Raw genomic sequence first — 230,686 nt, forward strand, 5'->3', positions numbered from 1 at the left:
TTTAAGACTTCACCTCTGATGTCTTCGCTCTTTTTTAATAGCTCAGCTTTTTCATCAAGAGGTCGTTGAGGTTCAATGTTTTCTGATTCACAAGCCAAAGTGGAAGTGATAAAAGTCAGGATGATCAGTGCTTTGTAAAAGTTTCTCATTTTGTAAAAGTTGAAATTTTAAAAAAAATAAATTTTAGATATTTATGTGTTTATTATATTCAGAATAAATTGGTTAAGACTGAATATAAAATTTGCTGATTTACAGTTAGTTGTGGTTTGATAGTTTATATATTAGGTACTAAATATTAATTAATCCCACTATGTTATTGTTACACTTTTATTACAAATGTTTATAAAGAGTAATTATTAGTTTTAATTATTTTATTGAATATCGGTAAAATCATTTTTATTATAACTTGATGTTCTTTGCTTAGAATTTTCCATTGTAATTCATATATTCACATGAATTATAGAACATTTATTCAATTGGCTTTTATTTATTATAAAGTATTATAATTTCTTCTGCTTTCAATTGAATAGCAGTCTTAAGATAGGAGCTCCAATTTTAATAATATCAAGAAGTTTGCTTCTAAACGTTTACTAAAATGTAAGCGAATATATGAGATTAAATTTAAAAAGTAAACTATATTTTATTTATTATAAGTGATTAATAATGAGTTCGTTGTAGAAGCAAATAATCTTTAGGCATTTTTTATATTATATGAAGAATAAATTATACAGGTCCAATATTTTTTTTATAATTATTTGTGTTTTCTTGATTTTTAATTTTAAATCATTTACGCAAGACAGTTTTAAAATTGAAAGTTCAGCAAAGATACAAGAATTAAAAAAAGACCTATCAAATTCATCAACTGAAAAAAGAATTCAAGTACTTTATGATTTGGCATATGAGTATTGGGGAATTAATTATGACTCTGCTTTATATTATGATTTTCAGGCACTTGAGATAGCGAAAAATCTGAATGATACTGAATGGGAAGCTAAAGTGATTAATGATATTGCATTAGTGTATAAGAAAAAGGGATCCTTTAAACTTTCTTTGGAATATTCTAAAAAAGCGTTATCAGTTGCTCAGGAAAGTGGTAATCAATTTCAAATTAGAAGTTATCTAAATAATTTAGCTAATTTATATAGAAGGTTTGGTGACTTTGAGTCTTCATTAGAATATCATTTTAAGGCTTTAGTACTTATGGAAGAATTAAATGATTCTTCCGGAATGGCAATTTCAAATAATAATATTGGGCTTGTATATGATGAAATAAAAGATAATTTAACAGCACTTGAATACTATCAAAAAGCTTTAAGAATAAATAGGGATATCAAGAGGTATGAGGGTATTATCGTTTCATTAAACAATATTGGTCATATATATATAGATTTAAAAGAGTACGATGACGCAATTAGATATTTTCTTGAATCTCAGGAATTAGCGCTTTCTAATAATGATTCATCTTCTTTAGCCAACAGTTATATAGGATTAGCTCAAACTCTTTTAAATGAAGGGAATTATGATAGTTCTGATGTATATATTCAAAATGCTTATAAGGTAGAAATCAGAGCTAGTGATAGATTATATCTTCCTAGTATTTTCAGAATAATGGCTGAAGTTCAAATGAATAAGTTGAACCTTGATCAATCATTAGCATATCTCGATTCTGCACTTTATTATTCAGATGTTTTAAATGTTGAACAGGAACTATTAACCATTTACAAGTTAAAGGCTGATGTTTTTGAAAAGAAAGGTGATTATAAAAATGCATTATATTTTCAAGAGCAACATGATAGTATAAGGGAGAAGATTCTTGGGGAGGATGTTTATAATAAAATTTCACGAGTACAAAAGGAATATCTTGAAGAGCAAAAGCAAAATGAAATATCAGTAAGGGATCAAAAGATAAAACAAAATAAATTAATCATTTTTCTTTTAGGAGCGATAGTTCTGATTTTAATTCTTTCTGCGATGATTATTTACAGAAGTAAATTGAGAATGAAAAGAATTAATAAACAACTAGAAGAGGCAAATCTTAAGCTTGAAGCTGCAAAAAACACAATTCAACAACAAAATGAGCAACTTAGCAATGTTAATGCCTTTCAAGAGGAAATGATAAAAGAAAGGACAAAAGAGCTTCAAAAAGCAAACAAAGACCTGACTGATACCAATAAAGAATTAGATTTATTTATTTATAAAGCATCTCACGATTTAAGAGGTCCCCTGGCTAGAATAAATGGATTAAGTTATCTTGGATTGCTTGAAGCAGATGAAGGGCCGTCTAAAAATTATTTTCAATTGGTTTCTGATGAAACAAAAGAATTAGAATTTGTGCTTAGCAGATTAATGGTTATACATACCATTTATAAACATAAATTAAAAAAGGATAGTGTTTATCTTGAAAGTCTTGTCAAGGAAGTTTTTGAAAAAATATCTGAGAGTAATGCAGGTATTGATATTGTATATGATTTCGATGTTGAAAAGGGGACAGTTTGGAATAGAGATATTCACCTACTAAGGTTAATCCTGGAAAATATGCTTGAAAATGCCCTTAATTATAAAGGAGATGAGCTTTTAAAGGTGAGTATGAGCGTTTCATCTATAAATGAAAATGTGGTGAAAATTGTTGTTACTGATAGTGGACTTCAAGTACCTGAAAGGTACCGGGAAGATATTTTTGATATGTTTTTTAGAGTTGCTCCAATTGCCTATAAAACCGGACTTGAGCTTAATATTGCTAAAAAGGCAACATTAAGATTAGGAGGTGAGATTACATACAGCCCATGTGGTGATGGAAATAAATTTGATATCATATTACCATCTGTTGAAGAATAGTGAAAGTCGATCAATAGGAAGTAAAATTCTTATAAAAAGTTATCTTTGCATTCAAAGATATTGATATGACTAAGACACCTAAAAGGTATACTATAACTTCAGCACTCACATACGCCAATGGTCCAATCCACATAGGGCATTTGGCTGGTGTATTTGTTCCATCAGATATTTATGCAAGATACTTGAGGCTTGCTGGCCATGATGTTCATTTCCTTGGAGGAAGTGACGAACATGGAGTTCCAATAACCATAAGAGCGAAAAAAGAAGGTAAAACTCCGCAGCATGTAGTTGATAAGTATCATAAAATGATCGAGGATTCATTGAGGTCATTTGGTGTCAGTTTTGATGTTTACTCAAGAACTAGTAGTGAAATTCATCATGAAACCGCCTCTAATTTTTTCAGAAAGTTGTATGAAGAAGGCAAGTTTATAGAACAAACTTCCGAACAATATTATGATCCGAAGGAAAAGCAGTTTCTTTCAGACAGGTATATTGTTGGAACATGTCCAAAATGTGGGAATGAAAATGCTTATGGAGATCAATGTGAAAAATGTGGGTCAAGTTTAAGCCCTAATGAATTAATAGATCCAAGATCAACATTAAGTGGAGAGAAGCCTGTCTTAAAAGAAACTAAGCACTGGTATTTGCCATTGAATGAATATGAGCCATGGTTAAAAGAATGGATTCTTGAAGGTCACAAGGAATGGAAGTCAAATGTTTATGGGCAATGTAAAAGCTGGATAGAAGGTGGTCTGCAGCCTCGTGCAGTAACCAGAGATCTTGATTGGGGGATTCCTGTTCCGGTTGAGGGTGCCGAAGGTAAAGTTTTATACGTTTGGTTTGATGCTCCAATTGGTTATATAAGCGCATCTAAAGAGTGGTCAGAAAATACAGGTAAAGACTGGGAGCCTTATTGGAAAAACGATGACACTAAACTAGTGCATTTTATAGGGAAGGATAATATTGTTTTTCATTGTATAATTTTCCCTTCCATGCTAAAGGCAAATGGTGAGTATATACTTCCTGAAAATGTTCCTGCAAATGAATTTTTAAATCTTGAAGGTGATAAAATTAGTACTTCAAGAAACTGGGCAATTTGGTTACATGAATATCTTGAAGATTTTAGTGGAAAAGAAGATGTTCTACGTTATGTGATTTGTGCAAATGCCCCTGAAACTAAAGATAATAATTTTACCTGGAATGATTTTCAGGCTAGAAATAACAATGAATTAGTTGCGATTCTGGGTAATTTCGTTAATAGAGCGGCTGTATTAACTCAAAAATACTATGAAGGAGAAATCCCTGCTAAAGGAGAATTGTCAGATTTTGATAAGGAAGTTATAGAAGGGTTAAAAAGCATACCTTATCAAATAGGTTCGTTAATTGAATCTTATAAATTTAGAGAAGCAACTCAAAAATTAATGGATCTTGCCCGTCTTGGTAATAAGTATTTAGCTGATACTGAGCCATGGAAATTAATTAAAGAGGATCCTGAAAGAGTGAAAACCATAATGAATATTGCATTGCAAATCACCGCGTCTCTTGCAGTTGTTATGGAACCTTTTCTTCCTTTTTCTTCAGATAAGCTAAAGGAGATTTTAAATATAAAAGATGGCAAATTCTCATGGGCTAATGCTGGGGATAGTGAATTTCTAAAAGCGGGTCATAAATTAAATAAACCATCTTTACTTTTTGAAAAAATAGAGGATAAGATTATTGAAGAGCAAATGTCAAAATTAGAAGCAATCAGAGAAGAAAACCAAAAAGAAAATGCTCCTGTTACTGTTGAGCCATTAAAATCTGAAATAGAATTTGATGATTTTATGAAGCTTGATATTAGAGTAGGGACAGTTTTAGAAGCAGAAAAAATGCCGAAATCAAAGAAGCTGCTAAAGTTAAAAATTGATACAGGTGTGGATACTAGAATTGTTCTTTCTGGTATTGCTCAGCATTTTACTCCAGAAGAGGTGATTGGTAAGCAAGTTTGCGTTTTAGCTAATCTTAAGCCTAGAAATATGATGGGGATTGAAAGTAACGGAATGGTGTTAATGGCTGAAGATTCTGAAGGTAATTTGAGATTTATACAACCTGGTGAAGAAGTTAATCCAGGTAGTACTGTAAGTTAATTCTGTGTAGAATAACAGATAAATATTTTAAAAAGGGCTTTAATTAAAGCCCTTTTTAATTGTTGAATTGACTCATGGTATGGTTAATGCCAATGGTTCCAAAGCTTAATGACATATCACATGATTTGTCAATTAAAAATGGCAGTTCATCTTTTTCTTCCTTACTAAATTCTCCCAATACAAAGTCAATTTGCCTACCTTTAGGGAAGTCATCCCCAATACCAAATCTTAGTCTGGGGTAATTACTTCCGCCACATAATTGCTCAATGTTTTTTAATCCATTATGGCCTGCTGCAGATCCTTTGCCCCTCATTCTCAAAGTACCAAACGGTAGAGCTAAATCATCAACAATCACTAATATATTGCTGATGGGAATGTTTTCTTTTTGCATCCAGTGTTTAACTGCCTTGCCACTTAAATTCATATAGGTAGTAGGCTTGATTACAAAAAATGTTCTTCCTTTATGTTTAAATTCAGCCTTGTATGATTGTTTGTCAAGAGCAAATGTAACATTGAATTTTTTTGCCAATTCATCAGCAACCATGAACCCAATGTTATGCCTTGTTTGTTCATATTCTGCACCAATATTTCCTAATCCAACAATTAAATACTTCATATCAAATATAGATTATAAAAAAAGGCTGCAATGTAGCAGCCTTTAAAATTAAATAAATAAGAGATATTTTGCTTATGCTTCTTCCTCTTCGGTAGCAGTAGCAGCATCAATTTCTTCTTTTGATTTACCTCTAAGAGCTCTAGGAATCTCAACTACTGCAACAGAAAGTCTGTCAGCATCAAGAATTTCATATTTCTCAGTTGCGATATCCTTAACTTTAATAGAGCTATGGAAATCAAGATCTGTAATGTCAACATTTAAATGCTCAGGCATGTTCTTAGGAAGGGCTTTGATTTTAAGAGAACGTCTCTTTTGTACCAAAGTACCACCTTTTTCAACACCTTTTGCACGTCCGATAAGGTGAACAGGAATGTCCATTTTAATTGGTTTTCCATCATGAATCATGAAGAAATCTGCGTGAAGAATGATGTCACTTACCGGATGGAACTGAATGTCCTGAAGAATAGCCTTATATTCTTTTCCTTCAATGTTAATGTGAGCAAAGTGTGCTTCAGAAGTATAAACTAACTCTCTGAACAAATATGCAGGAGTGTAGAAGTGTACTTGCTCATCGCCACCGTAAAGAACGCAAGGAACGTTACCTTCAATTCTAAGGTCTCTTGCATCCTTCTTGCCGAGATTTGCTCTTTGATACCCTATAATCTCAACTGTTTTCATAACTATATATTTTGTTAATTTTTAAAATGAGTGCAAAGTTAAATAAAAAGAGAACTAATTGACTCATGATCGTGAATTTTTCTTATTGCTTTCGCAAAAAGATCTGATACAGTCAATACTTTTATCTTATCACTTTCCTTTTTTAACGGAATAGTATCAGTAACTACCATTTCTTCTAAAACACTGTTTTCAATGTTTTCGTAAGCTTTTCCACTTAGTACCGGGTGGGTAATAACTGCTCTGACAGATTTTGCTCCTTTATCTTTCAGGATACTTGCAGCTTTGCATATGGTTCCTGCAGTATCTACAATGTCATCAACCAGAATTACATCTGCATCGTTAACATCTCCAATAACCTGCATGCTTGCGATCTCATTAGCTCTCTTTCTGTGCTTGTCGCAAATTACCATTTCAGCATTAAAGTGCTGAGCATATCTTCTAGCTCTGCCAGTACTTCCTACATCTGGTGCAGCAAATACCACATTATCTAATTTTAAGCTTCTTAGATAGGGTACAAAAATAGATGAAGCGTCAAGGTGATCTAGTGGGATGTCAAAAAATCCTTGAATCTGCCCGGCGTGAAGATCACAAGTCATGATTCTGTCAGCACCAGCAGCAGTAAGTAGGTTTGCCATCAATTTAGCTCCTACACCAACTCTTGGCTTGTCTTTTCTGTCTTGTCTGGCATAACCAAAATATGGAATAACTACTGTGACATACTTTGCACTTGCTCTTCTTGCAGCGTCAATCATTAGAAGTAATTCCATGATATTGTCAGAAGGAGGGCAGGTAGATTGAATAAGAAAAACATCGCATCCACGAACACTTTCGTTGAAAGATGCTGATATTTCACCATCGCTAAATTTTTGATGAGTGATAGACCCCAGTGGCTTACCGTAAAAATGTGAGATTTTTTCGGATAATTCTGCAGATCCTGATCCGGGAAAGAATTTTACTGATGACATGTTATAGGGCGATCTGATTTTTAACAATAAATAAAAAATCCCGAAAAATACTTAGTTTTTCCGGGATTTTTTTGTTGCCCGACTAGGGCTCGAACCTAGACTCTTCTGAACCAAAATCAGACGTGTTGCCAGTTACACCATCGGGCATTCTTGTTTTCCCATCGTTTTGGGATGACAAAAGTAGAAAGGAATTTTAAAATCCCCAACTTTGGAAAGAAAAAAAATTAATTTTTTTTTATCCTATTTTATAAGTTTTTGATTTACAAAATATTGTATTGCTAAAAAATATCCTTGCAATCCAAGTCCTGATATCATACCGATGCATTCTTTGCTTATAATACTTTTATGCCTGAAATTCTCTCTTTTGTAAATGTTGCTTATATGAACTTCCATTACCGGATTTTTAATTCCTGCAATAGCATCTGAAATTGCTACACTAGTATGAGTATACCCACCTGCATTTAGGATTATAGCTGTGTTATCAATAAATCCGTACTCATGGATTTTATTTATTATTTCACCTTCAATATTTGATTGATAGTATTCAATGTTTTGATCCTGAAATTCATTTTGTAGGTTTTTCAAAAAAGTTTCAAATCCTTCATTGCCATATATTTCAGGCTCTCGTTTACCTAATAAATTTAAATTGGGCCCATTGAGAATAAGAATGTTCATCAAGTCTTTTTTTTCGCAAACTAATATAATGATTGTATTTTATGAATAAATTAGGTCATTTTTGAATTCAATGAACTGGTTGCATTATATCAAATCATTTAAAGCTTACCTCAAGCTTGAAAGGAGTGTTTCTGAAAATACTCAACTGGCATATGAGAGAGATGTGAAGAATTTAGCTGTTTTTGCTACTGATAAAAACTTGTCAGTACAAAATATTAAGTTGAATGATATTGAAGAATTTGTTGAAGAACTTTCCAAGTTAGGGTATTCACCATACTCTCAAGCTCGAATGATTTCAGGTATAAAGTCCTTTTTTACATATCTTCTTTTTGAAAATATAATTGAAAATGATCCATCTCAATTATTAGAAACTCCACGTATTCCAAGAAAACTCCCCGATGTATTGGATGTATTTGAAATCGATGCAATTCTTGAATCAATAGAGATGAACACCTTTGATGGAGCAAGGTCAAGGGCTTTGATTGAACTTTTATATGGTAGTGGGTTGAGAGTTAGTGAAGCTGTTGATCTTCGAATTAGTGATGTATTTATTGATCAGGGTTTTTTAAGAGTTATTGGAAAAGGGAATAAGGAGAGATTAGTTCCTGTAGGTAGGTCAGCAAAAAAACACCTTAAGATTTACTTAAAAGAGTGGAGACAGCAATTAGTTAATAATGATCGTGTGAAACAAGATGCCTCTGACCTTATTTTTTTAAATCAAAAAGGAGGGAAGTTGTCTAGAATTAGTGCTTTTACTAAGGTGAAAGAATTAACAAGGAAGGCAGGAATCAAAAAGCAGGTAAGTCCTCACACTTTTCGACATTCATTTGCAACACACCTAATTGAGGGGGGAGCTGACCTTAGGGCTGTTCAGGAAATGCTCGGTCATAAATCAATTACAACAACTGAGGTTTATACTCACATTGATAGAGACTTTTTACAACAGGTTGTAAATGATTTTTTACCCAAAAGGAAAAAAGACTGAATCAATCACTTAAGTGAATAAGGTTCTTTTTTTTAATTATAGAACTATCTATATGTAATGGCAAGCTAAAAACGCCCATTAGTCCCAAAGCCAATGTACAAAATCCAATAAAAAAATACAGGTAAATGTTTAACTCGAGGTTAAAGTGAGAAATTATAGATTGCTGGTAGCTGGCAAAAGATTTACCTACTATTAACATAATAAGAATAAAAATAAACCCTTTTTTACTAATAGTTAGCTTGTATATACAGCAACTGGCCAATCCTAAAAATATCCCTGAAACTATTTGAAGACAATAATTTACAATGTTTATCTCTGAACAAAGGAACTGCATGGTTAATGCAATAAAAACTATCTTTATTGAATGTTTGAATATAGGTTTAAAATCTTCTATGTGACTATTCCATACATAACTCAGAGAAAACGGGATAGATACAATGAAGGAATAAATTATGATTAAATGGTTTAATGTATTTTCAACTTGAATATTATTGAAAATAAAAATGAGGAATTGAATCGAATATCCAAAGGCAAAAAAACATGAATAAATAAATGGCGAAATACACTTGTTTCTCATGTTTTAAATTTCATCACTAATAGTTATCTAGGTGTTTATTTCATGTCAAAATTTTGTTAAATTAATGATTGTAATATGATATCGGAATTAAATTTTGCTTTTTGAAAAAATTCTTAATAATTTTTTAATATTAAAAATGTTGTGATATCGCCAGTTTATAGGCAGTTTTGCATCGTTGAACGAAATTCGTTTATTAAAATAAGTTAAAAACATAACGAAGTAGTCATAACGATCGTTATTAGTTTATAAATTGATATTAAAGCATATAGCTTACAGATATAAAAAATTAGGTTTAGGTTTAGGTTTAATGGGGGCTGTTCTATTTGGACAGTCTCTTTTTTTTTAGTTAAACAACATTTATTTTTACCAAAAAAAACTGTGATCTATAAAATTTTAATCCGCCCTATTTTTTTTCTGTTTGATCCGGAATCTATTCATCATTTTACCTTCTCTGCTATCAGGTTGATTTCTAAAATCCCTGGAATACCTGCACTGTTCCGACTAATTTATAATTACAAGGATAAAAAGCTTGAACGAGAGGTGTTTGGGATAAAATTCCCTAATCCGGTTGGCCTTGCTGCTGGATTTGATAAGGATGCTAAACTCGTTGATGAGTTAGGTAATTTTGGCTTTGGCTTTGTTGAAATTGGAACGTTGACTCCGGTTGGTCAGCCTGGAAATGATAAACCTAGATTATTCAGGTTGCCCAAAGATAAAGCGGTTATCAACAGAATGGGATTCAATAATGAGGGAGTTGATGACGCCGTTGAAAGATTAAAAAATAGAAAGTCAAAAATTATAGTAGGGGGTAACATTGGTAAAAATAAAGTTACTCCGAATAAAGATGCTGTTTCAGATTATATAAAATCTTTTAAGGCTCTGTATGACCATGTTGATTATTTTGTTGTTAATGTCAGTTCTCCAAATACACCAAATTTGAGAGAATTACAGGAAAAGGAACCTCTTAAAGAATTACTCTCAGAGATTCAACATGTTAACTATCATATGCCTGAGAAAAAGCCACTGCTTTTAAAGATTGCACCAGATTTAAGCGATCATCAATTAGATGATATTGTTGATATTGTTCAATCTGTAAAACTTTCAGGTATAATAGCAACTAATACAACAATATCTCGAATGAATCTCAAAACAGATTCTTCTAAGGTTGAGTCTATAGGAGCCGGAGGACTTAGTGGCAGACCATTGAAAGACAGGGCAACCGAAGTAATAACCTATTTAAATACTAAGCTTAATGGAGAGGTTCCAATAATAGCTGTAGGAGGAATCTTCACTGGAGAGGATGCAGTAGAAAAACTTAAAGCTGGAGCATCTCTGGTACAGGTATATACAGGGTTTATCTATGAAGGTCCTGCGATAATTAAAAACATTAATAAAAGGATTCTTAAGGAAAATCTGTAATTTCGCTACTGCTTAAAAATTTAATTAAATACTTTATTTTAGTTTTTAGCGTTATTAATATTTGTAAATTTATAAAGAGGGATTTGATTTTTTAACATGGCATCTAACACCTATAAGTCAAATAATTTTAAAAAGAAGAAATCAAAAGAATCCGGGAAGAAGAAAATCAATTTGAATTTTTCGTTTTTTTCTGACCGCAGGCTTCATCTGGTATTTGGGTTTTTCTTTTTAATAGCCTCACTGTTTCTTTTAATAGCATTTATTTCATATCTGTTTACTGGAAAAGCTGATCAGAGTATTGTAGAATCTTTAGGAGATACTTCAATGCTAACAGAAGGTCGTGAAGCAGAAAACTGGATGAAGCTTACAGGTGCTGTTGCTTCTTATTACTTTATATTTAAATGGATTGGTATTGGAGCGTTTCTTATACCACCTTTGATGTTTAACTGGGGTTACTCAATTGTATTTAAAAGAACCTTACTTCCGGTAAAAAGCTCTACCTCTTTTGTTATTTTCACAAGTTTCTGGTTAAGTGTTCTTTTAGGATATCTTGTGGTTAAAGCTGATGGCCAGAGTTCTTTAGATTTTATATGCGGAGGAATTGGTTTTGAGCTCGCTAGTGTGTTTGAAAATCTTATGGGGTGGGGAACATTGTTGTTTCTTTTCTTTTCTTTAGTAGCTTTTATAATTTACTTTTTTAATGTCACCACAATTGGTGGTTTAACTTCATCAGTTGAAAAAGGGATTAAAGATGTTGAAGATCACCTTCAAGATGAATGGTCTGAAATGAAAAGATCTGTTTCAGGCGACTCAAAAATTGAAAATGATACGGATAATGAAAATCAATCAGACCTAACAGATTATGAGGAAGAAGTAATTAATGCACATCAAAATTCGGATGAAGACGAGCTAAATGCATGGGAGATTACTTCAAATGAAAAAAAGGAAAAAATCAGAAAGGCTGAAGAAACCGATAAATTAGAGTTAGAAGTTGAAGACCCTCTGGATACTTCTTCATTGGAAGATGATTTATTGAGTGATGATGAAGATGAGTTAAGCCTTGAAATAGAAGATTCTGTAAAGTCTGAAAAAACAGTTGCTCAACTGGAAAATTATGATCCTACATTAGATCTTTCTTCTTACAAATATCCGCCTCTAGATATACTAAAATCACATGATTCTGGCCAGGTAAAAGTTTCGAAGGAAGAACTTGAGCAAAATAAGGATAAGATTGTTGAAACCCTTGTAAACTTTAAAATTGGCATTTCTAGTATAAAAGCTACAATCGGACCAACTGTTACTTTATATGAGATTGTTCCTGAGGCAGGGGTGAAAATTTCAAAGATTAAAAATCTTGAAGATGATATTGCTCTGTCATTGGCTGCATTAGGAATAAGGATTATCGCACCTATTCCGGGACGTGGAACAATTGGTATCGAAGTGCCAAATAAAAACAGGGAAATGGTTTCTTTAAAATCTCTGCTTTCAACTGAGAAATTCACGAAAGCCGGGTATGAGCTACCAATAGCACTTGGGAAAACTATTTCTAATGAAGTTTTTATTTCCGACCTGGCAAAAATGCCCCATTTATTGATGGCTGGTGCTACCGGACAAGGTAAGTCAGTAGGGTTAAATGTAATTCTGGCTTCATTGATTTATAAAAAACACCCTTCTCAACTCAAGTTTGTTTTGGTTGATCCCAAAAAGGTTGAGTTGACTTTATTTAATAAAATAGAGAGACACTTTTTAGCAATGCTTCCTAATAGCGAAGAGGCTATTATTACAGACACCAAGAAGGTTGTTTATACATTAAATTCACTCTGTGAGGAAATGGATACCCGATATGACCTGTTAAAAGATGCAGGTTGTAGAAATCTTAAGGAGTATAATAATAAATTTGTTAATAGAAGACTAAACCCTGAAAATGGGCATAGATTTTTACCTTACATTGTGGTTGTTATTGACGAGTTGGCAGATCTTATGATGACAGCAGGTAAGGAAGTTGAAACACCAATTGCCAGATTAGCACAGCTAGCTCGTGCTGTAGGACTTCATTTGGTGATTGCAACTCAAAGACCTTCTGTAAATGTGATTACAGGTACTATTAAAGCAAACTTCCCTGCCAGATTGAGTTTTAGGGTAACTTCTAAAATTGACTCCAGAACTATCTTAGATACTGGAGGAGCCGAGCAGTTGGTTGGAATGGGAGATATGCTTTTAAGCACTGGCTCTGATATGCTTAGGCTTCAATGTGCTTTTGTAGATACACCTGAAGTTGAAGAATTATGTGAATTTGTTGGTAGCCAAAGAGGGTATCCTTCTGCATATATGTTGCCTGAATATGAAGGTGATGAAGATTCTGGAATAGGAGATGTTGATCTTTCGGAAAGGGATGTATTATTTGATGATGCAGCTAGACTTATAGTTATGCATCAGCAGGGAAGTACTTCGTTAATTCAACGTAAACTTAAATTAGGATATAATAGAGCTGGACGTCTTATTGATCAATTAGAGGCTGCTGGAGTCGTAGGTGGGTTTGAAGGAAGTAAAGCAAGAGAAGTTTTGATCCAGGATGAATCAAGTTTGGAACAATTATTGAATGACCTCAATAACAAAAAGTAAACAAAACTTTTATACTTTTGCATTATGAAGAAATTATTATCACTCATTTTATGTTTAACTGTATTTGCGGTACAGGCACAAAAAGATCCGCAGGCAATGCGTATACTCGATGCGATGAGCAAAAAATACAAGAGTTACGAAACCTATAAGGCTGACTTTACTTATTCACTAATTAATGACGTTGAAGATATTCGCGATGATTTTAGCGGTAGTATTCTTGTTAAAGGTGATCAATATAAGTTGGATTTAGGAAATCAGGTGATCTATAATAATGGTGAAACAGTTTGGACATACCTTCCGGAAGTAAATGAAGTAAATATTAGCAACGCTAATGAGGGGCAAATGGAAATGTCTCCTTCTACAATTTACACTGTTTATAAAAAGGGCTTCAAGGTTGTTTATTATAACTCTACCACAATAAGTGGTAAGAAATATCATCTTATTGATTTGATCCCTGAAGATCGAAGAGAAAAGCCTTATTGGGTGAGATTGTCCATTCAAGATGGAACTAATGATTTGAAGAGTTATACAATTTCAGAAGATAGTGGTAATAAATATGTTTATGACATAAAAAGCTTTAAGCCAAATGCTTCTGCTTCTTCATCAGAGTTTGCATTTAATAAATCAAAATACCCGGGGGTTGAAATTATCGACCTTAGATAAAAAATTAAAGCCGTGTTAACGGCTTTTTTTATACAATAATATGAACAGATCTACCCTAATAGAACAAATTAAGGAAAAGAAATCCTTTCTCTGTGTTGGTCTTGATACTGATATCAGAAAAATACCTCAACATTTACTTGATCTTGATGATCCAATATTTGAATTCAACAAACAAATAATTGATGCAACTAAAGATTATTGTGTTGCATATAAACCAAATATTGCATTTTATGAAGCTCATGGGCCCAAAGGGTGGGAGAGTCTGAAAAAAACGATTGACTATATTCCTTCAACACACTTTACTATTGCTGATGCTAAAAGAGGTGATATTGGAAATACTTCGGGGCTTTATGCAAGAGCTTTTTTTGAAGAGATGAATTTTGATAGTATTACTGTAGCACCTTATATGGGTGCTGATTCGGTAACTCCTTTTTTGGAATTTGAAGGCAAGTGGGTTATTCTTCTGGGACTTACAAGTAATCCCGGAGCTGAAGATTTTCAACAACTTGAATTGGTTAATGGTAACAAGGTATATCAAGAAGTAATCTCAGGGTCATCAAAATGGGGAACAAAAGATAATTTGATGTATGTGGTCGGAGCAACCAGAGCTGAAGCGTTGGCTGACATTCGAGAAATTATACCTGATAGCTTTTTGCTAATACCTGGGGTTGGAGCTCAAGGGGGAAGTTTAGAAGATGTTATAAAATATGGAATGAATGATGATATTGGATTATTAGTTAATTCTACACGTGGAATTATATATGCCGATATGTCACCCTCCTTTGCTGAGTCAGCGGCAAATGAAGCAAAGAAAATTCAACAACAAATGGCAGCTTTTTTATAAGCTGCTTTTTTTATTTCCCTCTTTTTGTTTTCTTCATAGAATCTTTCAACTATCCAAGTTAATCAACTATGCAAGAAGACCTAATCCATTATTTATGGAAGTATCAATCTTTTGATAAAACCGAACTCAAAACTACTGCTAACAACCCTTTGAAAGTGTTTAAAACAGGAAATCACAATTATAATGATGGCCCTGATTTTAGTGAAGGACTTATTGAAATTGAAGGGATAAAATGGTTTGGTAATATAGAAATTCATATCAATGCCTCAGAATGGTACAATCATAATCATCATAAAGATCCATTGTATGATAATGTAATTCTGCATGTAGTATGGAATAATGATATGGATGTCTATAATGCTGATGGACAAATTATTCCATGTTTAGAGTTAAAAGAACTCACAAGCCCATTATTAGTCCGTAAATACAAGCAATTTCTGCAACCTCCCGGAGCAATTCCTTGTGCCGTTTTTGAGTCTTCAAAACTTTTTGATTCGATAAGGATTCGACAGGCATTTGATTTGGCTATGACAGTTAGAATGGATGAAAAATGTCTCGGAATTTTAAATGACTTGAAATATTTCCAAAATGACTGGAACAAAATAGCATACAAATTATTGCTTAAAGCTTTTGGGTTTAAGATTAATCAGGAAGCATTTGAGCAGATGGCATTTTTGCTCGATGAAGTAATTATTCAGAAAAATAGACATAACCTGCAAACGGTAGAAGCCTATTTATTTGGTATTGGTGGATTTTTAAATGGAGAGCCTATGGATTTATATCATGAAAATCTGACTAATGAATTTAAATATTTAAAACATAAGTATAATATAAGGGAAATTGTTGATCCGGGATATTGGCGGTTTATGAGGCTTAGACCGGTTAATTTTCCCACTGTAAGAATTGCACAGTTTGCAGCAATAATTTGTAATGTGAGTAATTTATTCAATGAGCTTACAGAAGACCCTACCTTTAACTCCATTAAAAGATTGTTATCCATTCAACCGTCTGATTATTGGCTTGATCATTACCGGTTTGGACAAGTTTCCAATTCAAGAAAGAAAGCACCAGGAAAAACTACAATAGACTTAATAATAATGAATGTAATAGTTCCTTTGCTATTTACTTATTCAAAATATATTGGCGATGATTCGATTAAAGCAAAAGCTTTAGATATTTTAGAGTCTTTAAAACCCGAAAATAATAGAATAACTCGAAGCTTTAAGGAAATTGGGTTTCCTATTATGAATGCTTACGATTCACAAGCTTCAATTGGTTTATATAAAAATTATTGCCAGAATAAGAAATGCTTATCTTGTCCGATTGGTGTTTCTATTCTTAAACATGATGCCGCGAATGAAATCGAAATCTCTTAAGTTCTTTTTACTGATTTTTTCGATAAAATTTATTTTAGCCAGCCTGGTTTCATCTTATTATCTTTTTTATTCAAAAGGAGATTTGAATAGTTATCTTTTTGATTTACAGGTTATAAGTAATGAATTGGGTTGGTCATTCAATAAAACATTTGAATTTTATATAAATAATGGTTTGCTGAACTCCAAGCTGATTTATGGCAATGATTTTAGAGCATTGACTTTTGAGAAGGTATTGTATCCATTTTATAGATTGTCATTTAAGTCTATCTGGATTTTAAATGCAATAATTGCCTTATCACAGTCTTATTTGTTCACCAGGATTAAATTTGGGAGAAAAATTAACAGATATATTTATTTTGTTCTTTTATCTATGTTTTTTGTACCGGGGTTAGCTTTTTGGACTTCAGGAGTGTTAAAGGAAAGTGTTTATTTAATCCTGATTTTATATATCATCTGGGTCACATATAATAAACAGAAATTTGTTTTTATTTCATTTTCTATATTGGCTGCTTACATAGCATTCCTTATCAAGCCTTATAATTCAGTGTTTTTATGTGGGTTCCTTTTTGTCTTCTTCTTGTTTGGTACTTCCTATAATTTAGTTCTGAAGTTAGTTTTGACCGGAATGTTGATTATTGGCTCAATTTTTATTCTGCCAAGTTTGAATCCCAATTTTAGTTTTGATAGAGTATCAGCGGTTATTGAAGAAAACAGCTCAATTTATTTAAGTCAATGTAATGATGATAATTGTATTCCAATTGATACGGAACAGTCAGTTTTGGCAAGTAAGAATATTCTGATTTCATTCTTTTACGGGCTTTATGGTCCTATATCATTTTTATCTGAAAACATATTTATTAAAGTGTCTTCAATTAATAGTTTAATGTTTTTATTCATTTCGCTGGCAACCATTTATTTGATAATAAAACAAAAGACTTATAATTTCAATGTTGCGATAACGATAACATATATTATTTTTGTATCCATTTTGACTTCGTTGACTACCTTGAATTATGGGACACTAATGAGGTATTCTATATATTATTCTTCTTTTGTATGGGGAGGTTTTTTTCTGTTTTTTGAGCAGGAAATGTGGTCAGGTAGAAATAAAAACCATAGACTTTGGTAGTTTTGTGTAAATAAAAATATTGATAGATGGATAAGCCGGTAATAATATTTGGTGCAGGTTCACTTGGAAAAGCTGCTTTAGAGGTATTAAATAAAAACAATATCATTGTTTATTGCTTTTTAGATGATAGAGAAGAGCTTCATGGCACTGAAATTAATGATATAAGTGTTTTAGGAGCTACCGATGATGATGGTTATTTAAAGTATATCGGCAAAAAATGTGAAGCGTTTATTGCAGAAGAAGAAAATACTATAAGAAAGGGTTTGGTTAAGTTGCTAAAAGAACGTCGAAAGGTGATGCCAATTAACCTGATTCACCCTGAAACGTCTATCTCTGAACATGCTGAAATGGGGCATGGGAATTTTCTTAATGCAAAGGTAACTTTAGGAACTTCTGTTTCAATTGGAAATCATTGTATATTTAATACCAATTCTACGATAGATCATCTAGTTAAAATAGGTGACTTTGTTCAAATTGGGGCTGGTTCTGTACTGGGCACAGGAGTTGAAGTTGCTAATGATGTGTTTATTGGTACCGGGGCTGTTATTGTGCCTGGAGTGAAAATTGGAAAGGGTGCCAGAATTGGAGCAGGGTCAGTTGTAGTAGGTAATGTAGAAAAAGGACAAACAGTATTTGGAAATCCAGCAAAGCCAGTTTAATTCAAATAAATAGAAAGATACTATATTCATTCAAAATACCAGCCAGTTATGCCAATCCATGAATCAGAATTAATCCTGAACAAAGATAAAAGTGTCTATCATTTAAGTTTACGCCCTGAAAATATTGCCGATACAGTTTTAACTGTAGGTGATCCAAGTAGAGTTCATATGGTCAGCAAATACTTTGATGATATTGAATTTGAAATGAATAAAAGGGAGTTTATTACTCATACAGGAAGGATAGGAGATAAGCGGTTAACAGTTATGAGTACTGGTATGGGTACAGAAAATATAGAAATAGTCATAACTGAATTGGATGCTCTGGTAAATATTGATTTTAAAACTCGCGAGGTAAAAAAAGAAACTCGATCACTTAATATTATCAGAATTGGAACAAGTGGTGCATTGCAAGAGGATATTCCCATTGGGAGTTGTCTGGTGTCAGAATATGGTGTAGGTCTTGATAATCTTATGATTTTCTATGATCTCTCTCAAACACCTTTTGAGCAAGAGATATGTGCAAAATTGAAAGAAGATATCCCATTACCAATCACACCATATTGTGTGAAGGCGGATGAAGGGTTATTGAGAAGTTTTGACAAGGAAGGGTTTATTAAGGGGAATACAGTGACTTCTCCTGGTTTTTATGCCCCACAGGGTAGAGCTCTTAGAGTTAACCTGGCTTATGGTGGTTTTATGGATAAGTTAGTCTATTTTCATAAAGATAATTTTTGGCTGACTAATTTTGAAATGGAAACTTCTGGTTATTATGCGATGTCAAGAATGTTAGGGCATAAAGCAATTTCTACTAATGCAATTCTTGCAAATCGAATACAGAACAAATTTGCAAATGACAGCATTAAAATCGTAGACCAGCTTATAAAGCAGGTCATTGAAGTAGTGACTGATGAAAACTTTAATTAATTATTGTTAAGTTCTTCAAGCTCCATCCATCTAAGGGTGATTTCTTCAAGGTCATTGTCAATTTGTTCTACTATTTTGCCTAATTCAGTTAATCGATTGTGATCTGAGATTCCGGAATTCATTTCTGTAATTGCTTCAGATTTTTTGGACTCAAGTTCCTCGATTTTCTTTTCAAGATCTTCAAGCTCTCTTTTCTCCTTAAAAGTCAGTTTTCGGGTGATTTCCTTTTGTCTATAGTTTTCGGTTTCTTTTTTCTCAGTTTTTTTAATTTCTTTTTCTTCCTGTTTGTTCTCTTCTTCTTTTATTTGTCTGAAATCATCATAACTTCCAGGGAAATATCTTATTTGTTGATTGTCAATAACAAACAGATGGTCAGCAAGTGTGTCTAGTAAATACCGGTCGTGAGAAACTATTAAAATACAACCATCATAATGACTTAAAAATAACCCTAATGCATCCAGTGTTTGCAAATCCAGGTCATTAGTCGGCTCATCAAGAATCAGGAAATTCGGTCGTTTTACTAAAACTTCCAGAAGTTGTAATCTCTTTTTCTCACCACCACTTAACTTATAGGCATATTCATGCTGCCTTTTTGGTTCGAATTGAAAAAGCTGAAGTACCTGAGTTGCAGATAAAGTTTGCTTTTCATTAACCTTAATCATTTCAGCGATATTAGTAATCCTGTCAATTACTTTTTCATCCTGTTTATAAATTGGATCCTCTTGTTTGAAATATCCGAAATTGGTGTTTTGACCTTTTATTATTTCTCCTGAATCCGGTCTTTGTTCTCCTGTGATAATTTTTAGAAAAGTTGACTTTCCTGATCCGTTAGGCCCTACCAGTCCTATGCGATCATTTTTTTTGAAGATATATGAAAATGAATTGAACAAAGTTTTATCTGAAAAGGATTTCGAAATTTCATTTAATTCAAGAATTTTCTTTCCTTTTAATGAAGGATCAAAGTCAATCTTAACTTGCTCTCTTACCTTAGGTTGGCGGGCTTTATTTTTTAAGTCATCAATTGCGTCTAACCTATATTTTGCTTTGGTTGTTCTTGCTTTCGGTTGCCTTCTTGACCATTCTAATTCTTTCTTTAGTAAATTAGCTGCTTTTTCGGCATCATTTGCAGCTTGAATTAGTAATTCCTCTTTCTTTTGAATGAAATTATCATAAGGACCTTCAAATTTCCTTATACCTCCATGGTCAAGATCAAGAATATTCTTGCAAACGGAGTCTAAAAAATACCTGTCGTGAGTAACTAAAAATAAAGCTGACTTCGAAGTTTTTAGATGATTCTCCAACCAGACTATTGCATCAATATCCAAGTGATTGGTTGGTTCATCAAGAATCATCAGGTCAGGGTCTTCAAGTATTACTTTTGAAAGAGCCGCTCTCCGTTTTAAACCACCTGAAAGTTTACCCATTTCTTTATCAAAGTCGGTAATGCCTAAATAGGTCATCACTTCTTTAACTTCATTGTCATAGTTCCAGGCTTGTAATCTATCAACCTCAGACATAAATTTTTCAATCTGATCATGATCTCCTTTTTCTAATGCTTTATTGTACGAAATAAAAGCCTTCGATGATGGCGATCCATTGTCCGAAACATATTCAAATGCTGTTAGATGTCCTGGTACTTCAGGTTGCTGAGGAAGATAGCTAATGGTTAAATTATTTTTTTTTCTTATTTCTCCATTTTCTTTTCCTTCAATACCGTTAAGTATTTTCATCAATGTTGATTTACCAGTACCATTAGCCCCGACAAGAGCAATTTTTTCACCAGGATTTATTTCAAAGCTAACCCCGCTAAATAGTTTTCGCTCCCCGTAATACTTTTCAAGATTTTCAACACTGATTAGACTCATATTATTTTTAATTATTTAACAGCAAAAGTAATTAATTCAACGGCTAAATTTTATTAAAAGAAAATATTGTAATTGTAATTTTTTTATTTTAAATTGAATTATTCATTAAAGAATAAGGCAAATATACGATCTTGGTCACCTAATTAGGTGGCCATTTTTTTCTGACCAGAGATTAAAGAGAGTTAAGAATAAGTAGGAGATTATCTGAGGGAATTTCTGAGCGGGTAATTAAAATTAATCCAAATCATGAAAATTGTTAAAATATTAGGAATAGTCTCTATTTCATTAATTGTAATACTAGGCTTAATTGTCTTGTTTGCTCCTTCTCATGTTGAGTTGGAAAGAAGTATTTCTATTAATGCTTCACCTGAAGAGATATATCCTTATCTAAATGATTTAAAAGAATTTAATAAGTGGTCACCATGGTACGACCTGGATCCGGAAGCAAAATATTCATTTATCGGACCGGAAGAAGGGGTAGGCTCTGTTATGGAGTGGAAGTCAGAGCAAGATAATGTTGGGAATGGAAAGATGGAGATAATTGAAACCGTGCCAAATCAATCTGTAACTATGGAGATGTTTTTTGGGCAAGATGATGTTCCTGCATATGCAAAACTTGTTATGGAGCCAGATCAACAATCTACAAAAGTGACATGGAGTTTTGAAACAGAGATGTCTGGTGTGGCTAAAGTATTTGGATTGATGATGGAACAAATGTTGGGTCCCAGTTACGAAAAGGGGCTCACTAACCTAAAGAATACTGTCGAAGCTAAATAATAAAAAAGACTCCTTTATTGGGAGTCTTTTTGGTTATTTGTTTTTTTCATAAAACTTTCAAATCTTTCCTTAATTTCTTCGGAAATGTCCTTTCCTTCTTGTTTCCATTTAGAAAAATTTGATTCATTTTCTTTAACAAAATTACTGAAGTGTTTTTCCAAAATCCCACTAGTCTCTTTCAATTCATCTTTCTTATCATCAATCTCCTTATTTATCCGTGAGATAACATCCTTGTTTTCTTCCAGCCAATTATCTATTTTTTTTCCAAGGCTTGAAAAGAAATCGGTTTTGTCTGATTCTTGCATGGTGTATTATATTTTAATTATAAAACGTAAAGTTTTCAGCATCAAATAGCCCTTTATCACTCAGCTTTATTTTTGGGATAACCAATAAAGCCATAAAACTGATTGACATAAACGGTGCAGTTAATGTGCTTCCTAATTCTTTTACGAATTTATCTATTCTTTGATACTTATTTCCTATTTCAAAACCATTTTCAGTAGTCATTAGTCCGGCAACAGGTAGTGGCAGGTCATAGGTTTCATCATTATTTGCTGCGGCAAGCCCACCTTTTGAGTTCATCAGGATATTTATAGTCTTGATTATATCTTTATCATTAGTACCTGCTACAATTATGTTATGAGAGTCATGAGCCACGGTACCTCCAAATGCACCATTTTTAAGCCCTACACCTTCAATAAAACAAACTGCTGGAGGTGCCTTTTCATATCTATTTACGACTACTAACTTGCAAAGGTCTTTATCTACTAAATCTCTTTCAGAAAGGCTATAAACTGAATCCGAGTGAAATGTTTTTTCAGTTATCAAGGATCCATCGATTACCTTTATAACCGGTACTTCTTTAAATTTAGAAGGCATCTTTATATCCCTCTCTGTAACTTCATAAGAATAAAAATTATTTATAATTGTTGGTAATGGAGCCGAGAAAGAAATATTATTATCACTAAAAACGGGCTTGCCGTCAATCCATGTTTCCAGAATAACGAAATCTTTAATATTATTTATTTTTATGAAGTCAGCCTGATCTCCTGGATTTAAAGTTCCCACAGATAAATTGTAGTGGTCTACTGGCTTAATACAAGCTGCATTTAAAACATCAAATAAGTTATATCCTAACCTTAATGCACGTGTTACTAGTTGGTTTATGTGACCTACTGCTAAGTCATCAGGATGTTTATCATCAGAACAAAACATTATTTGATCTGGGTATTTATTGAAGATTTCAATTAGCGCATCAAAATTTTTAGCCGCAGAACCTTCTCTTATTATTATATTCATTCCGAGGTTAGCTTTATCTAAAGCCTCTTCCAGACTAAAACATTCATGGTCAGTAGATATTCCGGCAGAGATGTATTTTTCAGCATCTTTCCCTTTTAATCCGGGAGCATGACCATCGACAGGTTTACCAACAGAGATTGCAGCTTCAATTTTGGCCATGACATCTTTATCTCTATGAAGGACACCTGGCCAATTCATCATTTCTGCTAAATAATGAAGGTCCGGATCCTGAATAAGCTTTTTAGTTAATTCAACATCAATAATTGCTCCTGCTGTTTCAAAAGAAGTTGCAGGTACACAACTTGGAAGTCCGAAGAAAAACTTAAAAGGGACACTTTTGCCATTTTCAATCATATATTTAATACCTTCTTCACCCATTACGTTGGCTATTTCATGCGGATCAGATATTGTTGCCACGGTGCCATGCTTTACCGCCATTTCAGCAAATCGTCCCGGTACCAGCATGCTACTCTCAATGTGTATGTGAGAATCTATAAATCCGGGCATGTAATAAGGTTGGTCTTTTTTCTCTGGGGATATGATATTAATATCTCTAATTTTGTCCTGGTGAATTATAATTTCACCAAAACCAATGGTTTGTTGTCGGATATTGATAATATTGCCCGTTAATATCATATTGATCTTTTTTTTTAACTTTAACTAATGGTGAACAATAGTTCTAAAATAATAAACTTCAACAGTATTGTGCGGAAAGCATTGTATTTATTAATTGTATTTACTTTAGTACTTGGTTCTTGTAAGTCCACTCAAAAGCGAAACAAGGCACCTAAGCCAGGGAAACCAATTCCATGCCCAATTAAAGACTGTTGATTATAAAATGAAGAAGATTAACATAGCAATCGATGGATACTCTGCATGCGGCAAAAGCAGCACAGCTAAAATTGTGGCTAGCAGGTTAGAATATAAATACATCGATAGCGGTGCAATGTATCGTGCGGTAACACTCTATTTTATTGATAATTACGTTGATCTGACTAATGATAAAAAAGTAGATCAAGCTCTTGAAAACATTAATATTGATTTCCGATTTAATAGTAAAAAAGAAAAAAGTGAGACCTATCTAAATGGTTTGAACGTTGAGGACGAGATACGAACCATGAAGGTTACTAACATGGTAAGTGAAGTAAGTGCATTGCCAAAGGTGCGTAAGGTTTTGGTCGAACTTCAACAAAAGCTTGGAAAGAAGAAAGGTGTCGTGATGGATGGACGAGACATAGGGTCGGTTGTATTGCCTGATGCAGAATTGAAAGTTTTCATGACTGCTGACAAGCGTGTGAGAGCTTTGAGAAGACAACAAGAATTGCTAGAAAAAGAGCAATTGGTGGATCTTGACGAGATAATTGAAAATTTAACCAAGAGAGATAATATCGATACATCAAGAGAAGTTGGTCCGCTAATCAAGGTAGATGAAGCCATAGAAATTGATACTACTCACATTACTTTAGAAGAACAAGTAGAGGAAATATTAAATGAAGCGACTTCAAGGATGGTTGAAAATCAATAAAAAATATAATTTAACATAGTTATTTAAAATAATTCTAAATAATATATAATACCTATTTTTATACCCTTTTATTGGTGAAAAAATTTTTATTTTTGCACCGTTTGTATAGAAAATGACCTGTTATAGCAATGTCAAAAACTATTAAGCTTAAACGAGGATTCGATATAAATCTTGCCGGAAAGGCTGAGAAAAAACTCGTAGAGAACATCAGATCGGCTACATATGCCTTTAAGCCAACTGACTTTGAAGGGATTGTGCGTCCAAAAGTGTTAGTAAAAGAGGGAGATACAGTTAAGGCTGGTACACCTGTTTTATTTGACAAGAAGAATGACGCTATCAAATTTACTTCACCAGTAAGTGGAGAGGTTGTAGAGATCGTGAGAGGAAAGAAGAGAAAACTTCTTGAAATTAAAATTCTGGCTGATTCAGAGATGCAGTTTGAGGAATTCGATAAATTTTCGATTTCTGAAATTGAATCATTGGATGCAGAAAAAGTTAAAGAGCAGATGCTGAAAAGTGGGGTATGGCCAAATATTGTCCAGCGTCCTTATGGTATTCTTGCTAATCCGGAAGAAACTCCAAAATCAATTTTCATTTCTGGTTTTGATACCAACCCATTGGCTCCGGATACAGACTTTTTATTAAAAGGTCAGGAACAATATTTTCAGGCGGGTATCAATATCCTTAAGAAATTAACATCAGGTCAGATTCATTTGAACTTGAATGCTTCAGGAGAAGTGTCTTCAGTATTTTCACAAATTCAAAATATTGAAGTAAATAAGTTCAGTGGTCCACACCCTGCAGGTAACGTAGGAGTTCAGATACATCATATTGACCCGATCAATAAAGGCGATGTTGTTTGGACTGTTAAGCCTTTTGGAGTTGCTCAGATTGGTAAGCTTTTCCTTGAAGGAAAATATGACACCAGCAGAGTAATTGCTTTAGCAGGATCAGAAGTTAAGCAACCTCAGTATTATTCAGTTTATACTGGCGCATGCATTGATAAGTTAATCGAAAACAACTTGAACAGCGAAAATGTTAGGGTTGTTAGTGGTAACGTATTAACTGGTGAATCAATCGGAAAAACTGGCTACATCGGATATTTTGATGATTTGGTTAGTGTTATTCCTGAAGGAAATGAATATGAATTTCTAGGTTGGATTTTACCAACTACTAATAAATTAAGTTTCCACAGAGCTTTTGGATTATTAGCACCATTCTTTGCTGGTAAGAGTAAGGAGTATGTTGTTGACACTAACCTTCATGGTGAGCCGAGAGCATTTGTTGAAACTGGTTCTTTCGAGAAAGTTACCCCGATGGATATATATCCTGAGTTCTTAATTAAGGCTATCTTGGCTGAGGATTTTGATGAAATGGAAGCATTGGGTATTTATGAAGTAATTGAAGAAGATCTTGCGTTGTGCGAATTTGTAGATGTATCAAAGCATGATATTCAAAAGATTCTTCGAGAAGGTATTAATTTATTGCAATTTAGCTGATAAAACTGTCTATGAAGTTTTTACAAGACATATTTGAAAAACAAAAGCCACACTTTGAAAAAGGTGGGAAGTGGGAGAAATTCTATTACATTTTTGAAGCTCACTATACTCTGTTTTTTGCTCCTAAAGATGTAACGAGCAAAAAAGGAGTTCAGATTCGTGATGCTGTAGATATGAAACGTATGATGATGACTGTTATCATCGCGATGCTTCCAGCATTAATATTTGGAATTTGGAATGTTGGTCACCAACATTTTCTAGCAACCGGTGAAGCAGGAACATTACTTAATAAGTTTGCAATTGGTGCTTATGCAGTTCTTCCAATTGTTGTTGTTTCATATGCAACAGGACTTGGTATTGAGTTTACATTTGCAACTCTAAGAAGGCACGCCGTAAACGAAGGATTCCTTGTTTCAGGAATGTTAATACCTTTAGTTATGCCAGCAACAATTCCTTTATGGCAAGTTGCATTAGCTACAGCATTTGCTGTAATTATTGGTAAAGAAGTATTCGGTGGTACTGGTATGAATATCTTGAACGTTGCATTAACGGCAAGAGCATTCTTATATTTTGCATACCCAGGTGATATTTCCGGAGATGGTGTTTGGACATACTTTGGTGATAGTTTAATCGGAATGTCAGAGCCTGTAGCTGCTTTTTCAGGAGCAACTCCTTTAGCTCTTGCTGCAGCTGATGGTATTAGTTCATTCTCGAACTTCTGGGTAAGTGATGCATATACATTCTCTAATATGTTTATTGGAATAATTCCAGGTTCAATTGGTGAGACATCAACTTTAATGGCTCTTATTGGAGCTGTTGTGTTGATTACTACAGGAGTAGGTAGCTGGAGAATCATATTAAGTGTATTTGGAGGAGCCTTCCTTATGGGATACCTTTTTAACTTCATCTATGATATGAATTATACTGGTCAATTAGGGACTGGTGTTAAGGTAGCATTCCTATTAGGTTCTATAATCTTATTTACTGTAAATCAAAAGTTTGCAAAAGGTGAAATTAAAGCCGTAATTGGTGTGTTAGCAGGTATGTTAATATTTACTGCTATGATGTTATTCTCTGGAGCAGCTAGTGAATTCATGAAAGTTCCGGCACAATTCCATTTAGTTATGGGAGGTTTAGCTTTCGGAGCTGTTTTCATGGCTACTGACCCAGTAACAGCTTCACATACATTCCAGGGTAAATGGATATACGGTCTAATGATCGGAGCATTAACAGTATTGATCAGGGTATTTAACCCGGCATATCCGGAAGGAATTATGCTAGCAATACTTCTGATGAACGTATTTGCTCCACTTATTGATATTTATGTAATTAAAGCTAATAAGAAAAGGAGGTTGAGCCGTGCGACAGTCTAACGGATACGTAATATTTTTCACCGCAATATTAACAGTTGTTGTTGGCGGTGCAATGGCATTGACATCTGTAGCCTTAAGACCGGCACAGCAAAAGTCAATCGAATTAGATACAAAATCTCAGATTTTGGGAGCAGTAACAGATGTTTCTGCAATGAAAAATAAAGAAGTACTTTCTTTTTATGATGAGCACATTTCTTCTTTGGTAGTTAATATTAAAGGAGATGAAGTTGAAGGAGAAGTTGCTGAAAAAGTAAATGTTAATAAACAATTCAGAAATCTTTTCAAAGCTCAAAAGAAAAGGAGAGAGGCTGGTAAACTGACTCAATTAGCAGATAGAACTGGTGATGAAGAAGCAAAGGCAGAAGCTGCCAAATTGATTGAAGAAGCAGAGGCCATTGAAGCAGATGCTCTTTTTCCAGTGTTTAAATATAGTGCAGAAAGTGGAGATGCAATTGATGCCTATATTTTTCCAGTATATGGTAACGGGCTTTGGAATAATATTTTTGGTTACGTAGCATTAGAAAATAACCTTAATGAAATTAAAGGTGTGTCTTTTGGTCACGTAGGTGAAACTCCAGGTCTTGGTGCTCGAATTACAACAGAGGAAGTTAAAGCTAGATTTGCTGGTAAGACTATCTTTGATGAGTCGGGTGATCTAGTTTCGGTTACCATGGTTAAAGGTGAAGGAAATCCTGAATCAGCTCTTGGACCACATAAAGTTGATGGTATGTCTGGTGCAACTTTAACGGCAAATGGATTAAACGAAATGCTTGATGCATACCTTCATTACTATTTAAATTACATTGGTAAAAACAAGTCGGGCGAAGTTCAAGCTGCGCTCTAATTAAAATACTAAAAACTGTAATTATGAGTACAGAAACTACTGAAGTACAAAACGAGGTTAAAGAGCAGAAAGCTGCTTCTGAGCCATTATTGTCGAAACGTAGAAAAGCAATTTTAACTGATCCTTTGAATGAAGATAACCCGATTACTGTTCAAGTATTAGGTATTTGTTCTGCATTGGCTGTTACTGTAAAATTACAACCAACACTTATCATGTCAATTGCGGTGGTGTTTGTAATTGTGTTTTCGAACCTTATCATTTCTTTGATGAGGAATTTGATTCCTACAAGGGTTCGTATTATCGTTCAGCTTGCTATTGTTGCTTCTCTTGTTACAATTGTAAGTGAGGTCTTAAAAGCTTACAGTTACCCAATGTATAAAGTATTAGGAGCTTTTGTTGGTCTTATCATTACTAACTGTATTGTAATGGGACGTCTTGAAGCTTTTGCTATGGGTAACAAACCATATGATTCTGTATTAGATGGTTTTGGTTCTGGTTTCGGTTATGCCTGGATCATCCTTACTGTAGCATTCTTTAGAGAATTGTTAGGTTCTGGATCAATATTTAATTTTAAGATTTTCGAAGAATTAGGTATTGCATATCAGGCTAATTCAATGATGGTTGACTCTGTAGGTGCATTTATGATCCTTGGTATTATTATCTGGGTTCAGCGCTCTATAACTGGATATGTAGAACATTAAAAATATTATATAAATGGATTTAGTAAGCTTAGCAGTCCGTTCGATTTTTATCGATAACATGATTTTCGCCTACTTCCTGGGTATGTGTTCTTTCCTTGCTGTTTCTAAAAAGGTAAGTACCGCTCTTGGATTAGGTTTGGCAGTAGTGTTCGTACTATCGATCACTGCACCTGTAAACTGGTTATTACAGGAATATGTTCTTAAAGAAGGAGCATTGACTTGGATCAGCCCTCAATTTTCTGATTTAAGCCTGGAATTTCTTCAGTTTATAATGTTCATCGCAGTTATTGCTGGTATGGTTCAGCTTGTAGAGATGGTTATTGAAAAATTCTCTCCTGCATTATATGGATCATTAGGTATCTTCCTTCCATTGATTGCTGTAAACTGTTCAATTCTTGGTGGATCATTATTTATGGTTCAACGTGATTATACGTTATCTCAAGCATCAGTTTACGGATTCGGATCAGGTATGGGATTTGCTTTAGCAATTGTTGCTTTAGCAGCTGTTAGAGAAAAATTAAAATACAGTAATGTTCCTAAACCTCTAAAGGGGATTGGTATTACAATGCTAATCACTGGTCTTATGGCAATTGCATTTAAATCTTTTATTGGAATTGCAGTATAAGGAATATTGTTATAGAATATAAAAGCCTCTCTTATGAGAGGCTTTTTTTATGCGTATTGATTAATTCTAAGGTATTCTAGCAACGCTTTACGGAGATTTGAGTAAATGTATTCACATGTCTCTTCATTGTCCTCTAACAGTGTTATTCTAAACCCATTCAGGTCACTGCAAAAACTACTTATTGGAACAACACATATGCCATAGGCTCCAAGTAAATAATAAACAAAACGCTGGTCATTTTTAATACCAGGTTGGGAAACCCATTTCTCAATCATTTTTCTAATATCAGAATTTTCTATCCTTAGAGTACTACGTTGATCAATTACATTTTCTTCAAAAATAATTGAGTTATAAAAAGCTCCATTTGTACGATTAAATTTAATTCCCGGAATTCCGGATAAATACGATTCTAATAACCTGCTTTTTTGACCAATTTTGGCATTTTCATCAACTCTATATTGCTTGAAATTCGTATTCTCATAGATTTTTGGAATTGCCAATTGAGGTAGTTTTGTTGCGCATACCTCAATCATTTTTGCATTAATTAAGGCTTTAGCAAATTTATCAAACTCTGAATTCTTACTTCTATTGTAAAACTCTATCCACCCACATCTGCTTCCTGGCCATGGCATTTCTTTCGAAATTCCCTTCATCGAGATGCCAGGGTGATCTCCGATTATTTGTGAAAGTTTAGAAGTTTTAGCATTGTTATATGTTATATTCTCATAAATCTCATCCGCTATAATCAACAGGTCAAATTCCTTTGCAATTTCTATCATCTGCATTAGAATTTCAGTAGGGTAGACCATTCCTGTTGGGTTATCAGGATTGATTATTAAAATCCCGGTAATAGCAGGGTTATATTTGACTTTATTATATAAATCGTCAATGTCCGGATACCAATTATTGTCAGGATCTAGTAAATAAGTTACCGGACTCTGACTTGCATGAGCAGCCTCTGCAGAACTATGTGTACTATAAGATGGTGATGGACCTATAATACGACTAGATGTTTCTATAAATTGATAAACTGTCGAAATCGCATCGCCTAAACCATTAAAAAACAGGATGTCTTCTGAGGTTATCAGGCATCCACCTAATGAATTTGTTTTTTCAGCTAAGTATTCTCTTGTTGCCAAAACTCCCATACTGTGGCAGTATCCATATGTATTATCCTCTTGGATCAATCTGCCAATTTCATCCTTCATCCAGGTAGGAATTTTATGGTTCTTCTGAATTGGGTCACCAATATTTTCCCAGTAGATTTTTCTTCCTAGTTTATTAAGCTGTTCAGCTTTAGAGACTATGCCTCTTATTTCATAGTTTAATTCTTTTGAGCCGTCACTTAGTAATTTTTGTCTCATAGCTATTTTGGTAAAAAAAAAATGAATACAAAATTTTGTATTCATTCAAATTTCAGAGCTATGTTTTACAAATAAAAGTAAATGCAGGATATTATTTTATGAATTCATTATTCCACCCGCTAATTCCACCAGACACTAAAAATTTCATGGCTTCAGATGAAGATACGTCAACTCTAGTTATCCAGTCTTTTGGGTAAAAGAATATATTTCCGGATACATTATATGAATGTGGAAAGTAAACTGCAACCTTGTTTTCCAATCCTAAAATTGTAAGATCTGTTCTGGTAATAAAACCTAGTCGTTGTATATCCTGACTGCCATTTATATTAACCAAAACAGGGTATTTGAATTTCTTTTTTTCACCAACAAAAGCTTCAGTTAAATCTTTAATAGAAGTAAATAATAAGCTGATAAGTGGGATTTTTACAATTGTTTTTTCAAACAGGTCAATTATGGGCTTTGATATAAAAGTTGAGCCTATATATCCAATAATGGTTATAATGGCTAGTATAGATATAAACCCAATGCCCGGAATATTTATAGGTAATAAATTATCAAGCCAGTCAATGACAGAATATATCACATAAATTGTAACAGCTACTGGTGCAATGAATAAAAGACCATTGAAAAAATATCTTATTATCTTCTTTTGGGGGTGCTTATTGCTTGATGGCTGTTGAATATTTGTCATTATCTATGATTTATTTATCTATTTTAAAGTAATGTAATCTCAATTTACTATAAAATAAAAACTTGTTTAAACATTAATTGTTATTAATAGATCAGTAACAAAACAAAATGAGAAATTTTTTATGGCTGAAGAAGTAGAAAACGAACAATTGGAGCTTATAGAGTCTTTTGATCATGCTGATCTATTTTTGGTAAAAACAAAATCAGATACTCTGATAGTAAAATCTAAAAGCAATTATATACCTGAAAATAAATTTCGGGAAATTTTTGGTTTCATAACCACTAATATTATGACTTCAAAGGTTATTAAAAAGTTGATTTTTGATAAAAGGTCATTATCTGTGTTTAATCAAAATTCTATGGAGTGGTATTATACCGAATGGAAAAATGAAGCTGCTTCACTTGGACTGGATAAACATAGGAAGATTTTACCTGAAAATGAGCTTTTTAATAAAAGTGTAAAAATAGGTAAGGAAAAGATTGAAAAGGAATTTCCGAATGCAGTTTATAAAAAATTAGATATCCAATATTGTGATTCAGTTGAAACAGCAATAACAATTTGATTCTGGATATTGATAGAGAAAAGTGTTATGACTTTGGTTATAGCACTTTTTTTATGATAACACCAATTGGTTTTAAAAGGGCATTATGTAAGTAAATATTTGTGTTTACTAATAAAAGGGGGGTGATAATTTATGACGTCCTGAATATTTGTCTGGTATTCTTTTACTTTGATTACTAAAGGACCTTCATAAAGTATTTAAAGCTACTTTTATCAATTATGAATTTAATCTACAAATTATAATTTTAATTAAAATTATTACATGGATGCTACATGTGGGTTATAGGAATCAATTGCCTTACATTAGTTTCTTTCCTAGTATTTCCATATCTAATAATATCAATTCTTGTTTTAGTATAACTAACTATTATTGATTAGTGAATGATTGTTACATAACTGCTATTTTACTCGTTTATTTGAAAATTTGAGGTTTTTGAATGTTTTATAGAGATTAATTTTGGCGAATATACTTTTTATATCAAACTATATACATAACCAAATATGGATCGATTTTTAAACAAATTCAAAACGCTTCTAGCAGTGTTTTTTGCTATTGCAATGCTAGCATCTTGTGGAAATGATGATGATGAAGCTCCAACTATCGGAACGCTAGCCGGAATGGTTACAAATGGTAGTGATGATACTGCAATTGAAGGAGCTTCAGTTGTTATTTTTGATGCAAATAGCAACTCACCTGTATTAACACTTACTACAGATGTTGATGGGAACTTCACAACTGAACTTGACCCGGGAAGTTACTTCGTGAAAGTTTCGGCTCAAGGATTTCTTTCAAATCCTCCTGCTGGTATTTCTGCAATTCCATTTGACATAACTGCAGGTGTAGAAACTTCAAATGATGTTATTTTATTCCCTAATGATCAGCAAGGTCTAGGGTTGATTTCTGGTACAGTTACTGAGAATGGTAATGGTGTTGCCGGTGTATTAGTTATTGCAGAGGCCGGTGATAAAGCTTATTCTGCAATTACTGATGAAGATGGTAATTATGTAATTTTCAATGTTGAAGCTGGTGAATATTCTGTAAAAGGATGGTTAGCAGGTTATAATTCTCAAGGTGTAGCAGTTTCAGTAACCTCAGATACTGGATCTGTAGATACTGACGTGACTGTAGTATCTGGAGCAAATGGTTCTCTATCTGGAATGGTTAGTAACCTGGCAGCTGAAAATATCGATGTAGATGTTGCATTGATTCACCCTGTAACAAAAGAAACTATTCCTGGGCTAGTAAGTTTTACTGAGGCAGGTCAATATTTGATTTCTGACATTCCAAATGGAACATACATCGCAAGAGCAACATATGCTAATGATGAGCGAGTGATGGATCCGGATAGAATTTTTAAGTTCGGAGAACCATATGTTACAATGACTGGTACCTTACAGGAATTAGATTTTGATATCACTGGTTCTGTTAAGCTAACTTCTCCTACAAATGAGGCTACTTCTACAATTCCAGTTGAAATTACAAGTGTAACACCTGAATTTTCTTGGGTAGCTTATTCTTCTACTTCTGACTATGTGATTGAGGTAACTGATGCAGCAACAGGTAATGTTATTTGGGGTGGTTTTGATACTTCAGGAGAGCTACCTGTTAAAAATATTGTAATCCCTTCTTCTCAGACTTCAATTACTTTTAATTCTGATAACAATGCATCGATTGCAGCTTTAGAAGTTGGTAAAGTTTACAGATGGAGAGTTTATGCAAGTAAGGATGATCAAAAAGCAACTACCGGATGGACTTTGATTTCTGCTAGTGAGGATCAAATGGGATTGATCAAAATAGTAGAATAATTTGAATATTATTATACATATAAAAAAGGCAGCATTTAGCTGCCTTTTTTATTATTTGGGATTGTAACAATAAACTCAGATCCTTTTCCTAGATTGGATGACACTGAAATTTTGCCATTTAGTTTTTCAACCGCTTCCTTCACAATGTACAAACCGAGCCCAGAGCCTGGAGATTTATCCGTTGCCCTGTAAAACATTTTAAATATATTATTTAGATGTTCTTCATGAATACCCAGTCCATTATCTTTTACTTTTATTTTACCATACTTTTTATTACAATCAACTTCAATTTGTATAGTTGGGGAATCTTGTTTTAGATTATGATATTTATATGCATTTGAAATTAAATTGCTAAGAATAATCGATAGTCTTTTAGGGTCAGTATAAAAGTCTTCATGACAAGAGTTATCAATTTTTAAGGTGATTTTCTTTGATTCATCAAGGTATTTGATATTGTTTACAATATCAGAAATCATGTTGTCAGGGTTGATATTTTCTGAAATCACTTCTGTTCGAGCATTTCTGCTATAGTCTATAATATCTTTGGTAAACCCATCTAACTTTTCTATACTTTCTTCAATTTTACTAAAGTAGAATTCGGGTTCAGTTTGTTTGTCAATCTTTGCTAATTTGACAATTCCCAATATTGAAGCTAAAGGTGCTCTGAGATCATGAGAGGCACTATATACAAATTTATCAAGCTCACTATTTAGCTTCCTTAGTTTTTTATTTGTGTTTTCAATATCCTTTATTCTCCACTTATAGATAGCAAGTAGCATTAAACCACCAACAATGATACTTATGAAGAAAAACCATTTTGTTTCATAAAAATGAGGTTTAACTGAGAAACTAAATGTTGCCTTATTGGTACCCCATTCGCCCATAGCGTTTGATGGGATAATTTCAAATACATAGTTTCCTGGTTTTAAATTAGTATATTGAATTTGTCTTTTATTATTTATTATTGTCCAATTCTCTTCACTACCATGTAGTTTATATTTAAAATTTATCGCCTCAGGAGAGGAGAATTGTGGAGCAGAAAAGTTTATAATATATCTCATATTTCCCGGCCCTATTGATATTCCATTTTCTTTATAAATCTGTCCGTCAGATTCAAAAGATTTAATATAAATATTGGGAAACTTTTTATTTAAGTTAATTTCTTCCGGAGTAATAATACATACTCCACCTATGGTAGGGATGGCCAACTTATTATTATATACTAAGCTTGCTCTTGTGGCACCGGTACATTCTTTATCGATCATACCATTATTTTCATTAATGAGTATGGTGCTTATCTTAAAAGGATTGTTGATACTATTTAAGGCATCAATCTTTTTGAACTTCAAAATTCCTTGACTTGTTGTCAGATAAAGATTCTCATTATTGTCTTCTATTAAATCAAAAAAGCTAACTCCATGTAGGGAGTGATTAAGATTTATTTTTTCTGGTTTCCTATTTTTTAAAAGGTATAATCCAAGATTAGTTACGACAAAAACGTTATCGTTTTTGTCAATATGGGTGTTAAATATAAGTACACCCGAGTCATTATCTTTAAAACTTATCTTTTGAGCATTGAGATTTTTGTTGAAAATATATAGTCCGCCACTATGTGTGCCTACATAGATATTACCTTTACTATCTTGTTCAAGAGATAAAATGAAATTGGTTTCAAGGACATTAGTTTTATTTAATACTGTGTCAACGGCTTTATCTTTTAAAATTATTATTCCGCTAGTTCTTGATGCAACCCATATTTCATTATCGGAAACCTGAAGAATTCTTCTGGAGTCAGTAGTAGGAAGGCCATTTTCTTTGTCTAGATTAATGACTGAGTTTTCCGTGATTATTTGAATTCCATCATAGGAGGCAATCCACATTTCATTATTAATAAATTGAATGTCTCTAATCCCACTTCTAATTGGATATTTTGGTTTAAAAGTAGTTATTTCATCCGCATTTATAACATTGATTCGCCCATCATCAGTACCTACAAATAACTTGTTTCCATTTTGAGTAATAATATTTATATTATCTGTAGACAATCCATCACTAGTTGTATAATTACTTATCCCTGTCTTTTTTAAATGTAAAAGCCCATCTCTTCCAGTTGAAACCCAAATATTATTATCATTTTCAATGTCAATTCTGTTTAGACGAGTGTAAGTCAATCCACTATTTCGTTTTTGAAATTCATATTTGGATAAATCTTTAGAGAACTTGGCAATCCCGGATTCAGTTGCTACCCAGATGTGATCTATAGAATCGTTTGAGGTAATATGATTAATGTGCAATGAATCATAAATTACTCTTTCAAAGGATCCTGATGTGTTTAAAATTTGAATTCCAGATTGAGTTCCTATGTACAGTCTTTTTCCAGATAAATAAATTGTTCTTGGATAATTGTTTATCAGACCTGCAGAGGTGTCATATTGAATTAATTCATTATCAATTATTGAAAATATTCCATTACTTTCAGTGGCAACCCACAAATTATTCTTTTCATCTATTTCAATATCTGAAATTGTATAGGTGTCTGGAATAATGTCAATTCTGAAAATTGAATCATTTTTTACTTTAAATAAACCTTGATTGTAAGTCCCAACATAATAGCTTTTATTATCTGAAAATTTAATACACGTTACAGTTTGGGGTGGACTTCCATTTTTATACTGAACCTGGCTGAATTTATTATTAGAATACTTAACAATTCCAGAACCTTGAGAGGCAAAGTAAAGAGTGCTATCTGAAGTTTCATATACTTTATAAAATGCGTCAGTTTCAAGGAAAGGGATGGATCTTCGGTCGTAAATATCTACATTAACCCCATCAAATCGCATTATTCCATTATAGGATGTAATCCAAATATAGCCTGAAGTAGTTTTTAACGAGGAAGTGACATTGTTGGATACCAGGCTATTATCGCCTGACCACTGTTGAATGGAAATTTTTGAAATGGTACTACCTTCAATAGTATTATCTTGAGCATACCCTTTGAATAGGCAAATTAAAATAAAAACCGAGGTAATAAAGAGACGAAAAAGCATTTTACATTTATATCACTTTCTTCAAAATACAAACCTTAATTAATAAAATTATGTATTTTAGAAAGAAAGTGATGTAAATGTTATAGAAATTGTTTTCAATTATACTTTCTCTGTAAGAGCTTCTAGTTTTCGCAATGATTTTAGCAGATAATCAGTTATATAATTTCTTAATGGTTCTGGACTGATTATTTCAACTTCATTTGAAATCCCTAATATAAACCTTCCTATTCCTTCAAAGCCATTTATTTCTGCTCTGAACCTGTAAAATTCTTCTTGAGATGTGAAATCTCGAGTTATGAATTTTTTTGTTTGAGGAAAGTTTTCTTGTAATAGGTTTTTAGCCATTACTGTTAGCCTCAGGTCTACTTCCAGCTTTTGCCCTGAAAACATTCCAAATGGATCAGGTTTTAGATGGGTGTGATGATCTTGGTGCTTAATATCTTTATCCAATATCACAATACTCTCAGCCCTTGATATATGGAATACCTTTGTTTCTTTAACTTCAGGTTCATAGGCAACAAGATAATGACCGTTTATAATATTGATTGGCTCCAGGTATCTATCGAAAAATCCTTTAGATGTATTAGACCTGTATTTAATTAAAGAGATAGCCTTTTGATCTAATATAGCTTTTCTAATAGCTTCAATTCTATCAGAAAAATTATCAGACTCCTCTTCATATTCATAATTCAATTCTGGAATTTTAGCTGCTAGTTTTTCCTTCAGCGAATGTGATAATGGTGAACTTTCATTAATACTCTGGTATACCAGGTTGAGTTCATCCTCAGTTAGGCTCACTAAAAAATTATCATTATCCCGATCGCTTACTATAAAATACCTGTTATGGTAATCCATATCAATTGGAAAGAACTTTTCAAGACTTTTAATATCTCTTCGAATTTGTCTTTCACTTTTATCTAAAGAATTAGCTAACTGACTAAGCGTTCTTGGCTTTCTATATTTAAGCATAATAATAAGCTTCAGAATTTTTTCCAGCCGATCTTGCGCATTTAATACCCCGTCACCTTTTTCAAGATAACCATCAAAGTAATCCATAGTTACTACTAATTTGAACTCTCTACCTCTATACTTAACTTTTATGCTCTTGTGTAATTAAGTTTTTTGGCTCTTAATTAACATTCTAATAAAGTGAAAATTATTGACAATACTAATAATAAACAATAAGTAAATGTTAGTGAGGTGTAACTTTCAGATTTTCAGTTATTTATTAACAAAAAAATAACCTTTTTTATTTTTTTACGTACAGGCAGTTTGATTCTTATTGAGTAAAGAAATGTCTTTTTTGGATAAAATCTAGTTTTTGATTTTTATTCTACTATGGCCATTATTGTTCTTTTCTACCCTTATTTGTGCGTTAATTCGCTCTTTAAGAAGAGGAACGTGAGAAATTAATCCAATCATCTTCCCTGAATTTGCTTGAAGTGTTTCAAGAGTGGATATAACTATATCAAGAGTTTGTTCATCTAAAGTGCCAAAACCTTCATCAATAAATAGGGTGTTTAACCGGATATTTTTTGAATTCATATCCGCCAGACTCAGCGCTAAGGCAAGTGATAGAATAAATGACTCACCTCCTGATAAACTGTGTACCGAGCGTCTTAAGTCTCCTTGCCACCTATCTACAATATACAGGTCATTGTCATCTTCGTCACCTTCTTCAAACCTGGCAAACCTATATCGATCGGTTAATTTTGTAAGCCTGTTATTTGCGAAATCGAGTAAATGATAAAGAATCATATCCTGAGCATACCTGACAAATTTGTCGCCTTCTGCTGAGCCAATCAGATTATTGAGTAATTTCCAATTGTTTACCTCTTGCCGAATTTTATCAATCTTTATCAGCGTGTCTTCAAGTTGCTTTCTTTTTTGAGTATCAATCAATAGTGATTGTTCCTTGGCTCCCTGTTCTTTTGATGTTTCCAGAATTTGTTTTTGAACTTCATTGAGGTTTAGTTCGAGGGATCCCATTTGATCAATTAATGCATCAACCCTAGATGAATCTTTAATTTTCCCCTCAATTGAACTTATCATATCCTCTTTTGATTCCTTTTGTGCAAATAGCCTGGTTTTCACAGCCATTATTTGCTGATATTGTTCCTCAGGAATAAGGTGTTTTTCTAAATCATAAACATTTTCTACAAATGGAGGGAGGCTTTCTTTCAATTCCTTATTCAATTGTAAGAGTAATTCTTCTTCGTCTTTTATGTTTTTAGTTGTTTCTATTATTGATTGTAAGGTGTTTTCTAGTTTATCTTTAAGAGACGATAAATCTTTGTCTTTTTGTATTATATTATTTTTGAGATTTTCAATATCAGATTCATAAAAGTGCTCTAATTCATCTGCAGTTTTATTTTTTAGTAAACACTTAACCGAATTCTCTTTTTCATCGATTTCGTTACTAATTGATTCTATATTGGTTAAATGCTTTTGAATTATATCTTCGAATCTTTTTAAATCACTTGTTAAAATTTCTTCCTTCGAATTTAACGTATTGATTTCTTCCCTGAATTTTTCCAAGTCAGCAGATTCACTTTTATATCGTGATACCTGTGAGTGTATTTCATTTATATCAAAATCACCTGAAATTAGATTCTTGATTTGGTTGGCAAATTTGATTTTACTTGATAACAGTGAAATTAGATGATCACAAGTTGGTAGTCCGTTTTTAATAGTTACTAACCTGTTAGCCTTCTTGATTTTTTGATCAATTACTAGTAGCCATTCATCAATATTATCATACTTTTTATGATCTTCGCCTAAATTGGTAGCTGCCTCGATTTGAGTTAAATACCTATTATTTAACTTAATTAAATCTGGTTCAATTTCATTTATGCTTTCTGAAAGTGATTTTAATTTCGAATTTGTTTCGGTAGATTCTAAAAACAGGTTATCTCGGTTTGTGATTTTTGTTTCCCTCAGTTTCTTTTTTGATTCAATATGCTCTAGTAAACCGTTGAATATTTTTTCCTCATCACTATTAGAAATCGGGTTAGGGTGTTTTTCACTTCCACATAACGGACATGGTTTTCCCTCTATTAAAGCATCTGAATAAGCACTTAAGCCTAATTTTGTTTTTACTTCTTCTATTTCATTTTCAATTGTATGAATAGTATTGTCAAGAGTAGAGATTTCCTCTCTTTCTTTTTCTAACCTAGTAGTTAAAGATGCTAACTTTTCCTCTAATTGGTTGGCTTCTGTTTTTTGCTGGTTAAGCCTTGATTCAGATTTAGATATAGTATCGGTAAGCGACTTTAATTCAAGAATTATGCTTTTTAATTCTTGATATTGTTCAAGATCAATTTGATTATTTAACTCTTTTTCAAGATCATTGATTCCCTTGATAGTTTTCTCTCGTATATCCTGAATATATTCTAGAATGTGCTGGGAAGTCCACTCTTCCTTTATGTCATTTTTGAATTTCGGTTGTCTATCAAAAACACTGTTTATTTCTATTTCAATTTGTTCGATTGACTGGAGGTTGTTTTCAATAACCGAAATGTTATCTGCGGCAGATTTTAGATGTTCTTTTTTAGCTAATTCTGTTTCCAGATTACTAACTAATGAAGACAGTTTTCCCTTGCGGTCGACAAATTCACTAACCTTGTTTTCAACCCCATAATATTCATTTTTAACCTGTGAAAGTTCTTGATTTTCAATGTTTAATGTTTTTTTGAGATATTCAATGTTATTTAAAAGTTCCCTTGATTTAGCAATATCTGGTTTTATGGTTTTATATTCTTTTAATCTTTCTTCTAACTGCTTTTTGACTGAAGCGAATTCATCTGTCAGTTTAGCTATGTTTTCCTTCAGATTTATTTCAAGAGTTTGTTTATTTGAAAAAGCCTCCTTATGCTGAGATATAGACTGATTAAGGGATTTGAAACTAGAATATTTCTCCTTGATTGGAATTATTTTTTTATACTTTTCTGCTTTCTCAAATGATTCAGTGTTTTGTTCTATTTGCTTTTTAACATCACCAAGCTCATTGATGGTATTCTCAAGGTCTTTCTTTAATTGCTTGAAATTTTGAGCTTGTTTTAGATTTTCAGAAAAGTCGCTTTCCTTGATTTTTAATTCAGCAATTTTGTTTGATAAATCTGAAAGATCTTGCTGTAAAGTATCTCTTTCTTCTACTGATAAAAGTTGGATTTTATCCTTTCCTGATTCTTCAATTGCTAATTTATTCTCACTTTCTTTGAATAATTCATATACCTTTTGACTTATGGCACGAAATGATGTCAAACCGGTTATTTTTTCTAATAAATTGGATCTTTCATCTCGATTAGCTTTTAAGAGCTTAGCAAAATCTCCTTGAGATAATAATATCGCTTTAATAAACTGATCATATGACAAACCTATGAATTTTTCGTTTTCATCCGGGATTTCACTTTTTTTAAGGTCCAGTATTTCTCCCTTTGTAAGATCAGTGATTTCCATTTCATAATCTTTCAGATTGCCTTTATTGCTATAGGCGATCTTCCAACTTGATCTATATCGGTTTCCGTGGGCTTCGTATTCTACTTCTGCCAAAGCTTCCTTTTCGCCTCTTGTGATTAATATACCCTTTTGCTGAATAATCTTTTTAGAAATGGATTTATCAATTCTCGGGACCTTGTTATACAGTGCCAAAGTTATACTATCAAGCAGAGTGGTTTTGCCTGCACCTGTCGGGCCGGAAATTAAAAAAAATCCCGTTGAAGTGAGGTTTGAATTCTCGAAATCAACTTGGTGTTCTCCTTTGAAGGAATTGATATTTTGTATTTTAATTTTTAATATTTTCATTCTATTGTTGATCTTCCTGATTCAAAATTTCTTCGGTTTTATTAAAAAGATCTTTGATAATAGGAATTTGATCTTCCTCAATATTCTGGGATTTTATTAATGATTCGAAAATCAATTTGGGAGAAAACTGGTCTAAGTCCGGAATTTCTTCTTTCCTTAATTCAGAAACTCCAGTGAAATTTGTACGATATTTAACTAGTTTAATATGTTTTAACTCTTCGGAAATTGAGCTCATTTTATGAGGGATGTCCAAATCAGATTTTTCCTGAGTGATAATTACTTCGACCAAATTGTTTTTATTTTCCTCAGTGTCTAATTCATTGAGTTTGTCAATCACCGAAATAAGATCGTCATTAATGGTAATCAGTTTTCTATATGTTGGAATAGAAATTTTTTCCGGTTGCTCGAATATTCCTTCTTCATTAAGTGAGGTAACCAGGATGCTATGCTCATAATTACGTTCTGTAAAACTTAGAGGTAGGGGAGATCCACAATACCAGGTATTGGGGTGCCCTTTAAGTCTTTGTTGCCTGTGGATATGTCCTAAGGCTATATATCCGAATCTTTCTGGCAAACTTGAAGCTGCTATTCCTGCAAGATTTCCTATTTGAATATCCCTTACAGCATCAGAATTTTCTTCTACGCCTGAAGCAAATAAATGTCCTGTGGCCAGAGCGGGAACCTCTTTACCATATTTGTTATCTACCGCTTCAGCTATAGACTTATAATGGTTTATAATTCCTTGTGACACTTCAGTCATACGGTCCGAATATGTCTTTCCTGAGTTTATTTTCAATAGATCACGGTCTCTTAAAAAAGGAACTGCTGCAACTACGAATTTTAAATCCCCATTATCATTTTTGATTTCTATTAAATCATTATCAGGATGTTCAGAGATTGAGCCAATTACTTCAACATTTAGAAGTTTGAGAATTTCTTTGGGAGCTTCAATAGATTGAATTCCATCATGGTTTCCGGCGGTAATGATAATATTTTTGCAAGATGTTTCTTTCAGCCTGATTAAAAATTCATAATAGAGTTTCTCGGCACTTTTAGGCGGATTGCTAAAGTCAAAAATATCACCTGCGACAACAAGTACTTCAATGTTTTCTTCAATTATAATATTATAAAGGGAATTGAAAAAGAACTTATGATCTTCTTCAAAATCAGTCTCATGAAGTTTTTTTCCTAAATGCCAGTCTCCTGTATGAAGTATTTTCATCCGCCTTGATTTTTTATAAAGATGAGGATTGTTTGTGACAAAAGATGTCACCATCCTGGATTAATCAAGTGATAAAAATAAAAAAAGCGAACCTTAAGTCCGCTTTAAATTGAATCAGTTTTTTTAAAAGTTCTCCATTTGCTTGTCGAAGAGTTTCTGGGCATATTCATGGTCTTCGATTACATATCTTGCACCTATATATTTTTCAGGCTTTCCATCCTTGTCAAGTTCAGGTGAGATCACTGCATCTACCCAGTAAATTGAACCGTCTTTTGCTCTGTTTTTTATAATTCCCCTAAATGTTTCGCCAGATTGAATTGTCTCCCACATCTTTTTGAAGAGCTTTGAAGGCATATCCGGGTGTCTGAAAATCTTATGAGGACTTCCAACCAATTCTTCTTCAGAATATTTACTTACTTCACAAAGCTTTTTATTTGCAAAAAGGATAGTGCCATAAAGGTCAGATTCTGATAAAATTGTTGACAATGCAAGGACTCTTTGTCTGCTTTCCAGATTCTGCTTTAGAGATTCATTTCTTTTATAATAAAGCTCCATCTCTTCTTTTTGGGCCTCGAGTTCTTCAAGTTGCTGATGCATCATTTCTTCTTGCATTCGAAGCTGGTTATTCTGCTCCTCGATTTCCTGAGCTTTTTTATCCATTTCTTCTTGAGAAGCCTGAAGCTCTTCCATGTTTTGCCTCATAACTTCTTCTTGCATCTTCAACTGGTTGTTTTGTTCTTCAACCTCTCTGGCTTTTCTGGCAATTTCTTCCTGAGTAGCTTGAAGCTCTTCCATATTTTGTTGAAGTTCCTCAGCCTGGCTTCTCATTTCTTCTTCCTGTTGTTTTGATAGTTCAAGAAGATATTTTGTCTGGTAATTTATTTTACTCAGGTTAAAAGTAGAAGCAAGGCTTTCTCCAAGACCTTCGAGATAATTCATTTTGTGATCTTCTAATTCATCAAATGAAGCAATCTCCAAAATACCTTCTACAACCTCATTATTTATCAATGGGTAAATAACAAGAAAGCCAGGGGTTGTACCACCCAATCCACTTGTTATTGTAACATAATTTTGAGGAATATCTTTTAGAATAATCGGTTCTTTCTCTAAAAAACTCTGGCCAACAAGCCCTTCACCTACAGAAATCTTTTTGTCTACGAATTTCTTACGGTCAAAAGCATAAGTACCATTTAATTCAAGGTATTTCTCATTAGTTTCTTCGTCTTCCTCTAATAAAAATATCGAGCCTTGGTTTGCTCCGATATAAGTTACAATTTCACTGATAACTTCAGAGGCAAGTTTTTTAGGGTCATCGTGTTTACGTATTAATGAGTTAATTCGACCGAGGCCTTCTATTACCCAAGCACGATTTTTTTCTTTTAATTGAACTGTATGAGCTTCTTCAAGCTGGTTTTTCAATTCTTCCTGTGACTTTTCCAGATCTTTATTATGCTCTTCAACTACAGCCCGCAAATTGGAATTGTTTTCTTCTGTAAGCGAGAGACTTCTACTCATTGCAAATAAAAACATGAAAATGAGAATTGAGCCAATAAAAAAGCCGCCCATTTTAACTATGTTGTCATTTGCCAACTGCTCAAGGTTATCTCCAAAGGAAATGCCATTGAAGATAAATGGAGAAGCAATGGTGATTATTGTTAAAACTATAGCAATTATAAGTCCGGTTTTCTTTTCAAAGCTGTATAAACCAAAAGGAAGTACCGCATAAGCTAGAAGAATAGATATTTGACTACTGACAAGACTTTCTGTACCGGCATTTAGATTTATTAACCAAAGGAGAAATGGAATAAATGAACCAAAAATCGTGATAATTTTTGCTACGGAATGATTTCGAAATTTGGCAAGGGCCAATCCAATTATTGAATTAACAATTAGCAGAATTGGTAAGATTATTAAACTTTGATACTTAATTGAAGCAATTAAATTTAGTGGTCCAATCAAGAAAAAATTTATAATATTAATTGTATTTCCTAGGTACACCCTACGATTAAATTCAAATGTATATTTTTGATCCTGTCCGAATTTAAATGGATTCATAAACAATTTTATTTGTTTCAATACAATACAAATTTATCCAAGGTCTTACTTATTATTTAGTTGATGTTAGATTTGAATAATTATTAAGGATTTCACTAATTCAATTCATGTAATAAAACAATAAACATTTAACGATAAGTAAATCTTAAAAGTCTATGTATGACATGTTTTGTCATTATGAAGGGTTATTTTTAATCAAATTTTAAACTTGATAATGGGTCAATTTTTAACAATTTATAAAGCTTCAGCCGGGTCAGGTAAAACCTTTACACTGACTTTTAATTATTTAAAACTCTTATTATCCAGTTCTGACCCATTTCAGTACCAAAAAATATTAGCTATTACATTTACCAATAAGGCTACTCAGGAAATGAAGTCAAGGATTATTGAATCACTTCATTTACTTGCTACTGGAGGCAAAACTGAATATCTGGAAATGCTTGAAAAGGATTTAGAACTTGATAGGAAGGAAATAGTTAAAAGAGCGACCAGATCATTGTCAAATATTTTGCATGATTATAGCCATTTTTCTGTCTCCACCATAGATGCATTTGTTCAAAGGGTAATCAGAAGTTTTAGTAGAGAACTAGGCCATAGGGGTAACTACGGCATAGAAATGGATGTTGCCGGAGTTATGGATACCCTTGTTAGAAGACAAATCAGTAAAACAGGGAAAGACAAGTTTCTAACAGACTGGATAAATGACCTCATTAGAGATAGAATCAGAGACTCAAAAAGTATCAGAATAACAAAAATGCTCAAGGAATTGGGGCAGGAATTGTTTTCTGAACAATATATGCTTCTTACTCAGGATGATACCAAAGAGATTGAAGAAGAAACTTTTGCTACTGTAAAAGGTAAATTGCTTCATATTGTAACTGATTTTGAAGAAAATATACATCAAATAGGTAAAGAGGCAGAAGATCAAGCCAGGTCTCGAGGGTTTGAATTATCAGATTTTAATTATGGAAAATCTGGTGGGGCCATGTATTTGAATAAAATACAAAAACCAGTAAATAAAACTGATGATTATGAACCAGGTACTCGTGCTTTAACTGCTATTGATAATTATGAATCTTTAGTTAAAAAAACTGAACTTAAAAATTCAGAAAAAGTAGGTATTGCAGAACAAGTAATCTCTCCTGCAATAAAAAAGGCAATTCAATTTAAAGAATTAGAATTTCCTAAATATGTAACAGCTACTTTAATTTTAAGATCTCTCCATGCTTTTGGGCTGATACACAGGTTAGAAGCTGCATTGTCTGACTATCGTGAAGAAGAGGAGGTGATGATGATATCGGATGCTTCACAGCTTTTAAATGAAATTGTCACTAAGACCCATGCTCCATTTATTTATGAAAAGATTGGTACGCGATATGACCATTACCTTATTGATGAATTTCAGGATACCTCAACTTTACAATGGCAAAACCTGGAGCCATTGGTGTCTGATAGTATTGCTTCGGGGAGACAAAATTTATTAGTAGGTGATGTTAAGCAATCGATATATAGATTTCGTGGAGGTAACTGGCGGTTAATGCATGAGCATTTAAATCGTCAATTCGAGCTTACGGCCAATACGATTAATCTGGAGAGTAATTATAGAAGTAAAAAGGAAATTATAGACTTTAATAATGCTGTTTTTCCAAAGCTAAGTAAGTTATTGTCATCAAGTCTTTCTTCTCAAATATCCGGATATATTTCAGATCAATCTATTATTGAGGAGGTTGAATCCATCGATGAAATCTACAAAGATGTAGCTCAATTATGGTCTGGTAAGGAAAGTAAATCTGGTGGCTATGTGGAAGTTCAATTAATTGAAGGAAGATCCGGCGGATTTGGTGAATCAGATTATGAAGAAGATGCCAAATTTGAAGAAATTGTATTAAATAAAATTCCTGAATTGCTCGAATCGCTCCAAGATAAGGGTATTGACCTTTCTGATGTTGCTTTTTTAGTTAAAACTAAAAGCCAGGGAAATAAAATTGCTGACTTCCTTAGGCGATTTGAAAATTCACCTGAAGCTAAACCTGATTATTCATATAAAGCTGCTTCTTCTGAGGCATTTAAGCTTTCTGAAAGTGCTTGCCTGAACGTATTCTTTTACCTTCTAAAGTGGTTATTGTATGAAAAGGATACTTTTTCTCTTTATAGAGCAGTCTATAACTGGAAAAGTAGATTAAATAACGAGGATCCGGGGATAATGATGGACGAAATCAAGCGTGAATCATTGATTGATGATCTGAAGAAAAAACTTCCGGCTGATTTCATTAATGATTATCACAACTGGTTGCATAATGATCTTTACAGCCTCTTTCAGGAGTTTAAACGCGTGTTTGAGCTGGATAAATATCCCGGTGAATTTGCATATATTTCTACATTTGAAGATGAGTTGCTAAATTTTATTCAACGTAGATATAGTCTTTCCGGACTGGGTGCTATTCAGGCAATCTGCGAATGGTGGGACGAACGTGGTGGTGAAATAAAAATTGATGGTTCGAGTTCTCCAGGTGCAGCAAATATTTTAACAATACATAAATCTAAAGGCCTTGAATTTAGAATAGTAATTATTCCATTTTTGATTGGTGAGTTTCAATCTGCATCTGGCTTTATAAAGAATTACCTTTGGTTAAATAGCCTGCCAGAGATTCCACAAGACCTTCCTTTTTACCCATTTGAAATTAGCTCCAGACTTAAAGAGTCTTTATATGCAAAAGATTATGCAGAGGAAAGCATATTATCATATATAGATACTTTTAACACTGTTTATGTGGCTTTGACAAGAGCAGAGGAAGGGCTATATATTTTTAGCGAACAGTCTATTCCAAAATCAGGTGAAATAAAAAGAATTGAACACCTTGTTTCCAGGTTATTTGAAGAGTTCCCGGAGCAGTTACCAGGTGAGTTTGATGTTGAAAATAAAATTTACAGACAAGGGGAACTAAAAAGCTATCCGGAAAAACCAGCAGGATATTCAGGGAGTTATTTAAATCCATTACCAGTTTCTACCTGGAATAACAAGTTGTTGATCAGGCAGAGTAGGGCATTAGTTTTCGAGAAAAGTGAAGAGAAGCTTGAAAGAATAAATTTGGGTATTGCGGCTCATAATTTCCTGGCCAGACTCGAAAATCTAAATGAAGTAGATTCCCAATTAGAGGAGTTTGCAAATGAAACTGGTCTTCGATCAGAAGAGTATATCAAAATCAAAGAAATGGTGTCTGGAGCACTATCAAATCAACAAATAAGAAGCTGGTTTGATAGTAATAAAAGAATTCTCTCTGAGCGTCCGCTAATTTTAACTAACGGATCTCAGGTGAGACCTGATAAATTGCTTTTTGATGATGAAAAGAATGAGGTTGAAATTATTGATTTTAAAACCGGAGAAGAGAAATCAGAGGATGAAAATCAGGTAAGGAAGTATGCATCGTATCTGGAAAATGCAGGATATAAAGTGGCAGGAATTTCACTTTGCTATATCGGTGAAGGAGTAAAAATAAAGGAAGTCAAATGATTACATTTTTAGAGGAAACAGCTAAGGAGATTATTGAATTAACAAAGGGTGACTTACGAGATGTAACCATTGTATTTCCAGGAAAGCGTGCCGGGGTGTTTTTTCAGCGTGCTCTGGGTATGATGAGCGATAAGCCAATATTATCGCCCCAGATTTATAGTATCGAGGAGTTTTTTGGCTCTTTTACAAATGATGTTGTTATTAGTCCGCTTCAGGCATTAATTTATTTGCATCAATCATGGAATGAAAAAATAGGAGAAGAGTCATTTGATAATTTTTTCTATTGGGGTGAGTTATTGCTTAAGGATTTTGAAGATATCGATAAATATCTCGTTCCGGTACACGACCTTTTTAAAAGTGTTGAATATCAGAAAGAAGTAGAAACCGGACTTACCTACCTGGACGAAGAACAGATTAAGATATTAAGGAAATTCTGGAAATCATTTGAAGGAAGAGATGAGGATTACGTAGAAAAATTCAGGGAACTGTGGGTGAAATTACCATCAGTTTATAACGATTTTGTCCAAAGAATAACATCAAAAGGTTATTCTACAACAGGGTTGATACAACGGAAAGTCGGTCAAACTGTGATTGATGGTGAGTTTACATCTCATCTGGATAATATATATTTTGTAGGATTCAATGCGTTAACAGCAGCCGAAGAAAAGCTGATTTCGTGGTTTAGGAGCCATAAAAATTCCCGAATGTTCTGGGATACAGATAAGTTTTTTATCAATGATGCCAGGCAAGAAGGAGGTAGATTCCATCGTGAGTATTATAACAGTCAGGTGCTTGGCCAGGACTTTCCAAAAGAATTACCTGATGAGATTATTGGTGAGGATAAAAGTATTATCGTTACGCAATTACCAGGCTCACATGCGCAACTAACCCAGATGTCTGTAGATATCGGAAATACAATTTTTGAATCGGCTTTTCAACGTGAGAAAATTGCTGTTATCCTTCCGGATGAATCATTGCTTTTTCCAGCTTTATATAAACTTCCGGATTCAATTGATAAGATTAATGTCACAATGGGCGTTGGGGTTAATCAATCTGATATTTATGGTCTTTTTGAAGATATAATTTCTTTGTACCGGGAAAACTCCCCAGGGAGTGAAGGGTATTTTTATAGGGCAGTGTTATCGATTATGGGGCATGCCCTCTGGAAAACCTCTGAAAGTGCCAATAATTTCTCAAGGAAAATATTAAATGAAGGAAGGATATATTATACTATCGATGAGATTCCTGAAGATATACCTCATTTAAAATCTATTCTGGAATTAAAATCTGATTCAGGAGATTTAAACCTGCTGTTTCTTGAAATAGCGGATTCCTGGATTGAAAGTCCTGATATCCATAATCATGAAAAAGAAATGGCTTTCAGGCTTAGAAATGCATTGAGATTATTAGAGTCTGAGTTTAGCAAAGAATTAAGTAATATCAATGTAACGATATATTCAAGGTTATTAAGAAAACTTGTTAAGAGCGAAAAAGCGTCTTTTGAGGGCGAGCCGGTTGAGGGATTACAGATCATGGGTATGCTTGAGACACGTGGACTTGATTTTGAAGCTATTTTTATTCCCAGCTTAAATGAAGATATCTTTCCTTCGGCACCTAATTTACATTCTTTTATTCCATATAACCTTCGTCGGGCATTTGCAATGCCTACCTTCGAACACCTACATGCTATTTATGCATATTATTTCTACAGATTACTTAAGAAAGCCAGGAAGGTTTACTTGTACTGTAATAATTCTACCATCAGTAATACCCCTTCTGAAGTAAGCAGGTTTATTAGGCAGCTTGACCTTGAAACTAGGCTAAAGCTGGATTTCAGAAAGGTAAATATGTCAACAGATGTGTATCAAGGACACGATGGTGTAATTGATAAAAGTAGCGGCATAAATGAAATGTTATTCAGGTTTACCGAAGAGAGTGGTAGTGATGAAAAGTTTGCTTTATCCCCTTCAGCTATAAAGGAGTATCTGGTCAATCCGGAATTATTTTATACGAGGTATGTATTAAAAGTGCAGGATGAGAATCTTAAAAAGGAAGATATAGCTCCAAATATTCATGGTTTGCTTTTTCACAGAGCTGCAGAATTGTTTTATGAAGATTTTATTAATGAGGAATTAACTCAGGAAAAACTGGAAGAATTATCGAAGGATAATCATAAAATAGAACAGATTCTCAGTAAGACTTTTGAGGAGCAATTTACCGGATTGAAGGATTATAAAGGTGAGCATTTGATATATAGAAATGCCATAAAGGATCATTTGATGAAACTCATCCAGAATGATATGGAGTATGCTCCCTTTACAATTATAGGTTTGGAAAGAAATGTCAGGTCTAATATGCCGGTTGAAATTAACGGAAAAACCTATCATGTTAGAATCAAAGGAAATATAGATAGGATAGATGTAAAAGATGGAGTTTTTAGAATACTGGATTACAAGACAGGAAAAGATAAAGCTGATTTTGAATCAATCGAATCCTTGTTTGACAGGGAGAATGAAGGTAAATTTGGTGCCGCCCTTCAGGTGTTGATTTATGGATGGTTATTTGCTCGTTCTGAAGGTGTAGATGAGAGCAATCTTCGAGGTGGGGTCATCAAAGTAAACGAATTATTCAAAAATGAAGATCCTTTAATAAAAATGGGAAAGGGTAGGGGAAAGACAGTCTTTTCATTTTTACCTGATGCCATGACAGATTTTGAAATCAGGTTAAAAGAACTTATTCATGAAATGCTCAATCCAGAAATTGCTTTTCCCGAGGCTACTATTCAGCGATAAAACCTTTTGATTGAAACTTTCGCCAGATAATAAATTCGGCGATTAATATATTAATTAGCCAGCCTGCCCAGGCTACAATTTTATATGTATCCATGGGTGGCAGTTGAATGGTGCTTACAATCAGCCATTTAATTAATCTCAAGCTAACAGCTGAAAGAGTTAGAGCATAACTTCTAATCATGAATTTTTCATGTTCCTGCCATTGCTTTTTACGGATGAAATAGAATGCAAGTGATGTAAAGGCCATCCATAGAATTGCCTGTAAGACAAATGAAATTTTGGCGCTTAATCCACCGTTTGCATGGACTCCCATGATTAACCCTGAAGGACCTGCAATAAAGATTATCAGGAATATATATGCCTTACCTAAAAATTTATGCAGAGCCTGATAGCTTCTTCTAATTGTAGTAGAAAATTGTGGTATGCCTGTTATCAGTATGATAAAACTGGTGTAAACATGACTGAAAAATGAAATCTGGTAATATTTATGTGTGATTTCACTTTGCTTAATACTTAAGAATGCAGTATCGAAATTAACTGGTATATATTGTAGCGTAATAAGAATCATCAGGATTGAAAAATATCCTAATGATACATAAAAAGTAAATTTTAATACTCTGTTGAAATGTTGAGTATTCAAGTTTGCCATTACCCTCGTCCAAAAGAATCATAGTACTCAGCAGCATTCTTTTCATAACGTAAAAGCAACTCAATATTTTGCTTTTCAATTTCTGTGAAATCAGATCTTATATCAGTATGAACAGGAATATACCAATCCTGAGCATCAAAAAAGACTCTTAATGGACGATTTTTGAAAGAGTATCCATGTCTTGCATATATGGTATTTCTAATGATTAGGAGGTCTCCTCTTTTCAGGTTTTCGACATCTGATTTATTCAGGATTGTATTGGAGGCATTTATATCATAAATTTTTTGTGTTGTAGTCGCAAATTCTCTTGTTACCCATTCTTCAAAAACACCATCATCAATTTCAACAGTGTCCTTATATTCAATATATTTTTTCCATTCTACATATGAACCTGATTGTTTTAACATGATTTCGGGGTCATATTTAAACTCTTTTTTGTCCAGGGTATATTTTCTGTATTTAATTTCAAGGTTTCCATACGCTTCCCAGGTACCTGTGAGTTGATTTCCAGCGATAGTAAAAGCAAATTCACCATCGTACTTGTCATCACCAGGCTCACTTACGATAAATTCAAACTTATTTTTTTCCGGATTTCTCATAGTTCCCTTAAAAGGCCTGTCATTACCGGCTACAACACTATGACCTATTACAATTGAATCCTGAATTTTATCTATAGAAATGTTTATTTTATTATCTCTGTTCCAATAGAAACCCTCATCTGCAAAGACTCTTTCATAAGACTCATTTTTATCTTCGTCTGGCTTAAAGTACCCCACATAATTTCCAATAAGGGAAGATGTATCCGCAATAACTTCAGCCTCTTCAATTACTAAAGGTTTCGGCTGTTTATTAATCCTGGAGATTGTATTAGTATCACTTACCTCAGTACCCTGCTCAACAATAACTTCATTATCGCTGTTTTTCACAGGGTTTCCACAACTAAGAAATAATAGAATAACTAGTGAAAGAGAAATTTTATAGATTGTATTCATTGAAAAATATCCTGATTCAAAAAAATAATGGTACAAGATAAATTAATGAAATCAATTTATGAATATCTGGACATACTAAGTTTCAGGTTTTTTTCAACTCCATGCCATTCATTATTAGTAATTGAAAAAACAACAGTATCTCGATAAGAGCCATCTTTATTAAGCCTGTCATTTCTTAAAATACCATCTTGTTTGGCTCCAAGCCTTGCTATTGCATTTCTTGAATTTATGTTAAACCAGTCTGTTTTAAATTGAACACAGATGCAATCCAGAGTTTCAAATGCGTGCTTTAGCAGAAGATATTTGCATTCTGTATTTACACCGGTTCGCTGGAAGCTGGCTGCATACCATGTATATCCGATTTCAAGTCGTCTGTGCTCGGAAGCTACATTGCAATACCTTGTGCAACCGATTATTTTCTGTGTTTCCTTATGAATTACCACAAATGCAAGAGCAGAACCATTCTTTTCCTGATTAAGAGCAAAATTTATATAATCATCAATTTGTTCTTCCGAAGGAACCGAGGTAAACCAGAGCTCAGATAGGTTGCCATCATTACTGGCTTCAATTAATCCTTCACGATGAGATTTTGTTAATGGGACAAGCTTTATAATTTTGCCTTCTAATTCGATATTTTTTAACCAATTACTCATCTTTAAATTAGATATGATTTGAATTCAATATTAGTTAAAAATATTATTGTGTCGGGACAAAAAATAAAATAAAAATGGGGTGCTTAAAAAAATTGCACCCCGATAATGACTATTCAAGAATTACACTTTCGCGCTTTGGATATTTTACTTTATAGGCAAGTTTAAGTTCTTCTTGTTGCTGTGCTGGAATAGTTAGTTCCCAGGTCACTTTTCCATTGATTGCGTTTAGTGATGCGTTAGATAATTCCACAGGTTCAACCTCAATACTATTTATTACCGGTACGGGAATTTGATCATAGAGCGTGATTTTAACAGGCTGGGATTTTTTATTTCTTACAAGAATTTTATGATACCTGCTATCTACTTTGTTTGATGCGAATATCTTTTCTTTGGAGAAATCTTCTATCTTTTCCCTACCAATTATGATACTTTTATCTCTGCCAAGAGAAATATTCAGGGTGTCATTAAGTGATTTTGCATCTAGTATTGATCGACCAACAAAGGTCCCTTCGAAATATAGGTTTGCTTCTCCTTCAAGAAAATTATATTGATCCCAATTAGTGATTCTCGCAATAAGAAACGCATCTCTGTCTAGTTTTGGTACTGCATAATACTCATAATCAGCGTCTATATTGTATGTTTTTACCTCAACCGAAATTTTATCACTATTTGATTTGACTGTATAGGGTTCATCAATTTCAAATTCTACTGTTGTCTGGTTTTCAATAACCGTTGTTGTTATTGACTCTGCATCTATAAAATCATTAGCATTTACAGAACTGGCTCCACGAATTCTTACTCCAGCAGCACTACCACTAAGTGCTTTAGTAACCACCACTTCACTCAGTTCGTTGATATCTTCATTTAATACGATATTAAGCATTCTTGAATTAACAGGTCGGGTTTGAGTTATATAGCCAACTGAAGAAAATGTCAGACTTTGTCTTCCATTGGGTAATGAAATAGAATATTCGCCAAGTATGTTAGTTGTAGTCCCTATGGTACTTCCTGAAACCATGACATTAACCCCCGGGATTCCTTCTCCATTTTGATCAGTAACTTTACCTGATACTGATGAAATATCTCCATTCATGTAGCCATTGCTATAAGATGACAGTACAGAAAACCTCTTATAGTTTAAATGCCATGGGTTTAAAACAGGTGCTGTACCACTTTGTTGAGGGTTACCATTTGACAGTTTTATTTTTACATCTTTCCAGTCTACTCCTGTATTTTGATAAACATCAGCTTTGTATGTCAATTTTAATGGTTGGTTAATACTTTCAGACCTGATGTCATAACTTGGAAACCAGCCTGCATTCGCAACAATATAGTTTACTTTAAATTGACCTGTTGTTGCATTTTTAGATTCAATTTTTATTTCTATTGTTCCGGATGGAGAATTTTCCATTGCAGAATACTTTTGGATTTCCCTGGCTATCGAATTTTGACTGGATTCCAGTTCTTTAATCTCACTATTTATCTTTATTTCTTCTGACTTGATTTGAGTTAATTCCTTATCATAAAATTCAATCGCATTTTTGATTTCTGTCAAAGAGGTGTTTACATTTTGCCCTCCAAGCTTTTTGTTTTCATTCAGGATACTTTGCTTTTCATGTAAAATTTCGATTCTTGATTTTCTTTTAATGATTGTAGATTCAATTTTTTCACTAGCTTCTCTTAGACTATCCAGTCGGTTATTTTTTATAAGGTCTTCCAGAAAATTTAATTTATGGTTAACTGAAAGTATAGTGAAATCACCATCTCCTTTAACCTGTATACTTTTTTCATCGATATAAGGAGAAAGTCTGTTTATTGAGATTATCGATTTTCCTTTTGGAATGCTAATCTTTCCGGAACGTGAAATCTGGGCATTCTGAAGATAGATAGTCACATTATCTATTGAACTTTTAAGTTTAAGTTCTTTTAATTCTTGTGCCTGGGCAGGTAGAATTGTTATTAGAAGTAAAAAAGTAAATAGTCTCATCATGTTGTTTTTATTTCATGATGACAGGACTACCTGAATTCCATAAAAAAAGAATAATAATTTTAAGGCATAAAAAAAGCTGCCTTGATTAAGGCAGCTTCAATGTTATATTTTATGGCTAAAAATTAAGCCATTTGAGCTTCTAACTTATCTGCTAAAACACTTTTAGGTACAGCTCCGATTTGTTTGTCAACAATCTCACCACCTTTGAAAACCAATAACGTAGGGATGCTTCTGATTCCGTACTTTGCAGATAAAGTAGGGTTTGAATCAACATCAACCTTTCCGATAACTGCTTTTCCTTCATATTCTCCAGCAAGTTCTTCAACAACTGGACCAATCATTTTACAAGGTCCACACCACTCAGCCCAAAAGTCTACCAATACTGGCTTATCACCATTTATGATTTCTTCAAAGTTACCGTCAGTTAATTCTATTGCTTTTGCCATGATTATTAATTTATGTATTTCTATAGTTTCTATTTTGTTCTTGTTTACACAAAAATAGTGCAAAATCAGATATTTAAAATATTATTCGACTTTATGTCAGTATTTTGTATCCCATGCGACAAATTGACTTATGATACAGGTCAAAACGACGCCTTACTAAGTAACGATTTTCATTCTAACTTGTTCCAGATTTTTTAATTCTTCTATTAATTCATTGTCTGGGGCAACCTGATATTTTCTTGAATAGACAGGTACCTGAACTGTACCGTGTTCTTTATTACTATAGTTTAGAACCAGCTTTAAGGCACATGTTCCTTTTCTGGTAACGACTATCTCTTCAAGCTTTTCTATAAGATCCGGAGTAAGCTGATTAAGATCTACATGAAGCAAAACCTCTTTGGCTTTTTTATCACGAATGTCATTTAACAAGGTCATATTATTCACCTTGAACTCTTTACCTTCTCTCCATCGCTGATCTTGTGCCCGACCTTCAATATACAGAAACCAGCCATTCATGAAATATTCTTTGAACCGTAGGTAATCATCGCCGAATAAAAAGAAAGTGTGAGACCCACCATAATCTTCAATAGTCAAGGTGCCAAACGGTTTTCCATTTTTAGTCGTACGGTGTGCATATTCTGTAACTATACCACCAAGTCTGCATTCTCCTTTTCCCTGTAACCTATCTAAATCTGTCAGTTCGCTGAATGAAGTATTACATAAATGCTCTAACTCAAACTTGAATTGGTCAAGCGGGTGACCTGAAAGGTAGAGTCCTACAACTTCCTTTTCGATATTGAGTCTTTCTAACTGACCATAAGGTTCAAGATCAGGAACTTTAGGCTTTGGAACCTCAACAGCACTATCGCCACCGAAAAGTGAGTGCTGATTTGATGATTCTTCCTGAATTCTTTTCTGCGCATACTTAACTACTTTTTCAATTAAAGTTTGCTCACCTTCAGGGGCCTCAAGATATTGTCTTCTGTGATAATCTTCAAAACAGTCAAATCCACCAGCCATAGCAAGGCTTTCAAAGGTCTTTTTGTTTACAGTTCTCAGATTTATTCTTTCTGCAAAATCAAATATGTCTTTGAATTTGCCATTTTCTTCTCTTTCCTGGATAATATGCTCTACAGCTGCCTCACCAGAACCTTTAATAGCACCTAATCCGAATCTGATATGACCATCTTCATTTACTGTGAATTTGGTTTTAGATTCATTAACATCCGGTCCGAGTACCTGAAGTCCCATACGTTTACACTCCTCCATGAAGAATGTGACATCGGCGATGTTGTTCATGTTGTTACTCAACACCGATGCCATATACTCGGCAGGGTAGTGGGCCTTAAAGTAAGCCGTCTGATATGCTACCCATGCATAACATGTAGAGTGTGATTTGTTAAATGCATAAGAGGCAAATGCTTCCCAGTCCTTCCATACTTTTTCGAGTTTATCTTTAGCATGTCCTCTTTCAACACCTCCATCGATAAACTTTGGTTTAAGCTTTTCTAGAAGGGCAAATATCTTCTTACCCATTGCCTTTCGAAGCATATCTGCCTCACCTTTGGTAAAGCCGGCAAGACTTTGCGAAAGTAGCATTACCTGCTCCTGATATACAGTAATACCATAAGTTTCCTCAAGGTATTCCTTCATATCATCGAGATCGTAAACAATCTCTTCCAGACCATGTTTTCTTTTAATAAAGCTTGGGATATATTCTAGTGGACCCGGACGATACAGGGCGTTCATAGCAATCAGGTCGGCAAAAGCAGTCGGTTTCAGATCCCTGAGGTGTTTCTGCATACCGGGAGATTCGTACTGGAATATCCCGACAGTTTCTCCTCTCTGGAATAATGCATAAGTCTCCTCATCTTCAAGCGAAATGCTGTCCGGATCTATTTCAATGCCATGGCGTTCTTTTACTATTTTGACCGTATCTTTAATCAGGGTCAGGGTTTTTAAACCGAGGAAGTCCATTTTTAGAAGACCGGCATCTTCCACAACGGAGTTATCAAACTGGGTACATACCATGTCCGAGTCCTTAGCAACAGCAACAGGTACGAACTTGGTGATATCGTCTGGAGTAATGATTACACCACAAGCATGAATTCCGGTATTTCTTACAGACCCCTCAAGAACGGTGGCTTGTTTTACTATTTGTGCGGGAAGGTCCGAACCTTCAGCTATGGATTTTAGCTCATTGGCTTTATCCATATTTTCCGCATTTTTAAGCTTTTCTTTTAGAGACTTTTCATCCAGAGTAAATAGCTTGCCAAGTTTTATGTCTGGTACCAGCTTGGCAATTCTATCAGCTTCGGATAAGGGTAATTCCAGTACCCTTGAAGTATCTCTAATAGAAGATTTGGCTGCCATTGTACCATATGTGATAATCTGGGCAACCTGGTTTTTTCCATATTTATCAATTACGTAATCGATTACTCGTCCTCTACCTTCATCATCGAAGTCAATATCAATATCGGGCATGGATACACGATCAGGATTCAAGAAACGCTCAAATAGGAGATCATACTTAATTGGGTCAACATTTGTAATACCAATACAGTATGCAACGGCAGATCCTGCTGCTGATCCACGGCCAGGGCCTACCGAAACTCCCATTTCACGGGCAGCAGTGGTGAAATCTTGTACAATCAGGAAGTAACCCGGATAACCGGTTTTACGAATAACTTCTAATTCGAAGTCCAGACGCTCCTGGATTTCTTCAGTAATAACGCCATATCTCTTTTTTGCACCTTCATAGGTAAGATGCCTTAAGAAATTGTTTTCTCCGTTTTTTAATGTCGGATCATCATTATCCGCCGGATCTTTAAACTCATCAGGAATTTCGAAAGCCGGAAGAAGTACATCCCTGGCAAGTTCATATTGTTCAATTTTCTGGTATATCTCGTAGGTATTGGTGACAGCCTCAGGAATGTCAGCAAATAAAGCTTTCATTTCATCAGGAGTCTTGATGTAAAATTCATCATTCGGGAACCCAAATCTGAATTCACGCCCTCGCTTACCTATATATTTTTTCGGCTTGCTTTGTGTTTCACCATCCTTTACACATAATAATATATCGTGAGCTTTGGCATCTGCTTTTGCACTATAATATGTGTTGTTGGCAGCAAAGTATTTAACGCCATATTTATTAGCAAATCTAATTAGTACTTCATTGACTACATTTTCTTCTTCCAGACCATGGCGATTAAGCTCTACATAAAAATCATCACCGAATTGTTCATGCCACCACTTAAACGCTTCTTCAGCTGCTTCTTCACCTTCATTTAGAATTTTGAATGGCACTTCGCCCCAAAGTCCACCAGTTGTAGCTATTACCTCGCCTTTATGCTGAACCAGAATATCTTTGTCAATCCTAGGAACATAATAGAATCCATCCATGTAGGCAGTAGATGCTAATTTTGCCAGGTTGTGATACCCTTGTTTGTTTTTAGCAATCAATACTGTCTGGAAACCATTATCCATTCTGGATTTGTCCATACGGTTGCCACAGACATAAAACTCACAGCCAACAATTGGTTTTATCTCAGCTTTTATAGCAGCTCTTACGAAATGGAAAGCTGCCATCATGTTACCATGATCAGTCAGAGCTATTGCAGGCATGCCATTTTGTTTAGCCACAGAAACCATATCATTGATTTCTGATGTAGCCTGAAGAATGGAATACTGCGAATGACAGTGTAAATGGATGAAAGGAACGTCCTCAAGTTTTTCGAGTGCTTCCTTCTTTTCCTGCTTGGTTAACTCAGGAGTGTCAACTTCTGCTGACTCTTTCTTCAGATGCTCAAAGTTAGCTGCTTCAAGCTCCGGTGGTTCATAGTTTACTTGCTCAACGTCAATGTCGTTAAGTGTCGGAACAACCTTTTCTTTGATTAATCCGAAAAAACATTTTGCAGTTGCATCAACATCATATGCAGCATCGTGAGCATCGCCAAAGCCTACTCCAAAAAGTTTTTGATGTAGCTCAGTTAATGTTGGCCACTTATATTTACCACCTTTACCTCCTGGAATAGCACAAAAATCAGTTCCTTCATCTTTTGTGTCTATAGATTCAAGGTCGAGCAGATTTGACTCAACTTCTTTCCGAAGGTATTCAGCACCCATAATATTGATATCAAAACCAATATTATGACCAACCACATGGGTGGCTCTTTTTAAGTCTTCCCCAAAAATTTGTAGTACCTCTTCAAGATCTTTACCTTCTTCAATAGCTCTTTCGGTAGTAATACCGTGAACTTTTGTTGAGTTATAAGGAATAGAAAATCCATCAGGTTTGACTATGAAATTCCCGTTATTGATCAGCTTTCCGCTTGGATCATGTAATTGCCATGCTAGCTGAACAAGTCTGGGCCAGTTGTCAAGGTCTGAAAGGGGTGCATTCCAGTTCTTTGGCAATCCGGTAGTCTCTGTATCAAATATTAAGTACATATAATTTCAGGTAAATGTGGTCCAGGAACTAACTTCAAAGATAACCTTTTTTGACTTCGAAGGAAATTAAAATGTAACCTGATTTTTTAGAATTCCGAAACCAAAAATAACGGCTATTTTTTAAAGGTCATTAATTCAGTTAGTTATGAAGAGGAGGTTACATTTTAAAAGGTAAACGGATAAAATAAAGAGTGGATTTTTTGATTTTTGATGAGCAAATTATTTTATTAGATTTTTTAAGGAATTAAAACTAACCAATAGAAAACCGATAATGGAAACAAATATTTCTGCAATTGACGTAAAGCCTTCTTGCGAAATTATTGATTATAAGGGTATCAAAATTGTTTATACAAATATAGCAGGGTCATTACCTGAAGATGCTATTCCTGCTTTTGAGAGAACAAGAGTTTTAGTACCAACATTTGGAGAGAAGGAAGCATTGTCGCTTGTAAATGCAAAAGATGCCCGTTTTAATACTGATTTAATTAGTAAAATTAAGGAAGTGGTTAAAATGAATAACTTCCACGTTAAAGCCACAGCTGTTTGTGGTTTAAGTACGCTGACTTCCTTAATGGTAAATAGTATTATCAGTTTCACTGGTAGAAAAATGAAACTTTTTGATACTGTTGAGGAAGCTAAAGAATGGTTAATTAATCAGTAAATCAGAATGGAACATGAACCACTTTTTTGGTTTCAAAGAATGGTTCTGTGTACATATCAGAAATATTAAATTCCTGGTAAGACTTATTTAATTCATCCATTTCTTCACTGATATCACCTCCTTTAAGATAAATAATACCATGGTCTACATCTTTATGTGGACCTGGTTCAATCTTATTTTGAATCCATGAATAAAATGGCTTCATTCGGGTAACTGCCCTGCTTATTACGTAGTCAAACTTTCCTTTAACCTTTTCTGCCCGAGCATGCTCGTAAGTGACATTTTTGATGCCCGTTGCATTAACAACTTCTTCAACAACCTTTATTTTTTTTGCTATACTATCTACAAGGTGAAACTTTACTTCAGGAAACATAATTGCTAGTGGAATCCCAGGGAAACCACCGCCTGTGCCTACATCCATAATCTTGGTGCCATTATCAAATTTAATAACCTTGGCAATGGCTAAGGAGTGAAGGAAATGTTTTTCTTCCAGATTTTCAATGTCCTTTCTGGAAATAACATTGATTTTCTGATTCCATTCTCTGTAGGTATCAAGAGCCTTTTTATATTGGCTTTGCTGTAATTCCGTTAATTCCTGGAAGTACTTGTTAATTAAAAAAAGGTCGGACATCCGATTAAATATGTTCTTTTTTGTTTTTTACCAGATCATACATTAATTCTCTTGCCCTGTGTAATTGTGCTTTAACAGTCCCAAGAGGTGCGTCAAGTTCTTTGGCTATCTCTTCATAAGAATACTCTTTAAAATAGCGCAGTTTTACCAGACGTTTGTATTTGGTTGGCAATTTGTCAACAAACAGTCTAACAAGCTCTATCTTCTGGCTTTTAATTGCTTCTTCCATCGGATCAAGGGTATTGTCCTTGACATCTATTTGAACAGCTTCACCATCATCGTCAGTATATCCTGTTTGCAGACTGTAGGTTTCCAGTTTCTTTTTTCGAATGAAATCTATAGCGTTATTCGTGGCAATTCTGAATAACCAGGTACTAAATGTATAGTCCTTCTTAAATCTATGAAGATTTTTGAAAGCTTTAGCAAATGCTTCTATTGTAAGGTCTTCTGCATCATCGACGTTTCTAACCATTTTTAGAATCATGTGGTAAACAGGATTCTTATATCGCTTCATTAAGTCAGCAAAGGCTTGCTGATCTCCGTTATCAACTGCTTCATCGATAAGACGGAAGTCCTCAAGTGCTTTCTTAGAAAATTGTCTTTTTAATTCCATTTAATTTTTTTCGAATACAATGATGCAGTTCCCAATGAAACTACATAGAATATAAATAAAATTTCCAGTACTGACAACATGACAGTGGATAATGGTAGCCGTAATAATCTCTTAGCCTTATAATACACTATCATAGCTATTATTAGCCTAAAAGTATAAAGACTAATAATGAATGCTAGTAACTCAGGAAGCCAAATTATCAAAATTAATCCTGCGTACTGGACAATTAATGACAACCAATATGATGCCGAAAATATTTTGTCTGCCAAATTGTACTTTTTACCAACCGAAAGGTGTCGTTTTTTCTGCTTTATATACGATCTTAAATCTTTCTTGGCAAATGTATAAACAGCTGATTCAGGATTAGTATTAACTTTTGTTTTTTCCTTAATAGCATACTTATTTATTATAATGTCATCATCACCACCTGTTACATTTATAAACGAACCAAATCCGTCACATTGTTTAAAAAATGTTTTTGTATATGACATATTTCTCCCCACCGCCATATATGGTTTGCTTTTTTTTGCTTTACCTAAATAGGTTAATAATGTTGTGGCTGTCTCAAATTCAATGAATTTACCTAGTATTCCTTTTGATTTGTAATGGGGAGAATACCCAATTATAACTTCTGTTTCAGGCGATGATGAATATATCTTACCATATTCTAATAACCAGTTGGATGAGGCTGGTCTGCAATCGGCATCAGTAAACACCAAATGTTCAAAATTGGCATGTTGTATACCTATGGTGATTGCATTTTTTTTGGCATCTCTTCCTTCAGGAACTTGTTTTATGACAATTTCATTTATTCTAATATCATCAAACTCCAATAGAACTTTTGAAGAATTATCAGCAGACCTGTCATTTACTATTATGATTTCAAATTGAGGATAATTCTGATTTAATAATATAGGAATTAATTTTTTAAGATTTTCTGCCTCATTCCTTGAAGCAATGATTATAGATATTGGTGGTAATGATGAACTTTTGGGATGATTTTTGTGACTTAGTACTGAACTAAAGTAATACAAGTAAAACCACATCAATACCAATGTGCAAATTATATAGATAATGAGTATTGATGTTTGAATAGTCATCATGTCAGCTAAAATATGATTTCAATCCTTGTTTAACCACAATTTTTTGATATTTGGTGTTATATAGGAATATTTTGAGACATTCTGAGTCTGATAGGCTATTTTTGCAGATTCGAATTTAAGCGTATTATGGATTTTAATATTACCGGAAAAGACCTCAATTCATCTGCAAGAGCAGGTATTCTTAAAACTGATCATGGCGAAATTCCAACGCCTATTTTTATGCCTGTAGGTACTGCAGGTACCGTTAAAGCAGTTCATCAACGAGAACTGCAGAATGATATTGAGGCTAAAATAATATTGGGTAATACTTATCATTTATACCTGAGACCCGGACTGGATGTATTGGAAGCAGCTGGGGGAATTCATAAATTTAATGGTTGGGAAAAACCAATTCTTACGGATAGTGGAGGATACCAGGTGTATTCATTGTCAAATACACGGAAAATAAAAGAGGAGGGAGTTGAATTCAGGTCACATATTGACGGTAGTAAGCATTTCTTTACTCCCGAAAATGTGATGGATATCCAACGTACTATCGGAGCTGATATAATTATGGCTTTTGATGAGTGTACTCCATACCCATGTGACTATGATTATGCCAAAAAATCGATGCACATGACTCATCGATGGTTAAAGAGGTGTATTAAGAGAGTTGACGAGACCGAAGGGAAATATGGGTATAGCCAGGCACTTTTTCCAATTGTTCAGGGAAGTGTTTACGAGGATCTTAGAAAACAGTCGGCAGAAGAAATCGCTTCTCATGGTCGTGAAGGAAATGCAATAGGAGGATTATCTGTAGGTGAACCTCACGAAATGATGTATGACATGACTGAATTGGTGTGTGAAATACTACCAGAAGATAAACCTCGTTACCTGATGGGTGTTGGTACTCCTGCTAATATTCTTGAAGGCATTGCAAGAGGCGTAGATATGTTTGATTGTGTTATGCCAACAAGGAATGCACGTCATGGTATTCTTTTTACCAGTGAAGGTGTTATCAATATTAAAAATAAGAAGTGGGAAAAAGAATTTACACCTATCGATACAGAAATTGGTGGTTATGTAAGTACTTTTTATACCAAAGCATATTTGAGACATCTTATTCATTCAAATGAAATTTTGGGTGCTCAAATTGCAAGTGTGCACAATTTAACCTTTTATTTGTGGTTGGTAAAGCAGGCACGCGATCATATAATTTCGGGAGATTTTAATTCCTGGAAGAATGAGATGGTTGTTAAGCTATCTGAAAGACTTTGATAAATGAAAATACTAGACAGGTATATATTTTTTAAATTCATTGGTGCTTTTTCATTTACGGTATTAGTACTAATTCCGATAATTGTAATAATCAATTTGACAGATCGAATTGATGACTTAATACAACACGGGGTAGGCGTAATTGAGACTGTATTATACTATATTGATTTTAGTGCCTATCTGATGACCTATTTAATGCCGATAATAGTCTTTATATCGGTGGTGTTTGTTACCGCACGACTTGCCAGTAATACTGAGATTGTGGCAATGTTAAGTTCCGGGATGAGCTATCAAAGGGTTATGAGACCATATTTTTATGGTGCAATTGTTTTGGCAATATTCAATTTTGTTTTGGTTGGTTGGATAACACCAAATTCAAATAAAGACAGGATTGATTTTGAAAAGGCTTATTTCAGAGGTCCGGATTATAACAATGACAGGAATATTCATATTCAGATCAAACCGAATGTTTATTTTTACCTGGAGTCATACAGGGTTCAAAGTCAGACTGGATATAAGTTTACTTTGGAAGAATTTAATGATGATGGAGGCATGGTCAGTAAATTGTATTCAAATAAACTGACCTGGACTGAAGACTCTCTGGGTAATGAATTCTGGAGAACTGATGAATATGTAATAAGAAAGATTCTTGATGGGGAAGAACAGATTGAAGCTGGTGAATATATTGATACTACCTTTGCTCTGACTCCAAAAGATTTTGAAAGTGATAAAAATAGAAATGAGACTTTCACCATACCTCAACTACGAGAGTTCATTGCATTACTTGAGTTAAGAGGATCGGATGATAAGAATATTTACTTAATCGAGCTCTATGTGAGATATATGTCGCCTTTCACTGTAATACTACTTACGTTTATCGGTGTTATTGTGTCTTCAAGAAAGACAAGAGGAGGGTCCAGTTTTCAAATTGCACTAGGATTCTTATTGGCCTTTATCTATATAATATTATTTATCATGTCCAGATCCTTTGCGCAAAACAATGGTGATCATCTTCTGATTCCGATGTGGACTCCTAATTTTATATTTACTGCAATAGGTGTTTATTTATATATTAAAGCTCCAAAGTAAGTGCCAAATAAAGATTTCTTTAAGCTTCATCTGATAGTATTCGCATGGGGCTTTACTGCAATACTCGGTAAGTTAATTTCTATCCCTGCGGTCGAAATGGTTTTTTATAGAACTACCATTGCTGCCATATTGATTTTTATCTTATTAAAGGTAAAAAATATTAAGCTTGCAGTTCCAACAAAAGATTTATGGAGGCTACTTGGTACTGGTTTGATAATTGCCGTTCACTGGATTATGTTTTTTGGGTCTATTAAAGTAAGCAATGCTTCAATTGCGCTTACAGGAATGGCTACTGCCAGCCTTTGGACTTCAATTTTAGAACCGATTGTTTTGGGACGTAAGATTCTCTGGTATGAAGTGTTACTGGGGATTGTCGTAATCATTGGATTAGCAATTATTTTTGCTTTACAACTAGATAACTTGATAGGAGTTATTATGGCTTTGATTTCAGCATTTCTGGCTTCATCATTCTCAATCATCAATAGCCGATTTACCAGAAAATATGATCCTTATGCCATTACATTCTATGAAATGGGTGGGGCAGCAATCTCGATAGCATTGTTTTTTCCATTATACCAATTATGGTTTACTAATGGTGCGCCTCTTCAATTGGGTACAAGTGTAATGGATATGGTGTATTTATTACTTCTCGCTGGTGTCTGTACTGTATACGCCTTCTCTGAATCTGTTGAAATTATGAGAAGAATATCCGCTTATAGTGTTAATCTTGCTGTAAACATGGAGCCTATTTATGGTATTATTATGGCTGTGATATTATTTCCTGAGGAGGAAAAAATGACCCCCGAATTTTATTTAGGTGCTGTAATAATTTTGGCTGCGGTTTTCTCATACCCACTATTTCAAAAACTACATAAAAGAAAAACTGCCTGATTTTTAAAGTTTTTATGAATTTTTGAAACCTTTTGTCATAATATTTGTTTAAACAAATAAAACTAAACAATAATTATTATGTCATACTTAGATAAAGCAACTCATCTATATGAAATGATCAATAGTGGTCAGCTACTTGATGCATTTGAAAAATATTACAGTGAAAATATTGTAATGCAGGAAAATAGTGAAGAGCCAAGAGTAGGGAAGGAATCAAACAGAGAATATGAAAAAAACTTTCTATCTAATATACAAGAGTTCCATGGAGCTGGTGTTGGTGCAATTACTTCAAATGAAGATACTAAGACCACTATGGTAGAATCTTGGATGGATGTTACCTTCAAAGGAGATCAAAGAGTTAAATTGGAGCAGGTTGCAGTCCAGAAATGGGATGGCGATCAAATCGTAAACGAAAGATTTTACCACCAATAATATCAAAGTCCTGTCAATAAATTGGCAGGACTATAGTTTTCCTTCCCAGACTACAAATTCATTGAATTTATGAATTTCAGGTTTACTTTGAAATAGCCCATAAATAGAGCTTCCAGAACCAGTCATTGAAGCATATATTGCATTTTGCTCATATAAATGATTAATAGCTTCTCCGATAATAGGATATTCCTTGACAATAGGTGTTTCAAAAGAATTTGTCAGTCTTCCCTTCCAGTTTTCTGGTTTTTCTTTGACTAATTCTTTTAATGAGAAATCAATCTTTTCAGGTGTGATCAGACTGTATGCTTTTGGGGTGCTAATATGGATTCCCGGATTCATCAGAACAAGGTAGTACCCTTCTAATGATAGGTCAATATGCTCAATGTTTTCACCTCTACCTGACACAAATGCAGGTTTATTACTTACAAAAAACGGACAATCACTACCTAGATCCGAGGCATATACTTCAATTAGGTCGTCTTCAAGATATAAATCAAAAAGATCATTAAGCATTCTCAAGGTAAATGCACCGTCTGCAGACCCACCACCTAGTCCGGCGCCCATTGGTATTTGCTTGTGCAGTATTATTTGAACAGGATCAAGGTTAAAATCTTTCCTGAAAGCCTTATATGCTTTGAAAATGAGGTTTTCTTCCTTTTTTCCAGGAATATTTAGTCCACTTGATTCAAAAGTAGTCTTAGAAGAATGATTTATTTCCAGGATATCACAAAATGGAATAGGAAAAAAAATACTTTCTATATTATGAAAGCCATCTTTTCTTTTACCAGTTACAAATAATCCTAAATTAATCTTGGCATTCGGAAAACTTATCATGATTATGATTGAATTAAAAAGAAGGGCTAAAATAAAAAAAGCTGTCTTTAAGACAGCTTTTTCATGATTTTATTTTTGCCAGTGGTCAATTACTTTTTGTGTAATACCACTATTACTGAATCCTCCGTCATGGAATAAGTTTTGCATAGTAACCATTCTACTTAATTCTGAGAACATTAATATACAGTAGTCAGCACATGATTCGGCATCAGCATTTCCAAGTGGAGACATTTTGTCTGCAAAATCAAAGAAGGTATCAAAGCCACCAACACCTGTACCTGCAGTTGTCATAGTAGGTGATTGTGAAATCGTATTTACCCTTACTTTTTTAAGTCTGCCATATCTTTCGCCATAGCTTCTTGCGATACTTTCAAGTACCGATTTAGCTTGAGCCATATCGCTATAATCAGGGAATGTTCGCTGTGCTGCAATGTATGATAGTCCAAGCACGGAACCGCCTTCTTTAATGAAATCCATTTTTTCAGCTACCTGTAACATTTTATGAAACGATAAAGCAGAAACATCTAGAGACTTTAACATCCAGTCATAATTAAGATCTCCATAATCTTTACCTTTTCTGACGTTAGGAGACATTCCGATAGAATGTAGGATGAAATCAACTTTCCCACCTAAAACTTCTTCAGTCTTTTTGTAAAGATTTTCGATATCTTCTAAACTAGTTGCATCGGCAGGGATAACCTGAGAATTAGTTTTTTCAGCTAATTCATTTATTTTACCCATTCTCATTGCAATAGGTGCATTGGTAAGTACAAATTCAGCACCTTCTTCATGTGCTCTTTCTGCAACTTTCCATGCGATTGATTTCTCATCTAAAGCACCGGTAATAATACCTTTTTTTCCTTTTAGTAAGTTATATGCCATGGTTATATTGGTTTCTTGCCGTGCAATTTAATTTTTTAATAGCTAATTCTAAAGCATTATTTAGTTTGATAGCTTATTAGTATCTCAAATTCCTTATAATTCTGAGAATTGTCCAATGGTCCGGATTTTAAATTTGAAAATGAACTTAATTTCCCTCCGAATTTTAGTTGTTGGGTCTTATATAATATAGTAAAGTAATGTCTCGCGAAATCTCCACTTCCTAATCTGATGTATGGGAAGGATTGATAGAAACCACTTTCATAAAAGTATAAACCCGGTGAGTTTTCTTCAGAGTAACCATATGATGTACCAATAACACAATTTATCCTTTTACCGGAATATTTTAATCTTTGAGAGAAACCAAATGAATAGCCTGATTCATTTATCATCCTTAGGTTACGATATTGCAATTGAAGGTCCCATAGTAAATTATGGTTAATTGTAAAATTAGATTTTATTGCAGCTTTGTGATTATAAGACTGTACTCTGTAATTTGTGTTTTTCCCTTCATTTAAAGCAATATTCTGACTTTGAACAAAGCCATAAATTAATTGCAAACTCCAGTTAGATAATGGTTGAGTGAATACTTTTATACCGAATTCTTCATTTGATTTAGGTACCGGGTTGTAAACTGAAATTTTATTTATCTCACTTATATCTGAATAAACCATTCCCGATAGTTTTTTATTCAGCTTATAAGTAAGAGCCTGATAAATTCCTTTTTCACCATTTGGGTTGGTTTTAATTCCTGTTGATGTTCCAAATATGCTAAAATAGTAGTCTGTTGTATATCTAAGCTGTATCAAATAGTCCCAATTTTTATTTAATGAAATTAGCATTCCTTCGGTTAATGAGAAGTTTTCTTGAATTGGGAAGTAGCTTATTTCTCCAAAAAGAGTTTTGTTTTTTATGGTGTATTGATGGGAAAGCCCTATATGAAAGCTGTTTTTTATTGGTGAGTCAATAGCTGTTGATGCAGTAAAAACATTAGACCATCTGGAATAATCAGCTAAAAATGATAAGTAGCCCCTATCTTTAAATTCTTTTTTGATTATTAAACCTGTATTGATTAATGAAGCAGTTTTTCGATAATTAGATTCTGTTTCAGTACGATGAAACCCTGATTTATAAATCGTAACGATTGTGTCATTTTCGATTTTTGCATCAATATTTCTTACTGAAATAAAACTTGAAATGCTGATGTCTTTTTTTAAGTTTAGGGTCGTTGCTATTCCCCTGTTAAAATTAAATTCATCATATCCATTATAAGTTCGAATACCAATTTGTGATCTTATTTGAGATTGAATTGGGTAGGATCCAAGACTCGAAAAAAATGCGTTGTTAAAATGTAATCCCTGCCCAAAGCCTATCTTATAATCTCCTAATATCACTTTGAAGGTAGTAGAATTGTATTGGATATTTCCACCCAGAAATTCTGGTGAACCTATTTTTGATGTTTCCTTATTCCAACCAGATTCCCCGGCATCTTTTTCAGTTTTTATCGATACGACAAAATTTTGCTTGTGGAATTGAACAGATGAACGATATTTTATATCTCTAAATTTAGAATCATAAGCTGCTTTATTGATAACTGATAGGTTTTGTTTGGTATTCGTTGGTTGATTAATTGTTATAAGCGTTATTAACAGTTTTGCTTTTTTATCCGAAAATCCACTGATCATACTAATCTCTTCAATCAAAATGAATTCACCATAAAGGCTTCTATGGTCTATTATGTTTTTAATGTCCTCTGAAGATAGAAATGGGATTTGTGAAAGGTCCTGCGCAGTGCAATTATTAATGTTTATCGGATTGTTTTTCAGATCTTCAATAAGTTGAGCTAGATCATCGTTATCAATTTGATTTTCCGGGTTTTGACTTTGAGAAAACCAGATAATGTCTTCAATATCAGATTGACTGAATGCAACAAACGTTATTAATATAAATAATAAAATAAGCAATGTCTTCATTTGATGCTGACTTGAAGATTAATACCGTGATGAAATGGGAGTCGGGGTATCCATTGTGTATTGTAATTGATTTTTATTCTTTGATATTCAAAATGTATCCCTCCGAAAATACTTGCAGGATTAATGTATGAACCCAGATCTATTCTAAATAAATCGTTTAAAACAGATGTCATTGCAATAGCAGCTGTAAGATTGTCTTCTGATGAAGATTTTAAAGCTGTATGAATAGTGACTTTATTGGATATTTCATGGCCAAAAGCTAACCTGTATTCAGAATATGAAGGAGTTTCCTCAGAATTGTTCCAGGTGCTTTGGGTGAAATTTTTAACCGATGCTGCAAATGCAGAGGTTTCACTGATATTAAACCTTCCTGAAAGATCAATAGAGAATGTGTGGTAGGAACCCGCTTCTTTCATATATAGTTGAGATAATTTGATTGCAGATCCAAATACAAAATTCTTTCTATTAAAGGCACCCTGAATTATGATTTGATTTGAATGCATTACCTCACTTCCATATCTGCTTACACCACTTCCAATTGTGAATTTTTCAAATGGTAAGGTTATTGCAGCTGTATACATGCCAATATGATTTTGACTGTATGGCATGTAGTATCCGGTTTCAATGGTTGGTTTTTCATAACTTATCATCGAAATTGGACTTTCGAAAAATGATGTTTTAAGGTCTGTAGCAATACCAGACGGTCCTATTCCATTGAGGTGATCAACGGGAGAAATTATTTGAGCATTAACCGAATGAATTGCCAGGACCAGAATGACTAGTCTTAGCATATTATTAGTTGATAAATTGTAATATTATAGTTGATAGATTTGCTAAATATATGAACGTAATCGAATATATTAAAAAGCTTTTTGTATTATTTTTTGCATTAAACGTTTACACTGTAAATGCCCAGGATTCAATCTTTTATGATGATGGTACCCTACGATCTATATCAATAGAGGTCAATAGTAATGAATCTAAGCAAATTACATTTTATAAGAATGGTAATAAGTCTGCAGAGGAGACATTAAAAGATGGAAAACTAGATGGATTGTGTATTTATTATTTTCCTGAGGGTTCATTGAAAGCAAAAGAAACATGGCAGAATGACATTCTACATGGTGAAGCTACCTATTACTATGAAAATGGTCAAATTGATAAAACAGGTGTCTTTGATCAAGGTTTATATTCCGGAAGCTGGAAACATTATCATCAAAATGGGAATCCTGAAAGAATAGTGAATTATGTCAATGGACTTCCTGAAGGTGGCTGGAAAGTTTATAATGAAAAGGGAGTTCTTATTCAGGAAGGTCAATATGTTAAAGGTATGGAAGAGGGTGTTTGGTTTTTCTATACCGATAAAGGGCAACTTGAATTTAAAGGAGAATATAAGTCAGGAGAGAGAGTTGGTAACTGGTATTATTATGACAAAAAGGGAAGAGAGACAAAATTAAAGCCTGGTGAGTACTAATTTATAAGGCGGTTTTTATATTAAAAAAGAATCTATTTTGACCTTCCGAATTAAACGAGTACTCAAACCGCATTACAAAGTCATAATACGTTACAAGATCGAGCCCTAGTCCATATCCAAAATTCACTTGATTAATTAAATTGTTGTCTGGGCCATAATTTAGGCTATTATCAACATATCCTATATCGAAAAATGATTTCAGATATAATGCAACCGGTACGGTACGAAACTGATCAATAGGCATCCAATTACCAAGTTTGAATTGATTCGAAAACAATTCCTTTTTAAAAGTTGACTTATTTAAAATGAAATGCTGGCCATCTATTACGTTTAGTTCAAACCCCCTAATTATTTCTTTTTTATAACCCATTCCTCTGAATACAAAATAAGGCTGTTTCGGAGGAAAAGAAGCTCTACCACTTATTCTGTTACTTAGATAATATCCTTTTCCCAGATGTTTGTATTTGGCAAACTCGGCTTCGAGTGAAGTCTGAAATGAATTGGAGAAAAGTCCCGTTCCCGATTGATTGATTGATCCTGCTAAAAGAAAACCATTCAATGGATAAGCTGATACATCTCTTAAGTCACGAGAAAATTGATATGTTAAAATCAGAAATTGCTTTTCAGTATCACCATTTAAAAAGTAATCAGGGTTTTCGAGGGCTACTGTGTCATCAATTTTTATATTTTGATAGGCAATTCTGAAACTATGAGTGTTCTGTATAGATTCTCTGATTCGAAGTGTTTCACTTATTCTGAATTCCCTTCTGATTTTTCTTTCCGAATCAAGAAACTGCTGCATGTTGTCTCTAGTGTCATAGGGGATATTTCTATTGTCATTGTAAAAAATCAATGTCTCCAATCCGGTTTTCAATCCTTTATTGATATAAGGAATATTGTAACCAAGAAGAAATTCTCGTGTATAACCAAATTGGAGTCCCAGAGACAAAGTTTCATCCATTCCCCTTAGGTTATACTGATATAGACCAACTCCGTAGTTTACTCTATCGAGTGATTTACCCTGGTTGATCCACCATTCACTGAAGTTTCTGTCGGCTAATTCAAATTTTATTGTTGGAAATGTATACCATCTTTCTTTGAGCTGAACCAAAATATCAATTTCGCCTGAGGCTGCAGGAATAATTCTTAACTCAACTGTGACGAAAAGACTAGTGTTGAAAATATTATTGCGATCTTGAGTTAGTAAGTTTTTTAGTTCTGAGACAGCAACTGTTTCTCCTGCAATTAGCTGCATTTCACGTAGTATGATTACATCCTTAGTCTTTTTGTTTCCTACAATAAATACTTTACCTATTCTTACTGTGCTGTCATTCAAAGACTCATCCAGAGTTACAGAAGAATTGGTTTGCCCCTTAATAATTAATGATGTAAAAATTAATACAAGACTAAAATATAATCGCATCAACAATTTTTTCAAATATTAAAAAAGTAATCTACTTTGTAGTATTCAATATTGCATTTTTATCTTGTTAATTTATACAGTATTTTGCAGAAAGTGATGGCAGAGGATTATCAAAATTTTACAAAACAACAGTTAATTAAGAAAATTCAGGAACTCGAAGAAGCTAATTCACCTGAAGAGAAATTACTTCTGGCAAAGCGTGAAGCTACCAAGAGGAGGGAAGAACTGACTGAATTACTGAATAATGCTGACCTGATGACCATAACAATTGGTCGAAAGGGTGTGATAGAGCATGTAAATGATAATACCTGTAACGAATTAGGTTATCGAAAGGAAGATCTAATTGGAAAGGATGCTTTTGATATTTTTGTTACCGAATCACATCGTGATGAACTCCGAATGATATTTGACCAGATTTTTAGCGGTCGTGTTACTCAACAAGGATTTCACTTGCATGTTAAAAAAAGAAATGGGTTAATCCTGCCTGTGAAATTTCGTTCTTTACTTTATTATAATGAATTCGAAATTGTTGAGACAATTACAATTATTGGTGAAAATATTCAAGATCAAATACATGCACGTGAAGCATTAAGGTTAAGTGAGGAGAAATTCCGTAAAATTTTCGAATACTTTCAAGATATATATTTCAGATGCTCCTTAAATGGTGATCTGACAATGCTTAGTCCTTCTGTCGAAGAGCATACCGGATATAGCCCATTTGAACTCGAGGGAAAAAATATTTCTGATTTCTATCTTTTTAATCCAAAGACCAAAGATTTAATCCGAAGGTTAATTAAGCATAAGAAAGTTCGAGACTTTGAGGTGAGCATTATTAGGAAAAATGGAACAATAATGCAGTGCCTAAGTAATATCAGATTTATTTATAATCACCAGGGGAAACCAGAACAGATTGAAGGTGTTGCTCGTGATATAACTCAGCTAAAGAGAGCTAATATTGATCTGATGAACGCTAAGGAGATTGCTGAAAAATCATTACGTGTAAAAGAACAATTTCTCGCTAATATGAGTCATGAGATCAGGACTCCAATGAATGGGATTATAGGAATGCTTGATCTTATTGGTGATACAAATCTTAATGATGAACAAAAAAAGTATTTGGGGATCATTAAAAAGTCATCAGAAACTTTACTGAATATCTTAAATGATATCTTAGACCTTTCAAAGATCGAGGCTGGGAAAATGCAGATCAAAACTTCCCCTACAAATGTGAGGGAATTATTAGAAAAGGCGAAATCATTGTTTTCTCAAAAAGCTGAGGAAAAAGGTATTAAAATAAATTACCATTTGCATAAGAGTGTTCCTGAATATCTAAAGGCTGATGAAACCCGGTTGTTACAAATTATATCCAACTTGATCAGTAACGCTATAAAGTTTACTGATACCAGTGGTGCAATTGATTTGAATATACGTTCAAAATTTAATAGTGAAGGTAAGCACCTTATTAGAGTTGAGGTATGTGATTCAGGAATAGGAATTCCGCCTGAACAAATTAATCAGTTATTTAAATCATTTAACCAGCTTGATAATAGTACAACAAAAAACTATGGAGGAACAGGTCTAGGATTAGTGATTTCTAAAAGACTAACCAAACTAATGGGAGGGGATATTGGCGTGTCTTCTGCTCCAGGTATGGGGTCTATGTTTTGGTTTACTTTCCAGGCAAATGTTTGCGATGCCCCCGAAGTTGTTGAAGTTAAAAGTGAAGAGTTTAAGCTTGGAAGATATTTTGAAGTAGCTCCGGAGATATTGCTGGTTGATGATAATGCTGTTAATAGGCAAGTTGCTAGTGAAATATTAATAAAAGCCGGATGTAAAGTGCATATGGCTGAAAGTGGTAAGGAAACTATTCGTATTCTATCTGAAAATAAATTTGATTTAATATTTCTTGATATTCAAATGCCTGAAATGGATGGTGTTGAAACATTAAAAATCCTTAAAAAGGAGAATATATTAAATGAAGCGCCTGTTATTGCAATGACTGCATATTCAATGCAGGAAGATAAAGAAAGATTCTTGCAAAGTGGTTTTGATGATTATTTACCCAAACCGATTAAAGCAAAAGATTTAATAGCGAAAGTCAAGCATCATGTTGGGATAGAGTTGGTTGAACGGGAAGAAGATGATATGGAAAAGGTTGAGACAAAACCTAAGATGATTGTTAATCAGAGTACGGTGGCTGATCTGGAAAAATATGGAGGGAAGGATTTAATTACTCAGGTATTTGAAGATTTTAAAATTGAAACAGTTGAATTAATCAGAGAGATAGAATCAGGCCTTTTGGAGACTGATTATGATAAAATAAAGAAAAGTTTACACACAATTAAGGGTAATGCAGGGACTCTTGGTATAGAGAAGGTTGCAGGTATTGCAGAAGCAATAGAATCACGCCTTAAACAGGAAAATTATGAAGGCCTCGTTGAGGATATTTCGTATTTAAAATCTATATTTGGAGAATTCAGAAATAGTTATCAGAGTATATTAAACCTCTAAAAGAGATGTCAGCAGCAAAGAAAGTTTTGATAGCAGAAGATAGTTCTGTCATCCAAAATTTAACAAAAAAGATATTAATTATTCAAAATTATCAGATTAGTTCCGCCAAGAATGGTGAAGAGGTAATCAAAGCATTGAATGATACAGATTTTGATGTGATTTTAATGGATATCAATATGCCTAAAATGGATGGTATGGAATGTGCCAAACAAATAAGAGCAATGGATAATCCCGAAAAATCATCAACTCCGATTATTGCGATAACTGGTAATGCAAAAAATTATTCTATGGATGATTTTACTGCTGTTGGTATAAATGAATATATCCCAAAACCAATCAATTTTGATGATTTGGTTAAAGCTGTAAAAAAATACACTTCATAATATGGAAGTAAAGTATACAAAGTCATTTTTAAATAAACTGGAAGACATATTTGCAGAATCTGATTATATTCTGAGATATGAGAAGGGAAATTTTAAATCTGGTTATTGTGTGCTTAATGATAATAAAGTAGTTATTGTAAATAAGTACTACACCCTCGAAGGAAAAATTAGCTGCCTGGTCGAAATTCTTGGCCAGGTAGAATTAAATACTAAAGATTTTAGTGAAAAAAATCGAAATTTCTATTTGGAATTAACACAAACGTCGCTCAAGCTTTGAAAATTACTTTTTTAGGTACCGGAACATCTCAGGGAGTCCCGGTTATTGGGTGTGAATGCGATGTATGCCAATCAATTGATTTCCGGGATAAAAGATTAAGAACATCAATTCATATAGAGGTTGATGGTAAAAGTTTTGTGGTTGATACCGGTCCTGACTTTAGGCAACAAATGCTTAGGGAAAGGATTCACGTTCTGGATGCAGTAATCTTTACACATGAGCATAAGGATCATGTTGCAGGATTGGATGATGTGAGAAGCTTTAATTTTCGCTTAAAAAGGCATATGCCTATATATGCTACACGCCGAGTTATTGATCAGTTGGAAAAAGAATTTCATTATGCTTTTGGAGAAATTACATATCCGGGTGCTCCGAGATTTGATGTTAATGAAATTGATAACTCTCCATTTGAAATTAAAGGAGTAGAGTTTATTCCAATTGAGGTACTTCATTATAAATTACCGGTACTAGGATATCGTATTAAAGATTTTACCTACATCACTGATGCAAATAGCATTAGTGATGAAGAACTTGAGAAGGTTAAAGGAACCAGAGTTTTGGTTCTGGATGCCTTACAAAGGGAGAAGCATATATCCCATTTTACTCTGGATGAAGCTGTAGACCTTATACAAAGAATTAATCCGGAACAAGCATATCTCATTCATATTAGCCATCGTATGGGTACTCATAGGAAGGTAGAAAAGGAATTACCTGATAATATATCCATTGCTTACGATGGTTTAAAGATTATTTTGTAATGCATTTAACAGCATATTTTATATCTGCTCAAGCACGGAAACTAAATTCTTATTTTACTGAAACTGAAAAGCCATTTTATCTGGCAGAATGTTATTCTCAAAATAAGGATGAGGTCATATTTGGTTTCACCAATACCCAGGAAGAGTTTTATATTAAGGCTAGCTTTCATCCTAAATATTCATTTTTAAGCTTTCATAGTGATCAAAGCAGAGCAAATAGAAATTCTGTAGAACTATTTAAGGAGCTAATCGGTCGAGAAGTTGTCTCAGTAACTGAAATAAACAATGAAAGAGCATTTCTGATTAACTTTGATTCTGACTTTAAACTACTTTTTAAACTCTTTGGAAACAGGTCAAATATTCTCCAATTCAAGGGTGATAACTTACAGTTGTTATTTAGGAACGACTTGCAGGGAGACAAAGAAATATCCATTTCAGAATTAGGTTCAGTCCTTGATTTGAGCTTTGAGTGCTTGACGAAAAGAATTGAAAACAACAAATCACCTATTGTTCTGTGGGATAAGGAAATACAAAAAGTTTTTAATAATAGGGTAGAAGGAATTTCTTCAATTGATGATAAAGTTAATATAGCACTTGAGTTGCATGATCAATTATCTGATTCAAATGAATATAGAGTGATTTACGATGAATCTAGTCAGAATTACATTCTAACTTTAGTTGACACATCAATTTATTTAGATAATGATGTCAAAGGGATTTATAATGACCCAATTGAAGCGTCTAATGCTCTTTTTTATTCCTTTATCGGTCTTTTTGCACTTAATGATTTAAAGCAAAAAATTGAAAGTTATATCGATAAAAGAATAAAGCAAACAAAATCTTATACAAGGAAATCAGAAAAAAGACTTGAATATCTTGAGGGTGAGGCTCGCTTCAGGCAGTTTGGAGATCTGATAATGGCAAATCTTCATAATATAAATAGCGGAATTAAAGAGATAGAATTGAGTGATTTCTACAATGAGGGGATGATGGTTACCATCCCATTAAAAACAAATTTGTCTCCTCAAAAAAATGCTGAAAATTATTATCGCAAAGCTAAAAATCAGGAAAAAGAATTAGAAATTTTATTTGATAAGATTGACGAAAGTAATGAACGACTAGCGGAATTGAATTCTTTAAAAAAGGTAGTCGATAGTGAAAAGGATCTGAAGTCACTTAGAAAGCTTGTGAAAAACCTGGGAATTGATGCAAAGGGAAGACAGAAAGAAGAAATAAAGCCATATAGGCCATATGAGTGCGAGGGATTTCAGATTTGGGTAGGTAAAAATGCAGCTTCAAATGATGAATTAACTTTAAAATATGGTTATAAAGAAGACTTATGGTTACATGCAAAAGACGTATCAGGGTCGCATGTTTTGATTAAACACCAGGCAGGCAAAGAATTTCCAAGGTCTGTAATAGAATATGCAGCATCCTTAGCAGCTAAGTATAGTAAGCGTAAGAATGAAACCTTATGCCCTGTTATAGTTACTCCTAAAAAGTATATTAGGAAGGTTAAGGGGAGTCCTGCGGGGGCTGTTATGGTAGATAAAGAAGAAGCGGTACTCATGATTGAGCCCGCTCCATAATAATTTTATAAATTGACAGCTATTATATCATGTCAATTTTTAGAGTATTAGTTCTTTTCTTTTCTTCAAGAGGCATACTTGCCATTTGAACAATAAGGTCACCTTTTTTAACATATCCCATTTTTTCGATAATCTTCTTTTGATCTTCAAAAGTCTCATCGGTTGTTGGGCCACCATCATAATAAATGCCTCTAACACCCCAAACAAGGCTTAGTACATTTAGTAATTTTTTATTGCTGGTGAAAATAAATATATGAGCTTTAGGTCTGTGACAAGATGCTCTGATGCCAGTATAACCTGAATTAGTTATTCCGAAAATCGCCTTAGCCTCAGTTCTCTTGGCCAGTCGACAAGCAACAAGAACAAGGTTATCACTCACAAATGTTGGTGATTCATCCCTTACAAAACTAGTGTGGTGGAAGTAAATACTTTCTGTTCTTGACTCAACAATTGAGATTGTTTTAGCCATACTAGTTACAGATTCCACAGGATATTTTCCCGCTGCTGACTCAGCAGAAAGCATTAAAGTATCGGCTCCATCCATTACTGCATTTGCAATGTCATTTGTTTCTGCTCGGGTTGGGCGAGGGTTCTCAATCATGCTTTCCATCATTTGAGTAGCAATGATTACAGGTCTGCCTATAAGATTACATTTTCTAACGATATCTTTCTGGATAGTAGGAACTTCTTCCATTACCACTTCAACACCAAGATCACCTCGGGCAACCATAATAGCATCAGTAACTTCGATAATTTCATCTATATTATCAACTGCCTGAGGTTTTTCAATTTTGGCAATAACTCGAGCTGAACGCCCTGCATCTGAAATTCTTTTCTTGATATCACGAACGTCATCTGCTTTTCTAACAAACGAAAGAGCAATCCAGTCAACATCTTGTTCAAGGCCGAACTCAAGATCTCTAATGTCTTTTTCAGTTAATGATGGTGCTGATACTTCAGATTGAGGTAGGTTAATACCTTTTCTTGATTTTAAAGGGCCACCATAAACAATCTCCGTTACGACCTCAGTAGGGCTGGTCGATAATACTTTAAGCTCGATTTTTCCATCATCGATAAGAATCATTTCGCCCTCTTTTACATCATTCACGATGTCTTTGTAGGTAGTTCCTATACGCTCCGCATTGCCGACAACATCTTCAGTAGTAATAGTTAATTTATCACCTTCTTTTATGATTACTTCACCATTTTCGACTTCCTGAGTTCTTATTTTAGGTCCTTGAAGGTCTTGAAGTAAGGCAACATGAGTACCAAGCTCTTCATTAAGCTCACGAACGAAATCTATTACCTTTTTATGGTCTTCGTGTGTTCCATGAGAAAAATTTAATCTGAATACATCAGCTCCGGCCCTTATGAGCTTTCTTAACATATCCTTATTGTTACTAGCCGGACCAACAGTAGCAATAATTTTTGTTTTATTAAAATTAATTTCTTTTGACATCTGTTAAAATAATAAGTTTTCCTTTGACTTTATTTGAGTGTAGTCTATGGGTATTACAAAATTTATTTCATCTAATGATTTGATTTTAGCAATCATTTCACTGGCATTGAAGGAATCACTTTCCTTTATCAAAAGAAGAAAGTCAAACTGCTTGAGTTCAGGAATTAAGAACAAATTACCTATTCTTTCATGATTTGCAGCTTTATTTTCAATTAACTTTATAAACCCTGCAGGTGTTTCATAAAGATAATTACAAATTTCCAGATTTTCTTCTCCGATGTTAAGCATGAAATCATTTTCCTTCACCAGACTTAAATTAAAAAGTTTATTTAGCAGCCAGGCTAATTTGTATGGTTTTAATGTACATGAAATACCAACTGCCTTAAAATCAATAGTTAAGCTTTTCTGAAGCTTTGTTTTCTTCATTCCTGTTTAAGTTTTCAATGTTAAGAAGCATTTTTTACCTGACCGTAATTCGACAATGAAAAAGTGCCTCTAAAGCAAGATAATTTAGTTATTTTTGAATATTTTACTTACTGTATTGCGAAATAGTTAAGAAATATAATCAAATGGGTCTGTAATTGCTTTTATAATAAGTTTATTGAATTTGTTTGATTTTATAACTTTAAATCTATTTCTTTGCAGTGGATTTTAACTAAATACTTTTAGCGATGTCTGAAATAGCACAAAAAGTAAAAGCAATTATTGTTGACAAGCTTGGTGTAGAAGATTCAGAAGTAACAACTGAAGCAAGCTTTACAAATGACTTGGGAGCAGATTCCCTTGACACTGTTGAACTGATCATGGAATTTGAAAAAGAGTTCAATATTTCTATTCCTGACGACCAGGCTGAAAACATTCAGACTGTAGGTCAAGCAATCAGCTACCTCGAGGAAAACGTTAAGTAATTTTTATTTAACCTAAAAACGTATTTCATTACTCTTTATATGAAATATACGAGAAGAGTTGTTGTAACAGGAATTGGCGCGCTAACTCCTATTGGTAATACTGCTCCTGAATTTTGGGACGGATTATCAAAGGGAGTTAGTGGTGCTGCTCCTATCACACGTTTCGACGCAGAGAAGTTTCGAACGAAATTTGCGTGCGAAGTGAAGAATTTCGACCCTAATGATCATCTGGATCGCAAAGAAGCGAGAAAGATGGATCCTTATACATGGTACGCAATGGTTACGGCTGAGGAAGCTTTCAACGATAGTCAGTTGAAGGATTATGACTCGGATCGTGCCGGTGTTATCTGGGGTTCTGGTATCGGAGGTCTTAGAACATTCACTGATGAAGTGATGTCTTTCGCCAATGGTGACGGTACACCTAGATTTAATCCATTTTTCATCCCGAAAATGATCGCTGATATTTCAGCTGGTTATATCTCAATCAAATATGGTTTCAGAGGCCCGAATTTTGCAACCGTTTCTGCGTGTGCATCTTCTACCAATGCAATCATTGACGCAATGAATTATATCAGATTAGGACATGCCGATATCATCATGACTGGTGGTTCTGAAGCAGCTGTTACTGAGCCTGGTATGGGTGGCTTTAATTCTATGAAAGCACTTTCTGAGCGAAATGATTCTCCGGAAACTGCTTCAAGACCATTTGATAAAGATAGAGATGGATTCGTCCTTGGTGAAGGTGCTGGTGCACTTGTACTAGAGGAATACGAACATGCGAAAAAGCGTGGTGCTAAAATTTATGCTGAAGTAATCGGAGGAGGTATGTCCGCTGATGCTCACCATATTACGGCTCCACATCCTGATGGTCTTGGTGCTACAAATGTTATGATCAATGCGTTAAGAGACGCAGAGATTGATCCGTCTGAAGTACAGTACATCAATGTGCATGGAACCTCAACACCTCTAGGTGATATGAGTGAGGTAAAAGCCATACAGAAAGTGTTTGGTGACCATGCCTATAACTTAAATATTTCATCTACTAAGTCGATGACTGGTCACCTTTTAGGTGCTGCCGGTGCGATCGAATCTATTGCCTGTTTAATGGCTATCAATAAGGGGATTGTCCCTCCAACGATAAACCATTTTACTGACGATGACGAGATCGATGGTCGATTAAACTTTACCTTTAACGAGGCGCAAGAAAGGGAAGTAAATATTGCTCTCTCAAATACTTTTGGATTTGGAGGTCATAATACTTCAGTGATATTCAAAAAATTGGTTGATTAGTGTGGAGATTGTTTCCTCGATTTTTTTCGAAATTTAAGTACCGAAAAGGTAAAAATAAAAAACTTTCAGAAGCTGTAAGGAATATTGTCGGGTTCAGACCCGTCAATATTCACTTATACTTCCTGGCCTCTCAGCATACTTCTGTTGCTCAGATGAATGTCGCAGGAAAAAGAGATAGCTATGAGCGTCTCGAGTTTCTTGGTGATGCCGTTCTGGGAATGGTAGTTGGTGAATATCTATTCAAAAAATATCCATTTAAAGACGAAGGCTTTCTTACCGAAATTCGCTCAAGAATTGTAAACAGAGAGAGCTTAAACCGACTTGCAAAAAAAGTTGGAGTAAATAATTTTGTGGAGTATAATCCCGGCGGGAAAAGACATAATTACAAATATGTTTTTGGTAATTCTTTGGAGGCATTAATTGGTGCCGTCTATTTGGATCATGGTTTTGGCAGATGCCGCCATTTCATCATTAAAAGATTATTAATTCCACATTTTGATCTTGAAAAACTCATAAAGAGCAACACTAATTTCAAATCCCGTGTAATAGAGTGGTCTCAAAAAACTAACACCTCAGTTGATTTTATTGTCCAGGAGATAGAAACTGAAGGTCACCTTAAAGAATTTAAGGCTGAGCTAATAGTTGACGGCAATAAAATGAGTGAAGGAATCGGAAATAGTAAGAAAAAAGCAGAACAAATTGCGGCAGAACGTGCTATAGATAGTATCTTCGATAAGAAGGATTGAAATCTTTAGCTTTATGAAAAAAATGCGTTTAGCCGGAGCTGCTTTAAATCAGACCCCGCTTAACTGGAAGGAAAACCTTTCTAATATAAGACAAGCAATATTTGAGGCTGAAAAAGAGAATGCAGATATTCTTTGTTTACCAGAGTTATGTATTACAGGATATGGCTGTGAAGATCTATTTCTAAGTAATTGGCTTCCTGAAAAAGCTTTAAATAAACTTGTTGAAATCATTCCTTTAGTCAATGATTGCTTTACAATTGTCGGATTACCAATAAGGTTTGAAGGGAAAACCTATAATTGTGCCGCAGCAATTTATCAGCAGGAACTTCTTGGATTATATTGTAAACAGTGGCTTGCTGATGAAGGAGTTCATTATGAGCCTCGCTGGTTTTCACCATGGCCTTCCGGAGTGATGAGTAATATCGAAATTAATAGTCAATTTTATCCGATTGGTGATATTACAATAAATCATAAAGGTATAAAAATCGGTTTTGAAATTTGCGAGGATGCCTGGAGAGGTGAATTGCGTCCGGGTTATAAATTAAAAGAGAAAGGTGTTGATCTGATATTAAATCCTAGTGCATCTCATTTTGCTTTTGGTAAAAGTAACTTCAGGGAACACCTTATTGTGGATAGCAGTAAACTATTTGACTGTGTTTATTTGTATTCAAACCTGCTTGGAAATGAAACGGGCAGAATGATATTTGACGGAGAGGTATTTATTGCTCAAAAAGGTAAGCTGATTCAAAAGAATAGAAGATTATCTTTTCAATCTGTCAACCTGGTAACAGCTGAAGTTGATTTTACTGGTAAATACATTCCGCAGGAGCTTGCCTACGATGATCAGGATAAATACCTGGAATTTGATAAAGCCATTGCTCTAGCTTTATTTGATTACCTTCGAAAAAGCAGAAGTAAATGTTTTGTTCTTTCATTGAGTGGGGGAGCAGATAGTGCCTGTTGTGCAATAATGGTTGCTGAAATGGTCAGGAGGGGAGTTGAAGATCTGGGGATTGACGGATTTGTAGCAAAGGCCGGAATTCCTGATCGAAAGTTTAAAAGCGTAGAGGATATAACCGACGATATGCTTTATACAGCTTATCAGGCAACAAAAAATTCATCTGAAGATACCTATCTGGCTGCTAAAGAAATAGCAGAGTCAGTAGGAGCAACTTTCTATTCATGGAATATTGATGATGTCGTAAGTGACTATACAAATATTTATGAAAATACCACTGGTGAAAAGCTTACCTGGGAAGATCATGATATTCCACTTCAAAATATTCAGGCAAGATCGAGGGCTCCTATGATTTGGTTATTGACAAATGTTAAAGGAGGTCTGCTTCTGGCAACATCTAATCGAAGTGAGGGAGATGTAGGGTATGCCACAATGGATGGAGATACTTCAGGAAGCATTTCGCCCATTGCTGGTGTTGATAAGACATTTATAAGAAACTGGCTAAAGTGGGCAGAAAAGGAACGTGGGTTTTATGGATTAAATAGGGTGAATAATCTTGCTCCTACAGCTGAATTGCGGCCCTCAGACAAGAACCAGACTGATGAGTCTGACTTGATGCCGTACCACATACTTGCTAAGATTGAGCGAGAAGCCATATTCCAAAGGAAGGCACCGATTGAGGTGTATCAAAGCCTGAAGGAAGCTGATCTTTGTAGCAATAAAGAACTTAAAAGATTTATTATAAAGTTTTTCAGACTGTGGTCAATCAATCAATGGAAACGCGAACGTTTTGCACCATCTTTTCACTTAGATGAATTTAATGTTGATCCAAAAACATGGTGTAGATTTCCAATTTTAAGCGGAGCTTTTAGTGAAGAAATTGAGGAATTGGTGAATATAAATCCGGATGATGAATAAGTTGGTGGTATTTATAGGTGGCCCAACGGCAAGTGGTAAAACTGGTTTGTCAATAGAGTTGGCAAAGAGATTTTCTACTGTAATCATTAGTGCAGATTCTCGCCAAATGTATAAAGAAATGTCAATTGGTACTGCTAAACCGGACCTTGAAGAACTTAATGCTGTTAAACACTTTTTAGTGGACGACAGAAGTATTCAGTCTCCTATGAATGCTGGTGACTTTGAGCGTGAGGCTTTGGAAATTATTTCTTCTATCAATAAAGAAGTGATTTTTGTTGTTGGGGGAACAGGACTTTATATGAAGGCCCTATATGATGGGCTTGATGAATTTCCGGAAGTACCGGATGAAATCAGACATAAGTGGAATCAATTATTTGAAGATAAGGGGTTAGATTATCTCCAATCCCTTTTGAAAGAAAAAGATCCGGAATATTATGAATCTGTTGATTTAGACAATCCACGAAGGCTGATACGAGCGCTTGAGGTGATAGAAGTGTCTGGTGAACCGTATTCTTCGTTTAGAAGCGGATCGTCTGTTCAGCGTGATTTTAGAGTGCTTAAATTGGCTCTTGACGTTGATCGTGAACATTTGTATCATAGAATTAATGAGAGAATGGATAAAATGATCGAAAAAGGATTATTTAAAGAGGCAGAAAGTTTATTTGATTATCGTGAATTGCAACCTTTAAAAACAGTTGGATATCAGGAAATTATGGGGTTTCTGGAAAAGGAGTACGATTATGAGGAGACAGTTAGACTATTAAAAAGAAACTCCAGAAGATATGCAAAAAGGCAAATGACATGGTTTAGACGTGAAGAATTTGAATGGGTTGATTCAAAAGATATTAACAAGATTGAAATGATTATAAAAACAGAATTAGAAAAAATGAAAGAGGGCTGATTTCAGCCCTCTTTTTTATATACTTAGAATTTCTACCATTCTGATGAGATCCTGAGTCAGAGGTTTTTCTTTTGTTATGCTATCATGAAAAGTAGTAAATGTAACTTCATCGTTAATTACACCCACCATAACTCCTGATTCACCTTTCATTAGACCCTCAACAGCTGCTAGCCCCAAACGGCTGGCAAGAATTCTATCCTGTGCTGTAGGAGTACCACCTCTTTGAACGTGTCCTAAAATAGTTACCCGGATATCTTTTAGGTCTTTAACTTTGGATTTAACTTTCTCTGCAATTTCAAAGGCGTTACCTTCTTCATCACCTTCTGCAATAACTACGATACTTGAAGTTTTACTACGGCTCCATCCTTTTTTCAAGGCAGCGATTACTTCATTAATTGTCGTTTTGGTTTCAGGTACCATAACCATTTCAGCACCTCCGCCAATTCCTGATTGGATTGCAATATACCCTGAGTCACGCCCCATTACTTCAATGAAAAATACGCGGTCATGAGAATCTGCAGTATCACGGATATTGTCAACAGCACTAAGTGCAGTGTTAACTGCTGTATCAAAACCTATTGTTTTGTCAGTACCATAGATATCATTGTCAATAGTTCCCGGTATACCGATTACTGGAATGCCATATTCTTCATGAAAAATTTTAGCACCAGTAAAGGTACCATCACCTCCAATTGCTATTAATGCATCAATCCCAAATTTTGTAAGGTTATCATATGCCTTTTTCCTTCCTTCAGGATCTCTGAATTCTTTGCAACGAGCAGATTTTAAAACAGTCCCTGCTCTTTGTATAATATTACTAACTGAGTGAGAGTTTAGGGGAATAATATCGCCATCAATCATCCCCTTATATCCATATCTAATGCCGTATACCTCAATTCCGTAGTAGATACATCCCCTAACTACTGCTCTCAATGCAGCGTTCATTCCAGGAGCGTCTCCACCTGAAGTAAATACACCAATTTTTTTCATGCCTATTTTACCCTTTTAATTTAAATCGCATAATATTAATTTTTTTTTAATTCATGTGGTAACTTCAAAATTTATATTTGTGTAGAATTGACAAAACTTAAAATAAATGCACAATATTTTAATAATTTCTTATTATTGGCCCCCAAGTGGCGGTGGTGGAGTGCAACGATGGTTAAAATTTACCAAATATTTACCAGAGTTTGGTGTAAATCCCATTGTGTTTACTCCGGAAAATCCAACGTTTGCATTTCGTGATGAATCTTTATTAAGTGATGTTGGGGAAGAGTTGGAAGTTATTAAATTTCCAATTTGGGAACCATATAAACTTTTACCTGGGAAATCTAAGCCTTCTAAAAAGTCTGGACAAGCATTTGATAATGAAAACAGGACTTTATTACAAGAATTGATTGTTTGGGCAAGGGGAAATATGATTGTGCCTGATCCCAGGGTTTTTTGGGTGCGACCTTCTGTTAAATTTTTAACTACCTGGTTAAAGGATCGTAATATCGATATGATAATTACAACTGGCCCACCTCACAGTATGCACCTGATTGGCAAGAAATTAAAAAAGAAAACCGGTATTCCATGGATTGCAGATTTTCGAGACCCATGGTCTGAATGGCATCAATTAAGGCATTTGAAAGTTTCAAAACCAGTTTTAAAAGTTCATAGACATCTTGAAAAGACTATATTCAAAAATGCTAATGCAGTAATTACTGTTAGTCCTGGCATGGCAGATGATCTGACAAGATTGGGGTCAAAAAATGTAAAAGTAGTAAGCAATGGTTTTGACCATGAGGATATTCCGACTAGTTTAAATCAATTAAAACCTGATAAATTTCTCATTTCTTATGTTGGTACCATCGATGACTTGAGAGACCCGAAGCCATTTTTAAAAGCATTAAAAATGTGGCTTGATGAAAACCCGGAAAGGCTGGAAGAAACCGAAATGCGAATTCATGGTATAATAAGTGAATCATTCTTTGGAGGAATGCTTAAAGATAAAATGCTTTCCGAAGTTGTGAAAATAGGGGAGTATTTGTCTCATGATCAGGTTTTTAATTTGGTTGGTAAATCTGCAGCCCTTTTGTTATTGCTTTCAAAGTTTGGTAATAGTAAAGGGTTTTTAACTGGAAAACTATTTGAATATATTGCTTCTGGCCGTCCGATTTTAGGAGTGATTGATGATACTGGAGATGCTGCTGATTTAATTAGAACAGGTAAATATGGTTGGGTAGCAGATCCCGATGATATTTTGAGTATCAAATTAAATATTGAAAAGGCTTATCAGGAATATAAACAACAGAAAAATAACTATGAAATAAGGATTGACTCTCCTTATAGTAGAAAGAATTTAAGTAAAAAGCTTTCAGAAATTATTGATGAGGAGTTAGTAAAAGTTAAATCTTAATTCCCTTTTCATTTAGCCAAGAATTAATATCTGGATGGAATGGAAATATTTTATATAAAATCAAATATAGTACCCCAATCAATGATGTGTTTAAAACTATTGTTAAGAGTATAGAGTCATACTGGGGTAGAAAGTAAGCAATCCCTAAAACTAAAATAACAAAGATTGTCATTTTGAGATAAGACTTTCCTAGCGGCTGAAGATTTAATTTTCTTTTGAGGAAAGTGTATTTTAAAATATTAAATAGTGCTAAGGATATTAAGGAAGCAAAAGCTGCACCGTTCATTCCAAATTCAGGAATTAATATATAGTTGAATAAGACAGTGCAGACTGCAAGAATCAAAATAGCATAAACGTTATAACGATAATATTTTGAAACAGCTATGATTTCTGAATTATTGCCTGAAATCATATCTGTCATCTTTGCCAGGCCAAGAATTATTACAATATTTTTTGCTGCCAGGTATTCTTCATAGTTAGGTATGATTTTGATAATTGATTCTAAGGAGGCCAGTATGATTGCAAATATTAGCGTGGCAATTATTGTTTGTCCATATGCAGCTTTTTTATAGTATTTATTAATTTCTTCAAAATTACTTCTAGCAAATTCAGATGAAATTAAAGGTGTATAAATGGTTCTAATAATTTTTCCAGGAAGTTCAATAACAATTGCAAAGAAAAATAATGTACTATAAACACCTGAAGAGTCCAGCCCCATTAATTTAGATACCATTATAGTATCTACTTGTAGAAGTATTAATCCTCCCGAAAGTGCCAGAAATGAATAAAAACCATAATTTATAAATTTCCTGGACTCTTGAATATGTTCACGTTTAGGTAGAATTGATCTTTTTAATCCAATTAACCCAATTACCAGTGGGATTAATAAAATAAAGCAAATAAGGTGTCCGTAGGTAATGAATGTTACTACTTTATCTAAATTAAAAATCTGTAAAGCAAATAGAATCGCTGATAAACTTATGAATAACCTAAGAAGTAAGTTTCTTAAGAAATAAGAATAAGATAATTTATTATATACCCTTGAAATAGATTCAGTTGTGTTGTATAAAGAAAGAAGTACAGTTATCAAAACTATGTTTTGATAATATGGTATAATTTCTGCTGTCCTTTCTTTGAAAAAACCTATGAAAAGAGGCTCACAGAATAATGAAATAATATAAAAGGAGATACTTAGTATAGCAGCAAAGATTATAGTTAACCCAATAAATCCATGCTGATTATTCTTCAGCTTATACTCTTCAAAGAATTTAATAACTATTTGTGCGAGCCCAAATTGAGCTAACGGAACTAGTAGTCCAGCAACACTTAATATTGTTCTTATAAGCCCAATTTCTGTTGTCGTGAAAACTTTTGGGAACAAATACATATAATTAAATGCTCCCACAGCAACACCAGAATAGGTGAAAAAGGTGCTAAAAAAGCCCTGTTTTAATAAATAAGAATCTTTAATCGGCATATTTGTTTTATTCCGATTTAAATTTTTTCTATTTTAAAAACTGAATAAAATAGGCCTCCTAAGAATACAATTATCATTAACCAAGAACTTACTGCAGTTATCGGATTCAGACTGTAATATACTTTTGGTTTGAATTCAAAAGTAATATCATATTCTCCAGGATTTTCAATTACTAAGCCGCGAAGTACATAATTGACTAGTACAATTTCAGTTTCTTTACCATTAACATATGCAGTCCATCCTTCCGGATAATAAATATCACTAAATACAAATAAGGTTTTACCTTTAGTGCTAGCCTTATATTCAAGTTTATTTGGTTGGTAATTTGTTAATGAAATTTTTCCATTTGGATCATATTTTCCCGGTTCAGGATATTTGCCTGATAAAATAGGTGCACTAAATGCTATTGACTTTGTATCTATTGTTGATAATTCATCTAATATTTTTCTTGGAGTTCCGACTTGTTTAACTTCTTCTACACACCATGCAGGCCCATTCGCCATTGGATTTTTTATAACCTGTTGTGCTTGATCACCAAATTTTATGTATTTAGTATTAAGCATATTCAGTGTTTGAGTCTTATCAAAAGGAGTTTCCCCAGCTTGTAATCCATTTATTAATTGTTGTATTTCTGGACTTATTGTATATTCAATAAGTGTTTGATAGTTCCCCATTTTAGCACCATGATACCCACCGATTGATTCATGAAAGTATGACGTGCGGGCTTCATTAAAAGGGTTTGCAAGGTTTAAAACTCTGTAATGCGGTTCACTATCTTTAAGGATAGTTTCGTCAGCCGGTGTTTTAGTGAACTGTAATGAGTTTCTTTCTTTTACGAAGTTTTTATCACCAAAATATCTTGAGTCAATGCCCCAATGATCAATAAGTGTAAGTGCAATAATTCCAATAATAGCCAGGTAGGTGCTAATTTTCTTTTTAAGACTAAAATAGATTAAACAAGCTGCTATTAAGATATAGATTAAGGTTCTAAAACTATCCGCTCTCATTAAGGAAATACGGTCTTGTTTAAGCGCATTTATGAACCAAGCCGGAGCACCAATTTGTTGATCAATTGCTCCTGAAGTATTAATTGCCCCAGCAATTAATATAACAAATAAACATAGTCCAGCTGCAATTCCAGTACTGATAAAGAATTTTTTTAGAATTTTTTTATCGGTCTCAGTACTAAACAGAGTTTCTAGTCCAATAATTCCTAATAAGTTTATTGCAAAAATTGGAATAATTAATGTGAAAGTAACTGACCTGAACTTATTAAATAATGGAAGGTAATCATATAAGAAATAATTTAAAGTAGAAAAATTATCTCCCATTGAAATAAAAATACCCAATATACTAATAGCTATCAACCACCATTTATTTCTTTCATTTACAAAAACAATACCTATTACAAACAAAAGAAATGATATGGCACCTACATAATAAGGAGCTGTAAGTCGTTGATTTCCCCAGTAAGTTGGTAAACTTTTTATTTGTTGGCGTATTTGATTTTGAGGTATGCCTTTACTTGCCATAGCTTTGGCAACATTACTATTCTCACTTAATTCTTCTCCTTGAGATCCTCCAAGAATATTGGGAATAAACAATGTCATCCATTCGAGGGTGCCATTGCTAAATTCAAAAACATAATTTTTTGAAAGACCTCCACGTTCCATTTTTTCAATTCCGGAATCCGCACCTCTAGTTGAATATTTGCTGTATTGATAGGTGGCTAAAAGTTCACCTGTAAAAGTACCTAGTGATATTATTGCGGCTATTACTAAAACTCCAATTTTTTTAGAAAAGGAACCTATGTTTTTATTTTTTAAACTAAATATTAACTCATTAATACCGAAAGCAGTTACAATAAAAAGAAGATAATATGTGACTTGTAGGTGGTTTAATCGCAAATGAAGTGCTAAAGCAGCAGAAGTGATAGCCACCCCTACAATATATTTCTCTCTAAAGACTAATTTTATGCCAGCCAAAACTAGTGGCATATAAGCGATGGCTCCAATTCTGGCATTATGGCCTGCGCTTAGACCAATAATTAAAAAGCTTGAAAGTCCAAAGGAAATAGCTCCGGCAATGGCAAGATATGGCCTGACTTTATAAGAAAGTAATAATATATAAAATGATACAAATGCTATAAAAATCATCCTTACAGGGTGCGGGAGTCCTAAACTAAATACTTCATGAAGAACCTTAACAGGGCCATTACTCCAGTTCGCATTGACCAGATAGGCAGGCATTCCGCTAAACATCCCGTCAGCCCATAATGTTTCTTCACCAGTTTGCTCTCTATATTCTATTACAGATTGAGCTCCGCCTTTCCATTGAGTTATATCATGCTGGTTTATTGCCATATTATCAAAAAACACCGGAGAAAAGAAACCGATAGTGATAAGAAGGAAAACCAGAACTGCGATAATATGTGGAAGGATATCTTTAGTGAAGTTGATATTATTAAATTTCATTATTTAGCCGAATTTATTTAAATGATTACTTAAAAAAGACACTTCTGGTAAGTGTACATTAAAATCATATTGTAAATTTGAGGCAATATCAGCAAGGAATTTGGATTATACAAAGCATGGGCTGTTAAATGAGGTAATTTTGCTTAATTTTGCGACAAAATAATACTGAATATGTTCGAAAATCTTTCATATAAATTAGACAAGGCCTTTCAGACTTTAAAAGGAAAGGGACAGATCACTGAAATCAACGTAGCAACGACTGTTAAAGAGATCCGAAGAGCATTAATTGATGCGGACGTTAACTACAAAGTTGCAAAAGAGGTTACAGATAAAATTAAAGAAGAAGCACTTGGTAAGGATGTGTTGACTACCGTTTCTCCAGGTCAGTTGTTAATTAAAATCACTAATGATGAGTTGACAAAGCTGATGGGAGGGACTCAGGCTGATATCACCCTTGAAGGGTCTCCTTCTGTAATCCTGATATCAGGTCTTCAGGGTTCTGGTAAAACAACTTTTAGTGGAAAGCTTGCAAGCTATCTTAAAAAGCAAGGTAGAACTGTTTTACTTGTAGCTTGTGATATTTACAGACCTGCTGCGATAGATCAGTTGAAGGTATTGGGTGAGCAAATAGGAGTAGAGGTTTATGCTGAGCCTGAAAATAAAAATGCAGAGCAAATAGCAAATAATGCTATTAAGTATGCAAAAGATAATGGTAAAAGTACTGTAATTGTCGATACAGCTGGACGTTTAGCAGTTGACGAACAAATGATGAAAGAAATTGAAGGACTTAAGAAGTCTTTAAATCCTTCTGAAACATTATTTGTTGTTGACTCGATGACTGGTCAGGATGCAGTTAATACGGCAAAAACTTTTAATGAAAGACTTGATTTTGATGGTGTAGTCCTTACCAAATTAGATGGTGACACCAGAGGTGGTGCTGCATTATCAATTAGAACTGTAGTTGATAAACCAATTAAGTTTATTTCAACAGGAGAGAAGATGGATGCCATTGATAAGTTCTTCCCGGAACGTATGGCAGGCCGTATTCTAGGTATGGGAGACGTTGTATCCCTTGTTGAAAAAGCTCAGGAGACTTTTGATCAGGAAGAAGCTCAACGTTTAAACAAAAAGATCAGAAAGAACCAGTTTGACTTTGAGGATTTTCTTTCTCAGCTACAGCAGATAAAGAAAATGGGTAATCTTAAAGACCTTCTGGGAATGATTCCTGGCATGGGAAAAGCCATTAAGAATATTGATATAGATGATGATTCTTTCAAGCCAATCGAGGCGATAATTCATTCGATGACTCCTGACGAAAGAGCTAACCCTGATATTATGAATGGAAGCCGTCGTCAGCGTATAGCTAAAGGAAGTGGAACTTCTGTTCAGGAGGTTAACAAACTTCTTAAGCAATTCAACGAAATGAAAAAGATGATGAAGACAATGAATAAGTTATCTGGAAATAAACGTGCAATGTCTGCAATGAATATGTTTAAGAGATAATAAGTAAAATCTTGATTGCTGAAGCTCGGAGTTTTTCTTCGAGCTTTTTTTTATGCATTTTAGGGAATAATAATTACAAAAAAAGGTCTTCAATTATGAAGACCTTTTTGCATGTTTAAAAACAATTTTTATCTATAAAGCACAGCATTAACTGCCTCTAAAGTTCTTTTTACATTTGGTAACGTAGCTTCAATTAAAGTGGGAGCATAGCCTAATGGAATATCTTTATTTGTTACTCTTTTAATTGGAGCGTCAAGATAATCAAAGGCATAGTGTTGAATGTGGAATGCAATTTCAGATGAAATTGAAGCTAACGGCCATGCTTCTTCAACAACTACTAATCTGTTTGTTTTCTTTACAGATTCTACCACAGTTTTGTAATCGATTGGTCTCACTGTTCTCAGGTCAATTACTTCAGCTGAAACATTGTTTTTAGCTAATTCATCAGCAGCCTCAAGAGCAATCTTCATCATTTTACCAAAAGATACAATAGTGACATCACTACCTTCTCTTTTAACATCAGCAACACCTATAGGAAGCAAATATTCACTTTCAGGTACTTCTCCCTTATCACCGTACATAAGTTCAGATTCCATGAAAATAACCGGATCATCATCTCTGATAGATGACTTTAATAGCCCTTTAGCATCATACGGATTAGATGGAACTACAACTTTTAAACCTGGAGTATTTGCATACCAGTTTTCGAAGTTTTGGGAGTGTTGAGCAGAAAGCTGTCCTGCATTACCTGTTGGTCCACGAAAAACCATTGGAACAGGAACTTGTCCACCAGACATATAAAGCATTTTTGCTGCAGAGTTTATTACCTGGTCAATTGCAACTAACGAAAAATTGAAGGTCATAAATTCAATGATTGGTCTTAGTCCATTCATTGCAGCGCCTACACCTATTCCGGCAAAGCCTAATTCGGTAATAGGAGTGTCAATAACTCTCTTTGGACCGAATTCATCAAGCATTCCCTGACTTACTTTATATGCACCATTGTATTCAGCTACCTCTTCTCCCATAAGAAAGACATTTTCGTCTCTTCTCATTTCTTCTGACATAGCCTCACCAAGTGCTTCTCTGAACTGTATTTCTCTCATTTTTAACTTCGTTACAAAACTGGACAAAAATAGCAATTAGAACCTAATTATAAAAGTTATTATCTATTAAGACTCAAAGCTATAAATAAAAAAAAGGTTGCCTCATTGAGACAACCTTCTATATTTTAAGATTTAAATCTTATTTCAACGCCTCAGTGAAAGCAGCGTTACCAGCCATTGAAGCAAACTCAAGGTCACCAAGAGCTTTTTGCTTTAATGAAGGATCTAAAGTAACTGCTTGACCAAGGTGAGAGATCGCCTGATCAGCATTATTGCTTCTTGCAGCAGTAACTGCAGCAGCATAATGAGCTTTAGCGAAATCGCTATCAGCAGCAATTGCATCTTCGAAAGAAGACATTGCTTTTTGATTTTCACCGTTTAATAACTGTGCTAAACCTTTGTTGTAAAGATTAACAGGAGTTTCAGTAGCATTAGAAAGAGAAGTAGTCGCAGGACCATACTCTGCTCTCATGATCTGAAGAGCACCTTTAACACCATTAAGACCAGCTGTGTTATCTGCAGTTGCACTCATGCTAGCAGCGTCCAATGCAACAGCATATGCTTTCTGGTAGTTACCTTGCATTGCATAAGCAGTAGCCATGTTCATGTGAGCAGGAGCATTAGCTTCCATTCTGTTAGAGATCTCAGCTTCATTGATTGCTGAAGAAACCATGTCATCGCTTCCTGATTGCTTAGCTTTCTCTAAGTAAACAGCAGAAAGGTTGTTATGAGCTACCCAGTTATCTTCTTTAGCAATTGCAGCTTTGTAAATAGCTTCTTTCTCATCAAGAGAAGGAGTTAAAGTAGCAGCATAAAGTAATTCTTCCATTGAAAGAGTGTCTGCACTTGCAGAACCGCTAGCAATACCTTTTGCTAATACTGAAATTTCAGCATCTGTTTTCTTTTCCTTTACAGTAAGGATTTCAGTTTCAGAGAAACGTAACTTAGGGTAAACATCTCTGAACATAGTTCTGTAGAAAGGAAGTTTTTGTAATTGCTTTTCTTTCTCTTCGAATACACCAGGACCGTTAACGATATCATAAACTTGTTGCTTCTCTTCAGAAGAAAGTCCTTCATAGTTAGCTAATGAATCCTTAAGTGGAGTCCAGTCTCTAACAACTTCTTTTAAGATAAAGTTAATGCTATCAGCAGCACCTTGGTAGTCATAACGATCCATCTGGTTTCTGTAGTAATCTTCAATAACTTTAGCACGATTACCTGCTAAGCCAGTGTTAATTGTTTCAGAACCTTCAGGAGAGTGAGAACCTGTAATAGTAACAGTTCTTGTAACATTCTTTTCAGCAATGAATCCGCTGAAGTATGAACCTCTATCACTTCTTTTTTCAGAGCTTCTCAATACAGAGCTACCTTGTAAGAAGTAGAAGTTAATGTTTGTAGGAATTAACTCTTCCTGATTGTTGTATCCATGGTCAGCATAAGCTGCAAAGAATGGATTTTCAACTAATTTAGAAGTAGTGATTATTCCAGGAGCAACTGTCATCCTTTCAGTTTCCTTGAATTTTCCGTTTTCAGGATTTGAAGAAACACCCATTACCTGTAATTCACCTTTGCTCATTGCAGGCTCATATGGGAAAGAGAAAGTTTTTGATTCTCTTGGTTCTGTTTCTTTAGCATTAGGATAATCTTCAGCTTTAAAAGAAACTTCTCCTACACTTACTTCCTGGTCACCATAAACATAATAGTTTTTAATGGTGTACACTTTACCTTTCTTCAACATCTTAACAGGAAGAACAGCAGACATTTCATACTCAACTGTATCACCGTGTACCTCTAATGGGTTGGGAGTTACAGTCAATTGTTGGTCCTTAGCCGCTTTTGTCATTTGGCTAAGACTACAACCTGACAATGCCAACAATCCTGTGATGGCAGCGGCAAAGACTAGTTTTCTCGCTTGAGTCATAATTTAAAGAAATTTTTGATTGATCGTGTTTTCTTATTTAAAGCCCAAATATGTTAAATTATTTGATTTCTACAAAATAAATGGTCTTGATATCCTCCTATTCCGTGAAAACAATTATATTTGGTAATATGAAATTGAAGCTTGTCGATAAAATACAGGAATATTTTGAGAAGCGCGCCTTTGGTGTTTGCAATGCCTTGGGCGATAAACTTGGAATTGCTTCTTCAAGTGTGCGACTATATTTTATTTATGCCTCTTTTTTAACCTTTGGGTCTCCTTTGATCTTATATCTGGTATTGGCATGGGTAATGAATATTCGTAAACATTTACGAAGACGGAATAATACTATTTGGTATTAATTTTTGTTTCAAGTTCTTCAAAAGTATTTTTTCCTTTAATATAATGCTCCAGAATTAATGACGAATTCAGGAAACCATGCATTTCATTTTGTTTGGTAATTGATTTTATATCCTTTCTTTGTACCAATAATTTACTAAATTCTGAGTAAACTTTAAAATGTGCACGTATTACAGCCCATAAATGCTGAAATCCGTTATCAAAAGATAATTTAATTGCTGCCGGTCCATCCAGTATTAGTCTGGTAATAAATATACCTAACCAACTTTTGCCTGGATAGTTTCGAATAATCATCCTTAAGTTATTCCGAAAGTTTAAATATGTTTTGAATGGAGATTGTTTTTGAAGGGTTCCTCCGCCAACATGGTAAACCGTACTATCAGGGATACAATATAAATCATAGCCTAATTTTTGAAGTCTCCAGCAAAGATCAATTTCCTCCATATGAGCAAAGAAATCATCAGGAAACCCTCCGGCTTTGATGAAGAGTTCTCTTTGAATTAACATACACGCACCAGATGTCCAGAATACTTTTATAGGATTATCGTATTTTCCGGTATCTTTTTCAATGTTGTTGAAGATTCGGCCTCTGCAAAAAGGATATCCGAGTTTATCAATCATACCCCCGGCTGCTCCTGCATATTCAAAATGGTCTGGTTCGTTTGCTGACCTTATTTTAGGCTGAACTGAAGCTGTGTTTGGGTGGCTATCAAGGTGAATAACTAATGGCTCAAGCCAATTGTGAGTAACCCTAATATCCGAATTTAAAAGTAAAAGATATTCATTGTTGATTTGCTTTAGACCTTCATTATATCCTCCTGCAAATCCATAGTTTTTATCAAGTATGATAATTTTAACTTCCGGATGATTTTTTCTTACCCAAACAATTGATTCATCTGTTCCTGCATTTTCAATAAGGTAAATGTCAGCAATATCAGAACTTTCATTTATTACTCCGGGAAGGTAGTTTTTTAGATGTTGAAGACCGTTATAATTAAGAATTGCAATTGCCGTTTTCTTCATTCGTTTTATTTCATAAGGCTATCCAGATCAAGACCCGGGATATTTGGGATTAGTCCTTCTGTTTTTGACTTCATATGTTGCCTTGCTTCCTCTTCCGCTTGTTCAAGGGCTTTGTTTATAGCTGCTACCGTAAGATCCTGGATCATTTCCTTGTCATCAGGATTGATCAAAGATTCGTTAATTTCAACAGAAATAACCTGCTTTTGACAATTTACAATAGCTGTAACCATTCCAGCACCTGATTCCCCTTTAACTTGAATGTTAGCAAGCTCAGCTCTTGCTTCCTCCATTTTCTTTTGGGCTTCTTTAATTTTGCCCATCATATTCATTAAATCGAACATTGCTCTACCTGATTAAAGTTATACTTCCTTTTTGAGAATAAGGCTCTCCATTATCGGTTTTGCCTTCCAAGATATAAATATAAACACCTTGTTCAACTTCTTTTCCTTTAACGATACCGTTCCAAGTGGGGTTATTGTTATTCAACTCTTTTATAAGTTCACCCCATCTGTTGTAAAGATAAATATCAAAACTCGAAATAAACCTGCCCCAAAAAGTTATTTCATCATTTAGCATGTCGCCATTTGGGCTAAATGCTGTTGGATGAATGACAGCAGGAGAGAGGTCTGCTGAAATAGCATTGGTATAAACTATAGATCCATTAGAAAGAGTGATTTTTACTCTGAAATATGCTGTTTGAACAGGATTAGTGGGTTTAGCAATAATTTGAAGGTCATTACCACTATATATTGGTTCAAGTAAATTTAAATTTTGATCTAAATATTCAACTTCGTAGGTGGAAACAGCGAATTCATCTGACAAGTACTCAGACCAGTATAAATCTCCTTCTCCACTTGCTTGAATAAACTCTCCAAATAAAGCCGTGGGACAGATTGTAATTTTATTTTCAGATAAATTACCGCAATCGTCTGCAGTTCGTATTTGGTAGCAATTATTAAGGCTTAGATTAATAAATTCATCTGTATACTGCTCTGCACTCACTCTGTTAATACTAACAAATGGACTTCCATTTGTGGATTTTGTTATTTCATAATCAAATTTAGGGTCAGGTGTTGACCATGTTAATTCTATCTCTTCATTTTGATTGATAGTTGCAATCAAATTTGAAACCGAAGGTAAAGGCTGATTAAATAATGCAGTTAATTGAATGGTGTTTGAAGCCATAACAAAGCCTCCAAGATCATCTGATCCATTATAAAATGTTTCAGCATAATATGTGTAGTCCTGGTTACAATTCAGGTCAATGTCATTCCATGTACCGGTATTGGTTGCTGGTGAGACAGTATTAAATAATCCACCGTCTTTATATATAGCTAAATTACTTAATGGAGTGGTTTGTGTAATCCAGTTTATCTGATTTTTAGCGTTTGTTGCTTGTCCCGTTATTTTGAGGTTACATGCGGTTGCAGAAGGCTCAAATGTGTTATCACATGCATCAAATGCGTTTATCTGGTAACAATATGTGTTAGATGAAGTATTCAGGTTTGCAAATGAAATATTTGATTCTGTTCCATTAATTGTAGCAATTTCGTTGAATGAGCCAGATGAATTTGTGGACTGAAATACTTTGTAAATATTGTTGTCCTGAAGATTGAAGTCCAAGCTAATACTACCAGCTCCAGAAGAGACTGATTCAGTTGTTATCTGACTAATATCAGCTCTGGTAAGCGATCCGGATATAGGCATAACTTGTTGATTAGCTGTCACACAATTTCCGGCATCAGCATTAGATGAATTTGAACCTTTAACCGACACATTAAATGGTCCCGTAACTGTATAAATGTGTCTTGAAGTTAAAATTGGATTGCTGATTTCGTCAGGAGGGCCACTGTTATCACCATAGTTTATTTCAAAAATATCGAAATTCTGATCCTTTGAAAGGTCAACTAAAATCTCATTGTTTTTACAAGTATAGATGTCGAACTGAGGAGCTGATCCTGACGCAAGTATTTTAATATTTAAAAAATCTAAAATAGTATTGGAACCATCATTTTTAACATATGCAATTGTGTATTCGCCTGGCTCGGTGTATTCGTAGGTTTTATCTTCAACAAAACCGACAACATCTCCTTGATATTCATATATAAAGCCATCAGCTTCCGCACCCAATGTAGTTATTGTAACTGTTAAAGGGGCGCAACCCGAAATATAATCTGCTTCAAATAATCCATTATCACTGACTTGTGCATTAATAATCAGAAATTGAGAAAATATCAGGAAAATGTTAATTGTCGCCTTACTAAAATTAAAATTTATCGATTTCAACACGTTTTAAAAAGTTAGATGCATTGACAATGTCATCATGTAAAACACGGTCAATATCTATAAACGAAACCTCTTTACAAAAATTATTCAAAAATTCTTCTAGGATTGGGCTTGTTTTAAGTGGCCTTCTGAAGGCAATTGCCTGTGAAGCTGATATTAACTCAATCCCCAAAATTGTATAAAGGTTGTCTAATACCTTGAAGGCTTTAACCGCAGCATTGGCTCCCATACTTACATGATCTTCTTGTCCATTTGAAGATACAATTGAGTCAATTGAAGATGGAACAGCCAATTGTTTGTTACTACTTACCATTGAAGCAGCAGTATATTGAGGAATCATCAAACCTGAGTTTAGACCTGGTTTTGCCACTAGGAAATCTGGTAAATCTCTTGATCCGCTTACTAATTGGAAGGTTCTTCTTTCAGAAATATTGCCTAATTCGGCCAATGCAATACTTAAAAAGTCTAGTGCAAGTGCTAATGGCTGGCCGTGAAAGTTACCGCCACTTATTATTTTGTCTTCATCAGGGAAGATGTTAGGATTATCCGTTACACAGTTAACTTCAGTAACAAATACATCATAAGTGTATTTTAAGGCATCTTTACTTGCTCCGTGAACTTGTGGAATACACCTGAACGAATATGGATCCTGAACGTGTTTTTTAGGCTGTTTGATTAATTCACTTCCATCAAGAATTTTTCTAATTCTTTCTGCTGTAGCAATTTGGCCTTTTTGAGGCCTGATTTTATGTACTAACTCATCAAATGGCTCTATTCTACCATCAAATGCATCCAATGAAATTGCCCCAACTACATCAGCAAGTGTACTTACTCTCTTAGCATGAATAAGACACCATACACCAAATGCACTCATAAATTGAGTACCATTAAGAAGAGCTAATCCTTCTTTTGCTTGGAGTTTAACAGGCTCCCAACCCATTATGGCATTCATTTCTTTACCATTTATTATAGAGCTCTTGTAGCGAACCTTTCCTTCTCCGATTAAAGGCAGACATAAATGGGCCAATGGTGCTAAATCTCCGGAAGCACCAAGAGATCCATATTCATAAACTATAGGAGTAATGTTATTATTGAAAAGTTTAATCAATCTCTCAACTGTAGATAACTGAACTCCTGAATTTCCATATGAAAGAGATTGGATTTTGAGCAATAGCATGATCCTAACAATCTTTGGATCAATTTCTTTTCCAGCACCACAGGCATGAGATTTAACCAGGTTTTCTTGTAGCGTACCTAGATCTTCCTTGCTAATACTATGTTTATATAATGAACCAAAACCCGTATTGATTCCATAGATAGGCTCATTTGAATTCTGAATTGTTTTATCCAGATACTCTCGACATTTAATAATATTATTTTTAGCCTCTTCAGATAGCTCAATCTCTATGTTATGCGTTACCAGATCATTGATTTTATCAAAGTCCAGATGTTCGCTAGATATATAATGTTTTTCTTTTTGCATTGCTCAACGGGTTAATTGATCGTTATTTTTATTTTATTCTATCTATTATTTGTTCAATAGATAATGATTCCTGGTCTCCGGATTTCATATTTTTCAATGATAGTAGACCAGTTTTAATTTCTTCACTACCGATAACAATAACATTAGGGATGTTCTTGTTATTAGCATATGAAAATTGCTTTTTAGGTTTAGCCAAATCCGGGTAAATTTCTGCTGAAATACCATTTCTTCGAAGTTGTGCTAACACACCTAAACCATATTTTAATGATTCCTGGTCAAAATGAGCTACCATAACATCAATAGTCTTTAATCCTTCATCCGGGAAAAGGTCAAGTTCTTCCATGACATCATAAATTCTGTCAACTCCAAAGGAAAAACCAACTCCGGATAGATCAGGCATACCAAATACCCCGGTCAGATCATCATATCTTCCTCCCCCTGAAATGCTTCCCATTTTAACATTTAATGGTTTAACCTCAAAAATAGCACCTGTGTAGTAACTTAATCCACGAGCAAGAGTTAGGTCGAGGACAACTTTATCGGAAGGCGTATTAGTAATTCTAAGTATTTCGAATATCTCCTTTAATTCTTCAACTCCTCTTTTTCCTGATTCTGAGCTTTCAAATAATTTTTCTAGCGTTAGGATTTTATCATCGTTACTGCCTGATAATTGAAGGACAGGTAATATCTTTTCTAAAGAGTCATCTGAAAAACCTTTGGATTTAAGCTCTTCAAGAACTTTTTCCATTCCGATTTTATCTAGCTTATCTATTGCAACAAGAAGATCACTTTCTTTTTCCTTAGTACCCGTTAATTCGGCAAGGGCGCTTAATAATTTCCTATTGTTTATCTTGATTTCATAACTATCCAACCCAAGTTTTGAGAATACTTCGGTCATCATCATGATGATTTCAGCTTCACAAATCAAGGAATCTGTGCCTACAACATCCGCATCACATTGATAAAACTCTCTGTATCTTCCTTTTTGTGGTCTGTCAGCTCTCCATACAGGTTGAATTTGATATCTTTTGAATGGAAGATTGACAGAATGCCTATTCATTACAACGTAGCGAGCAAAAGGCACTGTTAGATCATATCTCAAGCCTTTTTCTGCTATTTTAGGAAGCACGACTTTTTCACCTGACTCATAGTCTGAGACAGAGGTTTTTTTAAGAAACTCACCAGAATTCAAGATTTTGAATAATAATTGATCTCCTTCATCGCCATATTTCCCTGTTAGGACTGATAGATTTTCCATAGAAGGAGTTTCTAATGGCTGAAATCCATATTTTTGAAATGTGGTTTTGATCTTATCGAAGATGTGATTTCTTCTGGCCATTTGTTCAGGGCCGAAATCTCTTGTTCCTTTAGGTAGAGAAGGTTTCTGCATCTTAATCTGCTTCTTTTTAAAATTTGAACAAAAGTATAAAATATTCCCTCTTTCTACTATCTGTATTGTTATATAAAACCGCTTTTATTTGTCTGTAAAGAGAAATGTTTGATATTTTTTATGATTTATAAGTGATTATTTAGTGAGATAAAAAAAATATTGTACTTTTGCATTCCAATTAAAGGAACTGAAGAAGAATTTAAAAAATATAAAGCGATGGCAGTTACTAGACTAAAAAGAAAAGCGCTTAGAAATAAAGCAAAATCTGCACAAAGAAAACAAAGCATGAAGTTGCAGAACATTAAGCCTACTATTAAAAAGGTAGATGTTGAGGCGGAAGTTGCTGAATTCCAAAAAGCAACAAAGAAAACAACTAAAAAAGCTGAGAAGGAAGTAGAAAAAGAAGAGACTGAAGGTTAATCAAACCTAGTCACTCTATTAGATATTTAAAGCTCTGTCAATTTGACAGAGTTTTTTATTTTCTACCCAACTCTATTACTTCAAGATCTGACAGTTTATCGTTATTGATTGAGAATCTTAGAAGAGTCTTCATTTTATGAAAACCTACTTTTCCAGCTGCCCCCGGATTCATGTGTACTAAATTACGCTCTCTATCCGGCATGACTTTTAAAATATGTGAATGACCACATATAAATAGTCCCGGTTTTATTTCATCAAGTTTCTTTTTAATTCTATTGGTGTATTTCGGGGGATAGCCTCCAATATGGGTTATCCAGACTTTTAATCCTTCAATTTCAAATATTTGATCTTCAGGTGCTGCAATCCTAATATCATTACCATCTATATTCCCGAAAACAGCTCTTACTGGTTTGAATGCTTCAAGTTTTTCAAGAACTTTGATATCTCCAATATCTCCGGCATGCCATATTTCATCACATTCACCAAAATATTTAAATACGCTTTCTTCAAGATGTGAATGAGTGTCTGATATCAATCCAATTCTAATCATTTAATCTTTTTAAGATTTTCTCGCTTGTAATTTCTTTCAAGACAATATTACCTATACTTTTAGATTTGCCAGTGTCAGATTCAATCAATCTTTTAGCCAGCATCTGAATTTCTTTATTTAAACTTGCATTTCGCTTGCCAATTTGTCTAGCAGCCCAATCAATAGCTTTTAATACAATTTTTTCTTTTTCATTTGTACTACCTTTTTCGATGATATCATAATAGGATTTGAAATGTGAATCAGGTAGTTTTTTGTTGTGAACTGCGACCCAGGCAATTGAAGAAAAAGCGGCTCTTCTTACATAAGTTTTATCTGATTCAGCCCATTCAAAAATAAACTCGTTAACATATTGAGTTTTGTCAACAAGATTACCGCATAGTTGGTCACAAACATCCCAGTTATCCATGTCATGGACCCAATTATTAATTACTTCTTTACTTATGGTTTTTGGATTAGCAATTAATGAAGCAAGAATTTTTGCTTCAAGTATTCCTGATTGCCATATTAAATCTGCAAGTTCATTGTTTTTTATTTTTAACTCTTTTGCAAATGCTCTTAATTTTGGTTTTCTGACACCATAAGCTTTATCTGAGGGTATTCCGAATTTTTCAAGTCCTTTTCTGTCATCTTCTGTGCCTAAGGACTTTAACTTTTCAAGTATTTTGAGTTTTTGTAATTCTAAAGACATGATATTATGAATTTTCTTACACCGAACAAAAAATGTATTGGTTTAATGCAGATTTTGTAACAAAAGCAATCCTTTAAACGTAATTTTGTTATATAATATAAAGTGACATCCCTGGCACTTTGTATCTGTTAAGTAAAGTATGGATTTTTAATTATTTATTTATGGTGAGCCGGAGAATAATCTCAGGGGTATTTCTTTTTTTTGTGTTTGTTTCTCAGGGTTTTAGCTCCGAAGATTTTACGGGTAATAGCTTGACAGCTAACAGGTTTACCTCATCAGAGCCCATAAATATTGATGGTAAACTTGATGAATCGGTTTGGCAGGATGTAAATGAGCAAAATGCCATGAGCTTTTATCAGCGAACTCCCGTTAATGGTAAGCAATCTGATTATAAAACTTCAGTAAAAATTATATATGACGATTTTGCAATTTATGTGGCTGCAAAATTATTTGATCCAAACCCTTCCGAAATCCCAGTAGAGGTAGGTGAGCGAGATAATCGAGGTCTTAATTCTGATTATTTTGGTGTCTTTTTTGATACTTATGCCAAAGGACAAAACGCATTTGGTTTTCAGGTTACATCGGCAAATGTGCAAGCAGATGTTTATTACACTCAGTCTGGTGATGATACAAATTGGGATGCTGTTTGGACAAGCGAAATAGTAACAACTGATGATGGCTGGCAGGTTGAAATGAGAATCCCTTATTCTGCCTTAAGATTCCCTGATACTGAAATTCAGAATTGGAATATCAATTTTATGAGGAGAATTAGAAAGACCAATGAAGAATCTTATTGGAATTTCGTTGACAATTCAGTTTCTGGTTTTGTTAATCAATTTGGTGAACTAAAAGGCCTTCGTGATATCAAACCTCCAGTTAGATTACAACTTTATCCATTTTTAGGATACGTAGGTGTATTAGAGTCAAATGGAACCTATACCAATCAATTATCCTATGGAATGGATTTGAAATATGGTTTATCTGAATCATTTACTTTAGATATGTCGCTTATTCCTGATTTTAGTCAGGTACAGTCAGATAATGTTGTTCTGAATTTATCTCCTTTCGAAGTTAAGTATGCTGAAAACAGACCATTTTTTACCGAGGGAATTGAATTATTTGATAAAAATGGATTGTTTTATTCAAGAAGAATAGGGCAGGCTTCCGGAGAAATAGCTGGAAGTTATTCTGAGGAGGATAGTATCTCTAATTACCCAGGAGATCCTGCTTTAATAAACTCATTAAAAGTATCCGGAAGAACAAAAGGTGGTTTAGGTATTGGCTTTTTGAATGCTGTGACTAATAAAACAGAAATGACAGTGACTGATCTGGAAACAGGAGAGTCAAAATCTGTTACTGTTGATCCATTTACAAACTTCAATGTGATGGTCATTGATCAGAATCTTAAGAATAATTCAAATATTAGTTTTATCAATACCAGCGTACTTAGGGGAGAAGGTGGTAGCGATGCAAATGTTACCGGTACTGAACTCAGGTTGCGAGACAAGAGTAATCGTTATGAAGTTTATGGTTTTGGAGCTTTGAGTAATGTTTGGGGAAAAAGTGAAAACGGTGAAAGAGATTTAAGTCAGGGATTTGCTTATCGGTTATCATTTAATAAAATTAGTGGTAATTGGAGATATGGAGCAACCAGACATGTAGAGTCAGATGACTATGATATTAACGATTTAGGGTTTCTTTCAGCACCAAATGATTTCAATCATAGTGCGTTCCTTGGTTATGAAAAATTCGAGAATTTTGGGGTATTTAATAGAGCTGAAGCTTATGTTTCTGCATCTTATAATATGCTATATGACCCAAGAGTATTTACAAGAGCCTCAATAAATACTTCATTATGGGCTCAAACCAAAGGGTTCTGGAGTTTTGGATGGAATGCTTCCTACAGACCAGTAGATGAAAATGATTATTTTGAACCAAGAGTAGAGGGTCGATACTTTAATAAGCCTGAAAATTTTAATACAGGAATAAACATTTCTTCTGATGGTCGTAAAAGAGTTAGCTTCTGGATGAATGCTGGTATATGGACATTACCTGAAAGAAATCAGTTTGATAATTGGTTTTCAATTTCTCCAAATTTCAGGGTTTCAAATACATTCTCTCTAAATTATGATTTTTCAATACTTAAAGTCAGAAATGAATATGGATATGTAGATCAGGAAGAATCTGGGGCTGATGATATTGATGAAATTGATATTTATTTTGGTAAGAGGGACCGAACTGAAATCACTAATACAATTTTTGCACGGTTTACATTCAGTCCAAAAATGTTTTTCACCCTAAGAGCGAGGCATTATTTATCTACAGCTAATTATAAAGATTTTTATGAGCTATCAGAATCAGGGAATATGATGGAGTCTGATTTTGGAGATGTTTCTGATAATGAACAATCAGACTATAATGTAAACTTCAACTCTTTGAATGTTGATTTAGTTTATTCTTGGCAATTTGCCCCTGGTAGCTTTCTAACCTTCAGCTGGAAAGATTCAGCAATTGATCGTAGAGACCGAGTAGAAAAATCGTATAGCCGAAACCTTAATGATATCATGGGTTCCGACCATACGAATAACTTTTCAGTTAAAATAACTTATTTCCTTGATTATCTTGCGATTAAGAAGATGGTTAATAAATCTTAATATATTCTTCTGTAGACTTTTTAGTTATTTTTGGCACATAAGTCTTATCTGCAGGATACCCTATCGGTAATAATAGAAAAGCTCTTTCATTATCTGGCCTGTCAAGAATTTTTTGAAGAAAATTCATAGGGCTTGGTGTATGTGTAAGTGTTACTAATCCAGCATTATGAATTGCTGAGATTAACATACCACAAGCAAGACCAACTGATTCATTTACATAATAATTATTGTGTTTCTCACCGTTTTCAATTTCATAGACCCTCTTGAATACAATTATTAAGTAGGGAGCAGTTTCCAGAAAAGGCTTGTTTGGATCTGTTCCAAGTGGCTCCAGATCTTTAAGCCAGCGTTCGCTCATTCGTGATTCATAACTTAGCTTTTCCTCTTTTTCCGCAGCATCTCTAATCTGTTTTTTGATTTTCGGATCCTTAATTACACAAAAAGTCCACGGTTGTTTATTTGCTCCACTAGGTGCAGATGAAGCTGTTTTAAGAATATTTTCAACCACCTCGTATGGAATAGGTTTGTCAGAATATTCCCTTACAGATCTTCTGGATTCGGATTGTTCTAAAAGAATTCTAGATCTTTCGATCATTTCTTCTTCAGTGAGGGTTTCTTGAAAGTATCGTAAATGTGGGTAACCATTTAAATCGATAACATCATTTGGGTCAATCATGATTTTTATTGTTTATGAGTATTGAGAAAATAATAAATGTAAGTAATTCTTCTTTATATTTTTGTCTTCCGGAAGCTATCTTTGAAAAAAAATAGATATGATCAAACTTTTTAAATATATTTCTTGTGTTGTATGTCTGGTATCTTGTTCTACTAGTGATGAAAATACAGAGAAATTTTCGGAAGCGAACTCTTTATTAAAGACTGGTGACTATTCCGAATCTATCAGAATTTATAAGGAATTAATTAACGATTCGATAATTGATAAAAGGATATACAATAATATTGGTGTAGCCTATTTGAAATCCGGAAAGAATGATTCAGCATCAGTTTGGTTCCAAAATGCAATTTCCCTGGATGAAAATTATTATGATGCTAAGTTAAACTACCTTCAAGCTATGCTGGCTAAGGCAGAATTTAAAGATGCTGTTAATTTATCATCTCAAATGATGGTCAATTATCCTGATTCTACAGTATTACATTTGATATCGGGTATTGCCTTGATGCAGTTAAATGAATTTGATCAGGCAACTAACGAGTTTAATGCGGTTATTGATAAACAACCTGAAAACGCCGATGCTAATCTAAACCTGGGTACGATAATGTTGTATCAGGGAGATAGAGAAGGAGCAAGAGAAAAGGCTTTATTTGTTATTAGCCAAAATGCTTCAAGACATGAAGCATTTAATTTATTAGGGATGGTTTTATTGTCATATAATCAAAATGAAGAGGCAATAGATGCTTTTGATAATGCATTATCAATAAAGCAAAATGCTAATTACTTTAATAATAAAGCTCAAGCACTTCTTGCTCTAAACCAATTAGAAAAGGCAGTTGAAATGCTTGAGAAAAGTAAGGAGCTTAATTCGGATAATTATTATTTATGGCGAAATTATGCCTGGCATTCAGCAATAACTAACTCCGATTCGGTAGAATATTATTTGCAAAAAGCTAAAAAAGCAAATTCCTCAGAATATGTAGATGTTCAGTCGGATAGTATTTTTGACAGGTTAAGTTCTACTCAATAAGCTTTCAATTGCCGATTTCATTTGTTTGATTTTCTGGTTTTTGTTTAAAATCGAAGGACTAGCTGCTCTTTCATTGCAATCAACAGCAGAGCATCTTTCACAAGTTTCGCTTACCATTCTGGTAGCAATATTTTCATCATCGCAAAACTTTATGGTTTTTCTTAGTTTGCTATTGATAAGAATGCCTATTGATATACTATAGTTAATGCTATTATTTCCAGTTCGTGGCATTGCTACACTAAAAAGTAGATATTCATTATCCCCATTTATGTATCTGGATTTTTGGGCTCGTAAAATAGGGGATACATACTCTTTTGTTGATTTTAATTGTTCAAGTTCATCCATTATAGTCAAGCTGAGCCATCTTCTGCAATAATGTTCATTTAGAGCTGTTGCATGTGGATTGTGAAGTCCAGCCAAGTGCATTTCTTTTGTCAGGCTTATATCTTTGCTTACTTCATTTCTGCTAAATCTCAAGAAAAATAATTGTTTGAGTCCAAAATGCTTTGGTAAAATATTTGTCATCCTGTGAAAGAAAACTTCAGGAGTACAATGATATTTGCTTATGATATTTGAAAATCTATCTGAAGAATAATCATCATGGGAGAACAGGTTTTTCAGGTCGTCAATAATCATTTTTTCCCTGATTAACAGAGCCCCCGCAAAATATCCCGCTTTAAAATTATTAACTACTTTTTCGAAACTATCTACCTCAATTAATGATGCTGCATATTCCCTCACTTTTAAATCAAGAAACTTGTATCCTATTTCTTTAGCCAGAATAAAAGCTTTCTGTTCTGTTGTTAATGACTTATTCAATAACAATAAAGGTTGTTTCCCCGGGATTAAAAGTGATCTCAGATCGCGTAATGCATTATGCGTATTTTGTAAAGTATATGATATTTTATAATTAAATTCTTCCTCAAGTATTTTCTCAAGATGCTTGTGTTCAAGTATTTCTTCCTTGGAGATATGATACTTTGTATAAAATTGATCTGCTGCTTTTTCAATTTCACCAAAATAATTTTCATTCATTTCCTGAAAGGTTCTTAATACGGAGTAATAGAAGTTTTCTACGCTCATATCGTAATTTCTTCCGATTTCAATCAATGTAGAAATAAAGGCATTGAACTTCGTTGGAGTCGTCATTAACATATTAATTAACTCGATTGGTTCGATCCCGAATATTTCAAGCGGAAGTTCATTTAAAATATTTGAGCGAATTAGATCTGCAATTGGAGATAATTTTCTCCCTAATTGTAGCGAAACCAGCCAGTCATAAGTTACATCAAACTCTTCAGCGAGTGCAGCTATTTTATCAGCTTTTGGGTACTTCTTTCCTTTCTCTATTTCATTAAGATATGATACCGAAATCCCTGTTTTTTTTGATAAATCAGATAAACTGAGGTTGTTGTCTGTTCTCAACTCTCTGAGTTTTAGACCGAATATAAGCCTGATGTTTTGTTCATTAATCTCGTGCATGATCTTTCAATTTTCGCATAATATACTAAAATAGCGTAAATATATCAATAGCGAAAATTCGCTTTTTATTTATTGTTCGCCATTATACATTTGTAACCGTAGATCAAACAAAAACCGAAAAGATTATGATTGACCAACTTGAAAAGATCGAAGGTTTGCAAATTATAGCTCCGAGTTTATCAAAACCTGCTGAGCTGCTAACTGAAGAAGCACTTGAGTTTATTGCAGCCTTACATAGGAAGTTCAATAACAGAAGAAAACAACTGTTAGAAGATCGTCTGGAGGTCCAGCGGTCGATTGATAATGGTTCTGTCTTTACCTATTTAAAAGAAACTGAGAATATCAGAAACTCTGAATGGAAGGTAAATCCAATTCCTGAAGATTTACAGGATCGAAGAACTGAAATCACCGGACCCGTAGATCGCAAGATGGTAATCAATGCTCTTAATAGTGGAGCAAAAGTTTTTATGGCAGATTTTGAAGATGCCAACTCACCAACCTGGGATAATTGCTTGAATGGTCAACTGAATCTGTTTGATGCAATTAGAAAACAAATAGATTTCAATGCTCCAAATGGAAAGGAATATAAACTCAATGACAAGGTTGCTGTATTGAAAGTCAGACCTAGAGGATGGCATTTAAATGAAAAGCATGTCAAAATTGATGGAGAAGAAGTTTCTGCTTCATTATTTGACTTCGGTTTGTATTTCTTTCACAATGCTAAAGAGTTATTAGCAAGAGGAAGTGGTCCATACTTCTATCTGCCAAAGCTTGAAAGTCACCTTGAAGCAAAACTTTGGAATGATGTCTTTGTAATGGCTCAAAATTATCTTGATATACCTCAGGGAACCATTAAAGTAACTGTTTTGATAGAAACTATCTCTGCAGCATTTGAAATGGAAGAGATAATATATGTTTTGAAGGAGCATATGGCTGGATTGAATGCAGGAAGATGGGATTACATATTCAGCATTATCAAAAAATTCAAAACAAACCCTGACTTTATAATGCCTGACAGGGGACAGGTTACTATGACCACTCCATTTATGTCAGCATATGCTGAACAGCTAGTGAAAGCTTGTCATAAGCGAGGAGCACATGCAATAGGAGGGATGTCTGCCTTTATTCCAGCGAAAAATGAAGAAGTCAATAAGCAGGCATTTAAGAAAGTAAAACAGGATAAGAAACGTGAAGCTTCAATCGGATATGACGGCACCTGGGTAGCACACCCACTTTTGGTTGAGGTTGCAATGGAAGAATTCAATAAAAAGCTGACTGACGGAAAAGTAAATCAGAAGGATGATTTGAGAGAATCAGTTGAATTTAACTCTGAAAAGCTTTTACAGATAGAAGTTGATGGAGGGAAAATTACTGAGGCAGGATTCAGAAATAATATAAATGTAGCAATCCTTTATATCGAGAGCTGGCTATCCGGAACTGGTGCTGCTGCACTATACAATTTGATGGAGGATGCTGCAACAGCAGAAATTAGCCGTGCTCAGATCTGGCAGTGGCTTCATTCAGGTAACCTTCAGTTTTCAAATGGTAATCCAATTGATTTTCAGATATATGAGCATTTCCTGGCAGAGGAAAAAGTCATTATCGAAAAGATGTTAGGACCTGAAAGAGTTGAGACAGGAAACCTTAACAAGGCAATCAGAATTTTTGATAAGCTAATCAAAACTACTGAGTTCTTACCTTTTCTAACCCTATTAGCATACGAACATTTAGATTAATAATAACCAAAACAAAAATACTCATGAATAAGCAAGAAAGAATATTAGCGTTAAAAGAAGAATGGAAAAATAACCCTCGTTGGAATGGTATATTAAGACCATATACAGCAGAGGAAGTTATTAAACTACGCGGAAATTTCAATATAGAATATACAATTGCAAAGCAAGGAGCTGAAAAACTGTGGAGAAAACTTAATTCAGAAGAATTTGTAGCAGGACTGGGAGCATTAACTGGAAACCAGGCAGTACAAGAAGTAGAAGCAGGATTAAATGCCATATACCTAAGTGGATGGCAGGTAGCTGCTGATGCTAACCTTGCTGGTGAAATGTATCCTGATCAGTCATTATATCCTGCGAATTCAGTGCCAATGGTTGTAAAAAGAATCAACAATGCATTGCAAAGAGCTGACCAGATTCAAAGCGTAAGTGGTACTGGTGATACTGATTATATGGTGCCAATTGTTGCTGATGCAGAAGCAGGGTTTGGGGGAAATCTAAATGCTTACGAATTGATGAAAGGAATGATTGAGGCAGGTGCTTCAGGAGTTCACTTTGAAGATCAGCTATCTTCAGCCAAAAAATGTGGTCACCTTGGAGGAAAGGTTTTAGTTCCTACTCAGGAGGCAATAAATAAACTAATTGCAGCTAGATTAGCAGCAGATGTAATGGGAACTCCTACTTTGATTGTAGCCAGAACTGATGCAGATGCGGCAAACCTTATTACTTCTGATATCGATGATAGAGATCATAAATTTATAAAGAAAGAAGACGGAAGAACACCTGAAGGATTCTATAATGTAAGAAACGGTGTTGAGCAAGGTATTGACAGAGGTCTTTCATATGCTCCATATGCAGACTTATTATGGATGGAAACAAGTAATCCTGATTTGGGTCAGGCGAGAGAGTTTGCTCAGGCAATACATGAAAAGTTCCCAGGTAAATTACTCGCATATAACTGTTCGCCATCTTTTAACTGGGCTGCTCATTTAACTGAGTTGGAAATGGAAAACTTCAGAGAAAAACTTGCTGAAATGGGTTATAAATTCCAATTCATAACTCTTGCAGGATTCCATGCTCTTAACACTTCAATGTTTGAATTAGCTACGGCATACCGTCAAAAAGGAATGGCAGGATATTCGGCACTACAGGAAAGAGAATTTGCTTTGCAATCACAAGGTTTCCGTGCTGTAAAACATCAGGCTTTTGTTGGAACAGGTTATTTTGATGCTGTTCAAAATATAGTAACAAGTGGTCTTTCTTCTACTAAAGCAATGGAAGGATCTACAGAAACTGCTCAATTTCATTAATGATTTAATTACCCGGTGACCATGATCACCATCCTTGTTAGTTTCGTGTCACCCATGATGTAATATGGGTGGCACTTTTGTTTATTTTTAATTTGGACTTATTCTAAACAAGGATTACTTTTGTCAAAATGATTAACCAGGAATCTCATATTGTTTATAAAAATTGTCTTGGATCAGTTGCTCAAAATGATCTTGATATGACTTTTGAACTTACCATGCATGGTAAGACAGTGTCATTGACACCTCAACAATTTTTGAGATTAAAAAACAAGGTCAAAAGCTTTAATCTTGAGGCAATGTTACTTCAAGAGGGTCATGCTGTTGAGATTTTAATAATTCCTGAGCATGATGAGGTATTTGTCCTTACTTGTATTGAAATGGTTCAGATAAGAGACCTTTTCAGTGGATCTATGGTTATGTTGTCATTAAATTCCATTCTTCAAGACGCACTTAAACCTGCATTATTCTAATCCGGTGCTGATTTAGACTTATTCTGAATTGGACTTTTTACGCTGATTTGCCGTAACTTCTTTTTACATTTACAGTTATAGTAAGTGTAAATAAATTCTTATAACTATGAAGGATTTAATCAGATTAAATACATCGCTGACTGAGAAAGTAGAAAGTCAGCTGAACGAACAAATCAGAATTGAAGCTGCTTCAAGTGCTCATTATTTGGCAATGGCTTCATGGTGTGATATTAATGGATACGAAAACAGTGCGGATTATTTCTATAAACAATCAGAAGAAGAAAGAGCTCATATGCTTAAAATATTTAAGTATGTGAATGATGTCGGAGGACATGCTATTTCTCCTGTAGTGTCTGAAATAAGACAGGAATATGGAAGCTTTAAGGAGATTTTCGAGATAGCTCTTGAAAACGAAATAGCTGTTTCTAAGTCTATTAACAACCTTGTTGACGTTTGTTATAAAGAGAAGGATCACAGCACTATCAATTTCTTACAATGGTTCCTTGAAGAGCAACGTGAAGAAGAATACGTAGCTCGAAGATGTCTTGAATTATTTGATGTAATAGGAGAGGAAACTCAAGGTAAATACATGATTGATAAGGAAATTCCTAGAATCACTTACGGAGGAGAATAAATTCTGATTAACAGATATAAAAAAGGCCGGTCATATGACCGGCCTTTTTTATTAATAATTCAGTAAGGCTTCGACTCTAATATTCATCATGTATTCTGGTTCAGTACACTCAACCCCATCAACACATTGGTTTACTGGTTCTGTCTCACCAAGTCCTTTTGCTTCAATTCTATCTTTTTCAATTCCCTTTGAAACTAGATGATTTTTTATTTTTCGTGCCCTTTCCTGGCTTAGTTGCATATTGGTTGTAGCATCACCGCGGCTATCTGTGTGTACAAAGAATTTAATTTTGTAGAATTTTTGAAGGTTGAGAATCTTTGCAATATTATTTAATTCAGTAATTGCGCTTTCTGTTAAGTCTGAAGTTCCATCTTCAAAGATAATATCATCAAATAGTAACTTTTCATTTGAAACTATCGGATTCATATCAACTGTATACGAAATCAGACCGTAATTCAATCCAAAAGTTTCTATATCTAATGTCTTTTCAAAAAATCCTTCTTTTGTAACAAATAATGAGTAGTCAGCTCCATCTTCAAGGATAAAGTCATACATTCCATCATCTCCGGTGGTGTATTCGTAATAGTGGCCATTAGTTTCATCGACCAAAATTACTTTGGCATCATCTATTAACCCCGAATTCTTTTTATCCCTGATTACACCTTGTAATAGAAGTGATTCAAGTACCAGAGGAAGTTTGATCAGATGATTGTCGACAAATAGATCCGATGTATTTATTACTCTTTCTTCTGAAGCAAAACCTTTTCTTCTAGCTACCAGGCGATAAGTTTGATTTCTTTCCAGCTCAAATCGGAACTGTGCATTTCTACCACCAAAAAACTGTTCGATAACTTCACCAGCTTCATTCATCAATACAACTTCAGCCCCTCTTACTTTCAGGTTATTGTCAAAGTCCATGATAATACCACTCAGGTGAGGAGAAGGAACAAGCGTTTTCTTAAACCCGAAGATTTTATCTCCGTTACCACTTTCCGTAGGTCTGTTTGATGAAAAATATCCTTTTCTACCATCCTCATAAATGGAAATTCCAAAATCATCGTTAGGGCTGTTTATGGGAGCTCCCATGTTTTCTACTTTTACTACCTGGGTATTATGAACGATGGCTCTGTATATATCCATACCTCCAAGTCCGCCATGGCCATTTCCAGTAAAATATAATGTTTGATCGATTATTAATGGGAATAATTCATGCCCTTCAGTATTGACTTCATCACCCATATTTACAGGGACACTCCACTCTCCATTTCTATTAATTGAAATGTAAAGATCCATTCCACCTTTTCCACCTGGTTTATCACTGGCAAAAATTAATGTTTGACCGTCTTCTGAAATAGCAGGGTGACCACAAGAATATGATCCATTATTAAATGAAAGTGCTTTTGGTGTTGACCATTTCTCTTTACTTTCACTTATCAATTCAGATGAAAATAATTGAAGTACACCTTGAGGTTTTTCTTTTGTTGAAACTGTTCGGGTAAATATCACTTTGGTACCCTGATTATAAAGTGCCATTGGACCTTCATGGTCTTTCGTATTTAGTGGTGCCGGAAGTTCAGTTTTTACAAAATCATTATTGAAAATATCAACTTTAAATAAATCATAATCAGCACCGCCTTTAAAACCAGGATGTCCCGACTTTGTCCCCACAGCATAAAGCTGGTTCTTGTATATATAAGGTGAGAAAATGTCTGATTTTTCCGGGGTAACAATTTCGTTAACAGTTAGGAAAGCAGTATCCTCAAAGAAAGTATTTAGCTGATATATCCCTTCAAGCTTGTTTTTAGGTCTGTTTTCTTCATTGGTATTCTTTCGATACAATGTGTAAAAGGTACCAGCTTCAGTATATTTTCCTTGAGAACTTAGTACTTCAGCATAAAAAAGAAAGAATTTTGGCTGTTCCAGTCCCCCTGACTTCAGCCCTTCACTTAACCACTTTGCGGCTTGTTTCTGGTTATTTGTTCTGAAGTAGCACTCACCTAATTGTAATTTAATGATATCAGGTATGTTCTTGTTTTCTTCAATTCCTTGATGAAAATAGGGGATAGCCTGATCATATTGCTGATTGTCATAATATCTTTGGGCAATATCAACAGGATTCTTCAGATTTGTAAATATCGATCCCTGGGCATAAATACCTGCCAAAGATGATAAGAACAAAATAATGCTCAATAATGATTTATGTAATGAAAATTTCATTGGTCCTTAAAAGTATTTTGGAGTAACTGTTGTCTTCTTTTCAAACGTGAACTTATAGCTTAGCATTAGTTCATGTGTCCCCGAACTATATACCCTCCAATCTCTTTTAGTTAAGAAATCATAACTGTATCCAAATTGAAGTCCGTTAGTTATCTGAAGTTTCAATAGACCAGATAAAGATTCCTGGTATCTGTATGAAACGCCGGTCCATAACACTTCTCTAAATAGAGCACTTACATTTAAGTCAAACCCCAGAGGCGCCCCATTAGCATATTTAATTAGTACGTGAGGCTTTAGTTTTATATCAGCATTAACATCAAATACATAACCTCCAGTAATAAAAGCGTGAGTTGTTAAAACTGCTTGTGAGCTATCGTTTTCATTATCAATATATATTTCATTCATTTGAGGTATTGAAGCACCAACATAGTAATTGTCTGTGTAATAATATATACCAAACCCAAATGTAGGCTTCCATGTGTTTATAACAACATTTCTGAAAGCTGGGTCTGTTGTTGAAATTTCTGAATAATCTGCATCGTAATTAACAACTCCAGCCTGAAGTCCGAATGACATAATTCCATTATCACTTGGTATACGATAAGTAACTTGAGGAATTATTGCTCTATTGGTAGTCACACCAATTTTATCTTGATAGATAATACCACCAAGAGCAATTTTTTGATTATTTAAAGGGCTATGTAATGCAAGTGTTTGAGTAGAAGGAGCTCCTTCAATACCAACCCATTGTTCTCTCCATATTATTGAAGTGTAAAACGCATCCTGGCTGCCGGCATAAGCTGGGTTAATTGCAGATCCGTTAAACATATATTGAGAATACATTGGGATTTGCTGTGCATGAACAATTCCACACACCATACTCAAAACTGCCGTAATTATAATTGACCTAATCATTTCTTACCTTTTTAACACTAAAAATCCTTGCAATGGCTTCGAAGACTCTTCTACATGTAGGAAGTAGAAATAAGTTCCGTCAGGTACACCATCACCACCAACATTCATTTCTGTATTTTCACCTTCCCATCTGACATCCTGATTATTGTAACCAGTGGCTTGATAAACCAGGTTACCCCATCTGTTATAAACTTCAATTCTGTTTTGAGGGAATTCACCAATTCCTTCAATCTCCCAGAAATCATTATTGCCATCACCATTTGGAGAGAAGCCTTTTGATGGTTTTAACGGCTTAATTACAAGCTCTTTTTCCTGGTAATCCGGAATTCCATTGTTATTAAAATCGGCAGGATTACATGGATCATTTCCGGCCTCTTCTTTATCAGAAATTTCATCTCCATCACTATCTGTTGATAAGTAATCAGGCGTGCCATCATTATCAGTATCTACAGGGTTATTTGGATCTGCACCGATCTCAATGTGATCAGGAATTCCATCTTCGTCACTATCAGATACGACTACTGTAATTACAATTACTGATTCAGAGCATAATCCTTTACTGTCACATGCAGTGTAATTAATTATATCCTCACCACCAGAGCAATTATTTGCTGTATATGAAAAACTTGAAGCATCAATAGTGTAGTTACCCAAAGCTGTTGATTCTGAAGAAACTTCCGAAAGTAAAATTTGATCATTTTCCGGATCCGAAATGTTTCCAAGTATCTGATCTGAAATAGTTTCACCACCAAGGACCTGGTAATATAAAGTCTCCGCTGAAGGTGCCTCATTGATATCAGTAACTGTAATTGTAATAGTTATTGAACTTTTCAGATTAGTATTATCAAGTACTTCTAAGTTTAAAGTCCATGTTTGCTGAGATTCATAGTCTAATAAATTAACATCACTAACATATATTTCTCCATTGTTTCTAATGTTAAAAGGAGTACCCGCATTAGATATATAGGCTCTTAAAATGTTATTCTCAGGGTCAGTGATATTTGCTAAAGTTACCACAGTACCATTAGGCTTATTTTCTTCAACTGAAGCATCTTCTGCAAAGATTGTTGGAGGCTCTGGCTTGTCTGTTATATTAATAGTTATTTGAGCTTCAGATGATAATCCTTTTTTATCAACTACTCTTACTATTATTGTGAATTGTTTATTTGTCTCGTAATCGAGAACAGAAGCATCTCCGACAGTTAATCTGCCATTTGCAGATAGTTTAAAGTATGGTTGACCATCACCACCAATAATCTCGAATTTATCAAGATTATTATCTTCATCTGTAGCCTCAAGAATTGATACAAGAGTATTTATTGCTGTGTTTTCTTCGATTTCAAACGTTGCATCTTGTGTTATCGGAGCTTCGTTAATATCATTTATAGTTATTGTAATCGTAGTAGAAGCAGTTAGTCCACTATTATCAGTAACTGTTAATTCAAGTTGAAACTCCGGATTTACCTCATGGTTAATTGCCGCTGTATTATTTACAGTAATGTTTCCATTTTGATCTATGACAAATGCATTATCAATGTTTCCTGAGGTGATTTCTACCGAAGTAATGTTGTTTTCCGGATCAGAGATCTGAGCTGTTACTACTGCAGTTCCGTTAGGACTATTTTCATCAATTGAAGCATCGTTTGCTGAAATAGAAGGTGCTTCAGGGATATCAGTTATTTTAATCGTTATTTGAGCTTCACTTTCTAAACCAAGATCATCGACAACTCTGACTATAAGTATTAATTGCTGGTTAATCTCATAATTTAATCCTGAAGGATCAGAAACTGTTAAATCACCATTAGCAGAAATATTAAAATATGGAGCTCCATCTCCTCCTATAATTTCAAATCTGTTAAAATTCCCATCTTCATCAAAAGCTGTAAGTGTTGATACTAATGTATTTACGGGTGTGTTTTCTTCAACTACAATTGTCTTATTTTCAGTTGTAGGAGCTTCATTGATATCAATTACTGTAACTTTTATAGTAAGCGATGCAGTCAACCCTCTTAGATCCGTAACAGTAATTTCCAGATCAAACACAGGGTTTACCTCAAAATTAATTGCAGAAGGATTGTTTACTGTTATATTTCCATTTTGATCAATTGCAAATGCGTTATCTATATTTCCGTTAGTGATCTCAACAGAAGTTACATTGTCTTCAGGGTCAGTAATAGTTAAAGTGGTAAGTAGAAATCCTGCATTAGGATTTTCATTAATGCTTTGATCAGAACCAGTTATAGAAGGAGGTTCGTTAACATTATTAACAGTTATTCTGATTGTGCCTTCTACTTTATTGCCGTTTTTATCTTTTACTTCAATTACTAAATCAAAGAATGGATTGGTTTCAAAATCAATTGCTGCTGGATTAGCTACAGTGATTAATCCTGTATTGTCAATAGCAAATGCGCCATCTGTATTTCCTCCGATTATCTTAAAAAGGAATGAGTCACTGTCAGGGTCTGTTACATCAACGGTAACAACTTCAGTTCCTGCAGGTACATTTTCATCTATACTAGCTGCAGTAGTATTAATTACAGGTGGTTCACCAGCTAAAGTGAAATATTCAAATGAAGAAGTGCTTTCATCTAAAGCAGTTTCAAGATCTGTTAAATTATCGTCATCATAGTTATAGATATCTGAGATGTCTTTATCAAATATGCTACTTGAGACATTTAAAGCACCTGTGAAATTATTTCTGTTTCGGGCAATTACAGTAGTTATTTTTATATTTTGATTTGCATTAATTCCTAATTCCGCCAGCGTAAAATATAGATCAGTAAAGGCAGGCACAGTACAATTACCAGCATTAGGGTTTGCTAAACTAGTTTGAGTAACATCCTGAGCCAGTGTTGTTTCTTGACCGGTTTCCAGATTGAAAATGTTTTTAACAGTAACAGGGAAACCGAAGAAATTGTATTTACCTACTGATACCTCCATATCAAACCCGGCATGATTTGAGTTTGATTCAATCAAGATATGTACAGAGAAATCATTCGTGTTGATATCTCCACTTCGTACCCTGAATACCACACCATCATCGGTTGTATTTACAGTTTCATCAGGGTTTACATAGTGGTAATAAAGCCCTGTTTGATTTTCACCAGTTACTAAGTCATAATTTCCACAATTGCCACCTTCCTGGGCATCACCATTTATTTCATTTGGACCAGCTATACCAATAAAAGACAATTCAAATTCGTTAACTTCATTTGAACCTGTAAACTGAGCTCCGGATGTAGTAATCCAGCCATCACCATTAGGGTCTAGAATAGCATTTGTACTTGCTGTCCCTGAAGGTCTGATAATTTCGCCTGGAACTTGGGCATATAAATCTTTACTTCCAATACTTAAAATACAAAGTATGGATATTAAAAAAGTTATCCTGTGCATATCAACAAAAAATGGCTTCAACTAAAAAATTACTCAGTGTTTGTACTGAATAATACAATAAAATAACTGAAATCTAATACAATTATTCACTCAAAGCAAATTCTTGTAGTAAAATAGAGGTATTTGTCTATTTTTAGAAATTAGTTATTGTTGCAAAGATAAAGTGAAGTGTATAAATCGGGTTGCATGAACAGATCTAAATTTGATGATTTTATTGTAAAACTACACGAAATGTTACGTGACCCCTTACCGGGGAGGGAAGCACAGCTTGAAATGTCAGCAAGATTTGATAAAGATATTGCTGAAAAGTATTTTAAGCCAGAAGAAAATGCGAAGAAAGGAGGGGTGTTGGTTTTGTTTTACCCCGATGAAAATGATATTTCAATACCTTTGATGCTTAGACCTGAATATCCTGGAGTACATGGAGGACAGGTGAGTTTTCCCGGAGGGAAGTTTGAACCACAAGATAAAAATTTGATACATACCGCATTAAGAGAAGCTGAAGAAGAAATAGGAATTAAATCTGCGGATGTCGAGATTTTGGGTAATTTGTCAGAGCTCTTTATATTCGCCAGTAATTTTTTGGTTGTACCAACAGTTGGATATTTAAATTATAAACCAGATTTTGTGCCTGAAGAAAATGAGGTGGAGAAAATAATTTCTCTTCCTGTAAGTCATCTTATTGACCCTTCAGTTGTAAAGTTTACCGATATTCAAGCATCAAAAAGTATCCGATTAAATGCTCCTTATTTTGATGTTGAGGGACATGTTGTGTGGGGAGCAACAGCTATGATGCTGTCAGAATTAAAAGCGATAATTACAAAAATTTACTCATGAAAAATCTATTGTCATTTTTTCTCATTTTAATTGCTACGATTTCAATTTATTCTAAAGAGAAATCAGATTTTGAATTTCTTGATGATATTACAAATGAGAAAAAGATTGATTTACTCCACCCTGAAAGTGCCTATTTTTTAGATGAAGGACCATTTGTTTTGGATATGCAGGATTATTTTGATCAGAATAAGGATAGTCTGATAATAGAAGCATATGGGCTAGAAACTATTCCTCAAAAGAGATATGTAAAACTTAACGGTACCAGGCATGAAAAGATCAAGGTCAGGGTTGGTTCAGGAGATAATGCGATTACAAAATCATTTTACTTAATCAAAAAGCGCCCTTTAGTTCAAAATGATGCAGTTGTCTTTGGTTTGCTGATGTTTATTTTGGGAATGATTTTTTATACATCAGGAAGTAAAAAACCAGCCTTCAAGAAGTTTTATTCCGTAATTCCTGCATTATTGCTTTGTTATTTTATACCATCGTTATTAAGCTTATTTAATATCGTTAATGCTTCATTATCAAATGTTTATTATGTAGCATCAAGGTTTATGCTACCTGCAGGACTGGTGTTGCTTACTATAAGCATTGACTTTAAAGAAGTGATTAAATTAGGGCCAAAGGCGCTTATAATGTTTTTTACAGCTACAATCAGTATAATAATCGGTGGTCCAATAGCGCTATGGATTGCCTATTCACTATTTCCAGGGTTAATTGGAGAAGAATTCTTTGATTCTTTATGGAGAGGGATGTCAACAATTGCAGGTTCCTGGATAGGAGGGGGTGCAAATCAGGCTGCAATGTATGAGGTATTCAAACCTAGTGGAAGGTTGTATTCTGTGATGATTGCCGTTGATGTTTTAGTAGCAGAACTGTGGATGGCATTTTTGTTAATTGGAGCAGCAAGAACAAATATTTTAGATAGAAAATTAAAAGCTGATACAACTGCCATCGATAATCTGAAAAAGAAGATGGAAGATTTTAGTCTTTCAGTAGCTAAAATCCCTACTTTTAGAGATCTGATATTGATTTTGGCTGTTGCTTTCTCTGCTGTTGCTGTTGGTCATTTAATGGCGGATTTCTTTGCTCCGTGGTTTTCAGAACACCTTCCTGAATTGAGCAAAAAGATGAGTTTGGGTTCAGCATTTTTCTGGTTAATTATTGTAACGACAACCATCGGTTTTGTACTATCATTTACCCGAGTAAGAGAGTTAGAAGGTGCCGGAGCTAGTAAGGTTGGAAGTGTATTTATATACATATTGGTAGCTACAATTGGTATGCAAATGGATATAGCTGCAGTTGTTGAATATCCTCAATATTTTTTAATAGGATTAATATGGATGATATTCCATGTTGTGATATTAATGGTTGTTGCCAAACTTATTAAAGCACCGTTTTTCTTTGTTGCTGTAGGCAGTAAAGCAAATATTGGTGGTGCAGCTTCTGCACCGGTAGTTGCAGCTGCTTTCCATCCGTCATTAGCTCCTGTTGGAGTATTACTGGCAGTATTGGGATATGCTTTGGGTACTTATGGTGCTTATATATGTGCATTATTGATGCAAGCCATAACTGGTTAGATATCACTTGACAGATTTTAGGGGTTTTAGTATAAAATCTATTGAACATTTAAAGATCTAATTCCGTTTTATGGGATATGAGTAAAAAAGATGCTGTAAAACATTTTGCTTTTGTATGTAGCGGAAAGTCATGCAAGAAGTGTGGAAGTAAGGAGTTAGAGAAGAGTTTATCTCATGCGGCTAAAAAACATGACTTGAAGGGTAAGTTCAAGGTTATTAATACAAAATGTACAGGCAGATGTAAAGAGTCTCCGGTAATGATAATCAAAGATCACTGGCATGTGATGGTGAAACCGGAAGACGGAGAAAAGTATTTAAAAAAGTATATTTTACAATAATAAAAGGGATCGTTTTCGATCCCTTTTCTATTTATTAATGATTCTTGTAAATTATCTTTATGCGTTTTGCTTCTTGATAAGATTAAGTGCAGAACCTGCCTTAAACCACTCAATCTGACCTTCATTGTAAGTATGGTTAGTTACAATTGTGTCTGTAGATCCATCAGCATGGGTAAGCTTTAAAGTTAAAGGCTTACCAGGTGCAAATGACTCAAGATCAATGATATCGATAGTGTCATCTTCCAGAATCTTATCATAATCACTTTCGTCTGCAAAAGTAATACCTAACATACCTTGCTTTTTAAGGTTAGTTTCGTGAATTCTGGCAAATGATTTAACTAGAACAACTCTAACGCCAAGGTGACGAGGCTCCATCGCAGCATGCTCTCTTGAAGAACCTTCACCGTAGTTGTGATCACCAACAACAATTGAAGGAATACCTTCAGCTTTGTAATGGCGAGCTACCTGAGGAACACCATTGTATTCACCAGAAATCTGATCTTTAACTGTATCTGTTTCATCATTGAAGAAGTTAACAGCACCAGTTAAAAGATTGTTAGAAATGTTGTCAAGGTGACCTCTGTATTTTAACCAAGGGCCAGCCATAGAGATATGGTCTGTAGTACATTTTCCTTTAGCCTTGATTAAAAGCTTCATTCCAGTAATGTTTTTACCATCCCAAGGCTGGAAAGGAGAAAGAAGTTGTAATCTGTCACTATCAGGACTTACAATTACTTCTACTCCGCTGCCATCTTCAGCAGGAGCCTGGTATCCAGCATCCTCAACAGAAAAACCTTTAATTGGTAATTCAATACCTTTAGGTTCAGGTAACTTCACATCTTCACCCGCTTCATTTTTCAATGTATCAGTCATTGGGTTGAATGTCAGGTCACCAGCAATTGCAAATGCAGTTACGATTTCCGGAGAAGCAACAAATGAGTGAGTGTTTGGATTACCGTCGTTTCTTTTAGCAAAGTTTCTGTTGAAAGAAGTGATAATAGAGTTCTTTCTTGTCGGGTCATCAGTATGACGTGCCCACTGACCGATACAAGGTCCACAAGCATTAGCAAGAACAACACCACCCATTTTTTCAAATGTGTTAAGATATCCGTCACGTTCAACAGTATATCTAACCAATTCAGAACCTGGAGTGATTGTAAACTCAGCTTTAGCTTTAAGTCCTTGATTTTGTGCAGACTCAGCAACTGATGCAGCTCTTGTGATATCCTCATAAGAAGAGTTAGTACAAGATCCGATCAATCCAACTTCAAGCTTCTCAGGCCAGTTGTTTTCTTTTACTTCTTTTGCAAATTGAGATAAAGGAGTTGCTCTGTCCGGAGTAAAAGGACCATTGATATGAGGCTCAAGCTCAGAAAGATTGATCTCAATCACCTGGTCAAAATACTGCTCAGGGTTAGCATAAACCTCTGCATCACCAGTTAAATGTTCTTTAATTTTATCTGCCATCTCTGCTACCTCAGCTCTTTCAGTTGAACGAAGGTAATCAGACATGCTCTTATCATATCCGAAGGTAGAAGTTGTAGCACCGATTTCAGCACCCATGTTACAGATAGTACCCTTACCAGTACATGATAAAGATTCAGCACCTTCACCAAAGTATTCAACAATCGCACCAGTACCACCTTTTACAGTAAGGATTCCAGCAACCTTAAGAATAACATCTTTCGCTGAAGTCCATCCGCTTAATTTACCAGTTAGTTTAACACCGATAAGTTTAGGGAATTTAAGCTCCCAAGGCATTCCAGCCATAACGTCAACTGCATCAGCACCACCAACACCAACAGCAACCATTCCTAGTCCACCGGCATTAACAGTATGAGAGTCAGTTCCGATCATCATTCCACCAGGGAAAGCATAGTTTTCCAATACTACCTGGTGAATAATACCAGCACCTGGCTTCCAGAAACCGATACCATATTTATTAGAAACAGAACTTAAGAAGTCATAAACTTCCTTATTGTTCGATTTTGCTTTTTCAAGATCTTTGTCAGCACCAATTTCAGCCTGGATAAGGTGATCACAGTGTACAGTAGATGGTACTGCTACCTTTTTCTTTCCAGCTTGCATGAACTGAAGAAGAGCCATCTGAGCAGTAGCATCCTGCATAGCCACTCTGTCTGGTGCGAAATCTACATATGACTTAGCTCTTTCAAACACCTCAAGTTGCTGACTCTCATGTAGGTGACTATAAAGAATCTTTTCAGTTAACGTAAGAGGACGGTTAACGAGCTTGCGGGCATTGTCAATTTTACCCGGCATTGCCTCGTAAACGGCCTTAATCATTTCAATATCAAATGCCATATTTATACAGTCTAAATTATGCTAAACTAATTTGAGCCACGAATTTAAATAAAAGGAATTAATCTTTAAAGTGTATTGGTCTCTATCATATATTAAATTCCTTTTTTAGAGCCTGTCTAAAGAAGGAGATGGCTGAAAATGTAATATTTATAGTTTTAAGTCTATTTATTTGTGATTAGGCATATACTAAAATTGTATTTTTATTTGAAAAATGACTATTTATTGCTTTTATTGAGTTAATTTCACGTGTTAATTTAGTATATGGTTATTTTGGTTGTAGCAGTATAAGCAGCCTTATTTTTTAGATAAATAGTGAAAATTAGTCGATAGAGTAACTAATTTAATTGATATAGAGGTTACAAATATTATTTATAACTTATATATAGATACAAAGTTAAATCCGGATTTTTTAAACCATGAAGAAAATTTTCTTATTACTTATTTTAGTAATTACTTCTTTTAATAGTCTGAAGTCAACTGAAATTAATGATCCAGAAATTGTTGGTGTAAAAATAGTAGATCAACACAATGATAATTTTTCTATTGAAGTTGAGATTTCAAGTGAAGTTTCTTCATTTACTTATATTGTCTATTTAAATAAACTACCAAATTTCACTGTTGTTGAAAAAGGGAATTCTTCGAATAGGGTATTGAAAGTTTCTGGTTTGTTAAAATCGGAAATCTACATTATTACTTTTGAGGATGAAAATGGTAATAAGTTTAATACGGATTTAATAAAATTTGCTTTATAAAACATTCATGTTATTAATATTCATTTTAGAATGAGTAAAATACTAAATACAGGCCTGATTTTTTTAATATTTCTTTCAACAAGTTTTGCAGTAAGTGCTCAACTAAGCGCTAGCCTGACGGTTACCCCGGTTACTTGTAATGGAGATGCTGATGGAACAGTAACTATCACAATTCAGAATGGTACCGCACCATTTGATGTGTTTTTGTATGGTAGTAGTGGATTCCCGACTTTTCCAATAGCAACAGTTTTTGGTTTAACGGAAAACACTTATACTTTTACGGGACTTAGTGGTGATGCATATCAAGCTATTGTTCAAGATGATGCAGGAGCGCAAGTATTGACTCCTAGGGTTACACTTTTTGAGCCGGACCCTTTAATTATAGATAATTTTTCCGCTTCCAATATTTCATGCAGTGGTGCTAATGATGGTTCCATATCTTTTGATAATGTATCAGGAGGAAATGGTGGTTATGAATATAGTATTGATGGAGGAGCAAATTACGTTTCCTCTACTACTTTTACCGGTTTAACACCAGGGTCATACGATATGGTTGTCAGGGATGTTAATGGATGTCTTTCTTCTTTAAATAATGTTGTTTTAACTGAGCCAAATACTTTAACAATTGGTACTGTTGATGTTATAGATGCAACATGTTTTGGGGATCCAGGTACAATAACCATCATAGGTGTAAGCGGAGGGACTACCCCTTATGAATATAGCATTGATAATGGAGCTACATTCCAGTCTTCTAATGTATTTAACCCTACAGCAGGATCATACAATATTGTTGTTCAGGATGCAAACGGTTGCCGGGTTACTGATAATGCAACGATCAATGAGCCGACCCAGGTTGTTATTGACCAGGTAAATTCTGATGATGAGTCGTGTAGTGGGGCAGCTGACGGCCGTCTTTCTGTTGATGGTGTTTCAGGTGGAAATGGGCCATATAGATATAGTATAGATGGTGGAGCTACTTTTCAGGCTTCAAAGATATTTAATAATTTACCTGCAGGAACCTATGATGTTATTGCTCAAGACGATCTAGGATGTATTTCTCCAGTTTTTGAAGTAACTATTAATGAGGCAGCTGCTGTTGTTATTGATAACGTAAATACAACTGATGCTACTTGTAATGGAAATGCTGATGGCCAAATTTCTATTACGGCATCCGGTGGAAATGGTGTTTTTGAATATAGTTCGGATGGTGGTTCAACTTTCCAGTCATCAAATATATTTACTGGATTAGCAGCTGGAACTTATGATGTTCAGGTAAGAGGTGGTAATGGCTGTCTTTCTCCTATTGTTCAGGCAACTATTAATGAGCCAACTGCTGTTGTTATAGATGATTTTACCTCAAATGATGTTTTATGTTTTGGTGAATCAAATGGTTCTATAACAATAAATGCTGTTTCAGGAGGAAGTGGTTCTTATGAATATAGCATAAATGGTGGTACTACTTTCCAAGCTTCCAATTCTTTTACTGGTTTACCTGTGGGAGGATACGATTTAGTTGTTAGAGATGCAAATGGCTGTGAATCAGCTATACAACTTGTAAGTATTAATCAGCCAACAGAGCTATTAATTGGAACCATAACACCAACTGATGCATCATGTAATGGAGCTGCTGATGGAACAATAACAATAACTGGAGTTTCAGGTGGTACTGCTCCTTATGAATACTCTATTGATAATGGAGCTAGTTTTGTAACGTCAAATACATTTACAGGTATAAGTTCTGGGACTTATAATATTGTAGTTCGTGATGCCAATGGCTGTACAGTTTCAGGTAATACTACTGTAAGCGAGCCAGTTGCTGTTGCTATAGTAGGAGCAGATAAAACTGACGAGTCTTGTAATGGTGCATCAGATGGATCTATAACTTTTACATCTGTAGTTGGAGGAGCAGGGTTGCCTTATGAATTCAGTATTGATGGAGGAACAACTTATCAAAACTCTAATGTATTTACTGGATTAGCTGCCGGTACATATGATTTAATTGCAAGAGATGGAAATGGTTGTGAATCTGGAGTTGTTCAGGTGACAATAAATCCTGCAACTTCAATAAATGTTGATAATATAGCTGTTGTTGATGCTACTTGTAATGGAGATACAAATGGAGAACTAACTATTTCAGCTTCAGGTGGAAATGGTGTTTTTGAATATAGTATTGATGGAGGAACAACTTTCCAGGCTTCTAATAATTTTGCCGGACTTGCTTCTGGTACTTATGATATTCAAGTACGTGATGGAAACGGATGTCTTTCTCCAATTGTTCAGGCAACAATTAATGAACCTGATGTAGTTACTATAGATAATATAACTTCTACAGATGTTCTGTGCTTTGGCGAATCAACAGGTTCAATAGTTATTGATGCTGTTTCCGGAGGATCAGGAACTTTTGAATATAGTGTTGATGGGGGAACTACCTTCCAATCATCAAATAGTTTTACAGGATTGGCTACTGGTAACTATGATATTCAGGTAAGAGATTCAAATGGCTGTCTGTCAGCTATTTCAAATGTAGTTATTGCCGAACCAGCTGAATTGTTAATCGGTTCTATTGATAAAACGGATGCAATCTGTAATGGTGTTGCTGATGGATCAATAACAATAACTGGAGTGTCAGGCGGTACTGCACCTTATGAATACAGTATTGATAATGGTGCGACATTTCAAACGGTAAATAACTTCGTAGATATAAGTGCTGGAGCTTATAATATTGTAGTTCGTGATGCCAATGGTTGTACTGTAACAGGTAATACCACTGTAAATGAACCAGTTGCAGTTTCAATAGATGTAATTTCTTCGACAGATGAAACTTGTAATGGTTCTGCTGATGGAACAATCACTGTTGAAACAGTTAGTGGAGGAGATGGAGGACCTTACGAATATAGTTTTGATGGAGGATCCACATTCCAAAGTTCAAATACATTTACAGGTTTAGCTTCCGGTGTATATGATGTTGTTGCCCGGGATGGTAATGGATGTGAGTCTTTAGTTTCTCAAGTAACAATTAATGCTGCTATATCTGTAGCCGTCGATAATATTACAGTTGTTGATGCTACTTGTAATGGAGATACAAATGGAGAACTAACTATTTCAGCTTCAGGTGGTAATGGTGTTTTTGAATATAGTATTGATGGAGGAACAACCTTCCAGGCTTCTAATAATTTTGCCGGACTTGCTTCTGGTACTTATGATATTCAAGTACGTGATGGAAACGGATGTCTTTCTCCAGTTGTTCAGGCAACAATTAATGAACCTGATGTAGTTACTATAGATAATATAACTTCTACAGATGTTCTGTGCTTTGGCGAATCAACAGGTTCAATAGTTATTGATGCCGTTTCCGGAGGATCAGGAACTTTTGAATATAGTGTTGATGGGGGAACAACTTTCCAATCATCAAATAGTTTTACAGGATTAGCTACTGGTAACTATGATATTCAGGTAAGAGATTCAAATGGCTGTCTGTCAGCTATTTCAAATGTAGTTATTGCCGAACCAGCTGAATTGTTAATCGGTTCTATTGATAAAACGGATGCAACCTGTAATGGTGTTGCTGATGGAACGATAACAATAACTGGCGTTTCTGGCGGTACTACTCCTTATGAATACAGTATCGATAATGGTACGACATTTCAAGCAGCAAATAACTTCGTAGATATAAGTGCTGGATCTTATAATATTATAGTTCGTGATGCAAATGGTTGTACTGTAACAAGTAATACCACTGTAAATGAGCCAGTTGAAATTTTAATAGATGCAATTTCTTCGACAGATGAAACTTGTAATGGTTCTGCTGATGGAACGATAACTGTTGAAACAGTTAGTGGAGGAGATGGTGGTCCTTATGAATACAGCCTTGATGGAGGAACTATCTTCCAGAGTTCAAATTTATTTAACGGTTTGGTATCAGGTGTTTATGATGTAGTTGTAAGAGATGGTAATAATTGTATATCTCAGGTTTCTCAAATTACAATCAATGCTGCTCCTTCTGTTGTAATTGACAATATTTCGGTTACTGATGCGACATGCAATGGTATTGGAGATGGTGCGTTAATAATTAGTGCATCCGGAGGCACAGGTACATATGAGTTTAGTATTGATGCAGGAACAACTTTTCAAAATGGAAATAATTTCATAGGGTTGACTGCTGGAACATATGATGTAGTTGTTAGAGATGGAAATGGTTGTATTGCTTCAGAGCAAGCAATAATTAATGAACCAACTGCTTTGGTTATCGATAATATTACTACCGTTGATGCCGGATGTACAACTGGTTCTGAAGGTGAGATAAATATTTCAGTATCAGGCGGTACACCAACTTATGATTATAGTATTGACGGTGGAAATAATTTCATCCCAGGTAATCCTTCATTCACCGGACTGACAGCTGGTACTTATGATATAGTTGTTAGGGATGCAAACGGATGTACAGTTACCTCTACAGCAACTATTGATCCGGGGGCAAATATTACTGTTGGTAATATTATTCCAGTAGATGAATCTTGTGATGGAAATGCCGATGGAAGTATTGAATTACAAACTATAAATGGTGGTACTCCTCCTTATACATTCAGTACAGATGGTGGTGTTACTTACCCGTTTAATGCTCCTGGTTCTACAGGCGACATTCTTACAGCCGGAACATACTCTATATTTGTCAGAGATGCTTCGGGTTGTTTTGTAGATCTTGGTACCCAGACTATTAACACTACTCCACGTGTTACTCCTGAAATAACAATTTCTGCGGATCAAAATCCTTCTTGTATTGGTTCTACGATCAATTTTACTGCTACTATTAACAATGCTGGAGTAGATCCTGATATCGCCTGGTTCGTAAATGGAGCTGAAGTTCAGGTAGATAAGTCAGGAACTTATTCGGGAACAACTTTAAATGATAATGATATAGTTTCAGCAGAAGTAAGAGTAACAGATGCTTCGTTTACTTGTGTTACTTCGACTGTTGTTACTTCAAACGATATAACTGTAGATTACCAGAATAACCTGGTAGCATCAGTAAATCTAACAGTTAATCCTGCCCCGTCATGTGATGGTGAACCGGTTACTTTAACAGCTATTCCTTCAAACGGAGGTGCAAATCCTACTTTTGAGTGGTCTGTTAATGGAGTAGTTCAGGTGGGTGAAGTTTCTGAAACTTTCGTTAGCTCGACATTATCTGATGGTGATGATGTTGAGGTAGTTATGACTGCTGACCCTGCGTTTACCTGTGTTACAGGTAGCCCTGCAAGTGCTTCAACAACTATTAATATAGCGCCAGTTGAGAACCTGACAGTTGATATTACTGCTGATCAGAACAATATTTGTGAAAGTGGGACTATAAACTTTACCTCTTTAATAAACGGAGGTGGAACGAACCCTACTTATCAATGGTTAATTGATGGAAACCCAATAACAGGTGAAACTAATGATTCATTTGTATTAAGTGGATTAGCTTCAGGTACATACGATGTATCGCTAAGAGTGACATCAAGTAATCCATGCGCAAATGGAAGTCCGGCAGTTTCAGCTCCTGTTTCCATTACAATTTCTCCGGAATTGGTAGCAGATATTAGTATCACTGCTGATCTAAACCCTGCTTGTACTGGTGATAATGTAACCTTTACAGCTAATGTGACTAATGGTGGAACAACTCCTGGAATCCAATGGAGAGTTAACGGAACTGATGTAACCGGTGAAACGGGACTAACATATACAACTAATACATTAAACGATGGAGATATAGTTACTGCGTTTTTAACTGTTGATCCAACTTCAGTTTGTATAACACCAGCTTCGATTGAGTCTAATTCGATAAATATGTTGGTTGGTAATGGTTTTAACCCGTTAGTTGAAATCACAGCCGATCAAAATCCTATTTGTGCAGGTAATGATGTGACATTTACTTCAACTGTTAGTGCTGTTGGTACAAATCCTGTTTATCAATGGAGAATAGATGGTGTTGATCAGCCAGGTGCCACAAGTGACACATTTGTAGCTTCAGGATTAACTGATGGACAAGAAGTTTCATTGTTTGTAACTGTTGATCCTGCATTTACTTGTGCTAATCAACCTAGCGTGGGTGATACTATAGCAATTAGTGTATCTAATTCAATTGATCCTTCAGTTGTATTAGTTTCAACTAATAACCCGGCTTGTCCTGGTGGAGATATTGTTTTCGAAGCACAGCCTACAAATGGTGGTACAAATCCTACCTTCGAATGGTTTATTGATGGTAATTTAATTGCTGGTGAGACTAGCGAAACATTAACTTTTAATACAGCAACTTTAAATGGTGGTGAAGTGATTTCAGTAGAAATGACAGTTGATCCTTCCTTGACTTGCGCAACTTCTACAGTAGTTTCTGCTTCTGAAAATATCCAGTTAAATACTGCTTCACCTGTAGGAGTAAATATTGTAGCAGACCAGAATCCGGTTTGTGATGGTGAACAAATTACTTTCACAGCAACAATAAATAATGCGGGAGCAAACCCTGTAATAAACTGGTATGTTGACAATTTATTAGTTCCTGGAGAAAATTCAGTCACTTATGCTGCTGTCTTAACAGATGGACAAATAGTAAAAGCAGTTGTTGATGCAGATCCTTCATTGACCTGTGTTTCTAATAATCCTGCCGAATCAAATGAGATAACAGTCAATACAAGTACTTCAGTTGATCCAACAGTTCAAATTTCGGTGGATCAAAATCCTGTTTGTATTAATGATGTTGTAACATTTACCTCAACAGTTAATAATGCAGGTGCTAATCCAACATACGAGTGGTATGTAAATGGTGTACTGGTAGCTGGATTAAATGCTGATACATACTCAACAGATACTTTATCAAATAATGATATAATAAGGTTGGATGTGACTGCAGATCCTACATTTAGATGTGCATCTGTAAATGCAGTTCAATCAAATGAAATTACCCTAGCAGTAGCAAGTCAGTTAAATGCATTTGTTGCAATTCAGCTAGACCAAAATCCTTCATGTACTAATGATGATGTGACATTTAGTGTTGCATTGAGTATTGGTTCTGGCATTAACCCGACTTATGAGTGGTTTGTAAATGGAACTACCACAGGTCAATTTGGAACTACTTTCACAACAAACTCTGTAGTATCAGGTGATGAGGTTTATGTTCAAATGACTGCTGATCCTACTGCAAGTTGTGTACAGGGAAGCCCGGCTATTTCCAATGTTATCCAGATTCAGCGTGTTGCTGATCTGACCATGGATGTATCAATAAGTGCTGACAGAACTCAAATATGTGATGGAGAAGAAGTTAATTTCACGGCATTCACTCAAAATGGAGGTGCTAATCCTTCATACCAATGGTTAATTAATGGAACAAGTGTAAACGGTGAAATTTCTCAAACATTTACTTCATCAACTTTAAATGATGGTGATATTGTAAGTGTGGTTGTAACTGCTGATCCAAATGTATCATGTGTTACAAATTCGCCGATAGAATCTAATGAAATCACAATAAATGTAGGTGGTCAGGCACCTGTTGCTGTTGATGTTACTGCATCGGAAACTGCAATTTGTGCAGGAACATCAGTTACATTTACGGCTAATGCATCTAATGCAGGGCTAAATCCTGATTACCAATGGATAATCAATGGAGTGGATGTAGCAGGAGAGACCTCACCAACGTTTTCAACATCTACTTTAAATAACGGAGATATAGTTTCTGTAAGATTAACAGCTGACCCTACATTAACATGTGCAGTAGGTAGCCCGGTTGAATCAACTGGAATTGCTATCCAGGTTGATAATGCAGTACCACAAGCTCCTGTATTAGATCCGATTACAAATGCAATTTGTGAATCATTTACAATAAGCTGGAATAATGTAGCTGGGGCATCTTCGTATGAAGTAGATATTTCAACAGATAATTTCAATACGTTCATTACTGGCTATAATGCATTTAATACTGATCAGACTTCTTTGGTTGTTGCCGGTTTAACAACTGGAACTACTTATGAAGTCAGAGTAAGAGCATTAAACGGTTGTGGTATTTCTGGTAATAGCAATATTGAGTCTGATACTCCAACAAATGATGGACCTCAAGCTCCAACAAATATTCAAGCAGCAACAATTGATTGTGATGCATTCACTCTAAGCTGGAATGCAGCAGTTGGTGCATCTGGTTACTTTGTAGATATTGCTACTGATGCAGCATTTGCAAATAAAATAGTTGATAATGTTGACGCTGGAAATAACCTGACATATGATGTAACAGGATTGACTCAAGACACTGATTACTTCGTAAGGATAGCAGGATATAATACTTGTGCTACAGGATCTTACTCTACAGTTGTTACAATTACAACTATTGGAACCCCATCGGCACCGGTAATTGCGTCGTCAAATGAACTTTGTGATAGATATACAATAAGCTGGACAGCAGTTCCATCTGCAACCTCATATCAGATAGATGTTGCATTCGATGCTGCATTCACGGCAATATTGCCTAATTATAATAACAGAGATATAGGAAATGTAACAACATTTAATGTTACAGGAATACCAGCTGAAACTACAGTATTCACACGTGTAAGAGCAGTAAACAATTGTGCTACAAGCATCAATTCAAATGTTGTTCAGTCAACTACGTTAGCAGCAGATGATCCTGCTTGTACAGGTGGTGGTACTGGCGAATGTGCAACAGTTAAGATTACTCCTGAGCCGGTAGCTGCAACATGCTCTAACTCAGATGGTGGTGTATTCTTTGATATTGACCCTGCTGTACCATTAGTTAATAATGTAGGTGTAATAATCGATTTAACAGGTCCGGCAGAGCGAACTAATTACAATGACTTTACTTTTGACGGTCTGCCACAGGGTATTTACCAGTATACAATTGTATATGGTGATTCATCTTGTATCAAGACTGGAGAATTTACTATAGACAGATCAGGAACAATAGGAGAGCCTGTAGTTTCAGAGGTACAGAATTCAACATGTGTTGGTTCTCCATCTGGTTCTGCAAGAGTAACATTCCCTGATCAACCATCAGGAGATGTATTACAGTGGTCTGTTGATGGCGTAAACTGGACTAACTTCTTAAATGGTAGTGTGATTACAGGTTTACCTGCTGGTCCTGAACCTTCAAACCAGTTGGTAGTTAGCTTCAGAAGAAATGCTTCAGATCCTTGTTATGCAGGAACGACAATTATAATTGGAAACGAGTATGAAGATTATGATGCAGATGTTACAGTACTTGATGAAGCAACTTGTAACGGAAGTGATGGTGCAGTTGAAATAACAAATATTACCGGTGGAACTGGTAGCTATGAGTATCAATTAGATGGTATTCCTCTAGCATTCCCTGCTGATGGTATATTTGATGGTTTAACAGGTGGTACTCATGAGTTATTAATTATTGATACAGGAGTAGATTGTAGCAAGGCTATTCAATTCTTTGTACCAAGTCCTGGATTAGTGTCATTTACTTCTAATGCAAGTGATCCGACATGCGCCGGTGATGGCAGAGATGGATCAATAGAGATTCAGATCGACCCATCATTCTTGCCTGGAACGTACGAGATTGCTATAGCAGAACGACCAGGTTTAGATTCAGGCTTTGTGGCTGTACCTACAAATGGAAGGTTTGTATTTGCTAACCTTGATCAGGGAACATATTATGTAGCTGTTAAAGGAGTAGGAGAAGATGCATGTCCTAATGAACAAGTAATTACTATTAGTGGTGGACCTTTAGCTGTTGATTTTGAAACACAGTTAGTATGTCAAGATAATAAGCAAGCCTTATTGCTAACTAATATCCAAGGTCAAATAGGGGCTGATTTCAGACTTCAAGTAAGAAATGTATCAGGAGGTACAGGAGGATATAATAAGACCTTTAATATACCTTATTCTGATATCTCTGGTGGTAATTATTTAATAGAGGATGATCAGTTGTATGATTTCTTACTAATTCAAGATTTTTATACGGCTACATTGACTCAAATACAGTCTAACTGTCCTCCAACTGATGTTGTTGCAAGTGAAGCCAAAGACTTCCAGATAACAGATATACTTGATTTTGATGTTGACAATATTAGAGTTTCATTCCCTGATAGAGCTACTGGCTCAATGAGAATAACAAATATTCAGGGGGGAACCCCAGGGTATGAGGCCTCAATTGAACTAATCGCTCCATTATTTGCTGATCAAGGAGTATTTATTGATTGGACAGACGTTCCTCAGGATAACCAGTCATTAAAATATGAGATTACATTTGATGATCTATATGCAGGTGATTACAGCGTAATGGTTAGAGATGCAGGCGGATGTGAAATTGAGAAGATTATTGAGCTTCCATTAGACGAAAGCATCTTTATCCCTAACGTGTTTACTCCAAATAACGATGGTTTCAATGATACTTTCTATATCAGAAATCTACCAGATAACTCAAGACTTGTTATTACTAACAGATATGGACGTACTGTCTATGAATCTGATAACTATGATAACGAAGAAGGATTTGATGGAGGTGATGAGCCAGACGGAGTTTATTATTATTACTTAGAGGTTCCAGGTGGTGATTCTTATTCCGGATGGGTTGAGATTTGGAAAGGACCAACAGACTAAAATTTAATTAAAAATATGAAGCCGGATTTTATCCGGCTTTTTTTATGTTTCATAGTTTGGTTGAAAACCTTCGATATTGTATTATTGGGATTAATTCGATAAATACCTTTCAACCGAATATCGAATTTATTTTTTCAACCATAATTCAATTTTTATATGCTGGAAACTCTTCATAAAACCAGTAACGACAAACTAGTAACGAAATCCGGAGGAGAAGCTACAAATTATGAGTCTTTAGCTGTTAATATATCTGCATTCTCGAAAGTCGAGTCTTGGGTTAAGCAGGTGATGAATGCTAGAATGGACGAAATAAAGGATAATCTACCTCCTAAAGGTTTTAATGATATTTGTAAGGCGCCACCTATCCCTGAAAATTCAGCATGGTCAAGATTAACAGAGGAATTTGATACATCTTTAGTTGAATTATTTACCATATCTGTAGTATTTACATCCCAATTTCAGCCATTTACTCTAATACCTTTATGGTCTAATCAAAAATTGAATTTCTGGGCTGGCGGAGGAAGAGATAAAGAAAAATTAACCATAGCACCTACTATGCGTACAATTCTTTTTCTTCTTGCTGGATTTGATGGAGTGAAAAGGGCGCTATACCTGAATGAATTAATTGATAGCCGATTGTTTAAAGAACAAGTGTTGCATTTGAGCAGAGGTGAGTTTGAAACTTTCGAAAATGGTATATTACGAATCAGTGATGAATATTACTGCTCGTTAATGACAGGTAAGAAACCTGTTATTTCTGTTTCTGCTGATTTTCCAGCTACTTTATTGACTACAAATAAAAGCTTTTCTGATCTTGTTCTGAAAGATAATACCAAGGAGCAATTGAACTCCCTGATAAATTATGTTCGGTTTAGTAATGAGTTATACGGTGATGAAGATTTCGCTAAAAAGGTAAAGAAGGGATATGTAGCCATGTTATATGGACCTCCGGGGACAGGAAAAACATTAACTGCCTCTGTACTTGGTAAAGAGCTCGATACTCCTGTTTATGCAGTAGACCTTTCAAGAGTAGTGTCAAAATATATTGGTGAAACTGAGAAAAATCTTGAAAAGATCTTTGACAGACTTGAATCAAAAGAATGCATTTTGTTTTTTGATGAAGCGGATGCTCTTTTTGGTAAGAGAACTGAAGTAAAAGATGCTAAAGACAGATATGCGAATCAGGAAGTAGCTTATTTGCTTCAGCGCATTGAGAAATTTCCTGGTCTGGTATTATTGGCAAGTAACTTCAATCAAAATCTTGATATTGCATTTCGAAGAAGAATATTGACATCCATTTTTATAGCACCTCCGGGAAAAGAAGAAAGAAAATTTCTTTGGGAAAATAGCATTCCAAATGGTTTTGAGTTTCAGGAAAATTATGGTTCTGAATACCTGGCTGATACTTATCAATTGACAGGTGCAAATATTAGTAACATAATAAAACTTTCTTGTCTTGACGCCAAAAGCAACAACTCTAGTGTACTTTCATTGGACATATTGTCAAAATATATAAAAGCAGAACAGGCTAAGGAAAGGAACTAGTATGTTTGAAAAAGAAATTGCTTACGTAGAGCCACTTTCTGCCGTAAATAATCTCAAAGGTAGAGATGGAGGTAATGTTTCTTTAGAGAGCCTTTCTCAGGCTGAAAGAGATGCATTATTTAATCTGTTAGAAGATACTGTCGGATTAGACAGTCGGGATGTTGCTTCTCTTTCTACAGATGAAATAATAGACCTTTTAGAACCTTCAGTAAGAGATGTTTCCAAAGGTTCGGCCTTGAAAAAAAGTACCGAAATAATAAAGAAGGTCGGTAGAAGAAAACCCAAATTTCAATTTCCGTCTGCTGAAGCTGCAATTCCGTCAACAAACAAGAAAAAGAATCCATTAAATCAGTCAAAAGAGAAGTTGCAGAAAATGCAGCAAATCACTGAGATAAGGAAAAGGAAAGATCTTATTCTTAAACCGGTCAAAAAATACTTTAATGGATTAAAAAAGAATGAAATAGCCTCAGTAAAAGGGTTTAGAGAAAAGAATAAGGTTCGTAAGCAATTTGAAGAGTTTGAAAAACAGCTTGTAAGCAAAAAAATTGAGATTGGTACAAGTGATTTTAAAAATGAATTAATAAAAGCTTTTCCCAATATAAACTGGCAGCAACCATTGGTTGATTTGTCTTCATTGGAAAATGAATTAAATATCCTCAAAGGAATAGGAGGGACTCTATCTGAGGAAAGTAAAACCGAAGATAATGAAAACCTTTCTTCAGAAGAAAATGGAAATCAAAAAGATGAAACCTCTAAGGATAATGCCAAGAAGTCTGAGCAGTCGCAGAATGAAGAGAAAATAGGGAAGAATAGTGAGGGAGAGAACAAGAAGGAAGATGGTGTTAATGATAAATCGGATTCAGAAAATAAACCATTTTCAAAAGTAGTCGATTTACCTGTTTCTCAAGGAAAAGGTGTTATAAAATCTCCTTTAGAATTAGTAAAGAATCCTGAAATAATTGGTAAAACTTTGTCAGATGAATTGACAGAGGAAAACAAAAAAGCCAAGGAATCACTGCCTGAAATAAATACTCCATCAGGACTTGAATCCGGAGTTTTGAAGCTTCCTGAAGTTAAACCAGATAATGATTCTGATGCTAAAATTGAAGTGCCAAATCCATCAGAAGAACCTGCCAAGGAGGAAATAAAGTCTAAGGTTGAAAAGACAAAGTCAAAAGCGGTAGAGAAGCTTCCTGAAGATATAGGAGAGTTCCCGGTGTCACTTCCGGATATTGATGTAGATCTTGGGCCAAAACCAGAAATTCCATTAAAAGGAAAAGCAGATCCTGAAAATGCTAAAAAACTGAAAGAAGAAACCTCTAATGAAGTCGAGTCACGTAAAGAGAGGTTTAAAAAATTTCTTGAAGCTAATAGAGGTATTGATCTGATTAAACCCAAACCAGATAATGAAATTCTGAAGGCAAAAGAAGAATTGTCTGATGAAGTAGAAGAGTTAAATACATCATTAAAAGATAAAGTTAATGACTCCATACCTGAGATTGAACAAGGGTTTGCAATAGAAGCAGAAAAAAGCATTGGCCAGAAATTACAAGAGGAACAAAATAAACTAGATAGTGGTAAGGAAGAATTAAACTCTAAAAAAGAGGCTGCAAGGAAAGAACTTGATACAAATATACAAGAGAAATCTGCTGAAACGGCTAAAGAGCAAGAGGCAGCTAAGATAAAGGCTCAATCCGAAACAGAAGCTAAAAAGCAGGAGTGGCAGAAAGAAAATGAGGCTGTATATAAGCAATATGAGGTTGATGCAGCTAAAGCTGACAAAGCGACCAGTGAGCAAATTCAAAATAAATTAGCTGAAACTGATAAGGCAGTAACAGCTAAACTTAGTGAAGCTCAAAGTGAGACAGATACAGCAATCGCCGAAGCAGATAAAAAGGTCCAGTCGACAAAAGAGGAAGTAGAGCAAGATAAAAGTTGGTGGGATAAAGCAGCTGATGCGATATCCAGTGTATTTGATAGCCTTAAATCTGCGATAAATAGTATTTTCGATGGCTTAATAAAGTTGGTTGAGTCGATTATAGAAGCAGCCAAGGCAGCAGTTAACGGGTTAATCGATGCTGCAACCAAAGCCATTACCGGATTTATAAAAGCCTTTGGAGATATTCTGAAAGGAATCGTTTCAGTAGTCTTTGCTGCGTTTCCTTCAATAGCTAAAAAGTTTAATGACCTAATAGATAAGGCAGTAGACTTTGCCGTAAAGGCTGTTGAGAAAGCCGCTGAGGTACTCAAAAAAGCAGTAAACATGTTACTTGATGCATTTGCTGCAGCTGTTAAATTCTATATAGAGGCTTATAGAGCGTTGGTTAATGCAGTATTAAGTGTCGTCGAAGGATTAGTTGTTGGGTTGATAAAGATATTCAAGGGTATCACAAACCTGGGCAAAGCAGCTATTATGTCACCTGATCATTTCATGGGGCAGATGTCAGTTGAACTTTTAGGCCAGGATGTAACCCAGCGATTACCAAATGAGCGTGAATTTGTAGAAAACGCTGAGGGTGCAGCCGTGGATGCAGCTGTTGCCCAGGCTAATATGCTTAGGGAAGATAAGCAAATTCTTTCTAAGTCCTCATATGAGGAATCAGATGTCATGGCTGATGAAGTCTTGACAGATATGATATTTGATAATGAGTTGATGGCTCAGATTGGAATGATTCCTGAAGGAGGGACAGTTGAATTTGGGGAATCAGATGATAAGGAGCATGGTATGGATGCTGTTAAGAAAGATGCTGTAGATGTATCTTCAGTAGCAGAAACTTCTGCCACTGAATCAGCAGCACCTCAGACAGTTCAATCTCCGGCCTCGGCAGCACCACAATCAGAAGAAAAAGTTGGGCCATTTAATTCTCCAATGGAAAGAGCTTCGTATTTAGCCGGAACCATGAAAGATGCTGTTGTCAAATGGTTTAGCGAAAATAAGACTAAGATTATTTTGAGTCTGATTGGAGCAATCGGTGGATTGATATTAGCCAATATATTGACCGGAGGTGCGGTGATGGCAGCAATTCCATTAATACTTCAGATAGTGGGTGCTTATTTTGCCGTTGAGGGTATTTATCAGATGGCAAAGCATTTCGGATCATATATCGGGCAAGCCTGGCCGGGTAATTTGGTTCAGGGAGCAACCCATTTGGCTAGAGGGTTAGCGGCATTGACCATAGAATTAGTATTCGCATTATTATTTGGTGGAAAGGCAGCGTTAAAAGGTGCGAAGAAGGCAATTAAGACAGTTAGTAAGAAGGGAGTGAAGGGAGCGATGAAGTCTGGTGCCAAAGCAGCCAAGGCAAGTGCTAAGAAGTCAGTAAAAGAAACAGGTGAAGCCTTTACAAAACTTGGTGCTACAGTTAAAGATGGAGGTAAGGCACTTGTTAAAAACGGCAAGGTCGCCATGAAAGGAGTTCGCAAGGGCATGGTTAAAGGAGCCAAGACCTTTGACGACCTGGGTAAGCGACTGAGTAAAAACCTTCGATTTAAGAAATTCAGAATTAGTGTTGAAAAGCGACGATTTAAACTTGAGGGAGAAGTTAATCCTTGGGTGTTATTGGCAAGTGGGAAGGTGGAATATATTGATGCCAGCGATCCAAGAGTTAAGGGGAAATCTGTTGGAAGTAAAGTTAAATTGGATAAGAATAGCAAAGCGAATTGGGATAAAGATAAAGACGGAGTTCTAATAGGCTGGCAGGATACAAAAGTTTCAAAAGGAAAGGGAATAGATGATAGCCAATTAACAGGTAGCAAATACGTTCAGGATTTGGATGCTGATGAAGCCAAAGCTATAGATGAATTTGCTGAGTTAACAAATTCTGGAATGACCAATGAACTTAGGGGAAATAGGATAAGAGGGGGAGCAAAAAGTGAAAGAGTTTCTTTAAGAAAGGAAGTTAGGGATGAAGTATACAAAAATGCAGATTCCGGGATGAAGGATGCCAATGGATATACTATTTACCTTGATCAAAAGACATTTAAACCAATACCTAACTATGGAACTCATTATCCTAAAAAGACACCATTAGGTCATCCTCACCCAAAAGCAGGTCAGCCAGTACCAGCTAATCTAGTTGGGAAGCCAAGAGCTGATATAGGACATGCCAAAGGACAAACATGGGAAAAAAGACTTGCAAAGCATAAAAGAGATGGTTTAAGCAGAGAAGAAATAATTGAGATTGAAAATAATTCGGCTTTGTACGTTTTAGAAGAAAGAAGTTCGAATAGAAGCCGTAAATTGGATTAAAAATTAAATTAACAATGGATTTTTATCAAGCAGTATCTAAAAATAATATTGAAATAGTTGAAAATCTTCTATTGGAAGGATTTGACGTTAATACTAAAGATGAGTTCGGAGAAACAGGAGTACATATATCTGTATCCAAAAACAATTTTGATATTTTGAAAATACTCATTGATCATCAGGCGAATATAGATATTTTAAATGAGGAGGGTTATTCACCTGCTCAAATTGCTGTTATTGATGGCTCCTATGAATCATTAAAGACTCTTTTAGAGAATGGAGCCGATATAAAAACAATAGACCCCAATGGCAATACATTATTAGCAAATGCAGTGATGCATTATCGAGGAGATGATCGGATAATTAAACTATTATTAGAGAAAGGTATTGATCCCAAAATTGAAAATAATCATGGAATTTCTTTATTTAACCTATTAAACATGCCGAAAAATAAAGATATCAAACACTTATTTGAATAAACTTAACAAAAGGAATTAAGAATAAGTTATAAATCCTATAATTTGAAATGACTAGTCATAAATAAACGGTACTGTTTTACAAGGATAATAAAATTAAATAGCACTGTGCAATGGCATTGTGCTATTTTTCTATTTATAGTCAGCAAAGGCATGACAAAAGGAGCCAAGACCTTTGACGACCTGGGTAAGCAACTGAGTAAAAACCTTCGATTTAAGAAATTCAGAATTAGAGTTGAAAAACGACGATTTAAGCTTGAAGGAGAGGTTAATCCATGGGTGTTGCTGGCGAGTGGGGAGGTTAAATTTGTTGATCAGAAAGATTTAACTAGAAAGTCGGGAAGTCGGTTAGGTGATAATGTTATATACAAACCTAAAGGGGCAGCAAAAGGAAGGAAAGCAACTGTTATAGGAGAAAAGAATGTAGGTGGCAAAGGTAGTGATTTTGTTGAAAGATATAGAGGGGACAAAAAGGCTGGCAAAGAACTGTACGGTGACCTAATGTCTAAAGAAGGTAAATCAGCAAGAAAGCAACATATTAAAGGAGAATCTGGAAAGACTTATGATGAATATTTAGCTTTATATGGAAAAAAAGTAGCAAATACAATTGAAAACAGACATAAGTTGGCATCTGGAATGGGGAAAAAACCATATGCAAAACCTGGTTTTGATGATTTTAACGCCCATCACAGAATTCCAGTTGAAGCAATAGAAAAAAGTGACTTATTGAGGGAAGCAATAGAAAAAGGTTTTAAATTTAATAGTGATGTTAATGGAAGTTGGGTGAGAAGATATAGTAATAAATCAAGAACTCATCCTGATACAGGAAAGATTTTGGCTAGCCCTGAAGGGATACATGCCAGTCATAAAACTTATAATAGGCAGGTTATTAAAAAATTAAACGAAATTGAGAGTAGAGGGTATGATCCTGATAAAGTAGTAGAAATAGTTGAAAGTCTTTCCAAAAGACTTGGAAAGAAAATTGATAATCCAATGGAAGCAAATGAACTTTTTGTGAAAAAGGAGTTAGCAAGAGGTAGGAGTCTTGATGAAATATTGAAAGATCCTGGATATAAAATTATAAATGATATTGTTTTATAATGGAGTTGAAATATTATGAAATTGAACCTTCGGTAGATTTGGATATAGTTGGTACTATTCCTCAAATATCAAATACCAAAAATGGGTTGAAAAAGGCTGATCTTGATACTTACAAAAAGATTAAGAAAGCAAAAAGTTTTCCAGAGAAAATCCCTGGTTTGGATAATTTAATTCTTGATACAGGTGCAAAACTAACAGATTTTTTGGATTGTACTTTCTTGGCAGGTTTAAGGGGGATATTAGTTAGTTTAAGGATGAAAAAAGTTTTAGATGGTCTTAAAATATCTGCTGGGAAATTTTATGATGTAAATCTTCATTATAATGGAAAGGTTTATGAGTATTATTTTCTTTATTTTTTAGAATCTATTGATTTAGTTAATTATCCTAAGTCTATTTTTGTTGTAGCTGATTATCTTGATATGGATGAAGAAAATGAAATTAAACTAAATTCTTATGAGATGCATGGTTTGGAGAATAAAAAGGTTGAAGCGGGATATATAGTTAACAATAAGGTCATTAGTTTAAAATTTATGCCAGATTTATTTGCTTTGCCATACAGTAATATTATTTATTTATCTGAGGTAACAAAGAAAAATTTAGAAGCGGCTAATTTAACTGGATTTGATATTAATTCTACAAAAACTGTATTTTATAAATGAACTTTAAAAAGTTGGTTATAAGAGATTAATTAAGAAAAGCACATTTAGAAAATATAGTATTTGAAATAAATCAAAGATATTCTAGTCTTCAGTTAATAACTGAAGGCTTTTTTTATGACCCTATTTTACTGTCGAAGGAATTTATCAGATGGCAAAGCATTTCGGATCATATATCGGGCAGGCCTGGCCAGGTAATTTGATTCAGGGAGCAATCCATTTGGCTAGAGGGTTAGCGGCATTGACCATTGAATTAGTATTTGCCTTATTATTCGGAGGGAAAGCGGCACTGAAAGGAGCTAAGACAGCTATCAAGACAGTTAGTAAGAAAGGAGTAAAAGGAGCAATGAAGTCTGGCGCTAAAGCAGCCAAGGCAAGTGTAAAGAAATCCTTTAAAGAGACAGGAGAGGCCGTTGGTAAACTTGGGAAAACCGCAAAAGAAGGTGGACAAGCCCTTGTTAAAAACGGCAAGGTCGCCATGAAAGGGGTTCGCAAAGGCATGACAAAAGGAGCCAAGACCTTTGACGACCTGGGTAAGCGACTGAGTAAAAACCTTCGATTTAAGAAATTCAGAATTAGTGTTGAAAAGCGACGATTTAAAAAAAGATCTATCTGGTCCAGAAATTTAATTGTAAAGTTATTTTGAATAAAGTCAATTTTCTGTTGAAAAGGATATAGCCTATTAGAATTAAATAATTAGTTTTGTTTTGCAACAATTTAAAGGGATTTACTCGGATCAGAATAGGAGGGATAAGTTTAACTATAAAGTGATCAATAACATTCTATATTTAAGTAGGTTCCCTTTTTATTTGTAAACACTGAAACAAGATTAATTGATAATATAAATAATATATGGCTTCAGGATTTTTTGCTCTTTTTGATGACATAGCAGTGTTAATGGATGATGTAGCTGTTATGGGTAAAATAACAACAAAGAAAACCGCAGGCATTCTCGCTGATGACTTAGCTGTTAATGCTGAAAAAGCTTCCGGGTTTGTGTCATCGAGAGAATTGATTGTTTTATGGAAAATTGCTAAGGGCTCTTTTTTGAATAAAGTAATTATTCTACCGGTTGCTTTCCTCTTAAGTGCATATTTTCCCGACGCTATAATTTATCTATTATTGACAGGTGGTGTTTACCTGGCTTATGAAGGTGGTGAAAAGATCTATGAATATCTTTTTCATAAATCAGAAACTAAAGAAGAAACTAAAGTCACCAAAATGACAGAAGAGGAAGCTTTTGCCTATGAAAAGCAAAAAATAAAGTCAGCTATTATTGTTGATTTTATTCTGTCTGTAGAAATTGTAATCATCGCTTTGGGTACCGTTGTTGGAGAACCAATACTTAACCAGATTATAGTAGTTTCCTTGGTTACTTTTTTAGCCACTATTGGAGTATATGGTTTAGTTGCCTTGTTAGTAAGAATGGATGATTTTGGTTTTAAATTATTAGCTACCAGTACCTCAAAATTTATAAGAAAGGTTGGTTATGGTATGGTGAAAATACTGCCATATTTAATAAGAGGTTTAGCAGTAATAGGAACTTTTGCGATGATATTGGTTGCTGGAGGAATATTTGTTCATAATCTTCATTTTGTTCATGATTTAGTTCATTCTTTTCCTTCAATACTAGGAGAATTTATTGTTGGCTTGGTAGTTGGAATTTTAGCATTATTAATCATTAAAGTTTTCTTACTAATTAAAAATGCAATAGTTAAATAAGTGAATATTGGGTTAATATGTAGAAAATTAGTGTCAATTATAAACCTCAGATACTCGATTAATTTTGGTATATTAGAAAAAACATGTCCTGAAAGTTCCAAAATTATATAGTCATTTATAATCGATGAAAAGTCAACTGAAGAAGCTAGTTACGACATTATCAATTCTGATTATCATAGTATTTCTAATCTTTACTTTTAATCAGCTAATAGACCTTTATGCCAACTTATTTATTATTAATCAAACACTAGCGATTGTCGTAACTTCAGTTGTATCTGTTTTAGTATTTGGATTAATCCTAATTCCTTTTGTAATCTTTCTTAAGTTACCTAAGGCAATTACGAAGCCGCTTGATGATGAAGATTTACCAGAATATCGGCGTAAAGTAATTAAGCGATTAGCTTCAAATAAATTGATCAAGGCTGAGAAGTTTGATCTTTCAACAGAAGACGGTATTTCAAGTGCATTATCATTTTTAAATGAAAAGGCTGATAAGGCGATATATGATACAGCAAGTAATGTCTTTTTAACAACAGCAATTTCTCAAAATGGTAAACTTGATGCATTTACTGTTCTTGTGACTCAAACCAGAATGGTTTGGCAGGTTTCTCATATATATTGGCAAAGACCAGCTTTAAAAGACATGCTTAATCTTTATGCTAATGTTGGAGGTGCTACATTTCTGGCTACTGAGATTGAAGACATGGATATTTCCCGGCAGATTGAGCCTATAATTGGAGCCTTGGTTAAAAGCCCGGGTCGTTCTCTTCCTTTGGTTGGGCATGCTGCTCATATCATTACAGATTCTTTACTTGAAGGTTCAACAAATGCTTTCTTGACTCTAAGGGTGGGGGTTGTTACAAAGAGATATTGTGGTGCTATAAATTCCTTAGATAAAAGAGAAATTAGAAGGAATTCTTTTATAGAGGCATCCGGGATGTTAAAAAGTCTTGTGTATACTTCTTCTTCAAAAGTAATAAAGAGCTTGTTAAAGGCTACAAAAGATACAGGAGTAAATACGGTTAAATCAGGACTTGGAGCAATAAACAAAGCTGCCAGAAGTGTAAAGGAAAAACTTGAGAACCTGACTAAACGATCACCTGGTGAAAAGGCATTGAAACCCGGGCCTGATACAGATCAATCCTGAAGTTCCTCTTCTTCAAGGTCAATATTGTAATAGCCTCCCACGTTTTCGGATCTGTTAGCTGAGCTTTTTACAATCACATAGCAAACATCGATCATGTTTCTTAATTCACAAAGTTGAGTTGAGATTACTAGCTTCTTGTATAAAGCACTTGTTTCCTCATACATAACTTTTAATCTTCTTAAAGCTCTGTTAAGCCTTTCCTCAGATCTGACTATACCAACATAGTCAGTCATTAGAGTTTTTAACTCATTTTTGCTACAAGTAATTAAGACAAGTTCTTCAGGAGGAACTGTCAAATCAGCATTCCATTCTGGTATTTTTTTGAAAGAAACAGTGTCAGGGATCTTTTTAGAAATGTCAATAAAACATCTGTGTGCAAAAACCAGAGCTTCAAGTAAAGAATTACTGGCTAATCGATTTGCTCCATGCAGACCTGTTCTAGAACATTCTCCACAAGCATATAAATTATTGATATTTGTCCTTCCATTAAGATCTACATCAATACCCCCACATACATAATGAGCAGCAGGAGCAACAGGGATAAGATCTTTAAACGGATCAATACCTGATTCAATACATTTATTTAGAATATTAGGGAAATGTTCTTTGAATTTTTTCTGATCAAGGTGCTTGCAATCTAGGTAGACACACTCATCACCCAATCGCTTCATTTCTCTATCGATAGCTTTAGCTACAATATCTCTGGAAGCAAGTTCACCTCGATCATCGTATTTGAACATAAATCGTTTTCCAGATCGGTTTCTTAAGTAAGCACCAAACCCTCTAACAGCCTCTGAAATTAGAAATGATGGATTTTCACCTTGTTTATATAATGCCGTAGGGTGAAACTGAACAAACTCCATGTCTTTCAGCTTTGCTTTAGCACGGTATGCCATGGCGATACCGTCACCAGTAGCAATAAGCGGATTGGTAGTTGTTTTATACACCTGCCCAATTCCTCCTGAAGCTAAAATTGTATAATTAGCCTGGAACGTCTCTATCGAATCGGTTTTTTGATTGAGTACATAGGCTCCATAGCAATTTAATTTTTTGCCTTCTTCGTATTTTTTTACCTTTTCTGATACTTGGTGTTCGGTAATAAGATCAATTGCAAAATGGTGGGAGAGAAGTTTGAGGTTTTTTAGCTGCTTTATTTTTCTTAATAAAGTACTCTCCATCTCAAACCCAGTAATATCTTTATGATGAACAATTCTGTTTGCCGAATGCCCACCTTCAAGCCCCAGGTCAAGATCACCTTCAGGGGTTTCATCGAAGTGAGCACCCCAGGAAATTATTTCTTTTAGTCTGTCGGGCCCTTCTTTAACTACAGTTTCAATAACATTAAGATCACCAAGACCCGCTCCGGCTTTTAATGTATCATCGATGTGTTGCTGGAAAGAATCTGAAAGTTCATCAAGAACCACAGCAATTCCTCCTTGGGCATATTTTGTATTGGATTCACTCTCATCAGCCTTGGTTATTACTGTAACTGATTTATCAGGGAATTTTTCAGCAAATTTTATTGAAAAGGTCAATCCGGCCAGTCCAGACCCAATAACCAACACATCGCATTTAGGCATAGATAAAAAATATTATTTACTTAGATAACTCCAACATTCTTTCTATCGGCTGAAGAGATCGTAATCTAAGTTCTTCATCAATATTGATTTCCGGAGTTTCATATTTCATACATAAATAAAGTTTTTGAAGAGTGTTCATCTTCATAAAACCGCACTCAGAACAAGCACATGTGTTATCCTCGTGAGAAGGAGCAGGAATAAGAATTTTATTCGGGACTTCTTTCTGCATTTCATGTAATATACCTGCTTCGGTAGCTACAATATATTTTTGAGCATCATCCTGTTTAGCAAAATTTATAATCCCACTTGTAGACCCAACGTAAGCTGCAGTTTTTAGGATATGAGTTTCTGATTCCGGGTGAGCAATGATTTTAGCATCCGGATGTTCTTTGTGTAGTTCTAATAATTTATCAATTGAAAAAGCTTCGTGAACAATGCAACTACCATCCCAAAGAAGCATATCTCTACCGGTTTCTTTGATAAGATATTTCCCAAGGTTTTTATCTGGAGCAAAAATAATCGGTTTATCAGCCGGTATTGAATCAATTATTTTCTTTGCATTAGAAGATGTACATACTAAATCACTTAAAGCTTTAATTCCTGCAGAACAATTAATGTAAGTTACTACAACATGATCAGGATGTTGCTTTACAAACTTTTCAAACTCAGAAGGGGGACACGATTCTGCTAACGAACACCCAGCATTGAAATCCGGTAATACCACCTTCTTATTTGGGTTAAGGATTTTGGCAGTCTCAGCCATGAAGTGCACCCCTGCAAATACTATTAGGTCTGCGTCTGTTTCGGCAGCTTTTTGAGATAGCCCCAGGCTATCGCCTATATAGTCTGCAACATCTTGAATTTCAGCCTCTTGGTAATAGTGGGCCAAAATGACAGCGTTTTTTTCTTTTCTTAGTTTTTTGATTTCTTCAACTAAGTTTGTCGTAGAAGGTACTTCAATATCCAGATAACCTTTTTTTTCAACAGCCGCAGTATCAATATTATTTATCATCTCCTAATTTTAAATGCTTTGACAAAGTTAATCAATAATTCATATCTAGTTTATATTCTAGTAACGCCTTTTGCTTCTAATAGTTCTACCATAAAGCCAGACTAACCAAATAAATAATTGCTCCTACACCAAATATCACAATGCAATATGGAATGATTCTACTAGCTTTCAATCCAGTAATTCCTAACAGAGGTAAAGCCCAGAAAGGTTGTAACATATTTGTGATTTGATCACCATAAGACATAGCTATTACCATTTTACCCATTGGGACATTCAATGATTTTGCAGCTTCTATTAATATCGGTCCTTGAACAGCCCATTGGCCGCCTCCTGATGGAACGAAGATATTTAGTATTGCTGCACTGATAAAAGTGAAAATTGGTAATGATGATTGTGTACTCCAGGCTACAAATTGATCAGACATTAACTCTGCCAATCCCGAATACTTCATAATTCCCATTATTCCGGCGTAAAGTGGGAATTGTAGAATAATGCCTGCACTTTCTTTTACAGCAATTGTAGCAACTTTTTGAAATTTCCAGATGCTTCCTTGTCCAATAATACAAACTCCAAATAAGATGAAATTAATGAAATTCAGATTGAGAAATCCTGATGCCGAATTGTGTGATTGTGTAAATACAATAATTATTGAACTAATTATGAATAATGACCCGATAAGAACAGCTACTACAGAGCTTTTCTCAAAACCCAGACTATCTTCATCTTCTCTAATTGTAGTAGCTTCAATGTTGGAAAATTCATCATTATCTAAAAAATCAGGTAAGTTTAAACTTCTGCCAGTGATTTGAATTCTTGCTAGTAAACCTAATGGTACCAGAGCCAATACAACCAGGCATGTTAAAAGGTTTTGGTAAGTAAATATTGTTTCACTAACAGGAAGCATTCCCATTTCATTAATTAAAAAATGATCAGGTTCTGCTACTGTTAACGGGGCAGAGCCTGATAATCCGCCATGCCAGATCATCATTCCGGCATAGCCAGCAGCTCCAATTGCACCATAATTTATTTTCCAGTCATTTCTTGCTGCGAGTTCTCCTGTTTTTCTAACAAGTATAGCCCCGAATATCAATCCTAGTCCCCAATTAAGCCAACCCATAATCATTGTGCTAATGGCTATGATTAATATGGCTCTCGTGTTATTTGTACATTTAGAACTAAAGAATTTTATAGCTTCATCGATTGCCGGAGTCATCGCCAGCGTGTGGCCAAGGATAAGAATCAATGACATTTGCATAGAAAATGCAAGTAAATCCCAAAATCCTGCATTCCAAAAACCAAGCGTAGCAACTGTTTTATTCAGAATACCTGAATCAACCTTTGTTCCAAATATTATAGATAGTAATAGTGTTACAATGGTTAGAATAATTGCAATTCCAAATGGAGAGGGTAGGAAATCAAAGTATTTCTTTTTATTTGGGTTGTTCATTAATCTTTATTTTGCACCAACTTACTTAAGATTACTTAAAAAATAAAGTGTATCGACATTATCGGCGTAATCCCAGGGATTTGGTTTTTGTGCTTCTCCAAATTCAATGTATTGTTCATCTTTGCCAACAATACATTGAATTTTTTCTTTTACATTTTCTAAATAACTATTTAACTCTTCATTATTTGCGTATTCCTTATAATAAACTACACTAATAGGAGAGACTATTTCTTCATCGGTTTTCTTTAATAATAAAAAGCCATTATCTAAATGATCTTCCTTATTAACCAGATAAATTGATTTATTATAATCGTAATTATTGCTGTATTTATGGTGGTTGATAATTGTATTGTAGGATTCGATTGATTCGAAAAATTTTTCGAAATTATATCCTTTGGGAACCATCAACATACTAACATTTCTGCACCCAAGTCCAAAATAGGTGAAAATATCTTCACCTAATGCTTTGAGTTCTTCTTCAGATTCATTCCCGTTCAATATTCCAATACTGGTTCTGTTTCTTCTGATAATGTTTGGGTATTTTCCGAAGTAATAATCAAAATACCTACCGGTATTATCACTTCCAGTAGCAATTACAGCATCAAAATCGCTTAATTTATCTATAACTTCAACTTTTTCAGATAGTTGTGGATTTATATTGAATAATTTGTTTAATATAAAATCTATAACCACCTGATCTTGAGAGCTATATTTTATCTTAGCATGGTGACCGCTCAAAAGAATACTTAATAAATCATGAAATCCAACTGCAGGAATGTTACCTGCCATCACTATACCTATTTTTTTTGGATTAGAAACAGGCAGGGAAGGATATGCATCAAGCCATTTAATAAGGTTTTTCTTATTTAAGATGTGTGCAATCCCTGAAATTGCTTTTTTAACAGAGTCATATGTAAACCATGGATTTCTTTGTCCTGCAGCAAAAGCAAGATTTTCGAGGGTTTCCTGATCCAGATTTTCTAATTCTTCGCCAAGCTTTATATATGATTCTAGGTTTGGGTTATTCATGATTATGTAAATTTTGGATCAAAAATAATCAAATACAGATTAAAAATTGTATAATGAATGTGAATCAGGTTTGATAGGAAACTTTATGTTGTTATTTTTGTTTAACGATTAAAAAGAGAATAACTACTATGGCGATAATGATCACTGACGAATGCATCAATTGTGGTGCATGCGAACCTGAGTGTCCTAACACAGCTATATATGAAGGAGGTGTTGAATGGACCTGGGGTGGAGGTACGGAGCTTGATGAAGTTGAGCTTGAAGACGGAACAGTTGTTGGAGCTAATGAACCGCAAGAGCCAGTATCTGATGAGTTCTATTATATTGTATCGGCAAAATGTACTGAGTGTACTGGTTTTCATGAAGAGCCACAATGCGCAGCAGTATGTCCGGTAGATTGTTGTGTGCCAGACCCTGATTACGAAGAGACTGAAGAGGAGTTGACTGATAAAAAAGCCTGGCTCCACGGAGAATAAGGAATTAAAAAAAGCTTTCTACATGGAAAGCTTTTTTTTATCTCATTCTTTTTCGCTTATTAAGATAAGTGAGCAATACTGATTTTAAATCTTTTCTTATATCTACAGGAATAAAGTCCATTTTGAGTTCCCTACATCGATTTTCAATTTTAGTAAACTCTTTTATTTGAGCTTCATGATAAGCTTCTTTGATTTCAACAGGATTCAATTTTAATTTTTCCCCAGTTTCTTTATCCACGAATAAATAAGGTCTATCATCCAAATTGAGGTCTAGTTCTGTTTCTCCATCATATACATGGAAAATGACAACTTCATGCTTTTTATGTTTCAAATGTTGAAGCGCAACAGAGACTTGTTCCATTTGATCAAAATCAGAAATGAAATCTGTAAAGAGTATTACAAGTGATCTCTTATGTATTGTTCCTGCTGTTGAATGAAGTACCTCGCTAAGTTTTGTTATACTTTGTGGAGGATCTTTTTTAAGTTCGTTTTCTAATAAGGCGTAAATATTAGATAAATGCTTTTCTGTTGATTTGCATTCTGTTTGTACATCAAGCTTATCACTAAAAAAACCTACAGACACCGCATCTCTTTGTTTTTGCATTAAATAACTAAGTGCTGCAGCAGCTAAAAGCGAATATTGAAGCTTTTCTTTTCCTGGTTCAGGATAATGCATACTTGCAGAATGGTCGATGAGAAGTCTACATCTTAGATTGGTTTCTTCTTCATATCGTTTTGTGTAAAGCTTGTCAGTTCTGGCAAAAACTTTCCAGTCTATGTGTCGAGTTGATTCTCCAGTATTATAAGGGTTGTGTTCAGCAAATTCAACTGAAAACCCATGGTATGGTGACTTGTGATGTCCAGTTATAAAACCTTCAACCAACTGTCTGGCAAGGAATTCGAAATTTTTGTAAATTTTGTTATCCTGATCTTTCATAGGTCATTGAAAGATAATAAAGCTGGTGTTAAATCACTAAAAATTATATTGTATAAAAGATTATTCAGTTAAAATAAATCTTCCATTTGCATTTATGAATATTTATATACTATATTGGTGTCTAAAATTGGATTGAGAATGAAAGGTAGTCGGGTAGATTTCCAATCCCTCCGGTTGTTTTCATTCATAATTATTTAAACTAAAATTTTTGAATTGTGGAAGATAACAAAGATAAGAATGAGTTATTTGCTCAACGTGTGAAAGCGGGTAAGAGAACTTATTTTTTTGACGTTAAATCAACTAGGTCAAATGACTTCTATCTAACTATTACAGAGAGCAAGAGAAGACACAAAGACGATGGTTTTTATTATGAGAAGCATAAAATCTTTTTGTATAAAGAAGATTTTGATAAATTTTTGCATGCTTTACAAAATACCGTAGACCACATTAAAACAGAATTACTTCCTGATGTTGATTTTGACCAATATCTTCCTGGTGAAGAAGAGGAAGAAGCTGATGAAATTGGCTCTTCTTTTGGTGATGAATTGAAATGGGACTAAAATATAGTTAAAAGGCTTACCAAATTCGGTAGGCCTTTTTTATTTTTAGCCATGTTTCAACGAAGAATCATATATGTAATACTAGGCATTGCTCTATTTATTTTTCTAGCCTGGTTTTTCTCTAACATTTTTGTATACATTACAATATCTGTAATATTTGCAGCGATACTTAGAGGTCCGGCAAATTATATTAGCCAGATTTCGGTATTTGGGTGGCAGATACCACGTGTATTAGCTGTAATTTTTAGTTTCCTCGTTTTACTACTTGTAGTATTTTTATTTGTAGTAACATTTATCCCTTTAGTTTCTGATCAAATTAATGTCTTATCAAATTTAAATTACGATAAGCTTTTCAAAACCGCATCAGAACCAATAATCTGGCTTGAGGAATTTTTAATTAATAATAACCTGACGACGGAAGCCAAAGGGTTTATTATTGATTCCATTAAAGAAAGTTTTATTGGATTCATTACGCGCATAAACGTATCTAACCTATTAAATACATTAGTAGGATTTACCGGGAGCTTGTTCATTGGTATATTGGCAGTTGCCTTTATTACTTTTTTCTTACTCTATGAAAAAGGAATGGTTCGCAGGCAGTTTAACAGATTGATTCCGAATAGTTATTTTGAAGTGACCATAACAGCTATTACAAAAATAGAACGATTATTGACAAATTATCTGGTAGGACTTTTACTTCAGATGACAGCAATATTTACTGTTGCTTCAGTGGGGTTGTCTATATTTGGTGTTAAGTATGCAATTACAATAGCATTATTTGCTGCATTGGCAAACCTTATACCATATGTAGGGCCGATAATGGGGGCTAGTTTCGGTATCTTGATTGGGTTAAGTACTCATTTACTTGGTAATGGAGCAGAAGGCGGTTCTCTCCTTATTTTAATTTTTAAGATTTGTGCAGTGTTTGCGATTGTTCAAATCATGGATAACATCATCTTCCAGCCATTAATTTTCTCAAAAAGTGTAAAAGCTCATCCTCTTGAGATTTTTGTTATTATCTTTGTGGGCGCAAATCTGGCGGGTGTCGTCGGGATGATTGCAGCAATTCCTGTTTACACTGTTTTACGGGTAACTGTATTAGAGTTTTACAGGGGGTATAATCAATATTACGTTTTCAAAAATAATTAACAAGCATGGGATTACAGTGTGGTATAGTTGGTCTTCCAAATGTAGGTAAGTCAACTCTCTTTAATGCATTGTCAAAAAATAAAGCTGAGGCTGCTAATTTTCCATTTTGTACCATCGAACCTAACGTTGGTGTGATCAAAGTTCCGGACGAAAGACTGGGAATACTGGAAGAGTTAGTTTCGCCTGAAAAGGTTCTTCCTGCGATTATTGAGTTTGTAGATATCGCCGGTCTGGTTAAAGGAGCAAGTAAAGGAGAAGGATTAGGGAATAAGTTCCTTGGGAATATTCGAGAAGTCGATGCTATCATTCATGTCGTAAGGTGTTTTGAGGATGATAATATTGTCCATGTCGATGGTAAGGTTGATCCTGTTACCGATAAAGAAGTAATAGATACTGAACTTCAGTTAAAAGACCTTGAAAGTATAGAAAAGAAAATTCTGAAGGTCCAGAAAATAGCTAAGACGGGAGATAAGTCAGCTAAAACAGAATTAGAGATTCTTGAAAAGTTTAAGAAATCTCTTGAAGCTGGAAATAATGCACGTTCTGTAGAAGCTACTGAAGATGAACTTCAAGCAGTAATGGATTTGCAATTATTGACTATCAAACCTGTTATCTATGTAGCTAATGTTGAGGAAGCCTCTATTATCACTGGTAATAAGCATGTGGATACTTTAAAAGAGTCTGTTGCGAATGAAAATGCACTGGTAATTATGGTTTGCGCATCAATTGAATCTCAAATTGCTGAGATGGATGATGAAGAAGAACAGCTAATATTTTTAGAAGAGTACGGCCTTACAGAAAGTGGGCTTAACAGACTAATAAGAGCATCTTATGAGTTGCTTGATCTGATTACTTACTTTACTGCAGGTAAAAAAGAAGTTAGAGCCTGGACAATTAAGAAGGGCTGGAAAGCTCCACAGGCTGCAGGTGTAATTCACAGTGATTTTGAAAGAGGTTTTATTAGAGCCGAAGTTATTAAGCTGGCTGATTACCAGCAGTATAAGACTGAAAATGCAATTAAGGAAGCTGGTAAAATAGGAGTAGAGGGGAAAGAGTATATAGTTAAGGACGGAGATATTATGCATTTTAGATTTAATGTATAATCGAAAAAGCTTCAAAATTCAAAAGCATATTTGGCAGCAATACCGATTTAATATTATTTGGTATTGCTGTTTTTTTATTATAAGTTTGAAATTATAACGGTTTGTCACTGCATGTCATATACCGTTTCGGCAAGTTGTTCTGTTTTAAATTGAAATTTTTTCTTAAAAAAATCATATTATCTTGCCGAATAGAAAATTTTTTTGTGTATTTTAGAATACACTATCTGTTATTAGATCTATTTGCATATATAATTCGTTAGAGATCATGTAGCAGTTTTTAGCCGTAACCGTAAACTTTATTTTTTTTGAGCTTTGAGAATTCGTATCGTTTTTTTGCTTAAGAACCGTGGAGGTTTTGTTCCATTTCATCATCAATACCTTTTGGCACAATTGATCAAAGGGCTTCTATTGAAAGGTGGAAAAAAGGAATATGTTAATTTTCAGGATTATAATTTCTCCGGGTTAAAAGGACAGACCAAGATCAGTCGCAATGGATTACATTTCTATTCATCCAGAGTTACTTTGGTATTGGCATCAGGTCAAAAAGATTTCCTTGATTATTTCTTAAATGTCTTGTTTGCTGAAAAGCAAATTGAGGTCGGTAATCTGCATCTAACACCTGAGATGACCGAACTTGAGGCAACTCCTGATTTTGAAGAGGAAATGAAATACATTTGTATTTCTCCTATGTTGATTATTCCTCCGTCATTAGATTATCGTGAAAGTAAGAAATTCATAAATCCTATGGATGAATCTGTTTCTGATTTTCTCTATGATTCTACCATGGCCAGAATGGAATCATCAGGTCAGTATCCTCCTGAAAAATTTAAGGAATATTATAAATTTCAAATCGTTCCAGACGCAAATTATATAAGGAAGATTAATGAGTCCCAGAAGAAGTTCGCGAGGATCTATCCGGCCTTTGATCAGGATGTAAAGTATGAGGTAAGAGGATATACCTTTCCTTTTAAATTATATGCTCATCCGGAAGTGCAAGAATTTCTATTTATACATGGTATAGGACATTTTACATATAAAGGTTTTGGAATGCTGGATTTAGCAAATCAAGACCCTTCGAAAAGAACTACTAAATATCATTTTAGGAAGGTAATTGAAAATTCAACTACTGCAGAATAGGATCTAATTATTAATATTGAATGATTGGTATCCAACTGCAAGGTCTCCGCGTCCTCCAGCAGGTCGATAATAGACAATAATTTGATAGTTGTTTTCTGTATCAAAGAAACTGCCCTCATAGAAATATGGGGGTTTTTCATTATCATCAACATAAAACAAATAATCGTATCTACCTTGCTTTAATAAAAGTGTCGCTTCGTAAGCTCCTTCATCTGAGTTGTAGATCATTTCTGAATTTTTATCTTTCTTCCAGTAATTGAAAGCACCAAGAATATAAACACTCCCGTCAATCTTTTCTGTTTTTAGTGAAACTGTAGTTTCTGCATATTCAGAAGTAATTGATGTTTCATCTCTTAAGCTGTTACTTATATAAAATTGCCCATTCAGGTCATCAAAAACAGGTTGGGAGTAAGTTAAGCTACTTCTTTTTTCAACAGGTAATAGTTTTACTTTTGGAAACTCTCCTTCAGGACCAGAATGGTTTACTTGTAATCCTCTTAAATCAATAAATCTAAATTCATTCCACCCAAAAAACTCATTGCTATCATCGACTGTTTCAAATCTAAGCTGCTTTGCATTTTCATTTACAAATGTAGGCCTAAGGTTAGTTTTTTGATTATCCCATCTTTGATTTTGCAAGACTACCGTTTTAAGTTCATTGAGTGGATTTTGAACATTTATTCCTCCATAGCTTACAGCATAATTAATTTTTTGATTAGTAACTCTTCCATTTACGGTTGTACTTCTCTCAAGTTTAGCACCGATGGAAGCAGTTTCATCATATATTATGCACCTTTTAGTAAATAGAATTTTATTTGGGTTTTGATCCCTATAAACCAACACAGCATAATTTCCTGGTAATTTGACTCTTGGAATCTCGAAGCTATAATGTACATATGGAGCTTTTGTATTCATTGAAAAGTCAAAATCATTTATCAACCATTCATTATATTCATTTAGATAATCTCTTTCAAAAAAATCTGATGGTGTCCAATCTGCATTACAATGGATTAGTTTAACATATAGATAACCCGCATCATAGGTGAGTTCATCAAATTCCAAAAGTAACTTAGCTTTGCTTTTCATACTGATGACGGGAGGCACCATTGGATTGAATACATTATTGTCAACAGCATAGACATTTGCTGTTTTTATTTTACCATCAAATATTTTGTCTTCATACTGCTTTATGTTTTGTCCTGAACAGTGGAACAAGGTGATAACAGTCATTAATATCGAAATTGTTACAGATTTACACATAAAAGTGTTATATATTTGTAATTGGTTTACAACCATTTTGTTGTTTTTAGTGTCATTTATTTAAAGCATGTCTAGCGAACAAATACTTATAGAAGCTTGCAAAAAGCAAGATCCTAGAGCGCAAGAGCAATTATATACAAAATTTGCTCCTGGGATGTATGCTGTTTGCCTTCGCTACAGTAAATCAACGCTAGAAGCTGAAGATATTTTACAGGAAGCATTTATAAAAGTTTTTAGGAAAATATCCACATATAAAGGAGATTCTTCTCTTGGATACTGGATTAAAAGAATTGTTATCAATACTGCAATTAATAGTCAACGCAGTAAGCTATATATGTTTCCAATGGTTGATGTAGAAGATGTAAATATAGTCAATCCGGCTATAGATGCTTTAAATAACCTCAATCATCAAGATTTGTTAAAAATGATTAAGGAACTGCCTGATGGATGTCGGGTGATTTTTAATTTGTATGCTGTAGAAGGCTATAAACATAGTGAAATAGCCGATATGTTAGAAATTTCTGAAGGAACTTCTAAATCTCAATTTGCAAGGGCCAGACAATTGTTAAAAGAAATGGCTGTTCAAAGAAATATTTTGAAAAATGAAAGAGCAAGATAGCGACCATAATAAAGAATATTGGGCCAGTAGACTCGATGGTCTTGAAGTGACCCCACCTCCATCAGTTTGGAGAGGAGTTAAGGCCGCTATGGATGCAGATAGAGCTTCTAAATATAGAGCTACGGCTAAATTTTATAGAAGAATAGCTGCAAGTCTTATTTTATTAATTCTTGGTATGGGTGGCTTTGGAGCTTATCTATATGACCAGAATCTAAGATTGAAAAATGAAATGGTTAGTTTAAGCCTTTCAGAGTCTCAATTAGCATTAACCACTTCTGAAAATGCTGCATCTCAAAATGATTTAGCATCATCAAATGAGCTTTTTGCAATTGATGCTAGTGATAATTCATCAGTGCAAAATATTAGTGCTGATGATTTTGGAGATAATCAAGTTAGTAATTCAATTCAAAGTTTAGCCCATAAATCTGCTCCGTCCACAAATCATGATTTCGAAAGTGAATCCGGAAATCAAAAGAATAATAATACTAATGCAATTCTAAATAATTCTATAGCATCGACTAATTCGGCTACTAATATTTTTAATGAAAATATAACTGTAGATGAAAACTATATTTTACTTAATGAATTGTCTGGGCGTTCATTAGCATTTAATCTTAAGCCTGAGTTGAAAGATCCTGAAATTGAGGGTGTTGCAGTGTTAGATTGGGATGAAGTAACCAGGTTAAGACCTGGGAAATCTCGAAGTGTTGCAAATAATAACAACGAACCTCTTTGGTTAGGAGTAAATATGGGGTCTGGCAATGTAAACCAGAATTTTTCTCAAAGTGAATTGACTCTGGCTGAATTGATAGAGGAGGATATTGAACCTAAAGCTTTGAAAGAAGGGGCAGGTTTTAATACAGAAGCATTACCAGGACCAAGCTTTACTGCTGGTGTTGAAGTTGGAGGTAAATTGGCTGATCGATTTGTTTTACAAGGAGGGATGAGCTATTTATATCAAGCTGCAATAAGTTCATCTAATGTTGCTTTCGGACCTGAGTCAGGTTCATCATCTCAGACTTTAAATATTTCAAATATTAGAGAACTTAAGGAGCAGAGAAATACAACTGAACTCTCATTTATTAAGGAAACTGAACTAAAAACTTCTTATGAATATCTAAGTTTTCCTGTTCGAGCTGGTTATATCTTTTTAGATAAACGATTCGGAATTACAGGGAACGCTGGTGTTATTGCAGATGTTTTTATGGCAGGTAAAGTATTTGACGCGCATAGTAAAAGTGAGCTTACTAGATTTGGTAATGGTGAAAATTCACCATACAATTCTTTCAATTTTAGAGCTGCCGGCTCGTTGATGCTGTCGTATGATTTTGAGTCTAATATTAAGCTCTTAATTGAGCCTTCATATTCTCATGCTATTTCATCATATACTAAATTAGGGTCGTCATTAAACTCTAACCCATACAGTTTTATGATATCAGCTGGCTTGAAATATAAATTCAAATAATTTCCAACTATTTTATTGGTTAATGTGTCCTTACATAGAAGTTATGGCTTAGTATATTCTTGTTTGATATGAGAATAGTACTAAATGAATTAAATATTATTTATAGGGTTTATCAATTATGAAAAAAGGGTTTTTAGGGGTGCTGATAGCTATAGTGCTGATACTAATTGTTGATCAGGGATTAAAAATGGAAAGGTTTTATCCTGAGTTTGGTACATATTCTGGGGAGTTTTGTTTAATAAATGGTGAAGAAAAAGCTGCGTCAGAAAAATGTATGATTTCTTTTAATGCAGGTAAATACTCTATAAAGATTGATGATCAACTAATAGCAAATGGTAAATACAGGCTGGTTAATGATAGATTAAGATTAATTGATCTTTCTGAAGAAGTAACTGAGTTTAGTCATGTATTTAACGGATCATTTAAAACAATAGAAACAGGCACGTTTTTTGTTTTAGAAAGATCATTAGATGAAATCGTTTACCGATTAACATTAGAAAAAAAAATAAATGAAAAAATATAGTTATTCCTCAGCTGAACTTTCTAGTTCATCAACTAATACAAGCCAGGTATCACTTGTTGACTGTAGCTTGTCTTTAACTTCTTCATATCGTGAAGTTAATGCTGTTGACTTCTCTTCATCTGAAAAGGTATCAGGATTAGCTAATTCTCTCTCTAGTTTCTCTTTTTCTGATTCAAGACCTGAAATTTGCTTTTCCAAATCTTCAATTTCTTTCTGAAGCTTCTTTATAGATTTTTGTTTATCCTTAAATGCTTTCTGATCCTCAGGATTATTTGAAACTTTAGCTTTCTCTTTCTTTACAGGCTCAATTGGCGAGGGTTTTGCCGGCTTATCAAGAACAATATCATTTTCTTTTAACCAAGTTTCAAATTCATCATAACTGCCTAGGTATTCTTTAAGAATTCCACCATCAATATACCAGATCTTATTTGCTACTGATTTTATAAAGTGTCTGTTGTGACTGACTGTTACAAAAGTACCTTCATATTGATTCAGGGCTTGAACTAGCATATCCACAGAGAAGAAATCCAGGTGGTTTGTTGGCTCATCCAGTAATAAAAAGTTTGCCTGTGAAATAATTGTTTTTGCTAATGCAACTCTTGATTTTTCACCTCCAGACAAGACTTTTATAGGTTTATGAACATCATCTCCAGTAAATAGAAAACAACCCAGTAGGTTTCTTAATTCAAGCTCAGATTTACAACTGCCACTTGTCATTAATTCTTCAAGTATAGTGTGGTTGAGATTTAATGCCTCTAATTGATGCTGAGCATAAAATGACAAATGCAGATTATGACCTTCTTTGCGTATACCATTATAGCTTTCAGTATCAGCAATTATCCTCAAGATTGTTGATTTCCCTTTTCCATTTGCTCCAATCAATGCAATTTTATCACCTCTTAATATATGTAGTGTAGCATCTTTAATGACTTCCTTTTCGCCATAGCTTTTCTGAATCCCATCAAACGTCATTACTTGCTTGCCAGAAGGTCTCGATAGTGTAAATGAAAAGTTTATATCAACTGTTTCATCTTGAACCTCTTCAATACGATCCATTTTTTCCAACGCCTTGACTCTTGATTGTACTTGTCTTGCTTTGGTTGATTTAGCTCTAAATCGCTCTATGAACTTTTCAGTTTGTTTTATTTTTTGCTGCTGATTCTCAAAAGCATTCTGTTGAAGTTCTTTCCGAAGTTCTTTTTCTTCAAGATAAAAAGAGTAATTTCCGCTATAGACATTAAGTTGCTGTTGCGAAATTTCAACAGTTTTAGAAGTAGCCTTATCTAAAAATTCCTGATCGTGCGATACAATGATTACAGCTCCGGAATAATTACTCAAGTAGTTTTCCAGCCATTGAATAGATGGTAAATCAAGGTGGTTGGTAGGCTCATCCAGCATTAATAGTGATGGACTTTCCAAAAGAAGTTTAGCTAGCATCACTCGCATTCTCCAGCCTCCTGAAAATTCTTTCAATGGTCGCTGTAGATCAGATGTTTTAAATCCTATACCTTCCAGAACTTCTTCTGCCGAAGCTTGTAATGAATATCCGTTATTACTTTCAAACCGATCTTGTAGTTTGCTATATTCATCCAGCACTTTCTCACTGTAATCAGTTTCCATCTTTTTTGCCAATTCATCCATTCTGTGCTTTACCCTTAATAAATCACTGAATGCCTCCATTGCCACATCCAGTATAGGGTCTTCGCTAATAAATGAAAGCAAGTCCTGATTTAAATACCCGATAGTACATTCTTTGCTTTTTGAAATGGACCCTTCATCTGGTTTAAGATCACCATTTATTAATTTTAACAGGGTAGATTTACCAGTACCATTAAGCCCTACAAGCCCTATTTTATCTTTTGAATAGATATGTAATGAAGAGTTTCTGTATAAAGCCCTGTCGCCCAGAAAATAAGAAAGATCGGAAATTGAAATCATACTGCAAAACTACATTAATTACGTATAATGGAACAATAAACCTTCAAAAAGAGTTAAAAACTATAAACCTTTAAACACCAAACTACAATGAGAAATAAGCTTCAGGGTCAATTATATACCCTTTTCTTACTACTAATTTTTTTTGTTTCCTGTAATCAATCTGATAAGAATGATAGTTTTACTGCTTCAGTTAATGAAACTGAGGAAACTAATGAAGAACTGCCATTAAGTGAGTTAAACCTTCCTGAAGGTTTTGAGATTTCTATATATGCAAGAGTAAATAATGCCCGATCAATGGTTATGGGCGAGAATAATGTGTTGTTTGTTGGAAGTAGAACTGCTGAAAAAGTATATGCAGTGGAAGATAAAGATGGTGATGGAGTAGGAGAAACAGTTCATGTTATTGACGAAGATTTATGGATGCCTAATGGTGTAGCATATCTGGATGGTGATTTATATGTGGCAGAGGTAAATAGGATTTTAAAATATACCGATATAATGAACAACCTAGATTCTTCTCCTGAACCAAAAGTGGTTTTTGATGAGTATCCTAAGGAACAGCATCATGGATGGAAGTATATAGCTTTTGGTCCGGATGGAAAGCTTTATGTTCCCGTAGGTGCGCCATGTAATATATGCAAAAGTGATGAACCAATTTTTGCATCTATTACACGAATGAACCCGGATGGGTCTAACATGGAGATTTATGCCGAAGGAGTGAGAAATACTGTTGGTTTTACCTGGCATCCTGATACAAAAGAAATGTATTTTACAGATAATGGCAGGGATAATTTAGGTGACAATTACCCTCCATGTGAATTAAATCATGCTCCAAGAAAGGGAATGCATTTTGGTTATCCATATTGTCATGGAGGTGAAATTCTGGACCCAGAGTATGGAGATCAACGACCTTGTAGTGATTTTATTTATCCGGCAATGAATCTTGGTCCGCACGTGGCTCCTTTGGGATTATGTATTTATTCAGGTAATTCCTTTCCTGAAAAGTACAATGGCAAAGTACTTATTGCTGAACATGGTAGCTGGAATCGTAGCAAGAAGATTGGTTATCGGATTTCGATGGTTGAATTAATTGATGGAAAGGGTGTTAGCTATGAACCATTTATTGATGGATGGCTAAACGATGATCAACAATCAGTTTGGGGAAGACCTGTCGATGTTATTCAAATTAGTGATGGAAGTATCCTGATATCTGATGATTACTCAGGGACAATTTATAAAGTTACTTATAAGAAATAGTGAATAAAAAAAAAGCAGCGTGATCGCTGCTTTTTTTTAATTAATTACTCAATAATTTGAAAATCTATTGGAATACTGACCTTTGTTTTGTCCCAGGTCATTGTGAGATATGTCTTATCCTGGCGTTGCTCAAAATCAATAGTGAATGCTTCCCAGGTTTCGCTAGTAGTTGACGTTGGAATGTCAAACCTCATTACATCACTATCTTTTTTGTAATTGTAGGCACCCCAAAGTCCCAATTCGCTATTAACGATAATTGTCCACTTATCTTCCTGAGGTATTGCAAAAAGTGAATATGTACCAGCAGCTAAATCTCTTCCTGCCATTTTAATATCTTCTGTTAAAGTGATTTCGGTAGCTTCGTTAGCACCTAGTCTCCATACTTTTCCATAAGGGACTAAATTTCCGAAGATTTCTCTATCTCTTTTATGTGGTCTCGAATATGTTACTTTCACATAAGTGTCCTCATTCTTTACCGTTTTAACTTCTAGTGGACTAGGTCGAGGTGTAACAGCTTCTTGTCCAAACACGTTAATTGTCGTCGAAATAAAAAAGATTAAAAAGACAGTGGCTAATTGGTTCATTTGTTTTTGATTTTATTCTTAATATTGCCAAATATACACAATAATAGTGCTTAATTTCCAAATCTCTATAAATGGAACGACCACAATTCGATGATATTTTTATGGAGCTGGCAGTAAATCTTGCCAAACGCTCACATTGTATAAGAAGGCACGTAGGTGCAGTGCTTGTTAAGGATACCAGAATTATCAGTATCGGATATAATGGTCCTCCGGCAGGAACTCATAACTGCGATGATGAGTTTCCTGAACATGGTTGTGGAAAAGATAGCAAGGGTAGTTGTACTTTGGCTTTACATGCAGAGCAAAACGCAATTATATATGCTGTTAAAAATAATGCTACGGTTTCAGGATCAACATTGTATGTTACCCTGTCACCTTGTATTGCATGTGCAAGGATAATATACAGCATGGGAATTAAAAAAGTGATTTTTCTTAAATCGTATGCTGAATATAAAGGTCTACCTACTGATGAGGGAGTTGACTTTTTAAGCAAATTTGGTGTAGAAACTGAAAAGTATGAAGGTAATCTAACGAATGTTACTCATATGATTTAGATCACATTTACTTCACGTTCTAGATTGATTCCAAACTTGTTTTTAACACTAATAAGAATGTCTTCAGAAAGGTTGAATATTTCATCTCCTGTGGCATTTCCATAATTTACAAGGACGAGGGCCTGGTCTTTATGTGATCCTGTATTTCCAACTTTTTTGCCTTTCCAACCACATTGTTCTATTAACCATCCAGCCGGAACTTTGACTGTGTTGTCTGGTTGATCATAACCCGGGATTTCTGGGTACTCCTCTTTTAATTTACTATAAAGGGCTTTTTCAATAGAAGGGTTTTTAAAGAAGCTTCCTGCATTTCCTATTTGCTTTGGATCAGGAAGCTTTGAACTTCTAATTTTTATTACAGCTTTACTTACATCTTGGGGAGTAGGAGAATCTATTCCCATTTTTTCTAGCGTTCCTGAAATAGCCCCATAAGAAATATTGACATTCGGTATTTTAGATAGCTTGAAAGTTACCTTTGCAATGATGTATTTATCCCTTTGGGTAGTCTTAAAAACACTGGTTCTATATCCAAAATGACATTCTTCATTACTGAATCTTTCTAGTTCTCCTGTTTCTTTGTTAATAGCATCTAAGTACTTAAAGACTTCTTTAATTTCAACTCCGTAAGCACCTATATTTTGCATGGGAGCTGCTCCAACAGTCCCCGGAATTAAAGATAGATTTTCAATGCCATAGTATCCTTTTTCCAGGCAGCTTAATACAAACTCATGCCAGATTTCTCCAGCTCCAACTGTTAATTCAACTTCGGAGTTATTTTCTTTAATTACTTCAATTCCTGTTAGTTTATTGACAATTGTTAGCCCATTTGGGTTGTTTCTAAACAAGATATTACTTCCACCACCAAATACATGCAATTCAAGCTTGTGTTCCGATGCATATTTTAGCGCTTCCCGGATATCTTCAATAGAATGCACTTCAACCAGTTGTTCTGCAATGGCAGGAACTCCAAAAGTGTGATAATTTTTAAGGTCTGCATTTTGTTTGATATCAATCATATCTGTGATGGAAATGTGTAGTGCAATTATAACAAAAATTAAAGGTTTAGACTCAAAAAAAAAGAGGCTAATAGCCTCCTTTTTCTTTTTGCCTTTTTTGAATTATATACTTAGGTCTTTTTGAATTGTTTCCGCTTTATCTTTCAAAAGTTGTATTGAATTATCATATTCTGATTTGTTAGCAAGCGGATTTTTAACACTAATGTAGAATTTGATTTTTGGTTCGGTTCCTGACGGTCTTGCAGATACTTTGGAACCATCTTCCAAAATGAATTGAAGTACATTACTTTTAGGAAGATCAATTTTCTCGGTTTTGCCTGTAACCAGGTTTTTTGACTCGAGATTTAAATAATCTTTGACTTCCTTAACTTTTATACCACCTAGAGATTCCGGAGGAGTGGATCGCAGGTTTTGCATCATTTTACTGATTTCTTCTGCGCCAGATTTTCCTTTCTTTGTAATGGATACTAAAGTCTCATTATAATGGCCATACTCCTGGTATATCTCAAGTAATATATCAAATAATGACCTTCCGTTATCTTTTGCCCAGGCAGCCATTTCAGCTATCAAAGCACATGATGCAATGGCATCTTTATCTCTTACTGCATCACCTATCAGGTATCCATAACTTTCTTCACCTCCAACTAGGTACTTTTCTTTGCCCTCCAAAGACCTGATTAAAGCAGCAATATGTTTAAATCCAGTTAAAGTGTCGTATGACTTAACATCAAATGAATCAGCAATTTCTTTAATCAGTTCAGTAGTAACGATTGTTTTTACTATAAATTCATTACCCTTGAAGCCAACATTATTTTTATAAGCTTGTAAAATATAATATATAAGTAAAGAACCAGTTTGATTGCCATTTAAAAGTTGCCACTCATTTTTGTGATTTTTTACGGCTATACCAACCCTGTCACTATCCGGATCTGTTGCCATAAGAAGGTCAGCATCTAATTCTTTTGCTTTTTGTAATCCAATTGATAGAGCTTCAGCCTCTTCAGGGTTTGGGTAAACTACAGTTGGGAAATTACCATTCGGAGTAGCTTGTTCCTCAACAACATGGACTCCCTTGAATCCAAACCGTTTTAAAATTTCCGGAACCAGTGTGATTCCCGTACCATGTAATGGTGAAAAGACAATTTTCATATCTTCATTATTCTTAATTGCTTTTTCATTAAGTGATAATGACTTGATTTGATCAAGGTAACTTTCATCAACCTCTTTGCCAATAGATTCAATTAAATCAGGGTTGCCTTCAAAAAATACCTGATCAAAATCTGTAATTTTTAACACTTCATCAATGATATTTTTATCATGGGGTGCAATTACCTGAGCACCATCGTTCCAATAAGCTTTGTAGCCGTTATATTCTTTAGGGTTATGAGAGGCTGTTAAAACTACACCACTATGACAACCGAATTTTCTGATTGCAAAAGATAATTCCGGAGTTGGTCTAAGGTCTTCAAATAGATAAACTTTAAAGCCATTTGCACTAAAAACATTGGCAGTTATTTCAGCAAATTTTCGACTGTTGTTACGCGAATCATGTGCTATGGCAACCTTGATATCTTCTCCTTCAAATGATTTTTTTAAATAGTTTGAAAGGCCTTGAGTCGCCATTCCAACTGTATATTTATTCATTCGGTTAGTGCCGGGTCCCATAATTCCTCTTAACCCACCTGTACCAAATTCTAAGTCCCTATAGAATGAATCAACCAGTTCATCTTCTTTGCCATTATTTTGAAGATCTTTAATTTGTGATTTTAGATCCTGGTCGATTTCACTGTTCAACCAGTGATTAATTTTGTTTTGAATAGTTTGCTCCATTTGGAAATGTTAAACCTTTAAAAAATAAAAGACAACCTGAAAATACAGATTGTCTTTAAAATTGTAAAGTTTTTATTGAAAAATTACAAGTTACCTCGTAATTCTTGTTCTCTTTCTATTGCTTCGAACAATGCTTTGAAGTTTCCTTTACCAAAAGACTTTGCTCCTTTTCTTTGAATAATTTCAAAGAATAAAGTAGGTCTGTCTTGTAATGGCTTAGTGAATATCTGTAGTAAATAACCTTCATCATCTCTATCAACAAGAATGTTTAGATCTCTTAAAGGTTTAATATCTTCATCAATATCACCAACTCTTTCTAATAGGTCATCGTAATAAGTCTCAGGGACTTCCAGAAATTGTAAACCTCTTTTTCTTAGCTCACCAACTGTTTCGATGATATCGTCAGTAGCGATAGCAAGGTGCTGAACACCAGCGCCATGGTAGAAGTCCAGGTATTCTTCAATTTGTGATTTTTTAATACCATCAGCAGGTTCGTTAATTGGGAATTTCACATATCCATTTCCATTTGATACCACTTTAGACATTAAAGCTGTGTACTTTGTGCTAATATCTTTGTCATCAAATGTAACCAGTAGATTGAATCCCATAACATCTTCATAGAACTTAACCCACTCATTCATTTTGCCAAGCTCAACATTACCTACAGCATGGTCGATGTATTTAAATCCAACCGGACTGATTTCCATGTTGCTTTCACTAGCTTCAAAACCAGGCATAAAAGGTCCGCTGTAATTCGAACGCTCAACAAAAGTATGGATAGTTTCTCCATAGGTATGAATAGAAGCAATTTTAACTTCTCCATTTTCATCCTTTAAAGTTTGAGGTTCAGAATAAGATTTCGCTCCTCTTTGCATTGTTTCGTAATATGATTTTTCAGCATCATCTACCCACAAAGCCATCACTTTTACTCCATCACCATGTTTTAACACATGCTGACATACAGGAGAATCAGGATGAAAACCTGACGTAAAAACTAATCTTAATTTATCCTGTTGGAGAACATAAGAAGCTCTGTCTCTTACACCAGTTTCAGGTCCGGCATAAGCTACCCATTTAAACCCAAACATGTACTGGTAATATACAGCAGCTTGTTTTGCATTACCCACGTAAAATTCAACGTGGTCTGTACCGTTTATCGGTAAGAAATCTTCTTGGTTACTCATATTATTTTTGGTTAATGTTGTACAAATTTAATTCTTTTACAATAGAAAATAAAGTAATATCCTTACACTTCTTTTATTATATTATTCCGAGAAAATATTACACTATTTGATTTGAGATCTTACAATAAATTATCGCTTTAATCCTTGCGATAATCAAAGCCAATGAGGAAGTTTGTATAAGATAAACCCAAAAAATCATGGAAATAGAAAAGCTAAATGAGGCAATTACGGAAATTGTAGAAAAGAGGGCCGCATTGTCAAAACTCAAGCAAGGTGATGACAGGTATAATCTGGTTAAGAGTGATCTTGATCATTTGGAATCAGAATTTAAGGAAAGCTTTTATGCTGATATGAATGAAATTTTATATGATGTGCATGATGAGTTTTGTCCTGATAATGATGTATGGAGTCCTATTAAATATTTTGCTGAAACATATACTATTGGTGAAGGAGGCAAATATATTGCTGCAAATGATCAGGGTTTGAAAGTTCAGGTTGATGATTTTGACGGAAAGGAATGCAGGCTTGTAATTTTACCTAATCCGGCAAGAATCGAGCTAAGAATAGATGGGGAACCTACAATAGTTGCATGGCACATGAATAAATCAAAAATGGTATAAAAAAAGGGGCAAAAGCCCCTTTTAATTTTAGTATCCCAAAACTTTTCTCACCTTTTCAAGTGTTGGTCGGGCTATTTCTCTTGCTTTGGCTTCACCTTTTTCAAGTTGAGCATGTAGCTCATCAAGGTTATCCATATAATAATTATATTTTTCTCTTTCTTCTTTAAAAGTTTCTAGAATTAGCTCAAGAAGCTCTTTCTTAGCATGTCCATAACCAAAATTTCCCCCAAGATATTTTTGTCTTAATTCTTTAGTTTGATTTTCATCAGCCAGAAGACTATACAAACTAAACACATTACAAGTATCAGGATCTTTTGGTTCTTCAAGAGGAGTACTGTCAGTAATTATTGACATCACTTGTTTCTTTAATTGCTTCTCAGGAAGAAAAATATCAATTGTATTTCCGTAAGATTTACTCATTTTTTGTCCATCTGTACCTGGAACCGTCATTACTTTTTCGTCAATGATAGCCTCAGGTAATACAAATACTTCACCGTATTTTGCATTAAAAGATGATGCAATATCTCTGGTCATTTCAAGGTGTTGCTTCTGGTCTTTACCTACAGGAACAAAATCCGCATCATAAAGAATTATGTCGCAAGCCATTAATACAGGATAAGTAAATAAGCCAGCATTAACATCACTCAATCGATCAGATTTATCCTTAAATGAATGGGCATTTGCCAGCATTGGAAAAGGAGTAAAACAATTCATATACCAGGTTAATTCACAAACCTCAGGAATTTGGGATTGTCTATAAAAGATGTTTTTGTCAGTATCAAAACCACAAGCAAGCCATGCCGCTGCCACTGCCTCAACATTTTTAACTCTTTCATCTCCTTCTTTAATTGATGTTAGAGAATGGAGGTCAGCAATAAAAAATAATGATTCACTATTTTCTTTTTTTGATAGAGCAATAGCAGGTTTTATAGCTCCTAAAATATTACCTAAATGAGGTTTTCCCGAACTTTGGATTCCTGTAAGTATTCTTGGCATAATATATCCTTAGATTTATATTAAGGGGCAAAGATAACTAACCATTAATTAAAAATGTAATATAGTTTACTATTACAATCGTTAATTAAAGGTTGGTTCAACAATTAATGATTATTTTTGTAGGAATTTAAAACTTTTAATATGATTCGATCAATAGTCTTTTTATGTTTTCTGGCCTTTTTTGAAATCTCAGCTTTGGCACAAGCTAAAATTGAGTTTCGCCAAACCAAACATAATTTTGGTGAAATAGAAGAGGAGGGTGGACCTGTTAAGCATACTTTTGTTTTTGAAAATACAGGAAATGATACCCTTAGAATTGAGAATGTAAGAGCAAGTTGTGGATGCACAACTCCAGCATGGACTAAACAAGATGTAATGCCTGGAGATACAGGATATATTATTGCGGAATACAATCCTTTTAATAGACCGGGAGGCTTTAATAAATCATTAACTGTCAATTCTAATGCTGATAAACAGGTGACTACTTTACAAATAAGTGGTCGAGTAAAACCTAAACCCAAAGGTCCGGCAGATGATTTTCCTACCGCAATGGGAGATCTTAGGGTGAAATTTCGTGCATTACCTCTTGGTAATATTACTAATCAAGGTGTTGTAACCAAGGAGTTTGAAATATTTAACCAGGGTGATGAAAAAATGGTTTTTGATCCTAATCAAGTTACCACTCCTGATCACATAAATTTAGTATTTGAACCGGCTGTTTTAAATACTGAAAAAAGAGGAAAGCTTATTGTCTATTATGATACAAAAAAGAAAGATGATTTGGGCTACTTCACTGAGCCAGTAAGTTTTGTGACCAGTGAAAAAACTGATAGTCTGAAAACTTTATATGTTACTGCATTTATAAAGGAATATTTTCCTCCAATGACTGATGCTGAATTAGCAAAGGCGCCTAAAATTAGTATTTCAGACAGAAGCCATAATTTAGGAACCATAAAAGAAGGTGATGTGGCAGAATCAGAGTTTTCCATTTCAAATTTTGGAAAGGAAACGCTCCATATAAGAAAGTTATTGGCTAATTGTAGCTGTATTGAGGTTACTGCTGAAAAAGATAAATTAAAACCAGGTCAAAGTACCACTATAAAGGTTGTTTTCAATAGTGATGGAAGAGTAGGGTACCAAACCAAAAATATAACTATTTTCAGTAACGATCCTGTGAAAAGTACAGTTCAAGTGACTGTAAAGGCTAAAATTGATAATTAAAATTCTATCTCAATATTAATAAAGACCTCAAATTGAGGTCTTTTTTTTTTGGTGTTCTTTAACAAGATTGTTATTTTTTAAATATGTGTAAAATAAAAAATAAAGGAGTTTTCAAAATGAAAAATTTATATCAGGTTATTGTTTTGTCACTTCTTATGTCGTTGATTTCATGTGGTGGCGAAACAAATCAGAATTCCGAAAATCAAGAAGAAATCATTGAAGTGCCAGAGATGACTGAAGAACAACCAAATTTTTGGGAGCAAACAATTAATGATGTTGATCTCTATGAGATAGATAATGAAGCTGGAAAGGAAATTTCACTTGAGGGATTTCTGGAAGAGGTTGGACCATCAATTTCAAACTCTGCAGATATTGATGCGGTTAAAATCATTTCTTTTAAAGAAATCGGAAGTTGTAAACTGTTAGCATTTAAAATTTTATCAGGTACAAAGTCTAAAGTGGGGCTTGTAGCAATCAATCAGGATTTTGAAGGGGGAATACTAAATATGTACAGTGATAAAGATGAGGGACTGTCCGGAATGGAGGATACCATTTCTAATATAATTTATACTCCAAATGGAGTCAGAATTGAAATGTATCATTCTGATGATTTGGATAATATGTTTGACTCAAAGGAATTGACCCTCAATAGCAATTGTGAGCTTGTCGTAAATTAAATATGAAATATCAAGGGGCTTAATGCCCCTTTTTTAATCAGCTTTTTTAAATTCTAAAGAACCTCTGGAATTCTCGAGTATTAACTCGTTATTGTTGAATGAATATCTCAATAATCCTGAAGTTAATATTTCAGTAAACTGCGTTTCCAATGCTTCAGCCTGACATGTCATCTTTGTGCCAGCCAATTTATGGATAGAAAGTGAGTGATGATTAAAGCTTAACTCTCCTTTAACTCGATTACAACCGGTAAAACCAAATAGAACTTTATTGGTAAGATTGAATTCCAAGTATGGAGATTGTTTAAAAACAATTCCCGGGTCAAGACTCTTTTTATTTACAGATCGTAATACCCATATATCATGTAGTTTATAATCAGCTAAAAAATTCCCACAACCTTCAAGGGTTAGAGGCTGATCCATACTAATTAACTTAAGTGTTACTGTAACTGAATATTCAAATGATTCTTTTAATTGATCATCAAAACACTCGGTTTTATTCAAAGTTAAAGTAAGCTGTCCTTTCGGTGTTTCACTTACAAATATTAGAGTATTTCCACTTTCATCACCACTATTTTTGGTTACGGGTGTAGAATAGTTTATTCCCGCATCCGGATAGGAAATAGTAATATTCTTTTCAAAATCAATATCAAGAGTCCAGTCTGGTGAATGACCTGATCCTGTGAAATCAATTCCTTTAATAGCTTTATCGATATAATAATTTGGTTTTCTGATCTTGTTTGACAGTCTCGTTAGTATAATGTTTTCTTTTTCAACATCATTTCCGGAGTCCCATATTAATTTAAGTGAGTTTTCTTCAATTTTAAAGGTTTTAGTATTTTCTCCTTCTTTGGTTAATTCTATTTTACCATTATTAATACTCCATTTACCATCTGAAATTATTTCATTATTCTTCTTGTCTTCAAGAATAATTACTTCGTGAAAGTTTTTCTCAGATTCCAGAGTCAATTCATATCTAAAGGGTTCTGCTTCGTCAGTAGCTACTGCTCCAATCCAGGTTCCAAAAAATTGAGATTCTGTGAAATTCCCTGATTTGTCAACGGATTTACAGGAAAGCATAATTATCAGAAGTAACAATATATTTATTTTAGACATTACTGCTTCTTTTTTACAAATTTACTAAGATTATAATTGAGAATAATCGTTTGGAAACATCGGAGGAGGCTTTTTGAATATTTTTTTAACAATTTGGTTTCTAACAGACAATCCTTTTGTAGAATTTACAAAGTAAACGACACCTAAGTCTTGTGTCAGGTTATAAAGTAAATAAGCTTTAAAATCTCCGTTATCTCCCCACTGAAATAGCCATTTATCATTTGTGTTAGATATTGTCCCAATTCCGGGAGCCCATCCAATGGTGTAGTTATTCAAAGTATCTACCCTTACCAAAGGTTCAAAAATTGAAGATTCATGTTTTAGGTAGTTCTGAATTAGTAAGGTGAATTCTTTCGCATTTGAATGAAGTGATGCAGGTGCAATTCCAGTATTGATTATTTGTTTATTACCTGGTTTATCCTCTTTATTATATGGATTAGCAGTGAAATTTTCCGGTTTATAAATAAAGGAGGTTTTATTTAATCCCATTCTGCTAAATAAGCTGTCTCTGGCAATCGTTTCCAGATTTTTACCAGCTATACTTTCCATTGCTTCTTGAAGCCAGATGTAGCCTTCTCCTGAATATCCAAATTTTGTTCCCGGAGTGAATTTGAAGTTCAGACTATCATTTTCATTAAATAAATTCTTGATATCAGTTACCTCGGTATCTGGCATTCCTCTCCAGTTTGGTAATCCGGATTGATGGCTTAATAGCATTAAAGGGGTTATTTGAGAAGCATATTCAGGATAATTTGTCAATTTTAATTCTTGATAATTAGATAGAGGAGAATCAATGGGGATTAAATTTTGAAAACTACTTAAGTATAGATGAGCAAAAACTTGTTTGGATAATGAAGCAGCTTCAAATAATGTATTTTCATCTACTTTAATGCTATCACTAATATTTGCAAAGCCTCCATTGTATAAAAAAAGAGTAGAATCCCTGGTGAATACACTTAATGATATTCCCGGAATTATATTATTCCTGGTTAATGAGTCCAGTAGAGAATTTAATTCACCAAACCTTGTGTTTGTGTTCTCATCATTGTGGGTACATCCTGAAAACAATATGAGGTTTATAGTCAGGAAAATAGCCAGAACTACCTTTTTCATATTATGTTACTTTAAAAGATATTTGACTTGAAGGTCTCCATATCCATAGATCGGAGCTTTTTTATGGAATTCCTGAAATATTTTACCAAAGTCAGTTGTTCCCTGGTCTTTAATTTCCTTAAGTATTTTTTTAGCTTTCAAATAAGAATCTCCATCGGCCTCAAGTGTTCTAACAACCTGGGCAAGTAGAGGAAGAACTGAAGATAATGAACGGGTTATTTTATGCATAGAAGCATAGTTTTTTTCACAATATGCAGTCCAAAGATGCTGCAAGGCTGAAAATTGATGATATGAAAGATTGATTTTAGCTTTGAAAGCCTTAGCTAATTCAATTTTATTCATATCTCCAAAGCCGTTTTTATAACCAACAGAGGGTAGTACTAAAGAAATTTCTTTTAATGCATTAAAATTGATTAATGAAGTAGTAAACCATAAGTTCACCTGGCAGAATAAGTCGTGTTCAAACCAAAGATTTAGTTTGCTTCCCTTCTTAATGGCTGGGATTTTCATAATCTCGGGTATAGATTCTTTATAGTACTTTTCTATAGGTTCATTATACGCACTGCTTATAAATTCAGCTCTCATGTCAAATAATCTGGGTAAAGAATCATCAATAGCCGGGCCTTGTGACATAGCTTCTCTCATGATAATTTTGTCACCTGAAGCTTCTTTTGGTAATCTCTTTAGTAGAGCGTCGCCGTTTAAGATATGAACATTCATCTGGTAATTTTTAAAATAAAATAGCCTTGACCAAATAAGGTACAAGGCAAATTACTTTGTTATATGTGATAATACAACTATTATTCGTCAGAGTGATTATTTATCCATTTCTTCGATCATATCTTGTAGTGTTTTTTCAAGACTTAAATAATCAATATTTAATGTTTTTTTGCTTTTTGTATTGTTAAATCTTAATGGGTAGCCAACATTATTTTCTACAAATTTTGACGAAATACCTACAAAAGGCCCAAGAATTTTCAAAAGCCACTTTGGACTGGTTGATTTTGGTAATTTAAACTTACCAGGGAATGATTTTCTTATAGTATTAGCCATTTCTAATACAGTCATACTTTCATTTGAAAGTATATGTCTGCCTTCTGTATTGTCAATTTCAACAGCATTAATATGTGCCTCTGCAACATCTCTGACATCAACAACACCAAACATTAAATCTGGAGCTCCGAACTGCATTTTACCATATAGCAGGTCCTTCATGAATTTTAAACTCTCTGAATCTGAAGATTTTGTTAATGAAGGTCCCATTACAAAAGAAGGATTGATTACACATAGCGACCATCTTTCTTGATTATCATGAAGTTCCCATGCTTTTTTTTCAGCAAGTGTTTTAGAATAGGGATAGGGCTGGTGATTTTTGCTACTTGTTGTATTCCATTGGTCCTCTGTGAAGTATTCTAGGCCTTGATCTTTCATGTCTTTAGCATCGCCATAAATGGAAACAACGCTGGAAGTCAGGATGACTTTTTTAACATGAGGGAATTTATTAACTGAAGAAAGTACATTTTCAGTTCCTTCCAATGCTGGTTTTATCAGGTTTGCAATAGGGTCTTTAACATTAAGTTTAAAAGGAGAGGCCATGTGAATTACTGTATCACATCCTTCAAGTGATTTGTCATATGACCCAAACTTTAATAAGTCAGCCTCAAATATTTCCAGGTTGCCATCAGTTGTATTCGCAATTTGAAGGAGATGTTCATACTTTTCTTTGTTATCCTTATTTCGGAGTGTAAGGTTAACGTGATGACCGTTTTCCAATAACCCTTTAACCACCCAGGATCCAATGTATCCTGTACCACCGGTGACCATGATTTTATTACTCATCTTCAAAATGTTTTCAGTTTAGAAACTGAAGATAACTATTAAACATGAAAAATATGAGTACTAAGATTTATTATCCGACAGGGTAAGATTTTAACCTGAAGCTAAATGCACTTCCTTTTCCCGGTTTTGAAGAAATCTTGATTGCAGTATCATGCAGTTCCATGATCTTTTTAACGATTGCTAATCCAAGACCGGCACCTTCTCTTTTGGCACTGCTATCATTTTGCCTGTAACGCTCAAAAATAATGGCTTGTTCTTTTTCGCTCATACCTGGGCCTGAATCAGAAACCGTGATTTTAACATCATGATCAGATCTTGAAAGGAGAAGTTTTACCACACCATTTTCAGGTGTGAATTTCAAAGCATTTTCTATCAGGTTTTGAATAGCTCTTTCAACCAGGCTGATATCAGCGAACACCATTGGCAATTGCTCGGAACTACTTTCAATTGAGATATTAATATTTTTCTTTTCTGCTTTTAGTTTGAACTTGTTTACTATATCCATTGCAAGGTCTGTAATTGCAAAGGGTTCTTTTTCGGGTTCGATTTGCTTAGACTCGAGTTTTGAATATTCAAAAAGCTGGGTGATCAAGTTTGATAGCTTTTCAGAACTATCCTGAACTATTTTTAAATAATATTCTTTATCATTTTCACTGAGGGATTCCTTTTTCATTTGTAAGGTTTCCACATAGCCCTTCATTATTGAAAGTGGTGTTCTTAAATCATGGGATACATTGGCGATTAATTCTCTTCTTAAATTATCAACAGATTTAATCTCCTCCATATTTTTTACAATTGTATCAGCCATTGAATTGAAATTTTCAGCTAATACGGATAAATCAGACTGTTTAGCGTTAGCAATACGGATACCATAATCACCTTCCGAAAACCGTTTTACTGAATTAATGATATTTCTCAGGTTCCTTGTAAGGTAATACAATGCGGCAAAGCCAACTAAAAGTGTAAATACCATTGTAATTACCATGGCGCCAAGACTAAGCCTTGTGAAATAACCTGAAAGCAGCGAGCTAAATACAACCTCTTGTTCACGTCCTTCCAGGATTATATAAATGTATCCTTCATGACCATCAATATTGAATTCAGCCGCTGAAAAGATTTTTTCTTCATTAATATTTCTTGGATCATCGCCAACAATGTATTTCTCACCATTTGTAGCTATGAATTTTTCAATAGGCTTAGTGTCAACTTTTTGAACAGGAGCATCCGGGTCAGAATGATCTAATACTACGGAGTATAAAATAGCTCCGGATTTATCGAGAAGATAAACTTCAATAGATCGGTTGACAGCCATCATATCATGCATGATATCTCCGAAAAGTGGTTTGTTTACTGATCCGTCTTCAAGAAATGGTGCTTCATTTTGAAATTTTTCTTCAATTAAATGGTTGGCTACATTCGCATTTAATTTCTGTGTAGTTTCATGATAAAGTTTTGAAGTGAAGTAAAATGAAGCTAAAACGTATATACTTCCCATAAAAATAATCAGGAAGAAAAACGTCATCATCAATTTTTTTATAAATCTATTAGATAAGGTGTCTTTGGTATTCATGCTGTGGTAATTACTTCTTCGTTAAACTTATAGCCAATTCCCCAGGTGGTTTTAATGTACTTGGGATTATTCATGTCTGGTTCAATCTTGGCTCTTAATCTATTTATATGAGAGTTAACAGTATGTTCATATCCATCAAAATCATAACCCCATATTAATTTTAAAAGGTCTGATCTTGAGTAACTTCTTCCGGGATGGGAAGCCATTAATGTTAGCAATTCAAATTCCTTAGGAGAAAGCTCCACTTTATCATTCCTTACTATTACCTTTCTTTTGTCAATGTCAATTGTTAACTCATCAAAGTTCAGAGTTTTTTCTTCAGTGCTAGAAATGCTTTCTTCGATCATTTTGGTTCGACGGAATATTGCTTTCACTCTGGCGATAAACTCTCTTATACTAAAAGGTTTAGTTATGTAGTCATCGGCGCCCATTTCAAGACCTAAAACTCTGTCTATTTCTTCAGATTTTGCCGTGAGCATAATTATAGGAGTACTTTGCTTTGCCCTGACTTCCCGACATACATTCAATCCGTCTTTTTCAGGGAGACTGAGATCAAGAATTATCAAGTCTGGATCTTTAGAAAAAGCTTTTTCAACACCTGAGTTGCCATCGTAAGCTTTAATTACTTCACAATCCAGATCTTTTAGGTGGATTTCTAAAAGATTTACAATTTCCGGATCGTCTTCTATAACTAATACTTTTTTCATTATTTAAAAGAAGGTAAAATTTATCACAGAAGTATCACAGTATGTTTACATTTCTGTTTTTGATAAATGTATGGAAATAATTCAATTAATAATTACCAGAAATCAATAATCAGATGCTTATGTCGTGAAGACGTCTATTCAGGATTGTCTTTTGTAGTTGATATTTTAAAAGGGAATGTTGAATAGTTTTTGATTTCAACAATGTTACCAGGCATATTAAATCCTGCATCATTTAATGCATTCCAGACACTCATCATAACATTTGATTTTATATCAAATCGACGAAATGTCGGGTCAAATAAATCAACCCATATTGTATATTTCAGGTTAACCGTGTTAGTGCCGTAATCGGTTAAGTATACCGATGGAGCCGGTTCTTTCAAAACTCCATCTATTTTTAAGGCTGTGTTTATAATTATTTCAGCAGTTTTTGCCAAATCTGTTCCATAATCCATTCCCAGAGATATCTCATATCTAAGGAAACCATCTACAGTATAGTTGGTAAGGTTACCTTTTATAATTGTGGCATTTGGAATAAATATATCTTTTCCATCATAAGTTTTGATTCGGGTAGACCTCAAGGTCATAGCCTGAACTCTTCCTTTTTCTTCACCAACTTTTATTAAATCTCCCTTTTTAAATGGACGATTAAATGCCATGATAACCCCTGCAATAAAGTTTTCACCGATATCTTTAAATGCAAACCCAAAAATAATTGCAGCAACACCAGCTCCTGAAAATATTCCAACAACCATTTGGCCATAGCCTATAATTTGAAGAAAAAATAGTGCACCAATTAGCAGGATCGAATAAAAGATGATATCTGTTATGAATTTACCCATTACCACATCATCAAACTTTTTGGCTAGGCGAGGGGACAGAAATCTTTGTGCTCCCTTAGCAAGAAAATAAAAGACTAAAAAAATAATAATTCCTACAGATAGTTTAGGTAGGATTGTTATAAGTTCATCATAATAGATGTTTAGCTGATCTATAAAGGAGTCCTTTATCTTTTTAAACATACTTCAAGGTTTGGGTTGCCTTTTTCAAATTAATAAATATGTCATAAAAAGAGATGAATTACTAAATATAAAAAAAGGGGCAAAGCCCCTTAATATCTTAATCCAGGTGATATATTTCTCGTATTTCATCCAGGATCTTTTTAAAATCAATACTCAGATCCACAATTTTTCCAGTTCTGATATCAAAGACCCAGCCATGAACCGTAATTCCTCGTTCTCTACTAGCAACTTGAACCTCAGCCTTTTTCAGAACGTTTACGCATTGTTCCTGAACATTAAGTTCAACTAAACGTCTATATCTATCATCTTCATCAGATATAGCATTTAATTCATCTTTATGAATTCTGTATACATCGCGAATATTTCTTAACCATGGGTTTAGAATTCCAAGATCTACTGAATCCATTGCTGCTTTAACTCCACCACAATAATAGTGACCACAAACAACTATATGATTAACTTTTAAATGCGCAACAGCATAATTTATAACAGAAGCACTACTGATGTCAAGATTTGAAACAACATTGGCAATGTTTCTATGTACAAATGCTTCCCCGGGACCAACTCCCATTAATTCTTCAGCAGTCACACGACTATCTGAGCAACCTATATATAATATTTCAGGACTTTGACCCTTAGAAAGATTTTCAAAATATTGATCATCAACACCAAGCTTTTCTTTTACCCAATTCTCATTGTTCTTAAATATTTGATTTATATCCATTATAAATTATTTTTTATGTGTTTTTCAAATATACCTATCAAAAGCTAATTACAATAGCATTTTATTGGTTTCTAAACTATTAAAACTCCCGGTAGGATGAACGAAAAATAAGAAAATATTTTACTTTTTAAATGAATCCTGAACTTTTTAGTTATAAAAAAAGCCCTCAGATGAGGGCTTAATTGTTATTCGAATGCCGGAATTCCGGTTATCTCTTTTCCGAGAATTAATAAATGAATATCATGAGTTCCCTCATAAGTTATTACAGATTCCAGGTTAGCCATATGTCTCATAATAGGGTAGTCACCGGTAATTCCCATACCACCATGAATTTGTCTGGCTTCTCTTGCAATTCTTAATGCCATTTCAACGTTGTTTCTTTTTGCAAGGGAAATCTGGGCAGTAGTTGCTTTACCTTCATTAAAAAGCTGGCCTAAACGCAGGTTTAATAATTGAGCTTTGGTGATCTCAGTAAGCATTTCTGCAAGTTTCTTTTGAGTAAGCTGAAATCCCCCAATAGGTTTTCCAAATTGAATTCTTTCTTTAGAATATCTTACAGCTGAATCATAGCAATCCATCGCTGCACCAATTGCACCCCATGCTATACCATATCTTGCCGAATCTAAACAATTCATTGGAGCACCTAACCCACTTTTACCAGGTAAAAGGTTTTCTTTAGGCACCTTTACATCATTAAATACCAATTCACCAGTAGTAGATGCTCTAAGGCTCCATTTTCCATGAGTTTCAGGAGTAGTGAATCCTTCCATGCCTCTTTCTACAATCAGACCATGAATTCTTCCTTCTTCATTTTTAGCCCATACAACAGCAATATCTGCTTTTGGTGAATTTGAAATCCACATTTTGGCACCATTTAATAGATAATGATCACCCATATCTTTAAAATTGGTAACCATTCCACTAGGGTTTGAACCGTGGTCAGGCTCTGTTAAGCCAAAACATCCAAGCATTTCACCTGAAGCTAGTTTTGGTAAGTATTTCTTCTTTTGTTCTTCTGATCCGAATTTATAAATAGGGTACATTACCAATGATCCTTGAACAGAGGCTGTTGATCTCATACCTGAGTCACCTCTTTCAATTTCCTGCATAATAAGACCGTAGCTAATATAGTCAAGACCGCCGCCACCATATTGCTCTGGTACTGTAGGCCCAAAGGCTCCGATGTCACCAAATTTTTTCACGATTTCATAAGGAAAGTGTGCTCTTTCTGCCCAGTCTTCGATATAGGGACTGATTTCCTTTTTAACAAAATCTCTTATTGATGATCTGATTAATTTGTGTTCTTCAGTTAAAAGATCGTCGATGTTGTAAAAATCAGGAGATTCAAATAGATCCTGTTTTACTGCTTTTTTATTTTCCGCAGCTGTTTCAGTATTCATGAATTATTAGGTTTGTTGTTTCTCAAGTTCATCAAATTTACAAAGACATTTTAATTTGGATAATATTCTATTGAATAAAAAAATAAAATTTAAATACTGAGGTATGAAATTTATGATTTGGTATACCCCTTAGTTTATAGAAGAATATTTGAAAGATTATTTGATTAATGAAAATAGGAAAATGTACTTTAATGAGTGTATTTTTGCAGATATTTTAAGGATAACTCCCTTACCAAATGATGAAAGAATTATCACTGAAACTCCCTCCACATATAGCCTATGATGAGGTAGAGTTAAAGAAATTTATTTCCTCCGAAACGGGTTATGAAGAAAACAGGATCGATTACCTAATTCGTAAAAGATCGATCGATGCCCGTAGAAAGCAAATCGTAATTAACGTTACTGTTGATGTTTTTATTGATGAAAAGGCTCCTTCGCTAATTCCTGAACAGCGAGAATATCAAGATGTATCAAACCGACCAGTAGTTCTAATTGTTGGAGCAGGTCCTGCCGGATTATTTGCAGCTTTAAGGGCAGTGGAATTAGGTTTTAAACCAATTGTATTCGAAAGAGGAAAAGATGTCAGAGAGAGGCGTAGAGATCTTGCAGCAATAAATAAACATGATATAGTCAACCCGGAAAGTAATTATTGCTTTGGGGAGGGCGGAGCAGGGACATATTCAGATGGAAAGCTCTATACCCGAAGTAAAAAGCGGGGTGATATAATGAGAATTCTCGAAATTTTAGTTGCTCATGGCGCCAGAGAAAACATATTATATGAGGCTCATCCTCATATTGGAACAAACAAATTGCCTCCACTTGTTGCCGAATTGAGAAATAGTATATTAAAGGCAGGAGGGGAAATTCATTTTAATACCAGAGTTACCGATTTTATTATCGATAATGAACGAATGCGTGGTGTTGTGACTGCTTCCGGCAAGTCTTATGAAGGAATTGGTGTAGTACTGGCAACCGGGCATTCGGCAAGGGATATATTTAGCATCCTTAATAATAAGGGCGTTGATATTGAGTTTAAACCATTTGCATTAGGGGTTAGGATAGAGCATGAGCAAACCTTGATTGATAGTATGCAATATAACGCAAAGGACAGAGGTGAATATTTACCTCCGGCTGCATATAGTATAAAAACTCAAGTCGATTTAAAAACAGGGAGGTATGGAGTTTTTAGTTTTTGTATGTGTCCGGGTGGATTTATTGTTCCTTCTGCAACAGCTCCAGGCGAACAAGTTGTTAATGGGATGAGTCCAAGTAGAAGAGATGGCCGATATGCCAACTCTGGAATGGTAGTGACAGTATCAGATCACGATCTGGATGCTTATAAAGAGTTTGGTGCACTTAAAGGGATGATGTTTCAGGCTGAGGTAGAAAAAAAAGCTTTTGAATCAGGAGGGAATACTCAAAAGGCTCCAGCTCAAAGAATGATAGATTTTGTAAACAAGAAAACTACTGCTTCCCTAAAAGATACATCTTACCAACCTGGATTAGTATCTGCAGATTTACGTGATTATCTTCCAGAGTTCGTAGCTGAATCGCTGAGGAAGGGATTTTTGAATTTTAAAAGGAAAATGCCATCTTACTTTACCAACAATGCTCAGCTAATTGGAGTTGAAAGTCGTACATCATCTCCAGTTCGTATTCCGAGGGATAAAGAATCTTTGGAGCACGTGAGAATCAGAGCATTTTATCCCTGTGGAGAAGGGGCAGGGTATGCCGGAGGAATTATGTCTGCGGCTATGGATGGTGAAAGATGTGTAGAAAAATTGATAGAATCATATGGGTCTAAATGATAAGAAAACTGTAATCATAGGAGCTACTCCAAATCCGGCAAGGTTTGCCTTCAAAGCAGCCGATATGTTTGCTTCCTATGATGTGCCATTTGTTCCGGTAGGAATAAAAAAAGGTGAAGTATTTGGAGAAGAGATTCAAGATATAAAAGAAAAACCATCTGTTGAGGAAGTTCATACGGTTACCATGTATATAGGACCAAGGCATCAGGACGAATGGATGGATTATATAATTTCACTAAAGCCAAAGAGGATAATATTTAATCCGGGAACTGAAAATTTTGAGTTCTATAAAAAGGCGGAACAGGCTGGTATAGAGACGATTGAAGCATGTACACTGGTGATGCTGTCCACAGGGCAATTTTGATTGATTGATAGATTTATTATTTTTGAAAATAACACGTTAATAAATCTGTTTTTAGCACTTTATTGCGTATTTTTGAATGTTTGTATAATTCAAAATTGAGATAATTTTGGCGGAAAAAGAAAATAACTACTCGGCAGGTAATATTACGGTTCTCGAAGGTCTTGAAGCGGTAAGAAAAAGACCTGCAATGTATATCGGTGATGTTGGAATCAAAGGTCTTCACCATTTGATTTGGGAGGTTGTTGATAACTCGATCGATGAGGCATTAGCCGGGTATGCGAAAAATATATCTGTAACTGTCCATAAAGACAACAGTATTACAGTTGAAGATGATGGACGTGGTATTCCAGTAGATATTCATAAAAAAGAAAATAAATCTGCATTAGAAGTTGTAATGACTGTTCTTCACGCAGGTGGAAAGTTCGATAAAGATACTTACAAAGTTTCCGGAGGTCTTCATGGTGTGGGTGTATCCTGTGTGAATGCACTTTCAACTGACTTGAAGGCTACTATTCATCGTGATGGTAAAATCTGGACTCAAAGCTACTCTAAAGGTGCTCCTCAGACTCAGGTTGAAGAGATTGGTAAAACGGATAAATCCGGAACAACCATCTGGTTTAAACCTGATAATGAGATTTTCATTGTTTCTGAATATAAGTATGAAACAATTGCTTCTCGATTAAGAGAATTAGCATATCTGAATGCAGGTATCCGCCTGACACTTACCGATGAAAGGGATACTGATGACAATGGAAACTTCCTTTACAGTGAATATTTTTCTGAAGGAGGTTTACAGGAGTTTGTTGAATATCTTGATGAATCAAGAGAAAAGCTTATTCCAGCACCAATTTATATTAATAAAGAAGATGGTGAAGTTCCAGTGGAACTTGCTCTAAGCTACAATACTTCTTATTCAGAAAATGTTATTTCTTATGTGAATAACATTAATACGATAGAGGGAGGAACTCACATTGCCGGTTTTAGAAGAGCCTTAACAAGAACTTTAAAAGGCTATGCTGACCGTTCAGGTCTTCTTGAAAGAGCTAAGGTGGAAATTACTGGTGATGACTTCAGAGAAGGTCTTACAGCGGTAGTTTCTGTTAAAGTTCAGGAACCTCAATTTGAAGGTCAGACCAAAACGAAACTAGGTAACTCTGATGTTTCGGGGTATGTAGATAGTGCTGTTTCTGAAATTTTATCGGATTATCTTGAGGAAAACCCGAAAGAAGCAAGGGCGATTGTTCAGAAAGTAATTCTTGCTGCACAGGCACGTCAGGCTGCAAGGAAAGCAAGGGAAATGGTACAGCGTAAGAATGTACTTACTTCAACTTCTTTACCAGGAAAGCTTGCTGACTGTTCTGAAAAAGATCCTAAAGTATGTGAACTGTACCTAGTGGAGGGTGACTCTGCAGGTGGATCAGCAAAACAAGGTCGTGACAGAGGATTCCAGGCTATTCTTCCATTAAGAGGTAAAATTCTTAATGTTGAAAAAGCTCAGGAATACAAAATATATGAGAACGAAGAAATCAAAAATATAATTACTGCATTAGGTGTTTCTTTTGGTACTGAAGAAGATAAAAAAGCACTTAATATGGTGAAATTAAGGTATCATAAAGTGATAATCATGACTGATGCCGATGTTGATGGATCTCACATTCGTACATTAATTCTAACTTTCTTCTTCAGATATATGAGAGACCTTATTGAAAGTGGTTACTTATATATTGCTCTTCCTCCTTTATATCAATTGAAAAAAGGAAAAGACGTAAGATATTGCTGGTCAGAAGAACAACGTATGCAAATTACGAAGGAAATGGCAGGCGATGGTAAGGAAGAAAGTGTTGGTGTTCAACGTTACAAAGGTCTTGGAGAGATGAACCCTGAACAGCTTTGGGAAACAACCATGAATCCTGAAAACAGGGCACTTAACAAAGTTACAATTGATTCAGCTGCTGAAGCAGATCACCTGTTTGGAGTATTAATGGGAGACGAAGTAGCACCAAGAAGAGAGTTCATTGAGAAAAACGCAAAATATGCAAATCTCGATGTCTGATCTATATGAAAATAAAACTTTAATTATGTAATTTAAAAGCCCCATATGCATGGGGCTTTTTTTTAACCTTAACCCGATTATCCAATGGCAACGATTCATTCTAAGAAGATTGAAGAGTTAATTCAGGAATCCAAATATATCAGCAGGGATTTAAGCTGGCTGCAGTTTAATTATCGTGTACTTGACCAGGCAAGGAAAACAAACAGGACACTAATTGACAGGCTTAAGTTTTTAGCGATTACCAGTTCCAACCTAGATGAATTTTTTATGATCAGGGTGGGTAGTTTATATAATTATATAGACTTTGGAAAAGAGCGAATTGACTACTCGGGACTAAGTGAATACACATTTAGAGATAAACTGTTTGACGAGTCTCATAAGTTCTTTAATCTGCAAATGAGTACTTATTGTAAGGAACTCACTCCTTTATTTAAAGATTATGGGTTAAGAATTGTCAAGTTTAGTGGTTTGCATAAGCGGGAAAAGGAAAAGGTTTCCAATTATTTCAAAGATACCGTATTTCCTATGCTTACTCCAATGACCTATGATGGAATGCACTCTTTTCCTATTCTTATGAATAAGGTGCTCGTTTTTGGAGTAGTTACCCAAAGTAGCGGTAATGGTATCCAGATGAGTAAAAAGAATACCGCAAGGAGCAAAATTTCTTTTATCCAGATTCCAAATAATTTGCCGCGATTTTTTGAAATCAGAAGGGAAAGAGAAGTTGTATTTATTCCAATTGAAGAAATAGTTCGTGAACATATAAGCTGGTTGTTCAGAAACGTAGAAATTATCTCCGCTGATTTATTCAGGTTGACACGTAACGGTGATTTTACCTTGGAAGAAAGTGATGATATCGAAACTAACTTTCTGGATGAATTAAAAAGCAAACTTAAAACCAGACAGACGGGACGGGTCGTTAGAATCGAGGTTGAATCAAAATATAATAAAAACCTTCTGCGCTTTCTTAAGAAGCGATGGAACCTTGAAGATTTTAATATTTTTAAGGCTCCTGTTGGTGGCTTAATTGACTTTACCAGCTTTTGGCAGTTAATCAAACATACTGAGTTTAAGCATTTGTTGCCTAAGTCTCCGGAACCAAGAGATCCGATTAATTATAATGCCAGAAATAACGAGGACCTGATGGAGGTTCTTAAGGAAAAAGATATTCTTCTTCACCATCCATATAATAGCATTAGTCCGCTAATTGAATTATTGGAGAAATCTGCGGAGGATCCTCAGGTTCTTTCGATAAAAATGACCATCTACAGACTTGCGAAAGATAGCCGGATTGTAGCAGCATTGTTGAAAGCTGCAGAAAATGGAAAGAACGTTGCAGTATTGTTTGAAGTGAAAGCAAGATTTGATGAAGAAAATAACATCAAACAGGCAAACACTTTGAGAAAGGCTGGTTGTTATGTGATTTATGGCTTGAGTGCTGTAAAAACACATACAAAGCTTCTAAATATTGTTCGTCAGGAGGGTAAAAAGGTTACATCTTATGTACACCTTGCTAGCGGGAACTACAATGAAGATACTGCTACATTATATACCGATATAGGAATGTTGACTACCCGTTCTGAATACGCTCATGATGTGTCAGAATTCTTTAATGTTATTACAGGACATTCAATACCAGGAGGGTATGAAACTCTACTAACTGCACCTCGAGATATGAGACATCAGTTGATAGAACTTATACGTATAGAGGCAAAAAATGCCAAGGAAGGTAAAGAATCAGGTATTGTTGTCAAGATTAACTCCCTTCAGGATGATATAATTATAGATGAACTTTATGAGGCATCAAAAGCTGGAGTGCCAATCAGGTTGATTGTTAGAGGGATGTGCTGTTTGAAGCCGGGAGTTGAAGGTCTTTCCGAGAATATTAAGGTAATATCAATTGTTGGAGATTATCTTGAACATTCTCGAATTTATTATTTCCATAATCAAGGTGACCAGAAGCTTTACGGTGGAAGTGCTGATATTATGGTTAGGTCTCTTGATAGAAGATTGGAGTCACTATTTTTAATAAAAGATCCATTAATTAAGAAATATCTTATAAATGTCCTTTATTATAATCTTCTGGATAATGTAAATTCATATAAGATGAACAGTGATGGTTCTTATGATATGAAAAATGCTGCTCCTGAAGAAGAAAAGATTAATGTACACGAAGCATTTTATCATCTTACTGAAGATAAACTTGAAGATATAGACCTGTTAAGTATATAATGAAATTAGCTGTAGTAGATATTGGTTCGAATGCAATTAGGTTTCAGGTGAATACCGCACAGGTATTCAGGGAGGAAGTCTATAGTAAGAAATTAGAATATGTCAGGTTCCCATTACGTCTGGGTAAGGATGTGTTCAAATACGGCAGGATCAAAAAGAAGCGTGTCGAGAAATTCATAGAGTTAATGAATGTCTACAAAAGCTTGATGGATTTGTATGAGGTTGATGACTACTTGATATGTGCCACATCAGCAATGCGAGAAGCAGATAACGGTCCTGAAATTGCTACAAAAGTTAAAGAGTCTTGCGGATTGAAAATCAGGATTATTGATGGTGACGAAGAAGCTTCAATGATAAATAATGCATTGAAGCAGTACCTCAATGAAAATATTGTTATACACGTTGATGTTGGTGGAGGTAGTACTGAATTAAATATCTATAGGAACCGGAAAAAACTGATCGCACATTCTTTTAAACTAGGATCGGTCAGAAGTCTTGGGCATTTTGAAAGTCCTAAAGTATGGGAAAAGATTCATCAATGGATAGGTGACCAACTGGAAAAATATAATAAAAAAGGATTACCTGTTTCGGCAATTGGTACCGGTGGAAATATCAGTAAAATAATGGATCTTTCAGAAAATGGCTCGAAAGGAGAGGTTACTATTGATCAAATAAAAGAAGTTAAATCCCGGCTTTCGGAAATGTCATATGAAGAAAGAGTCTACTTGTTAAACCTGAATGAAGACCGGGCCGATGTGATTTTACCTGCAGCAGATATTTATCTTGCTGCTATGGAATGGGCCGGCGCTGATACTATGATAGTACCGACAGTTGGGCTTAAAGATGGAATGATTCAAAAATTAATTGATAGACATTTCGACCAAAAACCTGCATTAAAAGTTTAAAACACACTTCCTGATTTTAATATTCGAGTTGATTGGTTAATAATTTCCTAAAAATTTTATTATTTCATTATCATTCGTTTATTTTGTATTCGCTTATCAAGAAAGACTGAGGGATTGGGCCCTTTGACGTCTTAGCAACCTTGGTTAAACTTGGTGCTAACTCCCATCCTGGTAATTCCAGGAAAAGATAAGTTTCAAGCCTACCTGAAACTCTTTCTTGATATCGTAGAATTTTTAAAATAAGAGAGAGTGGATATTAAATCAGCCTTAGAAAAAAGAATTTTAGTTCTGGATGGTGCCATGGGTACTATGATCCAGCAGTATAAACTGGAAGAGGAGGACTTCAGGTCTGATCGGTTTAAAAATCATGAATCGCCTTTGAAGGGGAATAATGATTTACTCAGCATAACGCGCCCGGATATTATTGAAGTAATTCATAAGGAGTATCTGGCAGCTGGAGCGGATATCATCGAAACCAATACTTTCAGCAGTACCTCAATAGCTCAGGAAGATTATAATTTGCAACACCTGGCTTATGAATTAAATTATGAATCAGCCAGGATAGCAAAAAAGGCTGCTGATGAATACACTTCTATTGATCCTGAAAAACCAAGATGGGTAGCCGGGTCAATTGGTCCTACTAATAAAACTGCAAGTCTTTCGCCTGATGTAAATGATCCCGGCTTTAGGGCAATAACCTTTGATGCTTTGGTTGAAGCTTATAAAGAGCAAATATCAGGTTTGATTGATGGTGGAGCAGACTTGTTATTAATAGAAACTGTTTTTGATACATTAAATGCCAAGGCTGCACTTTTTGCTACTCAGGATTATTTTGAGGATGGAGGTAAGAAAGTTCCGGTTATGATTTCAGGTACAATCACTGATGCTTCCGGAAGAACACTTAGCGGACAAACTACTGAAGCTTTTTTGATTTCGGTTTCACATGTTGATCTATTATCCATAGGGTTAAATTGTGCTTTGGGCGCAAAGCAACTTCGACCTTACTTACAGGTACTTAGCCGCAAATCACCGTTTGCAACCAGTGCACACCCAAATGCAGGATTACCAAATGAATTTGGAGAGTATGACCAGACTCCAGACTCGATGAGAGCAGAAGTTGAAGAATTTCTAAAAGAAGGTTTATTGAATATTATCGGAGGTTGTTGCGGGACAACTCCTGAACATATAAAGCAATTAGCAGATCTGGCTTCAAGATATCAGCCTAGAACGCAAGTTGAAGAAAATATTGAAAATTGATGAGTAAGAAGGATATAAAAATTGAACCATTAAGATTAAGTGGATTAGAACCTTTATACGTTACACCTACCGCTAACTTCATAAATATAGGTGAGCGTACTAATGTAACAGGATCTAGAAAATTCCTTCGTTTAATTAAGGAAGAGAAGTTTGAGGAGGCACTTGAAGTAGCTCTCGATCAGGTAAGAGGTGGTGCTCAGATCATTGATGTTAATATGGATGAAGCCATGATCGACGGAAAGGAAGCTATGGTAAAGTTTCTCCATATGATGGCTTCTGAACCTGAGGTTGCCCGAATTCCGGTAATGATTGACTCATCCAAATGGGAAATAATTGAGGCCGGATTAAAGTGTATTCAGGGAAAAGGGATCGTTAACTCAATTTCATTAAAGGAAGGCGAGGAAATATTCTTGGAGCAAGCGAGGCTAATTAAAAAATATGGAGCTGCAGTGGTGGTTATGGCTTTTGATGAGTCAGGGCAAGCAGATAATTATCATCGTAGAATAGAGATCTGTGAAAGATCATATAAGCTATTAACTGAAGTTGCTGAATTTCCGGCTCAGGATATAATCTTTGATCCAAATATTTTTCCTGTAGCAACCGGAATGGATGAGCATAGAAGAAATGCAATAGACTTTTTCGAAGCAACATCATGGATCAAACAACATCTTCCAGGTGCCAGGGTAAGTGGAGGAGTGAGTAATGTATCATTTAGTTTCAGAGGGAATAATCCTGTAAGGGAGGCTATGCATGCTGCGTTTCTTTATCATGCCATAAAACATGGAATGGATATGGGTATTGTCAATCCAACCATGCTTGAAGTTTATGATGAAATACCGGATGAACTTCTTGAAAGAGTCGAAGATGTATTGCTAGACAGACGCGATGATGCCACTGAAAGACTTCTTGAGTATGCAGATACGGTAAAGGATGATCAAAAAGGTGAAAAACAAGCAGAAGAATGGCGTTCTGAAAGTGTAGAAAAGAGACTTTCTCATGCTTTGGTAAAGGGAATTCTTGATCACATAGAAGAAGATGCAGAAGAAGCTTACCAGAAACTTGGTCGACCACTTGAAGTGATTGAAGGTCCTTTAATGGATGGGATGAATATAGTTGGAGACCTGTTTGGCGAGGGAAAAATGTTTCTTCCTCAGGTAGTTAAGAGTGCCAGGGTAATGAAAAAGGCTGTTGCTTATTTGACTCCATACCTTGAAGCTGAAAAGAAAGCAAACCCTAATCAAAAGGCTAAGGCTAAGATTTTATTAGCTACTGTTAAAGGGGATGTTCATGACATCGGTAAAAATATTGTAGGAGTTGTACTAGCCTGCAATAATTTTGATGTAATTGATCTTGGAGTGATGGTGCCGGCTGAAAAGATTATTCAGACAGCAATTGATGAAAAAGTTGATGCTATCGGACTTAGTGGATTGATAACTCCATCACTGGATGAGATGGTTTATATGGCTAAGGAAATGGAACGTGTTGGCCTGGAAATCCCATTGTTAATCGGTGGAGCAACAACTTCACGAATTCACACTGCTGTAAAAATTGATCCACATTACTCTGGGGTAGTTACTCATGTGCTTGATGCCAGTAGGTGTGTATCAGTTTGTAGTGAAGCATTATCTGATAGTAAAAAAGATGATTTTAAGGCTCGTGTAAAGTCAGAATATGAACAAGCCAGACATGATCATGCAAATAGGAAGCAGGAAAAAAAATATATAAGCTATGAAAAGGCTGTTTTAAATGCCGTTAGACAAGACTGGGAAGCTTATAAACCTCCTGTACCTTCAAAAACTGGCACTTTTGTATTTAATAATCTGGATCTGGAGGAATTGGTTCCATTTATTGACTGGACTCCATTTTTCTCTGCATGGATGTTGAAAGGTAAATTTCCACAGATATTAAATGATAAAGTAGTAGGAGTGGAGGCATCAAAATTATATTCAGATGCTCAAAATATGCTTGCAGATATAATCGAGAATAAAAGTTTGCGAGCTCATGGAGTTGTTGGTATTTATCCAGCCAGCAGGGTAGCTCCTGATACCGTTCAGGTATTTGACGAGAAAGGAAACGCATATTTTAGGTTTGAATTTTTAAGACAGCAGGGTCAAAAAGGATCAGGCTTGCCAAATCTTTCATTGGCTGATTTTATTGCTCCCGAAGATAATGGAGTTGATCATATTGGTGCTTTTGCAGTTACCGCAGGAGAAGGAATTGAAGAAATTCTAGAACAATATGAGCTGGATGATTACAAACAAATTATGGTTAAAGCATTAGCTGACAGGTTAGCTGAAGCTTTTGCCGAATATCTTCATGAAAAAGTCAGAAAGGAAATTTGGGGATATGCTCCTGATGAACATTTTGAAAATGAAGACTTAATAAAAGAAAAATATCAGGGAATCAGACCTGCACCAGGTTATCCAGCTTGTCCGGAACATACAGAGAAGCTTAAGATTTTTGACTGGCTTAAGGTGACTGAGAACACCGGGATTTTTTTAACTGAAAGTATGGCTATGTATCCTACTGCCGCTGTTTCAGGATATTATTTTAGTAATCCGGAATCACGATATTTTGGTTTGGGTAAAATTAGCCGGGATCAGGTTGAAGACTATGCCAGAAGGAAAGGATGGAGTATAGAAACAGCTGAAAAATGGTTGGCTCCAAACCTTAATTATGATCCTGAAAAAATTGTTGTTGAAAATTGATCAAAGACCTTTTTAATCATAAAATATGAAAGTTACAGAGCATTTTGCTAAAGCTAATAAAACACTTTTTTCTTTTGAGATACTTCCTCCTTTAAAAGGAGAAAATATCCAGAAACTATATGATCACCTTGATCCATTAATGGAGTTTAATCCTCCGTTTATTGATGTTACTTATCATAGGGAAGAATTCACTTATAAAAAGAGAGAAAACGGACTGCTTGAAAGGCAAGTTATAAGAAAGCGTCCCGGGACAGTTGGTATTTGTGCTGCTATTAAAAATAAATATAACGTTGACACTGTACCTCACCTTATATGTGGAGGCTTTACTAAGGAGGAAACAGAAAATGCTTTGATTGACCTACACTTTTTAGGGATCAATAATGTATTAGTTTTAAGAGGTGATGCAATGTCAAGTGAAGCAAGGTTTGTTGCTGAAGAAAATGGACATAATTATGCTTCAGAATTACTTGAGCAGGTGAGTAATATGAATGCAGGTAAGTATCTTGATGATGAATTAACCAATGCAGAACACACAGATTTTTGTATTGGAGTGGCAGGATATCCGGAGAAGCATTTTGAGGCGCCAAATATTGCAAACGATTTGAAATACCTTAAACTAAAAGTTGATATGGGTGCACAATACATTGTTACCCAAATGTTTTTTGATAATGAGAAGTTTTTCTCCTTTGTAAAGAAATGTCGTGAAATCGGTATCAATGTTCCTATTATTCCGGGTTTAAAGCCAATTACTACCCTAAATCATCTAAGCTCATTGCCTAGACATTTTTATATTGATCTTCCTGATGACCTGGTGAATGCAGTTGAAAAATGTAAAACCAATGCAGAAGTTAGGGAGGTAGGAGTAGAGTGGGCTATACATCAGTCAAAAGAATTGATTGATTTTGGAGTGCCAAGTTTGCATTTTTATAGTATGGGTAAAGCTGAACCGGTAAGAAGGATTGCTTCGGCTTTATTTTAAACCTATATGTTGCTGGTTGTCCTTTCATGAACTATTTTAGAAAGAAAAAATGCAAATAGTCGAGTGTCCTCGTGATGCCATGCAAGGATGGCATTCTTTCATTCCAACTCAAGATAAAATCAAATATATTAATGAATTATTAAAAGTTGGATTTCATACTATTGATTTTGGAAGCTTTGTATCTCCAAAGGCAATTCCACAAATGAAAGATACCGCTGAAGTGTTGGCCGGACTAGATTTAGATAATACAAAATCAGAGCTTTTGGCTATTGTAGCCAATTTAAGAGGGGCCAATGATGCAGCAGAGCATAATGAGATTAAATATTTAGGATTTCCTTTATCTCTTTCGGAGACTTTTCAGCTAAGAAATACTAATAAGTCAATCAAAGAGGCAAAGGAAAGTCTTAAGGAAATACAAGATGTTTGCCAGAGAAACAACAAAATCCTTGTGACTTATTTGTCTATGGGTTTTGGTAATCCATATAATGATCCATATAATGCAGATTACCTTCTGGAATTCACGCGTGAACTAGAGCAAATTGGTGTTTCGATCGTAAGTTTGTCTGATACCGTTGGGTCTGCATCACCTGAAGAAATAAAGCAAGCGTTTGAGAATACAACCAGAGAGTTTCCTGATATAACCATTGGTGCTCATTTTCATAGTACTCCGGATAAGGCGTTAGAAAAAATATCAGCAGCATATGATGCGGGATGCAGAAGATTTGACAGCGCAATTAGAGGTTTTGGAGGATGCCCTATGGCTAAAGATGACCTTACCGGCAATATTGCAACTGAGACAATACTACAATATTTAGGTAAAAATAACATCGATTCAGGTTTAGATAATGATCAGTTTAATGCTTGTATAAAGGCTTCTGCCTCGGTTTTTGTATGAAATCAGTGAAAGTTACCTGTTTAACCTTACATTGGCTGTTTTTTCATTGAGGTCACCATTTGTATATTTAGGAGTATAAAACAACACTTGGTCAATAAAAACAAATTTTTATGAAACGACTAGTTTATTTTTTAATAATCATTCTTACAGTTTTCAGTGTACATGCAAAGAACACTTCTGCAAAGGAATACACTGAAGAAGGTATGAAGTTTTTTGAAGCACGTAACTATAGAGATGCTTTAAAGTTTTTCAATAAGGCTATTGAAGCTGATGAAAGTTATGAGCCTGCTTTTTTTAATAGAGGAAAGGTAAAGAAGATTCTTCAGGATTATAAAGGTGCGATGTTAGATTTTAATAGAGTACTTGAATTAAATGAAGAGGCTTATGATGCTTTTTATGAAAGAGGAGGTATTAAATTCGAAATGCAGGATTATTACGGTGCAATTGCTGATTTTACCGAAGCAATAGAATTAAATCCAAGTTTTGTTGATGCTTATTATCTTAGAGGTCAGGCAAAACTAGAGCTTGATGCCTATAAGGATGCAATTAATGACTGTACCCGAATTATTGAAATGGAACCTAAAAATCCGGATGCATTTTATTTAAGAGGTATACTAAGAATTGAGTACGGACAAAAGGAAGCTGGATGTCTTGATCTTAGTAAAGCTGGAGAGTTGGGAGACTTTAATGTCTATGAAGTGATTAAAGAAAAATGCAATAAGTAATTAAGTTAAAATTCAAAATTTAAAGCCGCTCTAAGCGGCTTTTTTTATAGGCTAAATGTTTTTCCCGGTAAGGATTTAATTACCCCACTCAATTCAAGTGAAAGTAGTATTGAAGCCATCTTTGGTAAGGGTACCTGGCTTCGCCAACTCAAATCATCAATATGTATACCTTCAGGTTTTTCAATTAATACGCTGAGTATTTGTCGTTCTTCCAAAGTGTATTTACTTAGATCAAGTTGTGAAGAGGGTGTTCGGCTTTTTGTTGATGACTTACAGATATCCCAATTTAGTGCTTCTGCAATATCTCTTCCATTTGTTACTATTGCAGCAGAATTTCTTCTTATCAGATCATTGCAACCCTGACTATATTGTGAAGTTAGATTTCCTGGAATAGCGAAGACATCTCGGTTATAACTAAAGGCAATATCTGCAGTAATCAATGCTCCACCTTTTGATGCTGCTTCAACAACGAGAACAGCGTCGGCAATTCCGGCAATTATTCGGTTTCGTGCCGGAAAGTTATGGAAGTCTGGCAAGGTGCCTGGTGGATATTCTGAAATTAAGCATCCATTGGTGGTCATTTCCTTGGCAAGTGATTTATGCGAAGCAGGGTAAATCATATCAAGTCCATGCCCCAATACACCAACAGTTGGAATATTGTGGTTTAATGAGCTTCTGTGTGCTTTTCCATCTATTCCCTTTGCAAGTCCGCTAACAATGAGTAAATCTTCCTGATAAGATAATTCCTGGATTATGGATTCTGTAGCCTGATTGCCATAAGTCGAAGCATTTCTTGTCCCTACTACAGCCAATATCTTTTTCCTGCTTAGGCAATTGAAGTCTCCCTTATAGTAAAGAGTCAGTGGTGCATCGACACATTCTTTTAACCTTGATGGATAATCATCGTCATAGAATGAAGATATTCCAATGTTTAGTTTATTACATTTATTTATCAGGTTATCAGCTTTTTCGAGTGCTTCAGATTTACATTTATCATTAATTTTACTGATAAATTTGTCACCTATCCCGGGTATGCTTTTTAGCTTTCCTTTTGGCATGAAAAACAGCTTCTTTGCTGATCCAAGATAGCTGACCAGTAATTTAGCGGTTTTTGAACCAACACCCGGAATATACTGCAATGCAATAGCATACTGCAGGTCTTCCTTCATAAAAAATTGATTCTTTAGTTAATAAATTCTAATGATCCAGACGTCGCTTGATTTCGGATAAGAACTCTCTGACTTCTTTTAATTTTCCGATCACTTCAAGTCTGGATACAGTGTCATGGTTGTTATTTTTTAAAGCATCTTTTGCACCTTGTAGAGTGTACCCCTTTTCTCTGACAAGGTGATATATCATCTTGATACTTTCAATATCTTTTTGAGTAAAAATCCTGTTGCCTTTTTTATTCTTTTTGGGTTTGATAACATCAAATTCAGTTTCCCAAAATCTAATTAAGGATGGAGCCACATCAATCATTTCCGCGACTTCCCCGATTGAAAAATATTTTTTTTCTATCTGTTTTTCCTTATATGGCACTGTATGGATTTTTAGTTGAATTAAAATCCAAAATAAGTAATTTTTCCTAAATCATCAATGAATATTTTTGATTCAGGGAAATCTTCAGCATTAAGTTGCTGCATTCTTCTGATTACTCTTTTGTCCGGATCAACTTTAGGAATTCCTCTATCTTCCTGAATAATAGGAATTATATCTCCGTATAAAAATTCACCACTTCTGGTGGTATATAATTTTATCAATGGAGCAATACCGTTTACACCTTTAAGGTTAAATCTGTTATAGGTAGCAAAATTCCCTAATGAATATGCTATGAATCGATTGTTATATACTTCAACAGCTCTTGTAACGTGCGGGCCGTGACCAAAAACAACATCAGCACCATGATCAATAACCCAGTGAGAAAATTTATATACATTTCCTCTGTTTTCACCATAGAACGTTTCTGTTTCTCTAGTTACATGCTCATGTTTTGATCCTTCGGCTCCCCCGTGAAAGCTAACAATTACGATATCACTCAGGCTGTCAAGATGCCGGATGATTCTGGCCGCAGCTTCGTAATCAGTGATGCTTTGAGTTGCAGTATTTGGTGCAAAAGCAGCAAACCCATATCTAACACCATCCTTTTCAAATAAGGTATATGGTTTAACTGACTGTCCGGCATGCTCAATGCCATATTTGTCAAGTGTTGCCATTGTAGATTTTCTTCCTGTATTGCCAAAATCTCCCGCATGATTATTAGCTGTACTCAGTACATCAAATCCTGCATCTACAAAGTGTTGGGCATAGTATTCAGGAGATCTGAATAGGTAGCATATGCTCGGATCTTTACAATATTTTTGTTCTCCACCTTCGTTTAGGAGAACTCCTTCAAGATTACCAAATGTAAGATCAGCATTAATAAGATGTTCTTTAACATGTGCCAGCTGATATTTACCGCTATCTGATGGAAGGTATTCTTCTTTTGGGAAATTGGTTCCAATCATGATGTCGCCAACTCCAATTATGCTTATTGTATCTAATAAATAATTTATCTTCTTTGCAGCAGTTTTTCCTTTATTAATTGCTGCGGTATTATCTAGAGTAATGCTATTAGCTAAAAATGGCTTTTCTGTTATTTCCTTTCTTGATAAAGGACTTGGTAAGGGTAGTTGTTTTGACCCTGCACATGATGAAAGCAGTGCAACGACAAAAATAAAAGAAAAATAAAATTGAATTCTCATAATTAGCTGGTTAATAAGTTTAAAAAAAGCAACACTTAAAAATGTGTTGCTTTATGAATTTTTTGAATGAATGATCTATTATCCTAGTGATTGGTTTTCTATAGATGCCAGATCAAGTAATTTTTGATACTCTTCATCAGTAACATCCATGATCATATATAAAATAGGATCTACTTTTTTGCCATCCTTCATAATTTCATAATGGCAGTGAGGAGCTGTTGATCCACCAGTGTTTCCTACCTTTCCAATAGTTTCTCCACGAATAACTTTTTGACCTTCCTTCACTGAAATAGTTTGCATGTGAGCATATCTGGTTTTAAGTCCGTAGCCGTGGTCGATCTCAACATAGTTTCCATAACCGGTTCTTTTGTTTGATCTGACAACTTTGGAGATTTTTCCATCACCTGTTGCATAGATTGGAGTTCCTCTTGGTGCAGAGAAGTCTATACCCCAGTGCATTTTACGAACTTTATATATCGGGTGCATTCTTAAACCATATCCTGATGCTAGTCGGTTTAATTCAGTATTTCTTACAGGCTGGATTGCAGGGATACTCGCCAGCATTTTGTTTTTATTCTCAGCCAGCTTTTCAATTTCATCATAAGAAAGAGACTGAGCGTACATTTCTTTATTGAGTTTATCAATTTTCATTCTTGTTTGCTCAAGAACCTCAGGCAAATCAGCTTCTCTATATTTTTTATACCTGTCAGTACCACCAATTCCAAGCTCACGAATTGAAGATGGCAGAGGATCTGCCTCCATAATTTGGCGGTATATTTTTTCATCTCTTTGTTGCAAATAAGTTACATACTCCCTTTGCATTGAGATTTCTCTTTGCCAGTTAGTAAGAGAATCACGTAGAGCTCTGTTTTCCTGTCTGAGGTTTTGTTCTTTAGGTGAGTCAAATGCTGCAAAGTATGCAGAAACCAACCCTATTGCTATCAATACTGATACGAACATGAAACCCATGAAATTCAGCACTACATCCCAGCTAGACACTTTCACGCGCTCGTATTTGCAAGTTTCTGTGTCGTAATAATATTTTATCCTAGCCATTTGTCGTATACAACTTTAAATCTTGTATTTTTGCTTGATATGTTAAATAATACGAAAAGAATTAACTTTTATTTAACAGCAACGGCAAATATCGGTAAAAAATAAGGAAATATTAAATTTGATTTTTGCCAAAAAATCTTAAATGTACGATTTATACTAAAAATTATAAGTATTTCATGAATTCGGCAGACATCAGGCAGAAATTTTTAAGCTTTTTTGAAGGAAAAGGTCATAAAGTTGTTCCTTCAGCACCATTAGTTGTTAAAAATGACCCTACTTTAATGTTTACTAATGCCGGGATGAATCAATTTAAAGATTACTTCCTGGGTAATTCTGAGCCTGAAAATAAAAGAGTCGCAGATACTCAAAAGTGTCTAAGGGTTTCAGGAAAGCATAACGATCTGGAGGAAGTAGGTATTGATACTTATCACCATACCATGTTTGAAATGCTTGGTAACTGGTCTTTTGGTGATTATTTTAAGAAAGATGCTATCGCCTGGGCATGGGAACTGCTTACTGAAGTTTATGGTCTTCCAAAGGATAGATTATACGTTACTGTATTCGGTGGTGATAAAGGCGATAACCTTGGTTTTGATCAGGATGCTTTCGATCATTGGAAAGAATGGATTAGCGAGGATAGAATACTTTCTGCCGATAAAAAAGATAACTTCTGGGAAATGGGAGACACCGGCCCTTGTGGTCCATGTTCTGAAATTCATATTGACCTGAGAAGTGAAGAAGAGGTTAATAAACTTCCGGGTAAGGAGCTTGTCAATCAAGATCACCCATTGGTAGTTGAGATCTGGAATCTGGTTTTTATGGAGTTTAATCGTAAAGCCGATGGTTCACTGGTAGAATTACCTAATAAACATATTGATACTGGTATGGGGTTTGAAAGGCTTTGTATGGCAATTCAAAAGAAAACTTCAAACTACGATACTGATGTATTTACTCCTTTAATAAAGCATCTCGAAGCAACAGCCAAAGTTGAATACGGAAAGGATGAGAAAATCGATATTGCACTTCGAGTGATAGCTGATCATATCCGTGCCATATCATTTGCAATTGCTGATGGACAGCTACCGTCTAATAATAAAGCCGGTTATGTTATCAGAAGGATATTAAGAAGGGCTGTGCGTTATGGATATACATTCTTAAATCTATCATCTCCATTTTTATATGAGCTTGTAGATGTTCTGGCAAATCAGTTTGATGGGGTATTTAGCGAATTAAAAGAACAGCAATCTTTTGTAAGCAAGGTGGTTAAAGAGGAAGAATCTAATTTCCTTAGAACTCTTGAAAATGGATTGAAAAGACTTGAACAAATTACTTCAGCTCTTGCTCAGGGAGATCAGATAAATGGAAAGTCCGTATTTGAACTGTATGATACATATGGTTTTCCGGTGGATTTAACTGCACTGATTGCTAGAGAAAAAGGATTTTCAATTGATGAGGCTGGGTTTGAAGCTGAAATGAAGATTCAAAAAGATCGATCTCGACAAGCAGCAGCCCAGGAAAAAGGTGACTGGATTGTAGTTGAAGAAGGTGATGAAGTTGTCTTTACCGGGTACGAAGAATTGGAATCCAATTCCAGATTATTAAGATATAGAGAAGTAAAAGATAAGAAGAATACTATTTATCAATTGGTATTTGAAAAAACACCTTTCTATGCTGAATCTGGCGGACAGGTAGGTGATAAAGGTATCGCGATTGGTAATGAAGAAACAATTCAGATATTTGATACTAAAAAGGAAAATGACCTTATAATTCATTATGCCAAAAATTTACCTAAAAATCTTAATGTAGAATTTTTATTGCAGGTAGATGAAGATAAGAGAGTAAGAACAATGAATAACCATTCGGCTACTCACTTGCTTCATGCAGCATTGAGAAATGTACTTGGTGACCATGTACAGCAAAGAGGTTCTCTTGTTTCACCTGATGTTCTTCGTTTTGACTTTTCTCATTTCCAGAAGGTAACCGAAGAAGAAATTCGTGAAATTGAACAAATTGTTAATTCAAGAATCAGGCAAAACATTAAACTTGATGAAAAGAGAAATGTACCAATTGAAGATGCTAAAGATGCAGGTGCAATGGCTCTTTTTGGAGAAAAGTATGGTGATTTTGTAAGGGTAATAACATTTGATAAGGAATACTCAGTCGAATTATGCGGTGGTACTCACGTGCCATACACAGGTCAGATTGGAATGTTCAAGATTATTTCTGAAGGGTCTGTAGCTGCTGGTGTGCGAAGAATCGAGGCAATTACCGGAGCTGCTGCGTTAGATTATTTTGAGAAGGAGCTTCAATTATTAAATGAAGTTAGAGAAGTACTAAAAAATCCTAAAAACCTTATTCAGGGGTTAAATGGTATTATAGAGGAGAAAAATAAGCTTGCTAAAGCTGTAGAAGAAGCCAATAACGAAAGGTCTAAGGTAGTTAAGCAGCAACTTTTTGATAAAATAGAATCACATAACGGTGCTAATATTCTTGCAGAGAAGGTGGAATTACCTGATGCTGATAGTTTAAAGAATATTGCATTCCAGCTTAAAAATGAAAAAGGACCAATTGTAGCTGTGATTGCCGCTGATATAGTTGGAAAACCGCAAATAGCTGTCGTAATTAGTGAAGATCTTGTCAACGATGAGCGAAATGCTGGTCAGTGGGTAAGAGAGCTGGCTAAGCATATCAAAGGTGGAGGTGGTGGACAACCATTTTTTGCTACCGCTGGCGGAAAAGATATTTCCGGACTTGATAATGCTGTTACCGAAGCAAAGAAATTAATTAAAGAAAAATTATAAGTTCCATGGAGAAATCCGGACAAAAATTCGAACCGGTAATCGGTTTGGAGGTTCACGTGCAACTAAATACAAAAAGTAAGATCTTCTGTATGGATCCGGTAATGTACGGGGCAGAACCAAATACTTTGGTGAGCCCGGTATCATTAGCTCACCCGGGTACATTACCTGTTCTAAATAAGGAGGTTGTAAATAAAGCAATAAAATTAGGTCTGGCAATGAATTGTAATATTGCCAGGAGAATGTATTTTGATCGCAAGAATTATTTTTATCCGGACTCACCTAAAGGTTATCAGCTTACTCAGGATAAGACTCCAATTTGCAAGGATGGAGGCGTGAAATTATTAGTCGGGGGTAATGAAATTTTTATTTCTCTTGATAAAATTCATATGGAAGAGGATGCCGGGAAATCTATTCACGTAGATGGAGCAGATTATTCACAAATAGATCTCAATAGGGCAGGGACACCACTTTTGGAGGTGGTTACAAATCCATGCATGTCTAATCCGGAAGAAGTTGCAGCATTTCTAAATTACTTGAGAAGACTTGTAAGGTACCTGGACATATCTGATGCAAATATGGAAGAAGGGTCTCTACGCTGTGATGCCAATGTTTCGATTAAGCCCGTAGGCTCTGAAAAACTTGGTAATAAAGTAGAGATCAAAAATATGAACTCCGTACGGAATGTTCAGAAAGCAATAAAATCTGAGATTAAAAGGCAGGAAAAATTAATTCTTTCTGGAGAAAATATCATATCGGAAACCAGACTTTATGATCTGGATAAAGACCAGACTCGTTCTATGAGAACCAAGGAGGCTTTAAACGATTATAGATATTTTCCTGAGCCTGATATTTCAGAGGTCGAATTATCTGAAGAGTATATAAAAGATATACAGAGGCAAATGCCAGTTCTTCCTGAGGAGAAAGAAAAAGAGTTTATCAATAAGTATGGCATTTCTGAAAGTAACGCATCGATAATCTGTGAGGATAGAGAGCTTGTAGAATTATATGAATCATTGATAAATGAAGGGGCAGAACCAAAATCTGCTTCAAACTGGCTCGTGGGTCCGATAAAAGGATTTATAAATCAGTCTGATTCTAAAGTTAAATTAAAGAATTTAAACCCTGTTTTCTTGTCTTCGTTAATCGAAATAAGCGAAGCCGGTAAGGTTAACCAACATATTGCAACTAAGGAAATTCTTCCGGAAGTTATTTTAAATGGTAATGACCCTGTCAAATTAGCTAAGGATAAAGGATTATTGATTGAAAAAAATGCTGATGAACTTAATTTATGGGTAACTGAGGCAATTTCAAATTATCCTGATAAAGTAAAAGCCTGGAAAAATGGTAAAAAAGGTCTTTCTAAGTTTTTTATGGGTGAAGTTATGAAAGCAAGCAAAGGGAAAGCAGATCCAAAGCAAACCCTGACGATTATTGAAGAACAATTAAATAATTTGTAATAATATATGAATATCTTAAAATACGGTTCATTTATTTTTTCACTATTACTTATTGTAGCATGTGGTGGAGAGAATGAGGAAGAAAAAACAGATGGTGCTTATTCCGGTACAATTAAGGGGAAAGTACAAAATTTCGAAGATGTCAAACAAATACTTTTGTCCAAACAAGAAAACAATCGGTTCATTGTTTTTGATACCCTGAAACTAAATGAGAATGGAGAGTTTTCTGCGGAAGTTTCATTGATCCAGCCTTCGTTTGTAGCATTAAATTTGGGAAATAACGAACAGATATTTATTCCTTATGATGGCGATGATGTATCAATTACAATTGATATGAATGATCCAATAAGTTCGGCTAAGGTTGAAGGTTCTGATGATTATGATTATTACACGAAGATAAGTGATATGATGAAGGAGTTTCAATTGAATAACAGGGACTTAATGCTTTCATATCAACAGAATGCTTCGGAAAATAATATGGAAGTTGCTGATTCACTTGCTCAATTGATTCAATCAAAACAAGCTGAATTCCAGACAGAACTTAAGACTGAGATTCGAAATATGCTTCCTTCAATAGTGGCTTTAGAAGCTGCAAGATTACTTCCTTTGGATCAAAATATTGATTTGATGAACGAAGTGGTTTCTGCATATGAAGAATCATATCCGAATGCTGATTTTTATATGCCAGTTAAAGATGAGCTCGCTAAGGCTTCAAAATTAGCTATTGGAGCTATGGCTCCAGATTTTTCATTACCAACTCCTGAAGGTGACAGTGTAAGTTTAAGTGACTTTAGAGGAGAATATGTACTTGTTGATTTTTGGGCTCAGTGGTGTAAGCCATGTAGAATGGAAAACCCAAATGTTGTAGCTGCTTATAATAAGTACCATGAAAAAGGATTTCAGATTTTAGGTGTTTCATTAGATAGGAGCCGTGATAAATGGCTACAGGCTATTGAAGAAGATAATTTGACTTGGACACAAGTGTCTGAACTATCAGCAACACAGTCAAAAGTGGCAGATTTATACAATATAACAGGTATCCCGTTTAGTATATTAGTTGATCCTGATGGGAAAATAGTTGCTAAAAACTTAAGAGGGGAGTTATTGCATAGCAAATTAGCTGAGATATACGACTAAATTAATTTGAAAATATAATTAAAAGGTGGGGTAGTTGCTCCACCTTTTTTATTTAATGTAATAAGGTAAAAATATAATCTGGAATGGAATTTGATCATTACCTAAAAATCAAAACCATTTCACCATGAAAACTGATAAATACACAAAAATCCTGTTAACAGTAATTGCAATAAACCTGACTTTAATTTCCCTAAAAGACATTTCATTTTTTAATAAGGCATATGCAGATGAAGACAACAATAGATACATGAATATTCCCATAAATGAAAATGGAACAATTGATGTGCGTATTGTGGATAGTGAGGAACTAGACGTAAGTATAACTGATATAAATACTTCAGATAAACTTAAGGTTAGGTTAGAGGAGGTTGATAATAGTGCATTCTTTTATACCAAAGTACCTGTTGTAATTAAAGAATAGCTATTAATTTAGCATGACAATTCATGCAACCTGATGTCTCAAATCATTGATCAACATATAGTATTAGAGTATAGTCCAATTAAAAGGTTAAGTGACTATGCAATTGGTGTTTTTGATGATCTTCCTTCAAGGAAAAGCGTAAAAAAAGCTATTCTCGAAAATAGGATTTTAGTTGATGATGAAGTTGCTAATACAGGAACCTGGATAAAGAATGGAATGGTTATTTCATTATTGGAACCTAAATATCAATCCAGACCAGAATATACAATTGATATTCCTGTAATATATGAAGATGATTTTCTGGCTGTCGTAAATAAGCCTGGCGGTATGCTTACAAGTGGAAATGTATTTAGATCATTGGAAAATACACTATCCCATAACTTAAATATTACCGGTAACTATCTTCCTCGTCCTGTACATCGGCTGGACAGTGCCACATGTGGGCTTGTATTAATAGCCAAGGATAAGAATATTAGGATTAAGCTTGGAGAACTATTGAAAGTTCGGTTGGTCAAGAAAGAATATCATGCAGTTGTGACCGGTACTCCTCCAGATACTGGTGAAATTAAGCTAGATATTGAGGGAAAGAAATCTAAAACCATTTTTTACAATTTAGAAAAATCAAAGGACCAAAGATTTTCATTGTTAAAGTTGATTCCTGTTACCGGAAGAACCCATCAATTACGAATTCATTGTTCAAGAATGGGGTTTCCAATTGTAGGAGATAAGTTATATAATGGGTTTAATAGGGGGAAGGGACTTTTTCTATGTGCTTCTAAAATTGAATTTGACCATCCGGTTACTGGTGAGAGATTGAAAGTTAAAATTGACCTTCCATTAAAATTTAGAAAGTTATTTAATAGCGATTGATAAATATCAATATATTTATCATATGAGATTATTATATTTTTTATTAATTCTGGTTTTTTTCTCCTGTGGGAAAAAACAATCTGAAGTAGCAGCCGATTCTACTGAACAACTTCTGACTAGCCATTCAAAATTAATTGAACTATTCAAGACTTGGAGAGATTTTGAAAAACCACCTTTAAAAAATGGAGCCCCTGATTATACCAGGGATACATTTGAAAGACGTTGGTCAGAATTCAAGGAAATTAAGGGTAAGCTTTTAAGTTTTGATACAATAGGATGGTCTGTTGCTGACAAGGTTGACCTTTATGTTGCCTTAGCAGAAATGAATGGTTTTGAATTTAATTATAAAGTTTTGAAGCCATGGGCAAGAGATCCCTCTTTTTATAAAACTGTTTGGATGGCTAAAAGCGATGTGCCAGCTCATGAAGGTCCAACACACCATATGACACTGGAATTATGGACTTATAATTTTCCTTTATCACAGCCTGAAGAAAATAGATTAATTAATGAATTAGCTATTATTCCGGCCATAAACGATCAGGCAATGCATAATCTTACAGGTAATGCCAGGGAATTGTGGGTGACAGGAATAAGGGATATTGAAAATCAGGTATCAGACCTGGAATCTATTTTAATGATAGATGGAATTTCTGAAAGTAGTGGTCTTTCAAATGCTGTTGAGGCCGCTATAGTGTCTACCCAAAAATTTTCAAGTTGGCTAAAAGAAGAAGCAAAGTTAAAAGACGGTCCTTCTGGAATTGGAAAGGAAAATTATACTTGGTATTTGCAAAATGTTCACTTGGTTCCTTTAACCTGGGAAGATGAAGTGGTGTTAATGAAAAGAGAACTTGCCAGAGCATGGTCATCTCTTAAACTGGAAGAACATCGAAATAGAGATTTACCACAAATTAAACCTGTAGATAACAGAAAACAGTACGAATTATTAGCTAAAAAATCTGCTGAGAGTTTGTTGTCATTTTTAGAAAATGAATCAATAGTTACCGTTAAAGAATATTTTAAACCTGCGTTATTTGCCCAATTAGGAGAGTTTGTACCCCAAGACAAAAGGCATTTTTTCTGGATGGGTGCTCATCATGATCCGCGGCCCCTTTATTCTCACTTTTATCATTGGTTCGAACTTGCTAGAATGGATTTTGAACCTAACTCTAGATATATCAGAAAGGATGCGTTGTTATATAATATTTTTGATTCAAGGAATGAAGGATTAGCAACAGCTGTAGAAGAGATGTTCATGGATGCAGGTTTATATGATGACAATCCCAGGGTTCGTGAAATAGTATATATCATGATTGCTCAAAGGGCTGCCAGAGGACTAGGGTCATTATATGCTCAAGCAAATGAGATGACAATGGCCGAGGCAGGAGAAATACATACTCGATATACACCTAGAGGATGGATGAAAACAGAAAAGGACCTTATGATTTTTGAGCAGCATTTGTATATGCGTCAGCCAGGTTACGGCACAAGCTATATAACTGGAAAATATCTCGCAGAAAAGGCAATTATGGATCTGGCTATGCAAAAGGAGTTGTCAAATGAAGATTTTAAACTAAAAGAGTATTTTGATTTATTAAATTCAATTGGGAATATTCCCATTTTATTAAGTAACTGGGAAATGACAGGTGAAAAACCAGTATTTTTGGATCATCTTAAAACTGAGTTTGATCAATGATCTCATGAATTTAAAGTACTTAATAGGAGTGTTAATGTCTTTCCCTCTTTTACCATTATTAATATATGATGGTAGAAAAGTGAAAAATAGTGTGCCAGAGTTGCCAGAGGCTAAAGATTTAGAGGGTAAATGTTTAATTGATTCTAACCAAACATTTACCATGTTAGCCATTGGTGAAAGTACCATTGCAGGAGTAGGAGCTAAAAGTAATAATGAAGGATATGTTGGAAGCTTAGCAAGATCTTTGGCAAAGGAATTAAATGCGAACATTGAATGGAAGGTTTATGCTAAAAGTGGTTATTCAGCTATTGAGGTTAATAATTTGATAATCCCTGAAATTAAATGCGAAAATCCGGATTTGATAGTAGTTGGTTTAGGGGGGAATGATTCATTTAATTTGAATACACCAGGTAGATGGAAGAATGAAATAGAAAGGTTAATCGAAATGTTGAAATTGAAGTTTCCTTCTACGCCAATATATTTTAATAAAATACCTCCAATAAAAATTTTCCCGGCATTTACTTCAACAATGAAATTTACTATAGGGAATTTAGCTGAAATTCTGGGAGAGGAGTTAAGTAACCTTGTAAATCAATATGATCATGTTTTCTATTCTGCTGGTCCGATTAAAATTGAAGATTTAACAAGGATTGATAATTCAGAACCTGATTTGAATGAATATTTTAGTGATGGGGTTCATCCTTCAGAAAAGGCATATAAAGCTCTTGCTGATAACATGGCTAAGTTTATAATTGAAAATTGGGATGGTAACTCAGTATCTAAAAGCTAAATCTGGTATATTTTTTGTGGATGAATATAAGTAATTATTCTTATTATCAAATTATTGAATAGAAATGAAAAATGTTACCATTTTAGCATTACTACTAGTATCTGCTTTTTCTGTAAGTAGTCAAGTGAAACTGGGAGTATATTATTCTTATGACAATAATCTTAGTACTGAAAACATTGTTGTTGATGAATATACAGGATATTCAATATCCTATGACCAACCTAATTATTCGGTTGGTTTAACAATGGAAAAAGGACTTAAAAACAATTTTTCGATAAAGTCAGGAGTAGGGATTTCGGATAAGAGTTTTACTTCGGTTTATTATTGTGCAGTTTGTGATATGGTTGTTATGCCGGAGACTGTAAATTTAAGGTATCTTGATATCCCAGTATCATTGAATTATGAGATTTTAGATTCAAAATTTAAACTATTTGGTGAGATTGGAATGATTAACCAATTCAATTTAGTTGATGATCAAAAACAATTTAGAAATTATGTTATATCAGGTAATGTTGGTGCAGGGGTGAAATTTCAAGTTTCAAAAAGAGTTTCAGCTAATGCATCTCTGAATTATATAAATAGTTTTATAGATGCGTATGATAATCTTGAATATAAAAATTCATTTTTATCATATCGTTTTGGGATAGATTTCAAATTATAATGTAAGTATGAAGAATAGAAGATTTTTGTTATTGTTGGTGTCGCTTGTAGTTATTATAACCTTTGGGACATCTTGTCTTTCAGAAGAATGTGGTGAATGTTTTACACCACCACCTGAATTTGTATTTGAGGTAGTAGACAGCCAAACAGGTGAAAATTTATTTACAAGTGGTGTTTATGATGTGGAACAGTTACAGGTTTTGGATAGTGCTGATGGTTCAAGTATAAATTATGAATTTATCACCCGAGATAATTTAAATCTAATTGTATTGGATGATATTGGATGGAGCACTGAAAAGATAATTTATAGTTTTAAGATTTCGGGTGAAAATATATTTGTTCTTCAGGTTGATGCTGAAAGAGTGTCTGAAGACTGTTGTAATTTTACCAGGTTTAATGAAATAATTATTAATCCTGTAGAATCAGAATACAGTCAAAATACAGGAATATTTAAAGTGAAAATCGAACAATAAAAAAAAAGGTGGGGTAACCCACCTTTTTTAGTTAAACAGAGATTTTAATCCCTGCCATAATTTCATTTTGAGGTCTTTATCTTCAGCTATTTTTGACAATTCATCACAAAGTAGTGATTTGACATCTCCAACTTCCTCTACACTATACATGGCAGAACCAGCAAATGGTCCCTGTAGTAATTCTTCACTACCAAAACTAATAATGACTTCTTGCGGTTCGATCATAAATAATGAGTCGATGTCTGTGGTCAATGCTATATCAGTCAGGCCTATATTTACCGCAGATATCACTTTCATCAAAAATGCTTTATCAGTATCATTGATTTGAGCAGCATAAACCGTAATTGCCTTTTTATTATCTCCTTCAAATAAATTTGGGCTATCAGCTTCGGGAATATCATTTTCATTAGCTGTTTCATCACTTTGCTCATCTACTATTTCAATGGAACCAGAAGTCTCTACTACAGGTTCTGGTTCAGACAAAGATTCTTGTTGTAAAGTAACTTCAGATGAAGTACTAACAACTTTATCAGATGAGTTAAGGTGAAAATCAATTTCATCTTCTTTTAAAAAGATGATATCATCAAAAAGTAATGGTAAATGATCATTTTCCTGATTAGCCATATTAATCTTCCTTGATAGGTTCTAAATTATCAAAAAGCGCTTTTAATTCTGTAGCCTCCGCTGGTTTCATTCTTTTAGCTAGAACCAAACGCAACTGTCTTCTTCTCAATGCTCCTGCATAATGTTCTTTTTCTTCTTCTGTTTGAGGAACAACTTCCGGAACATCAATAGGGCGACCACTTTGGTCTACAGCAACAAAGGTAAAAAAGGCGCTGTTACAAGTGTATTTTTTGTTTGCCGGGATGTCCTCTGCTGTAACTTCAATAAATACTTCCATTGAAGAGCTAAATGCACGAGTTACCTGAGCATTTAAAGATACCACGTTGCCCAGTTTGATAGGTTTTCTAAAAGAAATGTTATCTACTGATGCAGTTACAACGATTCTATTAGAGTGTTTTTGGGCAGCTATCGCAGAAACGATATCCATCCAATGCATAAGTCTTCCACCCATCAGGTTGTTCAGGGTGTTGGTATCGTTTGGCAACACCATCTCAGTCATGGTAACTGCTGAATCTTTCGCAAATTTCTGCTTTCTGGCCATTGTTTTTTTTAATTTCCCCAACCGTGTTTTCCTTTTAATGGTACAAAACTAAATAAATCGTATTCTTTTTTTGCTATTTTATTTGTATCAATTTTTTTGATTTTTACCATCTTTTGCTTTTTGTCATCACCCACCGGAATTACCAAGATACCTCCAATGTTAAGTTGTTCTACTAAAGGTTTTGGTATAATTGGTGCGCCTGCTGTAACAATTATTCTATCAAATGGTGCATGTCTGGGTACTCCTTGTGAACCATCACCATATAAGAATGTGGCATTGTATCCCATTTTTGGTAAGACTTTTCTGGTTTGGTCATACAGTTTTTTCTGATATTCGATTGTTATAACTTTAGCACCAAGTTCAAGTAATACGCAAGCCTGGTAACCACTTCCTGTCCCAATTTCCAGAATTTTTTGCCCGGGTTCTACTTCGAGTAACTCTGATTGAAAGGCTACAGTATATGGTTGTGAAATTGTTTGTCCTTCACCAATTGGGAATGCTTTGTCTTGATATGCATGTTCTAGTAAAGCCTGGTCAAAAAAGTAATGTCTGGGTATTTTATTAATAGCGTTAAGCACATTAATATCTTTTATTCCCTTACTTTCAATGGTTTTTACCAGATTTCTTCTTAACCCTTTTGTTCTATAATTATCTTCAAATACTGCAGCAAACACTTAACCCGATATTTAGTATTATTGTAAAATATTAGTAAATATAACTTATTAGACATTGTAAACAGAATATATGTTCACAGGAATAATTGAAACCAGGGGTAAAGTCATTGAAATTCAGACTGAAGGAAAAAATAAGCATTTCGTTATTGAGAGTGATATCAGTAATGAATTAAAGGCTGATGAAAGTGTTAGTCATGACGGTGTTTGTCTAACAGTAACTAATATCGAAGGTAGTAAATACAAAGTGACTGCGGTTGATGAAACTTTGAAAAAGACTAATTTGGGTACTTGGAAGCCTGGAGATTTAATAAATCTAGAAAGAGCTATGGCTGCTTCCGGGAGATTTGACGGACATGTTGTGCAGGGACATGTTGATCAAAAGGCCAAAGTTATAGATATTGTCAATGCAGATGGGAGTACTGTATTCACTTTCGAGTTATCTACACCTTCACCCCTAATGGTTGAAAAGGGATCTGTAACTGTTAATGGGATAAGCTTGACCTGTTTTAATGTGACTGATAGGACATTTAGTGTTACAATTATTCCATATACTATGGAACATACAACAATGGGTAGATTAGTTAATGGGAGTGAAGTGAATATCGAATTTGATATAATTGGTAAATATGTAAAAAAACTAACGGAATATTACCGCTAATATATTTGAAGCATTATATTGTATTCCGGTTTAACAATACAGGAGAATTTTTTTATGGATTATAGGTGTATGATTGTTGACGATGAGGCTCTTTCACGGGGAATAGCTAAAAATTTCGTCGAAAAAACCAAAGGCTTAACATTAACACATGAATGCAGTAGTGCGATTGAGGCAATTAATCTTCTTCAAGAAGAGGATGTTGATATTTTGCTGGTAGATATAAATATGCCTGAAATGACGGGGATGGAATTAATGAAAAGCCTGGATGAAAATTATCAGGTAATTCTTGTAACCGGAGATGAAAATTATGCCATTGAAGCTTTTGAAAACAGCGCAACTGATTATCTGGTAAAACCAATAGAGTATAGTAGATTTATTAAGGCAATCAATAAAGCAAAAGCTAATATTGATGCATTCAGACAAAGAAATGAGAGGTTTGATGAAATTTACGTTAAGTCAGATTCTCGTCTCGTAAGATTGCAATTGGAAGAAATCTATTTTATTGAGGCATTGGCTGATTATGTAATGATTAATACAGCTAACAAAAAATATATTGTACATAGTACAATGAAAGGTCTGATAAACAGGCTTCCTCAAAGCATGTTTGTAAGGGTCCATAGATCATATATTGTAAATACCAAAAGAATAGAGTCTCTAGAGGATTTAAATATTGTGATAAAAGATAAGTACATACCTGTCGGTGCCAGTTACAAGGAGAGTTTTATGAAAAGACTTAATATATTAAAATAAAAAGGGCCTGTTTTTTACAGGCCTTTTTTATTTATCCAATCTATGCCTTTTTTAAGTTTATCTAACGTTTCTTGCTCTTTTGGATTCGCATCATATTTATATGGCCATTGGGCATATGGAGGAAGACTTGCAAGTATTGACTCTGTTCTTCCATCAGTATCTAATCCAAATTTTGTTCCCTTATCCCAAACCAAATTGAATTCGACATACCTACCTCTTCTAAGGTTTCTCCAATTAATGTCAGACTCTGTAAATGGATCATTTTGATGTTTTAGCATCATTTTTTTATAAAAATTCGCAAACATAGTACCGACATCTTTTACAAACTCAAAAATGTCCTCTTTAGGCTTATCGTTTAACCGATCAAAAAATATGCCTCCAATACCTCTCGTTTCTTTTCTGTGTTTGATATAAAAATAGTCATCTGCCCAGTTTTTAAAACGATCATAATAGCTAGTGTCATGTGAATCACATATCTTTTTTAGTTCACTATGAAAGTCTGATGCATCATTATCATCTATATAATGAGGCGTTAGGTCTATACCACCACCAAACCACCATGTGCCGTCACTCATTTCAAAGTACCTAACATTCATGTGAATGATTGGTACGAATGGGTTAAAAGGATGTTGAATTGTAGAAACCCCGGTAGCATAGAAATCTGCATTTGATAGGTTTAATGCTTGTAGAATCTTTTCTGGAGTTTCACCATAAACTGCACTAAAGTTTATTGCTCCCTTTTCAATAACGTTACCATTTTGAATTATACGAGTTCTACCTCCGCCACCACCTGGTCTGCTCCAGGCATCTTCAAAGAAAACCCCTTTGCCATCTGCCTGGCTAAGAATATTGCATGCTTCATCTTGAAGGCTCTTGAACCATTCGGTAATTGTTTCCTTGTTGATCATAATGCAAATAAACAAAAAAACAGGTAGGACTTTCCTACCTGTTTTTAGTTTTTTAAATCTGAAATATAGATTAAATAATATTATTTCATCGAAAATAGTATCGGAATGGTCATTTGTTGCCTAACATTAATTCCTTTGTTAGCTGCTGGCTTCCATTTAGGGGAAGCCTTTATAACTCTAAGTGTTTCCTGATCACAACCATGCCCAAGCCCTTTAAGAATTTTAATGTCAGAGAGAGCGCCATCTTTTTCAACAATAAATGAAACGTAAACTTTACCTTTAACTTTATTTTTGACAGCCTCTTTTGGATACTTTAGGTTTTTCCTTAAGAATTTACCAAATGCTTCAGATCCACCAACAAAGGAAGCTTCTTCTTCAGCTGTAATGTGAACTGAATTATCATCTTCTATCTGTACAGTTAAATCTATCATTCCAAGTTTAACTTCAATATCTTCAGCTGTTTCTTCTTCAGTTTCCGCGCTTACTATTTCTTGAGATACCTCGCTCTCAGTACTAGTATTCGGTTCTTCAACAGAGCTACTGGTTTCGTCATCTGATGATACTTCAAATTCTTCACTATCATTGCTGCCATCAGGTGCTACAACACTTTCATTTACAACAAAAAAGTTTTGATCATCACCAAAATAGTCTGATTTTAGAATTGACAGTTCATCAACTTTTTTACGATAATCATCCTTTAATTTATCATTAGTAGCTTTTAAAGAAAGCAGACGATAAACCAATTGTCCTTTATCGTATAATTCCTCGTTAAGTTTTGGAGCGTTAACTAATAACCAATCCAAAGCTCCTTTAGAGCCTTGCCAGTCTCGGTTAACCAATGCCTGATTAAAGGATTCCCATTTTTTCTTAGCTTGAGCATCATCATTCCCCCAATCCCAATTAGTCTGCGCAGTCAAGTTTAAGCATAGTACAAATAATACTGTTCCGATTAAAAATCTTAAAGTCCCCATATAAAAAATTACTTTAAGGTATAAATTAAGTGTTTGAAGTTGGTCAGGCAGAATTCCTGCCACTGATCAATATCTGAAACATTACAAAATTTTCCTAATTTAATAAAATTAATTGAGTGATTTTCAAAAATATCCTCAGTTAAAAGTTCATGTGAAATATAACTCCCCGGAGAAAAATCATGATTCCACGGAGAAGCATCAACACAAAAATATAACTTTTTCTGAGAAAGAAAATTATTTTTTGATTTAATTGTACTTTTCAAGTTTTTTAAGAAAGATCCTTTTATTAAAAGATTGATACTGATGAAGTTACCCCACCATATCATCGTTCTTATTGTGAGTATATTTTCACGGTCAAATATTGAAGGGTAATCAAGTACAAGGTAGGGGAGCCCTTTGTAATTGTTACCTTTTGAAATTTTCTTGTGATTTGTTGAAAGACCTTGGATATTAAGGGGTTGTGAGGTTTTTAAAATTTGCTCATATTCAGCTTGAAGGTTATAAAGAAATCCTTCAAGCTTATTATTAACTGTTCTAGATAATTTCCAGAAATCAACCTCATTTAGACATTCCTTTTCTTCATCTGTTAGATCAAATTTCATTAATGTCTTTGGTCTGGTCTTTGGATGATTTTTATTACAACATCATGCTTATCACCATCATTGTCTGTTATATGTAGTGTAACTGTTGGGTTATCAATTTCAACATTTTCAGTGATGTGAATTTCATCTTTGATGTCGATCATTTTAGCTATATCGTTTTTTAGTTGTGAAATAGCTTTTGCAATGTCTACTTCAAGTACACTTGGATTGTATTTAGTTGTTTTCATAGCTTAAGAGGTTAAAAAGTATAAAGTTGGAGAGCTTAACCCAGCTCTCCATATGTTTTTTACCATCTGATTAAAGCAGATGCCCATGTGAAACCGCTACCAAAAGCAGCCATACACACTAAGTCATTATCTTTAATTCTACCTTCATTTTTTGCTTCACTTAATGCAATTGGAATTGAAGCTGCAGTAGTATTTCCGTATTTCTGAATATTAGAAACTACTTTTTCATCAGGTAATTTCATAGTCTCCTGAACAAATTTAGTAATTCGAAGATTTGCCTGATGAGGAATTAAAATATCAACATCTTCAGGACTGTAACCATTATGATTAAGTGCCTCACCAATAACTTCAGGGAAACGCTGTACTGCATGTTTAAATACATAGTTTCCATTCATTATCGGGTAAATTAGTCCTCCTGGTTTCATCATTTCTTCAGTGATTCTTTCTGCCCCTGAGCTACTTGGAGCAACAACGCATAATTCTTTTGCGAATTTCCCTTCTGAATGTAAGTGAGTTGAAAGAATCCCTTTTTCATGATTTTCAGAAGGAGTTAGAACTACTGCACCGGCACCATCTCCAAAAATTACTGATACACTTCTACCTTCATTACTGAAATCAAGTCCGCTACTGTGAATTTCAGAACCAATTACAAGCACATTATTATACATTCCGGTTTTAATGAAATTATCAGCAACTGACAATGCATATATAAAACCAGAACACTGATTTCTAACATCTAGAGCTCCAATTGGGCCGATTCCAAGTTCTTCTTGTACACTTACTCCTGGACCCGGAAAGAAGTAATCCGGTGATAAGGTAGCAAACACAATGAAATCTATATCTGATGGGGAAATGCCAGCATCTTCCATAGCCATTTTCGCCGCTTTTACACCCATGTTTGCAGTTGTATCTGTTTCAGGGTTATAATATCTTCTTTCTCTGATTCCAGTTCTTTCTCTTATCCAGTCATCAGATGTATCCATAAGTTTCGCCAAGTCGTCATTTGTTACGACCTTTTCAGGTACGTAATGACCTACACCTGCTATTTTCGAGTTTCTCATGTTGTCGGTTTTAATATTAATTTAATCAAAAATTGGGTCTATGTTAAATAGAAAAGAAATATTTCAGCATAAACTTTTACTGAATATTTAAAAAATATATGCCTATAACTTTAATTTATTTTTTATTGGAAAAGAGTGTAGTTGCCGTTTTGATCTACAGGTGGTGCAGGCTCAATTAAAGCAGGCCCATCACTAGTTGGTGAATTGATTAAGGGAGTAATTGAGTAAAATGATAATATGTCTTCTTCAGGAGCTTTCAGAATACTTATTAACTCATCTTCAGAAGTATTTGGATTTAACCATTTTTCTTCCTGCTCTTTTCCGAAAATTACCGGCATCGTATTACTGATTTCTGAGATATCACTATTAGATTGCGTAGTGATAATTCTAAATGTGTGAATCATTTCACCATTATCAGCTTCATATTCATCCCATATTCCGGCAAAAGAAAAAGGTTTGTTATCATACCTGATAACTCTATATGGAATTTGGCTTTTTTTACTAATTTTCTTCCATTCATAATACCCATCAGCCGGAATAATACATCTTCTGCCAACAAGTGCTTTTTTAAAACTGAATTTCTCGGTAAGCTCTTTGTCAGTTGCAGAATATAATTTTTGACTAACGGGTTTATTTTTGGCCATTTCCGGAGTTATACCCCAATAAAACCAGCTAACACCTTTTTCTTTACCAGCTGTTATTACCGGCATTAACTTCGTAGGTGCAACATTATATGCTGCCAGGAAGTTTTTGTTAAATTCAATATTGAAACGTGATTCAAGTATTTCTTTTTCCGATATCAAAGAATATCTTCCGCTCATTCAGTTTTTTTTTGTATAATTCAAAACTATTAATTTAACATCCAAAATCAAATCCATAATGAGGTATTGTTTTCAAGTAATGTGCATTTTATTGTTTTTTGCACATTTTTTTTGTTACGCTCAGGAACCATTATTAGAACAACATAAGCCAGGCCAGAAATGGAAGGCTGAAAATAAAGGAAATATCACATTTGTATTTCCTTCAGCAAATTATAAGATGTATTCAGCAAGTTTTAACACCCTGGATTCTCTTAAATATAGTATTGCAACCGGTATTAATCATGATCCAAGGCATGTTCGAATCATTTATAATGATAAAACTCAGATAAGTAATGGATTTGTAACTTATTATCCCTGGAGGACAGAAATCCAAACTCCACCATCACAAAGTCTGGCTCTTGCAGGCAATGCTCTCTGGTTAAATATGGTGTCTATTCATGAATATAGACATGTTGTTCAGTTAGATGCTATTAATACCGGATTTAATAAAATTCTATATACGTTATTTGGTGACCAGATTCTTGGAGGAATAAGGACAATTGCTATTCCCGATTGGTTTACTGAAGGTGATGCAGTATTTACTGAAACGATACTTACAAATGGTGGTAGAGGAAGGATTCCTTCGTTTTACCAACCGTGGCTATTAAATCTAAAGGAACTAGGTATTAAAAATTACGAAAAACAATATTTAGGTTCTTATAAACATTTTATTCCGGATCACTATGTATTTGGTTATCTGATGTCATCTTACCTATACTCAAATTATGATTTGAATTCAATTGGAGGTTTATTTTCCAGGTCCGCACATAACTTTTTTATTCCTTTTGCATTTGGAGCAGCATTAAAGAATAAATCTGGTAATGGGTTATATGGTCAATATGAAAGTATGGCTAATTATTATAAATCTATATTGCCTGAAAGTAGTTCGGTGGGAGGTTTAATGTTTGATGAAGATATTAAAAACTATACAAATTATGATTTCCCCAAGTATTATAATGACGGAATAATATCTGTAAGAAATGGAATCGGTGATATAGATCAGGTGGTTTATACTAAAAACGGGACTACTACACATTTGGAAACTACAGGGCTACTATATGATAATAACCAACTTTCAATAGCAGGGGATAAGCTCGCATGGGTTGAATACTTACCTAATATCAGGTGGCAAAAAGTGACTAATACCCAAGTTAGAATACTTGACTTGACTTCTGGTAAATCCTACAGAAAATATATTAATGAGGATGTTACTAATTTTATGTTCTCACCGTCAGGACAAAAAAATCTCACTCTTCGATATGTTGATGATGAGGGTCAAGTGTTAAATGTGAATTATGAAGCTGATTCTAAAAGTCAGATAATTGGCCGTTCAGGTGCATCCAAATTGTGGCTGTCTCCTTTTTGGGTTGATGAAAATTCTGTTGGAGTATTTGAAACTAACGGAGACAAATATTCAATTTTAATTTATAATCTGAATGGCGATTTATTAAAGAATTTCATGCTAACTAATGGAACTCCAGGGCCTGCATCTAGCTGGGAAGGATATATCTATTTTTCATATCCAGTAAACGGTATTGATCGTGTTTTAGCGTTAAATTCTTCTAATGGTAAATTTTATCAAATAACTGCCAAAGGAAATGGAGAATACTATCCTTATGTAGAAAATGGTAAACTTGTATATAATGAATTAACAGCAGCAGGTAGGAATATAGTTGAAATTGATGTGTCAAATATGCAATCATTTTCAGAAATAGAATTAAAGGAAATTTCTCCATTTGGTTTAAGTAATTATTCAGAAGTTTTAAATCAATACCAAGCTGATTTGGAAAACCGAGGAAATGAAAGCAAGGAAAAATCACCTGGCGCATTGCTACCATATGCTTGGGGAGTTGAGATTCTAAATGACGATTTAGATATGTCAGTTGGGGTAAGAGCCACTGATGCATTAATGCGTTACTCAGTTAGCGGAGGATATCGGTTTTCGACTGATCTTGATGAAAAAGGGTGGTTTGGTAGATTTAGTTATCAAGGATTACCGGTTATTATAGATGTTGAATATGAAAATCTTGATAGAGATGTAAATAGGTTTTTAGAAGGAGGGACAGCTAACTTTACCTGGAATGAAGAAATAATTTCGGCAGGATTAAGATTGCCATTAAACTTTACTAAAGGAAAGTATTTTAATAATCTGTTGCTTTCAGGATCATTTAACCAAGTTGTTGTTGAAGATTATAATCAAAATGTTAGATTTCTGGATCAGCTTAGCAACGGCACTTTCCAATATTCAGAATTTACATTGAGGTTTTCACACTTATTAAAAACCTCCCATCGTGATTTTTTACCAAGGTGGGGCATGACATTTAGTGGGGGAAACAGAACTAGTCTCAATGGTGACGATTTTTCTGCCTCACAAGTGTATGGTTGGAGTGATTTTTATTTCCCAGGTATAGTTAAACATCATAGTTTCAAAATTAGAGGTTCCGGATACTGGCAACAGACCACAGGGGAAAGTTTGTATATTTTTGGTAACAGAATCCCATTGGTACGGGGGTATTCAAACTTTTTGTTTGATAATTATGGTATGTTTTCCTTGGAATATAGTCTGCCTATATGGTATTCTGATATTAAAATAGGACCTTTAGCCTACTTCAAACGATTTCGGGGAAGCATATATTATGATAAAGGAAGAGGGATAAATAATGAGGTTGCCGTGACGATGAACCAGGAAAGTTTTGGTGGAATACTAAAAACTGATATGAATGTGATGAGATTACGTCGTGATATTGTAATTGGTATAGATATAAATTACAGACCGGATAACAAAAATGTGTCATATAGCTTAGTTTTGAATACATTTGTATTTTAGCAATTAGAATTGAAGAAAAAGTATAAAAAGTTACTTCTTCAGATATTGAAACATTATTTTTGAGTCTGAGTTCAAAACTTAGCTCCCTTAAAGTAAAAAAAAATTATGGCTGAAGTTATAAGAATGCCAAAGATGAGTGATACCATGGAAGAAGGTGTTATCGCTCAATGGTTGGTAAAAGAAGGTGATAAAGTAAGTTCAGGTGATATTCTAGCAGAAGTAGAAACTGATAAGGCAACAATGGAGTTGGAGTCTTATGAGGATGGAACTATCTTATATATAGGTGTACAAGATAAAGAAGCAGTACCCGTTAATGGAGTAATTGCAATTATCGGAGAGGAAGGGGAGAATATTGATAGCCTTCTTAATGAAATTAAAGCTGGTGGTAATGGTTCATCTGATGATTCCGGAGATGCCAAGACAAAATCGGAGCCAGCATCAAAAGAAAGTACTGATGATACTGTGACTGAAGAAATTGATACTTCGGATGTAAATGCAGAATTAATCAGAATGCCAAAGATGAGCGATACTATGCAAGAAGGTACCATCGCTGCCTGGCATAAGAAAGTTGGTGATAAAGTTGAATCTGGTGATATCCTTGCTGAAGTTGAAACAGACAAGGCAACGATGGAGCTTGAAGCATATGAAGATGGAACTCTTCTCTACATTGGGGTTGAAGCAGGTGATTCTGTTGAAATTGACGGGGTTATAGCAATTATAGGTGAAGAAGGTGCTGATTTTGAGAAGTTGTTAAAAGCATCATCTCAGAAACCTGCGGAAAAGAAGGAAGATACAAAACCTTCAGATAATGGTAAGCAGGAAGAGCCTGCAAAAGCTTCAGGTCCTGTATCTTCATCTGCACCGGCACAGACAACTCAAACTAAAACTGAAGGAGGAAGAATTAAGGCATCTCCTTTAGCAAAGAAATTAGCTGAAGATAAAGGATTTGATATCCGAACTATAAAAGGAAGTGGTGAAGGAGGAAGAATAGTTAAACGTGATGTTGAAAATCATACTCCTCAACAAGCTGCGGTAGCTTCAACTTCTGCAACTCCAATGCCTGCTTCTGTAGGACAAGAAAGTTTCGAAGAGCATAAAGTTTCTCAAATGAGAAAGACTATTGCCAAGAGACTTGCAGAAAGTAAATTTACTGCACCTCATTTTTACCTGACCATGGAAATTAACATGGATAAGGCAATTGAGGCAAGAACAAGTATAAATGAAGTATCACCTGTAAAGGTTTCTTTCAATGATATGGTTATCAAAGCTGTAGCTGCTGCATTGAAACAACACCCACAAGTGAATTCTTCATGGTTAGGAGATACAATTAGAATAAATCATCATATCCATGTTGGTATGGCTGTAGCCGTTGAAGAAGGATTATTAGTTCCTGTTATCAGATTTACAGACACTAAAACGCTTTCACAAATTGCTGCTGAAACTAAAGATCTTGGTGGTAAAGCAAAAAATAAGCAGTTACAACCAGCAGATTGGGAAGGTAATACATTTACAGTTTCTAATCTTGGTATGTTTGGAATTGAAGAGTTTACTGCTATTATCAACCCACCGGATGCATGTATACTTGCTGTAGGAGGAATTAAGCAAACTCCGATTGTTAAAGACGGTCAGATCGTTCCAGGAAATGTTATGAAAGTGACGTTGTCTTGTGATCATAGAGTTGTTGATGGAGCTGTTGGTTCGGCATTCCTTAAAACACTTAAGAGTTATCTTGAAGATCCAGTAAGGATATTAGTATAGAAAGTAACGATTTTATAATTATCCCGTTTGAAATTCAGGCGGGATAATTTTTTATAACGATACTGATAATATGGAAAAAATAAAATCAACAACGGTTGTAGCAATCAGACATAATGGTCAGGTAGCAATCGGAGCCGATGGACAGGCTACAATTGGTAATACAGTTGCTAAAAGTAATGTAAAGAAGCTTAGAAGATTAAATGATGGTAAAATTCTGGCTGGATTTGCCGGTTCTACAGCTGATGCATTTACATTGCTTGAAAGATTTGAAGAGAAATTGAATAATTTCAATGGTAATCTTAAAAGATCTGCGATTGAATTAACCAAAGACTGGCGAACTGACAGGTACCTTAGGAAATTAGAGGCAATGTTAATTGTTGCTGATGAGGAGAGTATTTTAATTCTTTCTGGCACTGGAGATGTACTTGAACCAGATCATCAGATTGCATGTATTGGTTCTGGTGGGATGTATGCTCAGGCTGCGGCAATCGCGTTAAAGAAAAATGCCCAAGAACTTAGTGCTAAGGAAATGGTGAAAGAAGCGCTGACCATAGCAGCTGATATTTGTATCTATACAAATCATAATATTATTTTAGAGACATTAGATTAATTTTATTCAAATGAAGATCTATCATAATCCAAGATGTACTAAGAGTAGAGACACACTGAAAATTATTCAGGAAAATGGCGTTGATCCTGATGTTGTTGAATATCTTAAGGATACACCTTCAAAAGAAGAATTGAAGGAATTAATTTCGATGTTAGGTATATCTCCTGAAGGTTTAATCAGGAAAGGAGAGACAATATTTAAAGAAAATTATAAAGGTAAAACACTTTCTGATGATGAATGGATTGACGCCATGGTTGAAAATCCTAAATTAATTGAAAGACCTATTGTTGTTAATAATGGTCAGGCTATTATTGGAAGGCCTCCTGAAAACGTTAAAAAAATATTATAATATACATTTATAAAACCGGTTAACAACCGGTTTTTTTTATTTGTCAAACATTTAATTGAAAAGTCAGTTATGGTAGTGTTTATTAAAATCAAAATTACCTCAGAATCAATGATTAATTTTGATTAATACCAGAGTAGAGTAAATTAGGGTATAGAAAGAAAGCTGAATATGGGGATTTTTGATTTTTTATTTAACAGGGATGTGCATGAAAAAAAGAGTCATCTCAGAAATTTGATTTTAGTTGCTTTAGTTGATGGAGAGATTGCCTCAAGAGAATATTCTTTGTTAAAAAGATTGTCTGAACATTTTGGAATTAAAGATTCAGAATTTCAGGAACTTATTGAAAATCCACATATTGGAGAATTTGTAGTGCCTAAGAATTATGAAGATAAAATGCTTCAAATCCTTGATTTAATAACAATAATGGTAGCTGATGATAAAATAGAAAGCTCTGAAAAAGACCTTTGTCGTTCCATTGCTTTGAAATTAAATATTAACCCAAAAGTAATTGATGACATTATTCTAAATATAGAAAATGACTTAAAAGAAGGTGTTAGTAAGGAAGAAATTATTAAAAATCTTTATCAGCAAAAGTGATCTTTAAGTTTAGAGATTATTCCTCATAATAATCTTTTATACTCCTGTTTTCATTTATATGGTTAATAGCAGTTGCTAACAATGGTGCCACACTAACTATTTCTATTTTATCTGTTAACTTAATATTTGGTAAAGTGTCTGTCACATATAACTTTGATAGTGCAGAATTTTGAATCCTTTCGTGAGCATTTCCAGACAATAAAGCATGAGTACAATATGCTGAAACAGAAATAGCCCCACTTTGCATTATGAGGTCAGCTGCTTTGCAAAGTGTACCTGCAGTATCAACCATGTCATCAATGATAACAACATTTTTGTCACTAACATCTCCGAGGATTTCCATGTTAGATACTTGATTTGGCCTCAATCTTTCCTTATGAATTACAGCCATGTCGCAGTTAAGTTCATTTTTATATTTCTTAATTCTCTTCAAACCTCCGAAGTCAGGGCTGCATAGACATAAATTTGACTTAAAGTTTTCCCTGATATGGGGAATGAATAGTTTAGAAGTATCAAGATGATCTACATGAATTTTATAAAATCCTTCGATGCTGTTTGTATGAAGATCAATAGTTATTAATCTATTTATCCCTACATCCTGGAGGAAATCAGCTACCACTCTAGAAGCAATTGAGGTGCGGTCTTTATCTTTTCTTTCTTGTCTGCTATGAGGTAAATACGGGATGACACAAATTATTTCATTAACACTCGCTCTTCTGGCTGCATCAGCTGCTAAAAACAATTCAAAAAGGTTTTCATAGGGCATATTAGCCTGAGCAATAATGAAAATAGTCTGTCCTCTTACAGATTCATCGAATCTTACAAAAACTTCACCATCTGAAAATTTTTGAGCCTGGTATTTTCCTATTGGAACATCTAAAATTGAAGCTACTTGTTTTCCTAGGGTCTCTGTATTTGAGGTATAGAAGAGTTTGTATTTAGCAGACATTTTTTGATCTTTTTTAAGATATATAAACTGTTTCAAAGATACTTTTTAAGTATCATTTTAAAAAGAGATTCATGCTCTGGTGCAAGTTCCTCTCCAAATTTCATTTGATTTATATTTTCAATACTAAACCACTGCAACTCCTCAATATCATCTTTAGGTTCCAGGTCTCCTGAAATATATTCACAAGAATATAACGTGGTAATAATTTTGTCTCTTTCATAACGATATCTCCAATCGTCTATTTTGAATGATCCTTCATATGTTAAATCACCAAATTCGATATTTCCCACTTCTTCAATTAACTCTCTTTTGCCAGCTTCTTCAAATGAATCATCTGTAGGGTCAGAAAACCCGCCAACAAATCTCCACCACATTTCCTGTGGCTTTCTTACTAATAAAAATTCTTTGTAATTATTTTTCCATAATGCCATATCTACAGTAGGAAAAACCTTTGGATACTGTTTCATTAAAGCATCTCTTACCCCCATTAGAAAATCATCTTCATTTTCCGGAATCATTAATCCTTTTTCTAAATCTATAGTCTGGATTGTTGAAAACTGTTTGTATTTTCCGGTATATCCTTCCAGACCCTCTGCTGACATGAAAATTAGATTGTTAATTATTGCTCCGGTAGTATTGATAAGCTCATCAAGTTCATCAGACCATTCAGTATTTGAAGGTGCATCAGGAATGATTTCTACCAAAGATTCAGGAAAAGCCTTTTCAATAGCAGTTTTTCTTCTGTGAGCAGAGAATGGATGATACGCAGTAGCAGTTAATTTAGAATCTGTAATAATAAATATGAGGTCATTGTTTTCTAAATCACTGAATAAGTGCTTAAACGAATATGGGATTTCTAGCCATTGAAATTGACCTATCACATAAGTTTTTGGATTATTGTAGGTATTTATTGTCATTTTTTGCAATTAACTATACATTCGAGGTATAAATTGATACCGCATAACAAAGAAAGTGAAATTCCTTAAAAAGAAAATATCCGGTTGGGGTAATTATCCCATAATTGAAACAAAAATTAAGAATATTTCAAGTTTAAAAGATTATTCTGATTTTATTAAAACAAATAACCCTCATATATCCAGGGGATTAGGGAGGAGTTATGCAGATCAGGCAGTACTAAAAAAAGGATATACCTTGCAAAATAGGATGTCCCGAATTTTAAGTTTTGATAGTCAAAATGGAATTTTGATTGCTGAAAGCGGTATTTCTCTAGGTGAAATAATTGAAATATTTACACCTCAAGGGTGGTTTCCTAAAATTGTTCCGGGAACAAAATTTGTTACGCTAGGAGGTGCAATTGCAAATGATATCCATGGGAAAGCTCATCATACTGATGGGACATTCGTTAATTCTGTAATTGAATTTACAATGATTACTCCTTTTGGGGAAAGAATTATTTGCTCAAGAGATGAGAATACTGAAATATTTTATGCCAGTTTTGGTGGTCTTGGGCTATTAGGATGGATAGAAAATGTAACTATTCAGCTCAAAAAAGTCGAATCCTCATTTTTTGTGAGCAAGGCTGTTCAAGTCAATGATTTAAGTGAAATGCTTGAAGCCTTTGATAAATATGATAAAGAGTACAGGTATAGTGTGGCCTGGTTTGATCCGTTAAGTAAAGGTGAGAAAATTGGGAAGGGAGTTTTGTCACTGGGTAACATTGCTGAAAGACAGGACTTGAATGATCAAAATATATCTGACCCCTTACAAATCCACAGTAAAAACAAAATTAACCTTCCGGTTTATTTACCTGATTTCACTTTAAATACATTTACTGGAAGTATATTAAATAAGGTGATTGGATATACACAGGCTAATGCACCATTAATTATTCATTATGATAAGTTCTTTTTTCCTCTTGATGCAGTAGGAAATTGGAATCGTGGTTACGGAACAAGAGGTTTTTTACAATATCAGTTTGTTATTCCTTTTGGTGATGAATATGAAGTATTAAAAGAAATTTTAGGTCTAATTGCTAAAAGTGGGTGTACACCATTTTTGAATGTTTTGAAAAAAATGGGTAAAGAATCACAGTATTTATCATTCCCATTTGAAGGATATACAGTTGCCATTGATTTTCCTATTTCAAAAAATCTTTTTGACCTGATAGATAAGTTAGATAACTTAGTAATTGAAGCAAAAGGTAGAATTTATCTGGGAAAGGATGCAGTTTTAAATGAGACGAAATTCAGGTTTATGTATCCTAATTGTGATGAATGGATAAAAATTAAGCAAGAACTTGATCCTGAAAAGCTATTGCAAAACGAAATTGCAAAACGGATTGGATTACTAAATTACTGATGATAGATAAGATATTTAATCAATTAGGAATAGCTATGAAATCATATAGCTACAGCCTTAATTTTGTTTTTACACGAAAACCAAAATGGTTGATCCTTCCTGCCTTAGCCAATTTTATTTTGCTGATGGTAGTCGTTTCATTGGCTATTTTATATACTGATGAACTGATTACCTGGGTTTTTGGGATGTTTAGTTTAACACCCG

At 34.6% G+C, this 230,686-nt stretch carries 186 protein-coding genes, 1 tRNA gene and 1 riboswitch (1 of these 188 cut by a window edge); of the genes, 102 read left to right on the plus strand and 85 right to left on the minus strand.

What is annotated here, in order from left to right:
- Window positions 1–765 precede the first annotated feature (765 nt).
- Window positions 766–2,835: a tetratricopeptide repeat-containing sensor histidine kinase gene (locus HH304_RS11805; RefSeq protein ID WP_169681714.1), complete on the plus strand. Its 2,070-nt coding sequence runs from the start codon at window positions 766–768 to the stop codon at window positions 2,833–2,835.
- Window positions 2,836–2,900: 65 nt separating this feature from the next.
- On the plus strand, window positions 2,901–4,961 hold the full coding sequence (metG, locus tag HH304_RS11810; RefSeq protein WP_169681724.1) for a methionine--tRNA ligase: 2,061 nt from the start codon (window positions 2,901–2,903) through the stop codon (window positions 4,959–4,961).
- A 55-nt stretch (window positions 4,962–5,016) separates the two neighbouring features.
- Here the strand turns inward: metG and pth are convergent, their stop codons facing one another.
- The 5 genes from pth to aroQ form a co-directional block, all read right to left on the minus strand.
- Window positions 5,017–5,577: an aminoacyl-tRNA hydrolase gene (gene pth, locus HH304_RS11815; protein WP_169681726.1), complete on the minus strand. Its 561-nt coding sequence runs from the start codon at window positions 5,575–5,577 to the stop codon at window positions 5,017–5,019.
- A 72-nt stretch (window positions 5,578–5,649) separates the two neighbouring features.
- Window positions 5,650–6,255, minus strand: coding sequence for a 50S ribosomal protein L25/general stress protein Ctc (locus HH304_RS11820; protein ID WP_169681728.1), 606 nt, complete (start codon window positions 6,253–6,255; stop codon window positions 5,650–5,652).
- Between the two features lie 38 nt (window positions 6,256–6,293).
- Entirely contained in the window at window positions 6,294–7,220 is a 927-nt protein-coding gene (locus HH304_RS11825) for a ribose-phosphate pyrophosphokinase (protein WP_169681730.1), read from the minus strand.
- Between the two features lie 74 nt (window positions 7,221–7,294).
- Window positions 7,295–7,367 (minus strand) — tRNA-Gln (locus tag HH304_RS11830).
- A gap of 93 nt (window positions 7,368–7,460) precedes the next feature.
- Complete coding sequence (gene aroQ, locus HH304_RS11835) at window positions 7,461–7,895, minus strand: type II 3-dehydroquinate dehydratase (RefSeq protein ID WP_169681733.1); 435 nt, start codon at window positions 7,893–7,895, stop codon at window positions 7,461–7,463.
- 70 nt (window positions 7,896–7,965) lie between these two features.
- On the opposite strand from aroQ, the gene xerD reads away from it, so the two are divergent.
- The 9 genes from xerD (at window position 7,966) to HH304_RS11880 (ending at window position 19,093) form a co-directional block, all read left to right on the plus strand.
- Window positions 7,966–8,880, plus strand: coding sequence for a site-specific tyrosine recombinase XerD (gene xerD, locus HH304_RS11840; RefSeq protein WP_169681735.1), 915 nt, complete (start codon window positions 7,966–7,968; stop codon window positions 8,878–8,880).
- A gap of 958 nt (window positions 8,881–9,838) precedes the next feature.
- Complete coding sequence (locus HH304_RS11845) at window positions 9,839–10,876, plus strand: quinone-dependent dihydroorotate dehydrogenase (protein WP_169682341.1); 1,038 nt, start codon at window positions 9,839–9,841, stop codon at window positions 10,874–10,876.
- Between the two features lie 96 nt (window positions 10,877–10,972).
- Complete coding sequence (locus tag HH304_RS11850; protein ID WP_169681738.1) at window positions 10,973–13,498, plus strand: FtsK/SpoIIIE family DNA translocase; 2,526 nt, start codon at window positions 10,973–10,975, stop codon at window positions 13,496–13,498.
- Between the two features lie 24 nt (window positions 13,499–13,522).
- Complete coding sequence (locus HH304_RS11855) at window positions 13,523–14,161, plus strand: LolA family protein (protein ID WP_169681740.1); 639 nt, start codon at window positions 13,523–13,525, stop codon at window positions 14,159–14,161.
- Window positions 14,162–14,201: 40 nt separating this feature from the next.
- Complete coding sequence (gene pyrF / locus HH304_RS11860; RefSeq protein ID WP_169681743.1) at window positions 14,202–15,005, plus strand: orotidine-5'-phosphate decarboxylase; 804 nt, start codon at window positions 14,202–14,204, stop codon at window positions 15,003–15,005.
- A 68-nt stretch (window positions 15,006–15,073) separates the two neighbouring features.
- Entirely contained in the window at window positions 15,074–16,381 is a 1,308-nt protein-coding gene (locus HH304_RS11865) for a DUF2851 family protein (RefSeq protein ID WP_169681745.1), read from the plus strand.
- Window positions 16,362–17,510: a hypothetical protein gene (locus HH304_RS11870; protein WP_169681747.1), complete on the plus strand. Its 1,149-nt coding sequence runs from the start codon at window positions 16,362–16,364 to the stop codon at window positions 17,508–17,510. The genes HH304_RS11865 and HH304_RS11870 overlap by 20 nt, the downstream gene beginning before the upstream one ends.
- Before the next feature lie 26 nt (window positions 17,511–17,536).
- On the plus strand, window positions 17,537–18,169 hold the full coding sequence (locus tag HH304_RS11875) for an acetyltransferase (RefSeq protein WP_169681749.1): 633 nt from the start codon (window positions 17,537–17,539) through the stop codon (window positions 18,167–18,169).
- Between the two features lie 48 nt (window positions 18,170–18,217).
- On the plus strand, window positions 18,218–19,093 hold the full coding sequence (locus tag HH304_RS11880) for a nucleoside phosphorylase (protein WP_169681750.1): 876 nt from the start codon (window positions 18,218–18,220) through the stop codon (window positions 19,091–19,093).
- Here HH304_RS11880 and HH304_RS11885 read toward each other — a convergent pair.
- Window positions 19,090–20,958: an ABC-F family ATP-binding cassette domain-containing protein gene (locus HH304_RS11885; protein WP_169681752.1), complete on the minus strand. Its 1,869-nt coding sequence runs from the start codon at window positions 20,956–20,958 to the stop codon at window positions 19,090–19,092. The two genes, HH304_RS11880 and HH304_RS11885, sit on opposite strands and share 4 nt — an antisense overlap.
- A gap of 246 nt (window positions 20,959–21,204) precedes the next feature.
- Here HH304_RS11885 and HH304_RS11890 point away from each other — a divergent pair, with 246 nt between their 5' ends.
- On the plus strand, window positions 21,205–21,735 hold the full coding sequence (locus HH304_RS11890; RefSeq protein WP_169681755.1) for an SRPBCC family protein: 531 nt from the start codon (window positions 21,205–21,207) through the stop codon (window positions 21,733–21,735).
- A 14-nt stretch (window positions 21,736–21,749) separates the two neighbouring features.
- Here the strand turns inward: HH304_RS11890 and HH304_RS11895 are convergent, their stop codons facing one another.
- Window positions 21,750–22,040, minus strand: a complete 291-nt coding sequence (locus tag HH304_RS11895; RefSeq protein WP_169681757.1) for a hypothetical protein — start codon at window positions 22,038–22,040, stop codon at window positions 21,750–21,752.
- 13 nt (window positions 22,041–22,053) lie between these two features.
- Window positions 22,054–23,670, minus strand: a complete 1,617-nt coding sequence (ade, locus tag HH304_RS11900; RefSeq protein ID WP_169681759.1) for an adenine deaminase — start codon at window positions 23,668–23,670, stop codon at window positions 22,054–22,056.
- A gap of 202 nt (window positions 23,671–23,872) precedes the next feature.
- On the opposite strand from ade, the gene cmk reads away from it, so the two are divergent.
- The 6 genes from cmk to nqrE all read left to right on the plus strand — a co-directional run bounded on the left by cmk (window position 23,873) and on the right by nqrE (window position 29,601).
- Window positions 23,873–24,559 (plus strand): (d)CMP kinase, encoded by a 687-nt coding sequence (gene cmk, locus HH304_RS11905; RefSeq protein WP_169681761.1) that lies wholly within the window; start codon window positions 23,873–23,875, stop codon window positions 24,557–24,559.
- A 128-nt stretch (window positions 24,560–24,687) separates the two neighbouring features.
- The gene (locus tag HH304_RS11910; RefSeq protein WP_169681763.1) at window positions 24,688–26,058 is read left to right on the plus strand and encodes a Na(+)-translocating NADH-quinone reductase subunit A; all 1,371 of its coding nucleotides are present in this window, start codon (window positions 24,688–24,690) and stop codon (window positions 26,056–26,058) included.
- Window positions 26,059–26,069: 11 nt separating this feature from the next.
- On the plus strand, window positions 26,070–27,431 hold the full coding sequence (locus HH304_RS11915) for a Na+-translocating NADH-quinone reductase subunit B (protein ID WP_169681765.1): 1,362 nt from the start codon (window positions 26,070–26,072) through the stop codon (window positions 27,429–27,431).
- Entirely contained in the window at window positions 27,418–28,275 is an 858-nt protein-coding gene (gene nqrC, locus HH304_RS11920) for an NADH:ubiquinone reductase (Na(+)-transporting) subunit C (protein ID WP_169681767.1), read from the plus strand. Before HH304_RS11915 ends, nqrC begins: the two co-directional genes overlap by 14 nt.
- A gap of 23 nt (window positions 28,276–28,298) precedes the next feature.
- Window positions 28,299–28,976, plus strand: a complete 678-nt coding sequence (locus HH304_RS11925; protein WP_169681769.1) for an NADH:ubiquinone reductase (Na(+)-transporting) subunit D — start codon at window positions 28,299–28,301, stop codon at window positions 28,974–28,976.
- A gap of 13 nt (window positions 28,977–28,989) precedes the next feature.
- Window positions 28,990–29,601 (plus strand): NADH:ubiquinone reductase (Na(+)-transporting) subunit E, encoded by a 612-nt coding sequence (nqrE, locus tag HH304_RS11930; protein WP_169681771.1) that lies wholly within the window; start codon window positions 28,990–28,992, stop codon window positions 29,599–29,601.
- A 47-nt stretch (window positions 29,602–29,648) separates the two neighbouring features.
- On the opposite strand, the gene HH304_RS11935 is transcribed toward nqrE, so the two are convergent.
- Window positions 29,649–30,965 (minus strand): pyridoxal phosphate-dependent aminotransferase, encoded by a 1,317-nt coding sequence (locus HH304_RS11935; protein WP_169681774.1) that lies wholly within the window; start codon window positions 30,963–30,965, stop codon window positions 29,649–29,651.
- 91 nt (window positions 30,966–31,056) lie between these two features.
- On the minus strand, window positions 31,057–31,656 hold the full coding sequence (locus tag HH304_RS11940) for a DUF502 domain-containing protein (protein WP_169681775.1): 600 nt from the start codon (window positions 31,654–31,656) through the stop codon (window positions 31,057–31,059).
- Between the two features lie 121 nt (window positions 31,657–31,777).
- On the opposite strand from HH304_RS11940, the gene HH304_RS11945 reads away from it, so the two are divergent.
- Window positions 31,778–32,218 (plus strand): hypothetical protein, encoded by a 441-nt coding sequence (locus tag HH304_RS11945; protein ID WP_169681778.1) that lies wholly within the window; start codon window positions 31,778–31,780, stop codon window positions 32,216–32,218.
- Between the two features lie 500 nt (window positions 32,219–32,718).
- The gene (locus tag HH304_RS11950) at window positions 32,719–34,023 is read left to right on the plus strand and encodes a carboxypeptidase-like regulatory domain-containing protein (protein WP_169681780.1); all 1,305 of its coding nucleotides are present in this window, start codon (window positions 32,719–32,721) and stop codon (window positions 34,021–34,023) included.
- A gap of 35 nt (window positions 34,024–34,058) precedes the next feature.
- Here HH304_RS11950 and HH304_RS11955 read toward each other — a convergent pair whose 3' ends face one another.
- From HH304_RS11955 to HH304_RS11975, 5 genes are all read right to left on the minus strand, one after another.
- Window positions 34,059–37,070 carry a sensor histidine kinase gene (locus tag HH304_RS11955; RefSeq protein WP_169681782.1) on the minus strand — a complete coding sequence of 1,004 codons (3,012 nt, stop codon included), beginning with the start codon at window positions 37,068–37,070 and terminating at the stop codon, window positions 34,059–34,061.
- Between the two features lie 99 nt (window positions 37,071–37,169).
- Window positions 37,170–38,126 carry a helix-turn-helix transcriptional regulator gene (locus tag HH304_RS11960; protein ID WP_169681784.1) on the minus strand — a complete coding sequence of 319 codons (957 nt, stop codon included), beginning with the start codon at window positions 38,124–38,126 and terminating at the stop codon, window positions 37,170–37,172.
- A gap of 258 nt (window positions 38,127–38,384) precedes the next feature.
- The gene (locus tag HH304_RS11965; protein WP_169681786.1) at window positions 38,385–41,873 is read right to left on the minus strand and encodes an AAA family ATPase; all 3,489 of its coding nucleotides are present in this window, start codon (window positions 41,871–41,873) and stop codon (window positions 38,385–38,387) included.
- A 1-nt stretch (window position 41,874) separates the two neighbouring features.
- Window positions 41,875–43,095 (minus strand): exonuclease SbcCD subunit D C-terminal domain-containing protein, encoded by a 1,221-nt coding sequence (locus HH304_RS11970; protein ID WP_169681788.1) that lies wholly within the window; start codon window positions 43,093–43,095, stop codon window positions 41,875–41,877.
- Between the two features lie 123 nt (window positions 43,096–43,218).
- Window positions 43,219–45,150 carry a PAS domain-containing protein gene (locus HH304_RS11975; protein WP_169681790.1) on the minus strand — a complete coding sequence of 644 codons (1,932 nt, stop codon included), beginning with the start codon at window positions 45,148–45,150 and terminating at the stop codon, window positions 43,219–43,221.
- A 214-nt stretch (window positions 45,151–45,364) separates the two neighbouring features.
- Here HH304_RS11975 and HH304_RS11980 point away from each other — a divergent pair, with 214 nt between their 5' ends.
- Together HH304_RS11980 and HH304_RS11985 are read left to right on the plus strand one after the other, a co-directional pair.
- On the plus strand, window positions 45,365–48,661 hold the full coding sequence (locus HH304_RS11980; RefSeq protein ID WP_169681793.1) for a UvrD-helicase domain-containing protein: 3,297 nt from the start codon (window positions 45,365–45,367) through the stop codon (window positions 48,659–48,661).
- A complete protein-coding gene (locus HH304_RS11985; protein ID WP_169681795.1) occupies window positions 48,658–51,453 on the plus strand; it encodes a PD-(D/E)XK nuclease family protein in 2,796 nt (931 codons plus the stop codon). The genes HH304_RS11980 and HH304_RS11985 overlap by 4 nt, the downstream gene beginning before the upstream one ends.
- Here HH304_RS11985 and HH304_RS11990 read toward each other — a convergent pair.
- From HH304_RS11990 to dnaE, 6 genes are all read right to left on the minus strand, one after another.
- Entirely contained in the window at window positions 51,440–52,102 is a 663-nt protein-coding gene (locus HH304_RS11990) for a DUF2306 domain-containing protein (protein ID WP_271711603.1), read from the minus strand. The two genes, HH304_RS11985 and HH304_RS11990, sit on opposite strands and share 14 nt — an antisense overlap.
- Window positions 52,102–53,094, minus strand: a complete 993-nt coding sequence (locus HH304_RS11995; RefSeq protein ID WP_169681798.1) for a YARHG domain-containing protein — start codon at window positions 53,092–53,094, stop codon at window positions 52,102–52,104. The genes HH304_RS11990 and HH304_RS11995 overlap by 1 nt, the downstream gene beginning before the upstream one ends.
- Window positions 53,095–53,150: 56 nt before the next feature.
- On the minus strand, window positions 53,151–53,747 hold the full coding sequence (locus HH304_RS12000; protein ID WP_169681800.1) for a GNAT family N-acetyltransferase: 597 nt from the start codon (window positions 53,745–53,747) through the stop codon (window positions 53,151–53,153).
- A 109-nt stretch (window positions 53,748–53,856) separates the two neighbouring features.
- Complete coding sequence (locus tag HH304_RS12005; protein WP_169681803.1) at window positions 53,857–55,737, minus strand: mucoidy inhibitor MuiA family protein; 1,881 nt, start codon at window positions 55,735–55,737, stop codon at window positions 53,857–53,859.
- A 122-nt stretch (window positions 55,738–55,859) separates the two neighbouring features.
- The gene (gene trxA, locus HH304_RS12010) at window positions 55,860–56,183 is read right to left on the minus strand and encodes a thioredoxin (RefSeq protein WP_169681805.1); all 324 of its coding nucleotides are present in this window, start codon (window positions 56,181–56,183) and stop codon (window positions 55,860–55,862) included.
- Window positions 56,184–56,339: 156 nt separating this feature from the next.
- Complete coding sequence (dnaE, locus tag HH304_RS12015; RefSeq protein WP_169681807.1) at window positions 56,340–60,632, minus strand: DNA polymerase III subunit alpha; 4,293 nt, start codon at window positions 60,630–60,632, stop codon at window positions 56,340–56,342.
- Between the two features lie 271 nt (window positions 60,633–60,903).
- Between dnaE and HH304_RS12020 the strand changes: the two genes are divergently transcribed.
- The gene (locus tag HH304_RS12020; RefSeq protein WP_169681809.1) at window positions 60,904–61,293 is read left to right on the plus strand and encodes a hypothetical protein; all 390 of its coding nucleotides are present in this window, start codon (window positions 60,904–60,906) and stop codon (window positions 61,291–61,293) included.
- A gap of 1 nt (window position 61,294) precedes the next feature.
- On the opposite strand, the gene rsmG is transcribed toward HH304_RS12020, so the two are convergent.
- From rsmG to HH304_RS12035, 3 genes are read right to left on the minus strand one after another with little or no spacing between them, the layout of a single operon-like run.
- Window positions 61,295–61,924, minus strand: a complete 630-nt coding sequence (gene rsmG / locus HH304_RS12025; protein ID WP_169681811.1) for a 16S rRNA (guanine(527)-N(7))-methyltransferase RsmG — start codon at window positions 61,922–61,924, stop codon at window positions 61,295–61,297.
- A 4-nt stretch (window positions 61,925–61,928) separates the two neighbouring features.
- A complete protein-coding gene (locus HH304_RS12030; protein WP_169681813.1) occupies window positions 61,929–62,537 on the minus strand; it encodes an RNA polymerase sigma factor in 609 nt (202 codons plus the stop codon).
- Window positions 62,528–63,640 carry a glycosyltransferase gene (locus HH304_RS12035; RefSeq protein WP_169681815.1) on the minus strand — a complete coding sequence of 371 codons (1,113 nt, stop codon included), beginning with the start codon at window positions 63,638–63,640 and terminating at the stop codon, window positions 62,528–62,530. Before HH304_RS12035 ends, HH304_RS12030 begins: the two co-directional genes overlap by 10 nt.
- 126 nt (window positions 63,641–63,766) lie before the next feature.
- Between HH304_RS12035 and tgt the strand changes: the two genes are divergently transcribed.
- The 4 genes from tgt (at window position 63,767) to HH304_RS12055 (ending at window position 67,309) form a co-directional block, all read left to right on the plus strand.
- Window positions 63,767–64,897, plus strand: a complete 1,131-nt coding sequence (gene tgt / locus HH304_RS12040; protein ID WP_169681817.1) for a tRNA guanosine(34) transglycosylase Tgt — start codon at window positions 63,767–63,769, stop codon at window positions 64,895–64,897.
- Window positions 64,898–64,900: 3 nt separating this feature from the next.
- Window positions 64,901–65,986 (plus strand): LptF/LptG family permease, encoded by a 1,086-nt coding sequence (locus HH304_RS12045; RefSeq protein ID WP_169681819.1) that lies wholly within the window; start codon window positions 64,901–64,903, stop codon window positions 65,984–65,986.
- Complete coding sequence (locus HH304_RS12050; protein WP_333908753.1) at window positions 65,987–66,877, plus strand: DMT family transporter; 891 nt, start codon at window positions 65,987–65,989, stop codon at window positions 66,875–66,877.
- A gap of 78 nt (window positions 66,878–66,955) precedes the next feature.
- Complete coding sequence (locus HH304_RS12055; RefSeq protein ID WP_169681821.1) at window positions 66,956–67,309, plus strand: SnoaL-like domain-containing protein; 354 nt, start codon at window positions 66,956–66,958, stop codon at window positions 67,307–67,309.
- A gap of 30 nt (window positions 67,310–67,339) precedes the next feature.
- Here the strand turns inward: HH304_RS12055 and ispE are convergent, their stop codons facing one another.
- From ispE to HH304_RS12075, 4 genes are all read right to left on the minus strand, one after another.
- Complete coding sequence (gene ispE / locus HH304_RS12060; protein WP_169681823.1) at window positions 67,340–68,143, minus strand: 4-(cytidine 5'-diphospho)-2-C-methyl-D-erythritol kinase; 804 nt, start codon at window positions 68,141–68,143, stop codon at window positions 67,340–67,342.
- Between the two features lie 69 nt (window positions 68,144–68,212).
- Complete coding sequence (locus HH304_RS12065) at window positions 68,213–69,025, minus strand: enoyl-ACP reductase FabI (RefSeq protein ID WP_169681825.1); 813 nt, start codon at window positions 69,023–69,025, stop codon at window positions 68,213–68,215.
- A 56-nt stretch (window positions 69,026–69,081) separates the two neighbouring features.
- Window positions 69,082–70,995 carry a ComEA family DNA-binding protein gene (locus HH304_RS12070; RefSeq protein WP_169681827.1) on the minus strand — a complete coding sequence of 638 codons (1,914 nt, stop codon included), beginning with the start codon at window positions 70,993–70,995 and terminating at the stop codon, window positions 69,082–69,084.
- Window positions 70,992–71,786 (minus strand): hypothetical protein, encoded by a 795-nt coding sequence (locus tag HH304_RS12075; protein ID WP_169681829.1) that lies wholly within the window; start codon window positions 71,784–71,786, stop codon window positions 70,992–70,994. Before HH304_RS12075 ends, HH304_RS12070 begins: the two co-directional genes overlap by 4 nt.
- Window positions 71,787–71,836: 50 nt before the next feature.
- Between HH304_RS12075 and HH304_RS12080 the strand changes: the two genes are divergently transcribed.
- Window positions 71,837–72,469: a toxin-antitoxin system YwqK family antitoxin gene (locus tag HH304_RS12080; protein ID WP_169681831.1), complete on the plus strand. Its 633-nt coding sequence runs from the start codon at window positions 71,837–71,839 to the stop codon at window positions 72,467–72,469.
- Window position 72,470: 1 nt separating this feature from the next.
- Here HH304_RS12080 and HH304_RS12085 read toward each other — a convergent pair whose 3' ends face one another.
- Window positions 72,471–73,892 (minus strand): BamA/TamA family outer membrane protein, encoded by a 1,422-nt coding sequence (locus HH304_RS12085; RefSeq protein WP_169681834.1) that lies wholly within the window; start codon window positions 73,890–73,892, stop codon window positions 72,471–72,473.
- Between the two features lie 96 nt (window positions 73,893–73,988).
- Between HH304_RS12085 and HH304_RS12090 the strand changes: the two genes are divergently transcribed.
- Genes HH304_RS12090 through HH304_RS12110 form a run of 5 tightly spaced genes read left to right on the plus strand, consistent with a single transcriptional unit; the run spans window position 73,989 to window position 79,410 of the window.
- A complete protein-coding gene (locus tag HH304_RS12090; RefSeq protein WP_169681836.1) occupies window positions 73,989–76,403 on the plus strand; it encodes a PAS domain-containing hybrid sensor histidine kinase/response regulator in 2,415 nt (804 codons plus the stop codon).
- 5 nt (window positions 76,404–76,408) lie between these two features.
- Window positions 76,409–76,786 (plus strand): response regulator, encoded by a 378-nt coding sequence (locus HH304_RS12095; protein WP_169681838.1) that lies wholly within the window; start codon window positions 76,409–76,411, stop codon window positions 76,784–76,786.
- A 1-nt stretch (window position 76,787) separates the two neighbouring features.
- Window positions 76,788–77,063: a hypothetical protein gene (locus HH304_RS12100; RefSeq protein ID WP_169681840.1), complete on the plus strand. Its 276-nt coding sequence runs from the start codon at window positions 76,788–76,790 to the stop codon at window positions 77,061–77,063.
- On the plus strand, window positions 77,060–77,821 hold the full coding sequence (locus HH304_RS12105; RefSeq protein WP_169681842.1) for an MBL fold metallo-hydrolase: 762 nt from the start codon (window positions 77,060–77,062) through the stop codon (window positions 77,819–77,821). Before HH304_RS12100 ends, HH304_RS12105 begins: the two co-directional genes overlap by 4 nt.
- The gene (locus HH304_RS12110; protein WP_169681844.1) at window positions 77,821–79,410 is read left to right on the plus strand and encodes an NFACT RNA binding domain-containing protein; all 1,590 of its coding nucleotides are present in this window, start codon (window positions 77,821–77,823) and stop codon (window positions 79,408–79,410) included. The genes HH304_RS12105 and HH304_RS12110 overlap by 1 nt, the downstream gene beginning before the upstream one ends.
- Before the next feature lie 22 nt (window positions 79,411–79,432).
- Here HH304_RS12110 and pyk read toward each other — a convergent pair whose 3' ends face one another.
- On the minus strand, window positions 79,433–80,869 hold the full coding sequence (gene pyk / locus HH304_RS12115) for a pyruvate kinase (protein ID WP_169681846.1): 1,437 nt from the start codon (window positions 80,867–80,869) through the stop codon (window positions 79,433–79,435).
- 3 nt (window positions 80,870–80,872) lie between these two features.
- A complete protein-coding gene (locus HH304_RS12120; RefSeq protein WP_169681848.1) occupies window positions 80,873–81,295 on the minus strand; it encodes an IPExxxVDY family protein in 423 nt (140 codons plus the stop codon).
- A 245-nt stretch (window positions 81,296–81,540) separates the two neighbouring features.
- Between HH304_RS12120 and HH304_RS12125 the strand changes: the two genes are divergently transcribed.
- The 5 genes from HH304_RS12125 to miaA are packed head-to-tail and all read left to right on the plus strand — an operon-like array spanning window position 81,541 to window position 86,590.
- On the plus strand, window positions 81,541–81,777 hold the full coding sequence (locus tag HH304_RS12125; protein WP_169681851.1) for an acyl carrier protein: 237 nt from the start codon (window positions 81,541–81,543) through the stop codon (window positions 81,775–81,777).
- Between the two features lie 39 nt (window positions 81,778–81,816).
- Window positions 81,817–83,067: a beta-ketoacyl-ACP synthase II gene (gene fabF / locus HH304_RS12130; RefSeq protein ID WP_169681853.1), complete on the plus strand. Its 1,251-nt coding sequence runs from the start codon at window positions 81,817–81,819 to the stop codon at window positions 83,065–83,067.
- On the plus strand, window positions 83,067–83,813 hold the full coding sequence (gene rnc, locus HH304_RS12135; RefSeq protein WP_333908754.1) for a ribonuclease III: 747 nt from the start codon (window positions 83,067–83,069) through the stop codon (window positions 83,811–83,813). The genes fabF and rnc overlap by 1 nt, the downstream gene beginning before the upstream one ends.
- 13 nt (window positions 83,814–83,826) lie before the next feature.
- Window positions 83,827–85,689: an NAD(+) synthase gene (gene nadE / locus HH304_RS12140; RefSeq protein ID WP_169681855.1), complete on the plus strand. Its 1,863-nt coding sequence runs from the start codon at window positions 83,827–83,829 to the stop codon at window positions 85,687–85,689.
- Window positions 85,679–86,590, plus strand: coding sequence for a tRNA (adenosine(37)-N6)-dimethylallyltransferase MiaA (gene miaA, locus HH304_RS12145; protein ID WP_169681857.1), 912 nt, complete (start codon window positions 85,679–85,681; stop codon window positions 86,588–86,590). Before nadE ends, miaA begins: the two co-directional genes overlap by 11 nt.
- Window positions 86,591–86,605: 15 nt before the next feature.
- On the opposite strand, the gene pfkA is transcribed toward miaA, so the two are convergent.
- Window positions 86,606–87,580 (minus strand): 6-phosphofructokinase, encoded by a 975-nt coding sequence (gene pfkA, locus HH304_RS12150; protein ID WP_169681860.1) that lies wholly within the window; start codon window positions 87,578–87,580, stop codon window positions 86,606–86,608.
- Window positions 87,581–87,686: 106 nt separating this feature from the next.
- Here pfkA and HH304_RS12155 point away from each other — a divergent pair, with 106 nt between their 5' ends.
- Window positions 87,687–88,991 (plus strand): glycosyltransferase family 4 protein, encoded by a 1,305-nt coding sequence (locus tag HH304_RS12155; RefSeq protein WP_169681862.1) that lies wholly within the window; start codon window positions 87,687–87,689, stop codon window positions 88,989–88,991.
- Here the strand turns inward: HH304_RS12155 and HH304_RS12160 are convergent.
- Both HH304_RS12160 and HH304_RS12165 read right to left on the minus strand, forming a co-directional pair.
- Window positions 88,981–90,468, minus strand: a complete 1,488-nt coding sequence (locus tag HH304_RS12160; RefSeq protein WP_169681863.1) for a lipopolysaccharide biosynthesis protein — start codon at window positions 90,466–90,468, stop codon at window positions 88,981–88,983. The genes HH304_RS12155 and HH304_RS12160 overlap by 11 nt on opposite strands.
- A 17-nt stretch (window positions 90,469–90,485) precedes the next feature.
- Window positions 90,486–92,942: a glycosyltransferase family protein gene (locus HH304_RS12165; RefSeq protein WP_169681865.1), complete on the minus strand. Its 2,457-nt coding sequence runs from the start codon at window positions 92,940–92,942 to the stop codon at window positions 90,486–90,488.
- A gap of 171 nt (window positions 92,943–93,113) precedes the next feature.
- Between HH304_RS12165 and ffh the strand changes: the two genes are divergently transcribed.
- Window positions 93,114–94,445 carry a signal recognition particle protein gene (gene ffh / locus HH304_RS12170; RefSeq protein WP_169681867.1) on the plus strand — a complete coding sequence of 444 codons (1,332 nt, stop codon included), beginning with the start codon at window positions 93,114–93,116 and terminating at the stop codon, window positions 94,443–94,445.
- 128 nt (window positions 94,446–94,573) lie between these two features.
- On the opposite strand, the gene HH304_RS12175 is transcribed toward ffh, so the two are convergent.
- Together HH304_RS12175 and HH304_RS12180 are read right to left on the minus strand one after the other, a co-directional pair.
- Window positions 94,574–95,551 (minus strand): pyruvate dehydrogenase complex E1 component subunit beta, encoded by a 978-nt coding sequence (locus HH304_RS12175; RefSeq protein WP_169681869.1) that lies wholly within the window; start codon window positions 95,549–95,551, stop codon window positions 94,574–94,576.
- Window positions 95,552–95,690: 139 nt separating this feature from the next.
- Window positions 95,691–97,472 (minus strand): tetratricopeptide repeat protein, encoded by a 1,782-nt coding sequence (locus tag HH304_RS12180; protein WP_169681871.1) that lies wholly within the window; start codon window positions 97,470–97,472, stop codon window positions 95,691–95,693.
- Window positions 97,473–97,600: 128 nt separating this feature from the next.
- On the opposite strand from HH304_RS12180, the gene HH304_RS12185 reads away from it, so the two are divergent.
- Entirely contained in the window at window positions 97,601–97,831 is a 231-nt protein-coding gene (locus tag HH304_RS12185) for a PspC domain-containing protein (RefSeq protein WP_169682348.1), read from the plus strand.
- Here the strand turns inward: HH304_RS12185 and HH304_RS12190 are convergent.
- From HH304_RS12190 to hisS, 5 genes are read right to left on the minus strand one after another with little or no spacing between them, the layout of a single operon-like run.
- Window positions 97,818–98,852: a glycosyltransferase family 2 protein gene (locus HH304_RS12190; protein WP_169681873.1), complete on the minus strand. Its 1,035-nt coding sequence runs from the start codon at window positions 98,850–98,852 to the stop codon at window positions 97,818–97,820. The genes HH304_RS12185 and HH304_RS12190 overlap by 14 nt on opposite strands.
- 5 nt (window positions 98,853–98,857) lie before the next feature.
- Window positions 98,858–99,193, minus strand: coding sequence for a YbaB/EbfC family nucleoid-associated protein (locus tag HH304_RS12195; RefSeq protein ID WP_169681876.1), 336 nt, complete (start codon window positions 99,191–99,193; stop codon window positions 98,858–98,860).
- 4 nt (window positions 99,194–99,197) lie between these two features.
- On the minus strand, window positions 99,198–101,141 hold the full coding sequence (locus HH304_RS12200) for a T9SS type B sorting domain-containing protein (RefSeq protein WP_169681878.1): 1,944 nt from the start codon (window positions 101,139–101,141) through the stop codon (window positions 99,198–99,200).
- Window positions 101,119–102,621, minus strand: coding sequence for a histidine ammonia-lyase (hutH, locus tag HH304_RS12205; RefSeq protein WP_169681880.1), 1,503 nt, complete (start codon window positions 102,619–102,621; stop codon window positions 101,119–101,121). The genes HH304_RS12200 and hutH overlap by 23 nt, the downstream gene beginning before the upstream one ends.
- A 28-nt stretch (window positions 102,622–102,649) precedes the next feature.
- On the minus strand, window positions 102,650–104,017 hold the full coding sequence (gene hisS / locus HH304_RS12210; protein ID WP_333908756.1) for a histidine--tRNA ligase: 1,368 nt from the start codon (window positions 104,015–104,017) through the stop codon (window positions 102,650–102,652).
- 210 nt (window positions 104,018–104,227) lie between these two features.
- On the opposite strand from hisS, the gene HH304_RS12215 reads away from it, so the two are divergent.
- On the plus strand, window positions 104,228–104,431 hold the full coding sequence (locus HH304_RS12215) for a hypothetical protein (RefSeq protein WP_169681710.1): 204 nt from the start codon (window positions 104,228–104,230) through the stop codon (window positions 104,429–104,431).
- A gap of 55 nt (window positions 104,432–104,486) precedes the next feature.
- On the opposite strand, the gene HH304_RS12220 is transcribed toward HH304_RS12215, so the two are convergent.
- Both HH304_RS12220 and HH304_RS12225 read right to left on the minus strand, forming a co-directional pair.
- Window positions 104,487–104,981, minus strand: coding sequence for a metallophosphoesterase family protein (locus HH304_RS12220; protein ID WP_169681885.1), 495 nt, complete (start codon window positions 104,979–104,981; stop codon window positions 104,487–104,489).
- Entirely contained in the window at window positions 104,974–105,669 is a 696-nt protein-coding gene (locus tag HH304_RS12225) for a DNA alkylation repair protein (protein WP_169681886.1), read from the minus strand. The genes HH304_RS12220 and HH304_RS12225 overlap by 8 nt, the downstream gene beginning before the upstream one ends.
- A gap of 161 nt (window positions 105,670–105,830) precedes the next feature.
- Here HH304_RS12225 and HH304_RS12230 point away from each other — a divergent pair, with 161 nt between their 5' ends.
- Window positions 105,831–108,323 (plus strand): DUF5916 domain-containing protein, encoded by a 2,493-nt coding sequence (locus HH304_RS12230; protein ID WP_169681889.1) that lies wholly within the window; start codon window positions 105,831–105,833, stop codon window positions 108,321–108,323.
- On the opposite strand, the gene HH304_RS12235 is transcribed toward HH304_RS12230, so the two are convergent.
- Window positions 108,310–108,999, minus strand: a complete 690-nt coding sequence (locus tag HH304_RS12235) for a nitroreductase family protein (RefSeq protein WP_169681891.1) — start codon at window positions 108,997–108,999, stop codon at window positions 108,310–108,312. The genes HH304_RS12230 and HH304_RS12235 overlap by 14 nt on opposite strands.
- A gap of 97 nt (window positions 109,000–109,096) precedes the next feature.
- Here HH304_RS12235 and HH304_RS12240 point away from each other — a divergent pair, with 97 nt between their 5' ends.
- Entirely contained in the window at window positions 109,097–110,026 is a 930-nt protein-coding gene (locus HH304_RS12240) for a tetratricopeptide repeat protein (protein ID WP_169681892.1), read from the plus strand.
- Here the strand turns inward: HH304_RS12240 and HH304_RS12245 are convergent.
- Window positions 110,009–111,508 (minus strand): helix-turn-helix domain-containing protein, encoded by a 1,500-nt coding sequence (locus HH304_RS12245; protein WP_169681896.1) that lies wholly within the window; start codon window positions 111,506–111,508, stop codon window positions 110,009–110,011. The two genes, HH304_RS12240 and HH304_RS12245, sit on opposite strands and share 18 nt — an antisense overlap.
- Before the next feature lie 125 nt (window positions 111,509–111,633).
- On the opposite strand from HH304_RS12245, the gene aceB reads away from it, so the two are divergent.
- The 4 genes from aceB to HH304_RS12265 all read left to right on the plus strand — a co-directional run bounded on the left by aceB (window position 111,634) and on the right by HH304_RS12265 (window position 115,655).
- Window positions 111,634–113,244 carry a malate synthase A gene (aceB, locus tag HH304_RS12250; RefSeq protein WP_169681898.1) on the plus strand — a complete coding sequence of 537 codons (1,611 nt, stop codon included), beginning with the start codon at window positions 111,634–111,636 and terminating at the stop codon, window positions 113,242–113,244.
- Between the two features lie 23 nt (window positions 113,245–113,267).
- Window positions 113,268–114,551, plus strand: coding sequence for an isocitrate lyase (gene aceA / locus HH304_RS12255; protein WP_169681900.1), 1,284 nt, complete (start codon window positions 113,268–113,270; stop codon window positions 114,549–114,551).
- Window positions 114,552–114,679: 128 nt separating this feature from the next.
- Window positions 114,680–115,021, plus strand: coding sequence for a hypothetical protein (locus HH304_RS12260; RefSeq protein ID WP_169681902.1), 342 nt, complete (start codon window positions 114,680–114,682; stop codon window positions 115,019–115,021).
- A gap of 106 nt (window positions 115,022–115,127) precedes the next feature.
- A complete protein-coding gene (locus HH304_RS12265) occupies window positions 115,128–115,655 on the plus strand; it encodes a ferritin (RefSeq protein ID WP_169681904.1) in 528 nt (175 codons plus the stop codon).
- Between the two features lie 51 nt (window positions 115,656–115,706).
- Here the strand turns inward: HH304_RS12265 and HH304_RS12270 are convergent, their stop codons facing one another.
- The 3 genes from HH304_RS12270 to HH304_RS12280 are packed head-to-tail and all read right to left on the minus strand — an operon-like array spanning window position 115,707 to window position 122,180.
- Entirely contained in the window at window positions 115,707–117,872 is a 2,166-nt protein-coding gene (locus HH304_RS12270; RefSeq protein ID WP_169681906.1) for an OmpA family protein, read from the minus strand.
- A 6-nt stretch (window positions 117,873–117,878) separates the two neighbouring features.
- The gene (locus HH304_RS12275; RefSeq protein WP_169681909.1) at window positions 117,879–118,787 is read right to left on the minus strand and encodes a PorP/SprF family type IX secretion system membrane protein; all 909 of its coding nucleotides are present in this window, start codon (window positions 118,785–118,787) and stop codon (window positions 117,879–117,881) included.
- A gap of 3 nt (window positions 118,788–118,790) precedes the next feature.
- Entirely contained in the window at window positions 118,791–122,180 is a 3,390-nt protein-coding gene (locus HH304_RS12280; protein ID WP_169681911.1) for a cadherin domain-containing protein, read from the minus strand.
- Between the two features lie 186 nt (window positions 122,181–122,366).
- Here HH304_RS12280 and HH304_RS12285 point away from each other — a divergent pair, with 186 nt between their 5' ends.
- The 3 genes from HH304_RS12285 to HH304_RS12295 all read left to right on the plus strand — a co-directional run bounded on the left by HH304_RS12285 (window position 122,367) and on the right by HH304_RS12295 (window position 124,935).
- Window positions 122,367–123,017, plus strand: a complete 651-nt coding sequence (locus HH304_RS12285; RefSeq protein ID WP_271711604.1) for an NUDIX hydrolase — start codon at window positions 122,367–122,369, stop codon at window positions 123,015–123,017.
- Window positions 123,014–124,597 carry a DUF819 family protein gene (locus HH304_RS12290; protein ID WP_333908755.1) on the plus strand — a complete coding sequence of 528 codons (1,584 nt, stop codon included), beginning with the start codon at window positions 123,014–123,016 and terminating at the stop codon, window positions 124,595–124,597. Before HH304_RS12285 ends, HH304_RS12290 begins: the two co-directional genes overlap by 4 nt.
- A 77-nt stretch (window positions 124,598–124,674) precedes the next feature.
- Window positions 124,675–124,935 carry a (2Fe-2S) ferredoxin domain-containing protein gene (locus tag HH304_RS12295; protein WP_169681913.1) on the plus strand — a complete coding sequence of 87 codons (261 nt, stop codon included), beginning with the start codon at window positions 124,675–124,677 and terminating at the stop codon, window positions 124,933–124,935.
- A gap of 57 nt (window positions 124,936–124,992) precedes the next feature.
- Here the strand turns inward: HH304_RS12295 and HH304_RS12300 are convergent, their stop codons facing one another.
- Window positions 124,993–127,257 (minus strand): aconitate hydratase, encoded by a 2,265-nt coding sequence (locus tag HH304_RS12300; RefSeq protein ID WP_169681915.1) that lies wholly within the window; start codon window positions 127,255–127,257, stop codon window positions 124,993–124,995.
- A gap of 416 nt (window positions 127,258–127,673) precedes the next feature.
- On the opposite strand from HH304_RS12300, the gene HH304_RS12305 reads away from it, so the two are divergent.
- The 10 genes from HH304_RS12305 (at window position 127,674) to HH304_RS12350 (ending at window position 149,510) form a co-directional block, all read left to right on the plus strand.
- Window positions 127,674–128,009 carry a hypothetical protein gene (locus HH304_RS12305; RefSeq protein ID WP_169681918.1) on the plus strand — a complete coding sequence of 112 codons (336 nt, stop codon included), beginning with the start codon at window positions 127,674–127,676 and terminating at the stop codon, window positions 128,007–128,009.
- Window positions 128,010–128,039: 30 nt separating this feature from the next.
- Window positions 128,040–138,617 (plus strand): fibronectin type III domain-containing protein, encoded by a 10,578-nt coding sequence (locus HH304_RS12310; protein ID WP_169681920.1) that lies wholly within the window; start codon window positions 128,040–128,042, stop codon window positions 138,615–138,617.
- A 156-nt stretch (window positions 138,618–138,773) separates the two neighbouring features.
- Complete coding sequence (locus HH304_RS12315; RefSeq protein ID WP_169681922.1) at window positions 138,774–140,162, plus strand: ATP-binding protein; 1,389 nt, start codon at window positions 138,774–138,776, stop codon at window positions 140,160–140,162.
- Between the two features lies 1 nt (window position 140,163).
- Window positions 140,164–144,411, plus strand: coding sequence for a GH-E family nuclease (locus tag HH304_RS12320; RefSeq protein WP_169681924.1), 4,248 nt, complete (start codon window positions 140,164–140,166; stop codon window positions 144,409–144,411).
- 14 nt (window positions 144,412–144,425) lie between these two features.
- On the plus strand, window positions 144,426–144,887 hold the full coding sequence (locus HH304_RS12325; RefSeq protein WP_169681926.1) for an ankyrin repeat domain-containing protein: 462 nt from the start codon (window positions 144,426–144,428) through the stop codon (window positions 144,885–144,887).
- A gap of 150 nt (window positions 144,888–145,037) precedes the next feature.
- On the plus strand, window positions 145,038–145,985 hold the full coding sequence (locus HH304_RS12330; protein ID WP_169681928.1) for an AHH domain-containing protein: 948 nt from the start codon (window positions 145,038–145,040) through the stop codon (window positions 145,983–145,985).
- On the plus strand, window positions 145,985–146,644 hold the full coding sequence (locus HH304_RS12335) for an imm11 family protein (RefSeq protein WP_169681930.1): 660 nt from the start codon (window positions 145,985–145,987) through the stop codon (window positions 146,642–146,644). Before HH304_RS12330 ends, HH304_RS12335 begins: the two co-directional genes overlap by 1 nt.
- Window positions 146,645–146,792: 148 nt before the next feature.
- Window positions 146,793–147,287: a hypothetical protein gene (locus HH304_RS12340; RefSeq protein ID WP_169681932.1), complete on the plus strand. Its 495-nt coding sequence runs from the start codon at window positions 146,793–146,795 to the stop codon at window positions 147,285–147,287.
- Between the two features lie 206 nt (window positions 147,288–147,493).
- A complete protein-coding gene (locus HH304_RS12345) occupies window positions 147,494–148,363 on the plus strand; it encodes a DUF808 domain-containing protein (RefSeq protein ID WP_169681934.1) in 870 nt (289 codons plus the stop codon).
- Between the two features lie 124 nt (window positions 148,364–148,487).
- Window positions 148,488–149,510: a DUF697 domain-containing protein gene (locus HH304_RS12350; protein WP_169681936.1), complete on the plus strand. Its 1,023-nt coding sequence runs from the start codon at window positions 148,488–148,490 to the stop codon at window positions 149,508–149,510.
- Here HH304_RS12350 and nadB read toward each other — a convergent pair.
- The 4 genes from nadB to HH304_RS12370 all read right to left on the minus strand — a co-directional run bounded on the left by nadB (window position 149,501) and on the right by HH304_RS12370 (window position 154,578).
- A complete protein-coding gene (gene nadB / locus HH304_RS12355) occupies window positions 149,501–151,090 on the minus strand; it encodes an L-aspartate oxidase (protein ID WP_169681938.1) in 1,590 nt (529 codons plus the stop codon). The two genes, HH304_RS12350 and nadB, sit on opposite strands and share 10 nt — an antisense overlap.
- 16 nt (window positions 151,091–151,106) lie before the next feature.
- Complete coding sequence (gene nadA, locus HH304_RS12360) at window positions 151,107–152,102, minus strand: quinolinate synthase NadA (RefSeq protein WP_169681940.1); 996 nt, start codon at window positions 152,100–152,102, stop codon at window positions 151,107–151,109.
- Between the two features lie 85 nt (window positions 152,103–152,187).
- Entirely contained in the window at window positions 152,188–153,549 is a 1,362-nt protein-coding gene (locus tag HH304_RS12365) for a TIGR00366 family protein (protein WP_169681942.1), read from the minus strand.
- 21 nt (window positions 153,550–153,570) lie between these two features.
- The gene (locus tag HH304_RS12370; RefSeq protein WP_169681944.1) at window positions 153,571–154,578 is read right to left on the minus strand and encodes an acyl-CoA reductase; all 1,008 of its coding nucleotides are present in this window, start codon (window positions 154,576–154,578) and stop codon (window positions 153,571–153,573) included.
- A 128-nt stretch (window positions 154,579–154,706) separates the two neighbouring features.
- On the opposite strand from HH304_RS12370, the gene HH304_RS12375 reads away from it, so the two are divergent.
- The gene (locus HH304_RS12375) at window positions 154,707–155,054 is read left to right on the plus strand and encodes a 4Fe-4S binding protein (protein WP_169681946.1); all 348 of its coding nucleotides are present in this window, start codon (window positions 154,707–154,709) and stop codon (window positions 155,052–155,054) included.
- 37 nt (window positions 155,055–155,091) lie between these two features.
- On the opposite strand, the gene HH304_RS12380 is transcribed toward HH304_RS12375, so the two are convergent.
- Complete coding sequence (locus HH304_RS12380; protein ID WP_169681948.1) at window positions 155,092–155,991, minus strand: DUF58 domain-containing protein; 900 nt, start codon at window positions 155,989–155,991, stop codon at window positions 155,092–155,094.
- A 215-nt stretch (window positions 155,992–156,206) separates the two neighbouring features.
- Between HH304_RS12380 and HH304_RS12385 the strand changes: the two genes are divergently transcribed.
- The 4 genes from HH304_RS12385 (at window position 156,207) to cas6 (ending at window position 159,940) form a co-directional block, all read left to right on the plus strand.
- Complete coding sequence (locus HH304_RS12385; RefSeq protein WP_169681951.1) at window positions 156,207–156,551, plus strand: DUF3276 family protein; 345 nt, start codon at window positions 156,207–156,209, stop codon at window positions 156,549–156,551.
- A gap of 51 nt (window positions 156,552–156,602) precedes the next feature.
- Entirely contained in the window at window positions 156,603–157,700 is a 1,098-nt protein-coding gene (locus tag HH304_RS12390; RefSeq protein ID WP_169681953.1) for an AI-2E family transporter, read from the plus strand.
- A gap of 5 nt (window positions 157,701–157,705) precedes the next feature.
- Entirely contained in the window at window positions 157,706–158,803 is a 1,098-nt protein-coding gene (gene ychF / locus HH304_RS12395) for a redox-regulated ATPase YchF (protein ID WP_169681955.1), read from the plus strand.
- Window positions 158,804–159,115: 312 nt separating this feature from the next.
- Complete coding sequence (gene cas6 / locus HH304_RS12400; RefSeq protein WP_169681959.1) at window positions 159,116–159,940, plus strand: CRISPR-associated endoribonuclease Cas6; 825 nt, start codon at window positions 159,116–159,118, stop codon at window positions 159,938–159,940.
- 3 nt (window positions 159,941–159,943) lie between these two features.
- Here the strand turns inward: cas6 and HH304_RS12405 are convergent, their stop codons facing one another.
- Window positions 159,944–161,170: a type IX secretion system plug protein gene (locus tag HH304_RS12405; protein WP_169681961.1), complete on the minus strand. Its 1,227-nt coding sequence runs from the start codon at window positions 161,168–161,170 to the stop codon at window positions 159,944–159,946.
- A 97-nt stretch (window positions 161,171–161,267) separates the two neighbouring features.
- Between HH304_RS12405 and HH304_RS12410 the strand changes: the two genes are divergently transcribed.
- From HH304_RS12410 to HH304_RS12420, 3 genes are all read left to right on the plus strand, one after another.
- Window positions 161,268–161,819, plus strand: coding sequence for an RNA polymerase sigma factor (locus HH304_RS12410; protein ID WP_169681963.1), 552 nt, complete (start codon window positions 161,268–161,270; stop codon window positions 161,817–161,819).
- Complete coding sequence (locus HH304_RS12415; RefSeq protein ID WP_169681965.1) at window positions 161,803–163,284, plus strand: hypothetical protein; 1,482 nt, start codon at window positions 161,803–161,805, stop codon at window positions 163,282–163,284. The genes HH304_RS12410 and HH304_RS12415 overlap by 17 nt, the downstream gene beginning before the upstream one ends.
- A 118-nt stretch (window positions 163,285–163,402) precedes the next feature.
- Window positions 163,403–163,807, plus strand: coding sequence for a hypothetical protein (locus HH304_RS12420; protein WP_169681967.1), 405 nt, complete (start codon window positions 163,403–163,405; stop codon window positions 163,805–163,807).
- Here the strand turns inward: HH304_RS12420 and HH304_RS12425 are convergent, their stop codons facing one another.
- Window positions 163,808–165,745 (minus strand): ABC-F family ATP-binding cassette domain-containing protein, encoded by a 1,938-nt coding sequence (locus HH304_RS12425; protein WP_169681969.1) that lies wholly within the window; start codon window positions 165,743–165,745, stop codon window positions 163,808–163,810.
- 87 nt (window positions 165,746–165,832) lie between these two features.
- Between HH304_RS12425 and HH304_RS12430 the strand changes: the two genes are divergently transcribed.
- Window positions 165,833–167,002, plus strand: coding sequence for a PQQ-dependent sugar dehydrogenase (locus HH304_RS12430; RefSeq protein WP_169681971.1), 1,170 nt, complete (start codon window positions 165,833–165,835; stop codon window positions 167,000–167,002).
- 44 nt (window positions 167,003–167,046) lie between these two features.
- Here HH304_RS12430 and HH304_RS12435 read toward each other — a convergent pair whose 3' ends face one another.
- Window positions 167,047–167,586 carry a DUF2911 domain-containing protein gene (locus HH304_RS12435; RefSeq protein ID WP_169681972.1) on the minus strand — a complete coding sequence of 180 codons (540 nt, stop codon included), beginning with the start codon at window positions 167,584–167,586 and terminating at the stop codon, window positions 167,047–167,049.
- A gap of 71 nt (window positions 167,587–167,657) precedes the next feature.
- Here HH304_RS12435 and HH304_RS12440 point away from each other — a divergent pair, with 71 nt between their 5' ends.
- A complete protein-coding gene (locus tag HH304_RS12440; RefSeq protein ID WP_169681974.1) occupies window positions 167,658–168,140 on the plus strand; it encodes a deoxycytidylate deaminase in 483 nt (160 codons plus the stop codon).
- Here the strand turns inward: HH304_RS12440 and murB are convergent.
- From murB to hppD, 3 genes are all read right to left on the minus strand, one after another.
- On the minus strand, window positions 168,137–169,156 hold the full coding sequence (gene murB, locus HH304_RS12445) for a UDP-N-acetylmuramate dehydrogenase (protein ID WP_169681979.1): 1,020 nt from the start codon (window positions 169,154–169,156) through the stop codon (window positions 168,137–168,139). The genes HH304_RS12440 and murB overlap by 4 nt on opposite strands.
- 102 nt (window positions 169,157–169,258) lie before the next feature.
- Entirely contained in the window at window positions 169,259–170,986 is a 1,728-nt protein-coding gene (locus tag HH304_RS12450; protein ID WP_169681981.1) for a phospho-sugar mutase, read from the minus strand.
- A gap of 83 nt (window positions 170,987–171,069) precedes the next feature.
- Entirely contained in the window at window positions 171,070–172,170 is a 1,101-nt protein-coding gene (gene hppD, locus HH304_RS12455; protein WP_169682022.1) for a 4-hydroxyphenylpyruvate dioxygenase, read from the minus strand.
- 197 nt (window positions 172,171–172,367) lie between these two features.
- Here hppD and HH304_RS12460 point away from each other — a divergent pair, with 197 nt between their 5' ends.
- Window positions 172,368–172,790, plus strand: coding sequence for a hypothetical protein (locus HH304_RS12460; protein WP_169682024.1), 423 nt, complete (start codon window positions 172,368–172,370; stop codon window positions 172,788–172,790).
- A 27-nt stretch (window positions 172,791–172,817) separates the two neighbouring features.
- On the opposite strand, the gene trpS is transcribed toward HH304_RS12460, so the two are convergent.
- On the minus strand, window positions 172,818–173,786 hold the full coding sequence (gene trpS, locus HH304_RS12465) for a tryptophan--tRNA ligase (RefSeq protein WP_169682070.1): 969 nt from the start codon (window positions 173,784–173,786) through the stop codon (window positions 172,818–172,820).
- Window positions 173,787–173,927: 141 nt separating this feature from the next.
- On the opposite strand from trpS, the gene HH304_RS12470 reads away from it, so the two are divergent.
- Complete coding sequence (locus tag HH304_RS12470; RefSeq protein WP_169682072.1) at window positions 173,928–175,007, plus strand: DUF1573 domain-containing protein; 1,080 nt, start codon at window positions 173,928–173,930, stop codon at window positions 175,005–175,007.
- Window positions 175,008–175,123: 116 nt separating this feature from the next.
- Window positions 175,124–175,684, plus strand: a complete 561-nt coding sequence (locus HH304_RS12475) for a hypothetical protein (RefSeq protein WP_169682074.1) — start codon at window positions 175,124–175,126, stop codon at window positions 175,682–175,684.
- Between the two features lie 33 nt (window positions 175,685–175,717).
- On the opposite strand, the gene HH304_RS12480 is transcribed toward HH304_RS12475, so the two are convergent.
- From HH304_RS12480 to HH304_RS12520, 9 genes are all read right to left on the minus strand, one after another.
- On the minus strand, window positions 175,718–176,797 hold the full coding sequence (locus HH304_RS12480; protein ID WP_169682077.1) for an META domain-containing protein: 1,080 nt from the start codon (window positions 176,795–176,797) through the stop codon (window positions 175,718–175,720).
- Window positions 176,798–176,827: 30 nt separating this feature from the next.
- A complete protein-coding gene (locus HH304_RS12485) occupies window positions 176,828–177,910 on the minus strand; it encodes a serine hydrolase domain-containing protein (protein WP_169682078.1) in 1,083 nt (360 codons plus the stop codon).
- Window positions 177,911–177,916: 6 nt separating this feature from the next.
- Window positions 177,917–178,630, minus strand: coding sequence for a DUF1835 domain-containing protein (locus HH304_RS12490; RefSeq protein ID WP_169682079.1), 714 nt, complete (start codon window positions 178,628–178,630; stop codon window positions 177,917–177,919).
- Window positions 178,631–178,726: 96 nt separating this feature from the next.
- Window positions 178,727–179,749 carry an SDR family oxidoreductase gene (locus HH304_RS12495; RefSeq protein ID WP_169682080.1) on the minus strand — a complete coding sequence of 341 codons (1,023 nt, stop codon included), beginning with the start codon at window positions 179,747–179,749 and terminating at the stop codon, window positions 178,727–178,729.
- A gap of 70 nt (window positions 179,750–179,819) precedes the next feature.
- Window positions 179,820–181,319 (minus strand): sensor histidine kinase, encoded by a 1,500-nt coding sequence (locus HH304_RS12500; RefSeq protein ID WP_169682081.1) that lies wholly within the window; start codon window positions 181,317–181,319, stop codon window positions 179,820–179,822.
- On the minus strand, window positions 181,316–182,026 hold the full coding sequence (locus tag HH304_RS12505) for a response regulator transcription factor (RefSeq protein ID WP_271711605.1): 711 nt from the start codon (window positions 182,024–182,026) through the stop codon (window positions 181,316–181,318). Before HH304_RS12505 ends, HH304_RS12500 begins: the two co-directional genes overlap by 4 nt.
- A gap of 134 nt (window positions 182,027–182,160) precedes the next feature.
- On the minus strand, window positions 182,161–183,048 hold the full coding sequence (locus HH304_RS12510; protein ID WP_169682082.1) for a mechanosensitive ion channel family protein: 888 nt from the start codon (window positions 183,046–183,048) through the stop codon (window positions 182,161–182,163).
- A gap of 97 nt (window positions 183,049–183,145) precedes the next feature.
- Window positions 183,146–183,772: a carbonic anhydrase gene (locus HH304_RS12515; RefSeq protein WP_169682083.1), complete on the minus strand. Its 627-nt coding sequence runs from the start codon at window positions 183,770–183,772 to the stop codon at window positions 183,146–183,148.
- A gap of 185 nt (window positions 183,773–183,957) precedes the next feature.
- Entirely contained in the window at window positions 183,958–185,172 is a 1,215-nt protein-coding gene (locus HH304_RS12520) for an acyl-CoA dehydrogenase family protein (protein ID WP_169682084.1), read from the minus strand.
- Window positions 185,173–185,408: 236 nt separating this feature from the next.
- Here HH304_RS12520 and HH304_RS12525 point away from each other — a divergent pair, with 236 nt between their 5' ends.
- The 10 genes from HH304_RS12525 (at window position 185,409) to HH304_RS12570 (ending at window position 199,098) form a co-directional block, all read left to right on the plus strand.
- Window positions 185,409–186,980 (plus strand): NAD(P)/FAD-dependent oxidoreductase, encoded by a 1,572-nt coding sequence (locus HH304_RS12525; protein ID WP_169682085.1) that lies wholly within the window; start codon window positions 185,409–185,411, stop codon window positions 186,978–186,980.
- Window positions 186,967–187,344 carry a CoA-binding protein gene (locus HH304_RS12530; RefSeq protein WP_169682086.1) on the plus strand — a complete coding sequence of 126 codons (378 nt, stop codon included), beginning with the start codon at window positions 186,967–186,969 and terminating at the stop codon, window positions 187,342–187,344. Before HH304_RS12525 ends, HH304_RS12530 begins: the two co-directional genes overlap by 14 nt.
- Before the next feature lie 106 nt (window positions 187,345–187,450).
- Window positions 187,451–189,397, plus strand: a complete 1,947-nt coding sequence (gyrB, locus tag HH304_RS12535) for a DNA topoisomerase (ATP-hydrolyzing) subunit B (RefSeq protein WP_271711606.1) — start codon at window positions 187,451–187,453, stop codon at window positions 189,395–189,397.
- A gap of 84 nt (window positions 189,398–189,481) precedes the next feature.
- On the plus strand, window positions 189,482–191,629 hold the full coding sequence (gene ppk1, locus HH304_RS12540) for a polyphosphate kinase 1 (protein WP_169682087.1): 2,148 nt from the start codon (window positions 189,482–189,484) through the stop codon (window positions 191,627–191,629).
- Complete coding sequence (locus HH304_RS12545) at window positions 191,629–192,534, plus strand: Ppx/GppA phosphatase family protein (RefSeq protein ID WP_169682088.1); 906 nt, start codon at window positions 191,629–191,631, stop codon at window positions 192,532–192,534. Before ppk1 ends, HH304_RS12545 begins: the two co-directional genes overlap by 1 nt.
- 90 nt (window positions 192,535–192,624) lie before the next feature.
- Window positions 192,625–192,728, plus strand: a riboswitch (SAM riboswitch).
- 55 nt (window positions 192,729–192,783) lie between these two features.
- Complete coding sequence (locus HH304_RS12550) at window positions 192,784–193,791, plus strand: homocysteine S-methyltransferase family protein (protein WP_169682089.1); 1,008 nt, start codon at window positions 192,784–192,786, stop codon at window positions 193,789–193,791.
- Window positions 193,791–196,499, plus strand: coding sequence for a methionine synthase (metH, locus tag HH304_RS12555; RefSeq protein WP_169682090.1), 2,709 nt, complete (start codon window positions 193,791–193,793; stop codon window positions 196,497–196,499). Before HH304_RS12550 ends, metH begins: the two co-directional genes overlap by 1 nt.
- 25 nt (window positions 196,500–196,524) lie before the next feature.
- On the plus strand, window positions 196,525–197,478 hold the full coding sequence (gene metF / locus HH304_RS12560) for a methylenetetrahydrofolate reductase [NAD(P)H] (protein ID WP_169682094.1): 954 nt from the start codon (window positions 196,525–196,527) through the stop codon (window positions 197,476–197,478).
- Window positions 197,479–197,527: 49 nt separating this feature from the next.
- Window positions 197,528–198,373, plus strand: a complete 846-nt coding sequence (locus HH304_RS12565; RefSeq protein WP_169682096.1) for a hydroxymethylglutaryl-CoA lyase — start codon at window positions 197,528–197,530, stop codon at window positions 198,371–198,373.
- A 110-nt stretch (window positions 198,374–198,483) separates the two neighbouring features.
- Window positions 198,484–199,098 carry a tetratricopeptide repeat protein gene (locus HH304_RS12570; protein ID WP_169682098.1) on the plus strand — a complete coding sequence of 205 codons (615 nt, stop codon included), beginning with the start codon at window positions 198,484–198,486 and terminating at the stop codon, window positions 199,096–199,098.
- Between the two features lie 44 nt (window positions 199,099–199,142).
- Here HH304_RS12570 and dprA read toward each other — a convergent pair whose 3' ends face one another.
- The 4 genes from dprA to HH304_RS12590 form a co-directional block, all read right to left on the minus strand.
- On the minus strand, window positions 199,143–200,267 hold the full coding sequence (dprA, locus tag HH304_RS12575) for a DNA-processing protein DprA (protein WP_169682101.1): 1,125 nt from the start codon (window positions 200,265–200,267) through the stop codon (window positions 199,143–199,145).
- A gap of 28 nt (window positions 200,268–200,295) precedes the next feature.
- Window positions 200,296–200,637 carry a MerR family transcriptional regulator gene (locus tag HH304_RS12580; RefSeq protein WP_169682103.1) on the minus strand — a complete coding sequence of 114 codons (342 nt, stop codon included), beginning with the start codon at window positions 200,635–200,637 and terminating at the stop codon, window positions 200,296–200,298.
- Window positions 200,638–200,657: 20 nt separating this feature from the next.
- A complete protein-coding gene (locus HH304_RS12585) occupies window positions 200,658–201,839 on the minus strand; it encodes a CapA family protein (RefSeq protein WP_169682105.1) in 1,182 nt (393 codons plus the stop codon).
- A 78-nt stretch (window positions 201,840–201,917) separates the two neighbouring features.
- On the minus strand, window positions 201,918–202,895 hold the full coding sequence (locus tag HH304_RS12590; RefSeq protein WP_169682106.1) for a M23 family metallopeptidase: 978 nt from the start codon (window positions 202,893–202,895) through the stop codon (window positions 201,918–201,920).
- A gap of 176 nt (window positions 202,896–203,071) precedes the next feature.
- On the opposite strand from HH304_RS12590, the gene alaS reads away from it, so the two are divergent.
- The 9 genes from alaS (at window position 203,072) to HH304_RS12635 (ending at window position 213,197) form a co-directional block, all read left to right on the plus strand.
- Entirely contained in the window at window positions 203,072–205,696 is a 2,625-nt protein-coding gene (gene alaS / locus HH304_RS12595; RefSeq protein ID WP_169682107.1) for an alanine--tRNA ligase, read from the plus strand.
- Between the two features lie 5 nt (window positions 205,697–205,701).
- Window positions 205,702–207,153: an Asp-tRNA(Asn)/Glu-tRNA(Gln) amidotransferase subunit GatB gene (gene gatB / locus HH304_RS12600; RefSeq protein WP_169682110.1), complete on the plus strand. Its 1,452-nt coding sequence runs from the start codon at window positions 205,702–205,704 to the stop codon at window positions 207,151–207,153.
- Window positions 207,154–207,159: 6 nt separating this feature from the next.
- A complete protein-coding gene (locus HH304_RS12605) occupies window positions 207,160–208,290 on the plus strand; it encodes a TlpA disulfide reductase family protein (protein WP_169682150.1) in 1,131 nt (376 codons plus the stop codon).
- 124 nt (window positions 208,291–208,414) lie between these two features.
- Entirely contained in the window at window positions 208,415–208,711 is a 297-nt protein-coding gene (locus HH304_RS12610; protein WP_169682152.1) for a hypothetical protein, read from the plus strand.
- 33 nt (window positions 208,712–208,744) lie between these two features.
- Window positions 208,745–209,581 (plus strand): RluA family pseudouridine synthase, encoded by an 837-nt coding sequence (locus tag HH304_RS12615; protein ID WP_169682154.1) that lies wholly within the window; start codon window positions 208,745–208,747, stop codon window positions 209,579–209,581.
- Between the two features lie 22 nt (window positions 209,582–209,603).
- A complete protein-coding gene (locus HH304_RS12620) occupies window positions 209,604–211,274 on the plus strand; it encodes a hypothetical protein (protein WP_169682156.1) in 1,671 nt (556 codons plus the stop codon).
- A 4-nt stretch (window positions 211,275–211,278) separates the two neighbouring features.
- Window positions 211,279–212,064, plus strand: coding sequence for an SGNH/GDSL hydrolase family protein (locus tag HH304_RS12625; protein ID WP_169682159.1), 786 nt, complete (start codon window positions 211,279–211,281; stop codon window positions 212,062–212,064).
- A gap of 64 nt (window positions 212,065–212,128) precedes the next feature.
- A complete protein-coding gene (locus tag HH304_RS12630; RefSeq protein ID WP_169682201.1) occupies window positions 212,129–212,725 on the plus strand; it encodes an outer membrane beta-barrel protein in 597 nt (198 codons plus the stop codon).
- Window positions 212,726–212,732: 7 nt separating this feature from the next.
- A complete protein-coding gene (locus HH304_RS12635; RefSeq protein ID WP_169682202.1) occupies window positions 212,733–213,197 on the plus strand; it encodes a hypothetical protein in 465 nt (154 codons plus the stop codon).
- A gap of 27 nt (window positions 213,198–213,224) precedes the next feature.
- Here HH304_RS12635 and HH304_RS12640 read toward each other — a convergent pair whose 3' ends face one another.
- From HH304_RS12640 to HH304_RS12650, 3 genes are read right to left on the minus strand one after another with little or no spacing between them, the layout of a single operon-like run.
- A complete protein-coding gene (locus tag HH304_RS12640) occupies window positions 213,225–213,821 on the minus strand; it encodes a hypothetical protein (RefSeq protein WP_169682203.1) in 597 nt (198 codons plus the stop codon).
- 1 nt (window position 213,822) lies between these two features.
- Window positions 213,823–214,362 (minus strand): acyl-CoA thioesterase, encoded by a 540-nt coding sequence (locus HH304_RS12645; RefSeq protein ID WP_169682204.1) that lies wholly within the window; start codon window positions 214,360–214,362, stop codon window positions 213,823–213,825.
- Window positions 214,363–214,370: 8 nt separating this feature from the next.
- Window positions 214,371–215,036: a protein-L-isoaspartate(D-aspartate) O-methyltransferase gene (locus tag HH304_RS12650; protein ID WP_169682205.1), complete on the minus strand. Its 666-nt coding sequence runs from the start codon at window positions 215,034–215,036 to the stop codon at window positions 214,371–214,373.
- Between the two features lie 70 nt (window positions 215,037–215,106).
- Here HH304_RS12650 and HH304_RS12655 point away from each other — a divergent pair, with 70 nt between their 5' ends.
- Window positions 215,107–215,694 (plus strand): riboflavin synthase, encoded by a 588-nt coding sequence (locus tag HH304_RS12655; RefSeq protein ID WP_169682206.1) that lies wholly within the window; start codon window positions 215,107–215,109, stop codon window positions 215,692–215,694.
- Between the two features lie 54 nt (window positions 215,695–215,748).
- Window positions 215,749–216,444, plus strand: a complete 696-nt coding sequence (locus HH304_RS12660) for a LytR/AlgR family response regulator transcription factor (RefSeq protein ID WP_169682207.1) — start codon at window positions 215,749–215,751, stop codon at window positions 216,442–216,444.
- A 14-nt stretch (window positions 216,445–216,458) separates the two neighbouring features.
- Here the strand turns inward: HH304_RS12660 and hemF are convergent, their stop codons facing one another.
- From hemF to HH304_RS12690, 6 genes are all read right to left on the minus strand, one after another.
- Window positions 216,459–217,352: an oxygen-dependent coproporphyrinogen oxidase gene (hemF, locus tag HH304_RS12665; RefSeq protein ID WP_169682208.1), complete on the minus strand. Its 894-nt coding sequence runs from the start codon at window positions 217,350–217,352 to the stop codon at window positions 216,459–216,461.
- 80 nt (window positions 217,353–217,432) lie between these two features.
- Window positions 217,433–218,323: an energy transducer TonB gene (locus HH304_RS12670; protein ID WP_169682209.1), complete on the minus strand. Its 891-nt coding sequence runs from the start codon at window positions 218,321–218,323 to the stop codon at window positions 217,433–217,435.
- An 8-nt stretch (window positions 218,324–218,331) separates the two neighbouring features.
- Window positions 218,332–218,925 (minus strand): hypothetical protein, encoded by a 594-nt coding sequence (locus HH304_RS12675; protein ID WP_169682210.1) that lies wholly within the window; start codon window positions 218,923–218,925, stop codon window positions 218,332–218,334.
- The gene (locus tag HH304_RS12680) at window positions 218,925–219,152 is read right to left on the minus strand and encodes a hypothetical protein (RefSeq protein WP_169682211.1); all 228 of its coding nucleotides are present in this window, start codon (window positions 219,150–219,152) and stop codon (window positions 218,925–218,927) included. Before HH304_RS12680 ends, HH304_RS12675 begins: the two co-directional genes overlap by 1 nt.
- Before the next feature lie 59 nt (window positions 219,153–219,211).
- Window positions 219,212–220,213 carry a 3-oxoacyl-ACP synthase III family protein gene (locus HH304_RS12685; RefSeq protein ID WP_169682212.1) on the minus strand — a complete coding sequence of 334 codons (1,002 nt, stop codon included), beginning with the start codon at window positions 220,211–220,213 and terminating at the stop codon, window positions 219,212–219,214.
- Between the two features lie 122 nt (window positions 220,214–220,335).
- Window positions 220,336–221,034: an SOS response-associated peptidase gene (locus HH304_RS12690; RefSeq protein WP_169682214.1), complete on the minus strand. Its 699-nt coding sequence runs from the start codon at window positions 221,032–221,034 to the stop codon at window positions 220,336–220,338.
- 58 nt (window positions 221,035–221,092) lie between these two features.
- On the opposite strand from HH304_RS12690, the gene HH304_RS12695 reads away from it, so the two are divergent.
- The 5 genes from HH304_RS12695 (at window position 221,093) to HH304_RS12715 (ending at window position 227,214) form a co-directional block, all read left to right on the plus strand.
- Window positions 221,093–223,900, plus strand: coding sequence for a BamA/TamA family outer membrane protein (locus HH304_RS12695; protein ID WP_169682216.1), 2,808 nt, complete (start codon window positions 221,093–221,095; stop codon window positions 223,898–223,900).
- Window positions 223,901–224,005: 105 nt separating this feature from the next.
- Window positions 224,006–225,658, plus strand: a complete 1,653-nt coding sequence (locus tag HH304_RS12700) for a pyruvate dehydrogenase complex dihydrolipoamide acetyltransferase (RefSeq protein WP_169682217.1) — start codon at window positions 224,006–224,008, stop codon at window positions 225,656–225,658.
- 70 nt (window positions 225,659–225,728) lie between these two features.
- Complete coding sequence (gene hslV, locus HH304_RS12705; RefSeq protein ID WP_169682219.1) at window positions 225,729–226,268, plus strand: ATP-dependent protease subunit HslV; 540 nt, start codon at window positions 225,729–225,731, stop codon at window positions 226,266–226,268.
- Between the two features lie 10 nt (window positions 226,269–226,278).
- Window positions 226,279–226,617: an arsenate reductase (glutaredoxin) gene (gene arsC / locus HH304_RS12710; protein WP_271711607.1), complete on the plus strand. Its 339-nt coding sequence runs from the start codon at window positions 226,279–226,281 to the stop codon at window positions 226,615–226,617.
- Window positions 226,618–226,785: 168 nt separating this feature from the next.
- A complete protein-coding gene (locus tag HH304_RS12715) occupies window positions 226,786–227,214 on the plus strand; it encodes a tellurite resistance TerB family protein (RefSeq protein WP_169682221.1) in 429 nt (142 codons plus the stop codon).
- A 16-nt stretch (window positions 227,215–227,230) separates the two neighbouring features.
- Here HH304_RS12715 and HH304_RS12720 read toward each other — a convergent pair whose 3' ends face one another.
- Together HH304_RS12720 and HH304_RS12725 are read right to left on the minus strand one after the other, a co-directional pair.
- Window positions 227,231–228,163, minus strand: coding sequence for a ribose-phosphate diphosphokinase (locus HH304_RS12720; RefSeq protein ID WP_169682223.1), 933 nt, complete (start codon window positions 228,161–228,163; stop codon window positions 227,231–227,233).
- Window positions 228,164–228,195: 32 nt separating this feature from the next.
- A complete protein-coding gene (locus HH304_RS12725; RefSeq protein ID WP_169682225.1) occupies window positions 228,196–229,080 on the minus strand; it encodes an NUDIX hydrolase in 885 nt (294 codons plus the stop codon).
- A 55-nt stretch (window positions 229,081–229,135) separates the two neighbouring features.
- On the opposite strand from HH304_RS12725, the gene HH304_RS12730 reads away from it, so the two are divergent.
- The gene (locus HH304_RS12730; protein ID WP_169682227.1) at window positions 229,136–230,482 is read left to right on the plus strand and encodes an FAD-binding oxidoreductase; all 1,347 of its coding nucleotides are present in this window, start codon (window positions 229,136–229,138) and stop codon (window positions 230,480–230,482) included.
- Window positions 230,482–230,686, plus strand: partial view of an EI24 domain-containing protein gene (locus tag HH304_RS12735; protein ID WP_169682228.1) — the beginning only. It continues 602 nt past the right edge of the window; the window shows 205 of its 807 coding nt (coding positions 1–205); it begins with the start codon at window positions 230,482–230,484; the stop codon falls past the right edge of the window. Before HH304_RS12730 ends, HH304_RS12735 begins: the two co-directional genes overlap by 1 nt.

This window comes from Marinigracilibium pacificum (genome assembly GCF_012926615.1).
Classification (GTDB): Bacteria; Bacteroidota; Bacteroidia; order Cytophagales; family Cyclobacteriaceae; genus Mangrovivirga; species Mangrovivirga pacifica.

Excerpts from the sequence above, each read along its gene's own strand:
- metG (WP_169681724.1), top strand. The coding sequence starts at position 2,901 with ATGACTAAGACACCTAAAAGGTATACTATAACTTCAGCACTCACATAC.
- pth (WP_169681726.1), bottom strand. The coding sequence starts at position 5,577 with ATGAAGTATTTAATTGTTGGATTAGGAAATATTGGTGCAGAATATGAA.
- HH304_RS11820 (WP_169681728.1), bottom strand. The coding sequence starts at position 6,255 with ATGAAAACAGTTGAGATTATAGGGTATCAAAGAGCAAATCTCGGCAAG.
- HH304_RS11825 (WP_169681730.1), bottom strand. The coding sequence starts at position 7,220 with ATGTCATCAGTAAAATTCTTTCCCGGATCAGGATCTGCAGAATTATCC.
- aroQ (WP_169681733.1), bottom strand. The coding sequence starts at position 7,895 with ATGAACATTCTTATTCTCAATGGGCCCAATTTAAATTTATTAGGTAAA.
- xerD (WP_169681735.1), top strand. The coding sequence starts at position 7,966 with ATGAACTGGTTGCATTATATCAAATCATTTAAAGCTTACCTCAAGCTT.
- HH304_RS11850 (WP_169681738.1), top strand. The coding sequence starts at position 10,973 with ATGGCATCTAACACCTATAAGTCAAATAATTTTAAAAAGAAGAAATCA.
- HH304_RS11855 (WP_169681740.1), top strand. The coding sequence starts at position 13,523 with ATGAAGAAATTATTATCACTCATTTTATGTTTAACTGTATTTGCGGTA.
- pyrF (WP_169681743.1), top strand. The coding sequence starts at position 14,202 with ATGAACAGATCTACCCTAATAGAACAAATTAAGGAAAAGAAATCCTTT.
- HH304_RS11865 (WP_169681745.1), top strand. The coding sequence starts at position 15,074 with ATGCAAGAAGACCTAATCCATTATTTATGGAAGTATCAATCTTTTGAT.
- HH304_RS11870 (WP_169681747.1), top strand. The coding sequence starts at position 16,362 with ATGAAATCGAAATCTCTTAAGTTCTTTTTACTGATTTTTTCGATAAAA.
- HH304_RS11875 (WP_169681749.1), top strand. The coding sequence starts at position 17,537 with ATGGATAAGCCGGTAATAATATTTGGTGCAGGTTCACTTGGAAAAGCT.
- HH304_RS11880 (WP_169681750.1), top strand. The coding sequence starts at position 18,218 with ATGCCAATCCATGAATCAGAATTAATCCTGAACAAAGATAAAAGTGTC.
- HH304_RS11885 (WP_169681752.1), bottom strand. The coding sequence starts at position 20,958 with ATGAGTCTAATCAGTGTTGAAAATCTTGAAAAGTATTACGGGGAGCGA.
- HH304_RS11890 (WP_169681755.1), top strand. The coding sequence starts at position 21,205 with ATGAAAATTGTTAAAATATTAGGAATAGTCTCTATTTCATTAATTGTA.
- HH304_RS11895 (WP_169681757.1), bottom strand. The coding sequence starts at position 22,040 with ATGCAAGAATCAGACAAAACCGATTTCTTTTCAAGCCTTGGAAAAAAA.
- ade (WP_169681759.1), bottom strand. The coding sequence starts at position 23,670 with ATGATATTAACGGGCAATATTATCAATATCCGACAACAAACCATTGGT.
- cmk (WP_169681761.1), top strand. The coding sequence starts at position 23,873 with ATGAAGAAGATTAACATAGCAATCGATGGATACTCTGCATGCGGCAAA.
- HH304_RS11910 (WP_169681763.1), top strand. The coding sequence starts at position 24,688 with ATGTCAAAAACTATTAAGCTTAAACGAGGATTCGATATAAATCTTGCC.
- HH304_RS11915 (WP_169681765.1), top strand. The coding sequence starts at position 26,070 with ATGAAGTTTTTACAAGACATATTTGAAAAACAAAAGCCACACTTTGAA.
- HH304_RS11925 (WP_169681769.1), top strand. The coding sequence starts at position 28,299 with ATGAGTACAGAAACTACTGAAGTACAAAACGAGGTTAAAGAGCAGAAA.
- nqrE (WP_169681771.1), top strand. The coding sequence starts at position 28,990 with ATGGATTTAGTAAGCTTAGCAGTCCGTTCGATTTTTATCGATAACATG.
- HH304_RS11935 (WP_169681774.1), bottom strand. The coding sequence starts at position 30,965 with ATGAGACAAAAATTACTAAGTGACGGCTCAAAAGAATTAAACTATGAA.
- HH304_RS11940 (WP_169681775.1), bottom strand. The coding sequence starts at position 31,656 with ATGACAAATATTCAACAGCCATCAAGCAATAAGCACCCCCAAAAGAAG.
- HH304_RS11945 (WP_169681778.1), top strand. The coding sequence starts at position 31,778 with ATGGCTGAAGAAGTAGAAAACGAACAATTGGAGCTTATAGAGTCTTTT.
- HH304_RS11950 (WP_169681780.1), top strand. The coding sequence starts at position 32,719 with ATGGATCGATTTTTAAACAAATTCAAAACGCTTCTAGCAGTGTTTTTT.
- HH304_RS11955 (WP_169681782.1), bottom strand. The coding sequence starts at position 37,070 with ATGCTTTTTCGTCTCTTTATTACCTCGGTTTTTATTTTAATTTGCCTA.
- HH304_RS11960 (WP_169681784.1), bottom strand. The coding sequence starts at position 38,126 with ATGGATTACTTTGATGGTTATCTTGAAAAAGGTGACGGGGTATTAAAT.
- HH304_RS11965 (WP_169681786.1), bottom strand. The coding sequence starts at position 41,873 with ATGAAAATATTAAAAATTAAAATACAAAATATCAATTCCTTCAAAGGA.
- HH304_RS11970 (WP_169681788.1), bottom strand. The coding sequence starts at position 43,095 with ATGAAAATACTTCATACAGGAGACTGGCATTTAGGAAAAAAACTTCAT.
- HH304_RS11975 (WP_169681790.1), bottom strand. The coding sequence starts at position 45,150 with ATGAATCCATTTAAATTCGGACAGGATCAAAAATATACATTTGAATTT.
- HH304_RS11980 (WP_169681793.1), top strand. The coding sequence starts at position 45,365 with ATGGGTCAATTTTTAACAATTTATAAAGCTTCAGCCGGGTCAGGTAAA.
- HH304_RS11985 (WP_169681795.1), top strand. The coding sequence starts at position 48,658 with ATGATTACATTTTTAGAGGAAACAGCTAAGGAGATTATTGAATTAACA.
- HH304_RS11990 (WP_271711603.1), bottom strand. The coding sequence starts at position 52,102 with ATGGCAAACTTGAATACTCAACATTTCAACAGAGTATTAAAATTTACT.
- HH304_RS11995 (WP_169681798.1), bottom strand. The coding sequence starts at position 53,094 with ATGAATACAATCTATAAAATTTCTCTTTCACTAGTTATTCTATTATTT.
- HH304_RS12000 (WP_169681800.1), bottom strand. The coding sequence starts at position 53,747 with ATGAGTAATTGGTTAAAAAATATCGAATTAGAAGGCAAAATTATAAAG.
- HH304_RS12005 (WP_169681803.1), bottom strand. The coding sequence starts at position 55,737 with ATGATGAGACTATTTACTTTTTTACTTCTAATAACAATTCTACCTGCC.
- trxA (WP_169681805.1), bottom strand. The coding sequence starts at position 56,183 with ATGGCAAAAGCAATAGAATTAACTGACGGTAACTTTGAAGAAATCATA.
- dnaE (WP_169681807.1), bottom strand. The coding sequence starts at position 60,632 with ATGTACTTAATATTTGATACAGAGACTACCGGATTGCCAAAGAACTGG.
- HH304_RS12020 (WP_169681809.1), top strand. The coding sequence starts at position 60,904 with ATGGAAACAAATATTTCTGCAATTGACGTAAAGCCTTCTTGCGAAATT.
- rsmG (WP_169681811.1), bottom strand. The coding sequence starts at position 61,924 with ATGTCCGACCTTTTTTTAATTAACAAGTACTTCCAGGAATTAACGGAA.
- HH304_RS12030 (WP_169681813.1), bottom strand. The coding sequence starts at position 62,537 with ATGGAATTAAAAAGACAATTTTCTAAGAAAGCACTTGAGGACTTCCGT.
- HH304_RS12035 (WP_169681815.1), bottom strand. The coding sequence starts at position 63,640 with ATGATGACTATTCAAACATCAATACTCATTATCTATATAATTTGCACA.
- tgt (WP_169681817.1), top strand. The coding sequence starts at position 63,767 with ATGGATTTTAATATTACCGGAAAAGACCTCAATTCATCTGCAAGAGCA.
- HH304_RS12045 (WP_169681819.1), top strand. The coding sequence starts at position 64,901 with ATGAAAATACTAGACAGGTATATATTTTTTAAATTCATTGGTGCTTTT.
- HH304_RS12055 (WP_169681821.1), top strand. The coding sequence starts at position 66,956 with ATGTCATACTTAGATAAAGCAACTCATCTATATGAAATGATCAATAGT.
- ispE (WP_169681823.1), bottom strand. The coding sequence starts at position 68,143 with ATGATAAGTTTTCCGAATGCCAAGATTAATTTAGGATTATTTGTAACT.
- HH304_RS12065 (WP_169681825.1), bottom strand. The coding sequence starts at position 69,025 with ATGGCATATAACTTACTAAAAGGAAAAAAAGGTATTATTACCGGTGCT.
- HH304_RS12070 (WP_169681827.1), bottom strand. The coding sequence starts at position 70,995 with ATGAAGACATTGCTTATTTTATTATTTATATTAATAACGTTTGTTGCA.
- HH304_RS12075 (WP_169681829.1), bottom strand. The coding sequence starts at position 71,786 with ATGCTAAGACTAGTCATTCTGGTCCTGGCAATTCATTCGGTTAATGCT.
- HH304_RS12080 (WP_169681831.1), top strand. The coding sequence starts at position 71,837 with ATGAACGTAATCGAATATATTAAAAAGCTTTTTGTATTATTTTTTGCA.
- HH304_RS12085 (WP_169681834.1), bottom strand. The coding sequence starts at position 73,892 with ATGCGATTATATTTTAGTCTTGTATTAATTTTTACATCATTAATTATT.
- HH304_RS12090 (WP_169681836.1), top strand. The coding sequence starts at position 73,989 with ATGGCAGAGGATTATCAAAATTTTACAAAACAACAGTTAATTAAGAAA.
- HH304_RS12095 (WP_169681838.1), top strand. The coding sequence starts at position 76,409 with ATGTCAGCAGCAAAGAAAGTTTTGATAGCAGAAGATAGTTCTGTCATC.
- HH304_RS12100 (WP_169681840.1), top strand. The coding sequence starts at position 76,788 with ATGGAAGTAAAGTATACAAAGTCATTTTTAAATAAACTGGAAGACATA.
- HH304_RS12110 (WP_169681844.1), top strand. The coding sequence starts at position 77,821 with ATGCATTTAACAGCATATTTTATATCTGCTCAAGCACGGAAACTAAAT.
- pyk (WP_169681846.1), bottom strand. The coding sequence starts at position 80,869 with ATGTCAAAAGAAATTAATTTTAATAAAACAAAAATTATTGCTACTGTT.
- HH304_RS12120 (WP_169681848.1), bottom strand. The coding sequence starts at position 81,295 with ATGAAGAAAACAAAGCTTCAGAAAAGCTTAACTATTGATTTTAAGGCA.
- HH304_RS12125 (WP_169681851.1), top strand. The coding sequence starts at position 81,541 with ATGTCTGAAATAGCACAAAAAGTAAAAGCAATTATTGTTGACAAGCTT.
- fabF (WP_169681853.1), top strand. The coding sequence starts at position 81,817 with ATGAAATATACGAGAAGAGTTGTTGTAACAGGAATTGGCGCGCTAACT.
- nadE (WP_169681855.1), top strand. The coding sequence starts at position 83,827 with ATGAAAAAAATGCGTTTAGCCGGAGCTGCTTTAAATCAGACCCCGCTT.
- miaA (WP_169681857.1), top strand. The coding sequence starts at position 85,679 with ATGATGAATAAGTTGGTGGTATTTATAGGTGGCCCAACGGCAAGTGGT.
- pfkA (WP_169681860.1), bottom strand. The coding sequence starts at position 87,580 with ATGAAAAAAATTGGTGTATTTACTTCAGGTGGAGACGCTCCTGGAATG.
- HH304_RS12155 (WP_169681862.1), top strand. The coding sequence starts at position 87,687 with ATGCACAATATTTTAATAATTTCTTATTATTGGCCCCCAAGTGGCGGT.
- HH304_RS12160 (WP_169681863.1), bottom strand. The coding sequence starts at position 90,468 with ATGCCGATTAAAGATTCTTATTTATTAAAACAGGGCTTTTTTAGCACC.
- HH304_RS12165 (WP_169681865.1), bottom strand. The coding sequence starts at position 92,942 with ATGAAATTTAATAATATCAACTTCACTAAAGATATCCTTCCACATATT.
- ffh (WP_169681867.1), top strand. The coding sequence starts at position 93,114 with ATGTTCGAAAATCTTTCATATAAATTAGACAAGGCCTTTCAGACTTTA.
- HH304_RS12175 (WP_169681869.1), bottom strand. The coding sequence starts at position 95,551 with ATGAGAGAAATACAGTTCAGAGAAGCACTTGGTGAGGCTATGTCAGAA.
- HH304_RS12180 (WP_169681871.1), bottom strand. The coding sequence starts at position 97,472 with ATGACTCAAGCGAGAAAACTAGTCTTTGCCGCTGCCATCACAGGATTG.
- HH304_RS12185 (WP_169682348.1), top strand. The coding sequence starts at position 97,601 with ATGAAATTGAAGCTTGTCGATAAAATACAGGAATATTTTGAGAAGCGC.
- HH304_RS12190 (WP_169681873.1), bottom strand. The coding sequence starts at position 98,852 with ATGAAGAAAACGGCAATTGCAATTCTTAATTATAACGGTCTTCAACAT.
- HH304_RS12195 (WP_169681876.1), bottom strand. The coding sequence starts at position 99,193 with ATGTTCGATTTAATGAATATGATGGGCAAAATTAAAGAAGCCCAAAAG.
- hutH (WP_169681880.1), bottom strand. The coding sequence starts at position 102,621 with ATGCAAAAAGAAAAACATTATATATCTAGCGAACATCTGGACTTTGAT.
- HH304_RS12215 (WP_169681710.1), top strand. The coding sequence starts at position 104,228 with ATGGCAGTTACTAGACTAAAAAGAAAAGCGCTTAGAAATAAAGCAAAA.
- HH304_RS12220 (WP_169681885.1), bottom strand. The coding sequence starts at position 104,981 with ATGATTAGAATTGGATTGATATCAGACACTCATTCACATCTTGAAGAA.
- HH304_RS12225 (WP_169681886.1), bottom strand. The coding sequence starts at position 105,669 with ATGTCTTTAGAATTACAAAAACTCAAAATACTTGAAAAGTTAAAGTCC.
- HH304_RS12230 (WP_169681889.1), top strand. The coding sequence starts at position 105,831 with ATGGTGAGCCGGAGAATAATCTCAGGGGTATTTCTTTTTTTTGTGTTT.
- HH304_RS12235 (WP_169681891.1), bottom strand. The coding sequence starts at position 108,999 with ATGATTGACCCAAATGATGTTATCGATTTAAATGGTTACCCACATTTA.
- HH304_RS12240 (WP_169681892.1), top strand. The coding sequence starts at position 109,097 with ATGATCAAACTTTTTAAATATATTTCTTGTGTTGTATGTCTGGTATCT.
- HH304_RS12245 (WP_169681896.1), bottom strand. The coding sequence starts at position 111,508 with ATGCACGAGATTAATGAACAAAACATCAGGCTTATATTCGGTCTAAAA.
- aceB (WP_169681898.1), top strand. The coding sequence starts at position 111,634 with ATGATTGACCAACTTGAAAAGATCGAAGGTTTGCAAATTATAGCTCCG.
- aceA (WP_169681900.1), top strand. The coding sequence starts at position 113,268 with ATGAATAAGCAAGAAAGAATATTAGCGTTAAAAGAAGAATGGAAAAAT.
- HH304_RS12260 (WP_169681902.1), top strand. The coding sequence starts at position 114,680 with ATGATTAACCAGGAATCTCATATTGTTTATAAAAATTGTCTTGGATCA.
- HH304_RS12265 (WP_169681904.1), top strand. The coding sequence starts at position 115,128 with ATGAAGGATTTAATCAGATTAAATACATCGCTGACTGAGAAAGTAGAA.
- HH304_RS12270 (WP_169681906.1), bottom strand. The coding sequence starts at position 117,872 with ATGAAATTTTCATTACATAAATCATTATTGAGCATTATTTTGTTCTTA.
- HH304_RS12275 (WP_169681909.1), bottom strand. The coding sequence starts at position 118,787 with ATGATTAGGTCAATTATAATTACGGCAGTTTTGAGTATGGTGTGTGGA.
- HH304_RS12280 (WP_169681911.1), bottom strand. The coding sequence starts at position 122,180 with ATGCACAGGATAACTTTTTTAATATCCATACTTTGTATTTTAAGTATT.
- HH304_RS12285 (WP_271711604.1), top strand. The coding sequence starts at position 122,367 with ATGAACAGATCTAAATTTGATGATTTTATTGTAAAACTACACGAAATG.
- HH304_RS12290 (WP_333908755.1), top strand. The coding sequence starts at position 123,014 with ATGAAAAATCTATTGTCATTTTTTCTCATTTTAATTGCTACGATTTCA.
- HH304_RS12295 (WP_169681913.1), top strand. The coding sequence starts at position 124,675 with ATGAGTAAAAAAGATGCTGTAAAACATTTTGCTTTTGTATGTAGCGGA.
- HH304_RS12300 (WP_169681915.1), bottom strand. The coding sequence starts at position 127,257 with ATGGCATTTGATATTGAAATGATTAAGGCCGTTTACGAGGCAATGCCG.
- HH304_RS12305 (WP_169681918.1), top strand. The coding sequence starts at position 127,674 with ATGAAGAAAATTTTCTTATTACTTATTTTAGTAATTACTTCTTTTAAT.
- HH304_RS12310 (WP_169681920.1), top strand. The coding sequence starts at position 128,040 with ATGAGTAAAATACTAAATACAGGCCTGATTTTTTTAATATTTCTTTCA.
- HH304_RS12315 (WP_169681922.1), top strand. The coding sequence starts at position 138,774 with ATGCTGGAAACTCTTCATAAAACCAGTAACGACAAACTAGTAACGAAA.
- HH304_RS12320 (WP_169681924.1), top strand. The coding sequence starts at position 140,164 with ATGTTTGAAAAAGAAATTGCTTACGTAGAGCCACTTTCTGCCGTAAAT.
- HH304_RS12325 (WP_169681926.1), top strand. The coding sequence starts at position 144,426 with ATGGATTTTTATCAAGCAGTATCTAAAAATAATATTGAAATAGTTGAA.
- HH304_RS12330 (WP_169681928.1), top strand. The coding sequence starts at position 145,038 with ATGACAAAAGGAGCCAAGACCTTTGACGACCTGGGTAAGCAACTGAGT.
- HH304_RS12335 (WP_169681930.1), top strand. The coding sequence starts at position 145,985 with ATGGAGTTGAAATATTATGAAATTGAACCTTCGGTAGATTTGGATATA.
- HH304_RS12340 (WP_169681932.1), top strand. The coding sequence starts at position 146,793 with ATGGCAAAGCATTTCGGATCATATATCGGGCAGGCCTGGCCAGGTAAT.
- HH304_RS12345 (WP_169681934.1), top strand. The coding sequence starts at position 147,494 with ATGGCTTCAGGATTTTTTGCTCTTTTTGATGACATAGCAGTGTTAATG.
- HH304_RS12350 (WP_169681936.1), top strand. The coding sequence starts at position 148,488 with ATGAAAAGTCAACTGAAGAAGCTAGTTACGACATTATCAATTCTGATT.
- nadB (WP_169681938.1), bottom strand. The coding sequence starts at position 151,090 with ATGCCTAAATGCGATGTGTTGGTTATTGGGTCTGGACTGGCCGGATTG.
- nadA (WP_169681940.1), bottom strand. The coding sequence starts at position 152,102 with ATGATAAATAATATTGATACTGCGGCTGTTGAAAAAAAAGGTTATCTG.
- HH304_RS12365 (WP_169681942.1), bottom strand. The coding sequence starts at position 153,549 with ATGAACAACCCAAATAAAAAGAAATACTTTGATTTCCTACCCTCTCCA.
- HH304_RS12370 (WP_169681944.1), bottom strand. The coding sequence starts at position 154,578 with ATGAATAACCCAAACCTAGAATCATATATAAAGCTTGGCGAAGAATTA.
- HH304_RS12375 (WP_169681946.1), top strand. The coding sequence starts at position 154,707 with ATGGCGATAATGATCACTGACGAATGCATCAATTGTGGTGCATGCGAA.
- HH304_RS12380 (WP_169681948.1), bottom strand. The coding sequence starts at position 155,991 with ATGAAAGATCAGGATAACAAAATTTACAAAAATTTCGAATTCCTTGCC.
- HH304_RS12390 (WP_169681953.1), top strand. The coding sequence starts at position 156,603 with ATGTTTCAACGAAGAATCATATATGTAATACTAGGCATTGCTCTATTT.
- ychF (WP_169681955.1), top strand. The coding sequence starts at position 157,706 with ATGGGATTACAGTGTGGTATAGTTGGTCTTCCAAATGTAGGTAAGTCA.
- HH304_RS12405 (WP_169681961.1), bottom strand. The coding sequence starts at position 161,170 with ATGACTGTTATCACCTTGTTCCACTGTTCAGGACAAAACATAAAGCAG.
- HH304_RS12410 (WP_169681963.1), top strand. The coding sequence starts at position 161,268 with ATGTCTAGCGAACAAATACTTATAGAAGCTTGCAAAAAGCAAGATCCT.
- HH304_RS12415 (WP_169681965.1), top strand. The coding sequence starts at position 161,803 with ATGAAAGAGCAAGATAGCGACCATAATAAAGAATATTGGGCCAGTAGA.
- HH304_RS12420 (WP_169681967.1), top strand. The coding sequence starts at position 163,403 with ATGAAAAAAGGGTTTTTAGGGGTGCTGATAGCTATAGTGCTGATACTA.
- HH304_RS12425 (WP_169681969.1), bottom strand. The coding sequence starts at position 165,745 with ATGATTTCAATTTCCGATCTTTCTTATTTTCTGGGCGACAGGGCTTTA.
- HH304_RS12430 (WP_169681971.1), top strand. The coding sequence starts at position 165,833 with ATGAGAAATAAGCTTCAGGGTCAATTATATACCCTTTTCTTACTACTA.
- HH304_RS12435 (WP_169681972.1), bottom strand. The coding sequence starts at position 167,586 with ATGAACCAATTAGCCACTGTCTTTTTAATCTTTTTTATTTCGACGACA.
- HH304_RS12440 (WP_169681974.1), top strand. The coding sequence starts at position 167,658 with ATGGAACGACCACAATTCGATGATATTTTTATGGAGCTGGCAGTAAAT.
- murB (WP_169681979.1), bottom strand. The coding sequence starts at position 169,156 with ATGATTGATATCAAACAAAATGCAGACCTTAAAAATTATCACACTTTT.
- HH304_RS12450 (WP_169681981.1), bottom strand. The coding sequence starts at position 170,986 with ATGGAGCAAACTATTCAAAACAAAATTAATCACTGGTTGAACAGTGAA.
- hppD (WP_169682022.1), bottom strand. The coding sequence starts at position 172,170 with ATGAGTAACCAAGAAGATTTCTTACCGATAAACGGTACAGACCACGTT.
- HH304_RS12460 (WP_169682024.1), top strand. The coding sequence starts at position 172,368 with ATGGAAATAGAAAAGCTAAATGAGGCAATTACGGAAATTGTAGAAAAG.
- trpS (WP_169682070.1), bottom strand. The coding sequence starts at position 173,786 with ATGCCAAGAATACTTACAGGAATCCAAAGTTCGGGAAAACCTCATTTA.
- HH304_RS12470 (WP_169682072.1), top strand. The coding sequence starts at position 173,928 with ATGATTCGATCAATAGTCTTTTTATGTTTTCTGGCCTTTTTTGAAATC.
- HH304_RS12475 (WP_169682074.1), top strand. The coding sequence starts at position 175,124 with ATGAAAAATTTATATCAGGTTATTGTTTTGTCACTTCTTATGTCGTTG.
- HH304_RS12480 (WP_169682077.1), bottom strand. The coding sequence starts at position 176,797 with ATGTCTAAAATAAATATATTGTTACTTCTGATAATTATGCTTTCCTGT.
- HH304_RS12485 (WP_169682078.1), bottom strand. The coding sequence starts at position 177,910 with ATGAAAAAGGTAGTTCTGGCTATTTTCCTGACTATAAACCTCATATTG.
- HH304_RS12490 (WP_169682079.1), bottom strand. The coding sequence starts at position 178,630 with ATGAATGTTCATATCTTAAACGGCGACGCTCTACTAAAGAGATTACCA.
- HH304_RS12495 (WP_169682080.1), bottom strand. The coding sequence starts at position 179,749 with ATGAGTAATAAAATCATGGTCACCGGTGGTACAGGATACATTGGATCC.
- HH304_RS12500 (WP_169682081.1), bottom strand. The coding sequence starts at position 181,319 with ATGAATACCAAAGACACCTTATCTAATAGATTTATAAAAAAATTGATG.
- HH304_RS12505 (WP_271711605.1), bottom strand. The coding sequence starts at position 182,026 with ATGAAAAAAGTATTAGTTATAGAAGACGATCCGGAAATTGTAAATCTT.
- HH304_RS12510 (WP_169682082.1), bottom strand. The coding sequence starts at position 183,048 with ATGTTTAAAAAGATAAAGGACTCCTTTATAGATCAGCTAAACATCTAT.
- HH304_RS12515 (WP_169682083.1), bottom strand. The coding sequence starts at position 183,772 with ATGGATATAAATCAAATATTTAAGAACAATGAGAATTGGGTAAAAGAA.
- HH304_RS12520 (WP_169682084.1), bottom strand. The coding sequence starts at position 185,172 with ATGAATACTGAAACAGCTGCGGAAAATAAAAAAGCAGTAAAACAGGAT.
- HH304_RS12525 (WP_169682085.1), top strand. The coding sequence starts at position 185,409 with ATGATGAAAGAATTATCACTGAAACTCCCTCCACATATAGCCTATGAT.
- HH304_RS12530 (WP_169682086.1), top strand. The coding sequence starts at position 186,967 with ATGGGTCTAAATGATAAGAAAACTGTAATCATAGGAGCTACTCCAAAT.
- ppk1 (WP_169682087.1), top strand. The coding sequence starts at position 189,482 with ATGGCAACGATTCATTCTAAGAAGATTGAAGAGTTAATTCAGGAATCC.
- HH304_RS12545 (WP_169682088.1), top strand. The coding sequence starts at position 191,629 with ATGAAATTAGCTGTAGTAGATATTGGTTCGAATGCAATTAGGTTTCAG.
- metH (WP_169682090.1), top strand. The coding sequence starts at position 193,791 with ATGAGTAAGAAGGATATAAAAATTGAACCATTAAGATTAAGTGGATTA.
- metF (WP_169682094.1), top strand. The coding sequence starts at position 196,525 with ATGAAAGTTACAGAGCATTTTGCTAAAGCTAATAAAACACTTTTTTCT.
- HH304_RS12565 (WP_169682096.1), top strand. The coding sequence starts at position 197,528 with ATGCAAATAGTCGAGTGTCCTCGTGATGCCATGCAAGGATGGCATTCT.
- HH304_RS12570 (WP_169682098.1), top strand. The coding sequence starts at position 198,484 with ATGAAACGACTAGTTTATTTTTTAATAATCATTCTTACAGTTTTCAGT.
- dprA (WP_169682101.1), bottom strand. The coding sequence starts at position 200,267 with ATGAAGGAAGACCTGCAGTATGCTATTGCATTGCAGTATATTCCGGGT.
- HH304_RS12585 (WP_169682105.1), bottom strand. The coding sequence starts at position 201,839 with ATGAGAATTCAATTTTATTTTTCTTTTATTTTTGTCGTTGCACTGCTT.
- HH304_RS12590 (WP_169682106.1), bottom strand. The coding sequence starts at position 202,895 with ATGGCTAGGATAAAATATTATTACGACACAGAAACTTGCAAATACGAG.
- alaS (WP_169682107.1), top strand. The coding sequence starts at position 203,072 with ATGAATTCGGCAGACATCAGGCAGAAATTTTTAAGCTTTTTTGAAGGA.
- gatB (WP_169682110.1), top strand. The coding sequence starts at position 205,702 with ATGGAGAAATCCGGACAAAAATTCGAACCGGTAATCGGTTTGGAGGTT.
- HH304_RS12605 (WP_169682150.1), top strand. The coding sequence starts at position 207,160 with ATGAATATCTTAAAATACGGTTCATTTATTTTTTCACTATTACTTATT.
- HH304_RS12610 (WP_169682152.1), top strand. The coding sequence starts at position 208,415 with ATGAAAACTGATAAATACACAAAAATCCTGTTAACAGTAATTGCAATA.
- HH304_RS12615 (WP_169682154.1), top strand. The coding sequence starts at position 208,745 with ATGTCTCAAATCATTGATCAACATATAGTATTAGAGTATAGTCCAATT.
- HH304_RS12620 (WP_169682156.1), top strand. The coding sequence starts at position 209,604 with ATGAGATTATTATATTTTTTATTAATTCTGGTTTTTTTCTCCTGTGGG.
- HH304_RS12625 (WP_169682159.1), top strand. The coding sequence starts at position 211,279 with ATGAATTTAAAGTACTTAATAGGAGTGTTAATGTCTTTCCCTCTTTTA.
- HH304_RS12630 (WP_169682201.1), top strand. The coding sequence starts at position 212,129 with ATGAAAAATGTTACCATTTTAGCATTACTACTAGTATCTGCTTTTTCT.
- HH304_RS12635 (WP_169682202.1), top strand. The coding sequence starts at position 212,733 with ATGAAGAATAGAAGATTTTTGTTATTGTTGGTGTCGCTTGTAGTTATT.
- HH304_RS12640 (WP_169682203.1), bottom strand. The coding sequence starts at position 213,821 with ATGGCTAATCAGGAAAATGATCATTTACCATTACTTTTTGATGATATC.
- HH304_RS12645 (WP_169682204.1), bottom strand. The coding sequence starts at position 214,362 with ATGGCCAGAAAGCAGAAATTTGCGAAAGATTCAGCAGTTACCATGACT.
- HH304_RS12655 (WP_169682206.1), top strand. The coding sequence starts at position 215,107 with ATGTTCACAGGAATAATTGAAACCAGGGGTAAAGTCATTGAAATTCAG.
- HH304_RS12660 (WP_169682207.1), top strand. The coding sequence starts at position 215,749 with ATGGATTATAGGTGTATGATTGTTGACGATGAGGCTCTTTCACGGGGA.
- hemF (WP_169682208.1), bottom strand. The coding sequence starts at position 217,352 with ATGATCAACAAGGAAACAATTACCGAATGGTTCAAGAGCCTTCAAGAT.
- HH304_RS12670 (WP_169682209.1), bottom strand. The coding sequence starts at position 218,323 with ATGGGGACTTTAAGATTTTTAATCGGAACAGTATTATTTGTACTATGC.
- HH304_RS12675 (WP_169682210.1), bottom strand. The coding sequence starts at position 218,925 with ATGAAATTTGATCTAACAGATGAAGAAAAGGAATGTCTAAATGAGGTT.
- HH304_RS12680 (WP_169682211.1), bottom strand. The coding sequence starts at position 219,152 with ATGAAAACAACTAAATACAATCCAAGTGTACTTGAAGTAGACATTGCA.
- HH304_RS12685 (WP_169682212.1), bottom strand. The coding sequence starts at position 220,213 with ATGAGAAACTCGAAAATAGCAGGTGTAGGTCATTACGTACCTGAAAAG.
- HH304_RS12690 (WP_169682214.1), bottom strand. The coding sequence starts at position 221,034 with ATGAGCGGAAGATATTCTTTGATATCGGAAAAAGAAATACTTGAATCA.
- HH304_RS12695 (WP_169682216.1), top strand. The coding sequence starts at position 221,093 with ATGAGGTATTGTTTTCAAGTAATGTGCATTTTATTGTTTTTTGCACAT.
- HH304_RS12700 (WP_169682217.1), top strand. The coding sequence starts at position 224,006 with ATGGCTGAAGTTATAAGAATGCCAAAGATGAGTGATACCATGGAAGAA.
- hslV (WP_169682219.1), top strand. The coding sequence starts at position 225,729 with ATGGAAAAAATAAAATCAACAACGGTTGTAGCAATCAGACATAATGGT.
- arsC (WP_271711607.1), top strand. The coding sequence starts at position 226,279 with ATGAAGATCTATCATAATCCAAGATGTACTAAGAGTAGAGACACACTG.
- HH304_RS12715 (WP_169682221.1), top strand. The coding sequence starts at position 226,786 with ATGGGGATTTTTGATTTTTTATTTAACAGGGATGTGCATGAAAAAAAG.
- HH304_RS12720 (WP_169682223.1), bottom strand. The coding sequence starts at position 228,163 with ATGTCTGCTAAATACAAACTCTTCTATACCTCAAATACAGAGACCCTA.
- HH304_RS12725 (WP_169682225.1), bottom strand. The coding sequence starts at position 229,080 with ATGACAATAAATACCTACAATAATCCAAAAACTTATGTGATAGGTCAA.